Raw genomic sequence first — 230,686 nt, forward strand, 5'->3', positions numbered from 1 at the left:
CTCGTCCATCCGGTCCTGGTCGTCCTCCGCGCACGCCGAGACATAGGTGGCGGCCGCCTCGAACAGATTGTGCTGCTTGCGCCGGTGTTCCTCGTGCGGTGGCGCGGGCAGCCCGCCTTTGCGGCCGGGAGAGACCACCTTCCGGAGACTGCTGAACATGTCGATCATGGAGACCGCCTTCCCGGGGAGTCGTGCACGGGGGCCGTGCACGCAAGCTGTCTTCGTACGTACTTACGGTCTTCCCCCTCGACGTAGAGTTGGACCACCGACCGAGGAACGGGGACCGCGCGGTGAAGCGATACGACCGGCTGAAGGAGATCCAGCGTCTCGATCCGGAACGGGACTTCCTGGAGATCTACCGGCTCACAGCCACCTACGAGTTCCCTTGGGACATCACCCGGGCGCTCGAACTGGCCCTTTATCGTACATATGCCGTCCCCAGCATCGGCCGACTCCTCGCCGAGACGTCAGAGCTGACAGACCGTTCCCAGAAGCGGTACGACGACACCGCGCTCCTCCTCGACGCCGTGGTGGAACACGGTTTCGACAGTGATCCGGGGCGCACGGCGATCCGACGGATCAACCAGATGCACCGCAGCTACGACATCAGCAACGACGACATGCGCTACGTGCTGTGTACGTTCGTCGTCGTCCCGAAGCGCTGGATCGACAGGTACGGCTGGCGCCGGCTCTCCGACCACGAGCTGCAGGCGTTCGCCGTCTACTACCGCACCCTGGGCGCCCACATGGGTATCAAGGGCGTACCTCAGACGTTCGAGGAGTTCGAGCGCACCCTCGACACGTACGAGGACGAACACTTCGGTTGGGACGAGGGCGCGCGCAAGGTCTCCGACGCCACGCTGGCGCTGATGGGCTCGTGGTATCCGGGGCCGCTCGCACCCGTCCTGCGCAAGGCGAGCCTGGCGCTCCTCGACGATGCGCTGCTGCGGGCGTTCCGCTACGAACGTCCCGGCCCCGTCGCCCGTGGTCTCACTCGCGGCGCGCTGCGGCTGCGGGCGCGGGCCGTACGACTGCTGCCGCCCCGCTCCACCGCGCACTACGCGCGCCAGAACCCGGAGATCAAGGGCTACCCGGACGGCTACGAGATCGCCGGGCTCGGGACGTTGCCGACCCCCGGCACCGGTGGCTGCCCGGTCCCGCACAACCGGCGGCCGGGCGCTCCGGTCGAGTAGACCCGGAGGGCCTCGCCCGCTCGGCCCGCTCGCCGGTCAGTCCGCCCGCACGGCGAGTGCGAGGAATCGGGCATCCTCGTCGGTGTACGCGTCCAGTCGCCAGCCCGAACGTGCGAGCACTGGCCGGAGGTTGGGCTCGGCCCGCAGATCGTCGTCCGTGATCCGGCGGCCGTGGCGCGCCGCGAGTGCGGCCCGGCCGATCGGGTGGAACAGTGCCAGCCGGCCGCCGGGCCGGACGACGCGCGCCAGCTCGGCCAGGTCCGGTCCGGGCTGTGACAGGTGCGAGATGAGCCCGGCGCCGAACACCGCGTCGAGCGAGGCGTTCCGTAGCGGCAGCCGGGCCACATCGGTCAGCAGCAGCCGACCGCTCCGGTCGCGACCGGCCCGTACCGCCGCCTGGAGCATTGCCGGGGTGAGGTCCGCACCCAGAACCGTGCCCTGCGGCCCGACAGCGTTGCGCAGTGGGGGCAGAGCCCGTCCCGTACCGCATCCCGCGTCGAGCACGGCGTCGCCGGGGCGCAGCCCGAGTGCTTCGACGGCGGCCGCATAGGCAGGGGCGTCGTCGGGGAAGCGGGTGTCCCAGTCCGCGGCGCGGGCGGTGAAGAAGTCCTGGACATGTGTGTGGTGATCGGCCATACGGACATGATCGCGCAGCGGCCGCCGGAGCGAAATGGAACGAAACCACGGGAATCGGCGTGCATGTTCGAGCACTGTGCGATCGTTCAGGGACATCTCTCTGTCATATTCCGGCAGCTTTCGAAATGCGCCCCAGGCGTGCGCCCCCATCGCGACTAGCGTTCCCGATTCATGGGACACCTGGACCACGCCACCTTCGGCTGGCTGACACCTGCGCTGTCGTACGCGATGGCAGTGATCGGCTCGGCGCTCGGCCTGAGCTGCACCGTGCGCGCACTCGACACGAGCGGCCGTTCGCGCCGCAACTGGCTGATCGCAGCCGCATCCGCCCTCGGCACCGGCATCTGGACAATGCACTTCGTCGCGATGCTCGGCTTCGGCGTGACCGGAACCGATATCCGCTACAACGTGCCGCTGACCCTGCTCAGCCTGCTCTGCGCCATGGTGGTGGTCGGCTGCGGTGTTTTCGCTGTCGGCTACAGCCGTGACCGCACCAGGGCACTGCTCGTCGGAGGATTCGGCACCGGACTCGGCGTCGCCAGCATGCACTACCTGGGCATGGCAGCATTGCGGCTGCACGGCACGATCCACTACGACCCGTTGCGGGTCGCACTCTCCGTCGTCATCGCCGTCGTCGCCGCGACGGCGGCCCTGTGGGCGGCGCTGAACATCAAGTCGCCGCGTGCCGTCGCCCTCGCCTCGCTCGTCATGGGCGCGGCGGTCAGCAGCATGCACTACACGGGCATGATGGCCGTCGGCGTCCGCGTCACCTCCTCCGACGTGGAACTCCCCGGGGCTACGACGATGCAGTTCATCTTCCCCCTGGCCGTCGGACTCGGCTCGTACCTCTTCCTGACGTCGGCGTTCGTCGCCCTCTCGCCGACGGCCCGCGAACGTGCCGCGTACGTCTCCGCCGGGCGCAGTGCGGAACCCGCCGAAGCGGATGCCATGGCCCCGGCACGATCCGCGCAACGCGGACGTGATCCCCACACACGGCGTGACCCACGCGGCCAGGACCCCTCGCCCGCCGCCACGCCCTGACGCCGCGGCCGGTTCGCGCCCCTTTCACTCCTGCCCAGCTCCACACCCGGAACGAGGAGGCCATGCGCCCACCCCGCACGACCCCGGACCCCGGCGCGACGGCCGCCGCACGGCCCAGCGCCCAGCCCTCGCCCGACGCCTCGCCCCCGCCCGCGGCGCGCGGACGACGCGCGCACGCGGGACCGCCGGCCGACGAGACCGCCGAACACGACGTGCGGCTGCTGCTGACGCAGGACACATCCGGGCCACGCGGACGCTGGACACTGCGCCCGAGGACCGTACGCGCGAAGATCATCTCGCTTCTGATGGTGCCCGTCGTCTCGCTGCTCGCCCTGTGGGGTTTCGCCACGGTCAACACCGCCCAGGACGTGGCACAACTACGGCAGTTGCAGCAGGTCGACAAAGAGGTCCGGGCCCCGATATCGACCGCTGTCGCCGCACTCCAGGCCGAACGCAGAGCTGCCCTGCTCCAGACCGCCGCCCCCAGCAGCGCCCGCGCCGCCGCCCTGGAACAGCAGGCCGGACGCACCGACACCGCGCTCGCCGCCCTGCGACTCGACAAACAGCACACCATCGCCGACACGGGCAGCCTTCCGACGGGCGTCGCCGACCGGCTCGACCGGTTCCTCGACCGCACCCACGAACTGCGCACGGCGGGCGACCGGGACCGGGACGGCAAGCAGGAGCGCGACGAGAACGCAGTGTTCGAGCGGTACACCCGGGCCGTCACCGCGGGATTCGCCGTCTCCGGTGCCGTGACCGGAATTCAGGACGACGCGCTCGGATCCGATGCACGGGTCCTGCTCGAACTGGCCCGCGCCGACGAGATGCTGGCCCGCGAGGACGCCCTGCTCGCCACAGCGGGCCTCACCAAGAGCCTCGACGGCCACCAACTGGTGCAGTTCACCGGAGCGATGGAGACCCGCAGGAACCTCATCGAGACCGCGGGCGCCGATCTGCCGACCGCCGAGCGCATCACCTGGCAGAAGTTCACGGACCGGCCCGCATACCGTCGGATCGAGGCGGCCGAGGATCAGGTGCTGGCGGCATCGCCCGGACAGGAAGCCGCGCGGGCGGTGAACACCGCCGACTGGGAAACGGCCGCCGTGAGCGTACGAAGCGAGCTGCGCACCATCGACACCCGCGCCGCGGAACGGGCCGCGGACCGCACCGACCCGCTGGCCCGCGGCCTGTTCAGTCCATCCGGAGCGGCAGTCCTCTTCGGCTGCGTCGCCGTGGCTGCCTCGCTGGTCATCTCCGTACGCATCGGCCGCGCGCTCGTCGTGGAACTCGTCAGTCTCCGTAACAGCGCACTGGAGATCGCCCGCCGCAAACTGCCCCGCGCCATGCAGCGACTCCGGGCCGGCGAGACCCTCGACATCCAGGCTGAAGCCCCACACGGCATGGCCACCCACGACGAGATCGGACAGGTCGGCGAGGCCCTCGGCACCGTGCACCGGGCCGCTCTCAGCGCCGCCGTCGAACGAGCCGAACTGGCCGACGGCATCTCGGGCGTCTTCGTCAACCTCGCCCGCCGCAGCCAGGTGCTGGTCCACCGCCAGCTCACCCTCCTCGACAGCATGGAGCGCCGCGCCGACGACCCCGACGAACTGAGCAACCTGTTCCGCCTCGACCACCTCACCACCCGGATGCGGCGGCATGCGGAGAGCCTGATCATCCTGTCCGGCGCGGCCCCCGGCCGCGCATGGCGGATGCCCGTACCACTGACCAATGTCGTACGCGCGGCCGTATCCGAGATCGAGGACTATGCGCGGGTGGAGGTACGGCAACTGCCCGACGCCGCGGTCAAGGGCACCGCGGTCGCCGACCTCACGCACCTCCTCGCCGAACTCGTGGAGAACGCTGCGCAGTTCTCACCGCCGCACACCAAGGTGCGGATCAGCGGCGAGCCTGTCGGCAACGGCTATGCCCTGGAGATCGAGGACCGCGGGCTCGGCATGGGCAGCGAACTCCTCGGCGAGGCCAACCGGCGCATCGAGCAGGCGGAGGCTCTCGACCTCTTCGACAGCGACCGGCTCGGCCTCTTCGTCGTCAGCAGGCTCTCGGTCCGGCACCACATCAAGGTCAAGCTGCGCACCTCCCCGTACGGCGGAACGACCGCGGTGGTCCTGCTGCCGACCGCACTGCTGCAGGGCGCGCTTCCGGCGGGCGAGGAAGCGGCCGCTCCGGAGAAGACAACGGTCGAGCGTCAACGCGACGGCGACAGCGACAGCGATGGTGACCGTGTGCCGTTCGGACCCGGACCGGGCCCGCGTGCGGTGCGCACCCAGGCCACGGCGTTCCCCGCCCCGGCCCCGGTGCACGCCCTCGAATCCCGGACGAGTCCCCCGGCCGGAGTCACCTCGCTGCGCCCGCGTGCCCGCAGAACGGACGAGGACGGGGCAGCGGGCAGGAGCGAGGTCAGGCCGACACCCCGGAGCGGGAGCAGCAGTGCGGATGACGACGGCACACTGCCTCGCCGCGTCCGGCAGGCCAGCCTCGTTCCGCAACTGCGTGAGGAGCCCCGTCCCGAACCGGCCCGAGGCACCGACGGGAGCGGCGCGGACAGCCCGGTGGAGCGCACCCCGGAGCAGGCCAGGGACCGGATGACCGCCTACCGCAACGGCTGGGTACGCGGCGGCGGCGCCGCCCCCGGCAAGCCCGAACCCCGCCCCCGCCGGAACATCACCGAACCCCGCCCCCGTCCAGGCAGCGAAGGAGACCACGCATGATCGCGAACGAGAGGATCGAGGTGCACCGGCGCTCGGGCGAACTCGACTGGCTGCTGGACGATCTGGTGGCCCGGGTCGGCGAAGTCCGGCACGCCGTGGTGCTCTCCAACGACGGTCTGGCGGTGGGCGCCTCCAACGCGCTCAGCCGCGAGGACGCCGAGCACCTGGCGGCGGTGGCCTCCGGTTTCCACAGCCTTGCGAAGGGCGCCGGACGGCACTTCCAGGCCGGAGACGTCCGTCAGACCATGGTCGAGATGGATGAGGGCTTCCTCTTCGTCGTGGCTGCGGGGGACGGCTCCTGCCTCGCCGTACTGAGCACGGCCTTCGCCGATATCGGCCTGGTCGCCTATGAGATGGCCCGCCTCGTCAAACGGGTCGGCGAGCACCTGCGAACCCCGCCGCGGATCACCGCACCCCCGTCCCCGGCCGGCTGAAAGGGACGAGACAGCAGTGGACATGACCAGCAAGGGTCCGGGAGGCTCCCAGCGCTTCCCGGACCCGCCCGAACTGCCGGGCAGCCAGTGGTACGACGCCGAAGCGGGGCCCCTGGTCCGCCCGTACGCCATGACGGGCGGACGGACCGAACCGGGCCCCAACGGCGCGCACTTCGACCTGATCGCACTCGTAGCCGTCGCCGACAGCGCACCGGACAGCTCCGAGGAGCGCCTACTGGGACCCGAACACCGCGCCCTGCTCACGCTGTGCCGCTCCGAGACCCAGTCCGTCGCGGAACTCTCCGCCGACGCCGACCTTCCCGTCGGTGTCGTCCGCGTACTCCTCGGAGATCTGCTCGAAGCCGGCTATGTGCGGGTCAGCCGACCCGTGCCGCCCGCACAACTGCCCGACGAGCGGATCCTTCGCGAGGTGATCAACGGACTGCGGGCGCTCTGAGCCACCGCTCCGGCAGGCGGCCCGAGGGAGCTGACATCGACGCCGTAGCCGGACGGGACACCGGCAGGGCTTCGCGCGAGACCCTGGCCCACCGCGCGGAACGTCCACTCCGCGCCATGCCGGCACACTTCCCCGAGAGTCCTCGCCCTCACCCGTCGTCCACACGTCCCAGTCCCGACCGACCGTGACGACGATCATCCCGGGCACGGCATCGCGCCGTCCGGCTCACCTTGGTTCGTTCTTGTTGACGGCCTTCGCCTCACGCTTTGCGGGATCCGCATCGACTCGCCCCGCGTGCGGGCCGAGTCCGGCAGTTTCTCCGATCCGGACAGCGCGATGGGTACAGCCGCGACAATCGAGAGGTGCCAGGGTTCAGGGCCGTTGCGCAGCACCGCTGTTCCGCCCTTCCTTCCGATGTTTCGGCGTCGGCGGATCCGGGTGGCTGTGGGCAGGACCATTGATCCACTTGCACGGCAACGCTTGCTAGATTGCGCAACTGTGCAACTTCGGGGCGGGGGCGTACGTCTTCCTCCGTGGCAGGCGGAGCGCCGGACGGGCGAGGTGACCAATGACGGGAAGTCACAAGGTGACGGCGGGCTTACAACGGGGCAGTCAGGCGCGGCGCACCGCAACCATGGGGCTGTCGTTCCTCGTCCTGCTCGTCGCGGGCGTCGGCTGGGGCTATCTCAAGCTGACCGGCCAGATCGACACCTTCCGCGCGGACGGGATCTCCGGCGACCGGCCGCCCTCCTCGTCGAACGGGCAGAATGTCCTCGTCATCGGATCGGATTCACGCTCCGGCGCCAACAGGAAGCTGGGCGGCGGCAAGGACACCGTGGGCCGTTCCGACACCGCCTTCCTGCTCCATGTGTACGGCGATCGCCGGCACGCGGTCGCCGTGTCCATTCCCCGTGACTCCCTCGTCGACATCCCGGCGTGCAAGAAGCCCGACGGCGACTGGACCACACCGCAGCACCACGTCATGTTCAACGGGGCGTTCTCGGTGGGGGACACCGCTGAGGGAAACCCGGCCTGCACCCAGAACACCATTGAGCAGCTCACGGGCCTGCGCGTCGACCACACCATCGTGGTGGACTTCTCCGGCTTCGCCGCTCTGACGTCGGCCGTCGGCGGAGTCCCGGTCTGTCTGCCGCAGGACATCTACGAGCGCGACCTCAGTCCGAACCTGCCCACGCGAGGCGCCCTGGTCTTCGCCAAGGGCCCACAGACCGTCTCCGGGCAGCGCGCGCTCGACTACGTCCGCATCCGGCACGGCATCGGCGACGGCTCCGACATCGGACGAATCAAACGCCAGCAGGCATTCATCGGCTCCCTCATCAAGAAGGTCAAGTCCCGGGGCATGAACCCCACCACCCTGTTGCCGCTCGCCAACGCGGCCACCGACGCGATGACCGTCGACCCCGGCCTCGGATCAGCCGACCGGCTGCTGTCGTTCGCCATGTCGATGAAGAACATCGATCTGCGCAACACCAAGTTCGTGACCGTCCCTTGGCGTTACGAGGGCGCGCGCGTCGCGATCGTCGAGACGGACGCCGACGCGCTGTGGGCGACGCTCAAGGCCGACCGCGCGATCGACGACCAGGATGCCGGCGGCAAGGGCAAGAGAGGCCGTAGCGGCACGGGTTCGGCTGATGCCTCGCCGTCTCCCGCCGCCCCGGCCGTGGTCTCCGGAACAGGTATCAGCCTGGCCGTCTACAACGGCACCATCGTCAATGGACTCGCCGCCCGCGCTGCCGAACTGCTGCGCGCCCACGGCTTCACCGTCACCGTCACGGCGACCGCGAGCACCCAGGACCACACGTCGACCGTCATCGAATACGGGCCGGGCCTCCGGAGCGAGGCGGAGACCACCGCGCGACTCTTCACCGGGGCGCGGACCAGGGCCTCGGACATGCCGGGCATCCGAGCGGTCCTCGGCAGCTCGTACGCACAGAATCCGTTGCCCGCCGCGTCCACGACGCCCGGCACGGCTGCGTCCACCGCCGGCGACGGAGTCCGGTCGGCCGACGAAGACCTGTGCACCGACCTCTCCTACGGCTGACCGGCCGGGTTCCACCGACCGTTGCGGAACTGCGGGCGGTCACGCCCCCGTACGGAGCTGCAGCGCAGGGTGCCGAGGCGCCGCGAAGCCGAACGACTCGTACAGAGCGGCGCCGTCCCCGGTGGCATTGAGATTGACGACCGTGACCGGAGTCTCCTCACGGAACCAGGTGAGCAACGCGTCGAGGCACGCCCGGGCGTACCCGCGGCGTCGACGGCGGGGATCGGTGCTGACATTGGAGATGTGCCCGTGCAGTCCGCTGGGATTGGCCGGGCTGGGCGCGTGCACGTCGCACGCGCCGACCGCACTCGCGACGACGCCGAGCTCGGGATCGGCGACCAGGAACGCGGCGAACGCGTCCGGCAGCCGCAGGCGCTCGGAGAACCACAGCGCCGATGCTGCCCGCCATGGCGCGTCGGCGTCACCGGTCTGCATTCCCATGTCGGACAGCATCAGCGCTCGCATCCGCACCAGCGCGGGCACATCGTCGAGGGTCGCGCGACGCACACACACATCGATGTGTTGCAGGCTCATCTGATTCCTCCGTGGATACTCCGCCCTTCAGGGCGGAGAGGAAACGGACTCACTCCTGCGGAGCAGGGCAAGGGCTGGCTGCGATTCGCCGCCAGGGCGGATCGCAGTGCTCTGACCCGCAGGTTGGATCTTTACATGCGGTCGCATTAGGTTGTGAGTGTGGCCACGAAGCATGTGAAGCGGGCGTTCAAGTACCGCTTCTATCCGACGGGTGCGCAGGCAGCTGAGCTGTCGCGCACGTTCGGATGCGTGCGGAAGGTCTACAACCTGGCGCTTGCGGCCCGCACGGAGGCGTGGACGCGGCAGGAGCGGGTCAACTACAACCAGACCTCGGCCCTGCTGACGGCGTGGAAGAAAACCGAGGAATTGGCCTTCCTCAACGACGTGTCGTCGGTGCCGTTGCAGCAGACGCTGCGGCACTTGCAGATCGCGTTCACCAACTTCTTCAGCAAGCGGGCCAAGTACCCGCGCTTCAAGTCCCGCAAGAAGTCCCGCAAGTCCGCCGAGTACACCACCAGCGGTTTCCGCTTCCGGGACGGCAGGCTGACTCTCGCGAAGATGGCCGAGCCGCTGGACATCGTGTGGTCGCGCCCGCTCCCTGAGGGGGCGAAGCCGTCCACTGTGACGGTCTCCGAGGACAGCGCCGGTCGGTGGTTCGTCTCCATGCTGTGCGACGACCTCACCGTCAGGCCGCTGTCCGCCACGGATGCGGCGGTCGGTGTCGATGTCGGTCTGAACCACCTCCTGACGCTCTCCACCGGTGAGAAGATCGCTAACCCGCGGCATGAGCGCACGGACCGTGCCCGGCTCGCGAGGGCCCAACGCACCCTTGCGCGCAAGGCCAAGGGGGACGGCGCCAACCGCAGGAAGGCCCGGCTGAAGGTCGCGAAGATCCACGCCCGGATCGCCGACCGGCGCCGTGACGGCTTGCACAAGCTGACCACTCGGCTCGTTCGTGAAAACCAAACGATCGTGATCGAGGACCTGACCGTGCGAAACATGGTCAAGAACCGGAGCCTGGCCCGCGCCATCAGCGACGCGGCATGGGCCGAGTTCCGCAGCCTGCTGGAGTACAAAGCCCAGTGGTACGGGCGGGAAGTGATCGCGGTCGACCGCTTCTTCCCCTCCTCCAAGCTGTGCTCCGTCTGCGGCACCTTGCAGGGCAAGATGCCGCTGCACGTCCGCACCTGGACGTGCGCCTGCGGCACGAGACACGACCGGGACGTGAACGCCGCACGCAACCTGCTGGCCGCCGGACGGGCGGTGTCGGCCTGTGGAGCTGGTGTAAGATCTCAACGGAGAACTCCGGGCGGGCAGTCGGCGATGAAACAGGAAGTCTCACGGCGCGAGCCGTAAGAATCTCCCTCCCTCAGGAGGGAGAGCGTCAAGAGCATCTCCTTTTCTGTGGACAGCGGTTACGGGCTGGCTGTGCTCTGTCCATACGCGTACAACGCGCGCACCATGGCAGGCAACACGAATTCGAGCGGCGGCAGCAGGACACCGAACGTTGCGTCCACGAGACCGCGGACGAAGCGCCTGCGCCGGAGAGTCGGAGTCACCGCGGCCGGTGCGGCGGGATCCTGCGGCTGCGCTGCTTTCAGACGCCGAGGTCACGGAGGCGTACGTGCTGCGGGGGCGCGTGTCCGGCCCGTGCGGCGAGCTGGCGGACCATCAGCCGTACGACCGTCACCACATCGGGATCGTCCACCAGGTACACCTGACGGCGGCCCTCGCGCCGCGATCGCACGAGACCGGCCAATTTCAGCTTCGTCAGATGCTGGCTGACCGACGGCAGCGTGCCGCCCACCAGCTCCGCAAGACCGGTCACATCACTCTCACCCTGTGACAGCGCCCAGACGATGTGCAGCCGCGCCGGCGTCGCCAGCAGTCCGAACGCCGCGGCCGCCTCCGCCAGCACCTCCGCGGGCGGATCGTCGAAGCCGCCGCCGGCACGTGTCGACACTCTTGCTCTCCTGTCCGCCCGGACTGTCTTCCCACGCCCCGAAGCGACCAGTGTAGGTGCCGGACGTGAAGGCCCCGTGGCCCGACCGCACAACCGCGCCGGGTTCGGGTCTGGCGGGAACCAGGCTCCAATTCGGCTCAAACAGTGATCTCATACGAACACCGAGTGGTCTCTGTCCGGCCACTCCGGTCAAAATCCGATCACGTTGCTCGGGGTGGGGTCGCTGCTTGCCATGCTGTCACCCGTACCGCAGCCCACAGATACCGAACCGAGCCCGGCAAGACGGCTCTGATCTGGGCTTTTCCATCTTGAGGCTCACGGGTGAGAGAAGTGATCGATGCCTTCCGAGGACGCTGACAGAACGGGCGGGGAGACGGTCGAGGGAGCGGCTGATCAAGCCGCGGAGACCGACGCTCTCGCGCTGAAGATATTGGTCGCCGGAGGCTTCGGAGTCGGCAAGACGACTCTCGTCGGTGCGGTCAGTGAGATCCGGCCGCTGCGTACGGAGGAACTCCTCAGCGAGGCCGGACAGTCGGTCGACGACACCGACGGGGTGGATCAGAAGACCACCACGACCGTGGCCATGGATTTCGGGCGCATCACCATCCGGTCCGGCCTCTCGCTGTATCTCTTCGGCACACCGGGGCAGGACCGGTTCTGGTTCCTTTGGGACGAACTCTCCCAAGGGGCCCTCGGCGCGGTTGTGCTCGCCGACACCCGACGGCTCGAAGACTGTTTCCCGGCCGTCGACTACTTCGAGCATCGCAGGATCCCGTTCGTCGTGGCCGTCAACTGTTTCGCGGGAGCTCGCGCCTACGGCGAGCGCGAAGTGTCCCGCGCCCTCGATCTCGACCTGGGGACACCGGTCGTGCTGTGCGACGCGCGCGACCGCGACTCGGGCAAGGAAGTCCTCATCCGCATGGTCGAGTACGCCGGCCGGATGCACACGGCGAGGCTCCTCGACTCGGTGGGCTGACGCTTCCTGCGCGACGTTGCGGATGCAGTGGGCGCTTGCCCGTACGTGAGCTGTGCGCAAGGCTTACGCGCAACGTGGGAACGGGGACACGTACGGGGAACGCATGAGCGGGGAGGAGCGGGGAAATGGCGCTGGACAGGGGACTTGACTGGCTCCTTGACGATCTCACCGGCCGCGTCGAGCACATTCGGCACGCCTTGGTGCTCTCGAACGACGGCCTGGTGACGGGAGCGAGCACGGGGCTGGCACGGGAGGACGCGGAGCATCTCGCCGCGGTCTCGTCGGGGCTGCACAGTCTCGCCCGTGGCTCGGGACGGCACTTCCGGGCAGGAAAGGCCAGGCAGACGATGGTGGAGTTCGACGAGGCGCTCCTCTTCGTGACTGCCGCCGGGGACGGCAGCTGTCTGTGCGTGCTGACCGCGGCCGAGGCCGACGTCGGTCAGGTCGCGTACGAGATGACGCTGCTCGTGAACAAGGTCGGAGAACATCTCGGCGTCACCGCACGCCAGGGCGGCCATGGAGGAGTCAACCGGATCTGACCCTACGGAGCCCATCCGACCTGTACTTTTCGCCCGGCCGTGAGAGTTGTCCACAGGCCGGGCGAAAGTCGTCCCCTCGAGATACCGTGATCACAGAGAGTTACGGAACTCGCGGATCCTCATGGGGGAGGACAGTCATGGCTGTTACGGAAGCAGTGCGTACAGAAGTGCTGTGCGCCGAGGCGGCCGCTGCCACCGACACCACTGGCGGGACGGTGGCAGCGCGACGAGCGGCGCAGGAACTGGGTCTGAAGCGCGGTGAGTTCGAACTTGCGGTGCACCTGGGCATCGTGCGTACCACGGCGGAGCAGGCCGGCGGCAGGCCCAGGGTGGGGCGTGAGGAAATCCACCGGCTCCGGTCCGAGGACGGCTTCCCGGACGCGGTGCGCGAACGGGTTCGTAGGGTGGGCACGGTGGAAGGGGCGCGGCTGCTCGGTATCAGTCCGGTCCGCTTCACCAGACTGGCCCGGGCGGGATGCATCACGCCGGTGACGTTCTGTTTGAATCGGTATCGAGCGGTTGTGTGGCTCTATCTCGCCCAGGAAGTCCTCGGGTTCGCGACCCGGGCTCCTCAACTGCTGGCCGGGAACAGTCCGGTCTGGATGAGGGCCCGGCTGGATGCAGGCACCGACTGGCGGGCGCGCAACTGGCGCGCACAACGGATCGAGCGGGTGCTGAGCCGGACGGAGGATCCCTGGCGGCGCGTGGCAGTGCTCGCCGGCGCGCTGGATGCGGTTCAGCTCGCGGAGGTGGTCGACGATCCGTACGAGCGCGCCTACCTCGCCAAGGTCCGGCCCGAGCCGGTCTTCGGGCCGCCGGGATCCGTCGTCGCCCGGGAGACCATGGCACAGCTGATGCAGGCGGACGATCCGGACGAGATCCTCTGGCGGAGGATCAATCTGATTATGGAGCTGGACGGCGCACGGGCGTCGCGACATGCTCCGCGTCCGGGAGACGACCATCGACCCGTTTCCGTTCCCGTTACCGACTACGATCCCGTGCCCGTCTCCGATCCCGCACCCGGGCTGCTTGCTCGACTCGGTCTGCGAAGGCGCGATACGGGGCGGAGGACGGGTGGGAACGGGCTGCCGGCGAAGACCGTTGAATGATTCGGACACGACGGACACGGTGGATACGCAAGGAGAGAGGTGAGTCGTGGGGGAGAACAAGAGGCGGATGCTGGCCGGCGACTGGTACATCGCGGACGATCTCGAACTGCGCGCGGATACCGAGCGGCGCATCGAACTCTGCGAGGCCTACAACACCGCGGCGCGGGCAACGCCCGCCGAACGGCGGAAGATCCTGGAGGACCTGCTCGGCCCGGTGGGCGCGGATGTCAACATTCGCGCGCCGTTCTACTGCGACTACGGGGCTCGCATCACCATCGGCCCGCGTACGTTCATCAACTTCGGAGCGGTCTTCCTCGATGCGGCGCCCATCACGATCGGTGCCGATGTACAAATCGGCCCGAACGTTCAGCTTCTCACCCCCAGCCATGAGTTGGACACCGAGCGCCGCCGTGCGGGCTGGGAGAAGGCGGACCCCGTGACGATCGGGGACAACGTATGGCTCGGTGGCGGGGTGATCGTCTGTCCCGGCGTAGCCATCGGGGCGGACACCGTCGTCGGCGCAGGATCCGTCGTGACCAAGGACCTGCCGTCGGGAGTGCTGGCGGTCGGCAGCCCCGCCCGAGTCATTCGTACTCTCGACACGGGAGAAGGGGAGCAAGCACCTGCCCGGCGTGACGAATAACGGTTCGCGAACGGCGCCCCGCACCGGCATTGTGTCCTCATGCTGATCAGGGAAGCCACCACCGAGGACTGGCCCGCCATCTGGCCGTTCTTCCACGAAATCGTTGCTGCCGGGGAGACGTTCACCTACCCGCTCGAGCTGGGCGAGGACGACGCCCGCGACTGGTGGCTGCTGAAGGAGCCGAACCGTACGGTCGTGGCGGTCGACGACGACGGGACCGTCCTCGGTACGGCGAAGATGAACAACAACCACATGGGCAACGGCAGGCATATCGCCAGCGCCAGCTACATGGTCGACCCCGAGCACTCCGGTCAGGGAGTGGGCCGGGCGCTGTGCGTGTACACGGTGGAGTGGGCTCGCGCGGCAGGGTTCCGGGCGATGCAGTTCAACGCCGTCGTGGAGACCAACCACTATGCGGTGCGGCTCTACCGCTCACTCGGGTTCGAGATCCTGGGGACCCTGCCCGAAGGGTTCAACCACCCGAAGCACGGGTTCGTCGGACTGCACATCATGCATCGCGCGCTCTGACTCATTGGGGCCCGCTCGTCGGGCCGCCGGCAGGACTTGCTCCTCGGACTGCTCTCGGGTCGGCGGAACAGGTGGTCCGGCGCCATACGCTCACTTCACGCCACCGCTCGACGGGTCGCGGCGCCAGGGGAGTGTCCGGCATGTACCAACCCGAGCTGATGTGGTGACAGTTGTAACCTCGCGTGGCGCATGGGTCGGTTGCGCGGACGGTTATGGAGGGCAGTACTGTGCGCTCCACCGCCATTCGGGCGATGAAATATGTGGAGGAAGAATCCATGACCATACCCAGGAGATCGTGGCGTGCCGCGGGGACATACGCGGCCGTTGCGGTTGCCGGCCTGACCGGCGCGGTCCTCTGCGCCGGACCGGCCGCAGCTCACACCCCCACCTGGGCCGTGACCTGTACTGATGTGAACCTTGACCTGACCGCCTACAACGGTGGCGTCACCAACCAGGTGACCGTCACCGTCGACGGAAAGGACCTCCTGTCCACCGAGACGTTCGGCAAGGAGTTCCACAAGAAGCTCGAGCTGCCTCAGCACGACAAGGAACTGACGGTCCACCTGGTCGTCAAGGCCGGTGACGGCGACCAGTTCTCGAAGGACGAGACCAAGACGGCGCCGGTGTGTGAGGACAACACCCCGAAGCCCACGCCGACGGAGTCCGAGTCGAAGCCGGCCGAGAAGCCGACCACGGAGGCGCCCACCCCGAGCGCCACCCCGAGCGAGAGCTCCCCGGAGACCGCGCCCGCCGCGGCCTCGCCGAGCCCCAGCTCGCCCGACCTGGCCGAGACCGGTTCGTCGTCGGCCACCCCCGTCATCGGTGGTGCGGCTGTCGCCGTGCTGCTGGCCGGTGGCGGCATCATGTGGTCCGTGCGCAAGCGTCGCACCGCACAGCACTGACGTAGCTCAGTGGTCCGCTGGTCCGTAGCGTGGGACCGCGCCACGGACCATGGGGGCGAGGGGCGTGCCGGATCACGCCGCGCGTGGCGGCGCGCCCCTCAACTCCCCTCAACTCGGGCTTTCAGAAGGATCCGCGGACTCCGCAGGGTCGGGCGGCTTCACTGGCGCCCCAGGTTCCGCAGAGCGGGTCGCCTTCCGGACCCGGGCAGCGGAGGCGGATGGTGCCGATGGTCCGATCTCGCACCAGACGGCCTTTCCTTCGCCGCGCGACTCGACACCCCAGCGGATGGCGATGGCATCGAGGAGCAACAGGCCGCGCCCCGATGTCGCCGTTTCGCCGGGAGTTCGCCGCCTCGGCCAGGCACTGGAACGGTCCTGCACCGACAGCCGCACCCGCCGGACGGGTTTCGGAAGGACCTCCAGCGTGAGCACCGCTCCGCCGTCCGTGTGCAGCAGCACATTCACCAGTAGCTCACCGGTGATGAGTTCGGCGTCGTCCGCGAATCCGGCCAGGTTCCAGCCCTCCAGAGCCTGGCGCACCATCGCCCGGGCTTCGGAGAGCCCCTCGGGATCCGCCTGGTGGATGTACTGGTGCAACCGCGGCGCTCGCGGCGACCCCGGATCCGGACTGCGCCGCAGCACCAGTAGTGCGACGTCGTCCCCCGCGCCCCAGCGCTCCCAGAGCCGGTCCGACAGATGGTCGGCCAGCGCCTGCGCGCGCGTGGGACCGGCGCGCACCTCGTGGACCAGTGCACGGACACCCGCGTCGATATCGGCTCCCGGCTCCTCCACGAGGCCATCGGTGTACAGGACGAGCGTTTCGCCGGGCACCAGGTCGAGACGGGTCTCCGGGAACTCCTCGTCCTCGAAGGCGGTGGAGATCCCCAGCGGCAGCCCGCCCCGTACCTGCGGAAGGCCGATCCGGCCGTCCGTATGCCGGATCAGCGGACCGAAGTGCCCGGCGCGGACCATGCGCACGGTCCCCGAGGCGAGATCGACCTGCGCGTACGTACACGTGGCGAAGCGATCCGTGTCCAGTTCGTCGAGGAACCGCGAGGCCCGGGCCAGTACGGTGGCCGGCGGGTGCCCCTCGGCGGCGTACGCGCGCAGGGCGATCCGCAGCTGGCCCATGATGGCGGCCGCGTGGGTGTCGTGGCCCTCGACATCGCCCACCACGATGCCGAACCGGTTCTTCGGCAGGGGGATCACGTCGTACCAGTCGCCACCGACCTGCCGCCCGCTCCACGCAGCGTGGTAGCGCACAGCGATTTCGCCACCCTTGATCTCCTGGATCTGCCGAGGGAGCATCGCCGACTGCAGCCCCGTGGCGAATTCGCGCTCCTCGTCGAAGAGGGTCGCGCGTTGCAGCGACTGGGACACGATTGCCGCAAGCCCCAGACACAGATTGCGCTCGTCGGCGTTGAAGGCCGTGCGCTCGTGGTAGAAGAGCGCAAGCCCGCCCAACGTGCGCGCCTGTGCGACCAGTGGTAGATACGCTGCGGCGCGGAATTTCAACTGGTCCGCGTACGGCTCCAGCGCCGGGTAGCGCCGGGTGAGTGCGCCGACCGAGGTCGCGAACCGTGGCCGGCCACGGAGGATGGTGTCGGCCAGGGGGAATCGAGGGTCGAGATTCCTGGCCGCGACCTCGGATATCGCCTCCGGAGCTTCGCCGCTCAGTGCGATGACGTTGAGCACGTTGTTCTCGACCAGCGCGAGGGCGAGCCCGTCGGCGCCGAGCCTGGCGAGCCCGCCCGGGCCGGTGAGCGCGGCGGTCACATCGTCCACGGTCACCGCGCGCGCCATGGCACTTGTTGTGCGTTCAACGATGCTGGTCTGACGCTGGCGGCGTTTCTCCAGGTCAAGCACGAAGGCCGAATGGGTGATCTCCGCCGTCGCATCCCGTACGACTCCGATGACCCGGTGCGCCCGTCCGTCGTCGCTGCGCAGGACCCGCGCCTGGATATGGGTCCACTGGTGCGTGCCGTCGTCGAGCGGGACCTGAAAGTGGATGCTGTACGAGCTGCGGCTGCCGTTGATGGCCTCGTCGGCCGCGAGTTCCAGCCGGGTCCGCTCCACCGGTTCGAGCCGCTCGAGCAGGGCCCCCGGGCGGGGGGTGAAGGTGTCCGGGTCCACCCCGAAGACCAGCAGGCCGGCCACGTCGATGTCCAGCGTCCGCGCGTCCAGGTCCCACTCGAAGCTGCCCGTGCGATTCAGCGCAAGCCGCTCCGCCGTCCCGGTCTCGCCGTTGTGGCGCCGGTCGAGCTGCACGCGGGGGGAATCGTCGGCGTCTGGCGTCCGGTCATTGTCGGTCATTCCTGCTCCGGAGATCGTCCGGCGGGACTGGCGGGCAGTGCGGCCTGTGTGCGGTGCTCGTATACGCCTCAATTGTCGAACCGGTTCCAGATGACTGCCACAGCTGACGACACCCCCCGGCGCCTCGGACGCCCCTTACCGCCCCTGCCCCGGCCCTCGGCACCCCCTGCTGCCCCACCCCACCACCCACCACGCACAATGAACAGCGGAAGATCGTCCGTGACCGGCGGACGGTACGGCACAGGGGCTGACCGGAGCGCACTCATGAACAACGAAGACCCCGTCCTGCTGCACACCGAGGGCCGCATCCGGCACATCACGCTCAACCGGCCCCGGGCGATCAACGCGCTGACCCACACCATGGTGCTCCGCCTCGACGAAGCCCTCGCCGCGGCGGAACGCGACGACTCGGTCACCGCGGTGCTGCTCAGTGGGGCAGGGGAGCGCGGTCTGTGCGCCGGGGGCGATATCCGCGCCATCTACGAGGACGCCCGAGCGGGCGGCAGCACATCGGTGGACTTCTGGCGCGACGAGTACCGGCTCAACGCCCGTATCGCCCGCTTCCCCAAGCCGTACGTCGCACTCATGGACGGCATCGTGATGGGCGGCGGCGTCGGGGTATCGGCCCACGGCAGCGTCCGTATCGTCACGGAACGCTCCCGCGTCGCCATGCCGGAGACCGGCATCGGCTTCGTACCCGACGTCGGTGGAACCCACCTCCTCGCCTCCGCACCCGGTGAGCTCGGAACCCACCTGGCGCTCACCGGGGACGCGGTCGGCGCCGGCGATGCGCTGCTGTGCGGCCTCGCCGACCACTTCGTCCCGTCCGAGCACCTGGTGGACCTCACCCGGGATCTCGCCGGGAGCACGAGGCCCGCCGAGGTCTTGGCGACTGTGCGGCGGTACGCCACGGCTCCGCCCGTCGGTGAACTGTCCGTGCATCGCGACTGGATCGACGCCTGCTACGCGGCTGTCTCGGTCGAGGAGATCGTCGAGCGGCTCCAGAACAGCGGCGTACCTGCCGCGAAGGAGACCGCCGAAACGATTCTTACCAAGTCGCCCACCGCACTCAAGGTGACCCTCGCCTCGGTACGCGGCGCACGGCGCCTCGGCGGCCTGGAGGCGGTGCTCGACCAGGAATTCCGCGTCTCCTGCGCCGCCTTCACCAGGCCCGATCTGGTGGAGGGCGTGCGCGCCCAGATCATCGACAAGGACCGCAACCCGCAGTGGAGCCCGGCCCGGCTCGCCCAGGTCAGCTCGGCGGAAGTGGCGGGCTTCTTCGAGCCGCTGGGAGCCCGCGAACTCGGCCTCGCCCCGCATGCGAGCTCTCCGTGAATCAGGCTCCACAGGGTCCCCGGCTGCGCTATACGGTGACTCCGCGTTCGACGACCTGCCGGTGGAGGTGACCACCGCTGCTCACCGCGTGGTGATGGAGGCGCTGACCACGCACGGAAGCACGCCCACGGCTGCACCGAGGCGTGAGTGCGCGCGGTCCGGTCCGGCAACAGCGTCACCGTACAGGTCAGTGACGACGGACGGCCGCGCCACACCTCCGGCGGCGGCTTCGGGCTGAGGGGACTGGCTGAACGGGTGAGCCTGATCGGCGGCCGCATCAAGGCGGGCCCGGTTACGGGCGGCGGCTGGGGCGTCGAAGCCACCTTCCCAGCGGCCCCGGCCCATGCCGCGGTCGGAGGGACCCGATGACCTTCCCGGTGCTGATGGCCGACGACCAGGGTTCCGGCGTGATATGTGGCGTTCGACCTCTTGGAGCATCCCGATGCCGGGGACGTCCGGCCGCGTCCACGGGCGGAGCGCAAGCGGCCATCTGTCCTCGTGATTCGAGATAGGTGACAGTTGATCTCGATGGTTGACACCACTGTGGGAAGCGCCGAACCCGTACCGGATTTCCGCCGTGCCCGTTCCTGCGGCCCGCACGGCGCTAGCGTTGGGTCTCATGATCGTATGGCTCAATGGAACCCACGGCGCAGGCAAGACGACGACCAGTGGACTCGTGCAGCAGCTGATCCCGGATTCACGGGTGTTCGACGCCGAGAAGGTCGGCGAGACACTCATGGACATCACGCCGGGGCTGCCCTGGACGGGCAACTTCCAGCACTGGCCGCCGTGGCGGCCGCTCGTCGTCGAGACCGCCCGCCGCGTACTCGACTACACCGGCGGCACTCTGGTGATGCCCATGACTGTCCTGGTCGAGCAGTACTGGCGCGAGATCAGCACGGGCCTCGCCCAACATGCCATTCCCGTACGGCACTTTGTCCTCCACGCTGACCAAGACACCCTCCGCGGGCGCATCGAGGGGGACACTGTTCTTGGCCCCTCCCCATTCCGTCTCGAATACCTTGAGCACTACGCCGAGGCAGCCCGCACGTGGCTACACGGCGAGGCCGAGGTCGTCGACACCACGCACCTCACGCCCACCCAGGCCGCCCTACGGATCGCAGAGGCCGTCAAGAGCTGAGGTCCACCCGCCACGCGAAAGCAGCCGCAGGTGGCAACAAGGAACGATCTTCTGCCAAGTAGAACGCGCGACTCTTAAGGATCATCGAGCTGCGCAGCCTGCCCGGGCTGCGACCAACCTCCTGGACGGAGCTGCCACGCTGCTCGCCCTGGAACGACCGGCGCTCCGGGAGGCTCTGCGCACCATACTGCCCTCCGCACCAGCGAAGTCCCAAGCAGTCGGGACGCACCTGGCTCCACCTCAAGAAGCACGCCTCCACGCCGCTCCGCGATGACGTCGTGGCAGCAGCGGCCAACTATCTCTGATGGCCAACTGTCTTTGAGCGCAGGCCGTTCACCAGAGGTCTTGCCACCGCCTCCGGCCAACTATCGCTGACGGTCACATCCGCACTGCTGCAGAGGGTTGCCGCGCGCTGTCATCTGCACGGAAAGTCGCAGAGGTCCTGTCAGCGGTCGTGGCCAGTCTCATAGAGTCTCCGTCCGACCTGGTGGTACAACTCGGGATCCATGTCGACCGCGACCTCCTCCCGTTGCGCCTGTTCCCGCTCCATGTCTTCTTCCGCCTCTGCGAGAGCCCAGCAGAAGCGAAGGACGTCCCTGGCGGACGAAGGCCGGGCCACTGGGCGATTCAGGGCGCGCGGGCGTTTTGCGGAGGCCGACTCGCAACGGGCGGTGGGCAGGCGGTGTACTCACCCGTATGGCATCTACCCCAGCCCCTCTCGTTCCGGACTGGCCGTACTGCGGTGACGGCGTCACCAGCGGGGACCGCGCCGGCTGCATCGGACGCTCTGTCGACCCGCACCCGTCCTGCCTCGCACACCTCTCCGGCCTCGACCGCGACACCCACCTCGCGAGCCTGAACGCCGGCGACGACATCGACTACCGGGGCACGAGTTTCACCGACCAACTGCTCGACCAACTACTCAACGCCCTCAGCGACCCCACCACAAGCCACCCACGCCTAGGCGACGCCCGCTTCGAGTCGGCCACCTTCACCGGTGATGCCGATTTCGAGTCGGCTACTTTCACGGGCGACGCCCGGTTCCACTTGGCCATATTCACCGGCAACGCCTGGTTCGAGTCGGCCACCTTCACCCGCGAAGCGCAGTTCGACTCGGTCACCTTCACTGGCACTGCCGGGTTCGAGTCGGTCACCTTCAACGGCGCCGCCCGGTTCTACTCGGCCACGTTCACCGGCGAAGCCTGGTTCCTTTTGGCTACCTTCACCGACGCCGCCGTGTTCATCTCGGCCACGTTCACCGACGCCGGGTTCCGGGCGGCCACCTTCACCGATACCGCCGACTTCGGGTCAGCCGCCTTCATCCGCGACGCCCGGTTCGCGTCGGCCACCTTCACAGGCACCGCTCAGTTTCGGTCGGCCACCTTCGCCGGCACCGCCGATTTCGGGTCGGCATCCTTCAACGGCGCAGCCCGGTTCCACTCGGCTTCCTTCACCGGCGCCGCCGATTTCGAGTCGGCCACTTTCGGCGGCACCGCCGATTTCGGGTCGGCGATCTTCACTGGCATCGCCGATTTTGAGTCGGCCAACTTCACCGAAGACGTCGATTTCGGTGCGGCGGTGTTCGAGCGAGCGGCGGAGTTGGGGCCGCTGGTCTGCGGGAATACGGTCTTCCTATCGGGGGCGAGGTTCAGCGGGCCGGTGACGCTGTCGATCGCGGCCCGGCGCCTGGAGTGTCACCGGACGCGCTGGGAATCAACCGCCGCGCTGCGACTGCGCCATGCCGACGTCGACTTCGCGCACGCCGTCTTCGAATACCCCCTGAGCATTGCCGCCGAGCAAGCCTACTTTCGCCACTCCCGTGGAACTCGTGGCTCCGTCGTCCCGGAGGATCTCCTCGCCGGCACAACCGGCTCCGGGGTGAGTATCGTTTCCCTGCGCGGGGTAGACGCCGCCCACCTGGTACTCGCCGACATCGACCTGACGCAGTGCCAGTTCACCGGGACCGTCTACCTCGACCAGATCCGCCTGGAAGGCAACTGCACCTTCGCCATCGTCCCGGCCCGCACGCAATGGCGGCGGCTCCGCCCTCAGCAGTTCACCCAGCGTCGAACTCTCGCCGAGGAACACTACTGGCGCTCCCGTCAGCCCACCGCTGTTCCAGGCTGGCAGCAGGCTGTCCCCAACACCGGGCATACCGAACATGTGGGGCCCGCGCAGCTCGCCCCGGTCTACCGGGCGCTGCGCAAGGCATTCGAGGACAGCAAGAACGAGCCGGACGCGGCAGACTTCTACTACGGCGAGATGGAGATGCGTCGCCACGATCACGACCGGCCGCGCGCCGAACGGGCTCTCCTTGCCGGGTACTGGGCGCTTTCGGGATACGGACTGCGCGCCACCCGCGCCGTGGTGTGGCTGCTCCTCGCGATGACCGGCACGCTGCTTGTGATGATGCTCTGGGGTCTGCCCGCCGACAGCTGGAAGCCGGAGACCGTCGGCATCCTGTCCGGTCGGCAAGTTCGGCTGCCCACCGGGAAGCCCGACCCGGTCAACCCCACGAACGCCCTCCACGAGCGCCTCTCCACCAAGCGCTTCGAGGGAAGCCTGCGAGTGGTGGTCAACTCGGTGATCTTCCGGTCTTCCGACCAAGACCTCACCACCGCCGGCACCTACACCGAAATGGCCTCCCGCCTGACCGAACCCGTCCTGCTCGGCCTCGCTCTCCTCGCCATCCGCGGATATCAAGCGATAAGGGCACTGACCAGCGGGAATGGCCCAGACCCAAGTCCGCCGTCTCATCAACCGGCCACAGGAGGACAGGGTCGGGCGTGGCGGGTGGCATCCGGGGCGGCCGGGCTCGTTGCCCGCGGCCACCCCGGTCGGGTGAGAACGAAGCGGCCCACCGTGAGACGGGCCGCTTCGCAACCGGGCGGTCGGCGCACCAACAGGGGTTGCCTGGCAGGATCGCTGTCCATGAGCTCTGGTCAGTGGAGTACTCACGGGGTCGAGCTGGGGTCCCGTAGCGTGATCAAGCGGTTTCGGGGCGAGCATCGCGAGCAAGCTGAGCGTGAGTGGCGGGCACTGAAGCTGCTTGCCAGGTATGCGCCCGGTTTGGCTCCCGAGCCCTGGGGGGCGGACCTTGAGGCACCGGAGCCCACGGTGGTGATGTCCCGGCTGTCCGGTGAGCCCTTGCGTGGCCGCTCGCTCGACGCCGGGCAAATCAAGGCGCTGGCCGCGACGTTGTCGAGGCTCTATGTCGCGGTGCCGCCTGATGCGCTGGCCGCAGTTCCTCGCCGGCCAGGGCATCATCAGGCCCTCATCGCTCAAATCTGCTCTTGGACGCCGCAGACTCAGGCCCAGGCCGGCGACGAGGTGAGCCGTGCCATGAACCACGGCCTGGCCTGGTTGGCCGACGCGGGCATGGAGACGGCCGTTCAGTCCGACGTCCCACGAGTCTTCGGGCCCGGGGACGGCAATCTCGCCAACTACCTGTGGGACGGCTCCGAGGTGCGCGTCGTCGACTTCGAGGACTCGGGAGTCAGCGATCGAGCCTTTGAGCTGGCTGAGATCACCGAACACGTGGCCACCTGGGTGGACCAGCCCCTCGACATTGAGGCCTTTCTCGAGCAATTCGAGCTGACGGCAGCTGAATCCGTTCGGTTGAAGGACTGCCGTCGGCTCCTCGCCCTCATCTGGCTGTTCCTGCTTTCCTTCGACAAGGGTGACAAGCCGAGGAACCCGCCGGGCACTGCGGAAAGACAGGCCAGCCGCTTGTTGAACCTGCTGGACTGACGAGCGTGCTTGCGGTAGCCGAGGGCGGTCGGCGGCGAGGCACATGTCCGTGACGTGACGCGGTGCCGTCGGGAGGGCATGCCCGCCCACAAGAACGTGGAGTTGCTGGAGCGGACGCACTTGCAAGACATGAGGTTCAAGCGGCAGCTCAGATTATCGAGAAGATCCACGACCGTGCGATCCCGAATGGCGTGCGGCGCCATGGCCGGAGGGGCAGGCGACGACGCGGGCCGTCGCCCAGCTGGCAGCGGAGCAGGAGTCGGCCGACAACCTCGGCAATCGTGCACCGCAGCTGGACACATCCACGATGCATCCGTGGCTTGGGGGAGCGTCCAGAGCCTGTGGGGGAGCGGGCAATACCGGGCCGCGTTCGCCCGGGGCATCTACGCAGCGATTCGCAACCCGGTCGCACTCCCACGCCAGCCTCTCCGACAACAGGTTGGCCGGCAAACTACTCCGCCCTGCACAGTGAGCTCGCGCTGCTTCCCAACTGCGGCGCAGCCCTCGGCTCGCCCCACCCGTGCTGACCTCGCACGTCCAATACCAATGAGTGGGTTCGACCGGCACTCTCGCAGAAGACCGCGGCCCTCAGCGCGAGGCAGAGGGGTCGTCGAGCCAGATCACGATCCCGGTCAGGTCGTTGAGCACGGACGCGACGCCTGCCCTGATGGCGGCCGCGCAGCGCTCGGTGGAGAACGAGTCGGGGTCGTACGTCGAGGACATGCCGAGCCCTTCGCCACGGAACGACGCACCGGACCAGTCGACCGCCGTGACGTTGTGGGTGGGCTCGGCCAGCTCCGCGCCTACGACGAGGAACTGCTGGGACAGGTGGTTCGGGGTGACCACCGCGAGGGGGTCGACGAGGTCGTTGCCTGCGCTGACGATAAGGTCCGGGCTCATCTCGAGGGCCCTGGCAATGCTGGGAACGAGGTCGGATGTGCCGTCGGCGGTCATCGTTCTGAGGTCGACGTGCTCGTCCCCGGCCCAGTCCTGGACCGCCGTCACGAGAGTCCTGGTCGGGCGCTCGTCACCCGAGGTGAGCAGGACGACACGGTAGTCCTTCGGCGGGTGGACCCCGGCCCAGGAACCGGGCCGCGGTGTGGCGGTCCCCTCCGGGGCGGGTGGGGAAGAGGGGTCGACGAACCCCGGACCGAGCGTGCCCACGGGAGTGGGCCGTGGGTGCGGCTGTGACCAGTCGTCGCCGGAACTGCATCCGGTGACCAGCGCGGCGGCCGCGGCCAGCGCGGCAGCGGCCCGAAGCAGGGAGCGCAAGGCGATTGTCCTCCGAGTGGTGGCGGATGGTGCGTCTACATCCTGCTATCGCGGTTGGTGCCGCCTACCTCCGCAGGTGTCGTTATCGCGATTGTTGTTCCACAGTTCGCCGGCCGCCCGGGTCGTGTTCACCCGTGACGCGCACCGTGCACTGGCAACTGAAGGAGCAACATGTCACAACGAGTCCGCCGGACCGTCGTCGGGATCACCGCGGCCGTGATCGCTTTCCTGAGCGCCGGACAGCCGGCGTCCGCCCACGGGTTCACGTCGACCGCGTATGTCGACGTCGCCGAGGGCAACGAGGGTCATATACGGACGAAACTAGGGCTCGAATACGACCTCTTCGTCGTATCCGCCGCCGACTACGAGGACGACGACCCCCTCTTCGAGACGGGAAACGCCGCGTTCGAAACAGGTGACAGCAAGGAACAGGCCGCGGCCCTCAACGCCCATGCGGAGTCGGCCGTCAGATACGTGACCGAGCGCTTCTCGGTCACCTCGGACGGCAGTACGTGCACGCCGACACGGGTCGGCGACTTCACGATCGGCCGGCATGAGGGCGTGCCGTACGCCGATCTGCTGCTCGACTGGGCGTGCTCCGAGCGGGGCGACGACCTCGAGGTGCGCAGCGGGCTGTTCCCCGACGCCGAGACGTACGTCAAGGGCACCAAGACGATCGTCACCTACGAGCTCGACGGCCGCTCCGGCAGTGCCGCACTCGACGCCGGTCACCCGTCCTTCTCGATCGGTCAGGCCTGGTACGAACGGTTCTGGGAGTTCTTTCGCCTGGGCGCCGAGCACCTGCTGACCGGGGTCGACCACATCCTGTTCCTGCTGGCACTCATCGCCGGGTCACGGCGCCTGCGCGAGATCGTGCTCGTGGCAACGAGTTTCACCCTGGCGCACTCGGTGACCTTCATGCTCGCCGCGCTCGGTCTGGTCGACGCGCCCGCCGGCATCGTGGAGCCCGTCATCGCGCTGTCGATCGCCGTGGTCGCCGGCTGGCACCTGTGGCGGCTCTGGCGGCGCCGCGGCCACGCGTCCGACCTTGAGACAGCAGGGCGCGGCCACTTCAGCCTGGACCGTGCGGGCTGGACCCGCCTCGGGGTCGTGTTCTACTTCGGCCTCGTGCACGGCCTGGGCTTCGCGGGCGCGCTGGGGATCGACGCGGCGTGGTCATGGACCCTGCTGTGGTCCCTGCTGGTGTTCAACGTCGGCATCGAGACCGTGCAGTTGGCCATCATCGCCGCCCTCTTCCCGCTGCTGATCGTGCTGCGCCACCGGGCTCCGACGGCCGGCCTCTGGGCGACCGGCGTGATCTCCGCCGGCGTGTCAGCCATGGGGCTGGTGTGGTTCGTGCAACGGACGTTCGGGATCTGAGGCCGATTCAGGTCCCGCGAGATGTTCAGACAAGTCGGAGACGGCATTGGTCGCGGGTTAACCATGTGAAGGAATCGTAAGGGTCTCCATTCCGTGCACGCATGTGCGTTAAAGGAACAAAAAACCAATGAAATCGAGCACTAAGAGACAGGCTCCCGGGTCTGTACGGCGCCGCGCGGCCACTGGGGCCACAGCGGCATTCCTGGGCTTGGCCGTAGCCCTCGGCGGCGGCACGGCGTCCCCCGCCGCTGCCGCCGAATCCGCCACGCTCACCGGCGTCATACTCGGCGTGGGCGCCAACGAGACCCAGCGCACCGTGACCTGGTACTCCTCGGCCGACACCGCGCAGAGGCTCCAGGTCGCCCCGACCACCGCGCTCGTCAACGGCGAGTTCCCGGCGGACGCTGCAAACTTCGACGCCACCGGCGCGGCAAACATCGCGACCAGCGGCGGCTTCAACCGCCACGCGACGATCACGGGCCTGAAGGAGCACACGGCGTACTCCTACCGCGTCGGCACCGAGGGTAACTGGTCCTCGACCTACTCCTTCAAGACGCAGGACTTCGAGGGCGACTACGACTTCCTGTTCTTCGGCGACCCGCAGATCGGCTCGTCCGGCAACCTGGGGCAGGACCAGGCCGGTTGGCAGGACACCGTGGACGTCTCGCTCGCGGCAAACCCCAACGCCGAACTGCTGCTGTCGGGCGGTGACCAGGTCGAGTCCGCGAACACCGAGTCCCAGTGGAACTCCTTCCTGGCCCCCGACAAGCTCCGCCAGTACCCGTGGGCACCCACCATCGGTAACCACGACGTCGGCGGCAAGGCGTACGAGCAGCACTTCACCACCCCGAACACGGACCGCTCGGGCCCGCTGTACTCCAACGGCAACCCGGCGTCCAACACGTCCGGCGGTGACTACTGGTACATCTACAAGGATGTGCTGTTCATCAACCTCAACAGCAACAGCTACGCCACCTCGCAGGGCGGCGGCGGTGACGCGGCGCACATCAAGTACGTGACCGACGTCATCAACCAGCACGGCGCCGAGGCCAAGTGGAAGGTGCTCACCTACCACCACGCGATCTACTCGCCGGCCTCCCACGCCAAGGACAACGACAACAAGGTCCGCCGCGTCGACTTCTCGGGCGCGTTCTCCAAGCTCGGTGTCGACCTGGTCCTCCAGGGCCACGACCACAGTTACTCGCGCAGCTACGAGATCAAGAACGGCCAGAAGGCGAACCCGGACGAGAAGCCCGGCGCCGCTGATCTGTACCCCGGTCCCGGTGGCGTCATCTACGTGACCGCGAACTCCGCTTCGGGCTCGAAGTACTACGACATCACAAAGCCGGACAGCAGCGGCACCAGCGGTGCCGGCAACGGTGCCGACCCGCAGAACCCGAGCAACTACTGGTACAACTCGGTCCAGAACCAGGAGCACGTCCGCACCTACGTCAAGGTCGAGGTGCGCAGCGACAAGCTCGTCGTCGAGGACATTCGCAGCGGCACCTGCGCGGCCCCGAACTCCGAGGTCGAGCAGGGCATGTCGTGCACCAACACCGACGCCGGCCAGCCTGTCGGCTCGACCGTCGACAAGTTCCAGGTGCACCCGAACCACGGCACCGGCCAGGACCTCCAGGTCAACGTGCCGAACCCGGCCCCGGGCGAGTTCGGTTGGACGATCGACGGCTACAACGGCCTGGTGGACCTCGGCACCGCGCAGGAGCGCAACGGTGACCACTTCGAGGCCTCCGGCAAGATCAACCCGATCACCGTGTCGGACAACCGCCGTTCGCTCGCCCCGTGGTCGATCTCGGCCAACGTGGGCGACTTCAAGGACGGCGACAAGACGTTCTCCGGCTCGTACCTCGGCTGGAGCCCGTACGTCCTCGACCAGGGCGCCGGCGCCACCAGCGGCGAATCGGTGGCCTCCGGCTACGAGGACAACGGCACGGGCCTGTCCGTCTCCCGCGGTCTCGCCCACGCCGACCAGGGCCACGCCCGTGGTGGGGCCAAGCTCGGCGCCGACCTGGGTCTGAAGATCCCGGACAGCGTTACCAAGGGTGGCTACCGCGCCACTCTGACGATCACCGCACTGAGCAGCTGATCGACCCGTCCGAACCTGGCGGGACGGGGCACCTACCGGTGCCCCGTCCCGCCTGAAGTTCCAGGAGAACCCCGACATGCACCCGCCCGTCCCGCGCCGGAAGACCACCGCCAGCGCGCTCGTTCGTACCGCCACCCTGGCCCTGCTCATGGCCCTCGCGATCGTCGGCCTGCGGGTCGATCCCGCCCTGGCAGACAACGGCGACGTCACCTGGACGGTCAGAACGGCCGCGAACGGGTACGGCGACGACCGCTCCAGCTTCAGCTACGGCGTCAACCCCGGCGGCAACGCCGAGGACGCCATGGTCGTCGCCAACCACAGCAAGTCCCCGCTCGAACTCGCTGTCTACGCCGCCGACGGCTTTACCACCGGCACGGGCCAACTCGATCTGCTCACCAAGGACAAGAAGTCCGTCGGCATCGGAGCCTGGGTCCACGCCGACCGCGACAGCGTCGTGATCAAGCCCGGCAAGTCCGCCAAGATTCCCTTCACGGTCGCCGTTCCGGACAACGCCACGCCCGGCGACTACGTGGGTGGCATCCTCACCTCTCTGCGGCAGCCCGACGAAGCCGAGGGCATCAACGTGGACCGGCGCCTCGGCATCCGGGTCAAACTGCGGGTCAGCGGCGAGCTCAAGCCGAAGCTCGCGATCGAGGACCTCCACGTGGGCTACGCCGGGTCGTTCAACCCGTTCGCCAAGGGCGACGCCACCGTCACGTACACGATCCACAACACGGGCAACGCCATCCTGTCGGCCAAGCAGGCGGTATCGGTCTCCGGCCCGTTCGGGTGGCTGCGGTCCGCAGCGGGCGACATCACCCCGCCGCCGGAGCTGCTCCCCGGTGAGAGCTGGAAGGTGAAGGCGCCCGTTCACGGCGTGGCGCCCGGGGTCAGCCTGGCCGCGACCGCAACCCTGACACCTCTGCTCACCGACGCGTCGGGCTCCACCAGTTCGCTCAAGCCGGTCCAGGCCACCGCGCACGGCTGGGCCGTCCCGTGGACGCTGTTGCTGTCGGTCGTCGTGCTGATCGCAGCAGTCGCCGGGGCACTCGTTCTTCGGCGCCGAAACCGCGTACGGCGCAAGGCGCGTGAGGACGCCCGCGTACGGGACGCGGTCGAGCAGGCGCTCCGCGACCAGTAGCCGCAGGCGCGCCGACCGCCCGCCTGCGTCGTCGGTCCGACCGCGACGCACTGACAGCCGAGACGGCCGCTGGCAACTACAGACGGCCAGGACCGGTTCGACGTCGTATCCACTGGGTCCACGAGTTCCTGATCGCTGGCGGCAGCACGCCGGGCAAGGTCGACGACGCCAAACCCACATCGTCGTCGATGCCGCAGATCCGGCTGACGTGACTGCGCTCTCTGCAACAGAGGCGCGTGACCTTCTTGCCCGCCTGCACGCCACGTACAGCGCGGGGTGGACCGTGCTGTGTCTGGGCTCCCACAGGCCCGCATCCGCGATTCGCAGATGCGGGCCTGTCTCATGAGTGGTCGGTAGCGGTCTGGCTTCCGCGATCTCTTGGAACAGCGTTTGTCGATGGGTTCCGGCTCTGGCCCACTTCGTGTGGTCGCGTGACTCTCGGATACGCCAACAGGAGTCGTTTGCGCAGGAGCTCGAATCCTGCGCGGCCGAACATCTGGCGCTAGAGCATCTTGATCCGGTTGACATGACCCTCCACGACGCCGGAGTTCCAGGGCAGTGTGAGGCCCGCGGTGAGGGTGTCGAGGTCGCGTTCGAGGTGTTTGGCGAAGCTCCGGAGGCTGCAGTTCGGTGGTGGAGGTAGCCGCTTCGATCCAGGTCGGCAACTGGTCGCCCTGGAGGTGAGCGACCATGTGCCCGAAGGAGCGCAAGCGTCGACCGCAGCCGCTCGGCCCGTCGCCCGAACCTGCGGGTGAGACCGGGTACTTGCTCGGCGAAGGTCATGCGCTCGCAGGATTCCTCCTCGCGGACGAACCTCCGCACCCGCAACGACACCACGACGAACTTGCTCGCCGTCGGCAGATCACGAGGAAATCGCAGGTAGGAGCCGTGTATTCGCCCCGACCAGCACCCGCACCCCGGACAGGCCGCCCGCCCTGCGGTCGTACGGGCCTCGACCCGGACGACCGTGTCGATCACCTCGACCGATTCCACCAAAACGCCCTCGACCGAGGAAAACAGCAGCTCGTTCAACTGCGGCAGCACTTCGTTCACAGCGAAGGACTGTCGACCACACCACCATCCAGCCAGGCGATTTCCGGGCGAACTTTAGTGGTCGTAGGCGGTCAGTGCGCGCATGACCGGCTGGCCGCGCATGAAGCTAGCTCCACTCATCAGGCCCCCTTGGAATCGATCATCTAGGGACAATACTGGTGACTTTGGGCGTTGTGGGTCGTTGAGTGAGGTGTGCCAAGGCCTGGTCAGGTGAAGTCGTCGGCGGTCGAGCGGTTGTCGGATCGGATCGCGCTGGGTGTGCTGACGCGTGCGTTTCCGCCGGAGTTGGTGGATGAGGTGGTTGCGGAGTGTGGGCGGGTCGAGCAGCGGCGTCGGCTGTTGCCTGCTCGGGTGGTGGTCTACTTCGTGCTCGCGATGTGCCTGTTCTCGGGGCAAGGTTATGAGGAGGTCGCCCGGCTGCTCACCTGTGGGCTCGAAAACCAGCGGTGGGAGGAGACGTGGCGGGTTCCATCGACGGCGGCGATCGGCCGGGCACGGCTGCGGCTGGGCCCCGAACCGCTCAAGGCGTTGTTCGCCCGGGTGTGCCGGCCGGTGGCCACCGAGACGACGACCGGGGCCTGGTACCGCGGGTGGCGGCTCGTCGCGGTGGACGGCACCACCTTCGACCTGCCCGACACTGACGCCAATGACGCCTTCTTCGGCCGTCCGGGATCCTCGCGCGGCCAGCGGCGGGGCGCGTATCCGCAGGCGAGGATGACGGCGGTGGTCGAGTGCGGCACCCATGCCGTCTTCGCCGCCGAGGTCGGCCCGCTGTCCGTGCACGAAACAGTGCTGGCCCGGCGCCTGTTCGGCCGCCTGGCTGCGGGAATGCTCCTTCTGGCCGGCCGGGGCTTCGTCGGGTTCGACCTGTGGCGGGCTGCCGCCGCCAGCGGCGCCGACCTGCTGTGGCGGGTGAAGAACAGCGCGGTCCTGCCCGTGGTCGAGCCCCTGGACGACGGCTCGTACCTGTCGGAGATCGTTGCCGCGCGGGACAAGAACCGCCGGGCCGACCCGATCACGGTCCGCGTCATCGAGTACACCCTCGACGACGGCGCCGCCGGCACGGTTTACCGGCTGATCACCACGATTCTCGACCCGCAGGCCGCTCCGGCGGCCGAACTGGCCACCTTGTACGCCCAGCGGTGGGAGATCGAGACCACACTGGATGAGATCAAGACCCACCAGGGCGGCCCCCGCCTCGTCCTGCGCTCCCAGCATCCGGCCGGCGTCGAGCAGGAGATCTTCGCATTCCTGCTGGTCCACCACGCCCTGCGCGACCTGATGTACCAGGCCGCACAACAGGCAGGACGGGATCCGGACCGGATCTCCTTCACCCGCACCTTGCACGTCGTCCGCCGCCACGTCACCGGGCAGGCGGCGCTTTCCCCCCTGCCGGCTCGGCCGGGCCCTGGCACACGCCCTGCGTGAGATCCGTGAACGACTCCTGCCGCCCAGGCGGCAACGGTCCAACCCCCGCGTGATCAAACGCAAGATGGCCAACTGGAAACTCAAACGAGCCGAACACTGCCACCCACCCCGCCCCGAGAAGCCAACTGTCACGATCACCAAGCCGACCAAAACCAGCCCGACCCGCCGGGAAAAACACTAAATCACTGGTATTGCATCTAGGGAACCGGGAGGCGCTCTACCGGCGGACCGCCGAGATCAGTCCGCCGGGCCGCTCCTCGCGCTGCGGCGGGGTGCTGATTGGGCGGCCGTAGGCGGCAGCGCGCTCGCGCAGGGTGTGGCTGTCGGCCTCCCAGCCGTGCCCGACCAGCCAGCCCACCGGGTCGTCGGGCATCTCCGAGACCCACATGGACGCCGCCGATCCCGGCGCGGCGTCCGCGCCGAAGCGCTCGATCACGCCGCGCGAGCCCAATGTCAGCCCCATCCGACTGCCTGCCGCCGACTGCGTGCTGATCCGGGCCAGCAGTAGCTCCACCGCGTCCTCGGGTAGATAGATCAGTAGTCCTTCGGCGATCCACGCGGTCGGCACGGCCGGGTCGTGCCCTGCGGCGGCCAGCGCGCCTGGCCAGTCCTCACGCAGATCCACCGCGACGGTGATGCGCTCGCAGCGCGCGACGGCCCGTTCCTGGCGCAGCACCGAAGCCTTGAAGTCCAGTGGCGCGGCGGTATCGACCTCGAACAGCCGGGTGCCCTCGGGCCAGTCCATCCGGAAGGCCCGGCTGTCCATGCCGGCGCCGAGCAGCACGACCTGCCGGACCCCGGACGCGGAGGCCTGCTGCAACAGGTCGTCGAGGAACTTCGTCCTGATGACGATGGAGAACGACACGGCCAGCCGGCGGCGTCGCGCGGCCTCGTCATCGGGCAGCGGCGGCGAGGAGGGCCACAGGCCGCCGGCGGTGGCGAAGGCCTGTGCCAGTGGGTCGCGGAACAGCGCGTTCTCCCGCTCGGTCTCCAGCGCCCGCACCCTGGCCACCCCCACCGCCGTGGCCCACACTCCCGACGGCTGCACCCGCTTCTGCTCATCAGTCACCGCGCCAGCCTAGCTAGTGTCCTGCGCCAGGAATTCGATCAAGATATGCGGCGAGTGTCGGGGTACGGGTGAATGTGCCCAGCGGTGTACAGATGAACGCGCTCACGTGCGGGGAGTCTCTCCGGCGCCACGTCCCTGGGACGAGCGGTGATCACCCGAGGACGGCGGTGATACCGGTGCCAGCCGCGGCCTTTCACCGCACATGGCAGGGGCGGCGGCCCGGCGGTGGGATGCGCGGATGAGGACTGCGACCAGGGCTGTGAGGTCTGCGGCGCCGGCCGGGTCGTCCGCGTAGCGAGTGGTCTGCAAGGGAGCCACTTGGTCCAGCCGTACTCCGTCGAGGTCCAGGACATAGGCCAGCGTCAGCAGCGCCAAGCGCGCGCTTCCGTCCGGGAAGGGATGGAAGAAGGCCACGTCGAGATACGCCCTGGCTGCGCGGGCTGCCAGGGGAAGTGCCGGGTCGGTGCTCTGCTGCAGGCAGCGGGCGAAGTCAGGCCACGTGGATGGTGTGAGCCCGTAGCGCTCACGGCCGCCTTTGGCGAAGGCATCGCCGTCCCGGAAGGTGATCTCGGATCTGCCGAGGATAATCCGCTGCCAGTCGGCGAGCAGGGCCGGGGTGAGGGCGCGTCGGTGAGCGGCGTCGATGCGGGCCAGGGCGTTCGCGTCCAGCAGCCGGTCGGCGCGTTGCGGGCACCGGTGCCGGACCTCACCGTCGAACCAGCCTGTGAGCCCGTCGACGGCCGGTGCCACGGGAACCTGGGTCCCGGCACCGGCCAACGCCCAGTCGACCCTATCCCTGACCGTGCACCAGACGGCGAGGGAGTCAAGGGAGTCAGTAGTCACGGAACGGTCGATGCCCGGTCACGCCGAACCCGAGATCCTCACCGACGGCGTCGACCAGGACGGAACTCGGCTCGGCCCAGCTCTTGAAGCGCCCGCCGATAGCGCCCTTCACCACCTCGGCCGCTTCCTCCCCTTCCAGGCCCACCGAGGAGAGATACCACGTCAGCACGCGTTCACAGAGCATGTGCCAGCCGCTCTCGGTACAGGTCCGGTCCACGACCAGGGTCACCAGCCGGGTTGCTGCTCGCTGGACGTGCCAGCTGCGGTCCTCCGCGTCCGCATCGGCTGCCGGAGCGAGCTCGGCGAAGCGCTCGGCCAGTTCTTCCAGCCAGTCGCGCCACTCCAGGAGTGAGGCCACGACGTTGGCGGTCGCGGCCTCGGGGCTGTCCCGCAGCGAACAGGAGGAACAGCACCAGCTCTGGACGACGCCGCCGCCACCGCCCTCGCCGACCGCCCAGTGCCATCCGCAGGCCCACCGGTCGTAGCGGTCGACCAGGAGGTTTGTCACCTGGTTGACGAAGCCGTCCCGGTTCGCCATGGCGCGAATCAGCGCCGTGACCTGTGCCTCCTCATCACTGTTCCAGGTGAAGGCGTGAAGGTCAGGGTCAACGGCGGACCATGGCAGCAGGCGCGGGATCAGGTCCCAGTTGATGGACGTGGTGGTCCTCCGATAATCCGTCCGGCTGGTGCAACCGGCCGATGCTGCCAGGACCACGCGGCTCCTGTCATCTGAATATCCAGCGAGTCCCATACCCGTTGATCACGGTGACGAGTCAGCCCACGTCGGCCGTTCACCAGCAGGGCGAGTCGGCGAAGGAAGCAGAGCACATTCGCATGTACGTAGTTGGGCACCTTTCCCTGTACGCCGACAGCGAGGCGTTCGAGGATCTCGTCGGCACTCTTTGTCCAGGCGAAGGGGCGGGGGTTCTCGTTCCAGGTCGTGATCCAGTTTCGGATGTCCTTCTCCAGCGCGTGGAGGGACTTGTGGGTGCCGCGCCGTATCTGCTTGTCCGTCAGTAGTCCGAACCACCGCTCGACCTGGTCGAGCCAGGAGGAGTAGGTGGGGGTGAAGTGCATGTGGAACCGGGGGTGGACCTCCAGCCACTTCCTGACCGCCGGCGACTTGTGGGTGCTGTAGAAGCCCCTATGTTTCGTCAAGCCACAGAAGGGAGTTGACTCGCGGCCAGGGGTTGGATGTGCCGGTAGAGCTCGCGGGCGACGTACCGCTTCAGACACCGGATGATCTCGCGCTTGGACATGCCCTCGGCGGTGCGTCGCTCCAGATACTTCTGGGTGCGTTCGTCCCAGCGTATGCGGGTCATCACGACGCGGTAGAGGGCGGCGTTGGCTTGGCGGTTGCCGCCACGGTTCAGGCGTCGGCGTTGCGTTTTGCCGGAGGACTGCTCAACCGGGCTGACGCCGCACAGGGCGGCGAACGATGCCTCGTCAGTGATCCGGTCAGGGTTGTCACCTGCGGCGATGAGGAGGACGGCGGCACTGTCGGGCCCGACACCGACCAGGTCCAGCATCTGAGGCCGGCAGGCACGGACGGCCCGGGTGGTGCGCCGGGTGAGCTCTTTGACCTCGTCGGACAGGTGCTGGACTCTGCGGGCGAGCAGGCGCATCGTGAAAACGGCCTCGCCCCGGTCATCGACGTCGAGGGCCGCGCAGGTGGCGACCAGCGCGGGATTGCTCAGGCCCGTGAGTAGTTCGCGCAGATCCGGGTCGATGGACATGAGGACGGCCTTGAGCTGGTTCAGTGCCTGGGTGCGGGCCTTGACGGCCGATTCCTTGGCAAGCCGCAGGACCCGCATGTCCTCCACGGGCCCATCCGCGCTCTTCGGCACGGTGGTGGCCCGTCCGGACAGCACCGCGCGGGCAGCCGCGTCCGCGTCGATGGCGTCTGTCTTACCGCGTTTGCGCCGGGTGGCACGGTCGGGCTGGTTGATCTCCACGACGTCGATGTGCTCCCGGCGCAGGACCCGGGTCAGCGCGGTCCCGAAGGATCCCGTGCACTCGACACCCGCCCGGTACAGGACGCCGAACGACCGCCCCCAGGCCAACAGTTGGCGATAGCCGACGGCGGTGGCCGGGAACTCCTGGTGGGCGAGCGAGGTGCCCAGGGTGGTGATGACAGCGGCAACGTGGATGTCCTTGTGGGTGTCCACCCCGAGGATCACCTCCTCGGCCGGGCCCGGGACTCGCTGCGCGGGCAGCGTCGGCTGGGGCATGCTGGTGACGGTCACGAGGCTCCTTGGACTGGGTCTGGTGGCTGACGCCGGTCCGGTGGGCGGTCAGAACTGTGACGGTGCTTTGTGTGGCAAAGCCCCTATCGGGACACGTTCACCGGGCCGGCGGCAGTACGCACCGCAGGGGGCCGGAGCCGACAGTTCTACTCCAAGGCAGCTGTGGCCAGTTGTCGCACGGGTCAGGCTCCGGCCCCCTGCGGCACACCGTGATCCTCACAGTTGTCGCAGATCAGGTGGGTGTCCAGGCCGGCGGGGACCTCTTTGTCGAGCTTGGTGAGGAACTTCTTGAACTCGATGGTCCGGTGGCGGCGGTGGATGGAGCCGATGATCTCGCCGGTGGCCACGTCCAGGGCGGCGAACAGGGTGGTGACGCCGTGACGGATGTAGTCGTGGGCGCGGCGTTCTGGCATGCCGGGCATCATCGGCAGCACCGGGGCGGACCGGTCCAGTGCCTGGATCTGGGACTTCTCATCCACGCACAGGACCAGAGCGCGCTCCGGCGGGTCGAGGTAGAGGCCGACCACGTCGCGGACCTTGTCGATGAACTGCGGGTCGTTGGACAGCTTGAACGTGTCGACCTGGTGCGGCTTGAGGCCGAATGCCTTCCAGATCCGGCCGACCGTGGACTTCGACAGTCCGCTCTCGGCCGCCATCGAAGCCCTCGACCAGTGGGTGGCGTCCTTCGGGGACCGCTCCAGCGTGGCAACGACTACCTCTTCGACCCGCTCATCGGTGATCTTCCTCGGACCGCCGGGCCGCGGCTCGTCCACCAGCCCCTCCATCCGCAGCTCCAGGAAGCGCCGCCGCCACTTGCCCACGGTCTGCGGCCAGATCCCCAACTCGTCGGCAACCTGCCGGTTCGTCTTCCCGTCCGCGCACCCCAGCACGATCCGACACCGCTGAGCCAGCGCCTGCGAAGACTTGGACTCGTTCGCCGACCATGACGTCCCCAGCACCTTGACGAGGCCGCGGCCGCGGTACCGGGGGAGCGGACCCGGTACTACGGAAGGTTCATGGTCACCCCGGAGGTCTCCGGCGATGCGTACCACCCGGCCCCTGCCACGGTCGCATACCTGAAAACAGCCGGCTCCGCGCAGCGGCGCCCCGCCGACCGCTTTATTCGCAGGCTCACCGACTCTGCTCCCGGTCTGGTCAGCGCCGCCTCCCGGCTGCCCACCGTCAGTCCACGTCCGCAATACCGCACCGTACTCATTCGGGCCGGTCAGCGGCCCTGCCGCGCCGGCTCTCGGTGGCCGGCGCCGTATCATGGCGGGCGGAGCCCGTCCGGGCGCCCTTCGCACATCGACCGGACGGGCCGCACCATCACCGCCCAGCCGACAGCCAGACGCCCTGCACCAAGATTTTCAGTGATCTTCTGCTAGAGGTTGTAGCCGCCCGATACCTCGATGTTCTGAGCGGTGACCCAGCGGCTCTCGTCGGAGACCAGTGTGGCGATCATCGCGCCGATGTCGTCGGGTTCGCCGACCCGGCCGAGCGCGGTCTTCGCAGCGAGGGCCGGGACGACCTCGGGGAACCGGGTGAAGGCGTCGTCGGCGATCCGAGTGCGGGTCGACCCCGGCGAGACGGCGTTGACGCGGATGCCACGCGTGCTGAATTCCTTGGCCATGTACCGGGTCAGCACGTCCAGTCCGCCCTTCATCGAGGCGTAGGCAGAGTAGCCAGGCTCCAGGCCGGTCGCCGCCGTCGCCGAGTTGCTGCTCGTATTGACGATGGCCCCGCCGTCCGCCATCAGGGGCAGCAACTTCTGCGTAAGGAAGTACGGGCCCTTGAGCAGTACCCGCATGAGCCTGTCGAACGTCTCCTCGGTCGTGTCCTCGATCAACGACGTCTGCGCGAAACCTGCGTTGTTGACCAGGTGGTCGAAGGTGTCGCGCTGCCAGGTGTCGCGCAGCACGTCAGCCACCCTGTCGCGGAAGGCCACAAAGGTGCCCGCTTCGCTGACGTCCAGCGGGAGTGCGACGGCCGTGCCGCCCTCCTTCTCGATGGTGGCGGCCGTCTCCAGCCCTCCTTGTGGGTTGGTGCCGTAGGTGAGGATAACTCCGTTTCCGCTTTTCGCGATCTCGATCGCGGCGCTTCGTCCGATGCCGGAGCTGGCGCCCGTGACGATGGCGACCTTCATGGTGTTCCTCCTGGTGTGCGGTGCGTGTGTTGTGTGAGTGCGCCGGTGGCGCTATGCGGCGGAGTCCGGCAGCAGGAGCCGGGCGAGCCAGGTGGTGCGGGTCTGGCGGGCTGCGGCCGAGATGCGTGCCTGCGGGTACAGGGCGTCGAAGCCGTGGAAGCCGCCCGCCCAGACGTGGAGTTCGGCCTGGCCGCCGTCCGCCCAGATGCGGGTGGCGTAGTCGGTGTCCTCGTCGCGGAAGACTTCGGCGGAGCCGGTGTCGATGTAGGTGGTCGGCAGGCCGGAGAGGTCGTCGGCCAGCGCGGGTGAGACGTACTCGGGGACCTCGTGGTCGGCGAGGTCGCCGAGGACGGCACGCCATCCGAACTCGTTCATCTCGCGGGTCCACACGCCGGGCCCGCCGGAGTACTGGCGGCTGGAGGTGCTGGTGTTGCGGTGGTCGAGCATGGGGCAGATCAGCATCTGCGCGGCGATCGCAGGCGTGCCGAGGTCGCGGGCCAGCAGGGTGACACCGGCCGCGAGGCCGCCGCCCGCGCTGGCGCCCGCGACGACGATCCGGGCGGGATCGATGCCCAGTTCGGCGGAGTGTTCGGCGACCCAGAGCAGTCCCTGGTAGCAGTCGTCGACCAGGGTGGTACCGGTGGCCTCGGGTGCGAGCCGGTAGTCGACGGAGACCACGACCGCGCCGAACTCGTCGAGCCACTCCAGGGGGATGTCGATCTGCGAGAAGCGGTCACCCATGACCATCCCGCCGCCGTGCATCCAGTAGACGCAGGGTGCGGCGACGGTGCGATCGGTGTTCGCAGGGCTGAAGACCGACAGGGGGATCGGGGCACCGTCCTTGGCGGGCATGGTGACTTCGCGCCGGTCGACCTGCCGGTGGGCGAGGAGGGGCTCGACGGGCGTCGAGGGGAGCTGGCGCAGTTGCGTGAGTACTTCCGGGCTGAGCTGGGACATGAGGGGCATGTCGGCGAGCAGCTCACGCAGTTCGGGGTCCAAGGTGGGTCGTGCCGTGGTCATGGTCGCGGCCTTTCGTGGGGTGGTGGCGGACGGTCGGGCGAGGAGAGGGCCGACTCGGCAGGCGCCGAGGCGGCAGGGGCCGAGGTATGGGGCGATCGGCGGGTCAGAAGGCGGCCTTGCCGCGGACCGGGACGTAGTCGGTGTACTCGGACTCCTTGACCAGCAGTCCGTCGATCTGCGCGACGATGGCCTGGGCGGCCTCGCCGGCGAAGATCCGGTGGTGGTCCACCTGGCTGGTCCAGCCCTCGGTGACGTGGACGATGTCGGGGTCGGACGCGGAACGGGAGACGAGGTAGACGACGCAGTGTTCGCTGGCGCCGGGGCTGCCCTCGTTCAGGCCGGTCAGTAGCAGGTCGACCAGCTGGTCGCCCATTCCGGGCTTGGCGGTCAGGGTGGCGTTGAAGCCGTAGTTGGCGATCATGGCTACCTTTTTTCTCGGTGATGGAGTGAGGTGATTCCATTCAACCGAGTTGACCTGCGGAAACGTTAGACCGATGCTCGCTCGTACTTGCACAATCCTCGCGTACGCAAGAGTCATAGCGCGGAGTAGTGCTGCAATGGACACATGTACCTCGAAGAGCTCCGCACACTGCTGGCCCGGCATGCCCGGCCCGACTGGACCACCGCCATAGACGGCGTCCTCATCTCGAAGGTCGACCGGCCGGATCCACCGGCGCCCTCCATGTCCGGCACGGTGCTCGCGGTCATCGCCCAGGGGGCCAAGCGCCTCGCGCTGGGCGACCGGGTCTACGAGTACGGCCCCGGGCAGTACCTGGTCGCATCCGTCGACCTGCCTGTCACGGGGCAGTTCGCCCGGGCCGACCCCGAGCAGCCGGCCCTCGGTTTCGGTCTCACACTGGAACCGTCCGCCGTTGCCGAACTGCTGTTGCAGGCCGGTCCCGGAGACATCCCCCGCGCCGGCGGAGGCGCTCCGTCGGGGATCGCCGTCAGCGACGCTCCGGCCGCACTGCTCGACGCGGTGGTGCGGCTGCTGCGCCTGCTCGACGAGCCCCGCGGCCGGGCCGTTTTGGCCCCGCTGGTCAAGCGCGAGATCCTGTGGCGTGTGATCACCGGCGAGCAAGGTGCGACGGTTCGTCAGCTCGGCCTGGCCGACAGCAGCCTCAGCCACGTCTCCCGGGCCGTGCGCTGGATCCGCGAGCACTACGCCGAGCCCTTCCGGGTCGACGAGGTGGCACGCATGTCCGGCATGAGCGTCTCCGCCTTCTACCGCAACTTCCAGGCGGTGACCGCGATGAGCCCCATCCAGTTCCAGAAGCAGATCCGGCTGCAGGAGGCCCGGCTGCTGCTCGCCACGCACCCGGGCGACGTCACCGGGGTCGGACACCGCGTCGGCTATGACAACCCGTCACAGTTCAGCCGGGAGTATCGCCGCCAGTTCGGCGCGCCGCCCAGCCGGGACGCCGCCCGCCTGCGGCAGGCCGTGCGCACCCCGGCAGGTGTCCTTCCTTGAGCAGGCCGCGCCACGCAGGAGGATCGTGCAAGGGCGAGCGAGAATCAGTGCCAGTTTGCGTTGGATCGCCTCGGTGGCCGGCCCGGTGCCCGGACCGAGTTCCACCACCACGGGCTCGCCCCGCTCCGGCACGGCGGCGATGAGCCGCTCGACCAGGCGGGCCTTACGGTTCGCCAGGAGGCCGCCAGGACACACTGCGGCCGGGGGGTCGGTGTCGGCGGCCTGGTGCGCCCTCAGTGCTGCGGGTGGCCGGGTAGCCGGCTCAGGAGTGCGACAGCGCACAGCACGGGGATGAGTGCGGCCAGTGTCCAGGTCAGGCCGGCGAGCTCGGCGGCCCAGCCGATCGCGGCAGGGCCGAAGAGGGTTCCCGCGTAGGTGAAGGTGGTGAACCGGGAGATCGGCGTCGCGGCTTCCGGGCTGCCCGTCTTCGTCTGCCCGACCGCGCTGTAGGCCAACGGCAGCAGGACCGACGCGCCTGCGCCCGTGACGGCGAACCCGCCGATGGCTGCGACCGGGTTCGGCGAAAGCAGCGCCATCGCCAGGCCGCACGCCGCGACGAGACCACCGGCGCGGAACAGAGTCGGGGCGCCGTGGCGCAGGGTCAGGCGGTCGCCGATCACCCGGCCGGCCGCCTGAGCTCCGGTGTACGCGGTCACCGCCGTGGCCGCGAGAGCGAGCGACGCGCCCCGGGAGTCGTGCAGGAAGATCGCGCTCCAGCCGAGGGCGGCACCCTCGCAGACCATCAGCGCCGTGCCGGTGAGGCCGAGTGCCACGAGTTGGCGGCTCCAGCCGCCGCGCAGGCCCAGATGGCGCGGCGCGGGCGAGGACGCGCGGGCGCTCTCTCTCGTGCCGGTCTCGACCAGGAGTGGCCACAACAGCAGGGCGCCGGCCACGAGAACGGCTGCGGCTGCCACGAGGTGCGTGGCGAACGAGATACCCGCACGTGCCAGGACGGCCGTGGCGAGTGAGGCCACGACAGCGCTGACGCTCCAGGCGGCGTGGCACCCGTTGAGGACGGGGCGTCCGAGGCGCCGCTCGATCGCGACGGCATGGGTGTTCATGACTGCGTCGGTGGTGCCGTGCACGGCACCGAGTGCTGTGACGACCACTACGAGTTCGACGGCTCCTTTGACCAGGCCGACCAGCGCCAGCAGCACGGGCATGACAAGGAGTGAGATGCGCAGCACCGGCCGCGTGCCGACCCGGGCCGTCAGCGGTCCCACTCCCTGCATGCAAGCGAGGGCCGCCACGGCGAACGCCATGCCGATGAGCCCGAGTTGGCCGTCGCTCAGATGATGCTTGCCCTTCAACGATCCGAGCCGGACGATGTACGTCGACAGCGTGAGTCCGTTGAGAAAGAAGACGGCTGTCGCCGGCCACCGTCCGGCGCTTCCCGCCCTGCTGGGCCGCGCCGACCCGGTCGAGCCGCCCCCGGCCTGGTCGGCAGCCGTTGTTGTCGTGTGCGCCGCGGTCTGGTCCTCGGCAGTCATCGTGCGCGCTCCGTCGCGTTCCACCCGTGATCCGAGGGTGCCCGGACGACAGACGGAATCGAGTGGACACTAGCAGTGCCGCAGACTGCTGACATCCCCGCCCGTGGGCGGGACAGGCCCTGACGTACGCGTCTGGACCGCGAACAACCCGCCACGAAGTAGCACAGCAGAGCGTCGCCCTGAAGATGTGACCAGCACTGGCATCCTTGCCCTCTTGAGGGCCCGCGCCGAAGGGCGGTAACGGCACCCAGGGCGGGCGGACTGGTCCTCGGCCCAGCCTGTGACTCCGGCCCTTCAAGATCAGGTGATGCGTCGACGGCCTGGACTCCGGACGGGCGAGATGTGTCGTGTCGGCATTGTCCGGTGCTGTCCGTTCCATGGCCCATGGGCGCAAGGCCATGCGCCAAGCAACCATCAGGATCGCGTGAAACGTCCATACCCACGTCGCTCCCAGCGGACGACCAACTCGGGGCGGCCCGCCGCCCTGCCCAAGGTCTCGGCTACCTCGTGGTGCGCATGGCGCCGCTGGCGCTGATTGCCCTAGCCGTGATCTTCGATCAGGTCACCCCGGCGAATTGGCCGTTCAATCGGTTCCTGGAGGGGGCTCCGGCCCTGGCGGCCGCGAGTTGGAGCCCTGTCGGCACCGGCGTGATCGGGGCGTTCGCCTTTGCCGTAAACATCGCGCTGGCTGCCGACAAGGGGAACTTGGGCATGTCGAGGGCATGGCTGACGCTGGGGATGATCGTGTTGGTGACGGTGGCAGCCGTATACGCCAGCCATGTGCGCCAGGAGTGGGAGCACATCATGGCCGACCTGCGCTCGGTCGCCGAGGCCGCGCAGCGCGCACTGGTGCGCCCACTGCCGTCCCGCCTGGGATCCACACGCATGGCAACCATGTAACTGGCTGCGGCCGCGGAGGCCCGCATCGGCGGCGACTTCTACGAGGCCCAGCGCACCCCGTACGGAGTCCGGATCATGATCGGCGACGTACGCGGCAAGGGCCTGCCCGCGGTGGAGGCGGCGGCCGTCATGATGGGCGCCTTTCGCGAAGCGGCCCATGACGCGCCCGGTCTCCCCGCCCTGGCCGCCCGCCTTGAGACGAGTATCCGGCGGTACGCTGCCCAGGCCAGCGATGTCGAGGAGTGCTTCGCCACCGGATTGCTCGCGGAGATGCCCGAGAACGGCACGGTCCTTCGCCTCCTCAGCTGCGGTCATCCGCCACCACTGCTGCTGAGCGGCGGCACAGTCCGGGAACTGGAAGCCACCGCGCCCTCTCCGCCGTTCAACCTCGCCGCGCTGCTCCACGATGAGTATCACGTCGACATGGCCCCGTTCGGTGCGGGGGATAGCCTGGTGCTCTACACCGACGGCGTGAGCGAAGCCCGCAATCGCGACGACGTCTTCTACTCCGTTGCCGAACACATCGGGACCTTCGCAACCGCAGCTCCGGACGAGCCGGTCGACCGCCTCGGCGCCGACCTGCTGGCCTACGCCTGCGATGAGCTCAACGACGACGCCGCTGCCCTGGTGCTCCGCCGCACATCGAGCGAGCGAGACACGCGCGTGAGACCACCTGATGGCCAGACAGAACTTCGGCCTGACCACTAGACGCCTCGACCTGGACCTGCCCGCCCGCGCCGCCACCGTGCCCGCGCCGAGCACCCCCGAGGGTGAATCGGCTGCGGCCCCGGCGTGACGGGTTGGCTCAGCCGGTGCCGGGGACGACGGTGCCGTTCTGCACGATCGTCATCTTGTGGGGGACCGGGCTCCCCGGCGACGGAAACTCGGATGCGCGTGCCGCACGGCCACCCCTAGGCTGCGCTCGCGGGGATGGCCAGTGCGAGGCGCCGTATCGACCGTCAGTGGATCGGAGATGCACGGGGTATGACCAGTCAACTGTTCGCGATCTGCTTCAATGCGACCCGGCCGTCGGGCCTAGCGCGGTTCTGGGCCGGGGTCTTGGGCTGGGAGTCGGCCGACGGTCCGGACGACGACGTCGCGATCCTGCCCCCTGATACCGCCGGGTTCCGCATCCGTTTCCTGCCGAGCCAGGAGCCGAAGATTGGCCAGAACCGGGCGCACTTCGACCTGACGAGCACCTCGCCGGAGGATCAGCAGCAGACGGTGGCCAGGGCGCTGGAATTCGGTGGAAACCACATCGACGTGGGCCAACTCCCGGAAGAGGGGCATGTGGTGCTCGCCGATCCAGACGGCAACGAGTTCTGCGTAATCGAGGCGGGCAACAAGTTCCTCGCCGACACCGGCTTCATCGGAGCGCTGGCCTGCGACGGTACGCAGGAGGTCGGTTACTTCTGGAGCGAGGCGCTACGGTGGCCGCTGGTCTGGGACCAGGACCAGGAGACCGCGATCCAATCGCCGAACGGCGGTACGAAGATCACGTGGGGTGGTCCTCCGGTGGCACCGAAGACGGGCACGAACAGGCTGTACTTCGAGCTGGCGCTCCCCGCCGACGCCGACTGGGAGGCGGAGGTCGACCGCCTGATCTCGCTCGGCGCGACGCACTCCGACATCGGTGAGCGAGACGGCGGCCGAGTGCTAATGCTCGACCCCGACGGTAACGAGTTCTCTGTACAGAGGCCATGACGACGGCGAGGGGCGCCTCGACGGGTGAAGGGCTCCACGGCGATCGCTGTCGTCCTTCTCGTGGTGTTCGTCATTGTGCCTGGCTGGCGGCAACATGGCGGGGCACACGCCGCGAAGGCTTCCGTCTGCCGGCCCCCTTTTGAGGAGCTGCGGCAGGCGGTGCTTTCCTCGCGCCGGCGGCATGCTGATGGGCCCGCACCGCGGTGGAGTCCCCCGACACGTCCCAGTCGATCCGCCCCTCAGAGTCCTCGGCAGCCTGGATACGGGACAGCAGCATCGCCCATGTCTCGTCCGCTGACCAGTGACGATGAGGTTTGTAGACCGTCTCCCACGGCCGAACCGTTCCGGCAGATCCTGCGACTGCACACCCGTCCGCACCCGATACAGCACCCCGTTAATCACCCTCCGGTGATCACTCCACGGACCCCCACGCGCACCGCCACGAGGCAGAAACGACTCCAGTCGATCCCACTCGTCAGATCCCCACGGCCCATAGAGCCAGCCTGACCTCAACACCCCACCTACGTCAGGAGATCCGAGAATCAGCGCCTGGCGGTCAAGTAACCTCTCGCGCCCGCCGCCCGGTTGGGGAGGTTGGTCGACGTGCGCCATGGATCATGGAAGCATGCCGGCATGACCATTAACCGATAGGCTCATGCCGCGTAAGCGGCCGGGCGCGCTGCGCGCGTCCCAGTGGAGAGCGACAGAGAGCGTGTCGTGGCGTATCAGGCACATGTCACCGCGGACGAGTTCGCGCAGCTGACGGGCGATGAGGGCGACGCCCAGCGTCCCGGCGGCGGCGTCGCGCGCGCCGCACCCTGACGACAGGAGGCGCCCGTGGTTGGCAGCCTCCCCTGGTGTCCGAGGTAGAAGTCAGCGCCGAAGCGGGCGCTTCACTGTGCGTATCGGCACTGCGCGGGCATGACCGGCGTGCAGGATGAGTATCAGTGTCACGGCGCGGGGAATCACGAGTGGATGCCAGCCTCGGTCAAGGCCCCGTTCTCGTATAGCTACCGCCAGGTGGCGTCTGTGCCCATCCGCCCCGATCAGGAGGAAGAACGCCCGAGCCGCCGCAGCCCCCGGACTAGCCCCTGGCTCCCAGCCGGCTGCCGGCAGAACCTCTGGAATGCCGCTCAGGCAGCTCTCAGATCAAGGTCCCGGGAGACGTACGATATGAGGGTGGAAGTGCGTCGAGCCGATGGCGGGGTGATCGCGGTCGAGGTGGTGGGGGAGCCGCACGCGCCTGCGGTGCTGTTCTGCCACGGGTTGGCCGACTCGCGGCTGGCCGCGTACGACTTCGCGGGCGCGGCCCACGCGCTCGGACTGCGCCTCATCGCCCCGGATCGCCCCGGCATCGGCGGCACCGAGGCCCGTTGCCTGCCGCGGGTCGTGGACTGGGCTGCGGAAGCCACCGTGGTCCTGGACGCGTTGGGCGTCGGCTCGGTGGCGCTGCTCGGCGTCTCGGGCGGCGGAGCGTTCGCGGCCGCATGCGCGTCGGAGCTGCCTGACCGCGTCCGCAGCCTGCTGCTCATCGCGCCCCTTGGCCCGCCTGCCTGGCCCACCCGCGGGATGGCAGCCGGGCAGCGCGCGTCCTTGCAGGTCGCCCGGCACGCTCCGGCGTTCGGTGGCTGGTTTCTGGGCCGCCTGGCCACGCTGGCGCGCCGGGCACCAGGGCTGTTCATTCGCCTGGCGACCAGCGAGATGCCCGCCATCGACCGGCGTGCCCTCGCCCAGTCGGACGCGCGCGCGGCCTTCCTGACCAACTACCTGCGAGCGTTCCAGCGCGGCAGCTGGGGAGTCGGGCAGGATCTGCGCTGCTGACCCGACCCTGGGGTTTCGACCTCGAGTCGATCACGGTGCCCACGTCGATCCACCAGGGGGACGCCGACACCACCGTCCCGCTCCCGCACGCCCGCCGCTTCGCCGCGGCGATACCGGGCGCACGCGTTCACATCCATCCCGGCCAAGGCAATGCCGGTGAGTTAGCGCGTCGGTGCAGGTCAGGCACTTGATAGTGCGGGGTTTGGTTGGGAATATCCCCTGGTGACGTTGCGTGATCCGTCACTTCTGGTGACGTGTCGGCGGAGGCCGGGACACGGCAACGGAGTTCCCGGTAGGACAGAAGATCGACCAAGATCCGACTGTCCGCGAGGGAACTCCGTTGGGTACTCAGTGTGCCATCGTCCGCATGTCGTCTGCCATCACCGAGGGCAGCCAGGCCCCGTTGAACAGGCTGGTGACCCCCACGGACCGGCGCTTTGGCGAGCACGTCCGTCTCGGCGTGTTGACCGAGGAGATCAGCCCTGAACTGGTTGACGAGGTCGTGGAGTTGACCGGCTGCGGCGAGCGTCGCCGCCGGCTGTTGCCCGCCCGGGCGGTGGTCTACTTCATCCTGGCGTTGTGCCTGTTCAGCAGCTCCGACAGTGCCGGGCCGCCGGGATACCGGTCGGTCCTGCGCACGTTGACGGAGAAGCTGCGGCATCTGCCAGGCCTGTGTGTGCAGCGCTTGCCCACCAGCTCGGCCCTGACACGGGCCCGGCAGCGGCTGGGCGACAAGCCGCTGCAGGCGCTGTTCGAGCGGCGGTGCGGCACGCTGGCCACGACCGTCACTCCGGGCGCGTTCGCCTTCGGGCTGCGGCTGGTCGCCTGGGACGGCACCGCGCTGGATGTCCCCGACACCCCGGCAAACGCTGCTGAGTTCGGTTTCACCGGCAAGGGTGGTGTCAACCAGAGCGGACACCCACAGGTCCGCCTGATGGCCCTGACCGAATGCGGCACCCACGCCCTGGTCGACGCGGCCTTCGACGCCGTGGCCAGGTTCAGCGAGCACAAGCTCGCCCGCCGGCTGCTGGCCTCCCTGCGAGGGGACATGCTGCTGCTGGCCGACCGCAACTTCGCCGGATACCAGCTGTGGGGCCTGGCCCGCGCCACCGGCGCCCACCTGGCCTGGCGGATCAAGAAGAACCTGGTCTTCGTGCCGCTGCGGGTGCTGTCCGACGGGTCCTACCTGTCCATCATGCGCACGCCCGCGGAGAACATCCGCCACGGTCAGGCCCGCGCGGCCGGACGCACCCTGACCGAGCCGCCCCGGGGACACCTGGTACGGATCATCGAGTACACCGTGACCATCCACCCACAGGCCGGCCCACCCCGCACCGAGACGTTCCGGCTGGTCACCAGCCTGCTGGACCACCGCCTCGCCCCGGCCCACCAGCTGGCGAGGGCATATCACCAGCGGTGGGAGATCGAAAACGGATTCGCGGAACTGAAGAACCGCCTGCGCGGCGCCGGATTCATCCTGCGCTCCAAGGCGCCCGAGCTGATCTACCAGGAGATCTACGCCCTTCTCACCGTCTACCAGGCACTATGCGCACTGCAGACGCGCGCGGCAGAACACGGCGGGACCGATCCTGACCGGATCTCCTTCACCGTCACGGTGCAGCTCGCCCGGCTGGCCGTCGCCGCCCAGGCCGCAGCCGACGTCACCACACTGGCCGCCGCCCGCCGCGAAGCCACCACAGAGCTCTTGGCCGCCCTCCTGCCGCCCCGGCGCAACCGGCAGTGCCAGCGCATCAAGAAGCCGTCCAAGAACACCTTCGAGGTCAGAAAACGGGACCAGACCCGCACTCCCAGTAACGTCCGCTACACACTCAAAGTCACCAAGCACCCCACCTGACCTGCACCGACGCGCTAACTCACCGGCATTGCCGGCCAAGGGCACTTCTCGATCCTCACCGCACCCGAGCAGACGCTGGCGACACTCGCCGCATAGCCGGTCGAGGTTGCCGCCGGAGATCACGGCGACGGCGCGTCCGGTACCCGGAGGCCGTAGAAACGGCGCATGCTATGACATCCATAGGGGCATCAAGCGCCCCTTCGTCCTCCACGGGACAGCCCTCAGCCGCGATCCGCCTCTGGCTCAGGAACTGACCGGGGCCCTGCTCAGACGCGGTCGATCGTTGCCTGGATCGCAGCACCGGAGAAGTCGATGACCTCCGCAGCCATTCGAAGATCCTCCGGCAGGTTGTCCAACCGTCCGCCATCAAGGATCAAGGCGACACCCTCCTGAAGCACGACCGTGGCCCCGAGCCGGCGCGTCAACCGGCCATCACGTCGAGCACTGGCCCCGGCTGATGGGTGACCATGACGCTCATCGGCCCCTAGCCGACGGACGGTCAGCCTGCGTACAGGCCGACGCCCTCGCCGGCCGCCGCGCGCACCAGGATGTCGGCCAGCTCCACCGGGGTGGAGAGCATCGGGTAGTGGCCGGTGGCCAGTTCGAAGAAGGTGACTCCGGGCTCGGCGAGCTTGGCGAACCGCGGCAGGCCGGTGCCGTGCAGCGTGCGGGCGAACTCCAGGCTGAGGCCGTTCGCGAGGCAGAACACCCCGGTGGTCGGGAGCTTGAGCCAGGCACCGGTCAGCTGGATCGGCTCGGTGACGGTCCGGACCGGGTGCGGGGTGGCCAGGCGGTGGTAGCGCTCCAGCTCCGCCGGCGGGACGGCGTGCACCGCCGGGATCTCCTCGGGCACCGGGATGACGCCGCCGAGGACGCGGTCCAGCAGGCCGAGCTGCGGCATCTGCGCCACCACCGACTCACCCGGCTCCGGGAAGCCGGTGTCCACGAACACCACCCGGGCGACCTGTCCGGGGCGCCGGTCGGCCGCCGCGAGGGCGGGGAAGATGCCGTAGCTGTGCGCCACCAGCACAATCCCCGGGCCCTCCGTGTCGAGCAGCGCCGCCACGGCGTCGGTGTGCTCGCCCAGCCCGACGCCGGCGAGGTCCGCCCCCGCCCGCTCGGCCATACCGGGCAAGGTGACCGGCAGCGTCCGGTGCCCTTGCGCGGTCAGCTCGGCGGCCACCGCCTCCCAGGCCCAGCCACCCATGAAAAGCCCCGGGACCAGCAGAAACGTCGTCATGACAGACCTCTTTCGAAGCATCGCCTGTGCGGTCGGTCAGGACGGTAGGACCTCCCCCTGGGGGAGATTCCAGCCGTTTCTGGCGCGCGGGCCCGGCAAGATCCGCCGGACAGACCCTGGACCGACAGTGCTGCTCGAACTCAGGTTCTGGCTCAAGTTCTGTGGTCCGTGACTGTCGGTCACCGGTTAGATCTCGAAGAGGGTTTCCTCTTGTGGCGGGATCGGAGGGTTAAGGACATCGCGGAGGCGGGTGATGTCCTGGCGCCATTTCGGGCCGTCTGAGGCTTCGCCCCACAGCTCGGCGAGTTCAGACAGCTCGGCGACCACGTGGTCCAGTGTGTCGACGGCGAGCGTTCGGAGGTCTGCGGGGAACTCCGGTAGCGGCTCGGATGGACCGTAGATCGAACACGTCGGCTCGCCGTAGGGGTGCTGTGCCACGACCAGGGCTGCCGCGGCCACGGCTCGCTCGGCGTCGGGGGCGTCCAAGTAGTCCGCAGGGTCGGCGGCGCGTTTGAGTACGCTGCGGATCATGGACTCGCGTTCTTCCACGGCTGCCTCGTCCAGGTCGCCGGCGAAGTCGGCGGCGGTGTCGTTGTCGAAGGGGCCGATGTCCCAGGTGCCCATATGATCTCCTCGCGTGGCCGTCCGGGAATCCTCGCACTGGCCACCGACGGTGAGGTCACGAGGCAAGCAGTACCCGCTTGCGCAGGAGCTTGAAGCCAGCGCGTCCATACATCTGCCGCTTGATCATTTTGATGCGGTTGACGTGGCCTTCCACGACGCCTGAGCTCCAGGGAAGGGTCAGGCCGGCCGTGACGGCTGCGAGGTCGCGTGCGAGGCCGTTGGTAAAGGTGTGCAGACTGGGCAGGTCGTCGGCTCGGACCGCCTCTATCCACTCGGGGAGCCGTTCTCCCTGGAGCTGGGTGATCATCTGCCCGAAGAAGCGGACGTGCCCGGCGAGGGCGTCCAGTTCGGGGCAGTGGGTCAGAACGGACTTGAGCTTGATTCGCTCGTTCTCCGGAAGCGCGTCGGGATGGGTCAGGATCCACCCGGCAACAGTCCTGGGAGATGGCGGTCGACCCCCAGGCACTGCGTCCCGGAAGGGACGAAGGTATGCACGGACGGCCCCGTATCCATCTGAGTATTCGTGGGTCTGGATCTCCTTCCAGAGGGTCCAGGCGTTCGTGCAGCCCTCGGCCCACCGCTCGTGCAAGTACGGCTTGAAGTTGTCGAGCTTCGTCCTGCGGTTTTGCCACTGCCCTTGGAAGAGATCTGCAGCGGATCCACCGCTCTGCCGGTTTCGACGTCGACCAGCACAATCCCGTAGACACGGCCCTTGCGCATCGCGTACTCGTCGATGCCCACCGCTCGCGGGGCCGACGGTTGAGGGTCAGGCATCGCATGACCAGCCGAAGTACCGTGCTGCGGCTGACGGAGATACCGAAGACCGCAAGGCGGGCGCCGGCGCGGCCAGCCAAAGGCGAGACCCACCTTGGCCAAGGCCGAACGCAGTGGCTCAGTCCGCTGACCGTGACGGCGGGTCAGTCCGGGGATCTGCTCAACGAAGGTCTGCCGTCCGCAGGAGGTGTCCGCGCAGACGAACCGGCGGACCTGCAGGCGCAGCACCACACGCCTTTCCGCGCTTGGAAGGTCGGCAGGAAAACGCAGGTAGTACCCGTGAATCCGGGCATCCTGCCAACGCCCCATCGGTTCCCGCCTTCCCTTTTCTTCGCCGCACCCCACGCGCAGCGGTGTCACTTCTGCTCGACAATCACGAGCCGAGTGATCACCAACTGACGCCGGAACCCATCGACACACCGTTCCCAGAGATCGACGACGCCAGCGGGCGGTACGCAGGGACAGGTGCCGGACTGTCTATAAGCACTTCACGAAAGAACCGCCGCGACAGGCCAGCCGTCCCAGGGCAGGGTGGCCGGTACCGGGGCACCGCGACCGCGACCTGGACTGTGAAGTGGCCGCGCCGGCTCTCGGTGACGGCGGAGAGTTCACCGAGACCCGGCAGGCAGCGTGCAGCGCGCGGGTGGTTGATGTCCAGGTCCTGTGAGAAGCCGGGCCGCCTGAGCCGGATTGGGGACCGCCGCCGGGTCCACCTCCTCGTTGACTGCCGGGGTGTTTCACCTGATCCCGTTGAGAGGGTTCTCCGCGAAGTACCCTTTTTCAACTGCCGTGTTGAGCACTTCGCTGAGTGCAGCCCGCTTCCGCCGTGCCGTTATTGCCGCAGCGGCCTTGCCGTCCAACTTGCGACCCAGCGCATCAAGCCGCTCGTCGCAACACGTCGGCTTCCGCAAGCGCACTCACGGGCAGGGAGTTCCAGTGATCCAGTCCAAATCCTTCTGCCACTCTTCGACTGGTTCTTGGTCCCACGCGTTCTTGTTGAACGCCCACGAATACAGGGCACGTCTCAGTACCCGCGGCTCGAGGTATGACGCGCTGGGTTGGACCAGCGCAGGCGCGATCGCGCCAAAGGCGTCGGCCAGAGTACGGCGCGTGTTTTCCTGACGTTCGTTCCCAACTTGGAACCGGCTCAGCCGACCAGGGCGCTGGCGCGTGTCGCGGAATCGGAGGTTGTAACTCATCGTCAAATTTCAGAAGCGCTCTTGCACGCAGCCCACCAGGCATCCAAATCCGTTCGGCGGCAGCGGAGTTCGCCATTGGGCAGTTTGATCATTCGGGGTGCCTGGCCGCGGGCGCGCAGACGGTAGAAGGCCACGTCAGTGTGCGGTCGGTGCAAAGAAACCGGAAGGCGGCACCGGGCCCTTGCCGACGACCCGGACGTCATTCCCTTACCCGCGCAGCGCGTCCATCGCCACGACGTCCTCAGCGGGCTGATCCCTGAGTACCGCAGCACTGCCTGACGAAGATCACGACGGTCCGGAGCACGCCCCGCTGGACCGGTACGGGGCTCCTCCTCTCCCTTTGCCCCGGTTTGCTACGGATCGGCTGGTGGTCGGCCGTCCGGAAAGTTGCGACACATCTGCGAATGTTTTCGTGACCGTAAGGTCCGACTGACGAGACGTCAAGGGATTGCGCAGCGCGGACGAAAGCGGACGGGCGCGATCGGTGGAGGGCGTCGAAATGTTTCGGTAGTCAACCCTGACGATCATTCATAAGTTTCGGTGAACTTTCGGAAATGATTCATTGACTGCCGCTCTGCACCGAGCGCATACTCTCCACCGATCGGCACCTCCCCGTAATGGACACGACTCCATACGGTCACACCCGTCCACCTGGCACGTCCACACGCGCATGCCCGGAGCCGGAAAGCAGGGTTGCAGTGATCGTCACTACTTCGCGTACGTGCCCGACCCTCACTGTTGCCACGGCCGTCCTGCCACTTCGCACCAATTGTGTCAATTACGATAGATCAGGGACTTCCACGATGACGAGGAAAACACGCAGCGCGACGGCTGTCGCGATCGGCTTGGGCATCGCACTCGTTGCCACCGGCTGCGCCGGCGGCAGCGACGGCAACGGCAGCAGCGGTTCGTCCGATGGCAAGGTCACGTTGACCGTCTGGGAGAACGCGCAGCCCGGGCCCGGTGCGGAGTACTGGAAGACGGCGGCGAAGGCATACCACTCGCTGCACCCGAACGTCACGGTCAAGATCCAGGCGGTCCAGAACGAGGACCTCGACGGCAAGCTGCAGACCGCGCTCAACTCGAACTCCGCCCCGGACATCTTCCTGCAGCGCGGTGGCGGCAAGATGCAGGCCATGGTCAACGCCGGCCAGCTCCAGGCGCTGAACCTCACCGACACCGACAAGGCAAATGCAGGCGCGGCAGGTGTCGCGGGCTATTCGATCGACGGCAAGGTCTACGCGATGCCGCTCGACACCCAGCCCGAGGGCATCTACTACAGCAAGGACCTGTTCCAGCGGGCTGGCATCACCTCGACGCCGACGACGATGGACGAGCTCGAGGCCGATGTCGCGAAGCTGAAGGCGATCAAGGTCGCGCCGATCGCGGTCGGTGCCAAGGACGCCTGGCCGGCTGCGCACTGGTACTACAACTTCGCCCTGCGCGCGTGCAGCCAGGACACCATGAAGAAGACTGCCAAGTCGCTCGAGTTCACCGATCCGTGCTGGACCAAGGCCGGCGACGACCTGGCTTCGTTCCTGAAGGTCGACCCCTTCCAGAAGGGTTTCCTGACGACCTCGTCGCAGCAGGGCGCCGGGTCGTCGGCGGGCATGCTCGCGAACCACAAGGCGGCCATGGAGCTCATGGGCAACTGGAACCCCGGTGTGATCGCCGGCTTGACCAAGAACCAGAAGCCGCTTCCCGACCTGGGCTGGTTCCCCTTCCCTGCCGTGGCCGGTGGCCAGGGCGACCCGACCGCCATCATGGGTGGTCTCGACGGATACTCGCTGTCAAAGAACGCACCGAAGGAGGCCCTTGACTTCCTCGAGTGGCTTGTGACCGAGGACCAGCAGGAGGCCTACTCCAAGGCCTTCTTCACGATCCCGGTGAACAAGGACGCCCAGGAGGTCGTCACCGACCCCTTCAACGTCTCGGCACTGCAAGCCTTCAACAAGGCGGCCTACTCCATGATGTTCCTTGACACCGAGTACGGCCAGAACGTCGGCAACGCCATGAACACCGCCGTCGTGAACCTGCTGGCCGGCAAGGGCACCGCTGCCGACATCGCCAAGGACACCAACGCTGCCGCCGCGAAGGGCTGAGTAAGCAGACGATGAGCAACACCCTGGGTACTGACACGGCCACCGGCCGCCAGTCGCAGGGCACGCCTGGAGTCGGGGGCGCGGCCGAGTCCGCGTCCCCGGCTTCGCTGCGAGCGGCTGCGCGCCGCCGCAGCCGTGCCAAGATGCGACTCGAGATCGCGGTCCTGTCCGGACCCGCGATCATTATGTTCTTGGCCTTCGTGATCTTCCCGGTGGCGCTCGCTGCGTTCTACGGCTTCTACCGGTGGCACGGCTACGGAGCGCCCACCGACTGGGTCGGCCTTAACAACTACAAGCTGATCCTCACCGACCCCGCGTTCCAGCAAGTTCTGTGGCACAACGGCCTGATCCTGGTGCTCTCACTGGTCATCCAGGGCCCGCTGGCGATCATCCTCGCGCTCCTGCTCAACCAGAAGATCCGCGGTCGCTCGATCATCCGCGTCCTGATCTTCGTCCCGTACGTCATCTCCGAGGTCATCGTCGGCACCGGCTGGAGCCTGATGCTCCAGAGCAGCGGCGCCGTCAACGACCTGCTGCAGCACATGGGCCTGGGCTTCCTGCAGGCTGAGTGGCTCTCCAACCCGAAGCTGGCCATCTGGACGCTGATGGGCATCATCTCGTGGAAGTACATCGGCTTCGCGGTGATTCTGATGCTCGCCGGCCTGCAGTCGATCCCCGAGGAGCTCTTCGAGGCCGCTCAGATCGACGGCGCCTCCTACTGGCAGATCCAGCGCCGCATCACGCTGCCCCTGCTGGGGCCGACGATCCGCATCTGGGCGTTCCTGTCGATCATCGGCTCGCTGCAGTTGTTCGACCTCGTCTACATCATCTGGGGTCCATACGTCGCGGGCACCGCGGGCACCTCGACCATGGCGATCTACATGGTCGCCCAGGGCCGCAACGCGGGCAACTACGGCTACGGCAGCGCCATCGCGGTCGTCATGTTCCTGATCTCGCTCGTCGTCGCGCTGATCTACCAGCGCTTCGTCCTGCGCCGCGACCTCCAGGGTGCCGTCACCGAAGGAGCCATCTGATGAGCGCGACAACGGGCAACTCCTGGTTTTCCTCCGCCGCGGCGCCGAATGCGCCCATCGGCCGTCGCGGCAATCGTGACAAGCCGCAGAAGTGGGGGAATCCCTTCACCTACTTCATCGCGCTGCTCTTCATCGGGGTCTGCATCGCGCCGGTGCTCTACATCGTGCTCGGCGGATTCCGCACCAACTCGCAGATCAGCACGAGCCCGGCCGCCCTACCGCACCCCTGGGTCGTCAGCAACTACATCAGCGTCCTGAAGTCGGTGACGTTCTGGGGTGAATTCGCGAACTCCATCATCGTCGCGCTCGTGAGCACCGTCGGCACCGTCGTCCTCGGCCTGATGGTGAGCTTCGTGCTCGCGCGCTACGACTTCAAGCTCAAGGGCGCGATGTATTCCCTGTTCGCCGCCGGCCTGATGTTTCCGATGGTCATCGCGATCACCCCGCTGTACATCGTCATCAAGGAACTCGGCCTCGTCGATAACCTGTTCGGCGTGATCGTCCCGCAGATCGCCTTCGGCCTGCCGACGACCGTCATCATCCTGGTGCCGTTCCTCAGAGCCATTCCGAACGAGATCGAGGAGGCCGCCGCGATCGACGGTGCAAGCCGACTCGGATTCTTCTTCCGCATGGTGATCCCGCTGTCACTGCCCGGTGTGGTGACGGTCGGCATCCTCGGGTTCATCGGCAGCTGGAACAACTACGTCCTGCCCCTGTACGTCCTCAACTCGCAGGCGAACTTCACCCTGCCGCTCGGCGTCCAGGCCTTCTCCTCGCAATACTCCGTGGACACCGCGAGAGTCCTCGCGTTCACCTCACTCGCAATGCTCCCCGCACTGATCTTCTTCGCGATCTTCGAGAAGAAGATCGTCGGCGGTCTCACCGGCGCCGTGAAGGGCTGAAACCGGCACCAGTATCTGCACCGGACCGTCTCAGGCCTGCCCCTGCCGTACGTCCGGCAGGGGCAGGCCGCTGATCGGCGGCATCGCTCAGCCCGCGGCGCGCCCCGCGCCATCCCACAGAAAGGACCATTGAATTGCCTCGCGCCCACATCGAGCTCGACAAGCAGGCCGTCATCGCTCCTGTCCGACGCCGCACCTTCGGCTCGTTCGTCGAGCACCTCGGCCGCTGCGTGTACACCGGGCTCTACGAGCCGGAACACCCGAGCGCGAACGATGAAGGGTTCCGCATGGACGTCGTCGAACTCGTCAGGGAGCTCGGCAGCACGACCATCCGCTACCCGGGCGGCAACTTCGTCTCCGGCTTCCGCTGGGAGGACTCGGTCGGCCCGCGCGCGAAGCGCCCGGTGCGCCGCGACCTCGCCTGGCACTCGCTCGAATCGAACCAGGTCGGCCTCGACGAGTTCGCCAAGTGGCTCAAGCTCACCGAGTCCGAGCTGATGCTGGCGGTCAACGTCGCCACGCGAGGCATCCTGCCTGCCCTGGACCTACTCGAGTACGCCAACCACCCGTCTGGCACGGCGCTGTCGGACTTGCGCATCGCCAACGGCACGCCGGACCCGCACAACGTGCGCATGTGGTGCCTCGGCAACGAGATGGACGGACCGTGGCAGACGGGCTTCATGACGGCGGACGACTACGGCAAGATCGCCGCCCGCACCGCCGCCGCGATGAAGATGGCCGACAAGGACCTCGAACTCGTCGTCTGCGGCTCCTCCGGGTCCGGCATGCCGACATTCGGCGACTGGGAGCGCACGGTGCTCGAGCACAGCTACGACTATGTCGATTACGTCTCGTGCCACGCCTACTACCAGGAGCACGACGGCGACCTCGGCTCCTTCCTCGCCTCGGCGATCGACATGGACTACTTCATCGACACCGTCGTCGCGACCGCCGACCACGTGGGGTACAAGAAACGCTCAAACAAGAAGATCAACGTCTCCTTCGACGAGTGGAACGTCTGGTACCTCAAGGAGCACCAGGAGTCCGAGGAGGTCAACGACAAGTGGCGCTACGCCCCTCGGCAGCTCGAGGACATGTACACGGTGGCGGATGCCGTCGTCGTCGGCAACCTGCTGATGACGCTCCTCAAGCGCAGCGACCGCGTCACCTCGGCATCCCTCGCGCAGCTCGTCAACGTGATCGCCCCGATCATGACCGAGCCCGGCGGCCCGGCCTGGCGGCAGACGACCTTCTACCCGTTCTCGATCACGAGCCGGCTCGCTTCCGGCGAGGTGATCCGGCCCGTGATCGAGACGCCGACGTACAAAACGGCGCGCCACGGCGAGGCATCCGTCATCGACGCCGTCGCGACCGTCGACGAGGACCGGGCCGCAGTCTTCCTCGTCAACCGCGACCTGAGGGAGGCCGCGCAGGTCACGATCGACGTGCGCAGCCTCGGCTCGTCGCGCATCGTCGAGGCGGTCACGCTCGCCGACGCCGACGTATACGCGAAGAACACGCTCGCCGAGCAGCACCGGGTGACCCCGTCCGCAAACACGAGTGTGACACTCGTCGACGGCGTGCTCACCATCGAGCTGCCACCGATTTCGTGGACGGCGATCGCCCTCCACTGAGCGACGACACGAAGTAGATCTGACGCCGTGACGGATTTCTGTCGCGGCGCCAGATCATGTCACCGCATACTCACTCGGAACGTTCGCAACTCAACGAGCCCGCTCGCGACTGTTGGGAGTTCACGGCCCGAACGCCGGGATCCGAGTGGGTTGAGTAGGTAGGAGCCGGGGCCGGATTCGATGATGGTGCCGTGGAAGGTGAGGTGGTCGACGATCGCGGGGCGCACAGGCGCAGGTCGGTGAAGGTCTTCGTCGTCCTGGATCAACCAGGTCGAGCGCTGGCCTGCTGACGGACAAGCTGATCCGGCGAGGCGTCCACACCTCCGTGAAGGCCCTCGAGGACGACATCAAGGCCTGGGTCGACACCTGGAACCAGGAGCCCAGACCGTTTACCTGGACCAAGACCGCCGACGAGATCCTCAAATCCCTCGCCGACTACCTCGCCAAGATCAACCCATGCAGCCAGCCCAGGGGCATTGCGTGATTGGGATTGGTCCGGTTCGCCGGTCTCGTGAGTGACGTGGCGTCATGTCCGTTGTGGGGCAAGGGGCCCGGGAGAGCAGAGCAGGCACGGTGCTGGTGATCATGTGGTTGTCGAGACCCATGAGAACCGAGCGAGACCGTGCCTGCCCGAACATCATCGCCCATCCCTTCCGCACTGGAGAAACTGGGTTCCCCGACTGATCCCCTCACCTCAAGCGATGTCGCTGACCTGCGGCGTTTCCTGATCCTGGTCGCCGATCCCCGCGATGCGCGAGGACTGCGGTATCCGGCCCTCGCGTTGCTGTGCGCAGCCGTCTCGGCGGTGCTGACCGGGGCTCGCTCGCTCATCGCGATCAGCGAGTGGATCACGGATGCCCCGCAGCATGTGCTGGGCGTCCTCGGCTTCGCTGCCGATCCACTTACCGGTCTGCGGCCGGTGCCGCACGCCGCAACCGTGCGCCGCCTGCTGCAGCGTGTGGACGGTGACGCGCTGGACGCGGCGATCAGCGCGTATCTGCAGGCCAGAACGCCGCCCCCGGTCGAGCCGGAGGCGGAGAAAGGGCCGGTGCGACGGGTGATCGCGGTCGACGGCAAGGTGGTCCGCGGATCGCGAACCGCAACGGCCGCGGCGATCCAGCTGCTGGCGGCGATGGACCACCACGGCGTGGTCCTGGCCCAGCGGCAGGTCGCTTCCAAGAGCAACGAGATCCCCTCCTTCGCGCCGTTGCTGGACGGTCTCGAGCTGGAGAACACGGTGGTGACCGCCGACGCACTGCACACCCAGCACGACCACGGGGCCTATCTGACCAGTCGCGGCGCGCACTACGTGGCCGTCGTGAAGAAGAACCATCCGGGCCTGTACGCCCAGGTCAGGAAGCTGCCCTGGCGAGACATCCCGCTCGGGCACCGCACTCGCGACCACGCCCACCACCGCGACGAGATCCGCCGGCTCAAGGTCGCCGCGTTCAGCCACCTCGACTACCCCGGCGCCCGCCAGGCGATCCAAGTCGTACGGTGGCGACGCGACTTGAGCACCGGGAAGCTGACCATCGAGCGCGTCTACCTGATCACCAGCCTGAGCGCCTTCGACGCCACCTGCACCGAGCTCGCCACCTGGATCAGAGGCCACTGGGGAATCGAGAACCTCCTGCACCACGTGCGGGACCGCACGTTCCGCGAGGACGACTCCAAGGTCCGCACCGGCACCCTGCCTCGCGCCATGGCCTCCCTGCGCAACCTCGCCATCAGCGTCTTCCGCCAGGACGGCCAGACCAACATCGCCGCCGCCCTCCGCCACACCGGCCGCGACTACCACCGGCCCCTACGAACCCTCGGTCTCACGTGACGAACCCAGACAGATCTCGATCATGCAATGACCCTGGCAGCCAGCCGTCAAAGGAATAGTTACCCTCGCGATTTCCCGCGCAACACTGGGCTCAATGAGGGAGCCGTCGGGGGCTCGGCCTTGATTGCCATGATGCGTGACCAGCAAAGGAGCACCCCCGTGACAGACGCGACGTCCTTCCTGCTCGAACGCCTGCACGCGGCCGGCCTGACCGACGTCGTCGCGGTCGAGCCAGCCGCTGGAGGCCTCGCCGCGACCGCGGGACTCGCGCGCCGCGGTGACGGCACGTCGATGTTCGTCAAGGCGTTCGGCGAGCCGCCGTCGGACGACGCCTTCGCCGCGGAGGCCGAAGGGCTCACGGTGCTGCGCACGGCGGGCGGCGTCGCCACGCCCGAGATCATCCTCGCGGACCGCGACCTGCTCGTGCTGTCCGTGCTGCAGCCCCGGCCGGGCATCGAGGCCTTCTGGGAGCAGCTCGCGCATGCGCTCGCCCACCTGCACACCACCACGCGGTACCCCCGATTCGGGTGGCACCGGGACAACTGGCTGGGCCGTCGTCGGCAGGTCAACACCTGGGATGACAACGGGTTCGAGTTCTTCGCCCAGCACCGTCTGTTGCGCTGGCTCGGCGAGCGTCGCGTCCAGGACGCGCTCGACGCCGCGGACCGGGCGGCACTGGAGCGGCTGTGCGACCGGCTGCCCGAGCTGCTGCCGGTCAGGCCCGCGTGCCTGACGCACGGCGACCTGTGGGCGCTGAACGTCATGGCCACCCCCGACGGGCAACCCGTGCTGATAGACCCGGCCGTGTCGTACATGTGGGCCGAGGTCGACCTGGCCCACCTGTGGACGACGGCGCCGCCGTCCGAGGCGCATGTGTTCTTCGAGCTGTACGCCGAGCTGACCGGGCTCGACCGCGACTGGCGCGAACGGATGCCGATCCTCCAGCTACGCCAGCACCTGGCTGTGATCGCCCAGTTCGACCCCGACTGGGGCGCCGCCGCCCTCGTGCACGCCACGCTCGCCCCGTTCCGGCGGCGGTCCTGAGCTCAGCTACCCGCGTCGACGGGGGATCCGCTGCACAGTTCCGGACAACGTCGACCAGGCCGCCAACCGCAAGAAACGCGGCTGGCGCGGCGGCCGGCCGCCCGAGTTCAACAATGCCGACCAGAAGGGAAGGCACACCGTTGAGTGCGGCATCAATCGCCTCAGGAGTGCCGTTTTCAGGCAGCGCTTTCCGGCCGGGCCACAGCCACCACGAAGACCGCCAACGGGCCGGTAATGACGATCCGGATCTTCAAATGGCCAAGAGCTCTGCGGGCAAGTCGCGGTCACAGGCGATAAAGCAGCTCAAGGCCGTCCTGGTCTCAGCAGACCGGCTCTGCGCGAGCCGTTGAGCGGCCTCAGCAATCCCAAACTCATCCGCCGGTGTTCCGAGTTGGGTAGGTTCCGGACCGCCCCGGCGGCTGGTACACCGTCCCGGATCTCGCCTTCCCGGAGCCCTGGGCTGCACCTCGACGTTCCAGCCCGTCGAGGTGTATTCCTTTCCCGCCTGAGCCGTCTCGTCGACGTATGACGTCGTCCCCCGGTGAGGTTCCGGTCGCTCAGCCGATGGTCCACCGCTGAGTGCGCGCATTGCGGTCACACATCGTCGTCCGGTAGAGGCCGCCAGTGGTCTGGTAGAGGCAGAGGCGGGTCGCCGTGTTCCGGAGCATGACTGCACTTCCCGCCGCGGGTTGGACGACTTGCCACAGCTGGTTGTTCCCACCGTTGCACCCGTTGGCGTAGACGTCCCCGGCCGAGTTGCTGTCGAGGCAGTGGCCCCATGTGTAGTTCTGGAGTGTCGAGGACGTGTTGGTGGTGCCGGTCCACCGCCAGTACTGACCCGGATAGCCGATCTCGCAGTCCCGGGACCATAAATCGTAAAAGGAGTTCTCCTCGATGCACTCCTTGTACTCGTAGTTGGCGAACCGGTCGAGGCTGGTCGCTGCGGTCTCAGCGGCGGTGGCCGTCCCCGGCATCGCCAGGGGCAGCGGCATGGCGAGCACCACTGCCGACCCGATGACCGACACGGCGCGCCTGATTCTTCTCCCGAAAGCGGGCATGATCGATTCCTCTCAATCGTCGCCTGGCTCCCCTGAGTCGGCACCGGCACATGGTCGCAGGTGATTGCCATGATCGGGACCCGTATTTGACCGAGGCACGGACGGCACGTGATCCATAAGATAATTCACGCAATTGCGGTCAGAGCCCTGAAAGTGTCCGCCCAACACGGAAGGGGCTGTCAGAGGCGCGCGGCACTATCAGCAGATGGCCGCCACACAAGCCCGCCGCCGTACCTGGATCGCCTCCGGCCGGCCCTGGACCTGATCGAAGTGGATTTCCTGAAGGTCCTCGCGGATTCGCAGATCCGGAACGTCGATCCGAACCGCCGGTCCAGCGGCATCGTGTACTTCGGTGAGGTGGGGCTGGGTACCCAGCGGCCTCGAACTCGAGGCGCGAAGGATGGAACTGCTGGGGCGCGTACGGGAATGGGAACCGTTGTTCCGGCTGCTGTTCCCGCACCCTAGACCGGAGGTCACCAAGCGGCTTGATGGGAGCCTGGCCTTGTTGCAGCGCTGGCTTGTACGCCACCGGGGGTTCGCCCAAATGCTCCATCCGTGCAGCGCCTCGGCTGCGAGGTCCAGCCCTTTCTGTTCCATCGGCTTGGTATCGACCGGGCCCGGCCCGGCTCTTACATGCGGGGGTCCAGGAGCTTTTCCGGTGTGATCGGCAGGTCCCGCACGCGCCGATTCGTTGCGTCGAACACCGCGTTGGCCACGGCCGCCGCGATGCCGGTGGCGGACAGCTCGCCGATTCCCTTGGCGCCGAGCGGCCCGGCGTGCAGGTCGAACTCGTCGACGAAGGACATGTCGATGTGTGGCGGGATGTCGGCGTTCACCGGCAGTGTCACCCCGGCGAGGTCCTGGGACAGCCAGCGGCCGAGATTCGGCTCGAAGCGGCTGGCCTCCATGGCGGCCATGCCCCAGCCCCACACGAGTCCGCCGATCATCTGGGAGCGGGCGGTGCGCTCGTTGACGACCGCGCCCACGCTGTAGACGCCGGTCGCGCGGCGCAGCCGCAGCAGCCCGAGGTCCGGGTCGACGCCGACTTCGATGAACATGGCGCCGAAGGTGCGGGAGACGACACCGGGCGCTCCCGCGTCGGCGGACGCGCCGCCGGGCAGCACCATCTCGCCGTTGCCGACCACCTCGTCGGTTTGCGCCGCATGCAGGATGTCGGCGTACGACCGGCGCTGCTCGCGCCAGATGAGGGCGCCGGAGTCGGCGCGCACCTCCTCGGCCGGCCAGGACATCAGGTCGGCGAGCCGGCGCAGCACGTCGTTCGCGGCCAGGTGGACGGCGGTGCCCATGGCGAACGTGGTGCCCGAACCGTAAGTGGGACCGGCGTACGGCAGCTCCGTGTCGCCGGAGATCCCCTGGACGGAGCGGATGTCGATGCCGAGGGTCTCCGCGGCGATCTGCGGGAAGATCGTGGTGGAACCTGCGCCGATGTCGGTGTAGCCGGCTTCGACCTTCGCGGTGCCATCGGCTCGCAGCCGCACCCGAGCCTGCGAGGTGAACCGGAACTGGCCCTGTGTGCAGTCGGCCATGCCGCAGCCGATGAGCCAGTGCCCGTCCCGGGTGCCGCCCTTGGGCCGGTCCCACCAGCCAAAGCGCCGGGCACCCTCCTTGTACGCCTCCCTGAGCTTCTTCGAGGACCAGGGCGTGCCGTCGGCGGGGTAGCTCTCCGCGTAGTTGGTTAGGCGCAGGGTGAGCGGGTCCATGGATAGGGTGTGCGCCAGCTCGTCCATCGCGGAGCCGAGCGCCCAGGTGCCAGGGCCGTCGATGGGCGAGCGCATGAACGACGACAGGTTGACGTGGCCGCGCCGCACCCGCTGGCTGGTGGAGATGTTCGGGGAGGCGTAGAGCGCCTTGGCGGGCACGGAGCCGAACTCGACGTAGTCGTCAGTGATGGCGGTGATGTTGTCGACCTCGTGGACGACCGCTTGGAGTTCGCCGCTGTCGTTGGCACCCAGGAAGACGCGGTGCTCCATCAGCGGCTGGTAGCCGACGATGCTGTACATGTCCTGGCGGGTAAGCACCAGCTTCACCGGCCGGCCGGCCGCCTTGGCGGCCTGGGCGGCGAGGATCTCGTGCGGCCAGATGAACGCCTTGGTGCCGAAGCCGCCGCCGGTGTGCGGATTGATCACGCGCACCTTGTCGGAGGCGATGCCGAAGACCGCGGCCAGGGCGTCCCGCACCGCGTACACGTGCTGGACGGAGTCGTGGACGGTCAGCCGGCCGTTGTGCCACTCGGCGAGGATCGCGCTCGGCTCCATTGGGTTGCCGTGCCGGGACGGCTGCGTGTAGGTGCCGGCCGTGCGCACGGGCGCCTCGGCGAGTACGCCGGCCGCGTTGCCCTTGCGGAACTCCTGCGTGTCGAGCATGCCGTAGCCGCTGTCCGGCGACGGTGGCACGGACACCGCCGTGTCCGGGTTGATGAACGGCTCCCGCTCGTACGACACCTGCACGCGCGGCACAGCGCCCTCGGCCGCCTCCAGGGACTCGGCCAGGACCATCGCCACGGGCTGCCCCCAGTAATTGACAACGTCTCCCTGCATGGGAAGGAAGCGGGTGGCCAGCGGAGGGCTGGGCACCGCGGCGAATGCCTCGTCGACGGCCGGCAGTCCGGTCAGCACATGGACGACGTCCGGCTCCCGCCGTGCCTCCTCGACGTCGAATCCCGTGACTCGGCCAGCAGTGATCGTCGCGCCGACCAGGACCGCGTACAGCTGGCCTTCCGCGTTGTAGTCGGCCGCGTACGTCGCCGCTCCAGTCACCTTGGCGGGGCCGTCCTGCCTGGTCACTCCACGAATGCCGGTCATCATGCCTCCAGGGCCAGGGCCAGGTCGAGGGCACGCAGCGCGGTGTTGCGAGCGAGGGGGATCTTGTACGCGTTCGAGGACAGCGGACGGCTCGCGGAGAAGCCGGAGGTAACCGCCTCCCTCACCGCAGGGCTGCCCGGGCGCAGGCCGACCAGCGCCTGTTCCGCGTCGTACAGCCGCCAAGGACGCATCGCCACCGAGCCGAGGGCCAGGCGGGCTCGGGAGATCAGGCCGTCTCGGATCTCGACGGCGGCGGCCGCCGAGACGAGCGCGAACTCATAGCTCTGGCGCTCACGCACCTTCACGTACGCGGACTTGGGCACGGGCGCGCCGATCTCGATGCCGGTGATCAGCTCGCCGGGGCGCAGCACATTGTGCGCCGATGGGTCCTCACCCGGCAGGGTGTGGAACTCCGGCGCCGGAATCCGGCGTCCGCCGTCCACGTGCTCGGTGGTGATCTCCGCGTCCAGACAAGCGAGGGCAACAGCGGGGTCCGAGGGCTGTACGGCCACGCAGTCCTCGGTCCAGCCGAAGATGGCCAGGCGCTCGTTGGCGCCGTGCAGGGCCGCGCAACCGGATTTAGGGACACGCTTGTTGCAGGCGACCGGTCCGGGAGAGCGGAAGTAGGGGCACCGGGTGCGCTGCACAGGGTTGCCGCCGATGGTGGCCAGGTTGCGCAACTGAGCAGAGGCTGACTTGAGGATGGCCTGGGAGAGCACCGGGTACGACGCCTCGACACGCGGGTCCTGGGCCACGTCGTTGAGCAGGGCGAGCGCGCCGATGCGCAGGCCATCGCTGTAGGACGTGATCTCGTGCAGATCGGGCAACCGCCCGATGTCGACCAGTCGGCGGGGTGATTCGATGCCGATCCGCGCCCAGTTGAGCAGTTCCGTGCCGCCGGCGAGGAACCTGGTGTCCGCCGTGCGCGCGTTGTCCAGGGCGTCGCGCAGGGATTCGGCGCGTACGTAGGTGAACGGCCGCATGTCACAGCTCCTTTCCGGCCGCCGCCTCGACGGCCGCGGCGATCTGGGGGTATGCGGAGCAGCGGCAAATGTTGCCGCTCATCCATTCGCGGATCTCGTTGTTCGAGCCGGTGTGACCCTCCTGGATGCAGCAGACGGCCGACATAATCTGGCCAGGCGTGCAGAATCCGCACTGGAAGGCGTCCGCCTCAATAAAGGCTTGCTGGACGGGGTGGAGTTCGCCGTCCCGGGCGAGTCCTTCGATGGTCGTCACCTCGGAGCCGTCGGCGCTCGCGGCCAGCACCGTGCAGGCGTTGACGCGGCGCCCATCGAGGTGGACCGTGCAAGCACCGCACTCGCCGCGGTCGCATCCCTTTTTCGTTCCGGTCAACCGAAGACGCTCGCGGAGGAGGCCGAGAAGGGTTGTCCGCACGTCACACGGGACTTGTGTGTTTGTCCCGTTTACCCGTAGGGTCACGGTGACTTCGGGGGTGAAGGGCTCGTCGGGCATGCATTGCTCCGGGGGCGGCAGATCTCAGGAAGATGGACATTTTTCGCGAGGATTGAAACATTTCCCATGTGTGACGATACGTAACCTAATTCACTATTGACGGTGTAAAGTACCAATAGTCGTTGCCTGCTGGCGGCCGTCACTCCGTTCTCGGGGCGTCCTCTGCGCCTGGCCGCGTCGCGCAGGCGGCTCGTGCGAGCGCCGGCGCCCCACGAGGAGGGCTGAACACTTCAAGGCCTGCGTGACCCCTGCGACCAGGCATCGGTCACTTGCCTGACAGTGCCGGCTGCGCCCTTGGCCTGCACCGGCCACGCACCCGCCCGGACGTGCACCTCCGCGATCTGAATCGTGCGCCAGGCCGCTCAGCCGGCTCGGCACGTCGATGTGCCGAATGAACTTCCCGGGCCGGTCGCCGTGTCCCCGTCGCGCCGCTGGCGCCTGAGGGCGGGAGCGGAAAATGCGACAAGGCGCCGGGAACCAGCGGATCCACGAAGGTAACGCTGGACTTCGAGAGAAGCCTCGGATCGGGGGGATGCAGGGCTGGCTGCGCCGGGCCGACCTACGGCCCGTCCTCCGCGCCAGATGGTGAACCACATGGTGTGCCCACTTGTGAACTCCCCATCGACAAGTAGGGGTGATCGCCCGCTGACACCAAAGGCCTTAACGAGGCGGCGGCACATCGCAGCGGTAGGTCATCAATGGCATCGTCTACGTGACCCGTACATTGTTCCGGGCGTGAGCAGCCGGAACACTGTGAAAGATGTTGTGCATTTCCGTCGCTACGCAGCGGTCACACTCGCATCCGTCCTGCCCTGGCCCGTCGCTTGAAGACGGTTCCTAGTACGCCGTCGGCCGTTGTCCCTCGGCGTGAAATTCGGCGAGGGACTCTGCTGCCGCCTGGGCGAAGTCGCGGATGAGGGGGGAGTGGCGGGTCGCCGCCCACGCCAGGGCCACCTCGCTGGGGCCGATGTCATCCACGCGCAGAGCAATGACGTCCGGCCGGGTGTAAAAGTTGGCGGTTGACAGCGGGATTACGCAGATGCCGGCTCCGGCGGCCACCAGTTCGAGCTTCTCCTCGACTTGGTGGATCGCCGGAACCTCGGGGCGGTGCTTGTCCCGCAGCTCCAGTGCCACATCACGCCACTCGGGAACGACGTTCGGGTCCTGCAGGAGGTGCTCGGAGGCAAGGTCCGTGATGGCTACCGACTTCCTGTCCGCCAAAGGGTGCCCCACTGGCAGCAAGACGGTCCGTGGTTCCTGGAAGAGCGGCCGCACTTGCAGGCCGTGCTGGTCGATGGGCAGTCGTACGATGCAGACGTCCGCCCGGCTGTCGAGCAGCACCTCCACCTGATCGTCCCAAGTGGTGCGCAGCAGGCGCACATTCACGTTTGGGTGGTGCGCGGTGAAGGCGACCATGGCCGGGGTGACCGTGATGCCGGGCATAAAGCCGATGGTCAGCGTCTGAGTTCCTTGCGCCGCCGATTTCACCCGCCTGATCAGTGCCTGGGCCGAGGCGAGCAGGGGAACGGCGTCCTCCAGCAGCTGCTTGCCGGCTGGAGTGAGCAGAGTGCCCCGACGGTCACGGTTGAACACTTCCGCTCCGAGTTCGTCCTCCAGGCTGCGAATCTGCCGGGAGAGGACGGGCTGGGCGATGTGCAGTCGCTCGGCCGCCCGTCCGAAGTGGAGTTCCTCTGCCACTGCTACGAAGTATCGGAGCTTCCGCAGATCAAGGTCCACCCAGAATCACCGCTCGCTTTCTCACTGAAATGGCCACCTTGTTAATCAGTCGCCATGAAAAGGAATGCCGCGGCCCTCCCGCGGGCACGACCGCGGCAATCGATCACGAATCTACCGCTCGTGCATGGAAAGTCGTCACCGCGCCGCATGCGCAGAGACTGATGAACTCAGCCACCAGCGAGGAGGGTCAGCGGGTCGGTGTGGGCGGGGGTCCAGCCCAGCTCGGCCTCGGCGCGGGCCGGAGTGAACTGCTGGTCCAGGGCGAAGGCGTCCGCGATCGGGCCCATCTGCTTGCGAGCCTGCTCCAGCGTGATCGAGGCGACCTTTCCGTCGAGGCCGACGGAGTGGGCGATGGCCACTGCACAGTCCTTGGCAGTGGGGTTAGCGCCGCCCACGCCGACATACACAGACCCGGGCTTCGCCTTGAGCGCGGCGACGTAGAGCTCCGCGATGTCGTCGATGTGCACCAGCGCCCAGCGGTTCGCACCGTCGCCGATGTAGGGGATGATGCCCGCTTCCTTGCCCGGGGTGGTGTAGAAGATGTTGATCAGGCGGTTCTCGCCGCCGTACAACAAGCCGGGCTGCACTATAACGGGCCGCCCGCCCTGCTGCGCGCGCTCCAGGACGGCGTCCTCCACCGGCTTACGCCAGGCGACCAGGGCTGGCGGGTTCCAGGGGGCGGTCTCGTCGGCGACGCCGTTGGTGTCGCCGTAGACCCAGGAGCCGCCAGTGTGCACGTAAGTGCCAGTGCCGATGCCGTCCTGCATGGCGGTGGCGGCCGCGAGGTCCTCGGCGCCGCTCTCGGCCTGCGCCAGGTGCACGACCGCTTCCGCACGGGCGGTCGAGGCGTTCAGCACACTGAGGTCACCCAGTGCGCCGACCACCGGCGTTGCTCCGAGGGCGCTGACGGTTTGGACCGCACGATCGCTACGGGCCAGCGCTTCTACGGTGTGGCCGTGCCGGACCAGCGCGCTGATCGTTGCCCTGCCGATATATCCGGTTCCACCGGTGAGGAAAACCCTCATGATCTTGGTTCCTATCGCCGTCGGTCGGTAACTTACTCAAAGCCTGCGCTCGAAGACCGGGCTGCGTCCAAGACCTCTTGTGACACCTGTGATACCCGTTGGGCATCAGCGCTTCAGGGCAATTTCCGCACCGGCGACACCTCATATCCATCGGGCATCAGCAGAGTGGAAGGAGGTCCTAGTGTCTCGTGATCCTGTTCATGTCAGTTCGAGTTGTTATTTACGAGTTTCTTCACGTTGGTCGCGACGAGTCGGACCTTCGCGAGGACCTCGCCGGCGGTCGCGGTCCAAGTGAACGGTTTCGCTGTCGTGTTCCAGGAGTTGATGTAGTCGCGGATCTGTTTGATCAGGACGTTGACGCTGGAGAACGTGCCGCGGCGGATGGACTGCCGGGTCAGGATTCCGAACCAGATCTCGATCTGGTTCAGCCACGAGGAGCCGACGGGAGTGAAATGGAAGTGGACGTGCGGGTTCTTGACCAGCCACTCCTTGACCTCCGGGGTGGTGTGCGTCGAGAGGTTGTCCAGGACGACATGGATGTCCTTCCCGGCGTGCGGTTTCACCGCCTTCTTCAAGAAGGCCAGGAAATCCTTGCCGTTCCGGGTCGGCCTGCACTCGCCGAGCACTTCACCAGTAGTGACGTTCAGGGCGGCGAACAGGTTCGTGGTGCCGTGCCGGACGTAGTCGGCGGTGCGCTTCTCGCTCGCCGCGAAGGCGACCGGCAGCACCGGCTGGGTCCGGTCCAGCGCCTGGATCTGCGTCTTCTCGTCGATCGAGAGGACTACCGCGCCGCCCGGCGGGGCCAGATACAGGCCGATCACGTCGGCCACCTTCTCCGCGAACGCGGGATCTTTGGAAATCTTGAAGGTGCCGGACCGGTGCGGCTTCAGGCTTTCCTCGCGCCAGACGCGCGCGATGTAGTGCCAGGACACGGTGATGTTCTCGGTTCGCTCCAGGTACTTCGCCAACTCCCGTGTGGACCAGTGCGAAAGCCCCGTGCCGTCCGGCGGCGTCATGCGCGTCAGCGCGATCACCCGGGACCGCACCCGCGCCGGTACCTGTTCCCGTGCGCCACCGGGACGCTCCCCTTCCAGCCCGGCCAGTCCGTGCTCGGCATAGCGGGTCTTCCAGCGGTCCACGGTCGGCAGTGACACCCCGAGCAGCTCGGCAATGTCCTTGCGCCGACGCCCCTCGCTCGACCACAGCACGATCCGGCCCCGCGTAGCGATGTCCGCAGGAACGTCCCGGCTGTTCAACAACTCCCGCAATTCGGCGGCCTGTTCCAGGGAGATCTCCACACCAAGAGACCCTGCCACACAAGATCAAGTAACGCTGACGGAATCACGAAACACTAGGACCTGGGAATCAGGTCCAAAGACCGATCGCGGACATGATCATTGGCGGACACCTGGCGGCGGATACTCCAGCCGATGGCGATCGCCGCAACGGAGAAGTCGCGAAAAGCGGCAGACGTGGGCCCTCAACACCACTTGAATGGTCCCGCTCTGATCGGTGGGTGGTCCTGCGACCCAGGCCCTATGCGGTTGACTCCCACACGCTCGGCGCGAAAGACGTCGGCAATGGCTCTGCACGCCCCACGGGCCAGGGTTGCCGCTCGTCGCGGACGGGATCGAACACACCGAACATCGCGCCGCAGGGCGGCCTCACGCGCGTCGGGTCAGGGGCGAGGGAGGCTCAACAACGCGGTGCGGCCGATCTGCATGAGGGCCGAGGCGTCCATGTCGGTCTTGGCGAGGAACTCGATTCCCTGTAGGACCGCGAGCAGCAGGTTGCCCATTTCCTGCGGATCGGCACCTTTGGCCAGGTCGCCTTCCCGTTGTGCATCCTTCACACAGGCGGCCAAAAGGTCTTGTACCTCCTGATAGGTCGCCCGGGCGCGAGAGACCACTTCGGACTCCTGGCCGTGCAGTTCGGAGGTGCTGTTGGCCAAGAAGCACCCGCGGCGGCAGGCATCATTCGCGTAACCGCCAGCGGCGCCGTCGAGGAGGCTCCCTAGGCGCTCCAGCCCCGAACCAGGTCCGGTGAGTATCTGCCGGACGCTGTCGAGCTGCTCCCTGCGATAGTCGTCCAGTGTGCGCAGGAAGAGCTGGCGTTTGTCGCCGAACGCCCCGTACAGGCTTCCTTTGCCCAGTCCGGTGGCTGACATGAGGTCTTCCAGCGATGTAGCCGTATAGCCCCGGTTCCAGAACTGCTCGCGCGCGGACTGTAGAACCTGGTTCTCGTCAAAGCTTCGGGGGCGCGCCATGCGCCGACCGTAACAGTTCTTGACTTTTCAGTCCATTTGCATGAGGGGTCGATACCGAGGGTTCCGGTCGGGTGCCCGGCACGAGTTTCCACGGTGGTTCGCCGGCGGCAAGGGTTGGTGCTGGCCAGTGGGACGTTTCCGAGTGCGGCGGGCCCGGGGTGTGCCATGGGTACGGTGCTCGGTGCTTCGTGATTTTGGGCGGGCTACTTGTCTGTCATGCACGCGGCTGTCACACGCCCTGCTTCCACAACGCGGATGACTGTCTGACCGGGTCGCGACGGGAGGCGCTTCGTGCGTCGCGGGTCACCCCTGACTGAGTGTCCCGCTCGACCGGCTGCGGGCTCCCACAGCAGCAGGCGTGTCGGGATCGGTGGGTAACGGGTGCTTTAGATCCTGATCAACAGGGAGAGGAGTCATGCCGGGCACATGGCCGGAAGCTCCGTCGCCGCCCAGGGTTGCCGACCGGATGCGGTCCGTAGCCGTGCGTGGCCGATCGCCATCTCGGAGGTCTGGTGCCGCCAGAGACTCAGCGATCCTGGTGTCGCGGGTGGCCTGTAGCAGCCGTTCTCAGGCGTCCGGTTGGCGCCCAAGGCCGGGTATCGGGCGGCGCCACACTGCTGCCCCGCCTCAGCCTGCGGTCGCGGCCCGCTCTTGCTCACCGGCCGCCGCGCGCCCGCAGGGACGCACACCCTGGACGTGTGCACAGAAACGGGCTCGCCCGCCTGTCCTGCAGCCGCGCGACAGAGGTCTTCGTCCACCCGACTGCTGGCCAACCCGCTCGCCCGGCCGAAGGATGTCGTCGATCTGGAGGGTTCACGCTCCACCGGCTCCGCCACAGTCCGCTCACATGACGCTGAGCGCGGCCGTCGCCCCAATACTGCTGGCCCGCTCCCGCCACTCCTCTGTCCGCGCCCTGGGGCTGTACACGGGGCCCGGTTTGACGCGGTCGCGGCCCACATCGCAGGAGGCGGCCCGGCGGGCGCCTCTCGCTGACCCTCGCGGCGGCCCGCTTCCGTGTGCCACGGCCCTCAGCATTGCCCGGCTGTGGCGGAGCCATCAGCGCGCGGAGGACCGCGGCTGGGCGAGAGGTTCGGTGTTCTCCGGGATCGCCAGCTGGTGACCACAGGAGAAGCGCACGGTCCGGTCCAGCGGCTTGAGCACGGCCTGCTGGGCTGTACCGCAGGACGGGCATAGGGCTGTGTTCCCTTGAAGGTAGGCCGCATGGAAGGCGGTCCACTCAATATGGGTCAGTTCTCGCGGCATCGTCATCCCCTGTCGCTTTCCGGCGTCGATGTCGTACCAGTCCTAGGCGACCAGTCCGGCGTGCGAGGGCTGTATCCCTACCTGGGCGGTGCCTCAGCGGCCATGAACCGCAGGCGGGCGGCGAGAGCCGGTTCGAGGATGTCTGGTGTGATGCAGACCGATTCGGCCTCCAGGTATACGTACTTGCCGGGCTGGACCCAGCTGCGGCGGGCCATGCGCCGACTGTCCTTCAGCGGCTCCATTGCCGCGGAGAAGTCCATGTCCGTGATCGTAGCCTCCCGGTCACCCCGTGTAGCCGTTTCGCGGAGATGCGACCACTTCCCGCACACGACCTCCACCGCAGCATTGCCGCACCTCGTCGACGACGAGCGCGCACATCTCGTCCAGTAGCACTTCGAAGCTCGCCAGTTGCTCCTCCGCACTGTCCGAGAGCTCCAGTGTGGTCCTTACCCGGGGCCCGGTTGGCCTGCCAGTCCAGCGCGCGAGCCCAGGGGTCCGCCCCGTGGCGAACGCATCCCGGCCCTTGAGCACGGTGTGCAACGACTCCAGCACACAGAACGTCCACGCGTGCTTCTCGACGTACCAGGTTCACCACCAGCTGCGGATCGCCCAGCACCAGTCGCAGTCACAGGCAGCGACTTTGTCGCGCTTGGTGCACCCTCCTGAATAGGTCGTGCCCCCACGGCGCTGATTGCCGGCGATCCACGTGATGAAGGATCTGCCTACGACTCGGCGGTTCTGCCCTTATCAGCGGTCTACCGGTGCCTTCGGCGCGCGGTCACCTCCCAGATCGTGATCAAGAGGAGGAAGAGAAGTCATGTAGGGCCCGGCTGCTGGGAGCCCGCTGTGGAGAGGTGGAAAAGATGCCGGGGGGACAACTTGGCGATCAGTGGTTGGCCTGGGCGTTTCCGAGTGCGATGAGTACCTCTCGCGCATGGGCCGTCTCAGCAATGTCGCTTAGCGAGAGAAGTCCCACGAGATGGCCGTCGTCCACGACAGGTAGACGGTGCAGTGCATGGTCGCACATCAATGCGGCGGCCTCGCAGAGAGTGGTATCGGAGGTGACGGTTACCAGGGCTCCGGACGCGGCTTGGTGGGCCGTTGCGCTTCCCGCGATCACACCTTCGGCAGTGACGCGGACCGTGATGTCGCGGTCCGCGATCAAGCCGTGAAGGGTGTCGTCAGTGACGACGAGGACGCAGCCGACGTTGGCGTCACGCATACAGGCGGCAACCGAAGTCAGAGCGGTGTAGGGCGGTACGGTAACGACGTCGCTGGTCATCGCGTCTCGAACCAGGTTCACAGGCTCCTCCGGTCGTAAGCGGTTTCAACCACGATGTGGCACACAGGGATGTCGTGAAGTGTGCGGGTATCCGGCGGCCTTCGACGGAACTTTCCGGCGATGATCCACAGGGGGGCACCGAAGTCTCGGTTATCTGGGCGAGAGAATTCCGAGGCAGAGTTTGCGATGCGACGGTCCGGCCATGGTCGGTGGCTTCGCGATCTGCACGACGTGTAAACCGCGAACATGATCCCCGGATCGCTGTGCAGGGCCGGTCATACTTGCCCCTTTGCGTCGGCTGCACCGACATAAGCATTCTTGAGCGGGCAGGAAGCCCATGACTCTTGCGGTCAACCGAACTTCCCCTGATGTTTGCCATGTTGGCCGAACAATGTACTTGTATTCCGAAGGAAAGCTTTCCCAATTTTCCCACTGTTGCTGAGGTCTCGCCATGTGTGCCCCACTTGGCATCAATAGCGCTGCGTCCACGATCAACAGTCTTTGGAGTTGTTCGGTGGCGGATGCCTGCAGGTCGGAGCGGAGTCGCTGGGGAGTAGATGCTGCAGTCCGTGCGGGGCGGCGCACTTGGCGAGCCACTACCGTTCTTGCTCCCCGCTGGGCGGAGTAGGACGCCCAAACCACCGACCACACACCGGAATCGGCGGTCAGACCCCAGTCAGCGCATCGTCAACCTGCCCGGACAACACACCTAGACGGCCTTAGCTCGGCAGGTGAGCCTCACCGAGGTGACAACCGCTTCAGGTCTTCGTATTGGGCACAAGTGGTCTTGGATGGTGCCCGTGAAGCTTGCGGCGCCCTGATCTCTGCACGGAGCCGCCATCGCCATGGTGCTGTACGTCATGACATCTCAGGTGTGACGGTCAGGGCGGCAGAGGCGCTGTCGGAGGGTGTGCTGCGGGGGGTCATACGCAAGGCGGTCAGTGCGCCGACGAAAGCCACGGCGGCAATGGTCCACCGCGCGAGCGTGAAGGCCGCGTGTGTGGCGGTATAGGTGTGGGGGACACTGACAAGCGCGATCAAGATGCTTACTCCCAGGACTGCTCCCAGTTGGCGGCTCATGTTGACGATTGCGCTGCCGGTCGCAGCACGGTTGTTGGGGAGGTCGGCCGTGGCCGCGGCCAGGATGGTGGGCAGGGCCAGACCCACGCCCATGCCACTCAGCAGCCAGCCCGGCAGCGCCTGCGTGAGGTAGGCAGGCTGAGCGCCCAGGCTCAGTTGCAGCACGATGATGCCGGTGCCGAATAGGGCCGATCCCACCGCGGTGATCCAGCCGGCTGGCACTTTGTGAGCGACAGCTTGGGCGAGGGAGGCGAACAGCGGCACCATCAGGGGCCCCGGGGTGATCGCCATGCCGGTCCTGAGCGCCGAGTAGCCCCATACCTCTTGCAGCCACATGACGGTGGCGAGCAGGCCGGCGGCGAACGCTGCTGTGAAGGCCAAGGCGGTGGCGTTGGACCAGGCGAATGAGGGCACGCGCAGGAGCGCCGGTTCCACCACGGGGGAGGCATGGCGTAGGGAGCGGCGCCAGAAGACAGCCATGCCCGTGAGAGTCAGTCCCAGACATACAGCGCTCCTGGGGCTGCCCCAGCCCCAGGAAGGAGCTTGGACCAGCCCGAGAGCTAGGACGCTGATGCAGGCCAGAAGAACAGCGGCGCCTGGGAGGTCCGGCAGCCGGGCATCCACGCCGTGTCGGCTGGCGGGCAGCGAAGGAAGCGCCAACAGGAAGGCAGCAGCACCGATCGGCACGTTGACCAGGAAGATCCAGCGCCACGAGGCCTCGGCAAGGAGACCTCCAACGACAGGCCCTGCGGCGGCCGCGAGACCGCCTGTGGCCGCCCAGACGCGCACTGCTCGCTCTTTCCGGTCGGCGGGCGTGGCAGTGAGGAGCAAGCCGAGGCTCGTGGGAGTGAGCAGTGCGGCGCCCATTGCCTGTATTCCCCGAAAGGCGACCAGGGGCCACAGGCTGTCACTCAAGGCGCAGGCGGCGCTTGCGGCGGTGAATACAGCCAGGCCACTCAGGAAGCCCGCCTTTTGCCCGAAGCGGTCAGCCAGGCGTCCCAGGGGAACCAGAAGGGCCGCGTACAGGATCGCGTAGGCGTTGAGGATCCAGCTCAGGTCGGCCAGCGAACTGTCTGGGAACTCTTGCCCGATGTCCGAGAAGGCAACATTGACGATGAACAGGTCCAAGCTGGCCATGAACGCGGCAACGCAAAGCACCGGCAGTACCCAGGTGGTCTTGCCCGTCTGGCTTTGATTTTCCATAGCCAGACGCTACCCATCCGGCTAGGACCGACGCAAGCCAGATGCCTCGCGAACTCGTTGTCGGCTCATAGGTCGACGGCTCAAGGCTCGGCTGTCCAGCCCTGGCCCTCTCCCCGCGCGCTGAGTGCCTCGGCGCGCGGGACGCCGGTGGGTGCTGGCGTTCCCGGCCGGTGTGACGGTGGTGGCGTGGTGTTCGCCCTTGCCGGCGTCCAGGTCGAGGAAGACGCCGATGTCGCCGTGTCGATCACGTGCAGGCCACCTCCACTCACGCTTTCGTCCGGCCTGTCACGGCACCGAGCTGTCACATCGCTGTTACGGAGAGCTCTTCGGCCGGGTGAAGCCAGTGCTCAAGCCCCTTATCAGCGGTCTGTCGATGCCCTCGGACCCGGTGACTGACACCCCCGCATCATTGCCAACAAGGAGGAAGTAATGCCGGCCCCGAAGGCCGGGAGGCACCATTGCGGAGCCACGAAAGGTAACTGTGAGAGTAGAGCTGCGGCCCGGGCTGGGCTGCTGTCAGGGTCGGCGTCGACGTTCCGGCATGACTCACAAGGTAACTGACGGCTCGTCAGGGCTTGTCGTGCCCCGAGATGTCTGCCGGACGTCGACGTCGGCCTGGCCCACCCCGTTGGCTTGATCAGCAGCTTGTCCGCCATTTCGACGTGACTCATCACAGTTCTGCCACGCGGTGACTCCTCCCAGGCCGACCCCGACACGGTCGTCCCACTCATAAGGAGAACAACCGCGTGACCATGCTCGCAGAACAGGTCGACGGCGTCATGGGCGTCGACACCCACCGCGACACCCTCGCTGCCGCAGCCGTCAGCCCCATTGGCGCGGTCGTGTCCAGCACTGACGCCCCCGCCAACGCCCGCGGCTACCGGCGCTTGCTGGACTTCGCCCGCCAGCACGTTCCCGGCCGCCGCTGCTGGGCCCTGGAGGGCATCGGCAGCTACGGCGCTGGCCTGGCCGCCTTCCTCAACCAGGCCGGCGAGCGAGTCGTGGAAGTCTGCCGGCCAAAGCGCCCAGCCGTCCGTGGCGGGCGCAAGACCGACATGATCGATGCGATCCGCGCGGCCAAGGAAGCTCTGGTCAGCGAGCATCTGATCCAGCCTCGGCTCCGCGGCGAGCGCGAAGCCCTGCGTGTCCTGCTCGCCACCCGTCACGGAGCTGTACTCGCTTCCACCGCCGCGATCAACCAGCTCAAATCGCTGATCGTGTCCGCACCGGACGATCTCCGCGTGGAGCTGCGGAAACTCAAGCGGCCGGTCCTGATCGCACGCTGTGCTCAGCTACGAGACCGCCCGGCACAGGACATCGAGCACCGCATGACCGTGCGGGCCCTACGATCCACCGCCCAGCGCATCCAGGCCCTGCAGGCCGAAGCGAAAGAGCTCGAGGGCGAGATGCTCCTCCTGGTCCGCGAGGTGGCGCCCGAACTTCTGGACCTGCTCGGCGTCGGGCCGATCACTGCTACTCAGATCCTGGTCAGCTGGCCCCACCCGGGCAGGTTCCGATCAGAGGCCGCCTTCGCCTCCTTCGCTGGCGTCTCGCCGATACCTGCCTCGTCAGGGTTGACCGACCGGCATCGACTCAACCGCAGCGGCGACCGGCAGCTCAACCGGGCTCTGCACACCATCTCGCTGATCCGAATGCGACTCGACCCGACCACGAAGGCGTACGTCGCCCGCAGAGTCGCCGAGGGCAAGACCTCCCGCGATGCGCAACGCTGCCTCCAGCGAACAATCTGCCGTCAACTTTTCAAGATCCTCGAACACTCCGACCGAGAGACCGGCACGAACTCCGAGAACCTCGTCCAAGCGGCTTGACGCGATATAGCAGCCTCGGGGGCCGTACCCGACTCGCGTGTCGGATGTTGCCGCGGCGATCGCCCGGTCTTCTGGAGGCGGTCACGTTTGCCGCCCATCGCGCAGGCTGCTGCCCACGGGGAGCGGGGAGAACCCTTGTAAGGACCCCCGCCTCCCGCTTCCTGCCCGAAACGGCCACCGCGCGGCGGCGCGAGACCAGCAGCGGAACCGGGGTTTGGATCGGCCGGGGAGTCCCGGCCGAACTCGCGTCCGATGTTGCCCAAGGCAACGTTGACGAATGCGGTCGTGTGTAACACCGGCAGATCCCAACTATTTTTGGCTTCTGCTATCCATGGCCAGAGCGCCAATGGCCTGAGTAGGGAAATCTCAAGCCAGCGTTAGTCTTGGCGCATGTCGACAGAAGCTGCACACCTAGACGGACCGGTGGCCGACCGGGACGGCTGGATCACTGACCGTTGCTCCCTTGACCGCGCTGTGCGCGCGGTCGGCAGTCGCTCCGCAATGCTGCTGATACGCGAGGCCTTCTACGGCACTCGGCGCTTTGACGACTTCGCGCATAGGGCGGGCATTTCCGAAGCTGTTGCTGCCTCGCGCCTGCGCGAACTCGTGGCTGTCGGTGTCCTTGAGCGTCGCCCCTACCAGGAGCCTGGCACGCGCACCCGACATGAGTACGCACTCACGAAAAGAGGCCGCGACCTGCTCCCTGTGGCCTTGGCTCTCATTCAGTGGGGCGACCGTTACCTCGCCGACCCGGCCGGACCACCACTCCTTTTCACCCACCACAACTGCAGCGCGCCGCTGAGGGCAGGCGTCACCTGTGAGGCGGGGCATGAGGTTCCACTCGGCGAGGTTGGCGTCGCCTTTGCGCCGAACAAGTTGAACGGATCAGACCTCAGCTCTGCTCCCACGCTCTCGGAGGGCGACCAGACGGCAAACTACTAGGGCTTGTCCCGTGGGGCCGCCGCGGTGGACGACCACCCGGCTTCGACCGCGAGGTCTACCGCCGACGCAATAGCCGAGCGCTGCTGACGCCGCCCCGCACCCGCCTCAGTAGTTCATGAAGGGTGGTTGCCGGGTCCATCAAGGTCTCGATTGCCGCCCGGGGTCTGTTGACCGGCCGACGGGTGGGTTGGGACAAAAACCCGATGCAGGGTGTCGGCCGGTGTCCGGCCCTTGCCTGCCTGAGTCGGCGTCTTTGGGCGGCAGGGCCGACCAGTCGCATTGTGGCGTCCACTGCCTCCCTGGTCAGAAGAGGTTGAAGCCGTGAGCATGTGCCCAGTTGGTGGCCCGGCTGGTGAAGGCGCGGGCGGCGGCGCTTTGGTACGTGCTTTCACGATGCAGGAGTGTGACGGTGCGGGAGGGGAGTGCGGGGGAGAGGGGGATGGGGGCCAAGTGGGGATGGCCGCGGGTGATCGCGTCGGGTAGGACGGTCGCGAGCGGGGTGCGGGTCACGATTTCGGTGAGTGCGTTGATGGAGTTGGCCTCCAACGCGATCCGTGGCTGCACGTGGTGTTCGGCGAGGTGCTGGTCGATGTGCTGGCGGGTGGCGAAGTCACCGCTGAGCAGGGCGAGATGGCGTTCGCGAAGGTCGGTGATGGGCAGGGGGCCGCGCCTTTGGATGTCGGGGTGATAGGGGCCGACGACGAGGCTGAGGGTCTCGGTGAACAGTGCGGTGGCCTCGATGCCCGGGTGATGGGCGCCCATGAAGGCGATGCCGAGATCAATCCGATCGCCGAGCAGGTCGGCTTCGATGCGGGTCTGGGGCATCTCTCGCACGTCCAAGGTGATGCCCGGATAGCGGGCATAGAAGTCGGCGACGAGGGGGCCCGTGAGGTAGGCCGTAAAGGTAGGGGTGACAGCGAGGCGTAGGTGCCCACGGGAGAGGTTCTGCACGTCCAGCACCGCCTGCTCGCCGGCCGCAAGGTCCTGTAGCGCGCGCTGGGCGTAATGGGCGTAGGCGGTCCCGGCGTCGGTGAGGCGTACCGTGCGGCCAGTACGGTCCAACAACTGGACACCGAGGGCTTTTTCCAGCTGCCGGACCTGCTGAGACAGGGTGGGTTGCGAGATGCGCAGGCCCTCGGCGGCGCGGGTGAAGTTCCCGTGCTCGGCCACTGCGAGCAGGTATCGCAGATGGCGCAGTTCAGGCTTCACACCCATCATTATAGATGCGGTCGATGGAACTCAGTGGTAATGAGTCTTGGACGCTATAAGGGCAGCTCGTGCACAGTGAATGAGGTAGACCTCATCGGCAAACCACCGGAAGGAGTACGGCATGCGTCATCTCGCCGAGGGCATCACCCGCTTTCAGCGGGAGGTCTTCCCCGCCAAGGCAGGGCTCCTCGCTCAGCTGGCCACCACCCACCAGCCCAGCACGCTGTTCATCGGCTGCTCTGACGCCCGTGTCATCCCCGAGCTGATCACCCAGGCCGATCCCGGCGAGCTGTTCGTCATCCGCACTGCCGGCAACCTCGTCCCCCTCTACACCTCCGGCGCCGACGGCATCGTCGCCAGCATCGAGTACGCCATTGCCGTCCTGGGAGTGAAGGACATTATTGTCTGCGGACACTCAGCATGCGGTGCAATGACCGCTCTCGCCCAAGGCCATGACCTGACCGACACCCCGGCCATCGCCGACTGGCTGCGCCAAGCGGCTGCCGCCCAGGACCTCAACGCACCCGCCGGAAGCAGGCAGACAGTCGCCGCATTGGTACGGGAAAACGTCGCCGTCCAGCTGGCGAATCTGGCCACACACCCCTCGGTGGCCCATGCGCTGGCCAAGGACAGTGTGCGGTTGCACGGCTGGGTCTTCGACATCCCAACTGGAACCGTCGAGGAACTCGACGCCGGGCCGCACCGCTCCCTCGTGGCCTGACCCCCCGGCCCAGTCTGGCCGATCCACGGGACCATGTCTTCCGCTCTCCGCACTTTCATGGGGGGACCGACTGAAAGGAAGCAACGCCATGATGCACGCCCAACTCGACAACACCGCCCGCCAGCAGCTCGCGGTCACCGCGGTCGAAGCCAAGACCCGCAAGGACCTCACCTGGCAGCAGATCGCAGACGCTGCCGGCCTGTCCGTGGCGTTCGTCACGGCCGCCATCCTCGGCCAGCACGCGCTGCCGGAGAAGTCGGCCGAGGCCGTCGCCGAACTCCTTGGCCTCGACGACGATGCGGTGACACTGCTGCGCAGCATTCCCACTCGCGGCTCCATCGAGGGCGGCATTCCCACCGACCCGACGATCTACCGTTTCTACGAGATGATCCAGGTTTACGGCACCACGCTCAAGGCCCTGATCCACGAGCAGTTCGGTGACGGCATCATCTCCGCGATCAACTTCAAGCTCGACGTAAAGAAGATCGCCGATCCCGAGGGAGGCGAGCGCGCCGTGATCACCCTGGACGGCAAGTACTTGCCCACTAAGCCCTTCTAGTGTCGCCTGCGCCGAAAATCACGGACTTAGTCTCTTGCTGGTTTTCAGTGGCTCGTGGAGTCACCTTGCTGAGGTAGTCGGCGAGGGATTTGAGGATCTCGTCGGCTGCCTTGGTCCAGGTGAAGGGCCTGGGGTTCTCGTTCCAAGAGTCGATCCAGGCTCTGATGTCGTCCTCCAGCGCCTTCACCCAGGTGTGGACGCTGCGGCGGATGAGTTCGTCGGTCAGCAGGCCGAACCAGGGAGCCGGTGCCCAGCCAGAAGCCGCCTGTCCTACAGGACAGCAGCGTGGTGGAGTCGGTCATGCGCAACAGGCCGTTCGGGGGCTGGCGGGGTGGCCGATGTCCACGCGCCGGTGCGTCGTTCCGACCAGGTGTCGGAGAGCGACGGCGCAGGTCTGTATTCCTTTATTTAGGAATGTCGAGCCACACTGTCTTTCCTCGGCCGTGGGGAGAATTTCCCCACGCGGAGGAAAGGATTTCCACAATGCTTAGCCCCCTTCCGTGCTCCGCCGCGGCGTTCGCCTCGTCGGAGTCGGTGATGGATGTCGGCACTGGAGGCTTGGCGTCGGTGTCACGGACCTCGAAATGAATGCGGTCGGGGTATTCGCGGAGCCATACCTCGACATCGCTGTCGGCGTGAATGAGGGCATTAGTGACGATTTCGGAAGCCATCACTTCCATGTCGTCGGCAAGTCTCTGCAGGTCCCGTCTGAGCAGGTAACTCCTCACGAACCTTCGCACGGACCTCACGCCCTGGATGTCGTGCCTCCGTATAGCCATCCGGTCGACCCTGCGGACCGAGCCGAGAGGATTTCCCTCGTATAGAGCGAACAGGAGTGCCATGTCGTCCCGCTGGCGCTCGGGGCGCTTCGACGCGCCCATGAGGAGCAAGTCCGCAATCTTGTGCAGGGAACGGGCTTCGACTCTGTCGGCTGAAGCGAGAAGGCTGCGTGCGTCGACCACCGGGTCGCCGGTGGGGGAGTTGACGATTCCGTCCGTGTAAAGCATCAGTAGTGTCTCCGGGCGGATGGTGAATTCCGTGCTGCTATACACATAGCCAGGCTCAACGCCGAGCGGGAGGTTCGGCGGAGCGTCCGGCGCTATGATCCCGGCCTCGGGGCAGCGAAGGAGCGGAACCGGGTGACCGGCCAGAGCGATCTCGACGACCCCGCCTTCCGGATCGAGTCGGACGAAACAGCAAGTGGCAAAGAGATCGGTGTCGAGTTCGGCGAGCAGTTCGCTGGATCGGGCGAGCACATCGGCGGGCTCGTGTCCTTCCGCAGCATACGCGCGCAGTCCGCTTCGGAGCTGTCCCATGATCACCGCGCTGTCGATGTTGTGGCCCTCCACGTCGCCGACCACGAGACCGGTTTGCCGACCCGGCAGGGGAATGACGTCGTACCAGTCACCGCCCATCCCCGAGGGGGCGGACGCGGACAGGTACCGAGCAGTGATCACCACCTCGGGGAGTTCGGGCAGTGAGCGGGGGAGTAGCTTCTTCTGCAGCGCCTCCGTGAGAGCGTGCTCGCTCTCGGTGAGTTGGGCACGCTCCATGGCCACGGCGAGCTGGGCGGCCATCATCAGCAGGACGGCCTGTTCTTCGGCGCCGATCCATCGCGCGGTCTCAAAGCCGAGCAGGCAGCTGCCCCGGAAGTTTCCGCTGCCCACCAGAGGTAGCACCGCACATGCCTGGATGTCAGCACTCTCCAGAGTGGGGTAGGTCGCTAGCAGTGCCGCGCGATCGGGGAGAAAGAGGGGTTGTCCGGTGCAGAGCACATCTGCACTGGGGGTGCTTCTGTCCAGGGGCGCCCCGTGGACCATCCGCACCAGCTCCGCAGACCCGCTGTGCCCGGCCACCCGAAGTCTGCCCTCTTGAGCCACCGCAGCCACGAATGCGCTGGCGCCGAAAGGCAGCATGATCCGTTCACGCGCAGCTCGCATGACGTCGACCAGCCCCGGCGCCTCGTTGAGCGCGGCGGAGAGTTTGTGTACTTGGTACATCTGCGAGAGAGCGGCTGATCCGGGAAGGTCGGGCAATCCCCAACGTTGCTTCACCTCCGCGATGGGGATCCCTTCATCGTCCGGGCTTCGGAACATGGGGATGATCAGGGGAGATGCGGTCGGCTTCATGGTGTGATCAACCTGAGACTGGTCGACCAAACCGGACGTCAGCAGTTCCCCCAGCGTAGCCATCCGTTCCTGCAGTCCCTCGCAGGTCTGGCTTGGCGGTACCCAAATCCCGGTCAGCACTCCAAGCTTCTCGTCCCCGGCGATGAGGGGTACGGCCACGACCGAGTATGGGTAGGGCATCATCCGCAGTGCGCGCTCTTCACGGGAGATCGCATGGGCAGCGTCGGAGGCCACGGTGCGGCCGGTGCGGTAGGCGGCAGCCGTTACGAGGGGACCGTCGCACGCAATGACCTCGGGGATGGTGAAGACCGCTGGCGGGGCCCCGCCGACTGCGGCTGACAGCAGGTGCGTGCCATTGGCATCATGCGCAGCCAGGTAGACGACGCCGACATAGGCGCCGAACTCGAATCTCATCTGACGGAAGACCTCGGCAAGCAGCTTGCTCCGGTCAGTGGGGGCTGGAGGGGGGTTGCCGGTGGCGTCAGTTCCGTCGTTGGCTGTCCGGGAATCTTTCACGCTTTCCCCACACGGTGCGGCGCGCTATGCGGCTATAGGGCGCGGATTGCGTCATCCGGCGACTACGTCCCCGGTCCTATGTGATGGCACTCATTCAAGTCATCTCACCCCGGTGACTCTGGTGCAACCGCGGCGCGGCGATGCTCTCGCGGCTTGTCTTCAGCATTGGGAAGTGTGTCCGCCTCTCGTAAACCTGCGGGGCCGGTCACGCCGGTGAGACCAACGGTTTCGCGATGAAGGGCGGCGCACCGCGCACCGCCCAGTAGGTGGGCGGAGGGTGCTCGTTGTGGTCCGCTTGTGGACGGCAAGGTCCTGCCGTGCGGGGGTCCCGTTGATGGTGAGCACGTGGTCGAGGGCCTCGCGTCGGATACTGCCGGTGATCCTTCTGCCTAGGGGAGGTGGGCGCGTGATGTTCCTCGGCCGGCTCGCGGCGTGTCGTGCCGGTGGACGGGCGTCCACGCCCGGCCCGCAGTGGGGCATGGTCCGGGCGTGGACGCCCCCTTGTGACGCGGTGGTTAGCCCGACGTCGCCGGGGCGGCCTTCAGGAGAGGTTCGCACGGACTGCCTTGTCCGCATGCACCTTGGTCTTCTTGCCCTGCGGTGGCGTGGCCGGGGCGCTCGCACGCAGGGTGTGCTTGCCCGGGTTCGCAACGAACAGGGTGAAGAGACCGTTGCCGGCCCGAGGGTCGTCCGGCGTCGCGACGGTGACCGCCGTGCTGACCGGATGCTGCAAGTCGGTGATAGTGGCGCCGACCAGGCCCGCCCTGGAGCTGCTGTCACGGACGGTGTCGACGGTCAAGCCGCCAGAGACCGGCACGAGGGTGCGCGTCCCGACGTACACGTCCCCTGGCGTCGCCGCTCGAGGAGGAGTGACCCAGGTCGTCTCCCAGGTCGTGCCGCCGTCGGTGGCGACGTCCACGCTCATCTGCAGTTTGTGCGGTTTGTTCAGGTATGCCGTCTAGAAGTCGAGCTCCGCCGACTGTCCGCCGGAGAAGTCGTAGACCGGGCTGATCAGTTGGCTGACCGGGTGCGGGCCGATTGGTCAGTTGTCGCTCTCGATGACGGCGAACGAGCCGCTGCCGCCGGTCGCGTCGCCGCGCTGGATCGGGTTGTCGAATTCCCATCCATTGTCGGTGCGCCGGGAGCGTTGATCACGGTCCAGCCCTGCGGAGTCGAGCTGGTGGAGTCGACGTTCCCGTCGCGCCGTCGCGTCTGAGTATGTAGCCGACAGCCGTGGCGGTGTCGAGGTCCGTGGTCAGTTCCTGGACGACCGCATGGCTGTAGCGGGGCGGCTCCTCAGTCTGGCAGTCCCTGGTAGCCACGCAGCTTGCGATACAGCGTTGCCCGGCCGATGCCCAGCGATGCCGCCGCGCGCGCCTTGTTACCCCCGTGGCGGTGCAGCGCGCCGAGGATCGCCTCGCGCTCGGCAAGCGCAATTGGGCTCAGCTTTCGAGCGGCGTGTGTCTCCCGTACAGCGTCGGGAAGTTCGCCACGGCGCACCGGCCCGGAACTGCGCCGCTGCTTCGCCACCGCCCTTACAAGGTGAGCGAGTTCGGTGATATTGCCGGGCCAGGAGTGCTGTTCGAGCGCTCGCAGCGTGTCGAGTGTCCAGGTCAGCGGCGGCTGCCCGGGCTCCGGCCGGGGTGCGAGGAGGGGGAGCAATTCCCTTATGTCATCGGCTCGTTCACGCAAGGGCGGCAGTACGACGGAACGTGCCGCCAGTGTGTCCAGCAGCCGCTGCAGACATGGGCCGGGCGCGGTCCCTGGTGTGTACGTCGCCACGAGCGGCAGCTCCGGTTGCTCGCCGAGCAGGGCGATCAGTGCGGCCACATCACGCTGTGCCAGCTGCTCGGTGTGGCGCAGCAGCATGGGATTGGTCAGGGCGCCCTTACCACTCAGCGACTCGCATTGAGCGGCTAGTTCGCCGTCTGGTGCCTGGGCGGCATCGACGATCAGCGGCCCGATGTCGTTGCGCCGGGCGAGTAGGGCCAGAGCCAGCGCGGTCTTCCCGGTGCCGCGCTCGCCGGTCAGTAGCAACGGCTGCCCGGACTGCGCCAGGTCGAGCGCGAGGCCCGCTGCATGCCGCCACGGCACGGAACTCCCGGCCAGCCTGACCAGCTTGTCCCGCCCAAGCCGTGGTTCACTGAAATGTTCCTTACGAAGGCGGTCTGGCTCACCACGTCGACTTGTCTTTTCGGACAAGTGTGAGGGCGGGGAGAGCACGGCGCTCAGCTCGCTCGGTTCCTCGACAACGGCGAGCACACCACCCGTCCGCAGCGGGGTGACCCGAGCGACACGCCCCTCACCGTCCGGCAGTTCGATGTTGTATGCCTCCGCAGGCTCTTCCCATACCCCTGCCGCCTCCCGTTCGAGCACCGCCAGTGCCTGCGGGGACAGCAGCCGCGCCGCGCCGCCACTCACCAGCTGGTTCCGGCCGTCGAGCGCGAGCACCGCCCGCCCCTCGGCGCTCTCCCGCAGATAGGCGTCGAGCAGCAGACGCTCCGGCGGCCGTGCCGCGGCGGCCAGCTCCGCCTCGACAGCCGCTGCCGTCGCCTCGGCGAGTACGGCGCCCGTGTGCGGAACGCAGTCCGCGCGTAGTCCGCCCACGACCGTTACTGTGCCGGCCGCGCGCCCAGAACCAGGTCCACGGAGCGGAACACTGACACAGGAGAGTTCCTGCCACAGGTCGAGAAAGTGCTCGGGTCCGTGCACCTCGGCGCGAACTCCCGTGCGCAGGGCGAGCGCCACGCTGTTGTTGCCGACGACCCTCTCCGACAGATCACGGCGCAGGGTGTTCGAGGACCAGCGGCCACACCACCACAGGACCTTGCAGCGTTCGTCCGTGAGGAGCAGCGCGCAGTCCCCGCCGTCCAGCGCGGCTGCGAGCCGGTCGAGCACTGGGCGGGCCGCGGCGAGCAGCGCCGAGTCCTCGGTGTCATCGGTACCGGGCGCCGTCGCCAGATCGCGCCGTACTCCGTAGAAACGCGCACGCCGCCAGGCCGCTACAACGTTGTTCGGCACGTCGTCGGGCAAGGGCCGACCCTGCAGGAAGCGCTCGCGCGCCTGGCGTATCCGCTCGAGGGAGAACGCTGTGCCGGAGTCGGCTGTGGGGGAGTGCTCGGTACTGGTCACGACGGCTCTACGGTATCCGGCTGCCGGTGTCTCGAATTGAGACACCCATTCTCACGCGGACAGGTTCAAGATCACTAATGAACAAGTTGTGAGTCCATCTCAGGAGCTACGCAGTGCACACCGTCGAGACCGATGTATTGATCGTGGGCAGCGGCCCCGCGGGATCTTCGGCAGCCCTGGCACTGAGCACCTACGGCGTGCCCAATATCGTCGTGACCCGCTATGCCTCCCTGGCGGACACCCCGCGCGCCCACATCACCAACCAGCGAACCATGGAGGTGCTGCGTGACCTCGGTGTCGAGGACGAGGTCGTGGCCAAGGCCACCCCACAGCAGCTGATGGGCAACACCGTCTTTTGTACCAGCCTCGCGGGCGAGGAGCTGGGGCGGCTGCGCTCCTGGGGCAATGAACCGCTGGTGCAGGCTGAACATGAACTCGCCAGCCCGAGCCGCATGTGCGACATGCCGCAGCACCTCATGGAGCCAATTCTCGCCGACGCGGCGGTTGCGCGCGGTACTTCGCTGCGCTTCGAGACGGAGTACCTGTCGCACGTACAGGACGCGGACGGGGTGACAACCACCGTCAAGGACCGGCTGCGCGGGGACATTTACGAGATACGCGCGAAGTACCTGATCGGCGCGGACGGCGCCCGCAGCCGGGTCGCGGAGAACGCGCGGCTGCCGACCGTCGGCCAGATGGGTGTCGCGGGCAGCATCAACATCCTCTTCGAGGCGGACCTCAGTAAGTACACCGCGTACCGGCCGTCCACCCTCTACTGGGTGCTCGCCCCGGGCGCCACAGTTGGCGGCATCGGCGCGGGCCTCGTTCGCTGCGTACGCCCGTGGAACGAGTGGATGATCGTGTGGGGTTACGACCTCGCGGCCGGCGCCCCCGACCTCACCGAGGAGTACGCGGTGTCGGTCGTACGCCGTCTCATCGGTGACGACGACATCCCGGTGACCATCACCTCGTCCTCCGCCTGGACGGTCAACCATCTGTACGCCGAGAACTATCAGGACGGCCGTGTGCTGTGTGCTGGCGACGCTGTACACCGCCATCCGCCGTCGAACGGCCTCGGTTCCAACACTTCCATTCAGGACGCGTACAACCTGGCGTGGAAGCTGAAGCTCGTCCTGGACGGCACCGCCGGCCCGTCCCTCCTCAACACCTACACCGCCGAACGCGCTCCCATCGGCAAGCAGGTCGTCGAGCGCGCCAACAAGAGCATCGGCGAAACCGCACCCGTCTTCGAGGCGCTCGACGGGCTCTCCCCACAGACGCCCGAGCAACTGTGGGCCAATATCGCCGGGCGTAAGGACACCACCGAGGCCGCCGAGAAGCAGCGGGAACAGCTGCGTGAGGCGATCGCCTCCAAAGCGTACGAATTCAACGCCCACGGCGTCGAGATGAACCAGCGCTACGCGTCGGACGCGATCGTCTCTGACGGCACCGAAGACCCTGGCTTCGACCGCGATCCCGAGCTCCATCACCAGCCCTCCACCAGGCCGGGCGCCAAGCTCCCACACGCCTGGATCACCCGCGGCCGCGAGCAGCTGTCCACCTTGGACGCGGCGGGTCGGGGACGGTTCGCCCTGTTCACCGGCATCGGCGGAGACGACTGGACGTGCGCGGCCACGACCGCCACCGAAACGCTCGGTGTCGAGCTCGCCACGGTCGTCATCGGCCCCGGGCAGGAGTACGAGGACCCGTACGGCGACTGGGCGCGGCTGCGTGATATCGCCGACTCGGGGGTTCTGCTCGTACGACCCGACCATCACATTGCTTTCCGGCACGCTCACGCCACGGCGTCCGGTGACGCGGAGGTGCTGCTCACCGCGGCGCTGCGTCAGATCCTCGGACACGGCTGAACCCCTCTCAATGCTTACCCTGCATTTCCACGAAAGGTGAACACCATGGCCTTCGCACTGCTCAGGCGCAGGCGAACCCAGGGCTTCGGCGGCGGCACGGGCCTCGCTCTGCCCCTTCCGCCCGGCGCAGGCGGCCTCGTCCGCGAGGTGCTGGACCCGTTGGGTCACCCCCTCGGCGGCGTTGACGTCACGGTCACCGCGACTGATACCCAGCGGGTCGCGGCACGAGGCACCACCGATCCGTACGGGCTGTTCTGCGCCGCATTGCCCGCGGGCCGTTACAGTCTGCTGATCACCGCGGAGAGCCTGCAGCCGCACCGCGAGGCGGTGGACATCGTCGCGGGGGAGCGCGTGCCGCAGGCCAGGACACAGCTGGACATGGCGCGCCAGCCGGAGCTTCCGTCCCCCGGCGTCTGGCTCTTCGACCCGCCGCACACTGCGATCCGCTTCATCGCTAAGCATGTCGGCATGGCAAATGTGCACGGCCGATTCGAGCGCTTCGAGGGCGGCATCCGGGTCCACGAGAACATGGAGGAGTCGCAGGTCGAGGTCAGGATCCACGCCGACAGCATCACCACGGGCAACAACACCCGGGACAACCACCTGCGCTCGGCGGACTTTCTCGACGTCGAGAACTACCCGTACATCGACTTCGCCAGCAGTCGGTTCGTTCACCGCGGTGGCTCCAAGTGGTCGCTGCAGGGCACGCTGACCATGCACGGCGTCAGTCGCTCGATGGCCCTGGATACCAACTACCTGGGCACGGTCAACGGCGGCTACGGCGAGGAACTGCGCTGCGCCGCCCTGGCCAAGGCTGAACTCCACCGTGAGGACTACACCCTCAACTGGCGCAACATGCTGGCGCGCGGTATCGCCGTGGTCGGCCCGACGGTCAAGCTGGAGCTGGACATACAGGCGATGTACCGGAGTCACGACACCCCGACACCGCCCCGGTAGTTCCCGCGCCGTTGAGCCTGCGCGAAGTCACCTTTATGACACCGAGGATAAAGGTGACATGCCTCAAGGCAGGCAACACAACCTCCCGCGCCCCGTCGTCTCGTTGCCTGACCGATCCGCGGGAAGACTTGCCTCGGTCCACGGGGCTCGGACCTGTAAGTTCGCCCCTTTTTTTAGCGCGTACGTGGGCGGAGTCGAGGACGACGCGGGAGACGTCAGTCAGACCTGCGTTTCGAGTTGATGAAGGACCGCTTCATGGAGGCGGCCCCAGAGACCTGCTCTGGACCAGATCATGAGACGGCGATGGGCCGTCGACTTCGATGTCCCGAAGCACGGCGGCAGAGCCCGCCAGGAACCCCCGTTCCAGCCAGGCAGTCTGAGCGTGGTTGCGCCCGCTGCTGCGGCGGATGTCCGTGGAGGGCTGCACGAGGCGCCTGTCGAAAGTGGCTTGCCTGCGATCCTCAGCTGCGGGGCAGTCCGGAAGGTGAGGAGCTGCGGGCATAAGCGTAACAATTCAGGTTACGGTACACGATCGGTCTGACCGGGGTCGGACGCGACCAGCATCGGACGGAGCCGATCGCGCGACACCGCTGCTTGGCCAGCCTGGCGGCCATTCCCTGAGATGTAGGGAACCCGCTCAACTGCATCACGCAGCCGGGATGCCTGAGGGTGCAGACAGGGACGAGGGGAGTTTGCATCCCACCGTCCCAGAAGGGCCTGGATCTCATCCAACTGCCCCCGGTGTTAGCAACGTTGCCGGCCATCACACGCCGACACAGGTGCGGCGTCACCCAGCGGTCGAGACCAGCCCGGCGGGACGCCAGGAAGTCGCTTCCGACCGGCCCGAGTGCCGCGTGATGCTCCGGAACCCCTCGTCAATCCGTTCCGCTCGCCGCTCGGGGTGCCGATCACGCCTGAGCGATCGGCGCGATCGGTGAGGTGCGTTAGTCGTGCTGATCGAAGGTCTGAACTCGACGGGCATCGCCCACTTCCTCGGCGGCCTCGACCAGGAGTTGTTCTCGGTCTGCCGCCGCACAACGTGAAGGTGCGCACCCTAGTGTCTCGTGATCCTGTTCATGTCAGTTCGAGTTGTTATTTACGAGTTTCTTCACGTTGGTCGCGACGAGTCGGACCTTCGCGAGGACCTCGCCGGCGGTCGCGGTCCAAGTGAACGGTTTCGCTGTCGTGTTCCAGGAGTTGATGTAGTCGCGGATCTGTTTGATCAGGACGTTGACGCTGGAGAACGTGCCGCGGCGGATGGACTGCCGGGTCAGGATTCCGAACCAGATCTCGATCTGGTTCAGCCACGAGGAGCCGACGGGAGTGAAATGGAAGTGGACGTGCGGGTTCTTGACCAGCCACTCCTTGACCTCCGGGGTGGTGTGCGTCGAGAGGTTGTCCAGGACGACATGGATGTCCTTCCCGGCGTGCGGTTTCACCGCCTTCTTCAAGAAGGCCAGGAAATCCTTGCCGTTCCGGGTCGGCCTGCACTCGCCGAGCACTTCACCAGTGGTGACGTTCAGGGCGGCGAACAGGTTCGTGGTGCCGTGCCGGACGTAGTCGGCGGTGCGCTTCTCGCTCGCCGCGAAGGCGACCGGCAGCACCGGCTGGGTCCGGTCCAGCGCCTGGATCTGCGTCTTCTCGTCGATCGAGAGGACTACCGCGCCGCCCGGCGGGGCCAGATACAGGCCGATCACGTCGGCCACCTTCTCCGCGAACGCGGGATCTTTGGAAATCTTGAAGGTGCCGGACCGGTGCGGCTTCAGGCTTTCCTCGCGCCAGACGCGCGCGATGTAGTGCCAGGACACGGTGATGTTCTCGGTTCGCTCCAGGTACTTCGCCAACTCCCGTGTGGACCAGTGCGAAAGCCCCGTGCCGTCCGGCGGCGTCATGCGCGTCAGCGCGATCACCCGGGACCGCACCCGCGCCGGTACCTGTTCCCGTGCGCCACCGGGACGCTCCCCTTCCAGCCCGGCCAGTCCGTGCTCGGCATAGCGGGTCTTCCAGCGGTCCACGGTCGGCAGTGACACCCCGAGCAGCTCGGCAATGTCCTTGCGCCGACGCCCCTCGCTCGACCACAGCACGATCCGGCCCCGCGTAGCGATGTCCGCAGGAACGTCCCGGCTGTTCAACAACTCCAGCAACTCGGCGGCCCGTTCCACGGAGATCTCCACACCAAGAGACCCTGCCACACAAGATCAAGTAACGCTGGCGGAATCACGAAACACTAGATGTCACGGCCGAGCCCAAATCCCAAAGCGGCAGCTTTTAGAGCAGCGGAATTGGACCGACGTCTCGACTCCCTTTCGTTACTTTCCGCTCATCAAGAGATCAGTCTATGGCCGTGATTCGCCTTGCCCTTTCAATCGTGGACAGACGCTTGATAGTCGTTTGTCATCTCACGTCTGCCCAGCTCAGACCGCTTCTGCATAGCATCGTTGCAGTTTGAACTATCAATGCGAGAAGGGCCCCTTCATGTGCATTCACGGTGACACTCCGTCACAAGAGCCGACCGGGCGGAATCGGCGAGGCTTTCTGCGCAACGCGGCGCTGGCCGGTGCGGGAGCGGCAGCCGTAGGAGTCGGCGCCCCCGCGCTCGGCGGAACGTCCGCGTTCGCCGCGGACGCCACCAGGAGTGGCAAGACCGGTCCGTGGAGACCGGATCCGACCGCCCTCCAGTTCACCCTCGCGGTCATGCCGGACACCCAGTTCCTGTACTGGGGCAGCCAGGACAGCGTCAACCGGACACCGCAGGAGGAGTCGTTCCGCTACATCATCAACAACAGCGGGGACGCCACCAACAACATCGTGTTCATGGCACACCTCGGTGACCTGACGCAGGATGCCGACGCGTCGTCGTTCCACCAGGTCGACAAGGCGTTCGCCCTGCTGGACTCGCATGGTGCCGCGTACAGCGTGGTGGCCGGCAACCACGACGTGTCCGGCGACGACAGCCGCGGCGATACGCCGTACCTGAAGACCCTGGGCCCGCAGCGGTTCAAGCGCTCCAAGACGTTCGCCGGGTCGGACCCGACCGGCTACAACACCGCGCACATCTTCCAGGCCGCCGGCCGCTCGTGGCTGGTGCTGGCCCTGGACTGGCGGACCACCGACCAGGGCTTCGCATGGGCCAACGATGTCATCAAGGCCCACCCGGAGATGCCGGTGATCCTCACGGCGCACGACATCGTCTACTCGGACTACGATGACAACGTTTTCCCCTACGAGTCCGGTGACCCGGAGGACAACGCGGCGCTCTCCGATTACGGCCAGTCAATCTGGGACAAACTGGTCAAGGATAATGACCAGATCTTCCTGACCCTCAACGGGCACTACTGGCCGTCCGGGCGTATGACCAAGAAGAACGCCGTCGGCAACGACGTGCACATGCACATCACGAATTACCAGAACCGCTACTTCGGCGGTGGCGGCATGATCCGCCTCTACCACTTCGACCTGGCCCGCAACACGATCGACGTCGAGACGATCAACCCGTGGATCCTGGCTCAGGAGCCGGAGTCCCGCACCGAACTGGCAGCCGAGCACGCCCGGATCACCGGCCCGGTCGACAACTTCTCGATCCCGGTCGACTTCGAGCGGCGGTTCTCGAGCTTCATCCCGGTTCCGGTCCGGCCCGCCCGGCCCGCCGGCAGAGAGCTGGTGAAGGGCACGCTGGCGTATTGGCGCTTCGACGGGCAGGGCGCGCCCGGCACCTCGCTCTCCGTGGGCCAGACGATCCACGACCTGTCCGGCAAGGGCAACGACCTGACGGTGGTGACCGTGCCAGGCACAGCCGCCGACGCGCTGACCTGGTCCGCCGACCACCACCCCGACCAGCCCGGGCACGCCAGCCTGAAGTTCGTCGGCGGCAGGAACCCGGTCCACGGCTCATACCTGACCACCGGGGGCAAGGCTCCGCTGAACTCCGAGACGTTCAAGACCGGGTACACGATCGAGACGTTCGTGAGGATGCCGCTGGACTGGGACGCCGGCAAGAATGGCAACGCGTCGATACTCAGCCGCCGGGGTTCGGCCGGGTCCGCCGGAAAGCACGGCAAGAACACCGACCCGAACGAGCCCGTGGCTCAGTTCGCTATCACGAACAACGGCCGCGAGCCGCAGTTCAACCACTACCCGCTGAACAACACCTACCCGACGACCAACTGGGGTCACGGTTTGGTGGAGCTCAAGTGGTGGCACCTGGCGGTGGTGAACGACGGCCGTCTCACGAAGTTGTACGTCGAGGGCGCTCCGGTCGTCGACAACCCGAACCGCCTGTCGGTCGGCCTCGCCTCGCTCGGGTTGCCCTGGCTGGTGGGCGGCCACGAGTACGCGGGCGCCGTCGACGTCGTCTTCCACGGCAACGTCGGTGACATCCGCATAGTGAACCGCCCCCTGTCCGCGGAAGAGTTTCTGACCGCCAAGTAGGGCTGTCCCTCCCGTCTCCGGCCCACCCGCCGGAGGTGGGAGGCACTCATTCCAGGAGGCGGCGTAGGTCGGCGGCCTCGCATTAGGCACTGTTTCTCGGATCATGCCCGGAGCCAGATCACGAGGGCTGCGAGGGTGATGGTGCCGAGGTAGATGTAGGCGCGTTTCTCGTAGCGGGTGGCGACGGCGCGGAAGCCTTTGAGTCGGTTGATGGCGCGCTCGACGGTGTTGCGCTTCTTGTAGCGCTCGCTGTCGAACCCGGTGGGCCGGCCGCCTCGAGAACCTCCGTTCTGCCGGTGCCTATGCTGGTCGAGACGTTCGGGGATGGTATGCCGGATTCCGCGTCGCCGCAGGTAACGGCGATTCTTCCGGGACGTTAGGCCTTGTCCGCCAAGACATGGTCGGGTCGCGTGCGGGGCCGTCCGACTCCGGTGCGGCACACGGAGACCTGCTCCAACACGCGGTCGAGCTGCGGGCCGTCACCGTAGTGTCCGGGTGCCAGGACGAAAGCGAGGGGGCGGCATCGTCCCTCGGCGACGAGGTGGATCTTGGTGGTGAAGCCGCCACGGGAACGTCCCAGACACTCGCCGATCGGACCACCTCCTCCAGCCGGACGGCCAGTTTCCGCAGCACCGGATCGACCTGGTTCGTCCCCCGGTCGGCCCCCTTTTCAGGGACCGCGGCCGCTGGCGCTTTCCTCGCGCCGGCGGCGTGCTGGTGGGCCCGCACCGCCGTCGAATCCACCGACACGTCCCAGTCGATCCCGCCCGCGGCGTCCTCGGCAGCCTGGATGCGAGACAGCAGCATCTTCCAGGTTCCATCAGCTGACCAGCGGCGATGCCGTTTATAGACCGTTTCCCATGGCCCGAACCGCTCCGGCAGATCCCGCCACTGCACACCCGTCCGCACCCTGTAGAGAACCCCGTTGATCACCCGCCGATGATCGCTCCACCGACCCCCACGCGCACCACCAGGAGGTAAGAACGACTCCAGCCGATCCCACTCCGCATTCGTCAGATCCCCACGACCCATGCAGCCAGCCTGACCCCAACACCCCACTCACGTCCGGAGATCCGAGAAACAGTGCCTAGCAGGTCGCCAACCTGGAGGTCGGTGCAGGGCGCCGGCCACGTCGGCTTCGCCGACCATGTCGACCAAGCGGTGGCCGTCGATGGCTGGCAGGCGGCGGACCTTGTGGCGCGGCATCACGAGCGGCCCGATGGCGACTTCCACCATCGCGCCGGCGCGCGAGTCTTCCAGAGGGTGGGTGGCTCACGGAAGTTCTGGCTCTCTTTTCATGGCGCAGCCGCCTCGGGCGATCGTCGCCGGCACAAACTGTTGGGGAGCCAGATCGAAACCCCCTGCTTCTACTCTCTCGTCGCCTGGAGGCAGGGAGGGCAGCCACCGCGCCCCGGCCTCGGCTGACGGGGCCGCCGGATGAGCGGGCTCACGCTCACCCGGCCCCCATCCTGACGCTGCCCCACAGGCCGCTAGCTAGTACCTCGCTTACACCCTCGGCACAGAGCCCGGTCCTCGGCAGAATCCGGCAGTCGCGATCACCACGTCTTCCACACCCATGCAGTCCCGAGAACAGCGGCGAAACCCGCGCCGCCGACTGGGGCTCCTCGCAGACGACACGGAGGTTTGCGTGCAAGACGTCGACCGCCCGCAGCCCACGTCAGCGTTCGGCCCAGCGGCCCTGAAAGAGCGGGCACGCGGGCGGCATCGCCGACGCTTGGTAGTCGAGTATTCGACGCTTTGCACCGTGGCTTCATTGGGGCGAGGTGAAGGAACAGCACGTAGGCGGATACGGGAGCTTCCGTGCCATCCAAAGCGGTCGACACCGCAACTCGGCAAACCCGCGTGTCGATTTGTGGAGTGGCTTGCAGACACAGCGTGCTATCGGACCGTCGAGTGGGCAGCCTTCTCGATCAGGCTCGCGACAGCGGCCGGGTGGGAAACGGGGACGGCGTGGGACGCCTGGATCTCAATCGTGTGCGAGTGCGCCCGCTTGGCCATGAACTTCTGTGCCGCCGCCGGGATGTTCTTGTCCTGAAGGGTGACCAGGTCCCAGGAGGGAATGGTCTTCCATGCCGCCGCGGTCGCCTTGTCGGTGAGCGCACTGGCGGCCACCGGGCGCTGGGTGGCGGCCATCAAGTCGGTGGTCGACTTGGGGACGTCGGCTGCGAACTGGTCGTGGAACTTGTCGGCCTTTATGTACAGGTCGCTGCCAGTGCCGCCGTCGGGAAGCGGGAAGGACACGGAGTTGAGAGTCGGGCCGAGTGTGCTCCCGGGGAACTTGCCGGAGAGGTCTGCCGCGTTCTCACCCTTGTCGGGAGAGAAGCCGGCGATGTAGACGAGCGCCTTGACGTTGGGGGCTTCGGCGGCTGCCTGGCTGATGACCGAGCCGCCGTAGGAGTGACCGACGAGCACGACGGGCCCGTGCACGCTCTTGAGGAAACTGCTGAGATAGCCGGCGTCCTGAGTTAGCCCCCTCAGCGGGTTGGCGGGAGCGGCGACCGGGTAGCCCGCGCGCTGCAGGCTGGCGATGACCCCGTTCCAGCTGGAGGAGTCCGCGAAGGCACCGTGAACCAGTACAACGGTGGGCTTTGTAGCCGGGGAACGACCCGCAGCGGAGGCCATCCCGGGCGCGGTGGTCGTCAACGCAATCGCTGCCGCACTGGCGCCCAGCACGGTGGCGTAGGTCCAAGGCGAGCGGTGCAGATGCTTGCGGGTCATGGTGGTTCTCCTTTGGGTTGCTGCCTCAGGCCGAAGGCTCCGGGCGGCCCGTCTGCCGGGCCAAACATAACCATAGCCAACAATTCAGTTGTGCGCAAAGTAATCATGCACGAGACCATTGTCTGCCCTGGAATGTGTGAGAGTGGTTGCGCCAGCTGACAGCAGAGGAGAAAAGCTCGTGAGCAGCACCGACGCCCTCACACCTGCTGAGTCCCCGGAGCCCTCGCTGCCCTGCACCTCGAGTACGGGACCCTGACGCCACTGATCAAGCGCTTGGAGAGCAACGGCCTGCTCAAGCGGCAACGGCGGGCCCATGACGAGCGAGTGGTCGAAGTGACGCTTACCGCCCAGGGCGTTGCACTACGTGACTGTGTCCTCGCCATTCCCCAGCCCTGGGTGACGCCATGGGGCTGAAACCAGACGAGATCACTGTCGTGCAGAACCTTCTGTGTCGGATGACGACTAACCTCGCCCTGGTCGGCACCGACTACAGTTTGCAGCATGGTCTCGGCTGATACCGATTGTCGTCCGTGACATGGGGCAGCTGCCAGCGGGCTCAGAGCGGTGCGGGGCGCTGCCGACGGATATCACGGCAACCCACAGGTGACGTCCACGGACCGGAGGGAAGCCGGTATGACCGAGCGGCGCGGCTAGACTCGACGTGGCCACGGTCGAGTTCGAAGGCCGCCCTTTCCAGCACGTAGTGATGTGTGAGGGCTACTTCGGGCGCGCCAAACCGGCGCGGTGCGCCGCGCGTGCGGCACCCCAAATTGGCGTGATGCGACCGAGGCGGCATGAAGGCGCTAAGAACTCCTAACGAAATGATCTTTGAGGTGGTTGGATCGCTCCGGGACTGTCGATCCGGGGGTGTGGGGTGGCTCCGCCGAAGCCGTGGGATGTTGATGACGAACTGTGGGCGGTGATCAAGCCGTTGCTGCCGAAGGTGGAGCGTCGGGCGCGGCATCCCGGGCGGAAGCGGCATCCGGACCGACTGGTGTTCCAGGGCATCCTGTTCGTGCTGCATACCGGCATAGCTTGGGAACACCTGCCGCAGGAGCTCGGCTTCGGCTCTGGCATGACGTGCTGGCGCCGTCTGGCGGAGTGGACCGAGGCCGGTGTGTGGCTCAGGCTCCACGAGGCTCTCCTCGCTAGGCTTCGCAGCGCGAACATCTTGGACTTCTCCCGGGCAGCCGTCGACGGCTCTCACATCCGAGCGTTAAAGGGGGCTCCAAGACGGGACGAAGCCCTGTTGACCGGGGCAGGACGGGCAGCAAGCACCACTTGATCGTCGATGCCACCGGCATCCCTCTCGCGATCACGCTGACCGGCGGCAATCGCAACGACGTCACCCAGCTCATTCCATTGCTTGAGGCGGTGCCACCGGTGCGGGGTAAGCGCGGCCGGCCCCGGCGCCGCCCGGACGTCGTGCTCGGTGACCGCGGCTACGACCACGACATGTACCGCCGCCTCGTGCGGGACCTCGGAGTGAAGCCGCTGATCGCCCGACGCGGCACCGAACACGGCTCCCGCCTCGGTACTCAACGATGGGTCGTGGAGCGCGCGTTCGCCCACCTGCACTGGTTCCGCCGTCTGCGGATCCGCTGGGAGGTACGCGATGACATCCACGAAGCCTTCCTCACCCTGGGATGCGCGCTCATCTGCTGGCGACGGCTGAACGTGACCCGTCGTGTTCCAGCAGAGGGCGCTGTTGCAGGATCTTGAGTTCGCGATCCGGTTCCGGGAGGCATTCCATCACCATCATCACGCACGAGGACCCCATCGGCCGGGGCCCCGCCAACTACATGATCCGCGCTGACCTCTCGGACCGGCAGGACGGCTGGCGCGAGCAGTTGTGGACCCGCCAGCTCACCGAGGACAGGTTCGAGGTGACCTGCTTGCCCTTCTTCACCTACGGAATCTGCTACCTCGACGTGGTGACAATCGACAGCAACCATCTGGTGACCTCGGTGGTGCAGAAGTCCGGCCACCGGACCTTGCGTGTAGCCCTCGTAGGGGAACACCAGGACCGGGATCAGCTGCACGAACTCCTGCACGGCAAGGTCGTCGAAGCCGCTCTGCCACACGAGTGGCTTCAGGGCACCTACCTCTCAGTGGACCTGCCACCCGGCACTGACCCGGCAGCCCTCGCGGAGACCCTGAGAGCACCCAGCCAAGCCGGCGCCCTTCACTGGGAGATCGACGCCTGACCGGCTCGAACATTCATTCCGTTAGGAGTTCTAAGACGATGTCCTCGTCCGGCAGCTGTCCACCTGGGCCTATTCAAGGGCGAGTTGGCAGATCAACCTCGGGTGCAACTACGCCTGCAAGCATTGCTATCTCGGGCTCAAGGCGAACTCAGGGATGCCGCTGGACGACAAGCTGCGGTGCCTGGAGACCATGGGCCGAGGCCGGGGTGTTGTGGCTCCAGATCACCGGCGGCGAGCCCCTCGTCGACAAGGATTTCATGCGGGATGATGCTCACGATCTCCGCCAACGGTTCGCTGCTGTGGCGCGAGAACCTGCTCAACCTCTTCCGCGAGTGCCCGCCCTACCGCCTGGTCCGACACCAAGGCCGAACACGTCCTGACCGACGCTCTCGAGCACGACCAGCGCCACACCCTGATTCATGCCCTCGCCGAGCGCGGCGCAGGCACAGTCAGGGTTCACGTGTACGGGGCCGCGTCCGACAGCCATTCCGCCGACGCCGACCTGGCCCGGAAGCTGGTTCCTGCTCACGGAGGGCAAAGGCCCGCGCCGTCTGGCTCCTCGGCAGCGCCGGCTCCGGACTGGGTACCCAATGGTGGGTCGTAGAGCCTGCGTTCACCACCTGCACTGGTTTGCCGCCTGCGGATCCGCTGGGAGACACGCCACGACATCCCCGAAGCCTTCCTGTCCCTCGGACGCACACTCTTCTACAGCGCCTCGTTTGGCATTCCTCCCGAGCTCGCAGCCGAGCAGCTGGCGGACCTCGGAGGCGAGCGATAAGTCTTGAGAGGGGCGCCAGTTGAGGTCCACTGGGTCTTCCCTTTGAATCATATGGACTACACAATCAATCCACTGATCATGTGGCGGCACGCGTCTGGTGGTGCCCGTGGCTGACGTTCCGAAAAAGGATTCTTTGTGTCACTTCCCCACTTCCGCAGACCCAGGCTGATAGCCCTGGGTGCTGCCCTCGCGGTACTGGCGGCCATTCCGACGTCGGCGGACGCTGCTCCGGCGGCCGCGCCTGCGATCCCGCGCGGACTCGCGGGCGCACACTCGGGCACCCCCCGCACTGTCACCCTCATCACCGGTGACAAGGTCACGGTGACCAGACCAGGTGACGGCCACGTCCTCGCGACCGTGCGGGGCCCCAACGGCGGTCCGGTGGGCGCTCACACCATGAGCGTCGGGAAGGACACCTATGTCTATCCCGACGCCGCGATGCCGTACATCGCCTCCGGCCAGCTGGACGAGCACCTCTTCAATGTCACCGAACTGCTGGCCGACGGGTACGACGACGCACACAGCGAGCATCTGCCGCTGATCGTCTCCTATACCAACGCGGCAACCCGTTCGCGCAAGCAAGCCGTGCCCACCGGGGCGACTCGTACTCGCACCCTGGACAGCATTCAGGGCGCCGCGCTCTCCGCCGACCACCGCCGTGCGCCGGACTTCTGGTCCACCCTGACCGGCACGGCACCCGGGTCCGTGCACGCCCAAGGCAAGAGCGCCGCACCGGCGTTGACAGGCGGGATCGCGAAGATCTGGCTGGACGGCAAGGTCAAGGCCACGCTCGCCGACACCACCGCGCAGATCGGGGCGCCCCAGGTCTGGCAGGGTGGCGACACGGGCCAGGGCGTGGATGTCGCGGTCCTGGACACGGGCATCGACGCAGCGCACCCGGATTTCGGAGGCAGGATCGCCGCATCCGCCAGCTTTGTCCCTGGCCTGGATGTGACGGACCGTCATGGTCACGGCACACACGTAGCGTCGACCATCGCTGGCACCGGTGCTGCCTCCGATGGCAAGGAGAAGGGCGTCGCTCCCGGCGCCAAACTCCACATCGGCAAGGTCCTCGACAACGATGGCAGTGGTCAGGACTCCTGGATTTTGGCGGGAATGGAGTGGGCTGCTCAGGATCAGCACGCCAAGGTCATCAGCATGAGCCTGGGATCGGGCCCCAGCGACGGCACCGACCCGATGAGCCAGGCCGTCAACCAACTCAGCGCCCAGACCGGTGCACTGTTCGTCATCGCCGCCGGCAACGCTGGGCCGGATTTTTCCACCGTGGCGTCGCCCGGCGCCGCGGACGCCGCCCTCACGGTGGGGGCGGTGGACGCCTCCGACCGGCTGGCCGTCTTCTCCAGCCGCGGCCCGCGCAAAGGTGACCATGCGCTCAAGCCTGAGCTCACCGGCCCCGGCGTCGATGTACTTGCGGCCCGCTCCCAATATGCCTCCGAGGGCGAGGGAAGCTACCAGACCATGAGCGGCACCTCTATGGCGACGCCCCATGTCGCCGGTGCTGCTGCCCTGTTGGCGCAGGCCCATCCCGACTGGACGGGGCAGCAGCTCAAGGATGCCCTGGTCAGCACAACCAAGTCGACTCCGCAGTTCAGCCCGTACATGGGCGGCAGCGGCCGGGTGGACATCGCGGCCGCCGTCAAGGACTCGGTGGTCGCGTCAGCTTCCGCCTTCGCATCGGCTAAGTGGCCCTACACGCAGGGCCAGGTGGCTTCCAAGGACGTCACCTACACCAACACCGCTGCCGACCCTGTCACCCTGGACCTGGCGCTCAGCACTCCAGGTTCACCGACGGGCCTCTTCTCTCTCTCGGCCTCCCAGGTGACCGTTCCCGCACACGGCACCGCCACGGTAACCGTGACGACCCATCTGGACCTCGCGTCCGACGACGTCGGCTACAGCGGGATACTCAATGCTTCCGGCCCTGACGGTGTGCTGCGTACTCACACTCTGATCGGTAGCAACAAGCAGAGCCGACGGGTCAACGTCGCGGTGAAGGGGACGGGTTGGCACGGCACTGCACTGCCGGGGACGCTGATTGTCAAAGACATCGCCCGGGACACGGTGCCCCAGGTCTTCGAAGTTGACGACAGCGGGAGCCTGAACCTCAACCTCGCACCCAGCACGTACTCGGTCTGGATGTACGCGGATGTACCTGGCGTCAACGGCCCGCACTCACTGGGCCGCGCTGTCCTCAGCGCACCGCAGGTCGTCGTCGACAACGACCGGACACTCACGTTCAATGCCTCCGCTCTCCGCAGAGTCAGGGCCGTCACCCCGAAGCTCACCGCGACCAGTTCGGTGCGAGTGGATCAGTACCGGTCGTACAGCACCCTGCACCCGTTCACCGACAGCTACGAGATCGAGGCCGTCTACGACAGCCTGTGGGCAACTCCCACGTCGAAGGTCACCCAGGGTTCGTACACCTTCGCCACGCGCTGGCGTCAGGTGCAACCGCCGCTGACCGTGGCCTCCTCGTCGCAGTCGTTCGAGGACCTGCAGGTCCAGAGCATGTCCCCCAGCATGGCCAAGGGCACGGGCAACTACGCGACGGTCTACGCCGGAAAGGGCGCGGCATCTGACTTCGCGAAGGTACAGGTACGGGGAAAGATCGCGATCGTTCGCAGGAACGACACGGTGACCGCTCCTGACCAGGCCATCGCCGCAGCTAAGGCCGGGGCCAAGCTGCTGCTCATCGTGCATGACGGTTACGGTCGGCTCGACGCCTGGTGGGACCTGCCGGAAGCCGCCGCGCTGCCCGTCGCATCCCTCTCCGCGGACGAGGGCGACGAGCTCATCCAGCGGATCCGGCTCGGTGGGACGCGCCTGTCGGTCTCGTCCCATCCCTACGCCGACTACCTGTACGACTTGGTACAGCACCACAAGGGAGCCATTCCCACCGATCTCACTTACCGGCCAGGCGCTGGCAGCCTCGCCCGGATCAACACGTCGTACCGTGACTACAAGCAGGGTCAAGCGGTGGATGTCCGCTACGACCTATCGCCGGGGTTTGACTTCGCGGTCGGCGGCGCCGCGACGCTGCAGCAGGCCCAGGGGACTCACACGGTCTGGGTCACCGCTTCGCCCGGCGTCAAGTGGACCCAGCTGGCGGCCACACCGGACCTCACTGAAATCAGTGCCGCACGGTCCTACGCGCCGCGCAGCACCACCAAGGAGACCTGGTTCGCGCCTGTGCAGCACCCGCGCATGCTGAACGACAACAAGGTGAACCACGCGCCGTCACGGTTCGGCGACATCATTGCCACCTTCGGAATGCCCGCCTGGGGCGATTCCGGTGGTCACCTGGGAATCGTGTGGGAGGGCGACGTCTCTTGGGCGACAAAGCTCTACCAGGGGAAGACACTGATCGGCGAGGGCGTGGACTACGTCCAGGCGGAGGTTGCGCCGGACAGGCTCCCGTACCGGCTCGTCCTGGACAGCACACGCGGAGCTGACATGAGTCCGTACGCGACCAGCTCGCACACGGAGTGGAAGTTCACCTCCTCCACTGCGGCGGTCGAGGGCGCGTACCTGCCGCTCGTTCAACTGAACTACGGAGTCAGTACGGATCTGTCGGGCAAGGCCAGACGGCACAGCGACCTGAAGGTCACGCCGTCGCATCTGACGGGCGGTCCCAGCTCGCATACGATCCGCAGCGTCGCGCTCCAGATCTCGTACGACGACGGCGCCACCTGGCACAAGCTGGCGCTGCGCCGCCTTGGTGGCGACTGGAAGGCGCACTTGGCGGCGCCGTCCAAGGCCCGCTTCGCGACGCTGCGTGTGACCGCCGGGGACACCCAGGGCAACAGCGTCAGTCAGACCGTGGTCCGGGCCTTTGGTCTGAAGTAGTCGCCGGTTTCCCCGGGTGAGGTAGCCCACGCACCTTACGACAACACATCCCCATGGAGACGGGGGCGCGACTTCTGCGGCCCCGTCTCCGTAGGTGCCCTTGCCCTTACCGCTCAGCACCGGTGTAGGGCAGACCCGCGGCCCAGATGCGAGAGGCTTCTTGACGGCACAGGAGCATGCCCGGACAGGGCCGAGGGCGAGGCACGGAGCTATACCGAGGAAAGGGGCCTTCGCTACTGGAGCTGGCCCGCGAGTGCGGTTCCCGAGCGGGATGTCCCGCCAGGGAAGCGCCCTGACCTGGGCGTACAGGCCCGGATGGTTCATCTTCACGACGGCCACGTAGTGCGCGCCGGGTGTACAGGGCGTCGGCGGTCACCACCGTGTACCTCCTGCCGGGACGGGCAGCCTCAGCCGGCATGGTGATGTCTTGGCCCCGCTGATGCCCTCGCAAGTTCTTGACCGTATGGTCCATAAAGCGTACTTTTGGATGGGCAGTCTGGTCAGCGTTCGCGAAGTGCAAGGGATCGCGAGGGCTGACACTTGGCCCGGCGAGACGACCGGCCGCGTTCCGCATCACCCGCGCACTCCGTGTGTCGACAGCACGAGGGGGCTCCCTGCCCCTCACATGCGCTCCTTAAAGAGCCTCTAGCGCCCTCTAGCGCTAGGAACTGATGGGCTGGCGCGCCGCGGGAACACCCGCGGTGGGGGCTTCGACTCTTTTGTCCAGCATCGAGTTCCGTCTTCCGAGCTGCTAAGGACCGGCGCATATTCCTTCGAATTCTCGCGTTGCACCTTCGCGGGTGGTGGACACGTAGGGATGGAAGCAGCGAGAGGAAGCCATGACCATCGACACCGAGGACGAGTTCACCGATGTCTACCGCGCTCACTATGAGGACGTATTGCGCTTCGTCCGTCGGCGTGCTCACCCGATGAACGTGGATGACATCGTCGGTGAAACGTTCCTCGCCGCGTGGCGCCGTCGGAGCGAGTTGCCCGAAGACCCACGTCCGTGGCTCTTCGGCACCGCACGTAAAGCGATGCTTAACGCCCACCGCGGGCAGCGTCGCCAGACGGCTGTCGCGGTGCGTGTCATGGAGAACGGTGGCGACGACAGCTACGACGGGATGATCGAGGCCGAGGACCGGATAGACCTCGTAGCCGCCTGGCGGCGGATGTCGGCTGCCGACCAGGAAGTACTGGCGCTCCATGTGTGGGAGGGCCTCACGGACCGGGCCGCGGCCACTGTGCTCGGCTGCTCACGCGCGGCCTACACGATGCGGCTCTCCCGCTCCAAACGTCGCCTGGCCAAGCTGTTCGGGCCGACCAGCCAGACCACATCCGCCGCTCCGGCTTTGACGCGCTGAAGGAAGAGACGTGAACGATCGCGAGAAGAATCTCCCTCGGTTGCTGGCCACCCTGGACGCTGCTCCCGTCTGTGAACTGACCGAAACCGAAAACAACCGTAAGGAACATCTGTTGCGTACCGTGATGCATGGCGCCGCTTCCACGACGCAGTCGGCTTCCCCGGCTCGTCGTCGCCCGTTGATCTGGGTGGCGGCTGGCGCTGTCGCTGCCACCGCGGCCGTAGTCGTAGTGAGTCAGGCATCGCAGAGCGTGCCAGGCTCGAGTGGCCCGCTGTCCTCAGCGGAACTCGCGAGCTGGACCGGCACGCCGAGCCAGCTGGCGGCTACCTCGCCCGAGGCCACCGTCGCGGAGAAGTGGTGCGTCAAGGCCCTGGGGAGCGACTACTCCGGCAAGCCGGTCTCGTACAGCAACCTGGACGTGCGCGGCTCGATCACCTCTGTGGTCGTTACCGGCGGGACGACCATCTCCTACTGCCTCACCGACAAGACTGGACAGGGTATGACCGCGGTGATCGATCCGGTCAAGAAGGTCCCCAGTAATGCGATCGAGGTGGACTCGGCCGGTGGCCACGGCGAAGGGAGCACCGGCTTCAACTACCTCGTGGGCTCGGTAGGATCCGATGTCAAGGCCGTGACCCTGCACGACGGCGGCCGCACTATTGAGGCCAACATCCAGAACGACCGGTTCACCGCCTGGTGGCCGTCCGCTGAGCCGACGGGCAGCGCCAGCGGCAAGGTCGTCCTCACCCTCAAGAGCGGCTCCACCCGGACCGTCTCCGGTGACTCCATCTTCCCGAAGGGGTAAGGAGCCAGTGTGGTAGGCGGCCGCTCCAACCTCATGGAGCGGCCGACCGGCTCTTCAGGAGGCAGGCTGCCGTTCCGTGATTCTCCCCCTCCTGAAGAGCCATAGCCGTCCTAAAGAGTTGAGGGAAAACAGCAGCGTCCGCAGCGTCCGCCGGGCATCGCTGCCCCCTCTGACCTGCACCGTTCCTGCGGACGCCAAACCAGGTGCCGGCGATTCGCCCCACACCTGGCCACCGTGACGGTCACCGATCACCTAACCTCGCGCTTTCATGAAGCGGGCTGTCCGACGGGTGGTCAGGTAAGCGAAAAGTGCCTCTGACCAGCAATGCCGGTGAGTTAGCGCGTCGGTGCAGGTCAGGTGGGGTGCTTGGTGACTTTGAGTGTGTAGCGGACGTTACTGGGAGTGCGGGTCTGGTCCCGTTTTCTGACCTCGAAGGTGTTCTTGGACGGCTTCTTGATGCGCTGGCACTGCCGGTTGCGCCGGGGCGGCAGGAGGGCGGCCAAGAGCTCTGTGGTGGCTTCGCGGCGGGCGGCGGCCAGTGTGGTGACGTCGGCTGCGGCCTGGGCGGCGACGGCCAGCCGGGCGAGCTGCACCGTGACGGTGAAGGAGATCCGGTCAGGATCGGTCCCGCCGTGTTCTGCCGCGCGCGTCTGCAGTGCGCATAGTGCCTGGTAGACGGTGAGAAGGGCGTAGATCTCCTGGTAGATCAGCTCGGGCGCCTTGGAGCGCAGGATGAATCCGGCGCCGCGCAGGCGGTTCTTGAGTTCCGCGAATCCGTTTTCGATCTCCCACCGCTGGTGATATGCCCTCGCCAGCTGGTGGGCCGGGGCGAGGCGGTGGTCCAGCAGGCTGGTGACCAGCCGGAACGTCTCGGTGCGGGGTGGGCCGGCCTGTGGGTGGATGGTCACGGTGTACTCGATGATCCGTACCAGGTGTCCCCGGGGCGGCTCGGTCAGGGTGCGTCCGGCCGCGCGGGCCTGACCGTGGCGGATGTTCTCCGCGGGCGTGCGCATGATGGACAGGTAGGACCCGTCGGACAGCACCCGCAGCGGCACGAAGACCAGGTTCTTCTTGATCCGCCAGGCCAGGTGGGCGCCGGTGGCGCGGGCCAGGCCCCACAGCTGGTATCCGGCGAAGTTGCGGTCGGCCAGCAGCAGCATGTCCCCTCGCAGGGAGGCCAGCAGCCGGCGGGCGAGCTTGTGCTCGCTGAACCTGGCCACGGCGTCGAAGGCCGCGTCGACCAGGGCGTGGGTGCCGCATTCGGTCAGGGCCATCAGGCGGACCTGTGGGTGTCCGCTCTGGTTGACACCACCCTTGCCGGTGAAACCGAACTCAGCAGCGTTTGCCGGGGTGTCGGGGACATCCAGCGCGGTGCCGTCCCAGGCGACCAGCCGCAGCCCGAAGGCGAACGCGCCCGGAGTGACGGTCGTGGCCAGCGTGCCGCACCGCCGCTCGAACAGCGCCTGCAGCGGCTTGTCGCCCAGCCGCTGCCGGGCCCGTGTCAGGGCCGAGCTGGTGGGCAAGCGCTGCACACACAGGCCTGGCAGATGCCGCAGCTTCTCCGTCAACGTGCGCAGGACCGACCGGTATCCCGGCGGCCCGGCACTGTCGGAGCTGCTGAACAGGCACAACGCCAGGATGAAGTAGACCACCGCCCGGGCGGGCAACAGCCGGCGGCGACGCTCGCCGCAGCCGGTCAACTCCACGACCTCGTCAACCAGTTCAGGGCTGATCTCCTCGGTCAACACGCCGAGACGGACGTGCTCGCCAAAGCGCCGGTCCGTGGGGGTCACCAGCCTGTTCAACGGGGCCTGGCTGCCCTCGGTGATGGCAGACGACATGCGGACGATGGCACACTGAGTACCCAACGGAGTTCCCTCGCGGACAGTCGGATCTTGGTCGATCTTCTGTCCTACCGGGAACTCCGTTGCCGTGTCCCGGCCTCCGCCGACACGTCACCAGAAGTGACGGATCACGCAACGTCACCAGGGGATATTCCCAACCAAACCCCGCACTATCAAGTGCCTGACCTGCACCGACGCGCTAACTCACCGGCATTGCTCTGACCAGCAAGAATGAGGATTGTCGAGGTCCTTGTTCCTGCCACCGTCGGAGGCACTTCCCAGGTGAAGAAGCGTATCGGGTCCTATCCCCGCGTCCGTGTCGAGGGTGGTGGCCAGGCGGTGGTGTCTCAGGCGAGGGCCGTGCTGCTGGTCGAGACGGTCCGCAAGGTCGGGCTGGACCGGGCGATATCGACGGTGCTGACACCGTGGCGACGTCCGCGGGCGGTGCACGATCCGGGCAAGATCCTGCTGGATGTGGCCCTGGCTGTCGCGCTGGGCGGGGACTGTTTGGCTGACGTCGGGATGCTTCGGGCCGAGCCGGCCGTGTTCGGGCCGGTGGCCTCCGACCCGACGGTCTCCCGCCTCATCGACACCCTCGCCACGGCCGGACCGAAGGCCCTCCACGCAATACGGGCAGCGCGGGCCGAAGCCCGCGAGCGTGTCTGGAACATGGCCAAGAACGCGGCCCCGGACGTCGCGGGACAGGTGATCGTGGACCTGGACGGAGTACTCGTGCTGGCCCACTCCGAGAAGCAGGACGCCACCGCGACCTGGAAGAAGACCTTCGGACACCATCCTCTGATGGCCTTCGTCGACCACGGAAGCGGCGGGAGCGGGGAGCCGGTGGCCGGCCTGCTCAGACCGGGCAACGCGGGCAGCAACACTGCCGCCGACCACATCACCACGGCCCAACTCTCCCTGGCCCAACTGCCGAAGAAGTACCGGCGCGGACGCCAGACCCTGATTCGCACCGACTCCGCAGGCGGAACCCACGAGTTCGTCGCCTGGCTCTCGAAGCGGGGCCGGTGGCTGTCGTACTCGGTCGGCATGACCATCACCGACGCCATCCACCAGGCCGTCCTCAAGGTCCCGCCCGCCTCGTGGACGGTGGCCGTCGAGCCGGATGGTGAGATCCGCGGCGGCGCCTGGGTCGCCGAACTTGCCGGCGATGTCCTCCAGGGCCGGCCGGAAGGGATGCGGCTGATCGTCCGCAAGGAACGGCCGCACCCCGGTGCGCAGTTGCGGTTCACCGACGCCGACGGCCTGCGGCTCACCGCATTCGCCACCAACACGACCGGCATCCCGATCGCCGCACTCGAACTGCGGCACCGCCAGCGGGCACGTGCCGAGGACCGCATCAGGGCCGCCCGCGCGACTGGTCTGCGCAACCTGCCCCTGCACAAGACGGCACAGAACCAGATCTGGCTTGAGATCGTCCAGATCGCCCTCGACCTGTTGGCCTGGATGCCCATGCTCGCTCTGACCGGCGAAACCCGCAGGTGGGAGCCCCGTCGCCTCCGGCTCCGCCTCTTCTCCGCCGCCGCCCAGATCGTCACGACCTCCCGCCGCCGGCACCTGAGATTCGCAGGCCACTGGCCCTGGACCGACGTGATCACCGACGCCCTGGCACGGCTCGAAGCTCTCCCCAACCCAGGCTGACCAGCACGTTTCCGTCCCTGCGAGCAGCACCCTCCCCCGACCGGAGCCGTGGAACCCGGCGCCCACCCGACGCGACTGTGAGGATGAGCGGGTGCTGCCTCGGGCGGTGGTCTGACCCGCGACGCGACTGGCCGCAGTGCCTTGCGTCTGATCTGTCGACCACCGTCCGAGGCGGTGCTTGCTGCCGCCGGACCGGTGAGCGTGTCCCGATAGGGGCCTTCGCGACAGGCACCGTCACAGTCCTGACCGCCCTCCGGCCCGGCGACGGCCGCCCACGTTCCCGAGCTCCAGGAGACAGGCAACCGTGCCCAGCATCACCCAACCGCTTCACCCGCGCCACGTCACCACCGACGGCTCCGAGGACGTGCTCCTCGGGGTGGACACTCACAAGGACTTCCACGCGGCTGCCGTGATCACCACGGTTGGGGCCACTCTGGACGGCCGGTCCTTCCCCGCTACCGCGGACGGCTACCGTCAACTGCTGGCCTGGGCTCGTTCCTTCGGAACACTGCGGCGGGCAGGAGTCGAATGCACCGGTTCCTACGGGGCCGCGCTGACCCGCTATCTGCGAGGCGCCGGTATAGAGGTGACTGAGGTCAACCAGCCGGACAAGGCCGCCCGGCGCCGACACGGCAAAACCGACGCGGTCGACGCCGAGGCCGCCGCCCGAGCAGTCCTGTCCGGACGCGCCACCGCGACAGCCAAGGCGGCAGACGGACCGGTGGAGGCACTACGGCTGTTCAGGATGGCCAAAGGGTCGGCCACCAAGTCCCGCACTCAAGCGATCAACCAACTCAAGTCCGTCCTGATCTCGACGGCCCCAGCACTCCGGGAATCGCTGGCCGGCCTGAGCAATGTGAAGCTGATCCGCAGCTGCGCGGAGCTGGACGTCGCAGCAGGCAACGACTCAGCAGCGGCAGCCCGCCACACCCTGCGCCTACTGGCCCGCCGCATCCAGAGCCTGACGGAGGAGATCAACGACCTCAACCAGCGGATGACCGACGCGGTCTTGATCGCTGCCCCAGGTCTCCTGGACCACCGTGGTGTCGGTCCGGACACCGCCGCAGCCCTGCTCATAGCCGCCGGCGACAACCCGGACCGGCTGGGCAGCGAGGCATCCTTCGCCGCACTGTGCGGCACCAGTCCCGTTGAGGCTTCCTCGGGCAAGACCCAGCGCCGCAGGCTGAACCGCGGAGGCGACCGCCAGGCCAACTCCGCGCTCTACACGATCGTTCTCAGCCGATTGCGCTGGGATCCGCGCACACGCGACTACATGAACCGCCGCATCGCCCAGGGCAAGAGTCGCCGCGAAGCCATCCGATGCCTCAAACGCTACGTCGCCCGTGACCTCTACAAGCACATCATCGGCTCCATGCCACAACCGACCAGCGACGTTCTTCCCACAGCCGCTTGACATCCATAGGGGCATCAGCCGGGCCCTCGGCCTGTCGGCCATCAGGCACAGGACGCGAAACGGTCCACCGACTTTGTCGGCGGACCGTCACGAAAGATCGAGGTTAGGACCAGGCCGAAGGCGTACGCTTTCTCATATGGGGCGTTGACACAATCGAGCTTGACACCCGAACGAGCCGTAAGTGTTGCCCCCAAATGGCGCCCCGCGGAAGGAAATCTTCTGTGCACCACAGCGTCCGCCGCGTTGAACGCCCGCATACGCCTAGCACGGGACGCTCCTCCGCCTTGCGGCGCACCGTATCCGGCGCCGCGCGCTGATCGCCAGGGATTACGGGACAGACCTTAGGAGCCATGCACGCAATGGCCAACGTATTCCCACCACAGACGGGCCTCACAGGAGCCCACGCGTCCCGATTCTCCGCAATCCATATAGGAAGGCGCGACTATGGCAGCAAGTGTGGATCCTGATCGCTCCGAGTGGGACGTCATCGTGTTGGGCGGCGCCGCGGCGGGCGAGAACGCGGCTCAATACGCCACGCAGTTCTCAGGTCTGGACGCGGTGCTGGTGGAAGCGGAACTGCTGGGTGGCGAGTGCTCGTACTGGGCCTGTATGCCCAGCAAGGTTCTGCTGCGCCCCGCTGACGTACTGGGAAACGCAGAGCATGTGCCCGGTGTGTCCTCGCTGTTGACCGGACACCAGTTGGACGTGCCGGCGGTACTGGCTCGCCGGGACACTGTCGTAAACGGCCTCGACGACTCCTCGCAGATCGGCTGGGCACTCGGCGTCGGCATCGACGTTGTACGCGGGTACGGGCGGCTCGATGGGGAGCGCTCGGTGGCGGTGGACATGACAGCGGGCGGTACCCGTGTGCTCACCGCCAGGCACGCGGTGGTGATCGACACAGGCTCTTGCACCGCTGTGCCCTCGATCCCAGGCATGAGGGAGGCCCGCCCGTGGACCTCCCGCGATGTCACCAACCTGCATGAGGTGCCGCGCCGTGTCGTCGTCTTGGGCGGTGGAGTGGTCGCGTGCGAGGCGGCGACCTGGTTGCGGGCGCTGGGCGTGGCCGAATTGAGCGTCGTGTACCGGCGGTCTGAGCTACTCCCGCGAGAGGAACCGTTTGCCGGACGTATGGTCGGTGACCGGCTTAGGGATGCAGGGGTGCGGCTGCTTCCCGGAAGGTCGATCACCAAGGTGGGACGCGACGACCCGCGCGACACGGGAGTCGGGCTGCCACATGGCGGAGAGGTAACCGCCTGGCTGGACGACGGCAGCACGCTCGTTGGTGACGAGTTGGTGCTTGCCACCGGCCGTACGCCGAACACTCAGGACATCGGCCTGTCGTCGGTCGGATGCTCCGACGACGGCTTCCTGGAGGTGGACGACGAGCAGGCTGTGCAGGCGGTGAGCGGGCATTGGTTGTACGCGGTGGGTGATGTCTGCGGACGTGCGCTGTTGACTCACATGGGCAAGTACCAAGCGCGGGTCGCTGGTGAGGTGATTGCCGCCCGTGCCACGGGGCGGCCGACGGCCGGTGCACAGAGCGGTGCGCGGGGCGCTGCCGACGGACATCGCGGCAACCCGCAGGTGACGTTCACCGACCCGGAAGTCGGATCAGCAGGTATGACCGAGCGGCAGGCCCGCACGGCAGGACTCGACGTGGCAACGGTCGAGTACGACATGGCTGCCCTCGCCGGTACCTACGTGATGCGTGAGGACTACCTCGGGCGCGCCAAACTCGTCATCGATCGGGTGAGCGACACGGTGGTGGGCGCGACGTTCGTCGGATCGGGCGTCGCGGATCTCGTCCACTCCGCCACGACGGCCATTGTTGCCCGGGTGCCGCTTTCCGTGCTGTGGCACGTCGTGCCCAGCTACCCCACCGCCAGCGAAGTTTGGCTCCGCCTGTTGGAGACGTACCGAACTCAGCGCTATGCCTGATCGCGAAGGGGCAACGCCGGAGAGGCGATTTCACCGGCACGGGTGCTGTGCGTCGCCCCGCACAGCACAGAAACTCGGGAGAAGGAGCAGCATAAACGCGCTAAGAGCCGTCCGAAGCAGCCGGGGCCACCGGGGGGTTGAACCGTGAGTACTGCGGTGCCGACCAGCTCAAGGCGTCTTCAGAGTGGTCGATCTGGATGACCTTGGTCACCCTGAATTCCACCGTTCTTTCCGCGCCGGGAAATTTGGCAGCGGCGTGCGCACTCCAGTTGACTGTCGCCGTACCGGTCAGCTGCACGGTCGCACCGCGCTGCCAATCGATGAACACCAGACCTGCTGCCGGATTGACGGTGAGGTTTCCCAAGGTCATCAGCATCGTGTTCCCCTCGTAGTCCGGCCACTGGATCCGGTCCGCGGAAAGACTGCGGACGAAGCCGGGGTTACCGCCCCGATGGGAAGCGTCGGCGTCTCCTGCTGTGGAGGTTGAGGCGACGAAGAAGGTGTCTGCGGTATCGATCACCCGGCGTTGTTCCGCAGTCAATTCGCTGCCTTCCGACACCATTCGCGTCGAACGAGCCGGACCAGTTTTCTGAGGTGATCTGCGCTGGATGTACTTAGGGCAATTCCCGTACGCCTGGTCCACGGACAGTCGGAGCCCGTCTTGTGAGGGCGTCACCCTGCCGTTGATCCGGAGCCGTCGACGGTTCGGAAGGTCGATGGCAAGAGTGCCCACAAGCGTGGGCTGCTGCAGGACCGCCGCCAGTGGGTCCACCTTTGTAGGCCGGGCACCGATGTACACATCACGGGAACCGAGCACGTGCAGAAAACCCGGTTCTCCGTAAAGAACGGATGCCCATACCTGCCCATCCGGAGAGGCAGCACCGACTACGAGAAATCTGAGCTCGGCCAAGAAACCTGCCGCGCCCTGCGGAAGGGACTCGCCGATGATCGGGCGCAAGCGGTCGGCACTCTCACGAAAACCTGCAAGATCCTGGGCGGCCAACTCGCCTTCGTGATAAGAGGCCAGGTGAGATCGGCTCCCTCTCATATTCATCTTCCCCTGCCGTCGTTTCAACGGTTTGTTAGCGATGACGGGTTTGCTAGAGATGACGCACCGACGACTGGAAATATTCCCATGTGCCCTGTCTTCCCTCGCTCGCGTCAACCGCCCTGTTCGAGTGCGGCCGAAACCCTGCACACCACCTTAGACCCGCAAGCTTTTCGATGAGGCGACCCGGACGCCCGGATGTGCCAACGACGCCGGATCGCAGATGAAGAAACATTAGAGAATACATCTGTGCAGTTCGGTGATCACACTCTGCTATCCGGTCGTTGCGGCGTTGCTCGTACTGGGAGTCGGGTCTAGCGTTGAGTTGGTGGCGTCGTGCAGCGGCCTGCCGAAAAATGGCAGGCCGGTGAGGGGAAAGAGTCCCCGGTCTCCGGTGACGGCCGCCCCATCCACCCGTATCGAATGGGCCACCTGCGGACGGATTTTTTGACGCAGATTCCGCGCTTTGGCGCTCCCGGAGGTCGACGTGCTCCCTACGCACCACAACACAGCGACTATTGACGGCCAAGAGGTCTTCTACCGCGAGGCCGGCCCCAACGACGCACCAGTCATCCTGCTCCTGCACGGATTTCCCACCAGTTCACACATGTTCCGCCACCTCATCCCTGCACTGGCCGACCGCTACCACGTGATCGCCACTGATCACATTGGCTACGGCCAGTCATCCATGCCCAGGGCCGACGAATTCGACTACACCTTCGACAATCTCGCCCGTATCACCGCCGCACTCCTCGACCACCTGGACATCAAGCGCTTCGCGGTCTACGTCCACGACTACGGTGCGCCCATCGGGTGGCGGCTGGCTCTCAATCCCTCCTACGAGGTCACCGCGATCGTCTCGCAGAGCGGCAACGCCTACATGGAGGGCTTCGCCAAGCCCTTCTGGGACGACCTTTTCGCTTATGCCTCCGCTCCCGGGCCCGACACCGAGCCGGGCGCACGGGCCAAGTTCTCCGCAGAAACCACCCGTTGGCAGTACCAGAACGGCACCACCGACAGGAGCCTGGTCAGTCCGGACAACTGGCTTCACGACCAGGCCTTGCTGGATCGACCCGGCAACGACGAGGTGCAGTTGGCGCTGTTCCGTAACTACCCGACCAACATCGACGGCTATCCGCAGCTGCAGGATTACTTCCGCACCAGCCAGGTGCCGACGCTCGCGGTTTGGGGCGAGAGGGACGAGATTTTCGGGCCAGACGGCGCGCGGGCGTTCGTGCGCGACCTGCCGGACGCGGAAGTCCATCTGCTGCCGGCCGGGCATTTTGCCCTGGAGACACACCTGGATGCCATTAGCGGGTACATCCACGGATTTCTCGGCCGTGTCCTCGCTTGAGGTGCGGACGGCACCTGCGGATGCCGGAAGGGGGTCTTCCGGCTAGTCGGTGAAGGTGACGCCGACCGTGTCGCCCCCTGACTTCTGGGACCGTGTCGCGGACGTGTGCGACCTGTACCGCGACCCGCCTGAAGGGGCGGTGGTGCTGTCCATCGACGAGAAGACCGCGATCGCCGCCCGCGCCAGGCGCCACCCCGGTCGTCCCGCCGGGCCGGGCGAGCCCGCTCGCGAGGAGTTCGAGTACCGCCGCCACGGCACCGCCTCGCTGGTCGCCGCCCTGGATGTGCGCACCGGCGAGGTCCTCACCGAGATCATTGCCCGCAACGACGCAGCGACGTTCACTGCCTTCCTCGACCAGCTCGACACGGCCATCGTCCCAGGCCAGGACATCCATGTCGTGCTGGACAACGGCTCCTCCCACACCGCCAAACACACCAAGGCGTGGCTCGCCGACCACCCGCGCTGGCACGTGCACTGGACCCCGCCGCACGCCTCCTGGCTCAACCAGATCGAGCTGTTCTTCTCCGTCCTGACCCGCCGCGTGCTGCGACACGGTGACTTCTCCAGCCGCGATGACCTCATCGACAAGCTGGAGAGTTACGTCATCGGCCGCAACGAGACCGCGAAGCCGTACAGGTGGACCTATGACGGCAGCCCACTCAAGACCGCCTGATCAGACCCAACACCCCTCCACGAACTTGCGCGGAGCAGCACTAGACCACTGGGCCGGGGGCGGCGAGATGCTGTAGGCGGGCGGCCGTGCCGTCGCGACGGGCACGCCATAGCCCGTACTTGGCTAGCAGGCCATTCGAGACCGTCAGGAGAGTCTTGTACGGTGGCGCGGCCAGGCCCTTGGAGGTATGGGGGGAGTAGAGGGCGCCTTCATCGGTGACGGTCAGCCAGCCGGTGAGCGTTCGCATGCCCAGCCCGACACACTGAGGCTGGAAGGCATGGGCGAGGAACCCGGCCCGCCGCCCGCCCGGCGGCAACAGTCCGGAGGGCACATCAAGGTGCAGCCCCGCATCGTCGTGCCCGGTGACCCTCACGGGGAGAATCACAGGGAAGCCGTCCGCGCCTCGGTAGGCGAGCACCCGGTGCGGCAGTCCGCTGATCTGGCGCGCGACCGCGGGGACCTCGACACGCGGGCCCGTGCCGTTCTTCGGCGGCTTCTGCTCGATTGGCGCCTCTGGCCAGGTGGCGCCAGTGACGGTCATCGCATCCCGGGCCGCCAGATCGGGCCAGACGGTGACACGCTCGATTTCGACGTCGACGAAAACACGCTCCTGGTGATACTCGCGCAGCAGCCAATCCCATACCGGCCCGCGCTTGGTCTCCCCGAGGAACGGCTCGGAAGCCCGCATCAACTCCGCCAGGCGCTCAGGTGACGGGCGCAGGTCGACCGATGCTGCGCCCTGTGCGAGTACGTAGGCGTTACTTGAGGCAAAGCCGTGCTCGCGCGTGTGGTAGGCGAGCGACACGTGCGGATCCCGCAGGATGCGCTCGAGTTTCTTCGGGAAACCGAGCGAGGTGGTGAAGCCGACACGGCCCACCCTCCGATCTCCGAGGCCTACTGGCGAAACACTGGTGACCACGGCACCGCCGGCCGGGGTGACATAGGCGACCGCAACGGTGAGGTCACCCCTGATCACCGCGTCTGCCGCATCCGGCCACCTGACCGTGGCAGAGGTCATGAGCCAGTCCCGCGGAGGATCTTCAGATCGTCTGTTGCCTGGGTACGCATGGCGGGGAGCAACGGGCGCACCGGCTCCGGCAGGCCCGCGAGCACCAGTTCAACCTCCGCGGGCGTGCCGACCTCATCGAGGAATCCGACCATCAGGTGTCCGGCCACGGGCGGCGTGGTCGAGATCACCCGCTGCGCGAAGTCCTTCCATTCCGCAGGGCTGACGTGGTCGCGGAGTGCGGGGAAGAGGATCGGCTCTTCATGGGTCAGGTGGTCATGCACCGTGTCACGTACTGCGACGGCCGCGTCGTGCAGCGCGGCCCGGATTCCCTCACTCGTGGCGCCCTCACCATGGCCGAGGTCCGTGGCGGCCAGCCGGTCGAGAGCGGCGTCCAGTCGTTCGTGCTCCTCGGTCAGTGCGTCGAGCTCGTGTGCCGTGGCCGGCGCTGCCGCGACGATCCGCGGCCACAGGTCGTCGTCCTCGGTCTCGTGGTGATGGCGCAGGTTCACGACGAGGAAGTTGCGCAACTGTGCCAGTGCGCTGAGCGGTACCGAGGGGCGAACGGCCGCCTCGGCCAGCAGGGTGGTAGCCACGCGGTGGACCCCGTGGGCAAGCCGGGTCTCGATGACCGCCGTGGACTCGTTGAGGGAATCTATCGTCATGTAGGAGACAATATTCATTAGATAGATGCACTGTCAATATGGTCACCTACTGTAGAGGAGGTAGAATGCGACGGTGACCACCACCCGGAAGTACAACTCACCCCGCCGCGCCAACTCGGCAGCCGCCACGCGTGAAGCCATCCTGAGCAGCGCACACGCACTCTTTCTGGCCCGCGGGTACGCCGGGGTCACCATCGGGGAGATCGCGGAGGCAGGAAAGGTCGCCGTGCCAACCGTGTACAGCAGCGTGGGCAACAAGCCGGGCATCCTGACGGCCCTGCTAGAACCGGCTCTCACGGACCCGGCTATTGCCAGCACCCTTGCCGCAGTTGAGGCCAGCGACAACCCACGTGCTGTGATCGAGTTGACCGCCGAGGGCACCCGGCTTACGCACGAACGCCACTGGGAGCTCGTGCATGGGCTCTTCTATCGAAACCCGCCCGGGGAACCGGCCGTTAAGGCGGTTCTTGACAGGGGGGCGGACGACTACGTCCAAGCCCTGACGCGCGTGGCCGATCGGCTCGTTGGGCTCGACGCACTCCGTGCCGAGGTCAGTCGCGCGAAGGCCATCGACCTACTCTTGTTCTACCTCGGTCCGCATGCGTGGATCACGCTCGTTGGCGAACGTGCCTGGCCGTTTGATCGCGCCCAGACCTGGATTGCTCATTCGGCCTGCCAGGCACTCCTGAAGGACTTCTGAGCCCGAAGGTGTGACCGTCATGGAGTGCGAGGATAAGTTTGGTTCTGCACGTCGTGGCAGCGTTGGACCCGGTGTAGACCTTGTGTACTGCGGTGATCAGGTCCTGCGGATCGTTGAAGGCCTAGTCTGCGGTGAGCGCAAGCGTCAGATCGGCGCCCGCAGCCTGCCCCGAGATGACCGAGATAGCCCGCTTCGTTCGGGAGTTCGCTGTTCTCCTCACACCTATGCCTCTGGTCTTTCCCACCTGCTTCGCGAACGGTCTCGAACTCGACCGCGCCACAACGGCGGTTCCCCACCACCAGATGCACCGAGGGAGTCCATACGCGGACCAAGAGGATCACGAGAGAGGTGCACGGCAGAGGCCCTGCTCCGCCCCTGCGTCCTCCGCCAACGTAACCACCGAGTACGGGACAGAGCCGTTGGCTGGACACAGCCGGACAGCGTCTCCGCTGAGGGCAACGGCCGCCCACGCAAAACGCTCGGCTGGAAACCCGAGCCGAGCGCCTGCATAAGCTGATTGCGGCCTGGCACGACCACGTGGTGCGCCGATCCGAGAATTAGCCGAACCGACGGGCGTCACGGAAGTTGGGAGTTTGGCCGGAGTAGGGCTTCTATCTCTGCTGAGCGAGGACATCCCGCAGCATGTCAGCGATCGTGGCGCGAGCCAGCTCTTGCTGCATCTGCTCCTCCAGTCCGCTGTACACCTGCTGCAGAGCCGGCCGGATTCCGAAACCGATCGGGCAGTCGGGGTTTGGCGGAGTGTGGTGCATCCCATTTGCCACCAACACGCAGGTCGAGCGCGAGCGGCGATCCCCAGCCAGATCCGGTCATGTTGCGCTGGGGTGTCCAGCTCGTACCCGAGGTTGCAATGCGCCGCCCAGTTGCCCGGTTGGATGTGCCATGTCCGCGCGGCGCTCTTTTTCGCGAGGGCGCGCGTCCGTGCGTTGTGCACGTGTTGTGCTGGTGCGGCGGTCGGCTCGGTGACCCGTCATGGTTCCTCGATCCGGGCGGCGGCGAGGGTTCATTCGTCGTGTGCGCCGAGGAACTGGGGCCGTACGCGCGGCGGATGGCGCGCCGGGCGTCCTGGTGGTTGTCGAAGTCAGTGTGTACGGCGACCAGTCGAGTTCTGGGCACCGCGCATGTAACAACCCCGCATGCCCCCCTTGGAGACCTTGCTGTCCGGCCTGAGTGCCCTTCACCGGGCGGGGGAGCGGCGCGTCGCTGCACTCGCGCGGATGCTGCGGTGCGACGGCGAGCGCGTCCCGGCGGAATTCGGGTTAAACGCTTGGGCCCCGCCCGGATCCAGGCTCGACACCCGGGCGGGCCGCGGTGTGCAGTCCCGCCCGGGTGACGGGCTTGAGAGTGGCTACTTCAGCCCGAAGGCCCGGGTGATGCTCTGGGTCACACTGTTGCCCTGGCGGTCGTGTGCGGAGGTGCGCAGGGTGGCGTACGCGGTTTTGGCAGGGGCGTGGAGTGTGGTCTCCCATCCGTCACCGCGGTGGGTGAGGGATGCCTTCTGCCAGGTGGCGCCGTCGTCGTAGGAGATGTCGAGTGTGAGGGCGCAGATGGCCTTGGAGCTCGGCCCTCCAGGGAGATGGGAGGGAGTGACCACGAGTTCGACGTTCCGGCGTGCCTTGCCCGAGGTGTCGGTGTCGACCTTGTAGTCGAGCTGGATCAACGGCAGGACCGCGGTCGTGCCGGGCTCACCGGCCGCCGAAGTGAAACCCCACTCGGTTCGCGTGCTGGTGGAGTACGGGTTCGCCCAAAAGCCCCGGGAGTTCTCCGAGACGAGCCGGTAGGGAAGACGCTTCGGGTCGAGTCCCGCGACCGCGATCCAGTCGGAGTAGTACTGGCCCAGGGTTGTGTCTCCCTGGTACAGCGTCACCAGATTGTTGACTCCCGGGTTGCCCAAGGTGGTGCCCACGTGACCGCCGCCGGAGTCGCCCCAGCCCGGGACATTGGCGTAGATCTCGTCGTCGGTTCGCCGCTGTACCCCTGTCTGGTTGTCGAGGCGCGGGCGCTGGATCGGGCCGAACCAGTGGAGGCTGCTGGTGCTGCCGGCCTTGTAGCGGAGCGTCGCGGAGGACTCCTGGACCTCACCGGGGATCTGGGCCCGCTCCAGCCACTGGATGTCCGAGTCGGCGGAGACCCAGTCGGTGCGATCACCCTGGGCGGGAGCCTCGTGAAGGAAGGATGCGCTTTGTGCGATTCCCTGCCAGATGTCCGAGCGGTAGTCGGACGCCCGGTCTGGCCGGTGATTGCGGAAGGAGACGTCAACGCGGGCCAGGTCGTCCTTCTCCGGCCGGTAGGTCGGGTCGGCGGGTACCGCGCCTTCGTAGTGACGGACAAGGTCGTAGAGGTAGTCCGTGATGCGGCTGGAGTCCAGGGTCAGCGGGGTCCTACCGTGCCGGATCCGGGCGATCAGCTCCTCGCCCTCGTCCTGGGTGAGGGTGGCCACCGTGACAGGCGGCGGAGAGGCGAAGGACTGCACCGCGCTGGGCCAGGGTTGCAGTCGGCCCACTCCGTCGTTGACGACCAGCAGCAGCCGGGCACCTGCCTGGGCGGCCGCGGCCGCCTGTTCCCCCAACGTGACCGTGTCGTTGCGGCGAACCACGACGATCTTGCCCTGAGCCTGGAGCCCGGCGTAGTCAGCCGCGGCGCCCTGCCCGGCGAGGATCGTGCCGAGGGTCATCCGTCTATCGGGAAGCGGTGCCGCGCCCCGCTGGACCCTGAGGTCGTCGAAGCTCCGGTTGTCGGAGGCCACCGTCAGTGCGGGCTCCTCCTTGCGCCAGCGTACGCCGAAGGCGAAGTCCCCCTTGGTGACCTTCTTGCCGGTGGGCAGCACCCACATGCTGTCGTACCCGGGCGTGGAGGGGTCCAGAGTGCCCGATGTGAAGTGGTCGGAATCGAAGGCTCGGTAGATGTCCATGCGAACCTCGGAGTCGGTTGTCTCCTTCGGGACGATGGCCTTGACCTGACGGGCCGCCGAGGCGTCCAGCATCACCTGGCGATCCCGGTCCAAGATGATCTCAGGAGCGCTCAGCATGGCTTTGCCCAGGGAGTGTGGACCGTGCGTGCCCTGCACGTCGGCCTTGAGCCACACGGCGTACGTGCCGACTGGCATCCGCACGGCAACCGTGCCTGACTCATCGAGCTCGTACTGGTGGAAGATATTGCTTCCCGCCACGGTGAGTTGCCCGGAGAGCGGCTTGCCGGCGCGGTCCTTGGCGGTGACCGAGAGGTTGTAGCGCTCGGCCTCCTTGCCGACCCCGATGAGGGTGTGGGCGACGACCTTTCCGTCGGCGCCGAAGGCATTGATCACGCCGCTGAAGTGGCTGTCCAGGGGGGCGTGGTCCAGGTCGGCCGTGAGCGTGACCTCGCTGGTGCCGTGCGCGGGCACGGTGACCTGCGTGGCGGACAGGGTGAATAGATTCTGGGGTGTATCAGGGGCGTTGATGACCAGATTGAGTGTGACCGGGGCGTCGGCGATGTTGGTGTAGGTCACCGTCTTGTCGCCCTTCTCGCCGGGTTGGTGCGGCCAGAGGTGGTAGCCGGAGTAGGCGCTGCCGGTCGCGAACACCGTGTCCCGCACAGCGGCCGCGACGTCCAGGCGGCCGGCGCCGGCCTCATAAGGGGTGTACTGCGGGGTGGCCTTGGCGGAGCTGATCAGGGCGTCCTTGAGTTGCTGGCCGGTCCAGTCCGGGTGCGCTGCGGCGAGCAGTGCGGCGGCTCCCGCGACGTGCGGGGCGGCCATCGAGGTGCCGCTCATTGTCCGGTAGTGGCCATCACCCTCGGAGAGGTGCGAACGTGCCGCGAGGACGTCGACTCCCGGCGCGGTGAGTTCCGGCTTGAGCCCGTAGTCGCCTGCGCGCGGACCCTGGCTGGAGAAGTCGGCGAGCTGGTCCGAGGTGTCCACGGCGCCGACGGTGAGCGCGGCGTCCGCGGCGCCGGGCGAGCCGACGGTGTATGGGGCACCGCTGTTGCCTGCCGCGATCACGAAGAGCGCGCCGGTCTCCGCGCTGAGCCTGTTGACGGCTTGGCTCATCGGGTCGTCGCCGCTGGAGGGGGCGCCACCGAGACTCATATTGATGATCTTGGCGTGCTGGTCGCGGGCGGCCCACTCCATGCCCGCCAGGATCCACGACTCCCTGCCGTGGGCGCCGCAGCCGAGAACATCGCACGTTGTGCCGAGCACCTTGCCGATGTGGAGCGTGGCGCCGGGGGCGACGCCCTTCTCCTTGCCGTCGGAGGCGGCGCCGGTGCCGGCGATGGTGGAGGCGACGTGCGTGCCATGGCCTGAGTAGTCGTCGAAAACGCCCTCGTCGGGCACGAAACTGGCCGCGTCGGCGATGCGGTCCGCCAGGTCCGGGTGACCGGAGTCCACGCCGGTGTCCAGCACCGCGACGTCGATGCCCTTACCCGTGTTGCCTGCTTCCCATATCTCCGGGGCGCCGATCTGCGCGGTGGTGTCGGCCAGCGCGGCCTCGACCTTCCCGTCCAGCCAGACCTTGGCGATGCCATGGGTGAAGGAAGGCCGGGGGCCGCCGATGGCGCGTTCGGTGCCTCGCGCACCGGTCCTGCCGGTGAGCCCGGACCAGAAGTTGCCCGCTTGGTCGCGCTTTTCGGTCAGCGCGGCGCCCCGGATGCTGCTGAGGGTGCGGACTTTTTTGACTCCGGCGGGGAGTGCCTGGGCGCGGGCGGCGCTGCTGTTGCTGTCGGTATAGCTGACGAGCAGAGGGAGATGGTTGGTGTGCGCGTCGTCGTAGCCGTCGGCGAGAAGCCGCGTGACATTGAACAGACTCTTGTCGAGGAGCCCGGCGGAGACGTACGGCAGGGTGGAGTCGGGATAGACGTAGGTGTCTTCTCCGACCTTGTTGATCTCGAAGTCGATGCCTTCACCTTCTGGTCCCTTGACCTGTCTGGTCTCGGTGCCGTCGGCGGTGACGGTGACGGTGTCCCCGGTGATCAGAGTGACGGTGCGTAGCGATCGGGACGGGCTCCAGCGGCATCCGACATGTGCGTCGTCGTCCCGGGATCGGTGGCCGACGCGGTGGCCCCCGACGGCGGGACGACCGTCAGGATCGCCAGGGCAGACCCGAGAGCCATCAGCTTCGATCTTCGGGGGATTGGGGTTGGCAAAGGGAACTCCTTTTAATAAGTGGGGAACAGAACACCCAAGATCGTCAATTCGCGCTAAACAAGGCGCTGTTGTGTGTTGTCGACCGAGGTGGCACGATCGGCTGCCCCCATGATCACCGTGTTGTCGACGGTGCTACCGCTCACGGTGGTACGGATAGTGCAAAGTTAAAATGTCCGAGAGTTGGCCGGCACGCGACCTTCCGGACAAACGGGTCGCAGAGCCTGACCTGGAAGAAGACCTACGCGCAACACTCGTTGATGGGAGCCGTCAATTACGGCCCGAGTGGGACCGGGGAGCCGGTCGCAGCTCAGCGTGGGGAACGCCGGCCCGAACACCGCGCCGACCAATCGAGGCTGCCCATCTCGCCCTGGCTCAGAGATCCCTCCGCGCTATCGGTGGGGGCGGCAGACGCTGATCCGAGCGGGCTCCCGGGCGGCACCCGTGACTTCGTCGCCTGGCTGGCCCGGCGAGGACGGTGGCTGTCCTACTCCGCCAGCATGACCGTCACTGACACGATCCATCAGAACGTCCTGAAGATCACCGCATCGGCCTGGACGCTGGTCGTCGAGACTGGTGGTGAGGTCTGTGACGGTGCCCCTGGGGCGCCGAACTGGTTGGTAACGTCCCTGTCGGCTGGCCACAGGTGGCTGCCATCCATCAGGCAGCCTCATCCCGGGCCCAGTTGAGGATCACGGACGCGGACGGCATGCGGGTCACCTGCTCCGCCGTCAACGCCCCGCCCGGCCGATCGCTGCTTACCAGTCCACTTGCCCAGTTCACGACACCTGGCCAGGTCGCAGGCTAATTGCGCCACGACCTCGCCGCCTATTGGGTCGAAGTCACCAATGCTGGAGGAGCGGCGGTTTCCCCTTTACCCCCGTCGACGAGAGCTGGGTATGTTGCGGTGGCAGCTGGGGTAGGCGCCGGCCCAGATCGCGAGGAGTGTCTGGAGTTCGCGGAGGACCTGGCAGAGGCGAAGAAGGAACCCTCCTCAGGGCGCAAGGAGCCGGAGTCCGTGAGATAGGGCGCTGGCTGGGCAGTGCTCCGTCGACGATTTCCCGCGAGCTTCGTCGTAACGCGGCGACCCGCGGGGGCAAACTGGACTACCGTGCCTCGGCCGGCAGTACGAATGGAACCCCGGTGCAGGGGCCGGAGACGGGGTGGCGTACACCGCTCTTTCTGATCACGCTGCGTATGTGCGGCGGAGCTCAAGACGGTGGTTCTCGGCGATCAGGCAAATTGCTGATGCCGGCCAAGGTTAGCCTTGACCCATGTCGATAGAAGCCGCTCACTTGGAGGGACCCGCAGCTGACCGGGACAGCTGGGTCGCCGACCGTTGCTCACTCGAACGTGCCGTCAGCGCGATCGGTAGTCGTTCCACGATGCTGCTGGTGCGGGAGGCGTTGTACGGGACTCGGCGTTTCGACGACTTTGCACAGCGGACAGGTCTTTCGGAGGCCGTTGCTGCCTCGAGGCTGCGTGAACTTGTGACTCTCGGCGTCCTGGAGCGTCACCCCTATCAGGAGCCTGGTAGACGTACCAGGAACGAGTACGTGCTCACAGGAATGGGCCGTGACCTGCTTCCCGTTGCTTTGGCCTTCCTTCAGTGGGGCGACCGCTACCTCCTCGATCCGGCCGGGCCGCCACTTCTCTTCACCCATCAAAGCTGCAGTGCAGCGTTGAGTGCAAACGTTGTGTGCGACGCTGGCCACGAGGTGCCGCTCGAGGAGGTCGAGATCGCATTTGCTCCAAACGCGTTGGAGTACAGCGCAGCGGAGGTGGAGCGGGGTAGGGCAAAGGCGTGAGCGGTGCTGACCACTGCTTCCGGACCGGCGCCCTATGACTTGCGCAACTGAAGAGGCACTCGCAGGGCACTCTGGCAGCTTAGGGGGTGTGTGCCGCATGCACGTGATCATCTCTGTCTCATGTTGCACATTTCGTACCTCCGGCAGGTGATTCGACCTTGCATGTTGGCCACACGGAGTGAGGGCGTGATGGCTGCTCTGCAGGGGCATACCCCAGGGGCCATATGTGGCGCTGGACTGGTGCTGGAGCCCCTGGGGCGCCAGCACAGTCGGCGGTCCTGTTGCTCAGTCCGGGCTACACAGCGGGTGCGGCCCGACCATGCAGCCGGGAACTGTGAAAGCCGACTTGGATCTGGCTCTGGAGGGATACCGACCGCAAGGTCGGTGGGTGAGCGGAGGGAAGCGGATGCTCTTGGTTACCGGCCCGCAGTGATAGCCCGGGTGTGCAGAGACTTCAGGGCGTAGTGCTGCCGCGACTTCACTGTGCCCGGCGGGTGTCGGCGACGGGTGAATCGTGACCCTCTGACGGCGGATCAAAACTGACCCATCTCGTGGTCTTCCGACCAACCTGATCTTGATCGAAGGTCAGGAGAAGAGGGTGATTTCCGTGGAGGACTGGGCAGAGATCCGCAGGCTGCACCGGGCCGAGCAGATGCCGATCAGGGCGATCGCCCGGCATCTGGGTATCTCGAAGAACACTGTGAAGCGGGCGCTGGCCACCGACCGGCCGCCGGTGTACTCGCGGCCGGTCAGGGGCTCAGCGGTCGACGCGGTCGAGCCGCAGATCCGGGAATTGCTGAAGCAGACTCCGACCATGCCCACGACCGTGATCGCCGAGCGGATCGGCTGGGAGAAGGGCATGACGGTTCTCAAGGATCGGGTCCGCGAGTTGCGTCCGGCCTATCTGCCCGTCGATCCGGTCTCCCGCACGACGTATCAGCCCGGCGAGCTGGCCCAGTGTGATCTGTGGTTCCCGCCGGTCGACATCCCGCTGGGCTATGGGCAGAGCGGACGCCCGCCGGTCCTCGTGATGGTCTCGGGCTACTCGCGGATCATTGCAGCACGGATGCTGCCCACCCGAACCACCGGCGACCTGATCGACGGACACTGGAAACTGCTGACCTGCTGGAACGCGGTCCCACGGATGCTGGTCTGGGACAACGAGGCCGGCATCGGCCGCGGCAAGGTGACCACCGACTTCGCCGCGTTCGCGGGCCTGATCGCCACCAGAATCTATCTCTGCCGGCCTCGTGATCCAGAGGCGAAAGGGCTGGTGGAGAGGGCCAACGGCTACCTGGAAACGTCATTCCTGCCCGGCCGGACCTTCACCGGACCGGACGACTTCAACACCCAGCTGACCGCCTGGCTGAACATCGCCAACCGGCGTCAGCACCGCACCCTGGGCGCCCGCCCGATCGACCGGTGGGAGGCCGACCGGGCCCAGATGCTCGCCCTGCCGCCCGTCGATCCGCCTCGCTGGTGGCGCTTCGCCACCCGCATCAGCCGCGACCACTACATCCGCGTCGACACCTGCGACTACTCCGTGCACCCCCTGGCCATCGGTAAGAAAGTCCAGGTCTGCACGGACACCGACGAGGTCATCGTCACCCTCACCCCCGGCGGAGCGGAAGTCGCCCGCCACCCGCGCTGCTGGGCCAAACAGCAGACGATCACCGACCCCGTCCATGCCCGCGCTGCGGCCCTCCTGCGCGGCGACTACCGCCATCACCAAGCCTCCCGAGCCCTGGCCGCCCGACAGACAGGCGCCGCCACCGCCGCTGACCTCGTCGAGGTCGAACAACGTCAACTCGACTCCTATGACCGCATGTTCACTCTCATCGAGGGCGGCGGCGGACACGACGAGCCGGAGGTCTCCTGATGTCACCCACCACCACCAAGGCCAGCCCCGGCAAACCCCAAACCGGCCGTCAGACCGCCGCCGACCTGTCCTTCCTGACCCGGGCGATGAAGGCCCCGGCGCTACTGGACGCCGCCGAGCGACTGGCCGAGCGCGCCTTGAAGGAGACCTGGACGCATACCGAGTTTCTGGTCGCCTGCCTTCAGCGAGAGGTTTCCGCACGCGAGTCCCACGGCGGCGAGGCCCGCATCCGGGCCGCCCGCTTTCCCGCGATGAAAACGATCGAGGAACTCGACGTCACCCATCTGCGCGGCATAACTCGCCAACAGCTCGCGCATCTGGGCACGTTGGACTTCATCGCCGCGAAGGAGAACACCGTTTTCCTCGGACCGCCGGGAACCGGGAAGACACACGTGGCGATTGGGCTGGCGGTCCGTGCCTGCCAGGCCGGCCACCGCGTCGCGTTCGCCACCGCCGCCGAATGGGTCGACCGCCTGGCCGCCGCCCATCACGCCGGACACCTCCAGGCCGAGCTCACCAAGCTCAGCCGCTATCCGCTGATCGTGATCGACGAGGTCGGCTACATCCCCTTCGAAGCCGAGGCTGCGAACCTGTTCTTCCAGTTGATATCGAACAGATACGAGCGAGCGAGCGTGATCGTCACGAGCAACAAACCCTTCGGACGCTGGGGAGAGGTCTTCGGTGACGAAACCGTGGCCGCAGCCATGATCGACCGCCTCGTCCACCACGCCGAGGTCCACTCCCTCAAAGGCGATTCCTATCGCATGCGCGGCCGCCAGCTCGGACGCGTCCCCACCGCCACACACGACACTGACTGAACACCAGAAACCAGACCCGGTGGGTCACGATTCGACCGCCCAAACTGGGTCAGGATTCAGCCGCCGCCGACAGCGGGACTCCGAGGATCTCTGCCGTCTCCTGTACGGTCCTACCCCATAGGTACGTGTGCACCAGTACTTCTCGGTGTTCTTGGGACAACTGACGCAGCAGACCCCTCACTTGGATGGAAGTCAGTACGGCGTCGGAGTGGTCGACCTGTGCCGCGTCATGGTGTTCAGCACCGACCGTCTCGTGGCGAAGGCGGGCGCCTCGGACCTCATCGATGACCAGGTTGCGAGTAACAGTGAGCAGCCAACCGCGAACTGACCCCTGGTTGCCGTACAGCCTGTCGGTATGTTCCCAAGCCCGGATCAAGGTCTCCTGAACGATGTCCTCCGCCGTGTAACGGTCACGCAGTAGGCGCTCGGCATACGCGAGCAAGGTCTGAGCGTGATCGGCGACCAACCGGTGGAGCAGGAACCCGGAGCGCGCTTCCGGCAGGGATCCAACGGCGGTGATGACAGTCACGGCTTTCTTTGCCTTCGGTGACCGTGACGTGCCATGCATCTGCAGCCTCCAAGAACGTGAACCCCGAGCAGGTCATTTCAGGCAGCGGTTCAGCTCGGCCACGAACGCCCCCTGCTCGGCGGCTTTCGACAGGCCCTCCCCATGACCTGAAGCGTGACTAGATGCTTGGGTGAGCGCCCTGATAATGGGCCGGATCCGGCTGGCCCGATGATCAATAGCTGGGCATGGCGTCGTCTGCGCTGCCACCACGCAGAATTGTGAGATCTCCTGCCTGGGGTGCAGCCCGTAAACGGCATCACCTGAAGGCGAAGCCGCGGCTGGCTCGCAGAACGGGCAATGCCGCCGCCCACCTGACTGTGACAAGCCGCAGTCAGCAGAATACTGGCCTGACTCTGACAGAGGCAAGTCAGGGTGGATATGGGCGGCGTCAGGTAGCCATAGTCCTCACATGGCTACCTACTGTGGTTGAACTCGTGATGTCATCTGCGGTGATTAGGGGTTGATCGTCAGTCCCGGTTCGGTGAGGCAGCCGTCTATGTGGTGGCTGCGGTACTGGATGCGCCGCAGGCCCGCTTCGGATTCGTTGCATGAGGTGTTCCAGCGTGGTGAAGGCAACGTTGGAGAGCCAGCCGCGCCGCAGTAGGGACCGGATGTCTTCGACGGGTTTGAGATCAGGTGCGTAGGGCGGCAGGTAGTAGATGGTCAGTCAGGCCCGGATAGCGACGAACTCCTCGAGATCTACGGCCTTGTGGACATTGAGGTTGCTCCAGACGAGGACGATCGGCCCGCCGAGCTGGGCGTGGGCGGCGATGAGAGGCAGTCCCAAGATCTCGTCATTGCCAATGAAAGAGCGCACGAGAGGTCGAGCCGGCGCCCTGATGGTCGGGAGCGCGAGCGTCACGGCCGACTATTCAGACTGCGACCTTCTCATCTGTGGCCTTCTCGCCTGTCGGCCCTACGGCGAACCATGTTCCGCCGATGCCCTGGCCGTTGAGATCGCCGGGCCTGGTGTCACCGGCATAGTGATAGACAGGCCAACCGCCGACCGTAACCTGTATCCGGCCGTCCTGGCGTCGGATAGCCCCGATCTGCTTGGGGTTCACTCCGGCCAGATAGACGTTGCCGCCCTCTGCGACCGTCACGGGGGCCACTGTCCGGCGCAATCGTCATTGCAGGCGCTCTGCGATGGGCTCGCGGTGTCGTTGTCGAAGCGATACAGCGCCGCCTGGTTGATGTTGATCAGGTGAGGTGAGTTCAGCGGAGGCGAGGTCACCGCGGACAGCTGGACCCACTTGGGCGGAACCTCCTGCGGAACGGCACCGACCACCGTGCCCCCCAGTGCCGGTCCTACCGTCCTTGGCAGCCGTTGTGTCGACCACCTGCAGTGCGGTGTTACCCGCGGCTGGACGGGACGGCGCCTCCGATGCGGGCGCCGATGCAACCGGGCTTGAGTTGTCACTGATCGCGATGCTCTTGCCGCAGGAAGCCAACCCTGACGCGGCGCAGATAACAAGCACGGAAGCGACAGCGGCACGGCGTAGCGGTCCGCGAGCCCTGGTGGGGGAGATGAGGCGGGGGAGATTCACACACCGCACATGAAATTGAGGGGCGGTAGGTTCACCACCTCGCGCGAGATGTTGCACTCTTCAGCCGGGCCGGTTGAACGAAGCGTGGGCATGCAGCGTGTGTAGAACGCGATCAACACCAGAGCAGGAGATCCAGATGACTCAGGCCCTCAATATTTCCGAAAGTGAACAGAAGGCTGTGGACAAGATGGCTTTGCACACGAAGTCACTGGCAGAGGGCGCGACGCCCGCGCAGGGTTCGCACCCGCCCCGTGTCGCGGCCAGGCCCGGCATCGAGGCAATACGTGAGAGGACGGCTGGGTACCAAGTGAAGAGACAAGCACAAGGCGCCAGGACGGCGCCGAGCGGCGGTGTACTGGCGGCCCTCGACAAGATTGCTCAGAACACTGACGAGCACCGGGACGACCGGCAAGGTGGCCGATGAGCACAGCACAGTGCTTCCTGTTCGATATTCCTGAGACCTGGGACGAAGCCGACCTCAGTGGCGAAGAGCTGGCCAAGGCAGGCCAAGGCGCTGGCCACCACCGACGCTCCCCGGGAGAACGCCCTCATCACCGACATGTTCCGTCAGGGCCGCGAGCTCAACAGGGCGGCACGCTGATGGTCTGCGGGGGAGTGTCAGTTGGGCATCGTCATCTGAGTGTCAGTGGTACAGGTTCAGTGACCTGGTGGTTGGTGCTGACGGGTGGTGCTCACCTGTTGCTGACATGAGTGACGCAGGGCCATGTCATTCTCACGCAGACCGCTATAGCGGATGCAGAGTTTGCGCTGGTCAGAGCGTGAGTTCCATGCTGTGGAGGTGGGCCCCGTCCGGTCGGTGGCGCGGAACGTATCCAGCACGGTTAGCCCTGGCAGCCAGCGACTGGTACGTGGACGGCGGCAGCGACAGTGCATGATGGCTCTTGCGCGTCCAGGCTGGCTGGTGCCGGGGCTGCAGCGGCCGGGTTGTTGGGGCGGCCCGGCGAGGTCAGTTCGGGGGAGGGCGGTGGCGTGAGCCGAGACCGCATGTCGGTGAGACCCCGTAGGGGGACAGTCCACGTGATTGATGTGTCCGTGAAGCCCTCCAGGGCATTCGCCCAGTGGTATTCCTCTTCGACCGCGAGCAGGCACGGAAGGACACGAGGTACTCAGCCGGCCGCGACCGCAGGTGCCGATCCAGCACCTCACGGAACTCCGCGATCGTGCCAGCGCAGTCCGCCAGCAGATCATCGCAGCCGTGCCGCCCGGCCGCGCGTTCCATGATCTTCCCGGCCAGGGCACGCGCCTTTGCGGTTGCCTGGCGCGAGGCGCGGCATGGCGGCGAAACTGGCCGGGGAAACAAGGTCATGCTCCAGGACGAGCTGGCAACCCAGCTCCTTCCACGCTTCAGTGTCGTCCTGGCGCTCCACCCGCTCCAAGAGCTCGGGAACGCGATCAACCTCGAATCAGCAGTCGTGCATCTATGCCCAGTTCATTACCTGGGCATTGAACCTTCCCAAGGCGGCCAGGAGCGACCCGGCCTCCCACCTCTGTTGCGGCGGCACCTTCGCGACCCGTCGGACACGCCCTGACTAGTGCTCGATGTGGAAGCGGCTTTGTGCGATGACGGATTGGCGGACCCGGTTGGTGAATTCAGGGCTGCGGGCGATTCGGTCGACGCCGCCGGCCTTGTTGCTGCGCAGGGCGGACTTGAAGTTCTGGTCGAGGAGCCCGGTCATGCGTTCCATGAGGTCGGTGTCGAGATGGTCGAGGTCGATGTTGAGGAGGTCGCGTGTGGTGGGCTGCCGTAGCCGGGTGAGGGCGTAGGCCGACACGCCGGCGAGTGCGTAGAGCCAGTTCTCGACGGTTTCTCCCAGCAAAGGCCGGTCCTCGGCGTACTGGATCAGGAAGCGGCGCAGGCGGGTATGCACGTCCAGCGTGAGGCGGTAGAGGTCGAGGTCGTGCTTGGGGGAGAAGATCTGGATGTAGTGCTTGTCGTCCAGCAGCAGGGCTTTGGAGTGCCGCAATGCCGTGTGCAGTTCGCGAAGCGTGAAGGCGGTGAACTCGCGTGCCAATCGGGCCATGCTGACGACCTGGTCGAGAGGAAAGCCGAGGTTGCGGTAGTAGCCGGCCCGGCGTTCATAGTGGTAGCCGCCACCATGGGCAAGGCTCTCCTCGATATCCTTCTGGATGGACTCCGTAGCCCGCAGCGCCCCTGCGGGTAGCTGTGTCTGACTGTTCGTGGCGCGGATGATCCTGTCCCGTGTGGTGCCTGCCTCCGGCGCGACGACGATCTTGACCAGCAGAGACCTGTCGAGGCAATCATTCAGTAGGTAATCGGAGCGTGACGGTGGCTGCCGTGATGTGACGGTCCGTGAGTGCATGGTGCGTGAGGCGCCGGTCGTCCGGTGTGGTTGGATCTTGCTGTGTCCGAGCTGGAGTCGATGACTCGTGACGAGCTGGTCGTGCTCGCACGTGGTCAGGCAGCCCGGTTCGATGAGCAGGCAGTGGTGATCGCCCGTCGGGATGCGCAGATCGCCGTCATGGCCACGCAACTCGCGGACCTGATGGACAAGTTCGAGCAGCAGGCCCAGGAACTGGCGAGGCTCCAGCATCTGCACTCGCGCAACAGCTCCAACTCCTCGATGCTGCCCTCGAAGGACGACGGCCCCGGGAATACCCCGCCACGCAAGGAGCGCCGGGCCAAGCCGGGTGGCCGCAGCAGGGGCAAGCAGAAGGGCGCGCCCGGCACCGCGCTGCGCTGGCACGAGGACGACGCGGTCGACGATCGGCTCGACCGCTTCCCCCAGGGGGCATGCGCCTGCGGGGCGGACCTGTCCGATGCGGTCGACCTGGGCGTGGTCGACCGCTACCAGCAGCACGAGATCCCGCTGGTGACGGTGACTGTCACCCAGTACGACCAGCACGCGGTGGCCTGCTCCTGCGGCCGCACCCACACCGCCGAGCGCCCCGGGGGCGCCGGATCCGGCCGCTGCGGGTACGGGCCCAGCCTGCGCGCGTTCGCGGTCTACCTGCTGGTCGTGCACTTCGTGCCGGTGCACCGGGTTCGCGAGATCCTCACCGCGCTGACCGGCGCCGAACCCTCCATAGGCTTCATCCACGCCCTGCTGGCGCGGGCCGCGTCCCTGCTGGCGACCTGCGACTTCGTCGTCCGGACCCTGATCACCCTCGCCTTCCCGCTGTGCTGCGACGAGACCCCGCTGAAGGTCGGCCCGGCCACCCCGGCCGAGGGCAAGGTCGAAGCCAAGGGCTACCTGCACGTCGCCTGCACCGAGCTCTACACCCACTTCCAGCTCGGCGACCGCTTTATGAAGACCTTCCGGCAGTTCGTCTACCGCGACCTGGAACCCGACGCGGTCATCGTCCATGACCGCTACCAGAACTACGACAGCACTCAACTCGGCGCTCTCAACAACCAGTTGTGCCTGGCCCACGTGCTCCGGGACCTGGCTGGCGCCGTCGAGCTCTACCCCGAACACGCCTGGCCCACCCAGATCGCCGACGAGCTGCGCGAGCTGATCCACCGGGCTAACCAGGCCCGGGGACGCGGTGAGCAGGCTCTGCCCGCGCGGATCAAGCAGGTCGCACTGAGGGGCCTGCGGCACGCCGTGCGCATCGGCCAGGCCCACACCGCCACGCTGGAGGACATCCGGCCCGGCGCCCGCAAGGCCCGCCTGCTGCTTCAGGCCCTCCGCGAGCGCGAGGACGACTTCCTGCGCTTCACCACCGACCTGCGCATCCCGCCGACCTCGAACCAGGCCGAACGCGACCTGCGCCCGTCCAAGATCCAGGAGAAGGTCTCCGGACGGCTGCCTCACCTCGACCGCGCCAAGGACCGCTACCTGATCCGCGGCGTGCTCTCCACCGCGATCAAGCACGCCGTCAACCCAGTGACCGTACTCCGCGACGCCTTCACCGGCATGTTCTGGCTACCCCCGGCAGCCACCGCCCCCGCGTGACCACCCCGCCCCCGCGCTCATTTACCTACATCTTGAGGATCCTCTCTGCGTTCGTGGCACACGGTGTAGCTCTCCTTGAGGGAGTGATGTCGGGTCGGTGGAGGTTGGGGGACGGAACCTGCCAGAGCATGGACGACTTGGTCATCGACACGCACCCTATAAATATCTACCTGGCGCACAGGAAAGTCGTCTGGTCGCGTAGGGGCTGACCTACGGGCCTCCCCAGAGGCCGGTTTCCCACTGGATCTGTCGCCGGATTGGTTGCCCGAGTACCGTCGGTGTCCTGTGGTCGGAGTGACGAGGGCGGAATGGCTGGGATCAGCTGGCTGCGGCCAGGTCGGAACAGGACAGCAGGCGCGCGGATACTGGAGCACAGCCGCACGGTGGTCGCTGCGGCGAACGCCCTGGAGGCCACGGTACGGGCATACACCGACCAGGGCTTGCGCGCATTTGCCGACGAGCTGCGCCAACGCCACTGCGACGGGGCCACGTTGGACGCGCTGCTGCCCGAAGCGGCTGCGGTGGTCCGTGAGACCGCGCACTGCGTTCTCGGCCTCCGCCTGGAGGACGTGCAGCTCATGGGCGGCAGCGCGCTGCACCTCGGCTCCATGGTGGAGATGAGAACCGGCGAGGGCAAGACGCTGACGATCACGATTCCGACGTTTCTGCACGCCCTGTCAGGGCGGGGCGTCCACGTCATGACCGCGAACGACTACCTGGCCGAGCGGGACGCGGCCCTGACCGAGCCGGTCTACCAGGCGCTCGGGCTGACCTGCGGACTCGCCGTCCGACCGGCCCATGGCAATCCCGTACCGGCGGAGCGTCGCGCCGCCTACGCCGCCGACGTCACCTACGGGACGCCGTACGAACTGGCCTACGACTACCTGCGTGACACCCGCGTCTGGTCCAGTGACGAGACCGTGCAGCGCGGCCGGCACCTGGCCGTCGTCGACGAGGCCGACCTTCTCCTCTTCGACGAGGCAGGCGCCTCGCCGGTGCTCTCGCGCAACGTGGCTGGCACCGATCCGGCCTACGCCAAGATGACGCCCGTCGTCCAACGGCTCCGTCCCGGCCTGCACTACACCGTCGACCCGGCCCGGAAGTTGGTCACCCTGACCGAAGCGGGAACCGAGCGGATCGAGGACCTGCTCGGTGTGGCTGACCTCCACCGGACAGCGGGCGCCCGTCTCCTGCGCACACTCGACAACGTGCTCCGGGCCAAGGAGGTCTTCCAGCGCGACCGGGACTACCTGGTCGAGAACGGTGCCGTCGAAACCCTCAATACGCGCACCGGCCGGATCACGGCCAACGGTGCCTTCGGCGGCGGGTTGATGCAGGCGATCGCCGCCAAGGAGGGACTCCCGATCCCACAGGAGGAGGAGAAGCTCGCCACCGTCACCCTGCATGGGTTCCTGCGCGGCTACGAGCAACTCACCGCGATCACCGGTGTCGCCACTGAGGCCGAGGCCTACCGGCGCGTCTACGGGCTGGAGACCGTCCGGATACCGACCCACAGGCCGGTCAGGCGCGTCGACCAGCCGGCCCGGTACTACCCGGACGACCGGGCTCGGCTCGATGCCGCGATCGGGCTGACGGCTGCGCGCCGCGCCGCCGGACAGCCGGTACTACTCGGCACCGCGTCGATCAACCAGTCCGAGCAGGTGTCCGCCGCGCTCACCACCGCAGGCATCCCGCACACGGCTGTGAGCGCGAAGAACCACATCGAGGAAGCGGAGCTCATCGCGCGGGCGGGGCGCGTCGGAGCGGTCACCGTGGTGACCCGGATGGTCGGGCGTGGTGTGGACATCCGGCTCGGCGGCGACGACCCCGCCGAGCACGACGCGATCGTCCGAAGCGGCGGCCTGTTCGTCCTGGCCCTGGACCTCTACGAGACCCGGCGGCTCGAACTGCATATGCGCGGCCGGGCCGGCCGCCGGGGCGACCCCGGCGAGTCGGCGGTGTATCTCGCAGTGACCGATGAGTCACTGGTGAAACTGGTCGGCCCCAAGCACATAGGGATGCTGGCGAGCATCGCTCGCGACCCGAACAACCACTCGCGGCTGACCAACTATGCGTTGGAAAGGGCACTCGACAACCGGACCGCGATGCAGGTGGAGCAGTTGAGTGCCTCAGTGCGCTACGACGACGTCGCCCAAGGACAGTTCGACCGGATCTGTCGGCAGCGGCGCAACCTCCTGGAGGGCGGCAACGTACGCGAGTGGGTACGAACTGCCATCGACGACGTAGTGGGACGGCTCACCGCAGCGTCGCAACCGGGGGCGGAGGGTGCCGAGCAACTGCGCCGGGCCCTCGCCGACCTCTACCCCATCAGCATCAGCACGGTGACCCTGGCCGCGCTGCGGGGCGACGATCTCACCGCGAGGGTGCGCGCCGACGTGCGGAGCGCCTACGAACGGCGGGAGGGCGAGCTCACCGCTCCAGTGCTGGAGGAGCTGGAACGCCGCGTCCAGGCGTCAGTCACCGACAGGTGCTGGCCGGAACACCTCCAGGCGCTCGCCGACATGAGTGCCGACACCGCCCTGTACTCCCTGACCGGCAGCGACCCCCTGGCCCGCTACCAGCTTGAGGCTGCACGGCAGTTCACCGAGCTGACCCGGCAGATCGAGCAGGAGACCGTCGGCTACCTGTTCAACCTGGAGGTGACAGCTGAACCCGCAGAATAGACTCAGCAGGCGCATGCCCCCTGGGGGAAGCGGTCGAGCCGATCGTCGACCGCGTCGTCCTCGTGCCAGCGCAGCGCGGTGCCGGGCGCGCCCTTCTGCTTGCCCCTGCTGCGGCCACCCGGCTTGGCCCGGCGCTCCTTGCGTGGCGGGGTATTCCCGGGGCCGTCGTCCTTCGAGGGCAGCATCGAGGAGTTGGAGCTGTTGCGCGAGTGCAGATGCTGGAGCCTCGCCAGTTCCTGGGCCTGCTGCTCGAACTTGTCCATCAGGTCCGCGAGTTGCGTGGCCATGACGGCGATCTGCGCATCCCGACGGGCGATCACCACTGCCTGCTCATCGAGCCGGGCTGCCTGACCACGTGCGAGCACGACCAGCTCGTCACGAGTCATCGACTCCAGCTCGGACACAGCAAGATCCAACCACACCGGACGACCGGCTGTGGGGCTCGCAAAGTCATCGCTGCTGGTGGGAGCCCCCGTGCAAGGCCCTCGGTGGTGGCTGGGATGCTGCACCCCGTGATCATCTCGATCCTGTACCGGGCCACCCGGGCGTTGCTGTCCGTGCCTGCGGTGCTGCTGCGCCGGGACACGGTCAAGGACGCCGAACTGCTGGTGCTGCGGCACGAGAACGCGGTGCTGCGACGACAGCTCAGCGGTCCGGTCCGCTACGAGCCCGCAGACCGGTTCTGGCTGGCCGCGTTGTCGTCGCTGATACCGCGCCGCCGCTGGAGCGGTGTCTTCCCGGTCACGCCGGGGACGCTGCTGGCCTGGCACCGCGGGCTGATCGTCGGCAAGTGGGACTACTCCGACAGACGCCGACGCACCGGGCGCCCTCCCACGGCCGCCGCGCTCAAGAAGCTGGTTCTGCGTCTGGCGCAGGAGAACCCGCGATGGGGCCACCGGCGGATCCAGGGTGAACTGGCCTGGCTGGGGCATCCAATCGCGCCGTCCACGGTGTGGGAGATCCTGCACGCGGCCGGCATCGGCCCGGCCCCGCGCCGTACCGGCCCGAGCTGGCGCGAGTTCCTCTCCACCCAAGCCGAGGGGATCATCGCGGCGGACTTCTTCCACGTGGACACCGTGACCGGCAGGCGGCTGTACGCGCTGGCGTTCCTTGAGCACGGCACCCGCAGGCTCCACCTCACCGGCGTCACCGCCCACCCCACCGGGCAGTGGGCGACCCAGCAGGCCCGCAATCTCGCCGCCGACCTCGGCACCCGCGTCGAGTCGCTGCGCTTCGTTCTTCGCGACCGCGACAGCAAGTACACCGACGCCTTCGACGCCGTCTTCGAAGCCGAGGGCACCGAGGTGCTGCTCAGCGCACCTCGGGCGCCGCGCATGAATGCCCACTGCGAGCGAGTAATCGGCACGATCCGGCGCGAGGCCCTCGACCATATCCTGATCATGAACGAGGCCCACGCTCGACAGGTCCTCGCCGAGTATCAGGAGCACTACAACTGCCACCGGCCACACCGATCACGAGACCAACGACCACCCGAAGCCCCGGAACAGCCAGCGGTGTTGCACGATCGCGTGCCCCGCAGGCTCCTGCGCACCCGTCCTCGGCGGGGTCATCAACGAGTACCGATACGCGGCTTGAGCTGCAGCGATCACTTTTCGAGCCCCACAGGGGCAGGCTTGCGCGGCAGAACGGGCTGAGGGCCGACATTTGGCGGCCGCCGGGGCCTACGTCCGGGGCTATTCGATGCGCCGCACGTGGCGCTGATGGTCTGACGGTATCCGATGCGGGGTTTGTGGATCTGGGGTGGCGGATGCCGCAGGAGACCCGCACGGATGAAGACGTGGAAGATCCTCCGCGACTGTCGCCTGACAGGCGAGCGCTTCCACCACGCCATGCTCGGCATCGCCCGTATGCACAACCTCGCCCTCGCCGATAGGCGAGCGAGCGGCAACACGAAGACCGAGCATGCTCGAGGCGACTCGGAGATCATTTACGGGACAGCCCTCAGGCTGCAGGGATGGATGCCGCATCGCAGCATCCACGGAGGCATCATCGGAGGAAGCCTTCGTAGCTCTGCTGCTCGATCTGGCTGTTGATCTGCTTGACCGTCTCCATCCCGACGCTCACGATGATCAGGATGCTCGTACCGGTGAGCTGGTTGGCGCCGCCGAAGCTCGCGAACGCCACTGTCGGCACCAGCGCGATCAACCCCAAATACAGCGATCCCGGCCAGGTAAGTCTGTTGAGGACGTAGCCCAGGTACTCGGCCGTGGGCCGGCCGGCCCGAATCCCCGGGATGAACCCGCCGGCCTGCTTGATGTTCCCCGCCACTTCCTCCGGATTGAACGTGATCGAAACATAGAAGAACGCGAAGAACACGATCAGCAGGAAGTACGTGGCCACGTAGAAGGGGTGGTCGCCTCGGACAAAGTTGCGTGTGATCCACGTTGCCCATCCCGCGTTCGAGTGGGAGAACTGTGCGATCAGCGCAGGAAGGTAGAGGAGCGATGAAGCAAAGATGACTGGGACCACACCGGCCTGGTTGACCTTCAGCGGGATGTAGGTCGCCGTTCCGCCGTACGACTTACGGCCGATCATCCGCTTCGCGTACTGCACCGGGATACGGCGCTGTGCCTGTTCCACGAAGACGACCAGGGCCACCATGGCGAACCCGACGAGAATGACACAGCCGAAGCTGAACCACCCATCGGCGATCTTGCCCTCCTGCTTCACGGCCCACAAGGCTCCCGGGAATGTGGAGGCAATGGAGATGAAGATAAGCATTGACATTCCGTTGCCGATGCCGCGTTCGGTGATCAGCTCGCCGAGCCACATCACGCAGGCTGTCCCCGCGGTGATCGTGAGCACCATCACCACCGTCGTGAAGATGGAATCATCCGGCACGATGCCCGCGGCGGCTTGGCAGTTGGGGAACAACGCGCCACTGCGGGCGGTCGCCACCAGGCCTGTGCCCTGCAGGACAGCAAGGGCCACCGTCAGATAGCGGGTGTACTGGGTGATCTTCCCCTGTCCGGCCGCGCCCTCCTTCTTCAGCGCCTCCAGCCTCGGGATGACCACCGTCAGCAGCTGAAGAATGATGCTCGCCGTGATGTACGGCAGGATGCCCAGCGCGAACACCGTGATCTGCAGCAGAGCCCCACCACTGAAAAGATTCACCAGACCCAGCAGGCCGCCACTGTCAGATGCCGCATCCAAACATGTCTGGACATTCTCATAGCTCACCCCCGGGATCGGAACATGCGACCCCAGGCGGTAGAGCACGATGATGCCGAGCGTAAAGAACAACTTCTTACGCAGGTCAGGGGTTCTGAACACCTGGACGAACGCGCTGAGCAAGGAATCCTCCTTCGCCCCTGCGCCAGTGCGCCAGAGCTGTCATTCAGGGCTCAAGAATGCAGAGCAGAAGTTCTTCGCAGCATTGGAAGACCTCTGCCACCGAAAGACCTGTGTCCCGCCCAAGGGCACCGGAAAGCTCCCCATGGCTACGGCGTGACATCGATAGCCGCACACGTACGCCACAAAGAAGAGGTGCTCACAGGACGGCCCGCGACAGGCACCATCATCGAGTGGACCACCGAGATCGGCAACCCGACAAACCAGATGCCTGGATGCCTCGTTCCGAGCCAGTAGGCGGCGGAGCGTCAGCTGACCTTTTGCTATCTGAGGGTACGCCGGCTATCACAGCGCAAATATGCCAAAATTCCATACGCAGACAACGGTCGCAACCGGGACTCTGTAACCGCAGCAGCCTCTTCATTCTCCTCACGTCCGCGTTCACATCCAATCGGACGGAATGCCGGTCAGTGTCGATCGCACCGTAGGCCCGACTCGTGGAACCGTCATCAGGCGGTCCCAGGGACGGGCGGTGGCGGTGTCGTAGAGGCGTGTGTCGGTGACGGTTTCGGTGTCCGGGGTGCCCCAGGTGTAGGGCTGCAGGTCCCGCAGCCTGGGCGGTGACGGTGGCGGCTTCATCCCCCGACGTCAGACGCAGTGCGTCCAGCGGTGCGGGCCACGAGCTGCGGCCGGGCCCGAGCGCGCAGACGATCGAGTACGGCCAGCCGGGGACAGGGACGTGCTCATGCTTCCCTCGCCCGTAGGTGTGGCACAGGATCCGCTGGAGTGAGGTGTGGGCGTGTGCCCGCAGCCAGCCGGTGACGTCGATGGCCCGGACCAGCCGGCCATCAGCGGCCCGCGGCAGCGGCACTTCGGCCAGCGTTCGACGCAGCCGGATCGTATCCACATGTGCAGACCGGTGTTGTGCGTGAGGTCTCCTCAGGTCGGTGCGACCACCGCATTGGCCACAAGCCTGGGCGGCACCTCGCGCTTCAGCAGCGGCCGCCGGGCGCAGAACTCGCCGAGCTTCTCTTCCGCGCCTGTACATCCCGGGCGAAGAGATCCCAGCCGTCCAGTTGCTCGGTCGGTGGATTGTCCGGGTGCCACCCGGGGGACACTGCCTCGTCGAGCAGGGCTCTGACGGTGCCCGGCTCGTGCAGGTTCAACCAGTTGCCTGCTGAGGTGCCGACAGCCCCGGACGGCAGAAAGCCGTCGGGGACCAGCTGGCCGGGGCCCGCCCGGAAGACGACCAGGAGCCGCCCGCGCGCACCCGAGCGGCGGATGGTGAGTACTTCGCGGCAGTCCTGGTACCGACTCCGGTCGGTGTGGCGGTGATGACCGACCGACCAGAGAAACGTCTCGTCACCCACGACGAGACCCCGTGGCTTCCTGCTGCTGCGGACCATCGTCAGAACTCCGTCCAGCGCGCATACGGTGCGGGCGTTGACATCGAATGACGAACCGTTTTCCGCGGCACTGTCCCCGCCTGCCTGCCTGCCAGCCTGGCCGCCGGTCGTGGTGGTCAGTGCCCGCTGCCGGACATGCTCGGCTGAAGGGACCGTACGAGATCGAAGAATCTCGCCTCGTTGCCGCGGAGCCCCGCACGCCGCAACGCACTGTCGGCCTCGGCCATCGGGGAGGCAAGCAGCGACAGATACAGCGGCGCCTGGTCCTGGTCCGCGAGAGCCGCCCGAGTCGCTTCCAGTAACCGGACGTACGCCTGGGCCGCAGCGAGCTCGTCGTCGTGCATTTCAGCATCTCCTGGTCAGAGGTGTCGGACCATCAAGCATCCCTCATGGGTCTGACAACGTGGTTCAGGACTGCGCTGCGGGGACGTCCAGGGCCGTTCCGTAAAGACGGGAGACCCGAAGGCGGATCACCACGCGCCGGTCTGCCACGACCTGTTCCAGGAATGCGGCCTCTTCCGCCACGTCCTCGAACCCCGGTGTCATGGCGAGCAGTTCACGGCCGGTCGCGTCACCCGGAGCGGTGGTCACCTCCGAGATCTCGGCATCGCCCTCGGCGACGGCGAACGAGAAGACGTCCGGCCCGTGTACATGCAGGGCGGCCCGCGGTGCATTTCGCAGTCGGCGCACCTTCAGACGGTCGGCCGTGGCAGAGATGCGTATCACGCGCTCCTCGGGATGCCAGTCGTACAGCACCGTGGACAGATGCGGGTGGCCGCTGCGCCTGACGAAGGAGAGCACTCCGAACTGCTGATCGCGCAGAAGCCGTGACAGCTCGTCATCGGTGAGTACGCGGGGTGCGGGTCCGGCGCCCGGCTGCTGCTCGTCGTTCGCCGGCTCCTCCGTGTTCGCGTTCATGAGGCGACCTCTCGTCGGCAGTGGTCGTGAAGGAAAGGAATTGGAGGGGGAGGGGGAGTGGGAGGTCAGACAGTCGCGGCGCTTCCCTCCGGGGCGGCGACGGGCTTCGGCCGCTGCGGGCGCAGTACCGCGAACGCGACGACGAAAGCGGCGACGAGGAAGCCGGCGCCGATCACGAACGCCAGGTGGTAGCCGCCCGTCAGCGCCGCAGCCCGGCTCTGTCCGTCCGCGAGCAGCTCGTCGGTCCGGGAGGCTGCCAGCGTGGACAGCAGTGCGATGCCCACGGCCATGCCGATCTGCTGGGTGGTGTTGAACAGCCCGGACGCGAGCCCGGCGTCATCGTCCTTCGCGTCCGACATGCCGAGCGAGGTCAGCGCTGGGAGCGCGAGACCGAAGCCGGCCGCGAGCAGCATCACCGGAAGCAGATCGGTCAGGTAGTGGGCATGGACGGGTACGCGCGCCAGCAGCCCCAGCACCCCGACCAGCAGCACGAGTCCGGCCAGCAGTACACGCCGCTCGCCGAAGCGCGCATTGAGACGGGCCGAGACGCCCAGGGACACCACGCCGATGATGGCCGCTGCCGGAAGCATGGCGAGTCCGGTCCGCGCGGAGCCGTAACCGAGGACCTTCTGCAGATAGAGGGCGACCAGAATCTGGAACGAGAACAGTGCGGCGACCATGAGGAGTTGGACCAGGTTGGCACCAGCGACTGTGCGCGACCGCAGGATCCGCAGCGGGAGCAGCGGGGTTCCGGCGCCGGCCTGGCGGGCGATGAACGCGCCGAGCAGGACGGCGGCCGCCACCCCCAGACCGAGCGTGTGAGCCGAGGTCCAGCCGTACTCCTCGACCTTCACGACGGTGTAGATCGCCAGCATCAGCCCGGCGGTGACGAGGAGCGCCCCGATGACGTCGGCCCCGGCGCGGAGGCCGAGACCGCGGTCGGCGGGAAGCACGGGCACGGCGACGATGAGGGCCGCGAGCCCGATCGGCAGGTTGATGAAGAAGATCCAGTGCCAGCTGAGGGCGTCGGTGAGGACCCCGCCGAGGACTTGACCGATCGACGCACCGGCCGCACCGGTGAAGCTGAACACGGCTATCGCGCGGGCGCGTTCCCTGGGCTCGGTGAAGAGGGTCACGAGGATGCCCAGGCCGACGGCGGACGCCATCGCGCCGCCGATGCCCTGCAGGAATCGGGCGGCGATGAGCAGCGCGGGCGTGGTGGCGAGGCCCGCCAGCAGTGATGCAAGGGTGAACACCGCGGTGCCGGCCAGGAACATGCGCTTGCGGCCGAGCAGGTCGCCGAGCCGTCCTGCGAGCAGCAGCAGGCTGCCGAACGCGATCAGATAGGCGTTGACGACCCAGCTCAGTCCGGCCGGGGTGAACCCCAGGTCGTTCTGGATGGCCGGCATGGCCACGGTGACGATGGAGCCATCGAGGATGATCATGAGCATCCCCGTGGCGATCACCCCGAGGGCCAACCGGCGGGAGCGGGTTGTGGTGGCAGGTGTCGTGGACGAGGCGGCGGGTGCGGGGCGAGCAGAAGGCGCGGACATGCGGTCTCTCCTGTCGAATGAGGTGACAAGAGAGAAGTTAGCAGATGGTTTTGTTGCAGACTATTTGTTTCGGGCCGATCTGCCGGCCGCTACCCGCGCTGGCGAGCGCGACGCACCGTCTGCGGACTCTCGGCGGGAGTGGCCAGATGGCCGTCCACCAGGCGCTTCATCGCTTGCAGCAGCACCTCACGCTCGTCCTGGGGGAGGGAGCCGAGCGCCCGCTCGTGCACCCCGTCGACAATCTTCTGGCTCTCTTCGGCGACCTGCGCACCCTTCTCGGTCACCGCGATGATCCGTGCGCGGCGGTCCTTGCTGGACGGGCGGCGCTCGGCGAGGCCGGCTTTCTCCAGGGCGTCGACCGTCACGACCATCGTGGTCTTGTCCATGTCGCCGATCTCGGCGAGCTGGATCTGGGTCCGCTCCTCCTCCAGGGCGTGCACCAGGACGCAGTGCATGCGCGCCGTGAGCCCGATCTCGGCGAGCGCTGCCGCCATCTGGGTCCGCAGAACGTGACTGGTGTGATCCAGCAGGAAGGAGAGGTCCGGTTCGGTCCGGGCGGGTGCCATGGCAGTCATGCCGCCCAGGGTAATCGCGATTCGGTCCGTGATGGATTATCCGGCACCTGGCCTATCCGATGGCCGGCCCGGCCGATCGCATGGGCACGCTAGGGCAGGCTGCGACGCACCAGCGCTCGGGCGAACGGTTCCCCGGTGGTGCGCGCGTACGCCATCCGCTCGCGCACCTCGCTCATGGTGCGCGGACGGTAGCCGGGACCGCCGCAGCAGCTCTTGTGGAAGCGGATGCCCGCATGCAACAGGACCGAGAGCGTGCGCCAGGCATCCGTGTCCCGGCGCCGCGGTGTGGCGAAGGCCGAGCCGACGTGGATCAACGGCTGCGTGCAGCGCGGGCAGATTCGGTCGTGGTCTCCCGTGCAGCGCTGCTTGTACGAGGCCCGGCAGGGCAGACAGACGTACGAGGTCTTCGCGTGTGACATGCGGGGAGCGTAGGCCCTGACGGGCCTGGCAGCGACGGGAATTCGGCGGGGCGGCCAGGGCGGCCACCAGTTGCGGCCACGTTGCGGGGGGTCGCGGAACCGCCCGCCGGCCCGGTGGTTCACACCGGCGCCCGGCGGACGGTCCGCGTCGCCTTGGAAGCGCAGCGGGCGACCAGCCGGCAGCCCCCTGCGCTTCCCGTCACGTCATCCCGTGTACTGGGCGAACACCCGCGTGTAGTCCCACGCCTGCTGGCTCACGCCGGAACAGGTGTCGGCTCCGCCGCCTGTGCAGGGCCGGTCACGGTTCACCGACCAGAAGGTGAGCCGCGCCAGGTGGTGCTGCTGGGCGTAGGCGAGGATGGTGCGGAAGTCGTCGACCGTCACCGTCTCGTTGTCATCGGTGATGCCGTTCATCGACGAGATGCCGATCGACCGGTAGGTCTGGTCGTCGCTGTATCCGTACGCGCTCTTGACCGCGTTCTTCAGGCCCTCGGCGGCACGTGTGGTGAGCGTGCCCATGTTCTGTCCGGCGCCGCCGAAGTCGAACGGCATGATCGTCCAGCTGTCGACGGTCAGCCCCGCGGAGGCGGCCCTGTTGATCAGACTGGTGTCGGGGCCGCTCTGGCCGGTGCCGAAGGTGACGTACACCTTGATGCCCGGGTTGTTGGCCTTGATGGTCTTCAGTGCGTCGACCGTGCGTTGCTGGACCGTGGCGTTGCTGTAGGCGTCCGCCTCGATGTCGATGTCGATCGCCTTGAGACCGTACGCGTTGATGACCTTCTGATACGCGGCGGCGAGCTCACCCGCGCTGGAGCAGGAGCTCTCCAGCTTGTTCCCGCTCCAGCCGCCGAAGGACGGGATGACGTCCCCGCCGGCGCCGCGCACGGTGTTGATGGTCTGCTGGTCGACGCCGCCCGTCAGGGGTCGCCCGCCGTCCCACTGCGGGTTGCAGTAGCCGTTGCTGAGCACGAACGCCAGGGTGAACCACTTCACGCCGGTTGCGTTCATGACGGTCGTCGGGCTGGGCGGGCTGCCCCAGCCGTTGTACAGATAGGGCGCCACGGCCATCGTTCCACCGGGCGTGGGGGTGCCGCCGTCGGAGGGTGCGGTCCACTTCTGGTTGGCGGTTCCGGCGCAGGTCCAGATCTGGAGCCGGGTGCCGTTGGCGGAGGAGTTGCCGGTGGCGTCCATGCACTTGTCGGCCTGGGTGTTCACGATGTCGTGGGCCGCGGAGACGGACCATTTCTGGTTGGCTCCGCCGCTGCAGTCCCACAGTTGCAGCTGTGTGCCGTTGGCGGTGCCGTTGTCCTTGGCGTCGAGGCACTTGCCGAGCGCGCGGATCGTACCGTCGGTGCCGACGGTCCACTGCTGGGCTGTGGTTCCGTTGCAGTCGTAGAGCTGGACTGCTGTTCCGTTGGCGGCGGAGGCGCCTGCCACGTCGACGCACTTGCCGCCCAGCCCTGTGATCGCGCCGGTGGCGGTGGCCGCGGCACTGGCCGTGGCGGGCAGGGTGACGAGCGAGGCCCCGGCGGCCAGGAGGAGTGCTGCCGGGAGGGCGAGCGGGCCGAGGCGGCGGCGCGAGCCGGGGGAGGGGCTCATGCGGCGTTCACCGTCCACTTCTGGTTGGCGGTTCCGGCGCAGGTCCAGATCTGGAGCCGGGTGCCGTTGGCGGAGGAGTTCCCGGTGGCATCCATGCACTTGTTGGCCTGGACATTGACGATGTCCCGGGCGCCGGACACCCCCCACCGCTGATTGGCTCCGCCGGTGCAGTCCCAGAGCTGGAGCTGGGCGCCGTCGGCCGTGCTGTTGTCCTTGACGTCGAGGCACTTGCCGAGCGCGCGGATCGTACCGTCGGTGCCGACGGTCCACTTCTGGGCGGCGGTTCCGTTGCAGTCGTAGAGCTGGACTGCTGTTCCGTTGGTGGCGGAGGCGCCTGCCACGTCGACGCACTTGCCGCCCAGCCCCGTGATGGTGCCGCCCGTGCCGCCGGAGCCGCTGTCACTGGTGGTGACGTGCACGTAGTCGACGACGAGCTGTTGCGGGAAGGCGGTGCTGCCGTCGGGGTCGCCGGGCCAGTAGCCGCCGACCGCGAGGTTCATGATGATGAAGAACGGCTTGTTGAACACCCAGCTCTTGCCGCCGAGGTCGGCGGGCGTACGTCGCTGGTAGACATTGCCGTCCACGGACCAGGTGATGGAGTCGGGGGCCCAGTCCACCGCGAAGGTGTGGAACGCGTCGGCGAACGCCTGGCTGCCGGGAAGGGAGTAGCCGGCCCCGATGCCGCCGGAGCCGGAGTACCCGGGACCGTGGATGGTGCCGTGGACCGTGCCTGGCTCGAAGCCGACGTTCTCCATGATGTCGATCTCGCCGCTGTTGGGCCAGCCGACGCTGCCGAGGTCGTCGCCGAGCATCCAGAACGCCGGCCACATGCCCTGACCGCGCGGGATCTTCATCCTGGTCTCGACGTGCCCGTACGTCGAGGTGAACTTGCCGGCCGTGTTCAGCCGGGCCGAGGTGTACTCGCACCGGCCGTACCAGCACTGGTAGTTGCCGGGGTTGTCCTTGCGGGCGGTGATGACGAGATTGCCCTGGCCGTCGAGGGCGGCGTTGCTGTTGCCCGCGGTGTAGTACTGCCGCTCGTGGTTGTTGACGTTGTCGCCGGTCTCGATCTGCCACTTGCTGCCGTCGACCGCCGATCCGGCCGGACCGTTGAAGTCGTCGGAGAACGTTGTCGCGGCGGCAGCGGCGGCGACACGCGGTTCGGGCACCGGGGCGGCGCCCGCGGGAGCGGCGGTCACCGCGCCGGAACAGCACAGCAGGGCAACGAGGTACAGCGCCGTCCGACGCCGTCTGGGGGTTCGCACAGTCATCACATCACTTCATGGTGGGGGCATGCTCATGACAGATCGCACGCTGAACCGGCGCCCGGGTGACGTTCGGCCCCGACGCTTAATTCATTTCTTGATTTAAGTGTTGGCACGAGAGGGCGTCAAGGAGCTGGTACGGACCTTCTGTTGACGGACCGCACCACCGACGCGTTCAGGACTTGAACGCCACCTCATCGCTCGACCTCCAGGAACCTGCGGCGCCGCGGCCCCCGGTACAGCAGCGCCGTCCAGCCCAGCCGTCCCAGCGCGGCCGCACACCGGGTCAGCTCGGCCTCTTCCTCGTGCGCGGCGCCGCTGCCCGGCGGACCGAGCCACTCCACCCGTACGCTGCCGGGCGCCTCGCCCTCCTGCACGCGATACCCGGAGGCGACCCGCTGCCCGGACGCGTCGACGGCCGACGGAAGGCGGCCGTCCGCCTCCAGCGCCAGGGACACCGCCCGTACCGCTTGACGGAGCTCCCACTCCGCCGGCACGCCCTCCGGGTCCTGTCGGCCGGTGTTGGTCAGCCGCCGGATCTGCAGCAGCCCCTCGAACGCCGTCCGTACCGACGCGGCACGCTTCTCCGCAGGACCCGGGGGCAACGGGCCGTCCCCGGTGGCCGGTTCGAACCCGGTGTCATGGCCGTTCCCGCCGCTCATCCGCGTCCCCTTCACCCGTACGTACTCCTGCCAGTTTGCGTCGCCCCACTGACAGCGGACCGCGCCCAACCGGCCCACCGGCCGCTACACCGCTGAGGCGGGCCCCGAGCCGAGCACCTTTCCGGGATTCAGGATTCCGTGCGGGTCCAGGGCCGCCTTCACCGCGTGATGCATCCCGAGCACCGCGGGCCCCAGCTCCTTGTCCATACCGCGCATCTTCAGCAGTCCCACCCCGTGCTCGCCCGTGACCGTTCCACCGAGGGCGATCGCATCGTCGAGGATGTCCTCGAAGGCCAACTGGGCGCGCGCACGCGCAGCCTCGTCACCGGGCGGCGTGATGATCAGCGGGTGCAGATTGCCGTCACCGGCATGCGCGATATTGGCCACCAGAATGTCGTGCCGGGCCGAGGTCCTCTCGATCCGGGCCAACATTTCCGGCACCGCGGTCCGTGGCACGCAGACATCCTCGGTGAGCACCGGACCGAGCCGCTCCAGCGCCGGATAGGCCAGCCGTCGCGCCTGGAACAGCGCGTCCGCTTCTTGCTGATCCGTGGAGACCACAGCCCATGTGGCGCCCGCCCGCTCGAAGCAGTCCCGGACCAGGTCGGCCTCGGCGTCGCCCTCGGCGCCTGGGGTGTCGACCCGGCCGAGCAGCACCACATCCGCGTCGGCGGACAGCCCCATCTTCATCCAGGCGTCGACGGCGGCGAGGCAGTGACGGTCGACCAGTTCGAGCGCCGACGGGATCACGCCCGACGCGGTCACAGCGGTCACCGCCTCACCCGCGGCGACCACCGAAGCGAAGTATCCGGCCACGGTCCGCTCTTGCGGCCGCGCCGGACGCAGCCGCACCGTGATCTCCGTGATCACACCGAGCGTGCCCTCGGAGCCGACCATCAGCCCCGCGAGGTCGTACCCGGCGACGCCCTTCGCGGTACGGCGGCCCAGCGACACCACCTCGCCGAGTCCGTTGACCACTTCGAGGCCGAGCACATAGTCACGCGTCACGCCGTACTTGACGCAGCACATCCCCCCGGCGTTCGTCGCGACATTCCCGCCGATCGTCGACCAGGGCGAGCTTGCGGGATCCGGCGGATACCAGAGCCCGAGCTCCGCGCAGGCCGCCCGCAGGTCGTCATTGACCACACCGGGCTGGACGACGGCCAGCCGCTCCGCGGCGTCGATGTGCACGATCCGGTTCATGTCCTCGAAGGACAGCACGATCGCCCCAGCGACAGCGTTCGCGCCGCCGGACAGACCGGTGCCCGCACCGCGCGGCACCACCGGGATGCGATGCGTCAGACAGTGCCGTACCACATCCCGTACCTCTTCGGTGCTCTGCGGACGCACGACCGCGATGGGTGTTCCGTACGGGGCCCACTCGGCCTCGTCGTGCTGATACCGGGCGAGTCCGGCCGGATCGGTGAGCACCCGCCGGGCCGGGATGCTGTCGACTGGTGTGTTCGCCACGTCGGTGGCCACCTCCTACAACGATGCAAGCCTCCATCATCGCGCGCACCGCTGCCGGCCTGCGCCGGGAGGGGGCCCGGGCACCCGTGAAGTGAGGCTGTCCATCCGCGTGCGCCTCGGTCTGGGGACCTCGGTAGGCTCGACCGTCCAGGCACTCCGTACACCAGAGGATCCAACGCACCGTGTCCGACAACGCCCGAGGCTCCGGCGCCGACCGCACCACCGACCGCACCGAGCTGCGCGGCGACGACCGTGCCGCCCTGCGGGCCGACTGCGCGAACTGCTTCGGGCTGTGCTGCGTCGCGCTGACCCTGACCCGGTCGGCGGACTTCGCGGTCAACAAGGACGCCGGGCAGCCCTGCCACAATCTGCAGGACGACTTCCGCTGCGGTATTCACACCGAACTGCGGAGCCAGGGCTTCCCCGGCTGCACGGTGTACGACTGCTTCGGCGCCGGCCAGAAGGTCTCCCAGGAGACGTTCGACGGACAGGACTGGCGGCGGGCCCCGCAGACCGCCCAGCAGATGTTCCAGGTGTTCCCGGTCATGCGACAGCTCCACGAACTGCTCTGGTACCTCACCGAAGCCCTGACACTGCACGCGGCCCGCCCCCTCCACGGCGAGATACGACGCGCCCTCGACACGACCGAACGTCTCACGCACGTCGCCCCCGATGCGTTCGCCGACCTCGATGTCGCCGGACACAGGGACGACGTCGCCGCGCTGCTGCTGCGGACCAGCGAACTCGTACGGGCCGGCGCCCCCCGCAAGAAGAAGCGGAACCACCGCGGCGCCGACCTCATGGGCGCCCAGCTCAAGGGCGCCGACCTGCAGGGGGCCGACCTGCGCGGCGCTTATCTCATCGCCGCCGACCTCACCGGCGCCGACCTGCGTCTGGCCGACCTCATCGGCGCAGATTTCCGGGATGCCGAACTGTCGGGAGCCGACCTGACCGGGAGTCTGTTTCTCACACAGGCACAGATAAACGCGGCGCGGGGCGACGCTGCCACGAAGCTCCCGCCGTCGCTCAGTCACCCCACGCACTGGGACAAGTGACCGACGGCACCTGCCCCCCCCGGACGGCGTCGCGAACGGTTGACGTCCGTGGCTCGTTGCACAGTGTGGCGTACCGCAAGAACCTTCGACGCCCGGACCGAGGAGCCCCGCACATGCCCAGCCGCACCGACACCGGCCGCAGCGACCCCGGCGACCCCAGCCGCACCGACGCGAGCCGTACCCGCCTGATCGAGCAGCTCATGGAATGGTTCCCGCACGTGCCGCGGGAAGCCGTCGTCAAGGAGGACCTGCTGCGCGGCGGCGTGGCGTTCGACGAGTCCGCGCTCAGTGACAACGAGGACGGTGACGTCAAGCCGAAGTCATACTTCATCTTCTCCTTCGACCACGGCACCCTGCCCGAGTTGGGCGCGGCCGCCCTGCGTCGTCCACCGGAGGAGATCGTGCTCACCGGAGGCCCGTACGAGCTGCGCCGCACGGTCGTGTCGGTACGAGTGAACCCGGCGTCGCCGTACCGTGTCGCGGCCGACAAGGACGGCGCCCTGGGGCTGTACCTGGACGGAAGCCGGATCTCGGACGTTGGCCTGCCGCCGATGCCGGACTACTACCGGCACACGCTCGCCAACGGCAAGTCGGTGATGGAGGTCGCGCCCACCATCCAGTGGGGCTACCTCGTCTATCTGACGGTCTTCCGAGTCTGCCAGTACTTCGGCGCGAAGGAGGAGTGCCAGTACTGCGACATCAACCACAACTGGCGCCAGCACAAGGCGGCGGGACGCCCGTACACCGGTGTGAAGCCCGTCGAGGAAGTGCTGGAAGCGCTCGCCATCATCGACCGGTACGACACTGCGAAGACGTCCACCGCCTACACCCTCACCGGTGGCGCCATCACATCCCACATCGGCGGCCGCGACGAAGCCGACTTCTACGGGCAGTACGCCAAGGCCATCGAGGACGCCTTCCCCGGCCGCTGGATCGGCAAGGTTGTCGCGCAGGCCCTGCCGAAGGAGGACGTCCAGCGCTTCCACGACTACGGCGTCCAGATCTACCACCCCAACTACGAGGTGTGGGACCGCCGACTGTTCGAACTGTACTGCCCCGGCAAGGAACGCTACGTCGGCCGTGACGAATGGCACCGCCGCATTCTGGACTCCGCCGAGGTCTTCGGTGCCCGGAACGTCATTCCCAACTTCGTGGCGGGCGTGGAGATGGCCGAGCCGTTCGGCTTCACGACGGTCGACGAGGCCATCGCCTCGACCACCGAGGGTCTGCGGTTCTTCATGTCGCACGGCATCACCCCGCGGTTCACCACCTGGTGCCCGGAACCCACCACGCCGCTCGGGAAGACCAACCCGGACGGGGCACCACTGGAGTACCACATCAGATTGTTGGACGCCTACCGCTCGACGATGGAGGAGTACGGGCTCACCTCGCCGCCCGGGTACGGTCCGCCCGGACCCGGGCGCGCCGTGTTCTCCGTCAGTTCGTTCATGGACAGCCTGCCGGCCGCCCCGGACGACGGGCGGTAGACGCGAGGGGGCCAGGGACCGGGCAATGCCCGGACGGTGGGCGCCGGGTCGGTCAGCCGTCGGACAACGCCCCTGCGCCGGGGGCACGTTCGCGTGCGACTTCGGCGAAGTCATCGCACCGAAAGCGTTGCACGTGCTGTCGGCCCGCGCCGGATTCGGGCGGCGCGCTACGAGCGGAATCGGAGGCAGAGGCGGTGGGCGCCGGCGAATACGGCCTTGGTGCCCGCCCCGCCCTGCCGACCGGGGGCACGCGTGTGGACGGGGGCTCGCCCCGTCAGGCGCGCCACTCGGCCGTACGTTCTGGGGAGGCCTCGGCGAGCGCCTTCGCGATGGTCTCGGCAGTGCCCCGGTTGCCGTAGACGGGAGTGCCCGGCTGCTGGCGCCAGGACTCGTCCAGACTGCCCGCATCCACTGTGTCGAAGCCCAGCTCGTCTATGAGGTCGCGCACGGTCTGCTTGGCGGCCGCGTCGTCACCGGCGACCGGCAGGGCCTGACGGGCGGGGCTGTCCTTCGGGAGAGCCTTGGAGAGGATGTCATCCGCGTAGGTCCCGTTGAACGCCTTGATCACCGGGTGCCCGATCTGTTCCTCGGTCCACCTGCTCTCCGGCAGCCCGTCCTCGATGGCGGCGACACGGCCGTCGCGCTGCTGCGGGTAGTAGTTGCCGGTGTCGATGACCACGACGTCTTCCGCGGCCCCGTTCAGGAATCCGGCGGGCAGGTTCGGGACTGCCTTCACCGGAATGGTGATGACCACGACACGGGCGTCCTGTGCCGCCTCCGCCGCGGTGACCGGCGTGGCTCCGGTCTCCTCGGCAAGTGCGGTGAGCGTGTGCGGGCCGCGGGAGTTGGCGATGGACACCTCGTGGCCCAGCGCGGTGAAGCGCCTGGTGAGGTTGCCGCCGATGTTGCCCGCTCCGATGACTCCGATCTTCATGGATCCGACCTTCCGATGGTGCGTGCGGTGTGCAATGCGGTCTTGCCGCTTCACCAACTCCATGGCGCCGGTACCTATTCCGGGTGGCCGGAAGACATTTCGCCCGGTGGGCCGGACGGGTGAGAACCGGCGGCTGCGGGCACGTACAGAACGAGAAACGGAACCAAAGAGCTCACTTGAAGGCGGAACCCATGCTGCATGGCGTCGATGTCAGCTCGTATCAGTCGTCCTTCGACACGGATGGACTGGACTTCGTTTTCATCAAGGCCACCGAGGGCCGTTCGTACGTCAATCCGCATCTGGCCTCGCAGGTCAAGCGGGCGAGGGACGCCTCATGCGTGGTCGGCTTCTATCACTTCCTGTGGCCGGGCAATCTCACGGCGCAGGCGGAGTACTTCGTGATCAAGGCCCCGGAGAAGGTTGGCGACCTGCTGGCCGTCGACTGGGAGGTGACCGGCGACGGAACGCACGCGACCAACGCCGAGAAGGACCGCTTCATCCGCGAGGTCAAGCGCCTCCGGCCGGACCACAGGGTTCTGCTGTACTGCAACCGGCACTTCTGGCTGAATTACGACACCACGTCGTACGCCGGTGACGGCCTGTGGATCGCCGACTATGTGACCGCGGGCAAACCACGCATCAAGGCGACCTGGCGCATCCACCAGTACACCGACAACCCGCTCGACAAGGACGTGGCCGCGTTCGCTTCGCGCACCGCGATGCGCAACTGGGCCCGGCCCTAAGGGCGCCCGGCCGATCGGCCCGGCGATCGGGAGCCGCGCCGCCGCAGGCGCGTCCGCGTCCGCCGGACAAGTGAATACCGGCCATCGTGGCCGTCGGATCACGCCCACGGGCGGCCCGGTACATCGGCTCCCGCTCCGGCCGGTCGCACGCACCCGCGAGCGACGTGGCGCCAAGTCGCTGACCCGATCCGCAGGCCCGGTGCGGCAGACTTCTTCGGTGACCACAACAGCGGCTCAACCACCACGAGACCGCGCGCTCGGGCGCGGCATCACGACCCTCATTCCGCAGGCCGAGACCGTCACTCCGGCGGAGCAGGCGGCCGCCGTGCTGGCCGGGATGCAGAGCGTTCCGGTACGCATCGGCGTGCTCCAGGCAGCCGTGGTGCTCCTGGAGGAACGGGTGCGTACGACAGAGGACGACACGGAGCGCAGAGCGGCGGCGACAACCGTGGCCATGCTCCGTGGCGCGATCTGCCAGGCCGGCTGAACCGCCGCCATGTCAAGGCCCGGTGCGGATCGGCTTCTGCGGCTCGGTCCGCTTGCGAGGCCTGCTCGGCTTACTCGGATCACTCCGGCCAGGGAGAATCGAGGATCGTACGGACGAAGTCCCCGCGCTCGAAGCCCGGCACGTAATGCTCCAGCACGTCGGCCTTCATATTGCCGAAGGTCGTCTCCGGCTTCGGCCGGCAACCGCTCGTCGCGTGGCAGTTCCCGCCTAGAGGACGCCTAGAGTTTGTCCCGTATGGGGTGGTACTTATCCCCTGGGAGGCATGTTGTGGAGCAGTTGGCTACCTGAGGCCAGAGCTCAGGACCAGGGCCCCCAGTTCTGGCTCTTACAACCTTGGGAGCGATTGAGTTCGGGGCGTGCTGGCCTGGCGGGTTGGCTGGTGGGTGATCAGCAGGCGGCCTGCCGGCTGAGCACCAGTTCGGTGCTCGCCTTGCGGCGGGTCGCCCGCCGGGCGGAGCGGTCAGAGACCAGGGTGGCGATCGCGAGGTGGGTCTCGGCGTAGGTCTCGCGGCGGCCGGTGAACCGCTGCAGGGGCCGCCACTGCTTGTACTCGGCATTGGTGTGCTCCACGCAGATCCGCGCGGAGGACTGGCGGCGTCTCTGCTCGCGCCAGGCGTGGTGCTCGCCCAGCGGCGCGTCGTCCTTCGGTTTCTTCGGCGGGGCGCTGACCTGGCCGGGGAACTCGTTGGCCAGGCCCCGGTAGCCCTCGTCGACCTCGGCCTTGACCTTGGGGTGCCGGTGGAACTGCTCGGCGATGCCCTCGGTGCGCACGGCAGTCTGGTCGTGCATGCGGCCCGGCCGGACCACACCGCTGAACAGGGTGCGACCCTGCGGGTCACTGAAGGTGGTGGTCTTGATGGTGTTCTGCTTCTTCTTGCCGGAGACGAACGCCTTGCGGCCGGGGCGGTGGGCGCGGGGGCGTCGGACCTGCACTTCGGTGCCGTCGATGCGCAGGTCAACGCCCTCCGCGCCGGCGTAGGCGAACAGGTCCTCCAGCGTGCGCAGCCGGACCCCCGGCCGGTCCGGGACGGCGAAGCCGCGGGCCGCCAGCAGCGGGCGGACCTCGCGGATCGCTCCGGAGACGGTGGAGCGGTCCACTGCGTACAACTCGGCCAGAGCGGCGTGCGGGATCCCAAGCCGCAGGTGGACCAGCGTGACCAGGAGCCGGTCGACGAAGACCAGGCGCTGCTTGGGCCCGGCGCCAGCCGCCCGCCTCCGGTCTCCGCCACGCCGCTCGTGTAGCGCCGACTCCCGCGCGGCCTGCCACCGGGGCGCGAGTTCTTTGAGTAACTCGCCGAAGTGTGCGCGCGGGACCCCGGACAGGGCAGGATGGGAACAGGCCGCACGGGCCCAGGTAAACCTCACAACTCACTCAACCCATACGGCCGTTCTCATGTCACGGGCCAGTGCCACAGCACTCTTGATCGTTTACTAAGTGGAGCCTAAGCTCCTGTGCCCATGGAGATGGGGGAACCGGACCGCGGGCGGCGGGCATGGCGCGACGGGCTGGTCAGGCGTCGTACAGCCGTGGCTCTGCTGGCCGGGGCGGCGGGGCTGGTCGTTCTAGGCACAGTGTTCGTCCTACTGCCGGGTGTGGTGGTCGACCACGATCTCGCCGGGGCGAGCGTCGCCGCACAGGATCGACTGAAGGCGGTGAACGATGTCCGTACGACGCTTCTGCAGGTGGTCGGCGGCCTGGTCGTGCTCTTCGGCGCGTATGCCACCTGGCGGCAACTGCGGGTGAGTCAGGACGGTTTGCGCGCCACCCAGGAGGGCTACGTCACCGACCGATTCAGCCGGGCCGTCGACCAGCTCGGCAGCGACAAGCTGGATGTGCGCATCGGCGGGTTGCACGCGCTGTGGCGGATCGCGGAGCAGTCCGCCCGCGACCGGGAGGCCATCATCTCCATCCAGGCCGCGTATCTGCGTACGCACCTGCCCTGGCCACCCGCCGGGCCGGAATCACCGGCGGCAGACGTGCCCATCAACGACATCGCACCCCTGGAGGCTCGCGCCGCCGACGCCCAGGTGGCGCTGACCGCGCTCGGCGTGCTGTGCCAGCACCGGGAGCAGTCCTGGGTCAATCTCAGCATCACCGACTTGCGCCGGGCCGACTGCGACGGACTCTGGTTCCCCGAGGTCAACTTCGACCGCGCTTGCCTGGAGGCCGCCGGCCTGTACCACGCCAATCTGACCCAGGCGTCCCTGGTCTCGGTCAACCTGCGGCACGCCGACCTCACGACTGCGATTCTCCGCCGGGCTCGCTGCATTCTGGCCGACCTACGGGGCGCGAAGCTGGTCGAAACCGACTTGCGTGACGCCGACTTCACTGAGACCGACCTGCGCGAGGCGAACCTGCGCAAGGCCGTCGCCCACGGCGCGGTCTTCCAACGCGCCGATCTCCGCATGGCCGACTTGCGCGGCACCGACTTGAGCACCGCCAACCTTGTCGAAGCACGCCTGACCGGCGCCGTGGCCAGCGAGCACACCCGCTGGCCCGCCGACTTCGACCACACGGCCGCCGGAGTCGTCGACACCGATGACCCCGGCCCCGAGCCCTCGCCCCTACTCCAGCCCCCGGGGATGACGTGGCAGGCGCCGCCGCTGCGGTCCACTCCCTGACCAAGACGCGCCGGTCAAGACAGCGGCGACCGCGATCCGCCTGACGGCACCACTCCTCCTCAGCGGCGTCCTGATCGCGCAGGGGCCCAGACCGCCAGGCAGATCCGGAGCTGGTATCGCTCCCAAGGTCGTTAGCGTTCTGCGTGCCCAGTCTCTGTGCGAGACCCTGCTCCGCTGCCCCACGCTCCAGTGCCCCGCGTTCCCCCGAGCCGCCTCCGCGCCTCAGTGCGACCAAGCACACCCCGACCGCGGGGGCCTGTCCGGCGGATCGGTTCCCTTCATCGACCCGATCGGGCTGCGCCGACACAGTCGCTCTCACCCGCTGGTCAGCACACGCCGGCGCAGTGACCTACCCGATCAACTCCGCCAACCACTCATGAAACGCCGCGAGTTCATCCGCCCTCATACTGGCGGCGGACCACCAGAGCCCACCGCCCGTCCAGACACCTGACAAAGCCCTGCCGGAGCAGCTTCAGGCAGCCATGCGGGGGGATGAACTGCTGGGGTGTCTGAGGGCAAGGAGGTCCCGTGCGGTCATTGTGTCCGCGATCCTCATGTGCGGAGCGGCCTCGGAGCAGCGGTGCTGGCGTTCCAGGACGCGGGCGAGAGCGAGGTGGGCCGAGGCGTGGGTGGGTTCGGCGCGCAGGACTTTGCGCAGCTCCGCCTCGGCCAGGGAGAGCTGTGCCGTGTAGTAGTAGGAGCGGGCGAGGAGCATGCGGAGGTCCAGGTTGCGGGGTGCCGCGGCAACCAGGTCGGTGAGGACCCGGGTGGCCGCGCGGTAACGCTGGGATTCGAAGAGGCGGCTCGCGTATTGCCGCCGCTCGTTCCAGTTCACTCCCTGTGCACCGGCCATCACACTCTCCGCTCCTTCTACGAGCATCCGCTCAGTCGTCAGGCGCCCGAGGTCTTCCGGGGCAAGGAGCCGATGAACCCCTTGCCCCCTGTTCAGGCTTCGTTCGAATTCGAGTCATGCAATCCGGATTGGTCTAGGTTTGTTGCGTTCTGGCTGAATGAGTGGAGTGCGTCGCCCCGGTTTGCCATGATACAAACCTATTACACACTTACCTCTTGTGCAAGTAAAGCTTGGGGTTTGAGAGTGTGACAAAGGAATCATTCGGTCAGTGGTGCAGCGACGGCATTTTCGGTCTGATCGATGCCCCACGATGCTGACGAACGCAGTCCGCTACGCAGACCCCGCTCAGCACCGGATCGCGGACGTCCTGGACGCGGCCCGGCTGCTGCGCCCGATCAACCGCCGCCGACTGGACTGCGGCGAGCGGTGGCTGAACGGCCGGGTGTCTGGCCTGGCGAGAAGCGGGGAAGAAAGGTGAGGGCCGTGGCTTTCGGCTCCTCTGACCTGGACCATGGCCGCTCAAGGGAGGCGTCGTGAACTTCAGGGCTCTGTTTCTCTACGGGTTGCTGCCCGCCTTCGGATTACTGCTTGTCTGGCACGTAGCCCGCTCCGATCGTTGCCGAGCCGCGGCAGGCGACGAAGCAGCCCACCTCGCGCCGCCATTCTGGCGGGAGTACCTGAGGGCGTGGGGTATCGTGCTGATGGCAGTGCTACTGCTCATCCTCCACATTGCCTTCAGCGGCGACATTCCCTGAACAACCCGACCCCACGTGACGTTCTCCCCTCGGGCCGGGAGGGACAGCCGCACTCGTCCACTCGTCCGACACAGCGAGACGACAAGACGTTGAGGTGTTCCCGACTTCCGCGTGGACTCACTGCGCATAGCGCCCCGCGGACTCGGCCGTCTCGGTCATGGTGGGCTCTCCTTGGAGCAGCGCGAAGCGAGGAAGCCGGGCGCGGAGCGGCCGGTGACCGGCTGCCCCAACCCGCAGCTCGTGAGAGCGCGGGATGCCCGCACCGCCGCGCGGCAGACGGCGCAGCGCCCTGAAGCAAAAGCACGAACGCGGCGCCCCGCAGTGCCGCACCCTCCCCGCCACGCCGCGTTCCGGTTACCGCCCAGGGGGTTGGGCGAGCTGCCGCGGTGCCCACCCCTTGAATGATCAACAGCAAGCCCTTTCATGCTCCGGCGTACAACCCTCCACACCACCCAGCGCACTACCCCCGCAACGGGCACGATCTTGGTAACGGACACCCTGCACGTTTCTTCGCACATCCAGGCCCACATCGCACAACAGCTCGGGCAACAAGGGCTCCTGTCGCGACGGGGGAATGCACGACAGGAGCCCTCACCGGACCGACTGCCCCGAACCCCGCCGTCCCCTGGCGAAACGTTCCCGCACACAGTCCATTGACCTGGGGATTCACGGAACTCCGCCCCGCCGGTGACCTGTGGTCTCCGGCGGGGCGGACAGTCAGTACGGCGCGGGAATCCGCCCGTTCGGGCGTGATCAGATGCGCACCGCGGCCTGGAAGCTGCCGATGGTGTTCATCGACTCGTAGCGGACGTAGGCGCCCGGGTATGGGGCGTGCAGCACGGTGTTGTTGCCCGCGTAGAGGCCCACGTGCGTGGTGTTGTTGAAGAAGACCAGGTCGCCCGGCTTCAGCTGGCTGCGCGCGATCCGGGTGCCCTCGTTGATCTGGGTGTACGTGGTGCGGGTGATCTGGGCACCGGCCTGGGCGTAGGCCCACTGGGTCAGGCCCGAGCAGTCGAAGGAGCCGGGACCCGTGGCGGAGCGGACATACGGCTTACCCACCCGGGTGTCGGCGGCCTGGAGGGCGGCGGCGCCGAGGGCGGAGGCGGGGACCTCGTTGCCGAGGTCGACCCGGTCACCGGCGGCCCGGCTGGCACGCAGGTCGTCCTGGCGTATCTTGTTGCGCTCGGCAACGGTGAGAGTATTGAGCACCTCGCGGGCCTCGGCGAGCTTCGCCCGCTGCTGCTGCTTCTTCTCGCCAAGCGTCTTGCGGACGTCCGCGAGGTCGCTCAGCTTGTCCTGGGCCTCCTTGCGCTCCTGCGCGAGGGACCGCTGCTTCTCCTGGATCTTCTCCAGCGACTCGGCCTGCTTGGCCGTCAACTGGTCGAGCGCGGAGGCCTGTTCAAGGAAACTGTCCGGGTCTGAGGCGAGGAAGAGCTGCACGGACGGGTCGATGCCACCGGAGCGGTACTGCGCGGCGGCGAGGGAACCGAGGCCGCTGCGGAGGTTGTTGAGTTCCTGCTGACCGCGGGCCACCTTGTCCTGGAGCGCGCCGATCTGCTTCTGGAGCTTCTCCTGCTTCTCCTTGGCCAGGCTGTGCTGCTCGGTGGCCTCCTCCGCCTCGTGGTAGAGCTTGTCGACCTTCGCCTTGACCTCGCTCTTGGTCGGCTTGGGGTCGGCATGGGCGGCCTGGGAGGTCAGGGCAACGGCCGCAGCGGCGGTCGCGGTGAGCACGGTCACGCGGGTACGGCTCGGCTGTTTGGGACGACGGTGGGACGCCACGAAGGCGGGCTCCTTCTTCCTTGAGCCGCCTACCGGGCTATGAGGGGATGCGAATCCCCGGCTCCGTGCACGTCACGGATCGGCGGTTCCTTCACTGCCACCCCGAATGGGTGATCAATCGCGCGAAGGTTCGAGGCCCGACCCTAGTGACCATCTTGTGATCATTCAAATCTTCACGGGAAGAATCTCGTCACAGGATGTACTTCTTTTACTCACATCACACAGGGTGTAGCGGTGACTTGACGGCCCGTTCCGTGATTCCGGCAAGTCGCAACAAACGGACGGTCAGCTCCTCTTCTTCCCGCGCCGCACAGCCTGCAGTTTCATCCCGACCATCAACACGCGGAGGCTGTCCGGCTCGTCCGACTTCACCGACGTGGGCTGGTACCTCCACGCACTGGTGCCGTCCCTACTGACCATTGGGCTGGAGGGCTACGAAGCACGGGACATCGGCTTCTGAGGCTAGGTCAGCCGGCGGCGGGTGAGGGAAACGCCGTGCCTTCATCAAAGTCGCATCGGTGCAGCAGGCAGTGGTGGAGCTGTCCGAGCATACGGTTGAACAGATGGCGCAGGGCCTGTGCGTGCCAGTCCCCGGTCTTGCGTCGGCGCCGATAGTGGGCGTTGGCGCCTGGCGAGTGGGTGAGGGTGGCGAAGGCCCACAGGTATCCGGCGTGATTGAGCCGGTTCCTGGTGGGCGCGGGCGAGACGGCGATGGCCCGGGCCATGTCGCTGTCGGCAGGCAGCGGCCGGTGCATGGGCATGTCCGTGCGGATGATTTTCGCCAGGTCCAGGGCGTCGCCGGGGTCGGACTTCTTGCGGGAGAGACGCCGCGCCGGTCGCGGTAGCGGGACTCGGTTATACACATTCCTGCCGCAAGTGTGGGGATGCGGGTACGCCGCCGAGGCGTGCGCGGCGGCACTCGACTGGTTCGCCGACGTACTCCCCGGCGAGCCGGTGGTGCTCTGCACCCAGACCGCCAACGACCGCTCGATGCGCCTCGCAGCCAAGCTGGGGTTGGGGCAGCGGACCTGACCTGCTGCTTGAAGTGGAGGCCTCCGCGCTGCTTGGCCATCATGGTGACGGCCGCAGTCATGTCTCCGCCCACCGGTCGCCGGCGACTGCTAGCCGGCTGAGGTCGCCCACTTGGCGACGGTGTGGGCCTGCTCGACCGGGACCTCATCGGCGTTGGCGGAGAGGTTCAGGGTGTCGACGATGGGTAAAGGGTGCTCGCATTCTCCTGGGGTTTCGGCCGGTTCCTGCCGCACGGGCCCTCCGCGAACGCGCGGATCAGGTTCTCCGTGGTGCGGGTGACGAACAGTCCGGTGCGTGCGTCCATGCCATGGTTGCGGCCGTTGTCCTGAGTGCCGGCCATGAGGGCCTCGACCCATCGCATCGTCCCGGATGCGAAGACGCCCGCTCCGCTCGGGACGGTGTAGTACGCGGAGTCGGCATGGCTTGGCGCGCCCTTGCAGAAGACAGGGGAGTGCGCAACGACCTCAAGCGGCGCGGGGGTGGGCGTCCCCGGGGTGACCCGGTCGTACTCCACCCCGACCAGATGGTCGAAGGAGTCTCCGCGTCTGACCCCGGTCCCTTCGTAGAGCCAGTGATTGTCGGCGTGGACCACATACGGAGCGTCGACCGGATAGCCCTCGTAGAGGACGCCGGTCAGGGAGGATTCGGGGTCGGCTCCGGGCTGCCGTCGGAAGTCATTGGTCGGCATGGTCGGATGGTCGGTCAGGTACGGGTCCGCCCGGTAGTCGGTTTTGTAACAGACCACTGTGCGTGCGTCGCCGGTAGGTCCCCGCTCCAGCCTGATCCGGCGGAAGCAGGCATTGGCACCGAGGAAGGCCACATTGGTACCGGAGTCACGAGCCCGGGTCACGTGGTCCCGTTGCTGTTGACTCCAGTACTCGTCGTGCCCGAGGGAGAGCACCGCGTGCGCGCCGTGAAGCACGCCGGGTTCGCGGTGGACGTCCACCCCCGTGGTGTAGGCGAGCGGAATTCCCAGCCGTTCCGCGAGAACCACTACCGCCCTCTCGTAGACCATGAACTTCTCGGCGCCGCTGCGATCGTATGGCCGGTCGAAGCTGACCGCGAGCGACCGTGTCCCGTACCCACCGTCCTCGCCGTGATAGAGGCTGTACCCGCCCCACGCGTTGTATGCCTGCCAGGTCGACACCGCGTGCATCAGGACGGTCCTGCCCGCGCCGGACGCCGAACGGACGATCAACGGCACGTAGCGCTGGTGCCCGTTCTCCGCTTCCAGTCGAAGCAGGTACGCCCCCTCCGGCCAGCCGTCGGTGCGTACGCCGAGCGTGCGGTTCCAGTCGGCCCGTACGGTACGAGTGACCTCCAGCAGGCGGCGCCGGGCCTGAACCGATCCGGCGATACGGGGCGAACGCCACACCAGGCGCGCCTGCTGACCCCCGTACCAGCCGACCCGGAAGGCCGAGACCCGGAAGCTGGAAGCGGTCGTGGACACGTACAAACCGAACTCCTCGCCCGGCAGCACGCTGGATCTGTCGGTGTACCCCTGGACAGCCTCGGGCGCGCCTTCCCAACGGATACGCCAGTCGGGGTTTCCCACGCGCGTTCGCTCACCGTCCCCGGTGAACCGGGTAGAACCGGGCGAGGCGGTCTCGGTGCGGGACCCCTTGGCGCCGGAGGAGCGACAGCCGGCCGCCATCGCACCAGTTACAGCAACGGCGAGAAAGTGCCTGCGCTCCATACGACCGAGCGCCTCGGCATCCTGCCTTCCGGCCCGCTCCATGCCATCCACCACGTGTTCCCGCCGCGACACCGTCACAGCCCATCGTCACCCGCCGCGCACCCGCGGACGAGCCGAATCGGGCACACGGGTGCGACTTTGAGGCTTTCGTCCCGCCGCATCATAGGAGGCGTTGCGACTCGCCTGTACGAGTCGTCCAGGTCGGTCCAGGTCTGGAATGACAGTCTGGTCGGCGACGCACAGGGCGGCCGCGGAGGTGGCCTGTCCTGATGTCGGCGGACGTGCGGTGCGCACGAGTTCCCGCGCCTGACCCTGTGGGGCTCGAAAAGTCGTCGTTTCAGGTCACGCAACGTATCGATACTCGTTGATGATGCCGCCGACAGCCCTGGTGCGGAGCGGGCTTCGGTCGTCGAGGTCGTGCACGATTGCGGGCTGCTCGGGGCGGTAGCTGTTGCCGGGTTCGGTGCGACCGGGTGTCCGTTGTAGTGGTCCTGGTAGCCAGGTGTGTCCTGAACATGAATGGGAGTTGATAGTAGGGCAGCTTCTGGAAATGGTGCTGTGCGAGAGATGAAGGATTTCGGCCCTTCGGAGTCGCCCTGTGGGGGGAGGCTTCAAACCACCTCATGCCGCATTAGCTGAAGACTGTTGTGGTGAGCGATGAGGAAAAGGCATCCAAGAGATGTCAGGTAGGGACTGGGAAGACGAGCGCAAGCGAATCGCTGCTGACGTGTCGAAAACAGAACAGACGACATCGAAACCGAGGCGCTCTGGCTTGTCTCGGGATAAGCCTGACGGGAGCCCACCTACTGGTCAGGCGGTGTCCGGCATGAAGGCGACGTGAGCCCAGTCTGCCGCTCTCGCGTGGAACAGGAGAAGGCGCGCTCCGACACTGCCCACCCAGCACGGGTGGCGAGAGGGAGTGCCCCAAGCGGCCGAAACCGCAAGGGGTTGAGTACCGATGCGGGGTGCGCCGGCGGACCGGCTCGTAGTAGTGCTGAAGCCTCTGTAATGGGGGTGGAGCGAAGGGGCCGGGTCGTCCGTGACCGAGTGTGTCGTATCAACCAGAGGTATCTGGGAGGAATTCGATGGGCCGGTTGATGTCACAGACCAAGCCGTTCGATATCTCGAAGTGGGAAGTGAAGGAGGCGTGGGAGGAAGTCAGGGCGAACAAGGGCGCCCCGGGCGTGGATGGCGAGTCCATCGATGAGTTCGAGAAGGACCTGAGGAACAACCTCTACAAGGTCTGGAACCGAATGTCGTCGGGCTCGTACTTTCCGTCTCCGGTGCGCGCGGTGGAGATTCCCAAGCCCCACGGCGGTGGCATGCGGATGCTCGGTATTCCGTGCGTCGCTGACCGGGTGGCGCAGACCGTGGTGGCACGGCATCTGATGCGACGAGTGGATCCCATTTTCCACCCGGACAGCTACGGATACCGGCCCGGACGGTCCGCGCTGGACGCGGTCGGGGCCTGCCGGGAACGCTGCTGGAAGCGCGACTGGGTCGTCGAGTTCGACATCCGGAAGTTCTTCGACAGCGTCCGGTGGGACCTGCTGGTCAAGGCGGTGGAAGCGCACACCGACGCCGTCTGGGTGAACTTGTATGTACGGCGATGGCTCGCCGCGCCTCTGCAACTGCCCGACGGCAACCTGCTGGAACGGGAACGCGGAACGCCTCAGGGCGCCCCGGTGTCTCCCGTGCTGGCGAACCTGTTCCTGCACTACGCGTTCGACATGTGGATGAGCCGGGAGTTCCCGTCTGTCACCTTCGAACGCTATGCGGACGACGCGGTGCTGCACTGCGTCACCGAGCGCCAGGCCCGCCAGGTGCTGGCCGCGCTCCGGAGCAGGATGGAAGAGGTCGGGCTGGAACTGCACCCGGCCAAGACCCGGATCGTGTACTGCCGGGACGCGAAGCGCCAGAGCTCCCACGAGCATATGGAGTTCACGTTCCTCGGCTACACATTCCGCGCCAGAGCAAGCCGGACCCGGAGTGGGCAGACGTTCCTGTCATTCTCCCCGGCAATCAGCAAGGAAGCCCTGAAGAAGATCAGTGCGGAGGTCCGCTCCTGGCGGCTGCAACACCGCACCGGTTCGACTTTCACGGACCTCGCACGGCGGATCAATCCCGTCGTTGCGGGCTGGCTCAACTACTACGGCCGGTACGGCCGTTGGGTGTTGATCCCGTTCCTTCAGCGAATCAACGCCTACTTGGTTCGCTGGATCCGCAGAAAGTACCGTCGGCTGGCGCCGTTGCGGAAGGCCATTGCGAAGCTCCAGGAGATCGCCCAGCGGTACCCGCGGATGTTCGCGCACTGGCCGGACACGACACTCGCCGCATTGGCCTGGTGATCAGGATGACAAGAGCGGAGTGACGAGAGATTGTCACGCTCCGTTCTGTGGGAGCCCGGGGGTGAGATTCCCCCGGGCGACCCGACTCAGGACCTTCCTGGCGTGGTTCTCGCCCAGGATCAGGACGTGACCGAGGGCCTCGCGGCGGATGGTGCCGATCACGCGTTCGCAATGCGCGTTCATGCGCGGTGCCCGGGGCGCAATGAGCAGCACCTCCGTGTCCTCGGTGGTGAAGACGGCATCGAAGGCGTCGGTGTACCTGCTGTTGCGGTCGCGTAGCAGGAATCGCGGGCCCGGCGTCTTGCGCGCCGAGGTCGGCGGCGATGTTGCGGGCCTGTTGTACCGCCCACTGCGCGGTGGGGTGCGCGGTCACCGCGGTGGTGTCCGGGGTGATCGTGCCCGTCTTGGCGGCCTCGACGGCGAGGTCACGATCGTCTGCGCGTAGTCGGTCGCACCCTTGGTCATGGCCCGATGGCCTGGGATCGCGGTGGGGTGGCGGCGCCTCCGTTGCAGGCGAGTTCGCGTCGGAGGTCGAGGTCCTCGCCGTGGGCCTGTTCGGCGCTACGCGCGCTCCGCTCGCAGCCGCTCGAACGTCCATCACGCCAGGGTGTCCACTTTTCAACCGGCCTTGACAGCTGTTCCCCCCGGCTTCGGCCTGTCGCTCGATGCGAGTTCCGAAATCCACCGATGAGTTCCGCAGGCTGTGCCGGTCTACCCCGTCGTACACCATCGAACCTCGGACTGGAGACCCACCATGACCACTCCCACGCACGCCGGTCGCATGCTGTTCGTGAACATCCCCGTGGCGGACATCGAGCGCAGCAAGGCCTTCTTCGCGCGGCTCGGGTTCAGCTACAACCCGATGTTCACCGACGAGACCGCCGCTTGTATGCTGGTCGGCGAGCAAGCCTCCGTCATGCTGCTCAGCCACGAGACGTTCGCGCAGTTCGCGAAGCTGCCGATGGCCAATCCCACCACGCACACGCTGGCGCTCTACTGCTTCAGCGTGTCAGCCCGCGATGAGGTTGACACGGTCGCTGAGGCTGCGCTCGCCGCGGGCGGCTCAGAGGCGGATGGCCCCGAGGACCACGGCTTCATGTACTCACGCAGCTTCTTCGACCTCGACGGCCACGGCTGGCAGGTCATGTGGATGGATCCGTCGAGCACCTCGGACAGCTCGACTTCCTGCACACCCGCGAGAACGTGATCCTGCTCGGACCGGTGGGCACCGGCAATAGCCACCTCACCGAGGGCCTGGCCCAGGCCGCGATCGAAAACGATCTGCGAGTGGCCTGGTTCACCCTGGAGACCCTCAGCGCTGCGATTGGCAAGTCCAAGGTCGACGGGTCCACCGCCCGCACCGTCCCCCGGGTCTGCCGCGCGAACCTGATCGTCATCGACGACGTCGGCCTGCTGCCCGTCGGCGCGGATGCCGCCTAAGCGTTCTACCGCATCATCGACGCCGCCTACGAACGCCGCTCCATCGCGGTGACCAGCAACATCCACCTCTCAGGCTTCGACACGATCACGGCGAAGACCCTCGCCGGCGCCAGCCTGGCAGACCCACAGCCGCACTGCCGTCTCGGTCAGATCGAAGTCCCGACCGAGCGGTCACCGCGTCGGCACAGATCGACGATCCCGGCCTTGAACTCCGGCGTGAACGAATGGCGAGGGCGAGGCTTCTTCTTCCTCATGCTCTCCATGATGGACATCCTCCCGGTGCTGAACCCTTGATCTTGGATGTCCGTCAGAGCGGATCAAGCCCACTACCGTCCTGACTCGGGCGGTGTGCCCGCAGGGCCTGAACGGCCTGTCCCCGATGGTGAGCATGCCGGACAACTACGGGGACACCCAGCAGTTCCCAATGTGCATCATTCCCTAGCGTCGAGCAAGGCCCAGCCCCCACCGCGGTCTTCCCATAGGCCCTTACATCAGGCCCGGATGGGACTCGGAGCGTCGGAACTTCTTGTCGAGAGCGCGCCGTGTGGCGGCCACCACCTCGGCTCCTTCGTGGACCGGGCGACCTGGCGCTTACATGCGTCGACTGAAACTTCGCCAGCCGGCTACTCGGGCCAGGAACTGTTCAGGATGACCTCGACGAAGTCGATGCGCTGGAAGCCGGGCACGAAGTGGGCTAGCACATCGGCGTTCACGGTGCCGAAGGTTGTGTCGGGCCGGTCCTTGAAGCCGTCAGTGAAGGCCTCCAGAATCCGCCGCTTGAAGTCGGGTCGCGCGTGCACATCGGTGACGACTTCGAGTGACGCGGGATCCAGGTCGTCACGGCCGATCCCGAGCACATCAGTCTCCACACCCGCGGTGACCAACGCGATCTCGGGCTCCATGAACTCCGGAACACCAGGCGTTGTGTGTAGGGCGATCGCCGTCCAAACCCGGCGGACATCGTCAGCGCCGACCCCATGCTCGGTAAGGAACCGACGCGCCTCGTTCGCACCGTCGATCTCGAAGCGCTGATGAGTGGTCCGGTATGTCTGAGTCAGACCCAGGTCGTGGAACATCGCTCCGACGTAGAGCAGTTCCGGGTCGGGCTTCAGGCCGCGCTGTAGCCCTTGCAGCATCCCGAACAGGTAGACCCTGCGAGAGTGGTCGAATAGCAGCGGCGGCTCAGCTTCGCGGACCAGCGCCGTGGCCTCGGCCGCCAGCCGCGTATCGGGGATTTCGATGCCTGCGATCTTCTCGCCCATAACTGATTCCCTCCTCCGCTCGGCCCCAGGGACGCGCATGCACGCCCTGCCTACGGAGCCAAACTCGAAGGTGCCAATTCCGGTGGGGCGGCAAGCCTAGCGGTCACCCCGTCTCCCAAGTTAAGTATTTCACCCTTGTGGGCAAATGTCCTTGGCAGACCCCGCAGCGGCCTCGTCCCACGCGGAGCACTGTGAGCCCTGACCAGGACAGCCAGTCTCGTCCTGGTAGGCGATCGGGAGTGGTCTTCCACCCCACATCGCTCAGGTCCTCGCGGGACATTCCGATATCAACACCACAATGACACGGCAGCTGTAGTTCGTGATCTGTAGCGGGTCGTCGCTGGTCAGCAGGCAGGGGGTGGCTGCCAGGGCTTCGGCAATGTCGCGGGATATCTGGTTTGGGATCATGTGAGCCCGAGGAAGGCGAGCGGTCATTGGGGGGCGCGAGCGTTGCGTCGCAGGGCGGCGATGCCGTGGACGCCTGCGAGGCGGAGTACGCCGATGCTGAGGTTGCGCCAAGTCCCTCCAGCCCGGCGACCTCGTCTTGACCGAGGGCTCCGCGTCCCGGCCGGAACACGTGGCGACGGCGATCGGGGAAAGACTTCTCGTACACGCGCCCAGGCGTGGCCGCGTCGTCGAGGTCGCGAAGGTCGCCACGCACGTCACCATCCTCGTCGTACGGCGGATCGCCTAGCGACTTGTCGGCGCTGCTGTCGTCGCCTGCTCCGGGTGCGCTGTCGGTGGATGCTCATAGGCTGTGCTCCACAGCTGACCTTCGGGGGAGAGGCGTGAGTACTGCGGCCCAAAGCTCATAGATGCACCCGCTGTTGCGGATGCACCACCAGTGCGTCGAGAAGCGTGTGACTGAGGGAGAAGCCGCGGCGGCCGAGCTGGGGCTCGAGCTGGAGGCCGACACCATCCGCGCCGCGCTGGCGTATGAGCGGGGCGAGTTTCATCGGATGGCGCTCAAGGTCGCGTCATCATTAACGTCGTCCTGCTCATAGCGATTGCCGTTAACCACGGGGCGTGTACGCCTGGCGGAACGTTTGAACCCGACTCCCACCACGGACTGCGGGTGGGCGCAGACGGGCTGGCTCGACCCGCTGTGGCAGATCAACATCCTGATGTTGCTTCTCCTCAGCACCTTGTGGGTCCAAGGAGCGGCACAGGGCGAGACCATGCCGCGCTGCTCCAAACCGATATACCCCCTGCTCAACGTCCTGACGTTCACGCAACCGTCGCACGTCCCGGTACCCGGTACACGGAGGCCATCAAGCTCAGCCAGCAGGTCTCCCACCTCGGACTGCCGTTACGGACGTTCGCCGCCCTGTGGGACGCCCCGACAAGGCCACCCGCGCTGCCATCTGCCAGCGTCGCGCGGATGCGATCGACAGAAGCTCTCTGGTCAGACCTACTACGAGGGCGACCTGTCGCTGTACCGCGTCAACAGCGACAGCTCCGCGTCGGCTCGGATCCACAAGGGCGGCAAGACGTCCAGCTCCTCCCGGCCTGTCCAGGACTACTGGCGGCGCTGGGCGCAGAGTGGAGACAAAGTCTGCACGGGTGGCATGATGACCGGCGAGACATGCGGCTGGCAGGTGACCGACACCCAGGCGACCATCCACTACTCCGGCGTTACGACGGCCAAGAGCGTCGTCGTCGCCAGGAAGACGTCCGGATCCTGCACCGACATCGGGCTGGCCGGCGGTGCCGTCCCCGGCACGATAGCGAGGTATTGGCATGCGCCGCGTCCTTCTCACACTGTTGCTGGCGGCGGCCCTGACCGGATGCTCGCTCCTCGGCCAGGACAGGCCGTGCACCGCGGCTGACGCGGACTCGCAGGTCTCCGCCGTGTGGCGGCCTGCCGACTTCGGCGGCGGGGACGCGGCGAGGATCCGGCTGTGCGTGGACGGCACCTGTGAGGAGCGGACATCGGGCAGTCCCGACGACCCGTTCGCCTTGCTGTCGGTCCAACTCCCCGACGACATCGGTGCGTCCACCGTGTCGGTGCGGCTCACCGTGACGTCCGCGAAGAGCGGTGACACGGTCGTCGAGGACAGCACCCGGGCCAGGCTGACGGAGCAGCACCCCAACGGTACGTCCTGCCTGCCCACCACTTGGACGGCGACGTTCCGTGCTCACCCCGACAAGGGCCTCACCTCACCCGAGGGCATGAAGCTCCAGGGGTGAGCCCCCTGGACAAGCGCCCGTACCCCCGGCATCACCGGAGGTACGGGCGCTACGCGCCGTTCCCCAGCCGAATCGTGGCTGGTCCGCCTGCACCTCCAAGGAGACCCAACCCGTCCTGAATGCAATGGAGATGGCCCTGTGGCAGCGCGGGCGTAGCGCAGGACGGCGACGGTGATCTCGGGCAGTGCTCGGCGGCTGCATCGAGGCGCTGTGAAACCTCGTGTGGCGAGCAGCTCTTGGACGGCGAGGGTTGTCTGGTCGTCACAGGCCGCGACCTCCACCTCGCCCAGACCCGGTTCCGTCACGTGCACTACATGGGGTCGGGGTGAGTGCAGCTCGAACCGTGGGCGCTTGGCCAGCCAGGCTCTGATCGCTGGAGTCTTGTAGGTGCCGTAATTGTCCACGATCAGGTGAACTTGCAGGTGAGCGGGCACCTCCTTGTCGATCCGGATCAGCAACTTCTCGAACTCCACGGCCCGGTGCCGGCGGTGCAGGGCAGTAGCGTTGGCGTGACGGGCCGGACGATCATCAGGCGGTCGCGCAGAGTGATCCGTCAGGCGGGGCGACTCTGCGATCCTGGCCAGGTCGAGACGTACAAAAGCCTCGATTGCCGAGATAAGCCTTCCTGTTGCGGCCACCAGAAAGTACTCTGCGAAATAATGACCGTTCGACCTCTGGGGGTGAGGCAGGGTCATTGCATGATCGAGATCTGTCTGGGTTCGTCACGTGAGACCGAGGGTTCGTAGGGGCCGGTGGTAGTCGCGGCCGGTGTGGCGGAGGGCGGCGGCGATGTTGGTCTGGCCGTCCTGGCGGAAGACGCTGATGGCGAGGTTGCGCAGGGAGGCCATGGCGCGAGGCAGGGTGCCGGTGCGGACCTTGGAGTCGTCCTCGCGGAACGTGCGGTCCCGCACGTGGTGCAGGAGGTTCTCGATTCCCCAGTGGCCTCTGATCCAGGTGGCGAGCTCGGTGCAGGTGGCGTCGAAGACGCTCAGGCTGGTGATCAGGTAGACGCGCTCGATGGTCAGCTTCCCGGTGCTCAAGTCGCGTCGCCACCGTACGACTTGGATCGCCTGGCGGGCGCCGGGGTAGTCGAGGTGGCTGAACGCGGCGACCTTGAGCCGGCGGATCTCGTCGCGGTGGTGGGCGTGGTCGCGAGTGCGGTGCCCGAGCGGGATGTCTCGCCAGGGCAGCTTCCTGACCTGGGCGTACAGGCCCGGATGGTTCTTCTTCACGACGGCCACGTAGTGCGCGCCGCGACTGGTCAGATAGGCCCCGTGGTCGTGCTGGGTGTGCAGTGCGTCGGCGGTCACCACCGTGTTCTCCAGCTCGAGACCGTCCAGCAACGGCGCGAAGGAGGGGATCTCGTTGCTCTTGGAAGCGACCTGCCGCTGGGCCAGGACCACGCCGTGGTGGTCCATCGCCGCCAGCAGCTGGATCGCCGCGGCCGTTGCGGTTCGCGATCCGCGGACCACCTTGCCGTCGACCGCGATCACCCGTCGCACCGGCCCTTTCTCCGCCTCCGGCTCGACCGGGGGCGGCGTTCTGGCCTGCAGATACGCGCTGATCGCCGCGTCCAGCGCGTCACCGTCCACACGCTGCAGCAGGCGGCGCACGGTTGCGGCGTGCGGCACCGGCCGCAGACCGGTAAGTGGATCGGCAGCGAAGCCGAGGACGCCCAGCACATGCTGCGGGGCATCCGTGATCCACTCGCTGATCGCGATGAGCGAGCGAGCCCCGGTCAGCACCGCCGAGACGGCTGCGCACAGCAACGCGAGGGCCGGATACCGCAGTCCTCGCGCATCGCGGGGATCGGCGACCAGGATCAGGAAACGCCGCAGGTCAGCGACATCGCTTGAGGTGAGGGGATCAGTCGGGGAACCCAGTTTCTCCAGTGCGGAAGGGATGGGCGATGATGTTCGGGCAGGCACGGTCTCGCTCGGTTCTCATGGGTCTCGACAACCACATGATCACCAGCACCGTGCCTGCTCTGCTCTCCCGGGCCCCTTGCCCCACAACGGACATGACGCCACGTCACTCACGAGACCGGCGAACCGGACCAATCCCAATCACGCAATGCCCCTGGGGGGTGAGGAGAGTGCCCGCACCGTGCACTGGATGGATACACGAACTCCGAGGACAAACGCTCATGTTCACTGGCAAGACCCTGGTGGACGGGGAGTGGGTTTTTCGTAGGGACTGCAAGTCTCGTTCCAAGACATTAGGCGCTGTCTGCCAGGATAGTTTTTCCAGAAAGGTAACCCTCGTCGTTCATGGAGAGTTGGCAGGCAACGTCAAGGATGTGGACCGCGGGCTGAGTAGAAAGCTCCTGGCAGTGATGCAGTCGCGCAGAGCGGGGCGGCATATTCACGTGGTCGACGCTGCCGGCTACTCGGATCTGCTGTTCGGGGCTCCGGCTCGTTGCCGGGATCTCAAGATGCAGGGTGATCAAGTGTCGGTAATGCCTGAGGTCGGAGACGGATTCCTCGGCGGGCCGTTTGACAGACTTCGTCTACGGAGTCGCGGGATCAGTCGGCTTGAGGCTCATGTGCTGGGACGTGGGACGCCTCGACACGAGAAGCTGCTGTCGATCCTGATTGATCAGGTCGCTGTACGGGCATCACTCGAAGTTCGAGCCCCGGCACGCCGCGGTCCACAATTCGACCTCGGTTGGATCGACGGGCAGATCGCATATGGGACGTGGGTAGCAAGCCCGCAGCCACCAGGAACTGGAGGACTGAGTCGGCTGGAGGAAGCCGTCTTGCATGTCGGCAGGTTGGTCCACGGTGTTTCCTCACAAGCTCAGCTTCAGCCAGTAGTGGTGCTGGAGGATTCTGAAGACCTGGCTTCTGGGCTGAAGGAGACAGCAAAAGCGGTCGGCGTTCACGTCAGCAAGATCGCGGGCTTTCCTGGCCGAAAGTGAATAACCGCTCGTACGCCGCCCTCGGGACGGCGGCCGCGGACCTCGGCCTGGTACGGCTGCTGTCCGACGATCTCAAGGGGCACGGCCGAGGCGTCGCGTCGGTCCCCACCCACTGACGCGGGTTCCCGGGCGCACCGCAGCCGACATGCACTTGGACAGGGACGTTGGACTGCAGCCGCAGCACCTTCCGGCACCCCCTCGAGCTCGTACGAGCTGTCCTTGACCGCGTCATCTGCAAGCCGGGCCTGTTCCAACCGGCGGCGACGAACAACCGAGGCTTGTTGAGCCCGGGGCGGATCAGTCGCCGAGTGTGAATTCGAGCCCGCCAGCGCGCAGTTCGGCCTCGGTTTGCGTGAGGACGACGCGATGGGACGCCTCGACGGTGTAGAGCTTTGAGCCCGGGGTGATGTCGTCGACCGTGAACGCGAACGTGCAGCCCGCCTCGGTCTTTTCGTCGAAGTCGAGGGAGCCGGTGGCGACCAGGGTCCCGGCCGCGTCGGTGAGGTTGACCTGGGTGCCGAAGTCGGTGTCGGAGTAGCCACCCGAACCGGAACACGGTCTCTCGGTCTCAAGTCCCGTGCCGACCTCGATGAGGGTGAGCGTGCCGTCCGTCCCGAACGGTTCCGGCGCCCGCGTCTCTTCAGCCGTGGCGGAGCTGTAAGGGCCGGCGTTCGCCTTGACCTCGTCACTGCCGAGGAGGGACAAGGACAACCAGCAGGCTCCCACGCTGCGGCTCCCATGCCGACGCCAAGCACCATGACCGTGCTCCGCGACAGCCGCGCCCAGCGGGGACCGCTCGGGCAGGGCCACGGTCGGGTCGCCCGGCGGCGCGAACGTAGGCATGGCCGGGGAACCTGGGCCGTGATCGGGAACGGGGCAGGTACGGCGGCTTCGGGATCCGGCGCCGAGGCGGGGAGATGAGTGGGCTGCTCGGGCTCGGACCTCGCGGTGATTCCTCTCAGGAGGACTGGAGTGGACCTGAGTTGCGGACGCTGGCCATGCGCAACGGATCAGCGCCGCGCGTGGACAGGCCGACGCGCGGCCGTACGGGAGATGAGCGCCCCAAGACGCAGATCCGAGGGAAGGCGGGCCGCTGTGAGTGCTGCAGCCCGCCCTGCCGGGTACGGGGAAGCCAGAACCGTCGGGCCGTCACCCGACCTTCTCCCACTTCAGGCAGCCCTTCGTCTCGAAGTACACACCCTTGCGGGCCGTCACGCGCGCCTGGCCGGTGATGTTGTCGTTCGCGATGATCGCCCCGAGCTCGCCGGAGGCGTTCTTGAGCCGGGCCCACAACCAGCTCGGGCGTGAAGGTCCGCGTCAGCAGCCCCATCCGGATCCGCTCCGGGTAGCTCTCACCAGCTATGTGATCACGTGGCACAAGGCCGAGACTCCACTCGATCACGGGCTACTCAACCGACGTTGGTCCCCAGCCCCCGGTCAGAGCGACATAACGGCAGCTCAATCCGTGGTGAGCGCGGCCCGCTGTTGGCAAACCCTGCACATTGTGCACACGCAAGGCGGGCAGCAAGCTGACGGGATCCGGCTTCACCGGCGTCCGACAACCTTACGTGCGGGTATGTCTGATTGGCGTCAATCGGAGGGCCCACTCATGTCCATTCTCCGTTAAAACGCTTGTGAAGATGTCGTCACCGTCCGGTGGGTAATTGCGCGCAATTGCGTTTGCGATAGCGGAGCGTTGAGCGAATCGCCGACAAGTCGGCTGGACGGGCGGCCTGCTGAGGTGGTTGCATCGTGCGCCAGACGGAAGTTATCCCGATTATTCGGGCATCAGGCGACCGTTGAGCCGGCCGACTCGATTTACAGCTGAAGCTGGCCGGCACCATTCAGATATCAGAAGCCATGAAGGGAAGCGCAATTCATGCGTAGTTTCACGCCTCAGGTCGAGACCAGCGAGATTTCCGACGCCGACCTGGATAACGTTTCCGGCGGTCTCACCATTTCCGGCGGTGCCGCCTCCCCCCTCGGCGGCGTTTCCGGCGGTGTCTCTGTCGACGGCCCCGGTGAGATTCTTGGGGCCCTCCCGCTCGGTCTGTCCTTTCCGCAGGTCGCCGGTGGCGCCACCCTCTGACGGCGGCATTTGCTGCGAGGCGTCACAGCCAGGAGCATCACTCAACCTACGGGAGTACCAGAAATCCCGATGCGGTTGGCCGGGGATCCCGGAACTCTTCGTTCCGGGATCCCCGGATGCTCTTGGTCGCGGACTTTCATCTGGGCAGTTGACCACTTGTTTGCGCTGTACCGCACTGGGATTGACGAACTCCTCGCTCCGCACGTCGAAGCGAAGGTCGATGAGCCGGCCGTCGGCCTTGATTCGGGCCAGTACGCCCGGGCTGCTGAGGTCTACTCGGCAACGTGGTAGTTGCGGTGCGTGACGGTGTGCGGGTGCCCGCTCGCGGTTTAGCTCTGCGGTGCCAGGGTGCGTAGGACGCAGAACTCGTTGCCCTCGGGGTCTGCCATGACTACCCAGTTTCGGTCTGAGCCCTGGCCCACATCCGTCTCGGTGGCGCCGAGGCCGAGCAATCGGGTCACCTCGTCCTCGGTGCTGCCGTCGATCGGGCTGACGTCGAGGTGAAGCCGGTTCTTCACGGTCTTGCCCTCGGGTACCTGGATGAACAGCAGGGTGGGCGGCATCTGGCGGGCCCGAACATCCTCGACGGTCGGCACCCAGGAGCCGATCTCGACCTTGGCCTCGCTCCGGTCGATCACCTTGAAGTCCAGGACCTCGCACCAGAAGGCCGCGAGCCTCTCCGGATCGTGGCAGTCAACGGCCAACTCGGTGAACCTACTTGTCATGACTCTCCCAGATAGTACGGATGGGGCTCAGAGTATGCCGCCCGTCCGGCCGATCCGAGATCTTCCTGACTAGGGACATCAGACGGGCTTGACCCGGTATCAGATACGCGAGAAGCCCCTGGTGGGAACAGGTCTGCGAAGAACAGGTTCCGGGTACCGAGAGGCTTCACGCGTTGACCAGAATCACCTACATCGGCGTGCTCGATGTCAGCCGGGCCACTGCTGAGGCCTTTACGAAGCTGCTGCTCGAACACCGCGAGCGTCTCGCGACCCGCAAGGGCACCCGCGCCCTGGGGCCGTTCAAATAGGGCGTGTTGATCCTGCGCTGGTTCCTGGACGGTACCCGGCTGGCTCAACTTGCCTGCGACAACCGGATCTCCGTCCTGACGGCCTACCGCTACCTCCACGAAGGGCTGACCGTGCTCGCCGACCAGCCCCGGACCTGTCCACCGCACTGGAGCGCGGCCGAAGCCGGCTTTACACACCTCAACCTCGACGGCACCGTCATCCGTACCGATCGCGTCGCCGCCCCCGTCCCGAACAAGGCCGACCTGTGGTGGTCGGGCAAGCACAAGCACCACGGCGGAACGTCCAGGTCACTTCCGCACCCGACGGCTGGCCGCTCTGGGTCTCGCCGGTCCCGGCCCGGCCGCGAGCACGACACCACCCGCGCCCGTACCCACGGCCTGATCGCCGCCCTGAACCGGCTCGCCGGCACCCTCGACATCCCCCTGACCGACCTCGGCTACCAGAACGCCGGGGCCGGCCTCCGCCACCCGGTCAAAAAACCCAAGGGCGGCGAACTCACCGACGATGCCAAGGCGTTCAACTCCGTCATCCGAGGCGTCCACGGCGTGGCCGAACGCGCCAACGTCCTCCTCAAGGTGACCCTCAAGGCTCTGCGCAGGGTCAGCCTCGACCCCAAGGCAATCACCCGGATCACCCGCGCCGCCCTCGTCCTGCTCCAGATGGAACGCGGTCGCACCAGCTGATCGGAGAGCACGAACCGTCACGAGACGTTACCGAGTAGGGCTCACTGAACTTGATTGGGTGATGTCGGCTTCGGTTGACGTGCCACCTCCCGCCCGTCCCGATCTTTCAGCAACGGGTCGGTTGCAGGCGCTCGATGCGGTCGAGGTCGCCGGTGAGCAGGTCGCGGTGACTGATGGTGAAGTCTCCGTTGGGCCGAGTCTGCCCGCGGCCGTAGTGTCGGCCGACGACGGCGGTGGGGAGGAAGGCGCTCAGGCGGTGGCGCATGTCCCCGGGGTACACGACGGGTGCGCCCCAGTCGGAGGGGGCTTCGTCGGTGGAGAACAGGACCCAGTGGTCCACGGGCACGGTGGCGTCGAGGTCCGGCGCCTTACCGGTGTGGCTGTCCAGGGCCGGCACGGTCAGCCGGTCGGGGTCGAGGGGCGGATACCACAGCAGCAAGGGCTTGGCGCGTTGCGCGTCGGCGTTGTCGAAGCAGCACACGGCGATGGTGTGGTCGGGGAAGTGGTCGGCGTAGAAGTGCAGGAGATCCGGGTCGAGATCGGGGCGCCGGTGCGGCGGCACCTGCCACAGCGCGGCGGGGACCGCGGTGGGGTCGTCTGCCAAGAGCACCGTGTAGACGTCGTGGTCGAAGACCTGGACGGGCTTCGGTTCCGCGCTCATCCACGCGATGCCGTCGGCTGTGGCGGCGACGTCTTCCACGGCGGCGACCATGCGGTGGAGGATGTCGCCGGCGCGCCGGGCGGAGAGGAAGTGCCGGGGTGTGAGCTGCCTGGCGGGCAGGTGCAGCAGCATGGCGTTCGGGCCGTCCGCCAGGTTGACGGCCGTGTTTTGGTAGCCCAGGACGTGGATGAGGCCGTGCACGCGGTGGTGCTGGCGCCCGCAGTACACGATCGTGCCGGAGAACGCGGCCTCACCTGTCGAGATACACATGGCGGCAAGGTACCGCCCCTGTCCGGCGGGCGCCGAGGGGGCCTGGCCTGCTGAGGACCGCTACCGCCGATGGACGGCCCCAACGCGGAGTCTGAAGGCTGTCAGCACGGTGCCGGTCAGCTCGAGGGTGTCCAGCAGGGGCTGGAGGGAGGGGATCTCGTTGCTCTCAGAGGCGATCTGCTGCTGGGCCAGGACCACGCAGTGGTGCTCCATGGCGGCCAGCAGCTGGGTCGCCGCAGCCGTACCGGTACGCGAGGCGCGTACCACGTTTCCCTCGACCGCAACCCCGCGTCGCGCCGTCCGCTTCTCCTTCGACAGGGCCGGGGGTGCTGGGCAGGCACCTGGCATCAGCGCAGGGACTCCACCAAGGTCCCTGCTGCACCACTCGGCGGGACAGCACCGGAGGAAGAAAAGAACTGGCGGCATGACAACCGTTTTCGTGGTCCCTTGCGAGTAGCAGGCACGGCAGCGGATTCGTGAACGTAGGGTGATGAATCTGAATCGATGTCTCGGAACCAATGTGAATTTCCCGGATCCAATACGCGATCCAGAAGGGTCAACGGCCTGGTGACGGGCGAATCCACTGCAATGGAGGCCGAATTCTCGTGGCTTGTATTTACGTCGCATGTCAGGTACGTAGGTGGCGTGAACAATCATCCCCATGAACCCATAGGCACACAGCCAGCACGTGATCCCTACGGAAGCAACCTCAGCCACAGAAATTACCCTGGCTATCAAGGTAGCCATCCGGGCGGACAGGGGGACTACGATTACTCGAACCCGACCCCGCGCCGTCAGCGCCGGGAAGGCGAAAGCCGGGACCGCACGGCGCTCGTCATCCAGACGATCGGCGACATCGCCGTCGGCTTCCTCGTCCTGTGGATCTTGCTCTACCTGCTGGACGCCAACCAGTCCAACGGCTTCGTAGAGTTTGTCCGCGGCATGGCCGAATGGCTGGCTGGCTGGTCGCAGGACATCTTCACCATGAACACCGAGGGTCTTCGCGTCCTCCTCAACTACGGCCTACCCGCGTTGGTTTACCTGGGCGTGGGACATGGCATCGCGGCTTGGGTGCGCCGCCTCTGAGCCGGGGTGCGGCTGCACGAACCGCGCGCAAAGCCGCCCGCGCAGACCGGATCTTCGGCATGCCGATGGTGCGGGTGGCGAAGGTGTGCCGGTGGACGTACTCGACCTTCAGGATGCTGGTGAACGCCTCACTGACCGCGTTGGCATTCACCGTCGAATGCGCTCGTTCCCCGCGTTGGCGATGGATGCGTGCGGTTGATCCATCCGTTTCATCCTCGGTGCGGTGAGGCTTTCGAGTTCCTCGAGCGGCTCAACTCGTGGCGCGGAGATGTGGTGTTGGTCCTCGATGGTCAGGGCCGCAGGTGCTCGTTCCCGCTGGAGTGGACCGATATGGCGCTGGTGGATGCGTTCCTCGCGGCGGCCCGCGGTGGTTGTCCGTATCGGACCGGGGATCTGGTCGAGTTGGCGGATCTGGTGGCCGGGCTGCTGTCTGACGGCCGGAACGGTGTCGGGGAGATGACGCCGTGATCGTCGTGGGATTGAGGCCGCTGTTGGGGGCGCTCGCGGGTGCCGCTGGGGGCGTGCGGAGGCTCGGGATGGTCCGTGACCTGCTTCTTCCGCTTCTCTGCTCGGCCTTCGCGCTCTTGGCCCCGGTGGTGGGCGGTCTGATTCTGGGGACATCGGGATCGACTGGGAGGCGCGATGAGCCAGCCGGCAGGCAAGAAGGCTGCACTGAAGGAGTTCCGGGCGCTCAATCCGCGGCCCGAAGCCGTGACCGACGAGGACTTCGCCGCTTGTCCGTTCCTGGACCCGGACGATGTGGTGCAGGTCAAGTACGAGATGGTGCGCCGGGTGAGGGTGGACAGGATCCCCGTGGCCCAAGCCGCTGCGGCCTTCGGGTTCTGCCGGCAGACCTTCTATGTGATCGCCGCCGCGCTGGACGCAGGCGGGCCGGCCGCGCTGGTGCCGGGCAAACCCGGCCCGAAGGGACCGCGCAAGCTCACCGAGGAGGTCATGGAGTTCATCGGACAACTCCGGGCGGGCGATGCCTCGGTGCGGTCGGCCCAACTGGCGGAAGCGGTCTTGGAACGGTTCGGGATCACCGTTCATCCGCGGTCGGTGGAGAAAGCCTTGGCCAGGCGGCGCGAGCCACGCACTGCGGAGGAAGCCCATTGCTGACGAGGCGGCAGTCGAGGTGGGTGGGGCCGAGGTGGCTGGAAGGTATGAGGACCTGCGGGCCGCGGTCCTCGGCGGTGTCGACCGGGGATCCCGGCACGGCTGGGCGGTGCTGGCCCGTTCCGGCATGGCCGCCTGGATCAAGGCAGTCGTTCGAATTCCCGTTGCATCACGGGTCGTTCAGCACGAGCCGTCGGCGCCGGTCGCGGCGCCGGTCGCGGTGGCGGGCGAGTTGGTGGAGGTGCTGGCGCGCATGGCATGGACGGCGGCCGGGGGCTGCCGCAGCGGATAACCAGAGCGACGCGGCGAGGAGGGTGTGGTGAGTATCGAGCAGAGTGGGAAAGTCACGGCGGAGCATCTGCGGCGGGACGCGTATCTGTATGTGCGCCAGTCCTCGCTCAAGCAGGTCGTCAACAACAGCGAGTCCACCCAGCGGCAGTACGCTCTTCGCGGCCGGGCCGTCGCGCTGGGCTGGGAGGACTCCCAGGTCATCGTGATCGACTCCGATCAGGGCCGCTCCGGGGCCTCGACGGCGGGCCGCGACGGCTTCCAGCACCTGGTCGCCGAGGTCTCCATGGGACATGCCGGGATCGTCCTGGGACTCGAGGTGTCCCGCCTGGCCAGGAACAACACCGACTGGCACCGGCTTTTGGAGATCTGTGCGCTGTCCGGGACGCTGATCCTGGACGAGGACGGACTATACGATCCGCGCACTTTCAACGACCGGCTCGTGCTGGGCATGAAAGGCACCATGTCGGAGGCCGAACTCCACCTGTTGGCAGCCCGGTTGCGGGGCGGGCAGCTGGCCAAGGCCCGCCGCGGCGAGCTCAAGCAGGGCCTGCCGGTCGGCTATGTCCACGACTATGCCGACCGGATCGTCAAGGACCCAGACGCCTCGGTGCGGGCCGTCGTCGAGCACGTTGTGGACCTCTTCGCGGCCACCGGCTCGGCCCGCCAGGTCGTCAAGGCCTTCGCCGCCGGCCGTCTCACTTTCCCCTCCCGTATCCGCACCGGCCCGCGCAAGGGCGAGCTGGTCTGGGGCCCGCTCAAGCACTGGCAGGTCCTCAACGTCCTGCACAACCCGCTCTATGCAGGGGCGTTCTGTTACGGACGACGCAAAGTCGAGCGCAGTCCGGACGGCAGGACCCACATCCGGCTGCTGCCGCGCGAGCAGTGGGACACCCTCATCCAAGATCACCACGAGGGCTATATGGCCTTCGCCCGGTGGGAGTCGAACCAGACCGCACTCGCCGCGCAGGCCGCCTCCCGCGGCTTGGAGCGGACCGCGACCGCACCGCGTGAGGGTCCCGCGCTGCTGCAGGGCCTGGTGATCTGCGGCCGCTGCGGCCGGCGCATGACCATCGCCTATCACCTGCGGCAAGGCCGCGAAGTCTCCGACTACCGGTGCATGACCCACGCCATCCAAAACGGAGGCAAGGTCTGCCAGCGCATCCCCGGCCCCGGCATCGAACAGGCCGTCGCCACCCTGCTGTTGGACGAGCTGACCCCGTTCGCGGTCGAAGCCGCCCTGAAGGTCACCGACCGCCTCGCCGCCCAGGCAGCCGAGGCCGACCGGCTCCGATCCGCCCATCTCCAACGCGCCCAGCACCGCGCCGACCTGGCCAAACGCCGCTATCTTGCGGTCGACCCGGACAACCGTCTCGTCGCCGACAGTCTGGAAGCGGACTGGAACGCGGCCCTGCGCGAGGTCGCCGCCGCCCGCAAGGACATCGAACGCGCCCGCATCGAAGCCGAACCCGTCAACGAGGCGCTGCGGGAGAAACTGGCCCACCTCGCCGGCGACGTGCACCGACTCTGGCACGATCAGGGCACTCCGATGCGGGAACGCAAACGCATCGCCCGCCTGCTGATCACGGACGTCACCCTCACCAAGGCCGAACAGATCACCGCCCAGGTCCGGCTGTCCGGCGGCCGCCACCACACCCTGGACCTGCCCCTCCCCCTCGGCGGCGGGAAACTGTGGCAGACCCCGACACCCGTCGTCGCAGCCATCGACACCCTCCTCGAGGACCACACCGACGCGGAGATCGCCGACATCCTCAACCAGCGCGGCCTGACCAGCGGCAAGGGCCTGCCCTTCCACCGCCTCCTGGTCCGGGACATCCGCGAGGACTACCAGCTCACCAGCCGCTTCGACCGGCTGCGGGACCGCGGTCTGCTGACCGCCTACGAACTCGCCGACCTCCTCGGCGTCAGCGTTCCGACCGTCTGGAAGTGGCACCGGGCCGGACTGCTCGAGGGCGAGAAGTACAACGACAAGAACGCCCGCCTCTACCCCCACCCGGGGCCCAACTCGCCCCGCGTCCAGCAAGGCGTACGCCTCGACCACCGCCGACCAGCAACAACGACCTCAAAGTAAACCCGATAGGAGAAGAGGAGCAGTGTGATGACAAGTGCTTGTCGAAGCACGACCCAACCCGGCCCATCAACTGTGTGACGCCGAGCCTGCGGCGGGCCCGCCTGAACCGGCGTGAGCCGTATTCGCTACGCGGTCGGGGTACGTCTCCCCCGCGCGCTGCAAGTGGTGTGTAGCCGCGATGACCGAGTTGCGATGCCATCAAGAGCCCCACTCCGCAGGGGCGTTGATCTGGCGTCGACTCCCGGTCTCAGGTGACACTTCCGCCCCTCGGCGCGCTGTAGGAAGTGGGCCCGATCATGAGGGTCTAGGGGCCCGCCCTCTAGGGGGAGGCACGCGGGCCCCAGCGTGCAGGGGCAGACTGGTCACCCCCGTGCTGCCTGCTCCTGCACGTGCATGAAGCGGTCCGGGCGCCCCACCGAGGCTTGGCGCCCGAGCCTTCATGGTGGGTGGGGTGGCAGGGACCCACGCCAGGGCTGCGGGCACCGACGGCGGTGAGGATCCGCACCCGAGCAGGTGGCGCACAGCACAGCCGGCGCGGGCTCTCCCACACGGTGTAACAGGCGGACTGTCCGCCACGCAGTACCCCGTGGGCGCGCGGTCCCCCCGTGCTGTGCATCCGCGGCAGACGTGAGCAGAGGCGCCTCAGCCTCTGCCCGCGTCATCTTGAGTACAGCGACGGAGAGCTGAGACGGAGGACCGCGTTGAGCGCGGGCACGCTCATAGCGGACCAATACCAGCTGGAGGTGCGGCTCGGCCGCAGTGGCATGGATGAGGTCTGGCGCACCATCGACCAGCTGCGGCAGACGAGGCCTCCGCCTCGCTCACGACCACGGGCCAAGTGTGCGGGATGACAAGCTACTTCGCGTCCACGTAGCGCACCTGGGCGCCCGGAGTAGGACCAGCGGCATGAGGAAGCTCAGCAGGAGCCTTGCTTGGTTAGTCGTGTCGGTGGACACCCTTGGCTACAGCCCGCAGGAGCCGCGGTCGAGGTGGAAGTAACGGGCGTTGGCCCAGCGGCACAGCCGGATACCGACGACGACGCCGGCGATCGTGACCAGGGCGGGCAGGTAACCGCTAGCGACCTGGATGATCGGGATTGCCGGGCACCCACCTGAGATCGCCCAGCCCGTACCGAACAACACCGCGCCGGGGATCACGCCGGCGTGGATGCGCCCCGGGGTGCGGCGGACCCGCAGCAGAGCGAACACGCACACGATGATTGCGACGGCGCCGGCGAAGGAGAGGAACATGCGCAGGTCCTGGAAGGTGAACATGCGGTTCAGCTCAGCGTAATCGCCGAAGCCGATGTTGGTGACGGTATAACCGAGGGCCAGTCCGGTGATGGTGTTGGCCAGCAGAATCGCGCCCCGGGTGCGCATCAGATCACCTTCCACAAGAGGAACGACACCCCGACGGCGGTGCCGAAGAACACGGCGGTCGCGACGATGCTGACCGGGCGTAGACGGCCGCAGCCGTTAAGTCCGTGACCGGAGCTGCACCCGCCGGCCAGCCGGGTGCCAAAGCCGACCAGCACGCCTCCCACGAACAACAGAGCGATCATGGCGGTCGGATTGGCGGTGACTAGGTTCCGAAAACCCGGTCCCATGTCGAAGCGGAGCTGGAACCGCCCGGAGGTGACCGCGGCGATGCATCCGCCGAGGAAAGTCGACACCAGCAAGGCAGCCTGGGTGACGACCGGGACCTGACGCAGGCTCGTCACCGGGGGGCTCTCACCCCCCGTCGCCTCGACGTCCGGGCGCGGCTGTGTCTCCCCATAGGGAACCTGCTGCGGGGTGGGCGCGCCCGGGCCGGTTCCGAAGTGCTCAGCCGTGGCTGCGGCGAGCGCGTCGACGAGAGCCTGCTCGTCGGTGAACTCCTCCTCCAGCCGCTCGAGGTGGCGTTCGCTGCGCCAGTGCAACACGCGATCCCACGCCGACGACACCCCGAAAGATCGATCGGTGGCGAGGGTGTAGGCGATGGTGATGAGAGCGAGCCCGATAGCGCCCGCCCACCAGGGCCAGTAGGTACTCATGCGGGGCCTCTCATCCAATCGACGAGCCGCGCCCACCAGCCGCGCTTCGAGCTGGGCGCCTGCCGTCTGTATCGAACGGGGTGATCTGCTGGCTGGGCAAACTGTCCATGTGGTGACGTCTGGTGACGCCGGGTCGGTGGCGGCGGGGGTGCTGTTTCAAACGGTGCCGTTTCCCAGTGGGCTGTGCTCTCCGGCGCTGCGGTTCCAGGTCCATACGGCTCTGGCGGTCGAGTCGGGGCCGGTTGGGACCCAGAAGCGGTCTCCGGTGACCAGGAATCGGGTTGCGACGGCGGGGCCTGCCGGGGTGTCTGCCTTGAGTTGGCCGCGCCGGACCGGCTCGCGTCGGCCTCGGCTCTGAGGTGGAGCGCGTGGTGTCCGTTGGGCAGCAGAGTGATGGGCACGCGCTCGCCGGTGAGTGACAGCTGGTAACGCGCACAGTCGCGCCACTGATCCTCGCTGTCGCAGTAGTAGTCGCGCCAGCCCTGTAAGCTCGCCCTGAGTAGGGGGAAAAGGGGACATCCTGCGGCGTGCGAGCAAGCCATGTTGCTCCCTCCTGACCGGCGCACACCGCCCGTTTGGGGAGCGCGGTTGCCGTTCTCGGTTCTTGTCCTTGCCGCGCCCGGTCGACGATCTCAAAGCGTCGAGGAATGCAGGCACAGCACCGCACTGTGACTGCCCGTCACCGCGTTCAGGGGTGATGCAACCATTGTTTCGGTGTCCCGAGCAACCTAAGCGAGTTTTCAACCAGATCACTTGACATCAGTTAGTGAGATATGTGCCACGTGCTCGCCAATCTCTCATGTCCGGATATTCGCGGCCGACAGCGAGATCGCTACGATCGTAATTCGAGCTCATGGTCGTGGCCTCAGCCGGCACGAGGCAGTCGTTTGTGGAGAGGATGCGAATATTGGAGTTGGTCGTGGCGAGGGCGTGAATATTGCAGATCTAAATGAAGACGCTAATGGAGGGGAATCATGTGCCAACGCGCTGTCTGTCCGACGTGCCTGAAGGCGACCTATGAGGGGTGCGGGAGGCATGTCGAGCAAGTACTCACCGGTGTGCCAACGCCTCAGCGGTGCACGTGTGAGTCGGCGAAGAGCAGGCGCGCGCGCAGTTGGCCACCAGAGGCCACGGCTCGATCGGAACCGGTGTCGGTCGGGTCGGGCGAGCCCTCACGAGCCACGCGCATTCCCCGGCGCCCAGGGAGTTCGTCAGACCGACCGAGGGATGGTTGGTGGACCCGGCTGGCCGATTGGATGAATGGCCCGGCATGAGGTAGTGGTCCGAGGAGCTGGGCCGCGCTCTTCCTGCGCACGCTGATCGCGGACCCAGCATTCCGTTACCGCGGAAGTGGCTGTCCCGTCCCAATCACCGGCAACAGTCAGCGGCTTTCCGGAAGCGCGTGGTCGCGGCGACGCCGCGCTCGGCTGCGGGACGTGGGGCCGAGGGCGTTCAGGGGCGCGGCCGGGTACGTCCTTCGGGACGATCGATGTCGCTGTTGAAGCGCTCCAGGAAGGTGGCGAACGCGGCCACCCCCCTCCGCGGCGGCCTGACTCTGGCGCTCGGCCCGGCCTCCTGGCTGCTGATTGCGACGGTCTCGTACGACGCGAGGTCCTGCTCACCACCTGACGCCCTGTCCGACCGTGCCGGGATCCGGCATCGAGGCGATGCGAACCGCATCGGACTCGTCGGTGTCAAGTCCGTTATCAAGCCGCGTTGTTCGCCCCGGTCGAACCCCGACCACACACGGCACGGTCGTCGACCAATCCGTCGGAAAAAAGATCACCGGCATCGGGTCCAGTCAGAAAACTTTTTGACATGAACACTTCCCACGGCTCCGATCGCTTGCTACCAAGTGGTAGCAAGCTTTCCTGTCAGGGAGGTTCCGTGAGACCGACCAAGTCGTTATCAGCCCTCGCCACGCTGATCCTTGCGATGGTGTTCAGCCTGTTGCTGACCGGTCCGGCGCATGCTGCCGGCCCGGCGTACGTAGCGCTGGGGGACTCCTACTCGTCCGGCAACGGCGCGGGTAACTACGACAGCGCGAGCGGCGGCTGTCACCGCAGCTTCAGCGCGTACCCGTACCTGTGGAAGAACGCCCACGCCCCGTCCTCGTTCGCCGACACCTCCTGCTCGGGTGCGGTGACCACGGACGTGACCAACAACCAGCTCGGCCCTCTGAACTCGACCACCGGGCTGGTCTCCCTCACCATCGGCGGCAATGACGCGGGATTCTCCGACGTCATGACCACCTGTGTGGCCGGCTCGGACTCCGACTGCGTCAACCGGGTCAACCAGGCCGAGGCCTACGCCCAGAACACGCTCCCCGCCCGCCTGGACGCCGTCTACAACGCGATCCGCGCCAAGGCGCCCAACGCCAAGGTCGTCGTGCTCGGTTACCCGCGCATGTACACGCTCAACGTCTTCTGCGTCGGCCTGTCCGACACCAAGCACCGCAAGGTCGACGAGGCCGCGGACGTCATCGACAACGTCATATCCAGCCGGGCCGCCGCCCACGGCTTCGTCTTCGGTGACGTGCGCAGCACCTTCAACGGACACGAACTGTGCTCCGGCGACGACTGGCTGCACGCCCTGGTGGCCTCGCCGAGCTGGGAGTCGTACCACCCCACGGCCACCGGCCACTCGAGCGGCTACTACCCTGTCCTCAACGCCAAGAGCTGACCACTCCCACGAACCGGCGCACCGCAGAGCCCCTGTCCGCCGCACTCCGCGAACAGGGGCTCCTTCGGTGACCCCCGCGCCCAGGCCGCCCGCGCGCCCACCCAAATCCGGGAACGCCAGGGCCCACCGGTTGAACTGAATATCCGTCAACAAGTGTCGGCCGACGTGCGCATCGCCATCGTCTGCGACAACTGTGAGCACGGGCTGCTCCTGCCGACAGGGTTCTCGTAAGTCCTCCGGCCACACCTTGGTCGCAGCAGGGCCGCTGTCAGTGGGCCGGCCTACGCTCTGCGGTCATGGCGACAGTGTCCTTCGTCGACGAGACGACATCGGGCACCCGACAGGACGCGTGGGAGCTGGCGATGGCCGATTCACGCCTTTGGCGGGGCGCAGCTACCGAACCGCCCCGCCCCCGAAACAGCGCCCGGGAGCCGGGCGAACGCCCGTCAGCCCTCGATCGACGGCTCCGGATGCAGGACCGCCCTCTTCGCGGCCATCTCCAATGCGTACCTGCCCTGTTCGGTCGCCTCGGCCTCGGCGATCACGGCAGCCTGGAACGCTTCCGCCGCCCTACGCCACGGTGCCCAGCGCTCTTCGGTGTACGGCTCACTCAGAGCCTTCTCCTGCGCAGCCAGCGAAGCACGCGCCAGCTCGATCAGTTCGTCACTGGGTTTCGCCACGGCCGGATCGTAAACGGCGGCACTGGCAATCGACCGGAACCACGCAGCTCACGCCGCCTCGACGACGTCCGCCCGGACCGAGGCTCCGACGACAGCACGGCACCCGACCGCTCCCAGAGTGCACGAATGCCCTCGTTCACCGCGGCAGGAGAGCGCACAGGCCTGGCAGGAGAAGTGGTTGGGGGCATGCGAAAAGAGTGCGACGGGCAACTGACAATGCACCCCGCCCGACCGTCACTTGAAGCGGTCGTTGCTCGGGTCGTTGGGCATGTACGTAGGTCGGCCGAGCTGTTGATGCTGGTCCGTACAGCGCGGAGGATCGCACGATGGCGAGGCGGTTTAACGTCCCTGCTCCCGACGGACCTCCGTCTCACACCTCGGCGTTAACGGTCGTGCCCAGCAGCTTTGCCAACTCGTCCGGACGCACTCTTGTGACGCGCGTAGAACTCGGGCACTATCTCCCTGCTCCACCATGCGGCAACTCCACGCCAAAGTTGTCATGAGCAGGAGGAAACCCCCTATGTTGCACCGCCCGAAACTGCGCTCGGCCCTGACCGCGCTCGCCCTCGTCCTCGGCGCCGCGTTCGCCCCCGGTATCGGCGTTCTCGGCAGCGGCGCCACCGAGGCCCACGCCGTCACCAAGCTCACGCACGCACAGGCGACGTCCATGTTCCGCTCGTCCGGCATCACCTGGTCGTCCTCCGGCGGCTGCTCCGACCGGAACAACCCCACCTGCACATCCTTCGAGCAGCTCAACCTCGCCACCGCCCAGGGGGCCCAGACCCTCAAGAGCGCCACCGGCTGCGCGCTCAACATCACCGGCGGCACCGAGACCGGCCACGCCAGCGGTACGTACTCGCACTGGAACGGCTACAAGCTCGACTACGGCAAGTCCACCTGTCTCACCAACTACATCCACAACGCCTTCAGCTACGTAGGGCTCCGTGGAGACGGAGCTCCCCAGTACAAGTCCGGCTCCGGCAACATCTACGCGGACGAGGGCAACCACTGGGACGTCCTCTACTACAACTGCGGCGGCTGCTGAGCCGGCAGACAGAAGTGCCCCCGTCCGGCGGACGGGGGCACGCCGGGGCTCAGAACCCCACGCCTGCGGGTCCGCCGGTTCACCTGCGCGGACACCTCCTGCGGGCGGCAAACCTTCTTCCTTCCGTCGAGGAGTTGATGGCCGTTCAGCGCCTCAGAACGGACCCTCGCCGTAGGGGCGATCGTCACCGCCACGGTCGCCCTGGAGCACTCCCCAGTCAAGGTCCACATCCCGCCGCAACAGTGGTGCTCGTCTGACGGTCCGCCAGCTTCTACGTCACCTTTGCCAGCGCACCCACCCGCCCGTCTACCTCCGCAGTCACAACGCATACGGCGCCGCCGGATTCCACACGGTCAACCCCGTTCTCCGAGGGCTCGGCCGCGAACGCCGGGCGGCAGCCGCACCCTCCGTCTCGGTCAGCCGCGCCCAGGGAGCCCGCTGTAACCACCTGCGGCTGCGGCTTCCCGCCGCACCATCCCTCCGCAACGAAGGAGTTGCAGTGATGACCACAATCGGCACGACCCTCCGACCCCGCGCACGCGCCGCCATCACGCTCGCCGCGGCGGCCGCGCTCGTCGGCCTCCTCCCCACCTCCTCCCAGGCGAACGTCAACAGGTACACCGTCCAGCCGAACTCCCCAAAGCCGGCGGCGTGCAACAACTCCGGCACCATCCCGGCCGGCACCTGGATGCAGAACAAGGTCTGCGGCTACTGGGTCGGCACCGCCATGGCCGGCTCGTCCTTCGACGTCCACCAGACCGCCGTCAGCAACTACCACTACGGGCGTAGCTGGGGCGGCAACAACATCTGTGGCTGGATCCCGCCCGGCGCCCTCGGTTCCAGCCCGACCGCGTCCGTCGCGGAGTCGTGCAGCGACGCGACCAAGGACAACATCTCGCACCGCCGGACGATCGGATACAACTTCAACGCAGCCGCGCACGCGGCCACGGACGGCACCGCAATCACGGTCAACCCGGCCTGCACGGCGTACTACAACTACTACACGACCAGCGCATACAGCGACGGTTCACTGCGCGACGTGGCGGGCAATCCGGGTTCCACCGTGATGTATCGCTTCACGACGAACGGGTCCAACCCCGCGATCGTCGTCCGCGACAGCGCGATCGGCTGGATCTTCCTGAGCCGCTCGTGCGTCACAGACTGGCGCGGCATCACCTTCTACAACGACAACGACTGATACTCCACACTCAACTGCTCTCACAGCTGTTCGCCCTGGTCGAAGATCACTTCGCGATGTCGAGGCGCCGCAGTTCGGTAATGGGTTGGAGTTCGTATGGCTGCGCACGGCACAGTGGCGTGGTGAGCGAACTGTGGGCACGCACCCTGACCTGGGCAGAAGTAGATCCATTGCAGCATCCGTTCGAGTTGGACGAGGATGCGGCGAAGGCCTTGGCCGGTCTTGTCACCCCCTTGCTGCCCAGCCCTGAGGCCATCGAAGAGTACTGGTGGCGCTCGTTGGACCCCCTCACTGAGTTCCTGGTGGACCGGTTCGGCCGGTGGGCCTGCGGCTGGAACTGGTCGGTTGGCGAAGGTGACATTGATGGCGGGGTCGTCGATGCATGGTGCTGTGCCGCCGATACCGTGACGACTGCGGACGCGACCGCCCCGTTGGCCGTCGCGGCCCTGCTGGAGTGGCGTGACTGGATCGAGGATCTGGCGGATCGCTTCTCCTCCTTGGCACCGCCGCAGCCGGCCGGGCCCTCATCCTCTGTGGATCCTTGGCATTGGGAACGGGCGTGCACGCGTCTGGTGACCGTGGTGGCGGACCGGACGCGGGCCGAGAGCGGCTGGTACGCGCACTGCAAGCAGGTCCTCGGGTGGTTCTTGGCTTACAACGGAATCGACGAAGAACGAGCCCGGGAGATCGTGGAGAGCGCGGTCGGTGGCCGGTTCGGCAGCTGGATCGCACCGGAAACGGTCGTTGTCGACACCGTGAGTTCACGGTTCGCCCGGACCGTGGACGGAGCCCGATGACGTCCGGGCCCAGCTACCGGCAGGACTCCCTCACCGACTGGCTGCGTATCCGCACACAGATCTCCTGGCCGTACCGGAACAGCACGTACCCCTATGCGCAATCACCGGCGTACGACGGTTTCCGGGACTTCTTCGCCATACGCGGCAGCCGCGACGCCGAGGAGACCGAGCGCATCCTGACCGCTCTCGACCCGACACTCGCCGACGCGAAACAGGGCAAGTGGCTGACCTTCGCCCTCATGGCGAGCTGGCAGCGGACAGTCCTGAACCGAGCTTCCGCTGACTTCCGCACGGCGCCGGACTTCGCGAAGGGTGGACGGGAGCGCTACGTCCTGGCACCCGATACCCGGGTGCGGTTCGAGCGCTGCCTGTCCGAGAGCGTTCAGCCCGACCTGTCTCTCCCTTCTCGCGCCGCCCGGACCTACCTCGACGTTCTGTTCTTCCATCCGTTCGAGGACGGCAACGCCCGTGCAGCCATGCTGGTGTTGGCCTTCGTCCTTGCCCGCGAAGCCACCCCACTGGATCAGGTTCACCCGCTGCAAGTCCCCCGATGGGCCGACGACGCCGAGGGCGCTGCCGATCTGGCGGTGCTGCTTGGGATCCTGATCACTGCGGCGGAGCGCCGCCTGCCCGACAGGAGGCAGCCATGACGGAGCGGGACGTCACTCTCAACAAACTCGCCCAGGGGTTGCGGCCGATGTCACGGGGCATCGAGTGGTTCGACGCACTCGATCCGAAAGAGCAAAGCGAAGTGCTCATGTTCCTGCGCCATCACTGCGTCCAGGCCCGCGCCGTCGCCGAAGGCGGACCGGTAAGCATCCGCCGAGCCGGGCTGCGCCCGACGCATCGCCCGCCGTTCTGATCACCCGCGGCCCGATCGACCAGCAACTGGGGAAGATTGCCGCCCTCAACCCTGTCGACGAACGCCGTCAGGCGTTCCGGCTGCTGATCGCGGTACTCGCGGTTGCGGACGAACGGCGCCGCGAGCGCTTCTGCTCGGCGGATGCGGTCACTGGTGGCACAGACTGCTCGTCGCTGACGGGTGATACGAGTCCGAGGTCCGCTGGTGGTTCGCCGCAATCTGACCCGGTATTCACTAATCTCTGCTCTTGATCGTGGGCATGCCGAGACCGACGATTGTTCGTTGATGAAGGTGCTGGTCGAGCTGGGCGAGCCTATTCTGCGCGCCCGCGAGGCTGACTTGAAGTCCTTCGATCTTGCCGAGCCAGCCTTCATTCTCTGCTTCGGTGATGCGGTCGACGAGGTTGTCCCGGATTTCCATGAGGCGGTCGCGCAGGGCGGGGTCGGGGCGAAGGAGGGAACAGCGGACGCAGGCGTGTTCGTGAATGCAGGCGGTGCCGTAGGAACGGGCGCAGGTGGCGTTCGAAGTGGCCGAGGAAGTCTTCCCGTTCGGCTCGGTCTGCTGCCCGAAGTGCGCACTGCCTCCATGAAGATCTCGCCGAGCGGCCACCGGCTGCCCGTGATCCGGAGGGCGCCCGTGCACCTTGTATCAACTGCTTGACACAAGGGGCGGCGGGCGCCATCTTGTACTAGCCACTTGATACAAGCAGCGGCAAGGCACGTTGTATGCACGCCAATTCCGGGGGAGTTCGTCATGCTCGCATTCGACGCAGAGTCGACCGCATCGGCAGCCGACCGATACCTGCGCTGGGCCGGTCTGCTCATCGGGGCCGTCGCCGCCCGGGCGGTCGGGCACGGCTTGGACGCCGGCGAGGACGTCGGAATCCTCTACGCCATCCCGGTCTTCGGGCTGTGCGCGGTTGCCGGAGTGCTGGCGGGGGACGCGCTCACAGCCCGCCCTCGAGGTGATGTCCGCACGGCGGGACTGACCCCGCGCCGGGTGCGCGACTACGTGCCTCCGCGCATGACGTTGCTGCTTCTCGGCCAGGCCGGCGTGCTCGTCGTCCTCTTGGCCGTGGCAGCCGTGTTGGCCTCGCCTGACGACATGGGCCGCGCGGGCCGTATTCTGACCGTCACCTGCCCGGACGGAAGGACCGCCAGCACCGGCCCCTGGCCCGGCCTCTTCTACGGTCTGCCCGTCCTCGCCTCCTTCGCCGTCTCCACGGTCGGCTGTCTGTGGTCCCTGACCAAGATCGCCCGCCGCCCCGGCGACGAGAAAACCCGTCGCGACCGCGCGCTGGCCGTCGTTGCCGCGTGGGGCCTGCTGGTCTCGGCACCTCTTCTTGGTGCCGCCTCCACGGCCTCCGGCGCCCTGATGGATATGACCTGTGACGGCGCGGTCGGCCGGCTCGTCACCTGGGTGCTGTGGCCCACGGCCCTGGCTGCCCTCGTTACCGTGGCGTGGTGCCTGTTCACTGTGATCTCGCCCAAGGCCCGGGTACGCCGGTGAACAGCCCCGCCATCCGCGTCGACACCTCCAGCCCCGTCCCGCCGTACGAACAGATTCGGGCCCAACTCGCCGCCCTGATCACCACGGGTCGCCTCCTGGAGCGCGAACGTCTGCCGACGGTGCGCCAACTGGCGGCCGACCTGGGCCTGGCGGCCGGAACGGTTGCACGGGCCTACCGCGAACTGGAGGCGGCGTCCCTCATCCATACACGCCGGGGCGCGGGGACCCGTGTGGCTCCGCTTCCTTCGCGCGCCCCGGATCCCGACCCCACGAGGCTGACGGAACTCGCTCGACGGTTCGTCACACATGCACGAACGCTAGGCGCGGAGGGGGACGCCGTGATGACCGCGGTACGGGAAGCGCTGGAGGAACTGCCATAGCCCCTCCATCAGCGCCCTGTGTGGGGACCTGCCAGTGGTGGTGGGCCTCTCGGGTGGCGTTGGGGTGCTGGTGGGCGACGCTGTGCTGTGTTGGGTGAGGCAAGCAGATGGGGTGCCGCAGGCGCTCACTTCGCGGTCCGCCCGCCCCAGCGGGGTGTCCGGCGTTTCACGCCCTTGCCGACCTGGCCTCACTGCTGTTCGTGCCTGTTGGTGTCAGCCGCCGCACGTGGTCTTGACAAAGGCTGTCCCGCGCCCGTTGCCGCGCCCGTTGGCCGCGAGGATTGCCGTCAGCGCCTGGTGGACGACAGGGAACGGCTCGATGGCGACGACGCGGCCGGCGGGCCCGACGAGCCGGGAGGCCAGTACCGTGAAGTAGACGGTGTGAGCGCCCGTGTCCACCACCAGGTCGCCGGGGCGAGGCGGGAGCCCATCCGCGCGGTCAGGTGGGGCTCCTGGGGATACTCCGCTCGGACGTCGAGCGCTGGGAGAAGGCAGAGCGGTCCTTGTACGCGGCGCCCAGCGTGAAAACCTGGCGCTCGACCCTGCATCTGATCCTCGAGCACGCCATCGACGGGGGTCTGAACGCGTCCAACCCGACAGCCCGCCGCAGACGGCGCGGAATACGAGCCGGTCGATCCCGTGACCGGGGACCGGGGACCGGGGACCCGAGAAGGTCATCACCGATCCTCTTGGCGCGCCCTTCTGATCGTCGAGCCGTGCCGCACTCCTGGCCGGGCGCGACGAGGAGTTCGGCGCCGTGGTGCTCGTGCCATGGGAAGACCTACGTGTTCCGGGGCCAAGGAGCCGCAACGCACCGGTCACGGCGCGCGAAGCTCGCCGACGTCGCTCGTCGCGCCGACGTAGCCACCGGCACGGTGTCCAGCGTCCTCAACCACCCCAAGCGTCTCCGCGCTGTATGCCCATGTGACCCCGGGTGTGCAGACGCCTTCTGGTTGGCCTCACGGACCGCTGGGAGGCAGCCCTCGTTGCCTGCCGGCGCATGGGCGGCACTCGTCTGTGCGGCGGGACGGTCTGCTGTGAGGCGGGGGCCAGGGCCTGTCCGGCGGGTCCCGCCGAACAGGCCCTGGCCCCGACCGGGCTCAGCGCTTGAGCAGGAAGGTGAAGTCGCCGGAGCGTTTGCCGCTCAGCCGTACGGCCGAGACGAGTGCGCCCTCCGTGATCAGCCTCACGACCTCGGTCCGTGACAGACCAAACCCTTCGGCGATCAGCCGCACCGGCCGGACAGGAATCCGCGCCGCGAAGCGGACCGAGACATCGATCACCTCGTGGTCCAATTGATCCGGTCTGCCCGTGTCGAGACGCCAGGCTCCGTCCCAGTCGAGGGCGATGCGGTTACGGCGCCGCACGACCGGATCCTGCAGCAACTCTGCTGCCAGACCCGGGTCGTTGTCGTGCATCCGCTCCAGCAGATCAGGCCGTACGGAGCGGACGTTCATGCGCTCCAGGACCGTGATCTTCGTGGTGTCCCCACAGTCGGAACAGAGCGCGAGGAGCCAGGCGTCGATGAGCTTGTGGTTGGCGTTGACACGGAACTTGCCGCTTGTCCGGAAGCGTCCGGAAGCGCACGTGTGGCAACGGCGGAGAACGATGGGCAGGCAGGTGGGTGTGACCACCCAGTTGGTGAGCAAAGAAGTACACCGGCTTCAGTGAGAAAGTCCGCAGCAAGAAGGAGCACGGCGCGCAGTGCGCGACGCGCGACGAATCAGCGCTTGGGAGGTCTCACAGGGTGTACAAGGGCTCTTCCTTGCCTCGACGACTTGGTCCGACAGCACGGTAATGACGCGCAACGGGGCCGTGCCACCGGTTTTCGGGCGTCTCGCCCAACGACTGCTGCTGCCGCCACCGCGTCAACTCGGGCCGTCCATATATTCGTTTGCCGTAGGCGAGCCAAGTCGGATAGGAAGCCCGCATGCTAAAGGGCAGCAAGATCGGGCTGAGGGCCCGGCACGAGGACGACATACCCAATCTGCGGTCCGAGCTCTACGACGACGTGGTCAACTCCGCGCGGGCCGAGGCCGGGCCGTGGCGGCCGATCTCACCCGGTTCGAAGGACCCCCGGCTCGTGGTGGACGACACGGCGCAAGGCAGCGTCGCGTTCTCCGTGGTGGAGCTGGAAGGAGGCGCCCTGGCTGGCACCGCGACGCTGTGGGGCATCGACGACCACAACCGGTCCGCCCACATCGGACTCGGGCTGCTGCCGGCGGCACGCGGCAAGGGCTACGGCACGGACGTGGTCGCGACGCTCTGCTACTACGGTTTCGTGGTCCGCGGCCTGCAGCGGCTGCAGATCGAGACACTGGCGGACAACCACGCCATGCTGCGCTCCGCCGAACGCAACGGCTTCATCCGCGAGGGCGTACTGCGCTCCTCGGCGTGGGTGCTGGGCGAGTTCCTGGACGAGGTACTCCTCGGGCTCCTCGTCCAGGACTGGAAACCGAACTCGCAGGGCTGAAGCCCAAGATCGTCATGAGTCTTCCAGCCGGTGTCGGCGGCCCCGCCGTGTCAGGTGGCGATGAGTCCGTCCTGCACGGAGTCGACGGTCTTCCGCGGCGGGTAGAACAGGCCAAGCAGCATGAACGTTCTTCTCCTGTCGGGGTGGCGGTATTCGAACCCATGACCGCTTCGCCCCGAATGAGGTTCGGCGGCTGATCCGGCCAGCGCGGAGAGCGTTTTCCCTGGTCAGTGCGCTGACTCACGGCGCTCTCAAGCGGTCCCGAAGGGGCTATGGGAGCGGGTTCCCTCCCAGATGGCTCCCAGTCCAGATGCGTGATGCTCAGTCGGAGACGGCGAGTTTGTCCCGCTCGTCCCGCACCTGCCGTCAGAGCGTGGTTACACGCTGGCTCGCAGCCTCCCACTCCCGGTGTTCGGCGCGGACGCGGTGCCACAGCCAGGCCCGCGCGGAGGCGTCGACATCGGCCAGGTTCAGATGGAACACATCGGCCAGTGCGTCGTACCACTCGGCGGCCGTGTCGATGATCCGCTCGTGCGTGCCCTCGGCGTCGATCCTGCGCAGCACGCAGCCGCGCAGCATGTCCACGTCCTTGGCGTCGCGGAGCTGGACCTGGAGAACCCTGACGAATCCGGACTCGGGGGAAGAAGACAGCCGGTGGTGCTCCGCGGCGAAGGAGGACTGCTCCACGGGCTCGGGCGCGAAGACCATCGCCGTGAAGGCGCCCCGGGGATCGTGGGTGAACCGCCAGCCGCCGGGAACCACCGCCGACGGGGCCATGGCATAGGTGAACGGCCCCTGGGCGTAAGTGCCTTCGCGCAGCGGCAGCGGCTCGTGCATGCCGCCGGCGAGGCCAGTGTCGACCAGCCACCGCTCGCCGTCGAGCCCCACGGTGAGTGCGAGATGGTCACCGCCTGGGCCCGCGGGGTCCTCGACCTCGTCCTGCACCCCGGCCCGGTGCAGGGGCACGTCGTAGCCGAGGGCCGTCAGCAGCGCGGCGAAGGCCCCGTTGAGGTGGAAGCAGTAGCCGCCGCGCCCGCGCAGGAGATCCGGGCCACGGATTCCTCGGCGCTGATGCCCGTCGGGCGTTCGAGCTGGTTGTCGAGGGTCTCGTACGCGACCCGTTCCACCTGCGCACGGTGCAGCGCCCACAACGCCTCGGCGGTCGGAGCTGTCGGTCGGGCCACCCCCAGCACGGCCAGATACCCGTCGACGTCGATCATGCTCCCCCTCACCCTTCGAACGAATGATCACTATAGGCGGCCAGGGACTCGCACAAACGGTCCTTTGTCCGAGCAAGATCATTCAAAGGCGGGGAGAATCCTCCGGAACCCGGATCAGTTCTCAGAACCCGTTCTCACGTAAAAGCGCAACGGACCCCCTTCTGAGACTTGCATTGTGCGAAAATCCGGGCCCATGACAGGCCCTCAACGCCCTTCCCCAGTCGACCGGTCGGATGCCGACGACGTCGAACAGCACGCGTGTGCGAAGTATGACGCGCAGCCCGGCTCGCCGTGCCGCTCGCGGGGCGGGGCGGTCGCCTCCGTTTACCACACCCGCCGCTTCACGATGGTGCCCCGGCTGAAGAGGGCGCTGCGGGTGCCGACCCCGGCCGACCACGGCCCGGGCCGGCCGTGGCGACGATCAGAATCCAGGTCCAGCGGTCCGCGGCCTCAGGGGTGCGGAGTTTCGGGGTGGTCCAGCCGAGGGTCTGTTTTGCGAACCTGAATGTGTGCTCAAGGTCGAATCTGCGCAGGTAGACCTGCCAGCATCGGTCGACGTCGTCCGGGGTGGCGCCGGTTTTTGAGGACCACAGCCACACCGGTGGCGCGTCCCGGTCCTTCGACAGATGCTCGACCTTCAGCCGGACCAGCGTTCCCTCGACCAAGGGCAGTTCGCCTTCGTGGTCGAGCCAGGCCGCGCGGTGGGTGAGCCGGGGGTGGACCCGGTCCCATGCCCGGGTCTCGGCCTTGCCGTAATTGCTGGTGTCGGTGGCGGTGGTGATCGCGGGTTCGGGCCAGGTCTCCGGCTTGGTGAAGTGGAACTCCGGGCCGTGCTTGGGAAGCCGGCCGTTGACGCCGTGCGTCCGCGGTGGTTTCGGCAGGCGCATCACGCGGTCGGAGCGGACGCGGCCGACCAGATCGACCGGCAGGTCACGCAGGACCCAGGCCAGGCGGGTGACGTCGTAGCCGGCATCGTTGACGATCACGATGGCCGGATCGCCGGGTTTCCACTGGCCCGCGGTGATGAGCCGTTCAACGACTCCCCGGAGCTGGGCGGCAGTGGTCGCGGTCGCGTCGTCGACCGGGCCGAGCCGGACCGCGTCCAGGATCGCTGTCCATGACGTGGCGCCCGGCTCCAGCACGGCGACGAAGGAGTAGGGTCAGCCCGGAATGAACTGCGAGGCGCTCTTCGCGCGGCCGTAGACGTGGCAGAACAGTCGCTCCGCCGAGCACGGCGCGTCCGACCGAAGCCACGGCGACACATCGACGGCAAGGACCAGGCGTCCGCCGTCGAAACGCGGCAGTGGCAGCCCGGCCAGCGCGGTCCGCAACCGTTCGGTGTCGATCCGGCCGTGGTTCAGGCCGCCGTACATCGCTCCGTGCCCACGACGATGCTCGGGCAGCAGCGTCAGGTCCACCGGTGACTTCACCGCACCGTCCGCACACAGCACCGCGTCCACCAGCTCGAGCAACTCATCGCGCCGGGCGGTCAGACACTCGTGGAACTCGCCCCGGAAGCGTGACGCCTCCGCGAACGCTTCCCTCCGCACAGCATCAGGCAGCAGACTCACCCTCACGGCCTTCGTCTTGATCACGTGCACCTTGGTCGGAGCACATGATCAGACGAAGGCCGCCCTCACGTCCGGAGAATCCCCAGGTGAGCGACCCCGTTCGAGACGCCATTCGAGGCCAGATGTCCCACGCCACTCATTCTTGACTGTTTGTCTGCGAAGGTCGTTCGGCTCAGCGGGCCGTGGATCACGAGTAGTACATGGCGTACGCGGCAGACTGCTCAGCCGGCGAGAAGCCGTCGAAGTCCCCCGCTTCGTCGCAGTACAGCAGACGTGCCAATGCCGCTTGGCCCTCCTGCGTCGATTGCGCCGCAAGGTACGCCTTGGTCCATTCCAGCCCGCCACCGCACAGGAGCTGGATGTCGATTGAACGGTCGGCGTCCCAGCTGGCCGTTTTGGCGTTCCAGACCAGGAGGACGTCGTTGGGAACAGCGGCGTGGAACAACTGGACGCAGCAGAGCTTCATCAGAAGTGTGTCGCCGTGCCCCTGACCTTCGCGTTCGAGCCGGGTCTGCTCACCCAGAAGCACCCGTACCTCGTCAAGGCTGCAGCCATCCGGATGCAGGCCATGACGCAGCAGCCACTGGTCTTCGTCCACCGCTCTGTCCCCTGCACCTGTATCGCTCAATCTTCGATGGAACGAACCTACGGGTGATCAAACTTCGATGGCAATCGCTGAAGGTTCGTTGGCACGGGACACCGGTAGATAAAGAACAAGCTAAGAACCTGTTCGCCGTCGGCCAGGACATATCGGTTGACGCGGTGCGGGCGAACCTCGAACCGATTCCGGCTGACAAGTACCGGCTCCTGAAGATCGACAAGGAGGTCGAGATTCGCCCCTTCGTCAACTCGCATCCGGGCGTGACGTACGAACGTGGTTCGTGTTACTACCAGCTGGGCGCCCGGGCTCAGGTTCAGCAGAACAAGGAAGTCATCGTGGTCGAGAAGGACACCGACCGCGCCTATACGGGCGACGCGGCTCGCAGCCTATTGTTCGGTACGGATGTCCAGGGGACCGTCTCCGTGAAGGCGGGGAACAACCCCAAGTTGGAGGTGTACGTGCAGAGTCGTTCGGTGAATAGGAAGCTCAAGCCGGAGACGCGTCTGCTCATCATGCTGTCAACTTGACCCGGTCCTAAGGACCGGGCTTGGAGGTAGAGCCCGACTGGCTGCTGGGTTGTCTCCTCCGTCCAGACCGCCTACGGGGTGGCTGGGACGCGTGACTCACGCCCCGCAGTCCACACGGTCTCGCCCTTGCGGTCGATGTTGTGGGACGCGTCGGGCCGTTCGCCGACGTGTCGGACCGCCGAGGAGTGACCCCGGAGGTAGTGGCCGCTGGTTGATCACCGAGCACCCATCCGTAAAGGTGTGCCACACCATTCGAGCGTGAGCACCTTTCGGGCTGTCGTGCCCATCGACCTGCAGCAACTGCCCGGCCTGAACGACATCCAGCCCGTCCATCAGCCCGCTATCCACCGTGGGCAGTCCATCGAGGCGCGGTTCGAGGCGTTCCACGCTCTCAACTCGTGGGCGCTGCGGCACCTGCAGGCACTGACCACGGACTGCGCCGCCAAGGGCTTCACCCGCGTCGGCATCGGGACGCTGTTCGAGCTCCTGCGCTGGCGCTACGGACACGCCGCCCAAGGCGACGCCTTCCGGCTCAACAACAACTTCCGCAGCCGGTACGCGCGGCTCCTGATCGAACGGCACCCCGACGGGCGCCGCTGTTTGAGCCCTGGGCCCTGCGCGCCGCATGAGACCAATCACCTCTTGGAGCAGTCCCGATGGCCATCAAGCTCAAAATCCGCAATCCCACCGGCGTCGTCCCGTGGCCCCTGATCCTCCTCGAAGGAGAGGAAGGCGCCGGAAAGACGTACTCCGCCGTTTCGGAGCAGGGCTCAGACCCGGGTGAGACTGTCGGCCCCTTGACCGCCGGCTCCTTGACGGCCGGTGCTTCAGCTGTCGGCTCTTCGGTCGGGTGACTCGAGACGGAGTCGCCGACGCGCAGTGGATCGGACCGCCGTCATCGCAACTCGTCGAGGGCCTGGCGGCAGGCGTCCGGGTTCCCCCGCCAGTAGCGCCAGGTGCCCCCGTCCGTCAGAACAGCGGCGAGTGCATCCTCCGGGGAGATGCGCTCACGTCCCACGATCTCGCGAACGATCACGGTCGCAGCCGTCAGTCCGTCCCTGCCGCCCTCGCAGAGATGCCCGAGGGCGGACTCAGGGTGGTCGGCGGCCGTTGCGCGGGTGGACTCCACCAGTGGCTGCAGCCACCGGGCCCACCGGCCGTAGCCGTCCTCTCCCGGTCGCTCCGCCGTCTCCAGGAGCGGTCCGAGGGCGCGCGCGAGGCGCCCCCGACAGCTTGCCGCATCCTCGGTGACCCAGGGGTGTTCGGCTGTGAAGTGACGCCAACCGGTCTCCACGTCCAGTTCGTCGAGCCACCAGGCACCGGCCGGCCGCACCCCCTCCGCGCCGCTGAGCACGAAGGCGTCCCGTACCAGTTCGAAGGACGGCGGAGTGTGTTCCGCCAGCAGGACCGCGTCGTACAGGTCCTTGCCCTGCGGATAGGCGTCGGTGACCAACCACAGCAGCTTCCAGGCCAGCGACAGAGCGGGGGAGACGGCCGGCACCCGGCAGCCGGGACCGTCACCCAGCGGCCGGAGCCCGGTGAGTTCGGCCGGGGCCGGCAGGATCTCGTTGAACACCACATCCAGCTGTACGGTGCCACCGGGAATCCCCGACGCAGTCCACGGCAGCAGCATGCGGCGGCCCGGAACCCGGTCGTACGTCCAGATGTTCTCGGTCACCATTGCGGCCGCGTCGATCCGGACGGCGCCGCGCGCGGCTGCCGCGGCATCCCGGGCGATCGTGTCGAACAGACCCGAGGTCCGGGGTCCGTCCATGGCCCAGTCCCGAGGTACGACGAGGAAGTCCAGGTCGCCCGGATCGCGGGCCGCGTCCCCGAACCAGGTCGCCATCAACACGCTGCCGCGCAGCACCAGATGGCGGGCCCAGGGACCCTCCGCGACGGCCGCTAGCACCGTATCGAGCACGGTCCGCCGCGCTCGGTGCCAGGCCCGGCCCGTCGCGGCATCCTCGAAGTCCGGCTCCCCGGCCCGGTAAGCGTTGGCGAACTGTTTCAAGGCAGGTTCGAAGATCGCCGGGTGATGCATGCCGACGGGGGCGGGCAGCAGCGTTGCGGGGAGATCCGCGTGCCGCCGTGTCTCGTCGTCGAGGGGCGCGTGCGGGATGTGCGGGGAGCCGGCCCACAGCCTCGTCCAGGAGGAGGCGTCGTCGGCGGAGGGCGTCATGGTGATGGCTCCCGAGCAGAGGTGCGGCATGGTCCGCCGCCTTGTCAGAGGCGGCAGTTGAAGTTCCGGGCGGCCGTGATCGCCTGACGACAGCATAGGCTCTCAGGCAGTACGAGGAGTTCCCCCGGCCCGGCGCCGGCACTCGTGCCGGAGCGATGTGAGCCGGCCTCGGAACGGCCGAAACCCGCTCCGGTGACCTGCTTGTCCCAGTCGCGCGTGCGCGAACCATTGACACTCTCCCCGACCCCTCACTACGGTCACGCCAGAATTTCGAACGGGTGACGAAATATCGAACACCCTAGGAGCTATAGGAGTTACGCGAGCCCCAGGAGCAACCACCTTGCCGCTCAGGGGAATCGGCTGATCGTCCGGCAGTCACGAATGGGCACGCTCAGCGATTCGAACCTTGTCCGATATATCGAACGCTCGATGGGGTCACCTCCTTGTCGGGCCAACTTCCGCCGTTTCCCTCGTACTCCGGAGGACCGATCATGCGCACGACCCGTACGCGTACTGCAGCAGCCGCCCTGACAGCCGTTGCGCTGTCCCTCTCACTTGCCGCCTGCGGGCAGAGCGGCGCCGGCGGCAGCAAGGAGGAGAAGGCGGGTGGTAAGGGCTCCACCATCGGTATCGCCATGCCGACCAAGTCGTCTGAGCGCTGGATAGCCGACGGCCGCAACATGGTCGCCGAGTTCAAGAAGCTCGGCTACAAGACCGATCTGCAGTACGGCGAGGACGACGTCGACCAGCAGGTCTCCCAGATCGAGAACATGATCACCAAGGGTGTGGACGTCCTGGTGATTGCGGCGATCGACGGCCGGGCGCTGAGCGATGTCCTTCGGCAGGCGGGGGAGCAGAACATCAAGGTCATCTCCTACGACCGGCTCATCCTCGGCAGCCCGGACGTCGACTACTACGCCTCCTTCGACAACGAAAAGGTCGGCGAACTCCAGGCCGGTTACCTCGTCGACAAGCTCGGCCTGAAGTCCGGATCCGAGAAGGGGCCCTTCAACATCGAGCTGTTCGCGGGGTCGCCGGACGACAACAACACGCGCTACTTCTTCCAGGGCGCCTGGAAGACCCTCAAGCCGTACATCGACAAGAAGCAGCTCGTGGTCCGCAGCAAGCAGACGAAGCTGGACCAGATCACCACCCTGCGCTGGGACGGCGGCACGGCACAGAAGCGCATGGACGACCTGCTGACCAGCGCCTACTCGTCGGCCGAAGTGGACGCCGTGCTCTCCCCGTACGACGGCATCTCCATCGGCATCATCTCGGCGCTCAAGTCGGACGGCTACGGCACCAAGTCGAAGCCCTACCCGGTCGTCACCGGCCAGGACGCCGAGGTCGCGTCCGTGAAGTCGATCATTGCGGGACAGCAGACCCAGACCGTGTACAAGGACACCCGGGCCCTGGCCAAGCAGGCGGTCCAGATGGCCGACGCCGTACTCCACGACAAGAAGCCCGAGGTCAACGACACCACGACGTACAACAACGAGAAGCGCGTCGTGCCGTCCTTCCTCCTGGACCCGGTCAGCGTCGACAAGACCAACTACCAGGCCGAGCTGGTCGATTCGGGTTACATCAAGGAGAGCGACCTCCGATGACCGTGCCGGTCCTCGAAATGCGGTCCATCGTCAAGACCTTCCCCGGCGTCAAGGCGCTCTCGGACGTCTCCCTGACCGTCGCGGAGGGCGAAGTACACGCCCTCTGCGGGGAGAACGGCGCCGGTAAGTCGACCCTGATGAAGGTTCTCAGCGGAGTGCATCCGCACGGGAGCTACGAGGGCGAGATCCGATTCCGCGGCGAGCGCTGTGCGTTCAAGGACATCCGCGCCAGTGAGGCACGCGGGATCGTGATCATCCACCAGGAACTCGCCCTGGTGCCGTACCTCTCCATCGCGGAGAACATCTTCCTCGGCAATGAACACGCCAACCACGGCTTCATCAGCTGGAACGAGACACTGCGGCACGCCGCCGCCCTCCTGGAACGAGTCGGGCTGCGTGAGCACCCGCAGACCAGGGTCGCGGACATCGGAGTCGGCAAACAGCAGCTCGTCGAGATCGCCAAGGCCCTCGCCAAGAAGGTCGAACTGCTGATCCTCGACGAACCGACCGCCGCACTCAACGACGAGGACAGCGCCCAGCTCATCAGCCTCATCAAGGAGCTGAAAGGGCAAGGGATCTCCTCGATCATCATCTCGCACAAGCTGGGCGAGATCGCGGCGGTCGCCGACTCGGTCACCGTCATCCGCGACGGCCGCACCGTCGAGACCCTCGACGTGCACGCCGAGGCGACCACCGAGGACCGCATCATCCGCCTCATGGTCGGACGCGACCTCGACCACCGCTTCCCCGAACGGACCAGGTACGAGGGCGATCCGGGCACCCACCCTGCCCTGGAGATCCGCGACTGGACCGTGCACCACCCCATCGACCAGCACCGCAAGGTCGTCGACCAGGCCCACGTCGAGGCCCGGCGGGGCGAGATCGTGGGCATCGCCGGTCTGATGGGCGCGGGACGCACCGAACTGGCGATGAGCGTCTTCGGACGCAGCTACGGCCACAACATCAGCGGCAAGGTCTTCAAGGACGGCAAGGAGATCCGTACCCGCACCGTCCCGGAGGCTGTCCGGCACGGCATCGCCTACGTCACCGAGGACCGCAAGCAGTACGGCCTCAACACCATCGACACCATCGGCCGCAACATCACCCTCAGCGCCCTGGACAAGGTGGCGCGGCGCGGCGTCGTCGACGAGCACGAGGAGACCCGGGTCGCGGAGTCGTACCGGAAATCCATGAACATCAAGGCCCCGACCGTCTTCGAGCAGGTCGGCCGGCTCTCCGGCGGCAACCAGCAGAAGGTCGTCCTCAGCAAGTGGATCTTCGCCGGACCCGATGTGCTGATCCTCGACGAACCCACCCGCGGCATCGATGTAGGCGCCAAGTACGAGATCTACACCGTCATCGACCGGCTCGCCGCCGACGGCAGAGCAGTCGTGCTGATCTCCTCCGAACTGCCCGAACTCCTCGGCATGTGCGACCGCATCTACACCATGTCGGCCGGCCGGATCACCGGCGAAGTCCCGCGCGCCGAGGCCACCCAGGAGGTCCTGATGCGCCATATGACCAGCGACAAGAGGTAGCAGGAAATGTCCCAGGCCCCCACCGAGACCCCGCAGCGCCCGATGCCGGCCACAGCGGCAGTGCCCGCGACCACCGGCACCCTCCTCCTGGACGCGGCCCGCCGCAACATGCGCCAGTACGGGATGCTCATCGCCCTCGGACTGATCGTCGTGCTCTTCGAGATATGGACCGACGGCGTCCTGCTCAAGCCGAACAACGTCACCAATCTGGTGCTCCAGAACAGTTACATCCTCGTCCTCGCCATCGGCATGATGATCGTCATCATCGCCGGCCACATCGATCTGTCGGTCGGCTCACTGGCCGCCTTCGTCTCCGCCGCCTGCGCCGTGATGATGGTCGAGCAGGATGTGCCATGGGTCCTCGCCCTGGTCCTCGCCCTCGTCGTCGGAGCGGTCGCCGGAGCGTGGCAGGGCTTCTGGATCGCGTACGTCGGCATCCCGTCATTCATCGTCACGCTGGCCGGGATGCTGCTCTTCCGCGGCGGCACCCAGATCCTCCTCGGCAGCCGCTCGCTCGGCCCGTTCCCCGAAGGCTTCCAGAAGATATCCACCGGCTACCTCCCGGAGGTCGGTCCGCAGACCAACTATCACAATCTCACCCTCCTCATGGGCCTCGGGCTCCTGGCCTTCGCCCTGATCCAGGAAGTCCGCGACCGGCGGCGGCAACAGCGGTACGGACTCGACGTCCTGCCCAGGAACCTCTTCCTCGCCAAGTGCGTGGCCATGGGCGCGGCAGTCCTCGCCTTCACGATGACCCTGGCCAGCTACCGCGGCGTCCCGGTCGTCCTGCTCCTGCTCGCCGTACTGCTCTTGGGCTTCGGATACGTCATGCGCAACGCGATCGTCGGACGCCATGTGTACGCGCTCGGCGGCAACCGGGCAGCAGCGAAGCTGTCGGGGGTGAAGGACCAGCGCGTCACCTTCCTGGTCTTCGTGAACATGGGGGTGCTTGCCGCCCTCGCCGGCATCGTCTACGCAGCCCGCCTCAATGCAGGCGTCCCTCAGGCCGGGACCAACTTCGAACTGGAGGCCATCGCCGCCGCGTTCATCGGCGGCGCCTCGATGAGCGGAGGCGTCGGCACCGTGTTCGGCGCGATCATCGGCGGCCTGGTGCTCGGTGTACTCAACAACGGGATGTCGCTGGTGGGCATCGGAACCGACTACCAGCAGGTCATCAAGGGATTTGTCCTGCTTGCCGCGGTCGGGTTCGACGTCTACAACAAGCGCAAGGCTGGCTCCTGACCGTCCCTGCCGCTCGGCAGAAGTCACGCCCACGCAGGACCAGCAACCAGCAGGCTCTCGTCGCCGGCGCAACTGCCCGGCGGCGAGAGCCTGAACAACCGGGCGCACACCTTCGCAGTAATTCCCAATTGACGTGCCCTGAACTCAAGGACCTGGTCATGAACACGGCGAATCCCTGCCCGAAAGGTGACCTGCGCGTGTCCCGTCTGCGCAGGCGTCCCGCCGCAAGCCACTTCGTGCGCGGGCTCTGTTGCGGTGCCGGTTCTCCGGCTGCCAGCGCCGCGCGATCTGGCTCCAGAAGCGCTTCTGACGTCGATTCGACCGAGCCGGGGTCGGCGTCGTAGAGTTCACCGTACCGACGCGGGGTGGAGCAGCTCGGTAGCTCGCTGGGCTCATAACCCAGAGGTCGCAGGTTCAAATCCTGTCCCCGCTACTCAAACGTGAAGGCCCGGTGGGTACCGGGCCTTCACTGCATCTGGCCCCGCTCGACCTGGTCCTGAGGCAACAGGACTCCGGGACGAAGAAGGCGTCAACAACATTGCGTCTTCGAGGCCAAGCTCGCCACGACCCCGTCCGCCAACGGTCCCTGGAGATTGGCCCCTCCCCTCACCGTCGGCAAGCCGGTCTCCTCCTGCTCACCAGGCGCCGCCTCCGAGGTCACCCTCCTCCTCCCGGACGGCCGCCTGCGCCGAGAGCAAGCAGTCGAGCCGGGCGGTGACGCACACGGAGGGCGGCTAACGCTGGCGTGGCACGCAACAGGGCTCTCTTGCGCACCCGCACGCACTCTTGCCGCGAGTGGTTGCATACACAACCATTGTTGTGGTCCGGCATCCATGGTTCGCGTCCATCCCAGGAGGACAGATGTGCCCCAGCAGGAGAACGGTCCTGACCGCAACGGCAGCGGGTGCGGGGGTCGCGGCGGTGGGACGCCCGGCCGAGGCGTCGGAGGCGTCGGGGTGCGGAGCGCGCCCGCCCGCGACGGCCCAGTCGCCCTCCCGCGAACTGCGTTCCCTGATCAAGGAGATCGACCACGACCGGATCGAGGCCACCGTCCGCAAGCTGGTCTCGTTCGGTACGCGGCACACGCTCTCGGCGCAGGACGACCCGGTGCGAGGAATCGGCGCGGCGCGCGACTGGATCGCGGCCGAACTCCGCACGTACGCTGTTGAGTCGGGCGGCCGGATGTCGGTGGAGCTCCAGTCGTACGTCCAGGAACCGGCGACCCGCATCCCGACCACGACCCGCATCACCAACGTCATCGCAACGCTGCGGGGCTCGGTCACGCCGGAGCGCGTGTACGTCGTCTCGGGCCACTACGACTCGCGGGTCACGGACGTCATGGACGCCACCTCGGACGCGCCGGGCGCGGACGACGACGCGTCGGGGGTCGCCGTGGCGATGGAGCTCGCGCGGGTGATGGCACGCCGGCGCCCGGCGTCGACGATCGTGTTCGCGGCGGTGGCAGGGGAGGAGCAGGGGCTGTACGGAGCCACGCACATGGCGGAGCAGTTCAAGTCGGCCGGCGCGGACATCCAGGGGATGTTCACGAACGACATCGTGGGCAGCAGCACGGCCGACGACGGCAGCCGGGACCCGTACACCATCCGTCTGTTCGCGGAGGGCGTGCCCAGTTCGGAGACCCCCGAACAGGCGGCGACGCGCCGCTCGGTGGGCGGCGAGAACGACTCCCCGTCCCGCCAGCTGGCCCGTTTCGTCCGCGACGTCGCCGAGCACGACGCGACCGGCATGCACGTCCGCGTCGTCTACCGCCGCGATCGCTACCGCCGGGGCGGCGACCATGTCCCGTTCCTCGAACGCGCCTACCCGGCCGCGCGTTTCACCGAACCGGCCGAGGACTTCGCCCACCAGCACCAGGATGTGCGCGTCGACGCGGACGGCAAGCAGTTCGGCGACCTGCCGGAGTTCTGCGACTTCCCCTTCGTGGCACGGGTCGCGAAGGTCAACGCGGCGGCCCTGTGGACGCTGGCCCAGGCACCGGGGACGCCACGCGACGCGAAGGTCGTCACGTCCACGCTGACCAATTCCACACAGCTCCTGTGGACCCGCGGTGCCGAGCCGGACCTCGCGGGCTACGAGATCGTGTGGCGTGAGACGACCGCTCCCGAGTGGACGCATGTCATCCCCGTGGCTGACGTGACGACGTACGAGATCGATCTCTCCAAGGACAACGTCTTCTTCGGCGTACGAGCGGTGAACAGGGCGGGGGAGCGGAGCCCGGTGGCGTTCCCCGCACCGCAGAATTAGGGGGTCCTGTGGCGTTCCGGGCACCGCGGGGTGAGGTGCCGGGGCGCCGCCCTACCAAGGCTCCGGTGACCTCTACCTGGGGTCGGGCGAGCCCACTGAGCACATAGCTCGCCGGTACGGCCCGGCCGGCCTCCGGTGTCGACCCCGCGGAGTACGCACGCTGAAAGCTGTAGGGCGCCGAGCGGCCGTGAGGATGCTCGCCGCCGAGGTCCGCCACGAGTGTGCGACATCCCGTGAGTTCCCCTGAGCCCTGCTGAGTCCCTGTGCCCGTGGCCAGCGGGTTCTTCCTCCATCGCGTGGCCTGTCGCCAGGTGACGTAACTTCGGGACTCCTGAAGCGCTCTCATCCCGTCCGACCGATCCGAAGTCGGGATGAAGGCGAGGAGGCTCGGGTCTACGGCGCCGGCAGTCGTACGGGGCCTAGCTGTACTGACCCGTGAGGTTGGGGACGCGGCTGGCGGGTGGTTGGCCCTTGAGCGCGGTGTGTCCGCGGTGGTGATTGTAGGTGTGCAGCCAGGCGGGGTAGGCCTCGCGTCGTTCGCTCTCGGTGCGGTAGAGCTTTGCGTAGGCCCATTCGTCGAGGAGAGTGCGGTTGAACCGCTCCACCTTCCCGTTGGTCTGGGGCCTGTAGGGCCGAGTGCGCTTGTGTGAAATGCCTTGTTCGGCAAGGGAGTTGCGCCAAAGGTGTGACCGGTAGCAGGACCCGTTGTCAGTGAGAACCCGCTGGACGGTGATGCCGGCAGCGGTGAAGAAGGTCTGGGCTCGCTGCCAGAATCCGACGGCGGTTTCCTTCTTCTCGTCGGTGAGGATCTCGCTGTAGGCGAGTCGGGAGTGGTCGTCGACGGCGTTGTGCAGGAAGCTCATGCCGGCGTTCGCCCGGTTCTTTCGGCCCTCGGCCCGGCCGAGGACCTTGTGGCCGCCGCCGTCGGGGATGTTGCCGAGTTTCTTGATGTCGACGTGCACGAGGTCGCCGGGAGCGACGTGTTCGTAGCGGCGGATCACCCGGCCGGTGGCGCGGTCCAGGTGGGCCAGGCGGGCGAGGCCGTACCGGGTGAGAACACGGTGCACGGTCGCGGGATTCAGCCGTAGCAGGTAGGCGATACGGGCCGGTCCCCAGCGGCGCAGAAGCCGGACTTTGATGATCCGCCGCTCGGTGCGGGTCGGGGTCCGACGCGGGCTGTGGTGCGGCCGTGAGGAGAGGTCGGCCATACCGGCCTCGCCGAGCTCGCGGTAACGGGCGGCCCACCGCTGGGCCGTCGTGGGCGAGACCTGGAAGCGTTCGGCGGCCCGCCGCAGCGGCCAGCCGTCCTCGACGACGCAGCGGGCCAGACGCAGACGTCCGGTCTCGGTCAAGGGTGCATTACGGTGGGGCATGAGGGCCTTCTGATCGTTCGGTGGAGATGTCGCAATCCACACCGAACCCGGAAGGCCCTCACTCGTTCAAGATCCCCAAGCCGTGGGATCCGTCACCAACCTCCGTGGTCAGAACACCTAGCGCGAGCACTGGGCGTCCGTATCGGCGGAAGAGCTGGAGCAGTTCGAGACCGATGCGTGGTCCGGGTTCGTCCTCGCCCGCACTTCCGCAGGTCTGGCGGACAGCACGATCCGCGGAGACGTCGGACACCTGGACCAGATCAGGACCTGGTTCAGCCGGCCGCTGTGGGACATGGAGCCGGCCGACGCCGACGCGTACCTCGGGAAGGTGCTACGTGATGCGCCGAGCGGCGGCCGGTTGGCCTTCCCAGGCGCTGACCAGCAAGGCCTAGCCGATGCCGCTCAGACCCGTCAGGCTCCAGAGACACTACGTCGCGTGGGGTCGATGAAGGGGACGTTCGGGGCTGTTCTCATCACCGCAGCGGCCAACTGCTTGAGCTCCGTGGGAGGCCCGTCCCCACTTGACGACGGTCCCGGCAACAGACATGCCAACCAGCTTGTCCATCCGGTCGAGAAAGCGAAGCGTACGAGAGACCCCGCTCCGGGCCGCCCCCCAGTGGCGGGCGTACTGCGACGCCTGCATTGCGGCCGGCTTCCCGTCGGACGCCCTCGGGGCCTCGACGCCGCTGGCGGAACCGCCTGAGCGGCCTGAGCCTCTGACACCGCGCCTACCCGTCGGCGGCCAACGCCCGCACCGCGCGCTCCACTGCGGCTTGGCGCCCCTCGGGAGTTCGGGCTTGGAGCAAGGGCAGAAGTACCAAGTACTTCGCGGTCTTGTCGAGTGCCCCGAAAGCTTTTGTCGCCCGGGTATCCGCCGCCAGCGCCGCCGCCAGTTCGTCGGGCACTGCGGCCGTCGACTGCGGCGCGTATGCGGCGGCCCAACGTCCGTCCGCCTGCGCCTTGCGTACTTCCGCCAAGCCCGGCTCGCGCATCCGGCCCGCGGCCGCCAGCGCGGCGACCTTGTCGACGTTGACTTGCGACCACAGGCTGTTGGGGCGCCGCGGCACATACTTCTGCAGGTAGTACGAAGCGTCGAGCGACCGGCGCTGACCCGAGATCCAGCCCCAGCACAGCCCTGCGTCGACCAGTTCGTCGGCTGTCACGGACGCGATCCCGGAGCCCTTCTTGGCGACCTTGACCCACACGCCGTCGTGCCGTGCGTGGTGAGCCGCCAACCAGCCGTCGAACGCCTCGCCGTCCGCGAAGGCCACGACCTCGACACCGCCGATCTCGTCCATGGCCCCATGCTATGCGGCCACCGACCCGGCACCGGGCCACGCGTTCCAGTCCGCGGACTCCGCACGGGCCCTGCTGGAGCAGGCCACCGAGACATCCCCGTGAGTCGACCGCGAACCCACGGGGTCACCCACCAGAATCAGGGCAATCCACCCTCGGGTTCAGGCTGAAGAACCTTCAGTTTCCGCGAACTCGCGGGCCTCTCGGGGGTTGATACTGGTGGGCTCGCGTATTCAACTGTCGCCAGTTGATCAATCTGGCTCCGGAATCACTACTGACCGTGACGCTCCTGGCAGGGATCTGGGGGTGGAGCCCCCAACGTCGACGGGACGTAGCACCGCGTCGTAATGGCGATGACCGGGCCGTGTTGGCCTCCTTATCCTCAGTGGGTGAGTCTGATCGAGGTGGTTCCTGGGCGGGTCGAGCTCGTCGTTCGGGGGGCGGGGTCGCAAGCGCCCTCTATCCGGTTGTTCGACTGGTCGCGGACAGATGAGTTCGAGGTCGTATTCGCCGTGGAGGCTGTCGATGACGGCCTGCGCGCACGGATCGGGGCCGTGACCGTGACTGCCTGGGACGGTGCGGGATACCTGACCGAGTTTCTCGACGGTCTTGCGTGCGACTTCCGCGGTTGGGAGGGCGAGCGGTCTTGGGTCAACAACGAGCTGGTCGTGGCAGCGACGTTCGGTTCGGGCGGTCACGTGTGTCTGAGCTGGACCCTGCGAGCCGACGTCTTCTCCAGTGGCTGGGAGTGCACTGTGACGACCGTGATTGACGCTGGCGAAGAGCTGACGACTGTCGCTGCCGACGTGCAGGAATTCTTCCGCCAGGGGTAGCCGTCCCAGTGGCCCCGAAGCAAGCACTCATGCGCTCTCAGGCTCTCGGAACTGGGGGGCGAGCAATCTCAACACCTGTGGATCGGCCTCGGGATGGGCGCCGTCCCACTGTCTTGCTGTCCCGCCGTCCGCTCAGTCGTCAAAGTGGAGGTCAGGTCGCGTCCAGAGGGTGAGGTCGCTGCTGGTGGCGACCGCCAGGGTCAGGCCGGAGGGAGAGAAACCGGCTGCGCGGAGTTCTGAGTACGCGGAGTGGAAGATGTGCCACCACGTCCCTCCCGCCGGGCCTTTGTGGGACCCGCCGTCGGCGGAGAGGATGACGCGGTCGTGGGGCCACTCGGGGCTGACAACGTCCAGGCCAACGCCGGACACAACCTGGTCGCCCTCGCGGCCCGCACCACAGGTACCGGAGTGGCCGGAGACCTGGACAACGCCGTCGAGGCGGAGTCGAAGCCCCGTGGAGCCGACCGGAAGACCCGCGTCACCCGCCCGCGCCGCAAGGCCGGGACGGGGCGGGCAGGTGGCGCGATCCCCAGCCCCCGGGCCGGGAAGGAAACGGGAGACCGTCAACAGGACACCGGCGCGCAACTCGCGCTCTGATGACCCGTTACGGACCATTCCGGTGGAAACCTCGGGATTGCTGAGATCGCTTGATGATCAAAGCAACGGTCAAGACCACAAACGATCTCAAGGTGACAAGAACGATGCACCTTCGGTGACAGCAATCCTGCTCAGAACATCGGCACGACGTCGACGCTACGGCCTCGCCGAGAGAACGCCAATGGCTCGATCCAGGGAACACGGCTACGACATGAAGATCATCGCGGCAGCGCCGAGCAGGTCGACGACGAAGCACCACTCCGCCCATGCCCGGGGCACAACGTTCTTGGTCCGGTGGTGGGCGAAGCCCCAGGCAGCGTGACCGAGCCAGCCTGCGGCCAGGACGTACCAGCCGAGGCTGTGATCCACCGCCAGCGCCACCAAGGCCAGGACACCGAAGCCGAGCAGCCCCGACGTCTGAAGCATGAGCACGCCTGGCTCGTGGAGCTCCCCGCGCAACACCCCGAAGATCAGGTAACACACCGGCATGACGACGAAGAGCCACGCCAGGAACTCCAGGGCCGGGAGGCCGTCCGCGAATGTGGCGACCACCAACGCGAGAGCGAGGTACGTGGGCCAGCGGTGCTTGAGCACCACCACGACGCCGGAGGTTACAGTCTCCGAACCGTCCCGGCCGGCCGTGGCCGGTGCCTTGTCGTCCTGAGCGGAGCCGAACATCAGGTGGCCTCCCAAAGCGATGGTGTCGGTCATGGCTCCACTGTCGATCCGGCCGGTTCCACGAGAAGGCGGCGCCCTACGAGACGTCTGGAACCTTGGGGTGTGGGTCTCTTCGGCATAGGGTCGCCGCGTGGACGAACGCCTGATCGTGATCGTCGGCTACGACACGGCCGAGTTGCTGGACATCGCCTGCGTGACCACGAGCCTGGCCACGGCGAATCAGATCGGTAACCTCGCCCACCCCTACCGCGTGAGTGTGGCCAGTCCGGGTGGCAACCCAATATCTTGTGGTTCGGGCCTGACATTGCAGAGTCAGCAATCCCTTGAGCGACTCACCGGTCCGCTCGACACGTTGATCGTCTCGGGCGGCCTGGGACACGAGTGGGCGGCCGCAGACCCGCGCCTCGTTGGCCACGTCCGCCGCCTGGCCAAGGAAAGCCGACGCGTGGCCTCGGTGTGTACCGGGGCCGGCATCCTGGCCGCCACCGGACTACTGGACGGGCGCCGCGCCACCACGCACTGGCGGTACGCATCCCAACTCGCCGCACAACACCCCAAGATCACCGTGGATTCCAGCCCCATCTACATCCGCGACGGGGACGTCTATACGGCGGCCGGCATCACCAGCGCCCTGGATCTCACCCTCGCCTTCATCGAGGATGATCACGGCGCCGAGCTGGCCCGCCAAGTGGCGCGGGACCTGGTCACCTACCTGCAGCGACCGGGAAACCAGGCACAGATGAGCCTGTTCACCACCGCCCCGGCACCCAAGAACGACATGGTCCGACAACTCATCGAGTACATTACGAGCCATCTGGACCACGACTTGAACGCGGCCGCATTGGCGGCCCGCGCGGGCGTGACCCCACGCCACCTCACCCGGCTGTTCCTGGAACACCTCGGGCAGCCTCCGGCCCGGTTCATACGCCAGGCCCGCACCGAAGCGGCCGCTCACCTACTGGCGTCAACCGCGCTTCCGCTGGCAGGCGTGGCCAAGCGGTGCGGGTTCAGTTCGGCCGAGACGCTGCGCCAGGCTTTCACTAGGAGCGTGGGTCAGTAAACAACTCCTGGAATGCCGCGCCTCGTGGTGAAGTGCGGCTGCCGAGCGCTGCTCTTGAAAAGGCGTGGTTGCCGGGCAGTCGTGATGTGACAATCAGTCCACAACTTGATCCACATCCGCGTCCCGGAGGTCCGCATGGACATCGCCTCGCTGCTGCCGTTGACCACGTCCCGGTTGTCGCTGCGTCTGTTCACTCCCGGCGACGCCGACGACCTGTACGCCTACCAGAGTCTGCCGAGCGTGGCGCGCTACTTATACCGGCCGGCGCACACGCGTGAGCGCAGCGAGCAGGTTGCCGCCGAGCGCGCGGCGCAGACGGCCTGGCGCGCCGACGGGGACAAGCTGGTGCTCGCTGTCTGCCGACGCGATGAGCCCGGCGTCCTTGGCGAGGTGAGCCTCGGCCTGGCCGATGCCCGCGCCGCCCAGGCCGAGATCGGCTGGACTCTCGACCCAGGTCACGAGGGGCACGGCTACGCGACCGAGGCGGCCGCGGCGCTGGCCGGGTTTGCCTTCGACACGCTGGGCGTGCACCGGCTCTACGCACGGCTGGATGTGGAGAACACCGGGTCTGTGCGGGTCTGTGAGCGCCTTGGGATGCGCCGGGAGGCGCACTTGGTCGAGAACGACCTCGACGGGGATCGCTGGGGCAGCGAGTACATCTACGCGGCGCTGTCCGCGGATCTTGGCAGTCGATCAGGCGATTGAGCCCGACGCCGCCTCCTGTTCGTGATCTTCCATATGGGGGAATCCTGGTATGTCTGGTGGGGATGGCCTGTTCGAGGTGGATCCGGCGTCAGTGGTGAAGCCGGAGATCGCGCCGACGGTGGCGGTGAAGAAGACCTTCCGGGCGTTCGTCCCCGATCAGATGCTGCCGCCGTCGCTGGATGAGTGGCTGCCCGAGGGGCATCTGGCCCGATTCGTGGCCGAACTGGTCGACGAGGTGCTCGACCTGGGCCCGACCCTGGCGTCCTACACCGAGAAGCGCGGGTTCCCGCCGTATGACCCGCGGTTGATGGTCCGGCTGCTGATCTACGGGTACACCACCGGGGTGCGCTCGTCGCGGGCGATCGAGCGCAAGTGCACCGATGATGTGGCCTTCCGCTATCTGGCCGCGGGGGCGGGGCCGGACTACCGGTCGATATCCCGGTTCAGGGCCCGGCACCTGGACGCCCTGGCCGGGATCTTCACCCAGCCGCTGCGCCTGGCGCAGCGACTGGGCATGGTCAAGATGGGCCGGGTCGCACTCGACGGCACGAAACTGCAGGCCAACGCCTCCAAGCACAAGGCGATGAGCTACAACCGGCTGGTGGAGAAGGAAGAAGGCCTCGAAGCCGAGATCGCCGGCCTCGAGGCGGCGGCCGCCGGCCTGCTGGCCGATGCCGAGGCTCTCGATGCCGCCGAGGACGAGCGGTTCGGGCCCGACGGCAAGGACACAGACCTGCCCGCCGAACTCGACCGCAGGGAAAAGCGCCTGGCCAGGTTGCAGACCGCCCGCGCGCAGATCGAGGCCGAGGCCGCCGAGAAGGCCCGCAAGCACGCCGAGGACAAGGAGCGGCGACGCCAAAAGCGTGCCGGGACCGACGAACCCGAGGCGGTGGCCGAAGCCGGCGACCTGGCGGCCGAAACCGCGCGGCCGAAGGACAAGGCGCAGGCCAACTTCACCGACCCCGAACCGCGCATCATGAAGAACGGGGCCGGCGCGTTCATCCAGGCCTACAACGCCCAGGCCGTGGTGGACGACGCGCACCAGATCATCACCGCCGCCGACGTCATGACCAACCCCGCCGACGCACTCAACTACACCGGCATGCTCGACCAATCCGCCGCGAACACCGGAATCCACGCACGTCAGGCGCTCCTCGACGCGGGCTACTGCTCCGAGGCTAACCTTCAGGCCGCAGCCGAACGCAAGGAAGAACACGGCACCGACACCTTCATGGCCACCGGCCGCCTGTCCCACGACGAACGCGTCAGCCCCGCCCCGCGCGGACGCATCCCGGCCGACGCCACGGCGCGCGAGCGCATGGCCCGCAAACTGCACACCAAACCCGGACGCGCCGCCTACGCCCAACGCAAAGCCATCGTCGAACCCGTCTTCGGGCAGATCATGACCTGCCAAGACGGCCGCAGACTCCTGCTACGCGGCGAAGCAGGCGCCCGCGCCGAATGGCGGCTACTCGCCGCACGCCACAACCTGCGAAAGATCTTCGGGCAGGTCGGAACCCCCGGACTGACCGCCGCCCGAGCCTGAGCGCCCAGGCGGCAGCATCACCCTCCACAGCATCCACACCCCGCACCCGCCCCGACACCGCCGACAAACCAAAGACCGCCAGAGATCCGACCACCAACCCTCGACGGCTTGCTCGTTACCGACCCACGCTCCTAGCCGATACGGGATCTCACCGTCGCGATACCGGGCGACACAGACCGCGCACTCCGCCACGTAGGGCCGCTGCGGCCGTCTCCGGAGGCGGCCCAGTGGGTGAGGCGGCAGTGACAACGGCGGGCACGGCGTCCAGACCAATTACCTCGCAGAGAGGCGGGTGCCGATCGACGACCAGTCGTCCCGAAGCTATTCAAGCCGCATTACGGAGATCATTTCGCTGAGAAAACTTCAGTAGCGGGACACAGGTGTCAGGACGGCGTTCACGAAGCCACTGGTCCCGTAGTGCCGCATTCTGCGCGTAGCTTGATAGCGGGCCACCAGGACAGCGCCCGCGGCGCCGATGGCGGCACCGACAAGCGCGGACCCGGCCGTGATGAGACCGACGAGTACCTCGCTGTCCACTTGCGTCCCCCTGCCCGGTCGTCGACCGCTTGGGCTCTACTTGCAGTTCTGGACGGCGCCTTCGCCCGGATCGAGTCGATGTGGAAGGGCTATGCAAAAGCGGCCCGTGAGCTGGGTGCCCGCAGGCTCCCGAGTGGCCTCTATCAGTTCCAGCTTACGAGGCCTCGCCCGCATAGCCGCCGACGCCGATGCCGTGTCAGGCGCGCCAGGACCTCAGCCGATCGGCGATGTCGTACGAGTCCACGTGCAGGGCGCGGATGTCGTTGATCAGGTCGCGCCACGGCTCGTACGTCGTATCGACGGATTCGCCAGAAGCCTGCAGGTACGCGATGGCGACGCCGTACCCGTAAGCCTCATTGCGGGCGGGGAGGGGGCGCAGTAGTACGCACTCCTCCAGGAACACGGCGGCCCGCCAGAAGGCATCCGGATCCGTCTGATCCAGGCGCGGGGTGTTCACCCGGTGCCGGGCCGCCATGCCGACGAGTACGGACAGGTCGTTGACGGTGAGGTCGGTGCGGAGGATGTCTTCCTGGCGGGCCAGAAGCCATCGGTAGTCGACGAGCAATTTCACAGGTTCAGGCCGCCCGCTGAATCTCGTGCGTGGCCGCCGGCGGGAGCCCGCCGAAGTCGGCGTCGAACCGGTCCAGGATGCCGGGCTCGCCGATGACGCGGCGGAACGCGGCCGTCGCGGAGTCGAGGAGCTTCTCGTGCTCCTTCTCCGCGGCCACCTTGGCGAGGTAGTCCTTCATGGACATGCCCGCCCCGTCGGCCAGGGCCTTGAGCCTGTCCCTGGTGATGTCGTCGATCTTGACGCTGGTGTCTGCCATGGTTCCGAGTATGCCGCTGGGCATACCGTTCTGGCTACCCGCTTTGAAAAATGGCTTTGACCTGCAATGCCGGTGAGTTAGCGCGTCGGTGCAGGTCAGGTGGGGTGCTTGGTGACTTTGAGTGTGTAGCGGACGTTACTGGGAGTGCGGGTCTGGTCCCGTTTTCTGACCTCGAAGGTGTTCTTGGACGGCTTCTTGATGCGCTGGCACTGCCGGTTGCGCCGGGGCGGCAGGAGGGCGGCCAAGAGCTCTGTGGTGGCTTCGCGGCGGGCGGCGGCCAGTGTGGTGACGTCGGCTGCGGCCTGGGCGGCGACGGCCAGCCGGGCGAGCTGCACCGTGACGGTGAAGGAGATCCGGTCAGGATCGGTCCCGCCGTGTTCTGCCGCGCGCGTCTGCAGTGCGCATAGTGCCTGGTAGACGGTGAGAAGGGCGTAGATCTCCTGGTAGATCAGCTCGGGCGCCTTGGAGCGCAGGATGAATCCGGCGCCGCGCAGGCGGTTCTTCAGTTCCGCGAATCCGTTTTCGATCTCCCACCGCTGGTGATATGCCCTCGCCAGCTGGTGGGCCGGGGCGAGGCGGTGGTCCAGCAGGCTGGTGACCAGCCGGAACGTCTCGGTGCGGGGTGGGCCGGCCTGTGGGTGGATGGTCACGGTGTACTCGATGATCCGTACCAGGTGTCCCCGGGGCGGCTCGGTCAGGGTGCGTCCGGCCGCGCGGGCCTGACCGTGGCGGATGTTCTCCGCGGGCGTGCGCATGATGGACAGGTAGGACCCGTCGGACAGCACCCGCAGCGGCACGAAGACCAGGTTCTTCTTGATCCGCCAGGCCAGGTGGGCGCCGGTGGCGCGGGCCAGGCCCCACAGCTGGTATCCGGCGAAGTTGCGGTCGGCCAGCAGCAGCATGTCCCCTCGCAGGGAGGCCAGCAGCCGGCGGGCGAGCTTGTGCTCGCTGAACCTGGCCACGGCGTCGAAGGCCGCGTCGACCAGGGCGTGGGTGCCGCATTCGGTCAGGGCCATCAGGCGGACCTGTGGGTGTCCGCTCTGGTTGACACCACCCTTGCCGGTGAAACCGAACTCAGCAGCGTTTGCCGGGGTGTCGGGGACATCCAGCGCGGTGCCGTCCCAGGCGACCAGCCGCAGCCCGAAGGCGAACGCGCCCGGAGTGACGGTCGTGGCCAGCGTGCCGCACCGCCGCTCGAACAGCGCCTGCAGCGGCTTGTCGCCCAGCCGCTGCCGGGCCCGTGTCAGGGCCGAGCTGGTGGGCAAGCGCTGCACACACAGGCCTGGCAGATGCCGCAGCTTCTCCGTCAACGTGCGCAGGACCGACCGGTATCCCGGCGGCCCGGCACTGTCGGAGCTGCTGAACAGGCACAACGCCAGGATGAAGTAGACCACCGCCCGGGCGGGCAACAGCCGGCGGCGACGCTCGCCGCAGCCGGTCAACTCCACGACCTCGTCAACCAGTTCAGGGCTGATCTCCTCGGTCAACACGCCGAGACGGACGTGCTCGCCAAAGCGCCGGTCCGTGGGGGTCACCAGCCTGTTCAACGGGGCCTGGCTGCCCTCGGTGATGGCAGACGGCATGCGGACGATGGCACACTGAGTACCCAACGGAGTTCCCTCGCGGACAGTCGGATCTTGGTCGATCTTCTGTCCTACCGGGAACTCCGTTGCCGTGTCCCGGCCTCCGCCGACACGTCACCAGAAGTGACGGATCACGCAACGTCACCAGGGGATATTCCCAACCAAACCCCGCACTATCAAGTGCCTGACCTGCACCGACGCGCTAACTCACCGGCATTGCTTTGACCTGCGTCTTTATACGAGGTGGCAGCCGACCTCTTGGCCAGAACTGTCGGGCAGAGCGCCCCGAACAACGGACCCCGCTGACAGGGGCTCGGGATCCCGACGGCGGGTGAGGAAGGCGCCGACCCAGAGTGCAAGGAGCATCTGCAGTTCGGAGATCACTTGGTAGAGGCTCAGGCCTGCGCCGCGTGAATCAAATGGGAAGGGGAGTCAGCCCTGTGTGAGCCGCGGGAAATCCCGCCGAGAACGGTGACTGATAGTGCACGGCGACAACTTTGTGTGATCGCCCGAGGTCATCGTCTGGATCCCTTTTGATCATCATTGAAGCGGGCGGGGGAGCGCTCTCCACGTCCCGCTGGGGGATAGGGTCAAGGCTTTCCACGAGCGCCTCGGAGGTGCCTGCCCGGTGGCTGACAGCTTTGTTCACCTGCACAATCACACCGAATACTCGATGCTCGACGGTGCTCAGCGGCTCAAGCCGATGTTCGCCGAGGTAGAGCGTCAGGGCATGCCGGCCATCGCCATGAGCGACCACGGCAACATGTTCGGAGCGTACGAGTTCCAGCAAGTGGCCAAAGGCTTCGACGGCGTCAAGCCGATCATCGGGATCGAGGCGTACGTCGCCCCGTCCTCGCGTCGAAACCGCAAGCAGGAGTTCTGGGGCCCCGGCGGAGTCAGGGCCATGTCGGACGACGGCGAGGGCTCAAAGGATGTCAGTGGCGGTGGCCGCTTCACCCACATGACGATGTGGGCGCGGAACATCAAGGGGCTGCAGAACCTGTTCTACCTGTCGACGGAGGCGTCGTACACAGGACAGTTCCCGGCCGGCAAGCCGCGCATGGACATGGAACTGATCTCCGAACACTCCGAGGGGATCATCGGGACAACCGGTTGCCCCTCGGGCGCGATCCAGACCCGGCTGCGTCTGAACCAGTACGACGAGGCCCGGGAGATCGCTTCCCAGTACCAGGACATCCTCGGGAAGGAGAACTACTTCCTGGAGCTGATGGACCACGGCCTGGATCTGGAGCGCAACGTCCGTGGAGATCTGCTGCGCCTGGCGAAGGATCTCGGCATCCCGCTGCTGGCCACCAATGACGCGCACTACGTACTCGAAGAGCACGCCGACGCGCACGACAACCTGCTGTGCATCGGCGTAGGAAAGAACAAGGACGACCCGGGCCGGTTCAAGTTCAACGGCACCGGCTACTACCTCAAGACCGCAGCCCAGATGCGGGAGCTGTTCTCCGAGATTCCCGAGGCCTGCGACAACACTCTCCTGATCGCAGAGCGCATCGAGTCGTACGCATCGGTGTTCGAGAACGTCGACGAGATGCCGAACTTCCCCGGCGTTCCCGAGGGCGAGACGCAGGAGTCCTGGCTTCGCAAGGAGTGCCTCAAGGGCCTCGCCATGCGCTACGGCGACCCGATCCCGGCCGAGGTCCTCGAACGGTTCGAGACCGAGATGAAAGTCATCGGCCCGATGAACTTCTCCAGCTACTTCCTCGTCGTCGCTGACATCTGCCAGTACGCCCGCGACCAGAAGATCCCCGTCGGCCCGGGCCGCGGATCGGCAACCGGCTCAATCGTCGCGTACGCCACCCGCATCACCGAGCTCTGCCCCCTGGAACACGGCTTGCTCTTCGAGCGCTTCCTGAACCCGGAGCGCATCAACCCACCGGATGTCGACCTCGACTTCGACGACCGCCACCGCGATCGCATGGTGCGCTACGTCGTCGACAAGTACGGCGACGAATACACCGCCATGGTCAACACCTTCGGCAAGCTCAAGGCCAAGAACGCGATCAAGGACACATCGCGGCTCCTGGGCTACCCGTTCAGCCACGGCGAGCGAATCACGAAGGCCCTGCCACCGGACGTGATGGGCAAGTCCATCCCGATCAACGGGATCTTCGACGAGAGCCACCCCCGCTACGGGGAGGCCGGCGAGATCCGGGCCCTGTACGAGAACGAACCGGACGTCAAAAAGGTCGTCGACGGCGCCAAGGGCGTCGAGGGCCTCATCCGTAACACCGGCGTCCACGCGGCTGCGGTCATCCTGTCGAAGACCCGGCTCACCGACCGCATTCCGCTCCACATGCGTGCCAAGGACGGCGTCAAGATCACCGGCTTTGACTACCCCAGTTGTGAGGACATGGGGCTGGTCAAGATGGACTTCCTGGGCCTTCGGAACCTGGGCGTGATCGACCACGCACTCCAGAACGTCCGCGAGAACCGTGGCATCAACATCACCACCGACACCATGCCGACGGACGGCGCGCAGCAGATCCCGCTCGATGACGCCACGACCTTCCAGCTCCTGGCGCGCGGCGACACCTTCGGCGTGTTCCAGCTCGACGGCGGCGGCATGCGGACACTGCTGAAGTTGATGGAACCCTCCCGGTTCGAAGACATCGCGGCAGCCCTGGCCCTCTACCGGCCCGGCCCCATGGCGGCGAACGCGCACACGAACTACGCGCACCGCAAGACCGGCCGCCAAGAGATCGAGCCGATCCACCCGGAACTGAAGGAGGCCCTGGAGCCGATCCTGGGCAACACCTTCCACCTGCTCATCTACCAGGAGCAGATCATGGCCATCGCCCGGCAGCTCGCCGGGTACACCCTGGGCGGCGCCGACCTGCTGCGCCGAGCGATGGGCAAGAAGAAGCCCGAGGTGCTGGCCGCCGAGTGGGAGAAGTTCCACGGCGGGATGAAGGACAACGGCTACTCCGAGGAATCCATCAAGGATCTGTGGGACGTCATGCTCCCGTTCTCGGGCTACGCGTTCAACAAGTCCCACACCGCCGGATACGGGCTCGTCTCCTACTGGACCGCCTACCTGAAGGCGAACTACCCGGCCGAGTACATGGCCGCGCTCCTCACCTCCGTGGGGGACGACAAGGACAAGGCGGCGATCTACCTGGCCGACGCCCGGAAACTGGGCGTTTCGGTGCTCCAGCCGGACATCAACGAGTCCGTCGCCAACTTCACCGCCATCGGCAACGACGTACGGTTCGGGCTCCGCTCGGTGCGTAACGTCGGTGAAGGCGTCATCGACTCTCTGGTGGGCTCCCGCAAGTCCAAGGGCAAGTACACGTCCTTCCCCGACTTCCTCGACAAGGCCGACATCGGTGCCCTCAACAAGCGGGCCGTCGAATCACTGATCAAAGCCGGCGCCTTCGACTCGCTGCAGCACAGCCGCAAAGGGCTGTCAGCCATGCACGAAGACGCCATCGACGCCATCATCCCGGTGAAGAAGCAGGCCGCGATCGGACAGGACGACCTGTTCGGCGACCTCGGTGGCGACAGCGACGAGCCCGCCTTCGGCCTCGACATCCCCATCGACGACAGCGAGTGGCCCCGCAAGCAATTGCTGGCCGCAGAGCGCGAGATGCTCGGCCTGTACGTCTCCGCGCACCCGCTGGACGGCACCGAGCACATCCTGTCCCGCAACCGGGACACCACGATCAGCGAACTCCTCGGCTCAGGCCGCACGGAAGGCACCGTCCAGCTGTCCGGCCTCATCACCAGCGTGGACCGACGGATGACCAAGCAAGGCAACCCCTGGGCGATCATCAACCTCGCAGACCGAGACGGCGAGATGGAGATCCTCTTCTTCCCGGCCACCTACACCCTCGTCCAGCACGCTCTGATCGCCGACACCGTCGTCTCCGTACAGGGCCGCCTCAACGACCGCGACGGGGCGGTCAGTATCTTCGGGCAGGAGATCCAGGTGCTTGACGTGTCCTCGGCTGAGAGTGGCGGCCGGCCACCGGTCACCCTGTCGTTCTCCGCCTACAAGATCAACGAGCGTACGGTCTCCGAACTGAAGCGCATCCTTACTGCGCACAAGGGCGAGAGTCCGGTACGGATGCGAGTCCAGACGCCCGCGAAGACCGTCCTGTACGAGCTGGGATTCCTGGTAGACCCGACCTCGGTCGCCTCCGACATCAAGGGCACCTTCGGCCCCGACGCCTGGCAAGGCGCCGCGTGAGCGAAGAGGACGACGAAATCGTCCTGCAACTCGCCGATCCACCAAACTGCCCACGGTGCGGGGGACCTGGGCCTGTTTCAGCCCGGTTCCCGCACTCCTGGAAAAATGCCAGCGGCGAAGAGGTCCCAGGCATGCGGGAGGCCACGCTGTGCCCGGTCTGCGATCGTGACGAGCCGGCCGCGGACGGACTCCTGGCATTCTTCGCAGTGCACAAGACGCTGGAGCCCTCCGAACTGGAGACCTTCCACAATCTCTCTGCCGCCTGGGTAGCGGTAGCGCGTGCCCGCCACGTCGACCAGCAGCAACTCGCCGACGAATACGAGCGCTCGCGCAACGGAGAACTGTAGACAGCAGTGCGCCGACGGGGAGGTTCCCGTCGGCGCACCGTCAAGCAGGGCTGTGGAAATTCGCATTATTCGGCTCTGACGAAGATCTTATGATCTGGTTGTGATCGTCGGTCTTGGCATGCCTACGACCAGGAGCGGGGATCGGTGAGCACCAGCGCAGATCAGCAAGGACCAGAGCAAGATCTCAGCACATGGGCGATTGAACCTCTTCAGTCGTTCGCCATGGACGCTCGCGGTCGGCAGCTTGAGGCCGTGCGTATCGTCGCGCAGGGACATGCCTACCACTCCGACCAGCCCCAGGAAGTCCGCCGGCAGTGGGCCAAGCTGTTGCTGCTGGCGAACCGGCGCATGCACAGTGACAGCACGGGAGATCAATCGCGCGCGGTCCAGCAGGACTTCATGCTCCGGATGTGGGTTATCGACCAACTCGGTTCCGACGACAAGGATCCCGACTGGAGCCCCGAGACATTGGCGTCCGAGACCGTCGCCGCACTGGATCTCACGCCCCCACAAGCCAGTGCTCTCGCCGGCCGCTGGCGTGACCTGGCCATCGAGCAGATCCGCGACCTGCGGCGGCACAAGAACCTGACGGCCCACCTGGACCGGCTCGTCAACCACATCGAGCCCAGCCCAACACGGGATCAACTTCTCATCTGGACGGAGCTTCGCCGCTTCCTGCCCTGAGCCAGAACCCGTTCTCGTGAACATCGACTTCGGCAGCGGCGGGTCGCCTCCCGAAGTGCCGTACATCTGCTGTCGGGATTCGTGAATAGACCAAGCCGTCGATCTTGACGTTCCGCGACGGAGCCTGCGACCTGGAGACGGGCTGACTCCGGCCCCAGGTCAGGCATTGTGGCATGGACCTGACGATGACACTGCATTACAGTCTGTCGCGGCACACTCTGAGAGCGCTCTCAGGTGAGAGGTCTCGGACGCCTGCTGTTCCTCCCCCACCGATGTCGGAACAACAGAAGGGTCCATTCCCTTGAGACGAACAACAGTGTTACGCACCGGTCTGTCCGCCATACTTCTGCTCGGAGCCTGGGCAACGGCCGGCATCGCCCCCGCCTCCGCCGCAGACGCCCCTTCCACCGTGTCCGCATCCACGACCTCCACCTCCAGTTTCACCCCCGCATCCACCGCCAAGGCGTCGGCCTCGGCCGGCCTGCTCTCCGCGATGCAGAAGGACCTGGGTCTGACAGCGAGCCAGGCCCGGGCGCGTCTGACCGCGGAGAAGACGGCAACGGCCGTACAGGGAAAGGCTCGACGGGCGGCAGGGCCGTCGTATGCCGGATCTTGGTTCGATCCGGCAACCGGCAAGCTCACGGTCGCCCTCACCAGTGACAAGAAGGCTGATGCCGTTCGCGCGACCGGTGCGGCAGTCCGGCTGGTGGCCCACAGCGCGCGTCAGCTCGATGCGGCCAAAGCACAGCTCGACGCGCTTTCCGCGCCCGACGGTGTCGCCAGCTGGCACGTCGACCCGAAGGCCAACCGGGTCGTGGTGAACGTCGTTGCATCGTCGGAGGATGACAACGATGTCCGCGCGTTCGTCGAGCAGGCCCGCAGGGCCGGACCGGTGCTCGTGCAGCGGATGTCCGAGGCACCGAAGACGTTCTCCGCCGGGACGGTCGGCGGCGACCCGTACTACACAGGCAACGTGCGGTGTTCCATCGGCTTCTCCGTGTACGGCGGTTTCGTCACGGCCGGTCACTGCGGTCAGCCGGGCGCCGGGGTCAGCGGATGGGACGGCTCGTACATCGGCAACTTCCAAGGGTCCTCTTTCCCGGGCGACGACTATGCCTGGGTCAGTGTGGGCAACGGCTGGTGGACCGTGCCGGTGGTCCTCGGCTGGGGCACCGTCTCCGACCAGTTGGTCCGCGGCTCCGCGGTGGCTCCCATCGGCGCCTCCATCTGCCGCTCCGGCTCCACATCCCACTGGCACTGCGGAAATGTGCTGGCGACGAACGAGACCGTCAACTACAGCCAGGGCGCCGTCTATCAGATGACCAAGACGAGTGTGTGCGCCGAGCCGGGCGATTCGGGAGGCTCGTTCATCAGCGGTGACCAGGCACAGGGCGTCACTTCGGGCGGCTGGGGCAACTGCAGCAGTGGTGGTGAGACCTGGCACCAGCCGATCAACGAGATCCTCAACCGGTACGGGCTGACGCTGCACACGGCCTGACGGCTGCGGCGGTACGGCAGCGACACGTCGGCGGAGTCGTACGCCATGGTCCCCGTCGACTCCGTCGACTCCGTGCCCCGTCTCCGAGGCCTGCCGCGACAGACTCTCCACCGAGTCCTGTCGCGGCAGGCCTTTCGTGCGAGGAGCCGGTCGGATCCCAGCACCAACCTCACAAAGGCCCCCTGCACAGTCACGGGCTGAACAGCCCTGCCGATCAGCTGGATCCGATGTCGCCGTCGTGTCGGCCGCAGGGAACATTTTTATGAGGCTATAAACAGTGTTGTTCTGTACTAGGGTTGGTTTCATCGGCTGATCGACCGACTGAGTCAGCCGGATGCGCGGGCGAGTGGGGAGGGGCTTGATGCTGGCTGTGGATGTGAGGTCCTCGCTCCGTGCCGGCCGGACCGTTGAGGACGGTGCCGCCCGTTGGTGGCGCTTCTCGGCCCAGACCGTCGCCCGGCACGGAGATTTCCTCCTGGCCTTCGTCGACGGCGGGGTCTGTGTCGGTGCGTACCGGATCCTCGATTCTGCGCCCGATGCCGGCGAGGGCGGCAAGTACACCTTCGACCTGACTCCGGCCGCCCGCTTCCAGTGGGCTCTGGGGCAGCGGCTCCCGTTGCCCCCCGGACGCAATCCCGCCCGTATTCTCACAGGCCAGCACCTGCGCGAGTTCCTGGACGCGGCCCCCTACCGCCCTTCCGGCAGCGACCGGGACTGACACCGAAGGAGCAAGCGCCGTATGGCCAGCAAGCCCGACCCCGTCGACGCCCTGCTCAAGTCCGGGCCGCGCCGCACTCAACTGCCCGAGCCCGCCGAGCGGGCGCGCCTTCGTACCGGCTACGGGCTCACTCAAGCGGAGATCGCCGAAGCGCTCGACGTCACCCGGACGACGGTCGCCGGGTGGGAAGCCGGCCGCAGTGAGCCCCAGGGCGCAACCCGGGCCGCGTACGTGAAGCTGCTGGACGGCATCGCGGCCCAACTCGCCGCCGTTGCCGAAGCACCGGCCGCCCCTCAACTGCCGACCAGCTCGCCGAACGCGGCGACGGACAGTGCCGTGACGGGCACGCCCACGGAGGAGCAGGCTTCCGGGAGCAGGAACACCACGGACAGGGCCGTGGGGGCCACGACGGGCAACGCCGTGCCGTATCGGCCCGCCCCGGAGAGGGCCACCGACACCGAGAGGGCCACCGCCTCCAACAGGACAACGGCCCCCAGGAAAGCCGCATCCCCCGGGAGACAACCGGGCCCTGCCTCATCCGCCCTGTCGGCCTCTCCCGATCCCCGGTTCGTGAACGGACCGCTGGCTGTCCTGGACGGCGACGGAGCGGCCTACGCTCTTGGCGGTCTCGTCCTGGACTGCCCCGCCAGGGACATCTCCACCCTCGTCGACTGGACGCTCGCCGAGGCGAAACTCGGCGCTGCTCGTCTGCATCGGAACGGCAGGGACGCCGACCCCTTGATCGTGCTCACCGCCTCCGCAGCAGCCCGGTTCGGCCTGCCTGCCGAGCTGGCGGACCGCCGCACGCTGCGTCTGCCCGAGGACCACAAGGTGGTCAAGCAGATCGCAAAAGCGGGGTGGCGGTTGACGCGGCGTGGGTTCGGACCGTGGGTGCGGATCTACCGTCCGGTTCAGGGTGGTCGACGTCAGTGTGTGCAGCTGGCGATCGTGCCGTGGGGGGCGCTGGATTCCAGAGCCTGGGGCAGTGCCGATCAGCTTCAGCCGGCCGCGCTGGCCCAGGTGCTGGGCACGTACGCGGCCCGCGTGATCACCCCGTGCGGCTCGGCGGCGGTGGCGGGGCTGGAGCTGATGACCGCGCTGCGCCCGCCGACTCGTGCGGTCCCGGACGAGGCGTCGGGCGGGTGGACGTCGGGACCCGTGCCCGGTTCGCTCACCCACCCGGTCGATCCGGCGCCGCCCGAGGCACCGGATGAGCATCCCGTGGTTGCCGCGTTGTACCCCCGTGGCCATGTGCGTACCAACGAAGAGGTCCTGGACGAGGAGGCGTTCGACTGGTTCCGTGATCCGCAACTGCTCACGGACGGGGAGTGCGTCAAGAGTTTCGCGGTCGGCATCGACGTGAACACCGCCTTCCTCGCCGCCGCGAACCGCCTGATCGTCGGTCTCGGGGAACCGGTCCACGTCACCACACCGGACTTCGACAAGAAGGTGCCGGGCTGCTGGCTGGTCGATCTCTCCGAGATCGCCCTGGACCCGCGCCTGCCGTCACCGTTCACCCCGCACGGCGCCCCACCCACGGGCCCCGCCTGGTACGCGACACCCACCGTCGCGTACGCCGCCGAACTCATCAGTACGCAAGGCCTCGACGCACGGATCCAGCCGACCGAGGCATACATCCGCCCGGAGGCCGGCCCGTATCTGGATCCCTGGTACAAGGTCCTGGCCGAGGCGTACAAGGAGACCATGGCCGACCTCGGTGTCGGTTCCGGGATGACGGAGGACGACTTCCTGACCGCGATGGAGCACCACAAGCAGTCCGACCCGGGACTGGTGGCGGTGCTGTCGGCGATCAAGGCGACGGTCAAGGGAGGGATCGGGAAGCTGAGGGAGCGCCCGCAGGGGGCGAAGTACCGCTCGGGCGAGCCGTGGTCCGCCCTGGCACGCCCGACCTGGCGGCCCGACATCCGCGCCGCGGTCATCTCGACGGCCCGGGTGAACATGCACCGCAAGATGGTCAAGCTGGCCACGACGGCCGATCTGTTCCCGATCGCGGTCCTGTCGGACTGCGCTGTGTATCTGTCCGACGGACCCTCCCCGCTGGACTTCCTGCCGCACACCCCCGACGGCAGGCCGCTGCCCGGTG

At 67.2% G+C, this 230,686-nt stretch carries 193 protein-coding genes, 1 tRNA gene and 28 pseudogenes (2 of these 222 running past the window's edge); 118 read left to right on the top strand and 104 right to left on the bottom strand.

The annotated features are described in order from the left end of the window. Window positions 1-168 carry the 5' portion of a hypothetical protein gene (locus OHA03_RS41460; protein ID WP_267009114.1) on the bottom strand. It extends 141 nt beyond the left edge of the window, so only the first 168 of its 309 coding nucleotides appear in the window; it begins with the start codon at window positions 166-168; its stop codon lies beyond the left edge, outside the window. Window positions 169-290: 122 nt separating this feature from the next. Between OHA03_RS41460 and OHA03_RS41465 the strand changes: the two genes are divergently transcribed. Continuing rightward, complete coding sequence (locus OHA03_RS41465) at window positions 291-1,193, top strand: oxygenase MpaB family protein (RefSeq protein ID WP_267009115.1); 903 nt, start codon at window positions 291-293, stop codon at window positions 1,191-1,193. Between the two features lie 36 nt (window positions 1,194-1,229). Here OHA03_RS41465 and OHA03_RS41470 read toward each other — a convergent pair whose 3' ends face one another. Beyond that, the gene (locus OHA03_RS41470; RefSeq protein ID WP_267009116.1) at window positions 1,230-1,829 is read right to left on the bottom strand and encodes a class I SAM-dependent methyltransferase; all 600 of its coding nucleotides are present in this window, start codon (window positions 1,827-1,829) and stop codon (window positions 1,230-1,232) included. Window positions 1,830-2,000: 171 nt separating this feature from the next. Here OHA03_RS41470 and OHA03_RS41475 point away from each other — a divergent pair, with 171 nt between their 5' ends. From OHA03_RS41475 to OHA03_RS41490, 4 genes are all read left to right on the top strand, one after another. After that, on the top strand, window positions 2,001-2,870 hold the full coding sequence (locus tag OHA03_RS41475; protein WP_267009117.1) for an MHYT domain-containing protein: 870 nt from the start codon (window positions 2,001-2,003) through the stop codon (window positions 2,868-2,870). 62 nt (window positions 2,871-2,932) lie between these two features. Continuing rightward, window positions 2,933-5,602 (top strand): nitrate- and nitrite sensing domain-containing protein, encoded by a 2,670-nt coding sequence (locus OHA03_RS41480; protein ID WP_267009118.1) that lies wholly within the window; start codon window positions 2,933-2,935, stop codon window positions 5,600-5,602. Then, window positions 5,599-6,036, top strand: coding sequence for a roadblock/LC7 domain-containing protein (locus tag OHA03_RS41485; protein WP_267009119.1), 438 nt, complete (start codon window positions 5,599-5,601; stop codon window positions 6,034-6,036). Before OHA03_RS41480 ends, OHA03_RS41485 begins: the two co-directional genes overlap by 4 nt. A gap of 22 nt (window positions 6,037-6,058) precedes the next feature. Then, window positions 6,059-6,493 (top strand): DUF742 domain-containing protein, encoded by a 435-nt coding sequence (locus OHA03_RS41490; protein ID WP_267009120.1) that lies wholly within the window; start codon window positions 6,059-6,061, stop codon window positions 6,491-6,493. Window positions 6,494-6,525: 32 nt separating this feature from the next. Here the strand turns inward: OHA03_RS41490 and OHA03_RS47925 are convergent. Both OHA03_RS47925 and OHA03_RS41495 read right to left on the bottom strand, forming a co-directional pair. Then, a pseudogene (locus tag OHA03_RS47925) lies at window positions 6,526-6,627 on the bottom strand (chemical-damaging agent resistance protein C); the annotation flags it as partial. A gap of 129 nt (window positions 6,628-6,756) precedes the next feature. Continuing rightward, a pseudogene (locus OHA03_RS41495) lies at window positions 6,757-6,885 on the bottom strand (twin-arginine translocase TatA/TatE family subunit); the annotation flags it as partial. A 242-nt stretch (window positions 6,886-7,127) separates the two neighbouring features. Here OHA03_RS41495 and OHA03_RS41500 point away from each other — a divergent pair. Then, complete coding sequence (locus OHA03_RS41500) at window positions 7,128-8,555, top strand: LCP family protein (RefSeq protein WP_267009653.1); 1,428 nt, start codon at window positions 7,128-7,130, stop codon at window positions 8,553-8,555. A gap of 39 nt (window positions 8,556-8,594) precedes the next feature. Here the strand turns inward: OHA03_RS41500 and OHA03_RS41505 are convergent, their stop codons facing one another. Beyond that, window positions 8,595-9,089 (bottom strand): GNAT family N-acetyltransferase, encoded by a 495-nt coding sequence (locus OHA03_RS41505; RefSeq protein WP_267009121.1) that lies wholly within the window; start codon window positions 9,087-9,089, stop codon window positions 8,595-8,597. Between the two features lie 159 nt (window positions 9,090-9,248). On the opposite strand from OHA03_RS41505, the gene OHA03_RS41510 reads away from it, so the two are divergent. Further along, a complete protein-coding gene (locus tag OHA03_RS41510; RefSeq protein ID WP_267009122.1) occupies window positions 9,249-10,445 on the top strand; it encodes an RNA-guided endonuclease TnpB family protein in 1,197 nt (398 codons plus the stop codon). 241 nt (window positions 10,446-10,686) lie between these two features. Here OHA03_RS41510 and OHA03_RS41515 read toward each other — a convergent pair whose 3' ends face one another. After that, window positions 10,687-11,052 carry a metalloregulator ArsR/SmtB family transcription factor gene (locus OHA03_RS41515; protein ID WP_267009123.1) on the bottom strand — a complete coding sequence of 122 codons (366 nt, stop codon included), beginning with the start codon at window positions 11,050-11,052 and terminating at the stop codon, window positions 10,687-10,689. Window positions 11,053-11,389: 337 nt separating this feature from the next. Here OHA03_RS41515 and OHA03_RS41520 point away from each other — a divergent pair, with 337 nt between their 5' ends. From OHA03_RS41520 to OHA03_RS41545, 6 genes are all read left to right on the top strand, one after another. Then, complete coding sequence (locus OHA03_RS41520) at window positions 11,390-12,028, top strand: ATP/GTP-binding protein (protein WP_267009124.1); 639 nt, start codon at window positions 11,390-11,392, stop codon at window positions 12,026-12,028. Between the two features lie 125 nt (window positions 12,029-12,153). Then, on the top strand, window positions 12,154-12,567 hold the full coding sequence (locus OHA03_RS41525) for a roadblock/LC7 domain-containing protein (protein WP_030932976.1): 414 nt from the start codon (window positions 12,154-12,156) through the stop codon (window positions 12,565-12,567). Window positions 12,568-12,704: 137 nt separating this feature from the next. Further along, window positions 12,705-13,676: a DUF6397 family protein gene (locus OHA03_RS41530; RefSeq protein WP_267009125.1), complete on the top strand. Its 972-nt coding sequence runs from the start codon at window positions 12,705-12,707 to the stop codon at window positions 13,674-13,676. Window positions 13,677-13,722: 46 nt separating this feature from the next. Continuing rightward, window positions 13,723-14,319: a sugar O-acetyltransferase gene (locus OHA03_RS41535; protein ID WP_267009126.1), complete on the top strand. Its 597-nt coding sequence runs from the start codon at window positions 13,723-13,725 to the stop codon at window positions 14,317-14,319. Between the two features lie 39 nt (window positions 14,320-14,358). Then, window positions 14,359-14,847, top strand: a complete 489-nt coding sequence (locus OHA03_RS41540; RefSeq protein ID WP_267009127.1) for a GNAT family N-acetyltransferase — start codon at window positions 14,359-14,361, stop codon at window positions 14,845-14,847. 275 nt (window positions 14,848-15,122) lie between these two features. Next, a complete protein-coding gene (locus OHA03_RS41545) occupies window positions 15,123-15,749 on the top strand; it encodes an LAETG motif-containing sortase-dependent surface protein (protein ID WP_267009128.1) in 627 nt (208 codons plus the stop codon). Between the two features lie 108 nt (window positions 15,750-15,857). On the opposite strand, the gene OHA03_RS41550 is transcribed toward OHA03_RS41545, so the two are convergent. Then, on the bottom strand, window positions 15,858-18,062 hold the full coding sequence (locus OHA03_RS41550; protein ID WP_267009129.1) for a SpoIIE family protein phosphatase: 2,205 nt from the start codon (window positions 18,060-18,062) through the stop codon (window positions 15,858-15,860). Window positions 18,063-18,326: 264 nt separating this feature from the next. On the opposite strand from OHA03_RS41550, the gene OHA03_RS41555 reads away from it, so the two are divergent. The 4 genes from OHA03_RS41555 to OHA03_RS41570 all read left to right on the top strand — a co-directional run bounded on the left by OHA03_RS41555 (window position 18,327) and on the right by OHA03_RS41570 (window position 24,288). Next, window positions 18,327-19,397, top strand: a complete 1,071-nt coding sequence (locus OHA03_RS41555; protein ID WP_267009130.1) for an enoyl-CoA hydratase/isomerase family protein — start codon at window positions 18,327-18,329, stop codon at window positions 19,395-19,397. 147 nt (window positions 19,398-19,544) lie between these two features. Further along, the gene (locus tag OHA03_RS41560; protein ID WP_267009131.1) at window positions 19,545-19,766 is read left to right on the top strand and encodes a hypothetical protein; all 222 of its coding nucleotides are present in this window, start codon (window positions 19,545-19,547) and stop codon (window positions 19,764-19,766) included. A gap of 250 nt (window positions 19,767-20,016) precedes the next feature. Continuing rightward, window positions 20,017-20,538, top strand: coding sequence for an ATP-binding protein (locus OHA03_RS41565; protein ID WP_267009132.1), 522 nt, complete (start codon window positions 20,017-20,019; stop codon window positions 20,536-20,538). Between the two features lie 696 nt (window positions 20,539-21,234). Then, a complete protein-coding gene (locus OHA03_RS41570; protein WP_267009133.1) occupies window positions 21,235-24,288 on the top strand; it encodes a pentapeptide repeat-containing protein in 3,054 nt (1,017 codons plus the stop codon). 588 nt (window positions 24,289-24,876) lie between these two features. On the opposite strand, the gene OHA03_RS41575 is transcribed toward OHA03_RS41570, so the two are convergent. Beyond that, window positions 24,877-25,560 carry a hypothetical protein gene (locus tag OHA03_RS41575; RefSeq protein ID WP_267009134.1) on the bottom strand — a complete coding sequence of 228 codons (684 nt, stop codon included), beginning with the start codon at window positions 25,558-25,560 and terminating at the stop codon, window positions 24,877-24,879. 171 nt (window positions 25,561-25,731) lie between these two features. Here OHA03_RS41575 and OHA03_RS41580 point away from each other — a divergent pair, with 171 nt between their 5' ends. The 3 genes from OHA03_RS41580 (at window position 25,732) to OHA03_RS41590 (ending at window position 30,185) form a co-directional block, all read left to right on the top strand. Next, entirely contained in the window at window positions 25,732-26,940 is a 1,209-nt protein-coding gene (locus OHA03_RS41580) for a HupE/UreJ family protein (RefSeq protein WP_267009135.1), read from the top strand. 127 nt (window positions 26,941-27,067) lie between these two features. Then, window positions 27,068-29,044 (top strand): metallophosphoesterase family protein, encoded by a 1,977-nt coding sequence (locus tag OHA03_RS41585; RefSeq protein ID WP_267009136.1) that lies wholly within the window; start codon window positions 27,068-27,070, stop codon window positions 29,042-29,044. A 76-nt stretch (window positions 29,045-29,120) separates the two neighbouring features. Next, a complete protein-coding gene (locus OHA03_RS41590; RefSeq protein ID WP_267009137.1) occupies window positions 29,121-30,185 on the top strand; it encodes a DUF916 domain-containing protein in 1,065 nt (354 codons plus the stop codon). A gap of 822 nt (window positions 30,186-31,007) precedes the next feature. Here OHA03_RS41590 and OHA03_RS41595 read toward each other — a convergent pair. After that, a pseudogene (locus OHA03_RS41595) lies at window positions 31,008-31,238 on the bottom strand (ISL3 family transposase); the annotation flags it as partial. Between the two features lie 192 nt (window positions 31,239-31,430). Between OHA03_RS41595 and OHA03_RS41600 the strand changes: the two are divergent. Beyond that, on the top strand, window positions 31,431-32,666 hold the full coding sequence (locus OHA03_RS41600) for an IS4 family transposase (protein WP_267009138.1): 1,236 nt from the start codon (window positions 31,431-31,433) through the stop codon (window positions 32,664-32,666). Window positions 32,667-32,883: 217 nt separating this feature from the next. Here OHA03_RS41600 and OHA03_RS41605 read toward each other — a convergent pair whose 3' ends face one another. The 9 genes and pseudogenes from OHA03_RS41605 to OHA03_RS41645 all read right to left on the bottom strand — a co-directional run bounded on the left by OHA03_RS41605 (window position 32,884) and on the right by OHA03_RS41645 (window position 40,408). After that, on the bottom strand, window positions 32,884-33,699 hold the full coding sequence (locus tag OHA03_RS41605) for a class I SAM-dependent methyltransferase (protein ID WP_267009654.1): 816 nt from the start codon (window positions 33,697-33,699) through the stop codon (window positions 32,884-32,886). Between the two features lie 138 nt (window positions 33,700-33,837). After that, window positions 33,838-34,578: a Fic family protein gene (locus OHA03_RS41610; RefSeq protein ID WP_267009139.1), complete on the bottom strand. Its 741-nt coding sequence runs from the start codon at window positions 34,576-34,578 to the stop codon at window positions 33,838-33,840. Beyond that, window positions 34,568-35,116 (bottom strand): hypothetical protein, encoded by a 549-nt coding sequence (locus tag OHA03_RS41615; RefSeq protein WP_267009140.1) that lies wholly within the window; start codon window positions 35,114-35,116, stop codon window positions 34,568-34,570. Before OHA03_RS41615 ends, OHA03_RS41610 begins: the two co-directional genes overlap by 11 nt. A 332-nt stretch (window positions 35,117-35,448) precedes the next feature. Further along, window positions 35,449-35,712 (bottom strand): annotated as a pseudogene (locus OHA03_RS41620) (transposase); the annotation flags it as partial. Between the two features lie 20 nt (window positions 35,713-35,732). After that, window positions 35,733-36,824, bottom strand: a complete 1,092-nt coding sequence (locus OHA03_RS41625) for an IS110 family transposase (protein ID WP_267007672.1) — start codon at window positions 36,822-36,824, stop codon at window positions 35,733-35,735. 221 nt (window positions 36,825-37,045) lie between these two features. Then, window positions 37,046-37,783, bottom strand: a pseudogene (locus OHA03_RS41630) (IS630 family transposase); the annotation flags it as partial. A gap of 422 nt (window positions 37,784-38,205) precedes the next feature. Beyond that, window positions 38,206-38,967 carry an SDR family NAD(P)-dependent oxidoreductase gene (locus OHA03_RS41635; RefSeq protein WP_267009141.1) on the bottom strand — a complete coding sequence of 254 codons (762 nt, stop codon included), beginning with the start codon at window positions 38,965-38,967 and terminating at the stop codon, window positions 38,206-38,208. A gap of 51 nt (window positions 38,968-39,018) precedes the next feature. Then, complete coding sequence (locus OHA03_RS41640; RefSeq protein ID WP_267009142.1) at window positions 39,019-39,987, bottom strand: alpha/beta hydrolase; 969 nt, start codon at window positions 39,985-39,987, stop codon at window positions 39,019-39,021. A 103-nt stretch (window positions 39,988-40,090) separates the two neighbouring features. After that, complete coding sequence (locus OHA03_RS41645) at window positions 40,091-40,408, bottom strand: putative quinol monooxygenase (protein ID WP_267009143.1); 318 nt, start codon at window positions 40,406-40,408, stop codon at window positions 40,091-40,093. A 144-nt stretch (window positions 40,409-40,552) separates the two neighbouring features. On the opposite strand from OHA03_RS41645, the gene OHA03_RS41650 reads away from it, so the two are divergent. Then, entirely contained in the window at window positions 40,553-41,458 is a 906-nt protein-coding gene (locus tag OHA03_RS41650) for an AraC family transcriptional regulator (protein ID WP_267009144.1), read from the top strand. 233 nt (window positions 41,459-41,691) lie between these two features. Here OHA03_RS41650 and OHA03_RS41655 read toward each other — a convergent pair whose 3' ends face one another. Next, on the bottom strand, window positions 41,692-42,948 hold the full coding sequence (locus tag OHA03_RS41655; protein ID WP_267009145.1) for an MFS transporter: 1,257 nt from the start codon (window positions 42,946-42,948) through the stop codon (window positions 41,692-41,694). Between the two features lie 507 nt (window positions 42,949-43,455). Between OHA03_RS41655 and OHA03_RS41660 the strand changes: the two genes are divergently transcribed. From OHA03_RS41660 to OHA03_RS41670, 3 genes are all read left to right on the top strand, one after another. Beyond that, complete coding sequence (locus tag OHA03_RS41660; protein ID WP_267009146.1) at window positions 43,456-43,848, top strand: hypothetical protein; 393 nt, start codon at window positions 43,456-43,458, stop codon at window positions 43,846-43,848. A gap of 75 nt (window positions 43,849-43,923) precedes the next feature. Further along, complete coding sequence (locus tag OHA03_RS41665) at window positions 43,924-44,556, top strand: PP2C family protein-serine/threonine phosphatase (protein WP_267009147.1); 633 nt, start codon at window positions 43,924-43,926, stop codon at window positions 44,554-44,556. A gap of 276 nt (window positions 44,557-44,832) precedes the next feature. Further along, complete coding sequence (locus OHA03_RS41670) at window positions 44,833-45,552, top strand: VOC family protein (protein WP_267009148.1); 720 nt, start codon at window positions 44,833-44,835, stop codon at window positions 45,550-45,552. Window positions 45,553-45,715: 163 nt separating this feature from the next. On the opposite strand, the pseudogene OHA03_RS41675 reads toward OHA03_RS41670, so the two are convergent. Continuing rightward, a pseudogene (locus tag OHA03_RS41675) lies at window positions 45,716-46,046 on the bottom strand (transposase); the annotation flags it as partial. A gap of 685 nt (window positions 46,047-46,731) precedes the next feature. On the opposite strand from OHA03_RS41675, the gene OHA03_RS41680 reads away from it, so the two are divergent. Together OHA03_RS41680 and OHA03_RS41685 are read left to right on the top strand one after the other, a co-directional pair. Further along, window positions 46,732-47,373 (top strand): alpha/beta fold hydrolase, encoded by a 642-nt coding sequence (locus OHA03_RS41680; RefSeq protein ID WP_267009149.1) that lies wholly within the window; start codon window positions 46,732-46,734, stop codon window positions 47,371-47,373. A 367-nt stretch (window positions 47,374-47,740) separates the two neighbouring features. Beyond that, window positions 47,741-49,228, top strand: coding sequence for an IS4 family transposase (locus tag OHA03_RS41685; protein ID WP_267000869.1), 1,488 nt, complete (start codon window positions 47,741-47,743; stop codon window positions 49,226-49,228). Between the two features lie 266 nt (window positions 49,229-49,494). On the opposite strand, the gene OHA03_RS41690 is transcribed toward OHA03_RS41685, so the two are convergent. The 5 genes and pseudogenes from OHA03_RS41690 to OHA03_RS41710 all read right to left on the bottom strand — a co-directional run. Then, window positions 49,495-49,653 carry a hypothetical protein gene (locus OHA03_RS41690; protein ID WP_267009150.1) on the bottom strand — a complete coding sequence of 53 codons (159 nt, stop codon included), beginning with the start codon at window positions 49,651-49,653 and terminating at the stop codon, window positions 49,495-49,497. A gap of 74 nt (window positions 49,654-49,727) precedes the next feature. Then, window positions 49,728-50,468: an alpha/beta fold hydrolase gene (locus tag OHA03_RS41695; protein WP_267009151.1), complete on the bottom strand. Its 741-nt coding sequence runs from the start codon at window positions 50,466-50,468 to the stop codon at window positions 49,728-49,730. A gap of 186 nt (window positions 50,469-50,654) precedes the next feature. Then, window positions 50,655-51,092: a DUF4259 domain-containing protein gene (locus tag OHA03_RS41700; protein ID WP_267009152.1), complete on the bottom strand. Its 438-nt coding sequence runs from the start codon at window positions 51,090-51,092 to the stop codon at window positions 50,655-50,657. A 55-nt stretch (window positions 51,093-51,147) separates the two neighbouring features. Then, window positions 51,148-51,558 (bottom strand): transposase, encoded by a 411-nt coding sequence (locus OHA03_RS41705; protein WP_267009153.1) that lies wholly within the window; start codon window positions 51,556-51,558, stop codon window positions 51,148-51,150. A gap of 1,509 nt (window positions 51,559-53,067) precedes the next feature. Further along, window positions 53,068-53,196 (bottom strand): annotated as a pseudogene (locus OHA03_RS41710) (helix-turn-helix transcriptional regulator); the annotation flags it as partial. Window positions 53,197-53,868: 672 nt separating this feature from the next. Here OHA03_RS41710 and OHA03_RS41715 point away from each other — a divergent pair. The 8 genes and pseudogenes from OHA03_RS41715 to OHA03_RS41750 form a co-directional block, all read left to right on the top strand. Then, window positions 53,869-55,167 carry an extracellular solute-binding protein gene (locus OHA03_RS41715; protein ID WP_267009154.1) on the top strand — a complete coding sequence of 433 codons (1,299 nt, stop codon included), beginning with the start codon at window positions 53,869-53,871 and terminating at the stop codon, window positions 55,165-55,167. 11 nt (window positions 55,168-55,178) lie between these two features. Beyond that, entirely contained in the window at window positions 55,179-56,201 is a 1,023-nt protein-coding gene (locus tag OHA03_RS41720; protein ID WP_267009155.1) for a carbohydrate ABC transporter permease, read from the top strand. Continuing rightward, window positions 56,201-57,103 (top strand): carbohydrate ABC transporter permease, encoded by a 903-nt coding sequence (locus OHA03_RS41725; protein WP_267009156.1) that lies wholly within the window; start codon window positions 56,201-56,203, stop codon window positions 57,101-57,103. Before OHA03_RS41720 ends, OHA03_RS41725 begins: the two co-directional genes overlap by 1 nt. A gap of 134 nt (window positions 57,104-57,237) precedes the next feature. Further along, entirely contained in the window at window positions 57,238-58,737 is a 1,500-nt protein-coding gene (locus OHA03_RS41730) for an alpha-N-arabinofuranosidase (RefSeq protein WP_267009157.1), read from the top strand. 246 nt (window positions 58,738-58,983) lie between these two features. Further along, window positions 58,984-59,221 (top strand): annotated as a pseudogene (locus tag OHA03_RS41735) (IS630 family transposase); the annotation flags it as partial. Between the two features lie 138 nt (window positions 59,222-59,359). Beyond that, window positions 59,360-60,565, top strand: coding sequence for an ISAs1 family transposase (locus tag OHA03_RS41740; RefSeq protein WP_267007269.1), 1,206 nt, complete (start codon window positions 59,360-59,362; stop codon window positions 60,563-60,565). Window positions 60,566-60,724: 159 nt separating this feature from the next. After that, complete coding sequence (locus OHA03_RS41745; protein ID WP_267009158.1) at window positions 60,725-61,609, top strand: fructosamine kinase family protein; 885 nt, start codon at window positions 60,725-60,727, stop codon at window positions 61,607-61,609. A 67-nt stretch (window positions 61,610-61,676) separates the two neighbouring features. Next, window positions 61,677-61,775 (top strand): annotated as a pseudogene (locus OHA03_RS41750) (IS5/IS1182 family transposase); the annotation flags it as partial. 391 nt (window positions 61,776-62,166) lie between these two features. On the opposite strand, the gene OHA03_RS41755 reads toward OHA03_RS41750, so the two are convergent. The 12 genes from OHA03_RS41755 to OHA03_RS41810 all read right to left on the bottom strand — a co-directional run bounded on the left by OHA03_RS41755 (window position 62,167) and on the right by OHA03_RS41810 (window position 76,818). Continuing rightward, a complete protein-coding gene (locus tag OHA03_RS41755; protein ID WP_267009159.1) occupies window positions 62,167-62,667 on the bottom strand; it encodes an RICIN domain-containing protein in 501 nt (166 codons plus the stop codon). A 629-nt stretch (window positions 62,668-63,296) separates the two neighbouring features. Then, entirely contained in the window at window positions 63,297-65,471 is a 2,175-nt protein-coding gene (locus tag OHA03_RS41760) for a xanthine dehydrogenase family protein molybdopterin-binding subunit (RefSeq protein ID WP_267009160.1), read from the bottom strand. Between the two features lie 17 nt (window positions 65,472-65,488). Next, a complete protein-coding gene (locus OHA03_RS41765) occupies window positions 65,489-66,472 on the bottom strand; it encodes a xanthine dehydrogenase family protein subunit M (protein ID WP_267009161.1) in 984 nt (327 codons plus the stop codon). A 1-nt stretch (window position 66,473) separates the two neighbouring features. Continuing rightward, a complete protein-coding gene (locus OHA03_RS41770; protein WP_267009162.1) occupies window positions 66,474-66,962 on the bottom strand; it encodes a (2Fe-2S)-binding protein in 489 nt (162 codons plus the stop codon). An 837-nt stretch (window positions 66,963-67,799) separates the two neighbouring features. Then, a complete protein-coding gene (locus OHA03_RS41775; protein ID WP_267009163.1) occupies window positions 67,800-68,699 on the bottom strand; it encodes a LysR family transcriptional regulator in 900 nt (299 codons plus the stop codon). Window positions 68,700-68,866: 167 nt separating this feature from the next. Then, complete coding sequence (locus tag OHA03_RS41780) at window positions 68,867-69,724, bottom strand: NAD-dependent epimerase/dehydratase family protein (RefSeq protein ID WP_267009164.1); 858 nt, start codon at window positions 69,722-69,724, stop codon at window positions 68,867-68,869. Window positions 69,725-69,927: 203 nt separating this feature from the next. Next, a complete protein-coding gene (locus OHA03_RS41785) occupies window positions 69,928-71,040 on the bottom strand; it encodes an IS630 family transposase (RefSeq protein ID WP_267009165.1) in 1,113 nt (370 codons plus the stop codon). 362 nt (window positions 71,041-71,402) lie between these two features. After that, window positions 71,403-71,990 carry a TetR/AcrR family transcriptional regulator gene (locus OHA03_RS41790; protein WP_267009166.1) on the bottom strand — a complete coding sequence of 196 codons (588 nt, stop codon included), beginning with the start codon at window positions 71,988-71,990 and terminating at the stop codon, window positions 71,403-71,405. A gap of 1,056 nt (window positions 71,991-73,046) precedes the next feature. Then, window positions 73,047-73,253 (bottom strand): hypothetical protein, encoded by a 207-nt coding sequence (locus OHA03_RS41795; protein WP_267009167.1) that lies wholly within the window; start codon window positions 73,251-73,253, stop codon window positions 73,047-73,049. A gap of 77 nt (window positions 73,254-73,330) precedes the next feature. Then, window positions 73,331-73,513 (bottom strand): hypothetical protein, encoded by a 183-nt coding sequence (locus OHA03_RS41800; protein ID WP_267009168.1) that lies wholly within the window; start codon window positions 73,511-73,513, stop codon window positions 73,331-73,333. A gap of 626 nt (window positions 73,514-74,139) precedes the next feature. Further along, on the bottom strand, window positions 74,140-74,556 hold the full coding sequence (locus OHA03_RS41805; RefSeq protein WP_267009169.1) for a CBS domain-containing protein: 417 nt from the start codon (window positions 74,554-74,556) through the stop codon (window positions 74,140-74,142). 837 nt (window positions 74,557-75,393) lie between these two features. Next, window positions 75,394-76,818, bottom strand: coding sequence for an MFS transporter (locus tag OHA03_RS41810; RefSeq protein WP_267009170.1), 1,425 nt, complete (start codon window positions 76,816-76,818; stop codon window positions 75,394-75,396). Window positions 76,819-77,570: 752 nt separating this feature from the next. On the opposite strand from OHA03_RS41810, the gene OHA03_RS41815 reads away from it, so the two are divergent. Together OHA03_RS41815 and OHA03_RS41820 are read left to right on the top strand one after the other, a co-directional pair. Beyond that, window positions 77,571-78,647: an IS110 family transposase gene (locus OHA03_RS41815; protein ID WP_267009655.1), complete on the top strand. Its 1,077-nt coding sequence runs from the start codon at window positions 77,571-77,573 to the stop codon at window positions 78,645-78,647. 390 nt (window positions 78,648-79,037) lie between these two features. Further along, window positions 79,038-79,589 (top strand): helix-turn-helix domain-containing protein, encoded by a 552-nt coding sequence (locus tag OHA03_RS41820; protein WP_267009171.1) that lies wholly within the window; start codon window positions 79,038-79,040, stop codon window positions 79,587-79,589. Window positions 79,590-79,892: 303 nt separating this feature from the next. On the opposite strand, the gene cynR is transcribed toward OHA03_RS41820, so the two are convergent. Beyond that, window positions 79,893-80,798: a transcriptional regulator CynR gene (gene cynR, locus OHA03_RS41825; RefSeq protein WP_267009172.1), complete on the bottom strand. Its 906-nt coding sequence runs from the start codon at window positions 80,796-80,798 to the stop codon at window positions 79,893-79,895. A 121-nt stretch (window positions 80,799-80,919) separates the two neighbouring features. Here cynR and OHA03_RS41830 point away from each other — a divergent pair, with 121 nt between their 5' ends. Continuing rightward, window positions 80,920-81,519, top strand: coding sequence for a carbonic anhydrase (locus OHA03_RS41830; protein ID WP_267009173.1), 600 nt, complete (start codon window positions 80,920-80,922; stop codon window positions 81,517-81,519). 88 nt (window positions 81,520-81,607) lie between these two features. Beyond that, complete coding sequence (cynS, locus tag OHA03_RS41835) at window positions 81,608-82,078, top strand: cyanase (RefSeq protein WP_267009174.1); 471 nt, start codon at window positions 81,608-81,610, stop codon at window positions 82,076-82,078. 404 nt (window positions 82,079-82,482) lie between these two features. Here cynS and OHA03_RS41840 read toward each other — a convergent pair whose 3' ends face one another. The 3 genes from OHA03_RS41840 to OHA03_RS41850 form a co-directional block, all read right to left on the bottom strand. Then, complete coding sequence (locus tag OHA03_RS41840; protein ID WP_267009175.1) at window positions 82,483-84,621, bottom strand: SpoIIE family protein phosphatase; 2,139 nt, start codon at window positions 84,619-84,621, stop codon at window positions 82,483-82,485. A 643-nt stretch (window positions 84,622-85,264) separates the two neighbouring features. Beyond that, a complete protein-coding gene (locus tag OHA03_RS41845) occupies window positions 85,265-85,648 on the bottom strand; it encodes a hypothetical protein (RefSeq protein WP_267009176.1) in 384 nt (127 codons plus the stop codon). Between the two features lie 371 nt (window positions 85,649-86,019). Further along, window positions 86,020-87,855 carry a helix-turn-helix domain-containing protein gene (locus OHA03_RS41850; RefSeq protein WP_267009177.1) on the bottom strand — a complete coding sequence of 612 codons (1,836 nt, stop codon included), beginning with the start codon at window positions 87,853-87,855 and terminating at the stop codon, window positions 86,020-86,022. Between the two features lie 113 nt (window positions 87,856-87,968). On the opposite strand from OHA03_RS41850, the gene OHA03_RS41855 reads away from it, so the two are divergent. Together OHA03_RS41855 and OHA03_RS41860 are read left to right on the top strand one after the other, a co-directional pair. Beyond that, window positions 87,969-89,723, top strand: a complete 1,755-nt coding sequence (locus OHA03_RS41855) for an FAD-dependent monooxygenase (RefSeq protein WP_267009178.1) — start codon at window positions 87,969-87,971, stop codon at window positions 89,721-89,723. Between the two features lie 45 nt (window positions 89,724-89,768). Further along, complete coding sequence (locus OHA03_RS41860) at window positions 89,769-90,680, top strand: YceI family protein (RefSeq protein WP_267009179.1); 912 nt, start codon at window positions 89,769-89,771, stop codon at window positions 90,678-90,680. Between the two features lie 127 nt (window positions 90,681-90,807). Here OHA03_RS41860 and OHA03_RS41865 read toward each other — a convergent pair. Together OHA03_RS41865 and OHA03_RS41870 are read right to left on the bottom strand one after the other, a co-directional pair. Continuing rightward, window positions 90,808-91,043: pseudogene (locus OHA03_RS41865) on the bottom strand (IS5/IS1182 family transposase); the annotation flags it as partial. A 716-nt stretch (window positions 91,044-91,759) separates the two neighbouring features. Continuing rightward, entirely contained in the window at window positions 91,760-92,872 is a 1,113-nt protein-coding gene (locus OHA03_RS41870) for an IS630 family transposase (protein WP_267009180.1), read from the bottom strand. Window positions 92,873-93,155: 283 nt separating this feature from the next. Between OHA03_RS41870 and OHA03_RS41875 the strand changes: the two genes are divergently transcribed. Next, a complete protein-coding gene (locus OHA03_RS41875) occupies window positions 93,156-95,108 on the top strand; it encodes a LamG-like jellyroll fold domain-containing protein (RefSeq protein ID WP_267009181.1) in 1,953 nt (650 codons plus the stop codon). Between the two features lie 101 nt (window positions 95,109-95,209). On the opposite strand, the pseudogene OHA03_RS41880 reads toward OHA03_RS41875, so the two are convergent. The 3 genes and pseudogenes from OHA03_RS41880 to OHA03_RS41890 form a co-directional block, all read right to left on the bottom strand. Continuing rightward, window positions 95,210-96,140, bottom strand: a pseudogene (locus OHA03_RS41880) (IS5 family transposase). Beyond that, a pseudogene (locus OHA03_RS41885) lies at window positions 96,122-96,305 on the bottom strand (hypothetical protein); the annotation flags it as partial. The pseudogenes OHA03_RS41880 and OHA03_RS41885, both read right to left, overlap by 19 nt. A 702-nt stretch (window positions 96,306-97,007) precedes the next feature. Beyond that, window positions 97,008-97,847, bottom strand: a complete 840-nt coding sequence (locus OHA03_RS41890; protein ID WP_267009182.1) for an alpha/beta fold hydrolase — start codon at window positions 97,845-97,847, stop codon at window positions 97,008-97,010. A 273-nt stretch (window positions 97,848-98,120) separates the two neighbouring features. On the opposite strand from OHA03_RS41890, the gene OHA03_RS41895 reads away from it, so the two are divergent. From OHA03_RS41895 to OHA03_RS41920, 6 genes are all read left to right on the top strand, one after another. Continuing rightward, the gene (locus tag OHA03_RS41895; RefSeq protein ID WP_267009183.1) at window positions 98,121-98,261 is read left to right on the top strand and encodes a MarR family winged helix-turn-helix transcriptional regulator; all 141 of its coding nucleotides are present in this window, start codon (window positions 98,121-98,123) and stop codon (window positions 98,259-98,261) included. 460 nt (window positions 98,262-98,721) lie between these two features. Further along, window positions 98,722-99,569 (top strand): IS5 family transposase gene (locus tag OHA03_RS41900; RefSeq protein ID WP_267009184.1). Its coding sequence is split into 2 segments (ribosomal slippage): window positions 98,722-99,048 and window positions 99,051-99,569, totalling 846 coding nucleotides; the frame shifts between segments, so codons are not numbered across the junction. Further along, window positions 99,566-100,054, top strand: a complete 489-nt coding sequence (locus tag OHA03_RS41905) for a DUF4265 domain-containing protein (RefSeq protein ID WP_267009185.1) — start codon at window positions 99,566-99,568, stop codon at window positions 100,052-100,054. Before OHA03_RS41900 ends, OHA03_RS41905 begins: the two co-directional genes overlap by 4 nt. Before the next feature lie 913 nt (window positions 100,055-100,967). Next, window positions 100,968-104,699 (top strand): S8 family serine peptidase, encoded by a 3,732-nt coding sequence (locus OHA03_RS41910; protein WP_267009186.1) that lies wholly within the window; start codon window positions 100,968-100,970, stop codon window positions 104,697-104,699. An 839-nt stretch (window positions 104,700-105,538) separates the two neighbouring features. Beyond that, a complete protein-coding gene (locus tag OHA03_RS41915) occupies window positions 105,539-106,063 on the top strand; it encodes an RNA polymerase sigma factor (RefSeq protein ID WP_267009187.1) in 525 nt (174 codons plus the stop codon). Between the two features lie 250 nt (window positions 106,064-106,313). Continuing rightward, window positions 106,314-106,868 (top strand): hypothetical protein, encoded by a 555-nt coding sequence (locus OHA03_RS41920; protein WP_267009188.1) that lies wholly within the window; start codon window positions 106,314-106,316, stop codon window positions 106,866-106,868. Window positions 106,869-107,221: 353 nt separating this feature from the next. On the opposite strand, the gene OHA03_RS41925 is transcribed toward OHA03_RS41920, so the two are convergent. Next, window positions 107,222-108,709, bottom strand: coding sequence for an IS4 family transposase (locus tag OHA03_RS41925; protein WP_267000869.1), 1,488 nt, complete (start codon window positions 108,707-108,709; stop codon window positions 107,222-107,224). 285 nt (window positions 108,710-108,994) lie between these two features. Between OHA03_RS41925 and OHA03_RS41930 the strand changes: the two genes are divergently transcribed. The 3 genes from OHA03_RS41930 (at window position 108,995) to OHA03_RS41940 (ending at window position 113,726) form a co-directional block, all read left to right on the top strand. After that, window positions 108,995-110,371, top strand: a complete 1,377-nt coding sequence (locus OHA03_RS41930; RefSeq protein WP_267009189.1) for an IS1380 family transposase — start codon at window positions 108,995-108,997, stop codon at window positions 110,369-110,371. A 364-nt stretch (window positions 110,372-110,735) separates the two neighbouring features. Next, complete coding sequence (locus tag OHA03_RS41935) at window positions 110,736-111,785, top strand: IS110 family transposase (protein ID WP_267009608.1); 1,050 nt, start codon at window positions 110,736-110,738, stop codon at window positions 111,783-111,785. 489 nt (window positions 111,786-112,274) lie between these two features. Beyond that, a complete protein-coding gene (locus OHA03_RS41940) occupies window positions 112,275-113,726 on the top strand; it encodes an NAD(P)/FAD-dependent oxidoreductase (protein WP_323181407.1) in 1,452 nt (483 codons plus the stop codon). A gap of 100 nt (window positions 113,727-113,826) precedes the next feature. Here OHA03_RS41940 and OHA03_RS41945 read toward each other — a convergent pair whose 3' ends face one another. Then, window positions 113,827-114,729, bottom strand: coding sequence for a pyridoxamine 5'-phosphate oxidase family protein (locus tag OHA03_RS41945; protein WP_267009191.1), 903 nt, complete (start codon window positions 114,727-114,729; stop codon window positions 113,827-113,829). Between the two features lie 532 nt (window positions 114,730-115,261). On the opposite strand from OHA03_RS41945, the gene OHA03_RS41950 reads away from it, so the two are divergent. Together OHA03_RS41950 and OHA03_RS41955 are read left to right on the top strand one after the other, a co-directional pair. Further along, a complete protein-coding gene (locus OHA03_RS41950) occupies window positions 115,262-116,128 on the top strand; it encodes an alpha/beta fold hydrolase (protein WP_267009656.1) in 867 nt (288 codons plus the stop codon). Between the two features lie 67 nt (window positions 116,129-116,195). Further along, window positions 116,196-116,801 carry an IS630 family transposase gene (locus OHA03_RS41955; RefSeq protein ID WP_267009192.1) on the top strand — a complete coding sequence of 202 codons (606 nt, stop codon included), beginning with the start codon at window positions 116,196-116,198 and terminating at the stop codon, window positions 116,799-116,801. A 40-nt stretch (window positions 116,802-116,841) separates the two neighbouring features. Here the strand turns inward: OHA03_RS41955 and OHA03_RS41960 are convergent, their stop codons facing one another. Then, window positions 116,842-117,819 carry a hypothetical protein gene (locus OHA03_RS41960; RefSeq protein WP_267009193.1) on the bottom strand — a complete coding sequence of 326 codons (978 nt, stop codon included), beginning with the start codon at window positions 117,817-117,819 and terminating at the stop codon, window positions 116,842-116,844. Then, complete coding sequence (locus OHA03_RS41965) at window positions 117,816-118,472, bottom strand: hemerythrin domain-containing protein (protein WP_267009194.1); 657 nt, start codon at window positions 118,470-118,472, stop codon at window positions 117,816-117,818. Before OHA03_RS41965 ends, OHA03_RS41960 begins: the two co-directional genes overlap by 4 nt. A gap of 73 nt (window positions 118,473-118,545) precedes the next feature. Between OHA03_RS41965 and OHA03_RS41970 the strand changes: the two genes are divergently transcribed. Beyond that, window positions 118,546-119,172, top strand: a complete 627-nt coding sequence (locus OHA03_RS41970) for a TetR/AcrR family transcriptional regulator (protein WP_267009195.1) — start codon at window positions 118,546-118,548, stop codon at window positions 119,170-119,172. A 161-nt stretch (window positions 119,173-119,333) separates the two neighbouring features. Further along, window positions 119,334-119,568: pseudogene (locus tag OHA03_RS41975) on the top strand (ISL3 family transposase); the annotation flags it as partial. 970 nt (window positions 119,569-120,538) lie between these two features. On the opposite strand, the gene OHA03_RS41980 reads toward OHA03_RS41975, so the two are convergent. Continuing rightward, window positions 120,539-123,571: a S8 family serine peptidase gene (locus OHA03_RS41980; protein WP_267009196.1), complete on the bottom strand. Its 3,033-nt coding sequence runs from the start codon at window positions 123,569-123,571 to the stop codon at window positions 120,539-120,541. 210 nt (window positions 123,572-123,781) lie between these two features. Between OHA03_RS41980 and OHA03_RS41985 the strand changes: the two genes are divergently transcribed. The 5 genes and pseudogenes from OHA03_RS41985 to istB all read left to right on the top strand — a co-directional run bounded on the left by OHA03_RS41985 (window position 123,782) and on the right by istB (window position 128,814). Further along, window positions 123,782-124,156, top strand: a complete 375-nt coding sequence (locus tag OHA03_RS41985) for a hypothetical protein (RefSeq protein ID WP_267009197.1) — start codon at window positions 123,782-123,784, stop codon at window positions 124,154-124,156. A 1,098-nt stretch (window positions 124,157-125,254) separates the two neighbouring features. Then, window positions 125,255-125,428, top strand: a pseudogene (locus OHA03_RS41990) (helix-turn-helix domain-containing protein); the annotation flags it as partial. A 155-nt stretch (window positions 125,429-125,583) separates the two neighbouring features. Next, window positions 125,584-126,117: a helix-turn-helix domain-containing protein gene (locus OHA03_RS41995; RefSeq protein WP_267009198.1), complete on the top strand. Its 534-nt coding sequence runs from the start codon at window positions 125,584-125,586 to the stop codon at window positions 126,115-126,117. 598 nt (window positions 126,118-126,715) lie between these two features. Then, window positions 126,716-127,996, top strand: a complete 1,281-nt coding sequence (gene istA / locus OHA03_RS42000; RefSeq protein ID WP_267009199.1) for an IS21 family transposase — start codon at window positions 126,716-126,718, stop codon at window positions 127,994-127,996. Then, window positions 127,996-128,814, top strand: a complete 819-nt coding sequence (istB, locus tag OHA03_RS42005) for an IS21-like element helper ATPase IstB (RefSeq protein ID WP_267009200.1) — start codon at window positions 127,996-127,998, stop codon at window positions 128,812-128,814. Before istA ends, istB begins: the two co-directional genes overlap by 1 nt. A gap of 49 nt (window positions 128,815-128,863) precedes the next feature. Here the strand turns inward: istB and OHA03_RS42010 are convergent, their stop codons facing one another. The 4 genes and pseudogenes from OHA03_RS42010 to OHA03_RS47930 form a co-directional block, all read right to left on the bottom strand. After that, the gene (locus tag OHA03_RS42010; protein WP_267009201.1) at window positions 128,864-129,343 is read right to left on the bottom strand and encodes a sigma-70 family RNA polymerase sigma factor; all 480 of its coding nucleotides are present in this window, start codon (window positions 129,341-129,343) and stop codon (window positions 128,864-128,866) included. 492 nt (window positions 129,344-129,835) lie between these two features. Then, window positions 129,836-130,157, bottom strand: a pseudogene (locus OHA03_RS42015) (transposase); the annotation flags it as partial. Between the two features lie 97 nt (window positions 130,158-130,254). Further along, on the bottom strand, window positions 130,255-130,485 hold the full coding sequence (locus OHA03_RS42020; RefSeq protein WP_267009202.1) for a hypothetical protein: 231 nt from the start codon (window positions 130,483-130,485) through the stop codon (window positions 130,255-130,257). Further along, on the bottom strand, window positions 130,482-130,877 hold the full coding sequence (locus OHA03_RS47930; protein WP_323181380.1) for a hypothetical protein: 396 nt from the start codon (window positions 130,875-130,877) through the stop codon (window positions 130,482-130,484). The genes OHA03_RS42020 and OHA03_RS47930 overlap by 4 nt, the downstream gene beginning before the upstream one ends. Window positions 130,878-131,065: 188 nt before the next feature. Here OHA03_RS47930 and OHA03_RS42030 point away from each other — a divergent pair, with 188 nt between their 5' ends. Next, window positions 131,066-131,353, top strand: a complete 288-nt coding sequence (locus OHA03_RS42030) for a hypothetical protein (protein ID WP_267009203.1) — start codon at window positions 131,066-131,068, stop codon at window positions 131,351-131,353. A gap of 1,126 nt (window positions 131,354-132,479) precedes the next feature. Here the strand turns inward: OHA03_RS42030 and OHA03_RS42035 are convergent. Next, entirely contained in the window at window positions 132,480-133,271 is a 792-nt protein-coding gene (locus OHA03_RS42035; protein ID WP_267009204.1) for an AIPR family protein, read from the bottom strand. Between the two features lie 42 nt (window positions 133,272-133,313). On the opposite strand from OHA03_RS42035, the gene OHA03_RS42040 reads away from it, so the two are divergent. Both OHA03_RS42040 and OHA03_RS42045 read left to right on the top strand, forming a co-directional pair. Continuing rightward, complete coding sequence (locus OHA03_RS42040; protein ID WP_267009205.1) at window positions 133,314-134,867, top strand: IS66 family transposase; 1,554 nt, start codon at window positions 133,314-133,316, stop codon at window positions 134,865-134,867. Between the two features lie 308 nt (window positions 134,868-135,175). Then, window positions 135,176-137,551 (top strand): preprotein translocase subunit SecA, encoded by a 2,376-nt coding sequence (locus OHA03_RS42045; protein ID WP_267009206.1) that lies wholly within the window; start codon window positions 135,176-135,178, stop codon window positions 137,549-137,551. Between the two features lie 2 nt (window positions 137,552-137,553). Here OHA03_RS42045 and OHA03_RS42050 read toward each other — a convergent pair whose 3' ends face one another. Continuing rightward, window positions 137,554-137,955, bottom strand: coding sequence for a DUF6444 domain-containing protein (locus tag OHA03_RS42050; RefSeq protein WP_267009207.1), 402 nt, complete (start codon window positions 137,953-137,955; stop codon window positions 137,554-137,556). Between the two features lie 108 nt (window positions 137,956-138,063). Between OHA03_RS42050 and OHA03_RS42055 the strand changes: the two are divergent. Then, window positions 138,064-139,147 (top strand): annotated as a pseudogene (locus OHA03_RS42055) (integrase core domain-containing protein). A gap of 188 nt (window positions 139,148-139,335) precedes the next feature. Then, window positions 139,336-139,440, top strand: a pseudogene (locus OHA03_RS42060) (IS5/IS1182 family transposase); the annotation flags it as partial. A 118-nt stretch (window positions 139,441-139,558) separates the two neighbouring features. Here the strand turns inward: OHA03_RS42060 and secY are convergent. From secY to OHA03_RS42120, 12 genes and pseudogenes are all read right to left on the bottom strand, one after another. Next, window positions 139,559-140,866 carry a preprotein translocase subunit SecY gene (gene secY / locus OHA03_RS42065; RefSeq protein ID WP_267009208.1) on the bottom strand — a complete coding sequence of 436 codons (1,308 nt, stop codon included), beginning with the start codon at window positions 140,864-140,866 and terminating at the stop codon, window positions 139,559-139,561. Between the two features lie 450 nt (window positions 140,867-141,316). Then, window positions 141,317-141,770 (bottom strand): annotated as a pseudogene (locus tag OHA03_RS42070) (transposase); the annotation flags it as partial. A gap of 85 nt (window positions 141,771-141,855) precedes the next feature. Continuing rightward, window positions 141,856-142,269, bottom strand: a complete 414-nt coding sequence (locus OHA03_RS42075; protein WP_267009210.1) for a hypothetical protein — start codon at window positions 142,267-142,269, stop codon at window positions 141,856-141,858. 116 nt (window positions 142,270-142,385) lie between these two features. Then, window positions 142,386-142,613 (bottom strand): hypothetical protein, encoded by a 228-nt coding sequence (locus OHA03_RS42080; protein ID WP_267009211.1) that lies wholly within the window; start codon window positions 142,611-142,613, stop codon window positions 142,386-142,388. A gap of 64 nt (window positions 142,614-142,677) precedes the next feature. After that, window positions 142,678-143,187, bottom strand: coding sequence for a TIGR03618 family F420-dependent PPOX class oxidoreductase (locus tag OHA03_RS42085; protein ID WP_267009212.1), 510 nt, complete (start codon window positions 143,185-143,187; stop codon window positions 142,678-142,680). Between the two features lie 65 nt (window positions 143,188-143,252). Continuing rightward, window positions 143,253-144,740: an MFS transporter gene (locus tag OHA03_RS42090; protein WP_267009213.1), complete on the bottom strand. Its 1,488-nt coding sequence runs from the start codon at window positions 144,738-144,740 to the stop codon at window positions 143,253-143,255. An 89-nt stretch (window positions 144,741-144,829) separates the two neighbouring features. Further along, complete coding sequence (locus OHA03_RS42095; RefSeq protein WP_267009214.1) at window positions 144,830-145,315, bottom strand: MarR family winged helix-turn-helix transcriptional regulator; 486 nt, start codon at window positions 145,313-145,315, stop codon at window positions 144,830-144,832. Window positions 145,316-145,404: 89 nt separating this feature from the next. Then, window positions 145,405-145,734 (bottom strand): deoxyxylulose-5-phosphate synthase, encoded by a 330-nt coding sequence (locus tag OHA03_RS42100; protein ID WP_267009215.1) that lies wholly within the window; start codon window positions 145,732-145,734, stop codon window positions 145,405-145,407. Between the two features lie 204 nt (window positions 145,735-145,938). Then, a complete protein-coding gene (locus tag OHA03_RS42105) occupies window positions 145,939-147,333 on the bottom strand; it encodes an RICIN domain-containing protein (RefSeq protein WP_267009216.1) in 1,395 nt (464 codons plus the stop codon). Then, entirely contained in the window at window positions 147,330-148,598 is a 1,269-nt protein-coding gene (locus OHA03_RS42110) for a family 16 glycosylhydrolase (RefSeq protein WP_267009658.1), read from the bottom strand. Before OHA03_RS42110 ends, OHA03_RS42105 begins: the two co-directional genes overlap by 4 nt. Before the next feature lie 194 nt (window positions 148,599-148,792). Further along, window positions 148,793-149,260, bottom strand: coding sequence for a hypothetical protein (locus OHA03_RS42115; RefSeq protein WP_267009217.1), 468 nt, complete (start codon window positions 149,258-149,260; stop codon window positions 148,793-148,795). 84 nt (window positions 149,261-149,344) lie between these two features. After that, window positions 149,345-150,730 (bottom strand): FAD-binding oxidoreductase, encoded by a 1,386-nt coding sequence (locus OHA03_RS42120; protein WP_267009218.1) that lies wholly within the window; start codon window positions 150,728-150,730, stop codon window positions 149,345-149,347. A 236-nt stretch (window positions 150,731-150,966) separates the two neighbouring features. Here OHA03_RS42120 and OHA03_RS42125 point away from each other — a divergent pair, with 236 nt between their 5' ends. Next, window positions 150,967-151,785, top strand: coding sequence for a pentapeptide repeat-containing protein (locus tag OHA03_RS42125; protein WP_267009659.1), 819 nt, complete (start codon window positions 150,967-150,969; stop codon window positions 151,783-151,785). Between the two features lie 113 nt (window positions 151,786-151,898). Then, a complete protein-coding gene (locus OHA03_RS42130) occupies window positions 151,899-153,272 on the top strand; it encodes a radical SAM protein (RefSeq protein WP_267009219.1) in 1,374 nt (457 codons plus the stop codon). Between the two features lie 274 nt (window positions 153,273-153,546). Here the strand turns inward: OHA03_RS42130 and OHA03_RS42135 are convergent, their stop codons facing one another. Beyond that, window positions 153,547-154,269, bottom strand: a complete 723-nt coding sequence (locus tag OHA03_RS42135) for an NADPH-dependent F420 reductase (protein WP_267009220.1) — start codon at window positions 154,267-154,269, stop codon at window positions 153,547-153,549. Window positions 154,270-154,397: 128 nt separating this feature from the next. Between OHA03_RS42135 and OHA03_RS42140 the strand changes: the two genes are divergently transcribed. Then, entirely contained in the window at window positions 154,398-154,949 is a 552-nt protein-coding gene (locus OHA03_RS42140) for a glycoside hydrolase family 25 protein (RefSeq protein WP_267009221.1), read from the top strand. A 217-nt stretch (window positions 154,950-155,166) separates the two neighbouring features. Continuing rightward, a complete protein-coding gene (locus OHA03_RS42145) occupies window positions 155,167-155,436 on the top strand; it encodes a hypothetical protein (RefSeq protein ID WP_267009222.1) in 270 nt (89 codons plus the stop codon). Between the two features lie 79 nt (window positions 155,437-155,515). Here the strand turns inward: OHA03_RS42145 and OHA03_RS42150 are convergent. Next, a pseudogene (locus OHA03_RS42150) lies at window positions 155,516-155,644 on the bottom strand (diguanylate cyclase); the annotation flags it as partial. A 200-nt stretch (window positions 155,645-155,844) separates the two neighbouring features. Further along, window positions 155,845-156,822, bottom strand: a complete 978-nt coding sequence (locus OHA03_RS42155; protein WP_267009223.1) for a transposase — start codon at window positions 156,820-156,822, stop codon at window positions 155,845-155,847. Between the two features lie 93 nt (window positions 156,823-156,915). Between OHA03_RS42155 and OHA03_RS42160 the strand changes: the two genes are divergently transcribed. After that, a complete protein-coding gene (locus OHA03_RS42160; protein ID WP_267009224.1) occupies window positions 156,916-158,079 on the top strand; it encodes a pentapeptide repeat-containing protein in 1,164 nt (387 codons plus the stop codon). Between the two features lie 472 nt (window positions 158,080-158,551). Here the strand turns inward: OHA03_RS42160 and OHA03_RS42165 are convergent, their stop codons facing one another. Beyond that, window positions 158,552-158,932 carry a tetratricopeptide repeat protein gene (locus tag OHA03_RS42165; protein WP_267009225.1) on the bottom strand — a complete coding sequence of 127 codons (381 nt, stop codon included), beginning with the start codon at window positions 158,930-158,932 and terminating at the stop codon, window positions 158,552-158,554. Between the two features lie 310 nt (window positions 158,933-159,242). On the opposite strand from OHA03_RS42165, the gene OHA03_RS42170 reads away from it, so the two are divergent. Both OHA03_RS42170 and OHA03_RS42175 read left to right on the top strand, forming a co-directional pair. Continuing rightward, window positions 159,243-159,410 (top strand): hypothetical protein, encoded by a 168-nt coding sequence (locus OHA03_RS42170; protein ID WP_267009226.1) that lies wholly within the window; start codon window positions 159,243-159,245, stop codon window positions 159,408-159,410. 55 nt (window positions 159,411-159,465) lie between these two features. Continuing rightward, on the top strand, window positions 159,466-159,687 hold the full coding sequence (locus OHA03_RS42175) for a hypothetical protein (RefSeq protein ID WP_267009227.1): 222 nt from the start codon (window positions 159,466-159,468) through the stop codon (window positions 159,685-159,687). A gap of 753 nt (window positions 159,688-160,440) precedes the next feature. Here OHA03_RS42175 and OHA03_RS42180 read toward each other — a convergent pair. Both OHA03_RS42180 and OHA03_RS42185 read right to left on the bottom strand, forming a co-directional pair. Continuing rightward, window positions 160,441-161,466: an NlpC/P60 family protein gene (locus tag OHA03_RS42180; protein WP_267009228.1), complete on the bottom strand. Its 1,026-nt coding sequence runs from the start codon at window positions 161,464-161,466 to the stop codon at window positions 160,441-160,443. Between the two features lie 467 nt (window positions 161,467-161,933). Next, window positions 161,934-162,152, bottom strand: a pseudogene (locus tag OHA03_RS42185) (IS110 family transposase); the annotation flags it as partial. A gap of 178 nt (window positions 162,153-162,330) precedes the next feature. Between OHA03_RS42185 and OHA03_RS42190 the strand changes: the two are divergent. After that, a pseudogene (locus OHA03_RS42190) lies at window positions 162,331-162,480 on the top strand (GNAT family N-acetyltransferase); the annotation flags it as partial. A 184-nt stretch (window positions 162,481-162,664) separates the two neighbouring features. Here the strand turns inward: OHA03_RS42190 and OHA03_RS42195 are convergent. After that, the gene (locus OHA03_RS42195) at window positions 162,665-164,236 is read right to left on the bottom strand and encodes a N,N-dimethylformamidase beta subunit family domain-containing protein (RefSeq protein WP_267009229.1); all 1,572 of its coding nucleotides are present in this window, start codon (window positions 164,234-164,236) and stop codon (window positions 162,665-162,667) included. Window positions 164,237-165,291: 1,055 nt separating this feature from the next. Here OHA03_RS42195 and ltrA point away from each other — a divergent pair. Further along, window positions 165,292-166,542 carry a group II intron reverse transcriptase/maturase gene (gene ltrA / locus OHA03_RS42200; protein WP_267005170.1) on the top strand — a complete coding sequence of 417 codons (1,251 nt, stop codon included), beginning with the start codon at window positions 165,292-165,294 and terminating at the stop codon, window positions 166,540-166,542. An 87-nt stretch (window positions 166,543-166,629) separates the two neighbouring features. Here ltrA and OHA03_RS42205 read toward each other — a convergent pair. Continuing rightward, a pseudogene (locus tag OHA03_RS42205) lies at window positions 166,630-166,915 on the bottom strand (integrase); the annotation flags it as partial. A 408-nt stretch (window positions 166,916-167,323) separates the two neighbouring features. Here OHA03_RS42205 and OHA03_RS42210 point away from each other — a divergent pair. Genes OHA03_RS42210 through OHA03_RS42220 form a run of 3 tightly spaced genes read left to right on the top strand, consistent with a single transcriptional unit; the run spans window position 167,324 to window position 168,276 of the window. Beyond that, window positions 167,324-167,749, top strand: a complete 426-nt coding sequence (locus tag OHA03_RS42210; RefSeq protein WP_267009230.1) for a VOC family protein — start codon at window positions 167,324-167,326, stop codon at window positions 167,747-167,749. Continuing rightward, a complete protein-coding gene (locus OHA03_RS42215) occupies window positions 167,746-167,982 on the top strand; it encodes an ATP-binding protein (protein WP_267009231.1) in 237 nt (78 codons plus the stop codon). The genes OHA03_RS42210 and OHA03_RS42215 overlap by 4 nt, the downstream gene beginning before the upstream one ends. Before the next feature lie 48 nt (window positions 167,983-168,030). Next, window positions 168,031-168,276, top strand: a complete 246-nt coding sequence (locus tag OHA03_RS42220) for a hypothetical protein (RefSeq protein WP_267009232.1) — start codon at window positions 168,031-168,033, stop codon at window positions 168,274-168,276. Between the two features lie 329 nt (window positions 168,277-168,605). Here the strand turns inward: OHA03_RS42220 and OHA03_RS42225 are convergent, their stop codons facing one another. Beyond that, window positions 168,606-169,244, bottom strand: coding sequence for an HD domain-containing protein (locus OHA03_RS42225; protein ID WP_267009233.1), 639 nt, complete (start codon window positions 169,242-169,244; stop codon window positions 168,606-168,608). A 544-nt stretch (window positions 169,245-169,788) separates the two neighbouring features. On the opposite strand from OHA03_RS42225, the gene OHA03_RS42230 reads away from it, so the two are divergent. The 3 genes from OHA03_RS42230 (at window position 169,789) to OHA03_RS42240 (ending at window position 171,434) form a co-directional block, all read left to right on the top strand. Continuing rightward, the gene (locus OHA03_RS42230) at window positions 169,789-169,938 is read left to right on the top strand and encodes a hypothetical protein (protein ID WP_267009234.1); all 150 of its coding nucleotides are present in this window, start codon (window positions 169,789-169,791) and stop codon (window positions 169,936-169,938) included. 121 nt (window positions 169,939-170,059) lie between these two features. Then, entirely contained in the window at window positions 170,060-170,248 is a 189-nt protein-coding gene (locus OHA03_RS42235) for a hypothetical protein (RefSeq protein ID WP_267009235.1), read from the top strand. Window positions 170,249-170,984: 736 nt separating this feature from the next. After that, window positions 170,985-171,434, top strand: coding sequence for a lipoprotein (locus OHA03_RS42240; protein WP_267009236.1), 450 nt, complete (start codon window positions 170,985-170,987; stop codon window positions 171,432-171,434). Here the strand turns inward: OHA03_RS42240 and OHA03_RS42245 are convergent. From OHA03_RS42245 to OHA03_RS42255, 3 genes and pseudogenes are all read right to left on the bottom strand, one after another. After that, window positions 171,383-171,745, bottom strand: a complete 363-nt coding sequence (locus tag OHA03_RS42245; RefSeq protein ID WP_267009660.1) for a DUF6207 family protein — start codon at window positions 171,743-171,745, stop codon at window positions 171,383-171,385. The two genes, OHA03_RS42240 and OHA03_RS42245, sit on opposite strands and share 52 nt — an antisense overlap. Window positions 171,746-171,766: 21 nt before the next feature. Further along, window positions 171,767-171,880, bottom strand: a pseudogene (locus tag OHA03_RS42250) (IS630 family transposase); the annotation flags it as partial. A gap of 276 nt (window positions 171,881-172,156) precedes the next feature. Beyond that, on the bottom strand, window positions 172,157-173,362 hold the full coding sequence (locus OHA03_RS42255; RefSeq protein ID WP_267004661.1) for an ISAs1 family transposase: 1,206 nt from the start codon (window positions 173,360-173,362) through the stop codon (window positions 172,157-172,159). Between the two features lie 218 nt (window positions 173,363-173,580). On the opposite strand from OHA03_RS42255, the gene OHA03_RS42260 reads away from it, so the two are divergent. Continuing rightward, window positions 173,581-174,354, top strand: coding sequence for a hypothetical protein (locus OHA03_RS42260; protein ID WP_267009237.1), 774 nt, complete (start codon window positions 173,581-173,583; stop codon window positions 174,352-174,354). Window positions 174,355-174,651: 297 nt separating this feature from the next. Here the strand turns inward: OHA03_RS42260 and OHA03_RS42265 are convergent, their stop codons facing one another. Continuing rightward, complete coding sequence (locus tag OHA03_RS42265; RefSeq protein ID WP_267009238.1) at window positions 174,652-175,197, bottom strand: hypothetical protein; 546 nt, start codon at window positions 175,195-175,197, stop codon at window positions 174,652-174,654. Window positions 175,198-175,503: 306 nt separating this feature from the next. Continuing rightward, window positions 175,504-175,647 (bottom strand): hypothetical protein, encoded by a 144-nt coding sequence (locus tag OHA03_RS42270; protein WP_267009239.1) that lies wholly within the window; start codon window positions 175,645-175,647, stop codon window positions 175,504-175,506. Window positions 175,648-176,233: 586 nt separating this feature from the next. On the opposite strand from OHA03_RS42270, the gene OHA03_RS42275 reads away from it, so the two are divergent. Next, window positions 176,234-176,443 carry a hypothetical protein gene (locus tag OHA03_RS42275; protein ID WP_267009240.1) on the top strand — a complete coding sequence of 70 codons (210 nt, stop codon included), beginning with the start codon at window positions 176,234-176,236 and terminating at the stop codon, window positions 176,441-176,443. 329 nt (window positions 176,444-176,772) lie between these two features. Here the strand turns inward: OHA03_RS42275 and OHA03_RS42280 are convergent, their stop codons facing one another. Then, entirely contained in the window at window positions 176,773-177,168 is a 396-nt protein-coding gene (locus tag OHA03_RS42280; RefSeq protein ID WP_267009241.1) for a VOC family protein, read from the bottom strand. A gap of 173 nt (window positions 177,169-177,341) precedes the next feature. On the opposite strand from OHA03_RS42280, the gene OHA03_RS42285 reads away from it, so the two are divergent. After that, on the top strand, window positions 177,342-177,476 hold the full coding sequence (locus tag OHA03_RS42285; protein ID WP_267009242.1) for a hypothetical protein: 135 nt from the start codon (window positions 177,342-177,344) through the stop codon (window positions 177,474-177,476). A 3-nt stretch (window positions 177,477-177,479) separates the two neighbouring features. Continuing rightward, window positions 177,480-178,160, top strand: coding sequence for a transposase family protein (locus OHA03_RS42290; protein ID WP_267009243.1), 681 nt, complete (start codon window positions 177,480-177,482; stop codon window positions 178,158-178,160). Window positions 178,161-178,266: 106 nt separating this feature from the next. Here the strand turns inward: OHA03_RS42290 and OHA03_RS42295 are convergent, their stop codons facing one another. Together OHA03_RS42295 and OHA03_RS42300 are read right to left on the bottom strand one after the other, a co-directional pair. Then, window positions 178,267-179,091, bottom strand: coding sequence for a hypothetical protein (locus OHA03_RS42295; protein ID WP_267009244.1), 825 nt, complete (start codon window positions 179,089-179,091; stop codon window positions 178,267-178,269). Window positions 179,092-179,151: 60 nt separating this feature from the next. Further along, window positions 179,152-179,439 carry a hypothetical protein gene (locus OHA03_RS42300; protein WP_267009245.1) on the bottom strand — a complete coding sequence of 96 codons (288 nt, stop codon included), beginning with the start codon at window positions 179,437-179,439 and terminating at the stop codon, window positions 179,152-179,154. 321 nt (window positions 179,440-179,760) lie between these two features. On the opposite strand from OHA03_RS42300, the gene OHA03_RS42305 reads away from it, so the two are divergent. The 5 genes from OHA03_RS42305 to OHA03_RS42325 all read left to right on the top strand — a co-directional run bounded on the left by OHA03_RS42305 (window position 179,761) and on the right by OHA03_RS42325 (window position 183,673). Next, window positions 179,761-180,177 carry a hypothetical protein gene (locus tag OHA03_RS42305; RefSeq protein WP_267009661.1) on the top strand — a complete coding sequence of 139 codons (417 nt, stop codon included), beginning with the start codon at window positions 179,761-179,763 and terminating at the stop codon, window positions 180,175-180,177. A 189-nt stretch (window positions 180,178-180,366) separates the two neighbouring features. Continuing rightward, the gene (locus OHA03_RS42310) at window positions 180,367-180,645 is read left to right on the top strand and encodes a DUF5372 family protein (protein ID WP_267009246.1); all 279 of its coding nucleotides are present in this window, start codon (window positions 180,367-180,369) and stop codon (window positions 180,643-180,645) included. A gap of 174 nt (window positions 180,646-180,819) precedes the next feature. Continuing rightward, on the top strand, window positions 180,820-181,296 hold the full coding sequence (locus OHA03_RS42315; protein WP_267009247.1) for a helix-turn-helix domain containing protein: 477 nt from the start codon (window positions 180,820-180,822) through the stop codon (window positions 181,294-181,296). A 31-nt stretch (window positions 181,297-181,327) separates the two neighbouring features. Next, window positions 181,328-181,585, top strand: a complete 258-nt coding sequence (locus OHA03_RS42320; RefSeq protein WP_267009248.1) for a hypothetical protein — start codon at window positions 181,328-181,330, stop codon at window positions 181,583-181,585. 27 nt (window positions 181,586-181,612) lie between these two features. After that, window positions 181,613-183,673, top strand: a complete 2,061-nt coding sequence (locus tag OHA03_RS42325; RefSeq protein ID WP_267009249.1) for a recombinase family protein — start codon at window positions 181,613-181,615, stop codon at window positions 183,671-183,673. A gap of 962 nt (window positions 183,674-184,635) precedes the next feature. Here OHA03_RS42325 and OHA03_RS42330 read toward each other — a convergent pair. Together OHA03_RS42330 and OHA03_RS42335 are read right to left on the bottom strand one after the other, a co-directional pair. Continuing rightward, window positions 184,636-185,052, bottom strand: coding sequence for a YeeE/YedE thiosulfate transporter family protein (locus tag OHA03_RS42330; protein ID WP_267009250.1), 417 nt, complete (start codon window positions 185,050-185,052; stop codon window positions 184,636-184,638). Then, window positions 185,052-185,705: a YeeE/YedE family protein gene (locus tag OHA03_RS42335; RefSeq protein ID WP_267009251.1), complete on the bottom strand. Its 654-nt coding sequence runs from the start codon at window positions 185,703-185,705 to the stop codon at window positions 185,052-185,054. The genes OHA03_RS42330 and OHA03_RS42335 overlap by 1 nt, the downstream gene beginning before the upstream one ends. Before the next feature lie 1,935 nt (window positions 185,706-187,640). Between OHA03_RS42335 and OHA03_RS42340 the strand changes: the two genes are divergently transcribed. Continuing rightward, window positions 187,641-188,387, top strand: a complete 747-nt coding sequence (locus OHA03_RS42340; protein ID WP_267009252.1) for an SGNH/GDSL hydrolase family protein — start codon at window positions 187,641-187,643, stop codon at window positions 188,385-188,387. A 446-nt stretch (window positions 188,388-188,833) separates the two neighbouring features. Here OHA03_RS42340 and OHA03_RS42345 read toward each other — a convergent pair whose 3' ends face one another. After that, the gene (locus OHA03_RS42345) at window positions 188,834-189,067 is read right to left on the bottom strand and encodes a hypothetical protein (protein WP_267009253.1); all 234 of its coding nucleotides are present in this window, start codon (window positions 189,065-189,067) and stop codon (window positions 188,834-188,836) included. A 520-nt stretch (window positions 189,068-189,587) separates the two neighbouring features. Between OHA03_RS42345 and OHA03_RS42350 the strand changes: the two genes are divergently transcribed. The 8 genes and pseudogenes from OHA03_RS42350 to OHA03_RS42385 all read left to right on the top strand — a co-directional run bounded on the left by OHA03_RS42350 (window position 189,588) and on the right by OHA03_RS42385 (window position 194,858). Next, window positions 189,588-190,112 (top strand): hypothetical protein, encoded by a 525-nt coding sequence (locus tag OHA03_RS42350; RefSeq protein WP_267009254.1) that lies wholly within the window; start codon window positions 189,588-189,590, stop codon window positions 190,110-190,112. A gap of 502 nt (window positions 190,113-190,614) precedes the next feature. Beyond that, on the top strand, window positions 190,615-191,310 hold the full coding sequence (locus OHA03_RS42355; RefSeq protein ID WP_267009255.1) for a hypothetical protein: 696 nt from the start codon (window positions 190,615-190,617) through the stop codon (window positions 191,308-191,310). Beyond that, window positions 191,262-192,107, top strand: coding sequence for a hypothetical protein (locus tag OHA03_RS42360; protein ID WP_267009256.1), 846 nt, complete (start codon window positions 191,262-191,264; stop codon window positions 192,105-192,107). The genes OHA03_RS42355 and OHA03_RS42360 overlap by 49 nt, the downstream gene beginning before the upstream one ends. Beyond that, window positions 192,104-192,757: a Fic family protein gene (locus OHA03_RS42365; protein WP_267009257.1), complete on the top strand. Its 654-nt coding sequence runs from the start codon at window positions 192,104-192,106 to the stop codon at window positions 192,755-192,757. The genes OHA03_RS42360 and OHA03_RS42365 overlap by 4 nt, the downstream gene beginning before the upstream one ends. 47 nt (window positions 192,758-192,804) lie before the next feature. After that, window positions 192,805-193,220: pseudogene (locus OHA03_RS42370) on the top strand (DUF5958 family protein). A 31-nt stretch (window positions 193,221-193,251) separates the two neighbouring features. Further along, window positions 193,252-193,629 carry a hypothetical protein gene (locus OHA03_RS42375; protein ID WP_267009258.1) on the top strand — a complete coding sequence of 126 codons (378 nt, stop codon included), beginning with the start codon at window positions 193,252-193,254 and terminating at the stop codon, window positions 193,627-193,629. Window positions 193,630-193,722: 93 nt separating this feature from the next. After that, complete coding sequence (locus OHA03_RS42380; RefSeq protein WP_267009259.1) at window positions 193,723-194,478, top strand: hypothetical protein; 756 nt, start codon at window positions 193,723-193,725, stop codon at window positions 194,476-194,478. Next, window positions 194,475-194,858, top strand: coding sequence for a GntR family transcriptional regulator (locus OHA03_RS42385; RefSeq protein WP_267009260.1), 384 nt, complete (start codon window positions 194,475-194,477; stop codon window positions 194,856-194,858). Before OHA03_RS42380 ends, OHA03_RS42385 begins: the two co-directional genes overlap by 4 nt. 213 nt (window positions 194,859-195,071) lie before the next feature. On the opposite strand, the gene OHA03_RS42390 is transcribed toward OHA03_RS42385, so the two are convergent. Then, window positions 195,072-195,260 (bottom strand): hypothetical protein, encoded by a 189-nt coding sequence (locus OHA03_RS42390; RefSeq protein WP_267009261.1) that lies wholly within the window; start codon window positions 195,258-195,260, stop codon window positions 195,072-195,074. Between the two features lie 41 nt (window positions 195,261-195,301). Between OHA03_RS42390 and OHA03_RS42395 the strand changes: the two are divergent. Then, window positions 195,302-195,766: pseudogene (locus OHA03_RS42395) on the top strand (hypothetical protein); the annotation flags it as partial. Between the two features lie 192 nt (window positions 195,767-195,958). On the opposite strand, the gene OHA03_RS42400 reads toward OHA03_RS42395, so the two are convergent. After that, window positions 195,959-196,507: a DUF1062 domain-containing protein gene (locus tag OHA03_RS42400; protein WP_267009262.1), complete on the bottom strand. Its 549-nt coding sequence runs from the start codon at window positions 196,505-196,507 to the stop codon at window positions 195,959-195,961. 281 nt (window positions 196,508-196,788) lie between these two features. On the opposite strand from OHA03_RS42400, the gene OHA03_RS42405 reads away from it, so the two are divergent. Further along, window positions 196,789-197,331 (top strand): GNAT family N-acetyltransferase, encoded by a 543-nt coding sequence (locus OHA03_RS42405; protein WP_267009263.1) that lies wholly within the window; start codon window positions 196,789-196,791, stop codon window positions 197,329-197,331. Between the two features lie 366 nt (window positions 197,332-197,697). Here OHA03_RS42405 and OHA03_RS42410 read toward each other — a convergent pair whose 3' ends face one another. From OHA03_RS42410 to OHA03_RS42425, 4 genes and pseudogenes are all read right to left on the bottom strand, one after another. After that, the gene (locus OHA03_RS42410; RefSeq protein ID WP_267009662.1) at window positions 197,698-198,390 is read right to left on the bottom strand and encodes an arylamine N-acetyltransferase; all 693 of its coding nucleotides are present in this window, start codon (window positions 198,388-198,390) and stop codon (window positions 197,698-197,700) included. After that, window positions 198,315-198,551: a hypothetical protein gene (locus OHA03_RS42415; RefSeq protein ID WP_267009700.1), complete on the bottom strand. Its 237-nt coding sequence runs from the start codon at window positions 198,549-198,551 to the stop codon at window positions 198,315-198,317. Before OHA03_RS42415 ends, OHA03_RS42410 begins: the two co-directional genes overlap by 76 nt. A 413-nt stretch (window positions 198,552-198,964) precedes the next feature. Further along, a pseudogene (locus OHA03_RS42420) lies at window positions 198,965-200,122 on the bottom strand (NF041680 family putative transposase); the annotation flags it as partial. Window positions 200,123-200,309: 187 nt separating this feature from the next. After that, a complete protein-coding gene (locus OHA03_RS42425) occupies window positions 200,310-200,720 on the bottom strand; it encodes a hypothetical protein (protein ID WP_267009264.1) in 411 nt (136 codons plus the stop codon). A gap of 122 nt (window positions 200,721-200,842) precedes the next feature. On the opposite strand from OHA03_RS42425, the pseudogene OHA03_RS42430 reads away from it, so the two are divergent. Both OHA03_RS42430 and OHA03_RS42435 read left to right on the top strand, forming a co-directional pair. After that, window positions 200,843-201,250, top strand: a pseudogene (locus OHA03_RS42430) (VWA domain-containing protein); the annotation flags it as partial. A gap of 258 nt (window positions 201,251-201,508) precedes the next feature. Beyond that, window positions 201,509-201,961: a hypothetical protein gene (locus OHA03_RS42435; protein WP_267009266.1), complete on the top strand. Its 453-nt coding sequence runs from the start codon at window positions 201,509-201,511 to the stop codon at window positions 201,959-201,961. A gap of 184 nt (window positions 201,962-202,145) precedes the next feature. Here the strand turns inward: OHA03_RS42435 and OHA03_RS42440 are convergent, their stop codons facing one another. Then, window positions 202,146-203,432, bottom strand: coding sequence for a nucleotidyl transferase AbiEii/AbiGii toxin family protein (locus tag OHA03_RS42440; protein ID WP_267009267.1), 1,287 nt, complete (start codon window positions 203,430-203,432; stop codon window positions 202,146-202,148). 491 nt (window positions 203,433-203,923) lie between these two features. Between OHA03_RS42440 and chvE the strand changes: the two genes are divergently transcribed. From chvE to OHA03_RS42465, 5 genes are all read left to right on the top strand, one after another. Next, the gene (chvE, locus tag OHA03_RS42445) at window positions 203,924-205,039 is read left to right on the top strand and encodes a multiple monosaccharide ABC transporter substrate-binding protein (protein ID WP_267009268.1); all 1,116 of its coding nucleotides are present in this window, start codon (window positions 203,924-203,926) and stop codon (window positions 205,037-205,039) included. Next, complete coding sequence (mmsA, locus tag OHA03_RS42450) at window positions 205,036-206,577, top strand: multiple monosaccharide ABC transporter ATP-binding protein (protein ID WP_267009269.1); 1,542 nt, start codon at window positions 205,036-205,038, stop codon at window positions 206,575-206,577. Before chvE ends, mmsA begins: the two co-directional genes overlap by 4 nt. A gap of 42 nt (window positions 206,578-206,619) precedes the next feature. Beyond that, on the top strand, window positions 206,620-207,819 hold the full coding sequence (mmsB, locus tag OHA03_RS42455) for a multiple monosaccharide ABC transporter permease (protein ID WP_267009663.1): 1,200 nt from the start codon (window positions 206,620-206,622) through the stop codon (window positions 207,817-207,819). A gap of 359 nt (window positions 207,820-208,178) precedes the next feature. Beyond that, window positions 208,179-208,252 (top strand) — tRNA-Met (locus OHA03_RS42460). A gap of 428 nt (window positions 208,253-208,680) precedes the next feature. Further along, window positions 208,681-210,084 (top strand): M20/M25/M40 family metallo-hydrolase, encoded by a 1,404-nt coding sequence (locus OHA03_RS42465; protein WP_267009270.1) that lies wholly within the window; start codon window positions 208,681-208,683, stop codon window positions 210,082-210,084. A 419-nt stretch (window positions 210,085-210,503) separates the two neighbouring features. On the opposite strand, the gene OHA03_RS42470 is transcribed toward OHA03_RS42465, so the two are convergent. Both OHA03_RS42470 and OHA03_RS42475 read right to left on the bottom strand, forming a co-directional pair. Beyond that, complete coding sequence (locus tag OHA03_RS42470) at window positions 210,504-211,457, bottom strand: IS481 family transposase (RefSeq protein WP_267009271.1); 954 nt, start codon at window positions 211,455-211,457, stop codon at window positions 210,504-210,506. A gap of 728 nt (window positions 211,458-212,185) precedes the next feature. Next, window positions 212,186-212,755 carry a YdeI family protein gene (locus OHA03_RS42475; protein WP_267009272.1) on the bottom strand — a complete coding sequence of 190 codons (570 nt, stop codon included), beginning with the start codon at window positions 212,753-212,755 and terminating at the stop codon, window positions 212,186-212,188. A 387-nt stretch (window positions 212,756-213,142) separates the two neighbouring features. On the opposite strand from OHA03_RS42475, the gene OHA03_RS42480 reads away from it, so the two are divergent. After that, complete coding sequence (locus OHA03_RS42480) at window positions 213,143-213,586, top strand: DUF6228 family protein (protein WP_267009273.1); 444 nt, start codon at window positions 213,143-213,145, stop codon at window positions 213,584-213,586. A 132-nt stretch (window positions 213,587-213,718) separates the two neighbouring features. Here OHA03_RS42480 and OHA03_RS42485 read toward each other — a convergent pair. After that, window positions 213,719-213,940: pseudogene (locus tag OHA03_RS42485) on the bottom strand (hypothetical protein); the annotation flags it as partial. Between OHA03_RS42485 and OHA03_RS42490 the strand changes: the two are divergent. Further along, window positions 213,911-214,183, top strand: coding sequence for a hypothetical protein (locus tag OHA03_RS42490; RefSeq protein WP_267009701.1), 273 nt, complete (start codon window positions 213,911-213,913; stop codon window positions 214,181-214,183). The pseudogene OHA03_RS42485 and the gene OHA03_RS42490 overlap by 30 nt on opposite strands. A gap of 204 nt (window positions 214,184-214,387) precedes the next feature. On the opposite strand, the gene OHA03_RS42495 is transcribed toward OHA03_RS42490, so the two are convergent. Continuing rightward, window positions 214,388-214,894, bottom strand: coding sequence for a hypothetical protein (locus OHA03_RS42495; protein ID WP_267009274.1), 507 nt, complete (start codon window positions 214,892-214,894; stop codon window positions 214,388-214,390). Window positions 214,895-214,991: 97 nt separating this feature from the next. On the opposite strand from OHA03_RS42495, the gene OHA03_RS42500 reads away from it, so the two are divergent. The 3 genes from OHA03_RS42500 (at window position 214,992) to OHA03_RS42510 (ending at window position 218,172) form a co-directional block, all read left to right on the top strand. Continuing rightward, window positions 214,992-215,921, top strand: a complete 930-nt coding sequence (locus tag OHA03_RS42500; RefSeq protein WP_267009275.1) for a GlxA family transcriptional regulator — start codon at window positions 214,992-214,994, stop codon at window positions 215,919-215,921. Window positions 215,922-216,056: 135 nt separating this feature from the next. After that, window positions 216,057-216,626, top strand: a complete 570-nt coding sequence (locus tag OHA03_RS42505; RefSeq protein ID WP_267009276.1) for a GNAT family N-acetyltransferase — start codon at window positions 216,057-216,059, stop codon at window positions 216,624-216,626. A 49-nt stretch (window positions 216,627-216,675) separates the two neighbouring features. Beyond that, window positions 216,676-218,172 (top strand): IS1182 family transposase, encoded by a 1,497-nt coding sequence (locus tag OHA03_RS42510; RefSeq protein ID WP_267009277.1) that lies wholly within the window; start codon window positions 216,676-216,678, stop codon window positions 218,170-218,172. Between the two features lie 363 nt (window positions 218,173-218,535). On the opposite strand, the gene OHA03_RS42515 is transcribed toward OHA03_RS42510, so the two are convergent. The 4 genes from OHA03_RS42515 to OHA03_RS42530 form a co-directional block, all read right to left on the bottom strand. Continuing rightward, the gene (locus OHA03_RS42515) at window positions 218,536-218,709 is read right to left on the bottom strand and encodes a hypothetical protein (RefSeq protein WP_267009278.1); all 174 of its coding nucleotides are present in this window, start codon (window positions 218,707-218,709) and stop codon (window positions 218,536-218,538) included. Window positions 218,710-218,905: 196 nt separating this feature from the next. Continuing rightward, window positions 218,906-219,280 carry a toxin Doc gene (locus OHA03_RS42520; RefSeq protein ID WP_267009279.1) on the bottom strand — a complete coding sequence of 125 codons (375 nt, stop codon included), beginning with the start codon at window positions 219,278-219,280 and terminating at the stop codon, window positions 218,906-218,908. A 4-nt stretch (window positions 219,281-219,284) separates the two neighbouring features. Continuing rightward, complete coding sequence (locus OHA03_RS42525) at window positions 219,285-219,536, bottom strand: antitoxin MazE7 (RefSeq protein WP_267009280.1); 252 nt, start codon at window positions 219,534-219,536, stop codon at window positions 219,285-219,287. A gap of 95 nt (window positions 219,537-219,631) precedes the next feature. Continuing rightward, window positions 219,632-221,119, bottom strand: coding sequence for an IS4 family transposase (locus tag OHA03_RS42530; RefSeq protein ID WP_267009281.1), 1,488 nt, complete (start codon window positions 221,117-221,119; stop codon window positions 219,632-219,634). Window positions 221,120-221,747: 628 nt separating this feature from the next. On the opposite strand from OHA03_RS42530, the gene dnaE reads away from it, so the two are divergent. The 6 genes from dnaE to OHA03_RS42560 form a co-directional block, all read left to right on the top strand. Next, window positions 221,748-225,335 (top strand): DNA polymerase III subunit alpha, encoded by a 3,588-nt coding sequence (dnaE, locus tag OHA03_RS42535; protein ID WP_267009282.1) that lies wholly within the window; start codon window positions 221,748-221,750, stop codon window positions 225,333-225,335. Continuing rightward, window positions 225,332-225,682 (top strand): DUF6300 family protein, encoded by a 351-nt coding sequence (locus tag OHA03_RS42540; protein ID WP_267009283.1) that lies wholly within the window; start codon window positions 225,332-225,334, stop codon window positions 225,680-225,682. The genes dnaE and OHA03_RS42540 overlap by 4 nt, the downstream gene beginning before the upstream one ends. A gap of 144 nt (window positions 225,683-225,826) precedes the next feature. Then, window positions 225,827-226,366: a hypothetical protein gene (locus tag OHA03_RS42545; RefSeq protein ID WP_267009284.1), complete on the top strand. Its 540-nt coding sequence runs from the start codon at window positions 225,827-225,829 to the stop codon at window positions 226,364-226,366. Window positions 226,367-226,682: 316 nt separating this feature from the next. After that, entirely contained in the window at window positions 226,683-227,864 is a 1,182-nt protein-coding gene (locus tag OHA03_RS42550; RefSeq protein ID WP_267009664.1) for a S1 family peptidase, read from the top strand. A 361-nt stretch (window positions 227,865-228,225) separates the two neighbouring features. Next, entirely contained in the window at window positions 228,226-228,582 is a 357-nt protein-coding gene (locus OHA03_RS42555) for a hypothetical protein (protein WP_267009285.1), read from the top strand. A gap of 21 nt (window positions 228,583-228,603) precedes the next feature. Further along, window positions 228,604-230,686, top strand: partial view of a helix-turn-helix domain-containing protein gene (locus OHA03_RS42560; RefSeq protein WP_267009286.1) — the 5' portion only. It continues 140 nt past the right edge of the window; only the first 2,083 of its 2,223 coding nucleotides appear in the window; the start codon lies at window positions 228,604-228,606; its stop codon lies beyond the right edge, outside the window.

Source organism: Streptomyces sp. NBC_00154 (genome assembly GCF_026342835.1).
In the GTDB taxonomy this organism is placed as follows: Bacteria; Actinomycetota; Actinomycetes; order Streptomycetales; family Streptomycetaceae; genus Streptomyces.

Bases quoted from the DNA above. Each gene is read 5' to 3' on its own strand.
- OHA03_RS41470 (WP_267009116.1), bottom strand. From the start codon at position 1,829: ATGGCCGATCACCACACACATGTCCAGGACTTCTTCACCGCCCGCGCC.
- OHA03_RS41475 (WP_267009117.1), top strand. From the start codon at position 2,001: ATGGGACACCTGGACCACGCCACCTTCGGCTGGCTGACACCTGCGCTG.
- OHA03_RS41480 (WP_267009118.1), top strand. From the start codon at position 2,933: ATGCGCCCACCCCGCACGACCCCGGACCCCGGCGCGACGGCCGCCGCA.
- OHA03_RS41485 (WP_267009119.1), top strand. From the start codon at position 5,599: ATGATCGCGAACGAGAGGATCGAGGTGCACCGGCGCTCGGGCGAACTC.
- OHA03_RS41490 (WP_267009120.1), top strand. From the start codon at position 6,059: ATGACCAGCAAGGGTCCGGGAGGCTCCCAGCGCTTCCCGGACCCGCCC.
- OHA03_RS41500 (WP_267009653.1), top strand. From the start codon at position 7,128: ATGGGGCTGTCGTTCCTCGTCCTGCTCGTCGCGGGCGTCGGCTGGGGC.
- OHA03_RS41505 (WP_267009121.1), bottom strand. From the start codon at position 9,089: ATGAGCCTGCAACACATCGATGTGTGTGTGCGTCGCGCGACCCTCGAC.
- OHA03_RS41520 (WP_267009124.1), top strand. From the start codon at position 11,390: ATGCCTTCCGAGGACGCTGACAGAACGGGCGGGGAGACGGTCGAGGGA.
- OHA03_RS41525 (WP_030932976.1), top strand. From the start codon at position 12,154: ATGGCGCTGGACAGGGGACTTGACTGGCTCCTTGACGATCTCACCGGC.
- OHA03_RS41530 (WP_267009125.1), top strand. From the start codon at position 12,705: ATGGCTGTTACGGAAGCAGTGCGTACAGAAGTGCTGTGCGCCGAGGCG.
- OHA03_RS41540 (WP_267009127.1), top strand. From the start codon at position 14,359: ATGCTGATCAGGGAAGCCACCACCGAGGACTGGCCCGCCATCTGGCCG.
- OHA03_RS41545 (WP_267009128.1), top strand. From the start codon at position 15,123: ATGACCATACCCAGGAGATCGTGGCGTGCCGCGGGGACATACGCGGCC.
- OHA03_RS41550 (WP_267009129.1), bottom strand. From the start codon at position 18,062: ATGACCGACAATGACCGGACGCCAGACGCCGACGATTCCCCCCGCGTG.
- OHA03_RS41555 (WP_267009130.1), top strand. From the start codon at position 18,327: ATGAACAACGAAGACCCCGTCCTGCTGCACACCGAGGGCCGCATCCGG.
- OHA03_RS41565 (WP_267009132.1), top strand. From the start codon at position 20,017: ATGATCGTATGGCTCAATGGAACCCACGGCGCAGGCAAGACGACGACC.
- OHA03_RS41570 (WP_267009133.1), top strand. From the start codon at position 21,235: ATGGCATCTACCCCAGCCCCTCTCGTTCCGGACTGGCCGTACTGCGGT.
- OHA03_RS41580 (WP_267009135.1), top strand. From the start codon at position 25,732: ATGTCACAACGAGTCCGCCGGACCGTCGTCGGGATCACCGCGGCCGTG.
- OHA03_RS41585 (WP_267009136.1), top strand. From the start codon at position 27,068: ATGAAATCGAGCACTAAGAGACAGGCTCCCGGGTCTGTACGGCGCCGC.
- OHA03_RS41590 (WP_267009137.1), top strand. From the start codon at position 29,121: ATGCACCCGCCCGTCCCGCGCCGGAAGACCACCGCCAGCGCGCTCGTT.
- OHA03_RS41615 (WP_267009140.1), bottom strand. From the start codon at position 35,116: ATGGCGAACCGGGACGGCTTCGTCAACCAGGTGACAAACCTCCTGGTC.
- OHA03_RS41635 (WP_267009141.1), bottom strand. From the start codon at position 38,967: ATGAAGGTCGCCATCGTCACGGGCGCCAGCTCCGGCATCGGACGAAGC.
- OHA03_RS41640 (WP_267009142.1), bottom strand. From the start codon at position 39,987: ATGACCACGGCACGACCCACCTTGGACCCCGAACTGCGTGAGCTGCTC.
- OHA03_RS41645 (WP_267009143.1), bottom strand. From the start codon at position 40,408: ATGATCGCCAACTACGGCTTCAACGCCACCCTGACCGCCAAGCCCGGA.
- OHA03_RS41650 (WP_267009144.1), top strand. From the start codon at position 40,553: ATGTACCTCGAAGAGCTCCGCACACTGCTGGCCCGGCATGCCCGGCCC.
- OHA03_RS41655 (WP_267009145.1), bottom strand. From the start codon at position 42,948: ATGACTGCCGAGGACCAGACCGCGGCGCACACGACAACAACGGCTGCC.
- OHA03_RS41665 (WP_267009147.1), top strand. From the start codon at position 43,924: ATGATCGGCGACGTACGCGGCAAGGGCCTGCCCGCGGTGGAGGCGGCG.
- OHA03_RS41670 (WP_267009148.1), top strand. From the start codon at position 44,833: ATGACCAGTCAACTGTTCGCGATCTGCTTCAATGCGACCCGGCCGTCG.
- OHA03_RS41685 (WP_267000869.1), top strand. From the start codon at position 47,741: ATGTCGTCTGCCATCACCGAGGGCAGCCAGGCCCCGTTGAACAGGCTG.
- OHA03_RS41695 (WP_267009151.1), bottom strand. From the start codon at position 50,468: ATGACGACGTTTCTGCTGGTCCCGGGGCTTTTCATGGGTGGCTGGGCC.
- OHA03_RS41700 (WP_267009152.1), bottom strand. From the start codon at position 51,092: ATGGGCACCTGGGACATCGGCCCCTTCGACAACGACACCGCCGCCGAC.
- OHA03_RS41715 (WP_267009154.1), top strand. From the start codon at position 53,869: ATGACGAGGAAAACACGCAGCGCGACGGCTGTCGCGATCGGCTTGGGC.
- OHA03_RS41720 (WP_267009155.1), top strand. From the start codon at position 55,179: ATGAGCAACACCCTGGGTACTGACACGGCCACCGGCCGCCAGTCGCAG.
- OHA03_RS41725 (WP_267009156.1), top strand. From the start codon at position 56,201: ATGAGCGCGACAACGGGCAACTCCTGGTTTTCCTCCGCCGCGGCGCCG.
- OHA03_RS41755 (WP_267009159.1), bottom strand. From the start codon at position 62,667: ATGCCCGCTTTCGGGAGAAGAATCAGGCGCGCCGTGTCGGTCATCGGG.
- OHA03_RS41765 (WP_267009161.1), bottom strand. From the start codon at position 66,472: ATGCGGCCGTTCACCTACGTACGCGCCGAATCCCTGCGCGACGCCCTG.
- OHA03_RS41770 (WP_267009162.1), bottom strand. From the start codon at position 66,962: ATGCCCGACGAGCCCTTCACCCCCGAAGTCACCGTGACCCTACGGGTA.
- OHA03_RS41780 (WP_267009164.1), bottom strand. From the start codon at position 69,724: ATGAGGGTTTTCCTCACCGGTGGAACCGGATATATCGGCAGGGCAACG.
- OHA03_RS41790 (WP_267009166.1), bottom strand. From the start codon at position 71,990: ATGGCGCGCCCCCGAAGCTTTGACGAGAACCAGGTTCTACAGTCCGCG.
- OHA03_RS41795 (WP_267009167.1), bottom strand. From the start codon at position 73,253: ATGCCGCGAGAACTGACCCATATTGAGTGGACCGCCTTCCATGCGGCC.
- OHA03_RS41800 (WP_267009168.1), bottom strand. From the start codon at position 73,513: ATGGACTTCTCCGCGGCAATGGAGCCGCTGAAGGACAGTCGGCGCATG.
- OHA03_RS41810 (WP_267009170.1), bottom strand. From the start codon at position 76,818: ATGGAAAATCAAAGCCAGACGGGCAAGACCACCTGGGTACTGCCGGTG.
- OHA03_RS41815 (WP_267009655.1), top strand. From the start codon at position 77,571: ATGCTCGCAGAACAGGTCGACGGCGTCATGGGCGTCGACACCCACCGC.
- OHA03_RS41820 (WP_267009171.1), top strand. From the start codon at position 79,038: ATGTCGACAGAAGCTGCACACCTAGACGGACCGGTGGCCGACCGGGAC.
- OHA03_RS41830 (WP_267009173.1), top strand. From the start codon at position 80,920: ATGCGTCATCTCGCCGAGGGCATCACCCGCTTTCAGCGGGAGGTCTTC.
- cynS (WP_267009174.1), top strand. From the start codon at position 81,608: ATGATGCACGCCCAACTCGACAACACCGCCCGCCAGCAGCTCGCGGTC.
- OHA03_RS41840 (WP_267009175.1), bottom strand. From the start codon at position 84,621: ATGAGATTCGAGTTCGGCGCCTATGTCGGCGTCGTCTACCTGGCTGCG.
- OHA03_RS41845 (WP_267009176.1), bottom strand. From the start codon at position 85,648: ATGAGCGTGGACGTCGCCACCGACGGCGGCACGACCTGGGAGACGACC.
- OHA03_RS41860 (WP_267009179.1), top strand. From the start codon at position 89,769: ATGGCCTTCGCACTGCTCAGGCGCAGGCGAACCCAGGGCTTCGGCGGC.
- OHA03_RS41875 (WP_267009181.1), top strand. From the start codon at position 93,156: ATGTGCATTCACGGTGACACTCCGTCACAAGAGCCGACCGGGCGGAAT.
- OHA03_RS41890 (WP_267009182.1), bottom strand. From the start codon at position 97,847: ATGACCCGCAAGCATCTGCACCGCTCGCCTTGGACCTACGCCACCGTG.
- OHA03_RS41915 (WP_267009187.1), top strand. From the start codon at position 105,539: ATGACCATCGACACCGAGGACGAGTTCACCGATGTCTACCGCGCTCAC.
- OHA03_RS41925 (WP_267000869.1), bottom strand. From the start codon at position 108,709: ATGTCGTCTGCCATCACCGAGGGCAGCCAGGCCCCGTTGAACAGGCTG.
- OHA03_RS41960 (WP_267009193.1), bottom strand. From the start codon at position 117,819: ATGACCTCTGCCACGGTCAGGTGGCCGGATGCGGCAGACGCGGTGATC.
- OHA03_RS41965 (WP_267009194.1), bottom strand. From the start codon at position 118,472: ATGACGATAGATTCCCTCAACGAGTCCACGGCGGTCATCGAGACCCGG.
- OHA03_RS41995 (WP_267009198.1), top strand. From the start codon at position 125,584: ATGTCGATAGAAGCCGCTCACTTGGAGGGACCCGCAGCTGACCGGGAC.
- istB (WP_267009200.1), top strand. From the start codon at position 127,996: ATGTCACCCACCACCACCAAGGCCAGCCCCGGCAAACCCCAAACCGGC.
- OHA03_RS42030 (WP_267009203.1), top strand. From the start codon at position 131,066: ATGACTCAGGCCCTCAATATTTCCGAAAGTGAACAGAAGGCTGTGGAC.
- OHA03_RS42035 (WP_267009204.1), bottom strand. From the start codon at position 133,271: ATGCACTCACGGACCGTCACATCACGGCAGCCACCGTCACGCTCCGAT.
- OHA03_RS42045 (WP_267009206.1), top strand. From the start codon at position 135,176: ATGGCTGGGATCAGCTGGCTGCGGCCAGGTCGGAACAGGACAGCAGGC.
- OHA03_RS42075 (WP_267009210.1), bottom strand. From the start codon at position 142,269: ATGGTCCGCAGCAGCAGGAAGCCACGGGGTCTCGTCGTGGGTGACGAG.
- OHA03_RS42080 (WP_267009211.1), bottom strand. From the start codon at position 142,613: ATGCACGACGACGAGCTCGCTGCGGCCCAGGCGTACGTCCGGTTACTG.
- OHA03_RS42085 (WP_267009212.1), bottom strand. From the start codon at position 143,187: ATGAACGCGAACACGGAGGAGCCGGCGAACGACGAGCAGCAGCCGGGC.
- OHA03_RS42090 (WP_267009213.1), bottom strand. From the start codon at position 144,740: ATGTCCGCGCCTTCTGCTCGCCCCGCACCCGCCGCCTCGTCCACGACA.
- OHA03_RS42095 (WP_267009214.1), bottom strand. From the start codon at position 145,315: ATGACTGCCATGGCACCCGCCCGGACCGAACCGGACCTCTCCTTCCTG.
- OHA03_RS42100 (WP_267009215.1), bottom strand. From the start codon at position 145,734: ATGTCACACGCGAAGACCTCGTACGTCTGTCTGCCCTGCCGGGCCTCG.
- OHA03_RS42105 (WP_267009216.1), bottom strand. From the start codon at position 147,333: ATGAGCCCCTCCCCCGGCTCGCGCCGCCGCCTCGGCCCGCTCGCCCTC.
- OHA03_RS42115 (WP_267009217.1), bottom strand. From the start codon at position 149,260: ATGAGCGGCGGGAACGGCCATGACACCGGGTTCGAACCGGCCACCGGG.
- OHA03_RS42130 (WP_267009219.1), top strand. From the start codon at position 151,899: ATGCCCAGCCGCACCGACACCGGCCGCAGCGACCCCGGCGACCCCAGC.
- OHA03_RS42135 (WP_267009220.1), bottom strand. From the start codon at position 154,269: ATGGAGTTGGTGAAGCGGCAAGACCGCATTGCACACCGCACGCACCAT.
- OHA03_RS42140 (WP_267009221.1), top strand. From the start codon at position 154,398: ATGCTGCATGGCGTCGATGTCAGCTCGTATCAGTCGTCCTTCGACACG.
- OHA03_RS42160 (WP_267009224.1), top strand. From the start codon at position 156,916: ATGGAGATGGGGGAACCGGACCGCGGGCGGCGGGCATGGCGCGACGGG.
- OHA03_RS42165 (WP_267009225.1), bottom strand. From the start codon at position 158,932: ATGGCCGGTGCACAGGGAGTGAACTGGAACGAGCGGCGGCAATACGCG.
- OHA03_RS42170 (WP_267009226.1), top strand. From the start codon at position 159,243: ATGCTGACGAACGCAGTCCGCTACGCAGACCCCGCTCAGCACCGGATC.
- OHA03_RS42195 (WP_267009229.1), bottom strand. From the start codon at position 164,236: ATGGAGCGGGCCGGAAGGCAGGATGCCGAGGCGCTCGGTCGTATGGAG.
- ltrA (WP_267005170.1), top strand. From the start codon at position 165,292: ATGTCACAGACCAAGCCGTTCGATATCTCGAAGTGGGAAGTGAAGGAG.
- OHA03_RS42210 (WP_267009230.1), top strand. From the start codon at position 167,324: ATGCTGTTCGTGAACATCCCCGTGGCGGACATCGAGCGCAGCAAGGCC.
- OHA03_RS42225 (WP_267009233.1), bottom strand. From the start codon at position 169,244: ATGGGCGAGAAGATCGCAGGCATCGAAATCCCCGATACGCGGCTGGCG.
- OHA03_RS42235 (WP_267009235.1), top strand. From the start codon at position 170,060: ATGCACCCGCTGTTGCGGATGCACCACCAGTGCGTCGAGAAGCGTGTG.
- OHA03_RS42240 (WP_267009236.1), top strand. From the start codon at position 170,985: ATGCGCCGCGTCCTTCTCACACTGTTGCTGGCGGCGGCCCTGACCGGA.
- OHA03_RS42260 (WP_267009237.1), top strand. From the start codon at position 173,581: ATGTTCACTGGCAAGACCCTGGTGGACGGGGAGTGGGTTTTTCGTAGG.
- OHA03_RS42265 (WP_267009238.1), bottom strand. From the start codon at position 175,197: ATGCCTACGTTCGCGCCGCCGGGCGACCCGACCGTGGCCCTGCCCGAG.
- OHA03_RS42275 (WP_267009240.1), top strand. From the start codon at position 176,234: ATGCGTAGTTTCACGCCTCAGGTCGAGACCAGCGAGATTTCCGACGCC.
- OHA03_RS42280 (WP_267009241.1), bottom strand. From the start codon at position 177,168: ATGACAAGTAGGTTCACCGAGTTGGCCGTTGACTGCCACGATCCGGAG.
- OHA03_RS42295 (WP_267009244.1), bottom strand. From the start codon at position 179,091: ATGTGTATCTCGACAGGTGAGGCCGCGTTCTCCGGCACGATCGTGTAC.
- OHA03_RS42300 (WP_267009245.1), bottom strand. From the start codon at position 179,439: ATGCCAGGTGCCTGCCCAGCACCCCCGGCCCTGTCGAAGGAGAAGCGG.
- OHA03_RS42315 (WP_267009247.1), top strand. From the start codon at position 180,820: ATGAGCCAGCCGGCAGGCAAGAAGGCTGCACTGAAGGAGTTCCGGGCG.
- OHA03_RS42330 (WP_267009250.1), bottom strand. From the start codon at position 185,052: ATGCGCACCCGGGGCGCGATTCTGCTGGCCAACACCATCACCGGACTG.
- OHA03_RS42335 (WP_267009251.1), bottom strand. From the start codon at position 185,705: ATGAGTACCTACTGGCCCTGGTGGGCGGGCGCTATCGGGCTCGCTCTC.
- OHA03_RS42340 (WP_267009252.1), top strand. From the start codon at position 187,641: ATGGTGTTCAGCCTGTTGCTGACCGGTCCGGCGCATGCTGCCGGCCCG.
- OHA03_RS42350 (WP_267009254.1), top strand. From the start codon at position 189,588: ATGTTGCACCGCCCGAAACTGCGCTCGGCCCTGACCGCGCTCGCCCTC.
- OHA03_RS42355 (WP_267009255.1), top strand. From the start codon at position 190,615: ATGACCACAATCGGCACGACCCTCCGACCCCGCGCACGCGCCGCCATC.
- OHA03_RS42365 (WP_267009257.1), top strand. From the start codon at position 192,104: ATGACGTCCGGGCCCAGCTACCGGCAGGACTCCCTCACCGACTGGCTG.
- OHA03_RS42380 (WP_267009259.1), top strand. From the start codon at position 193,723: ATGCTCGCATTCGACGCAGAGTCGACCGCATCGGCAGCCGACCGATAC.
- OHA03_RS42405 (WP_267009263.1), top strand. From the start codon at position 196,789: ATGCTAAAGGGCAGCAAGATCGGGCTGAGGGCCCGGCACGAGGACGAC.
- OHA03_RS42415 (WP_267009700.1), bottom strand. From the start codon at position 198,551: ATGATCGACGTCGACGGGTATCTGGCCGTGCTGGGGGTGGCCCGACCG.
- OHA03_RS42440 (WP_267009267.1), bottom strand. From the start codon at position 203,432: ATGACGCCCTCCGCCGACGACGCCTCCTCCTGGACGAGGCTGTGGGCC.
- chvE (WP_267009268.1), top strand. From the start codon at position 203,924: ATGCGCACGACCCGTACGCGTACTGCAGCAGCCGCCCTGACAGCCGTT.
- mmsA (WP_267009269.1), top strand. From the start codon at position 205,036: ATGACCGTGCCGGTCCTCGAAATGCGGTCCATCGTCAAGACCTTCCCC.
- mmsB (WP_267009663.1), top strand. From the start codon at position 206,620: ATGCCGGCCACAGCGGCAGTGCCCGCGACCACCGGCACCCTCCTCCTG.
- OHA03_RS42465 (WP_267009270.1), top strand. From the start codon at position 208,681: ATGTGCCCCAGCAGGAGAACGGTCCTGACCGCAACGGCAGCGGGTGCG.
- OHA03_RS42470 (WP_267009271.1), bottom strand. From the start codon at position 211,457: ATGCCCCACCGTAATGCACCCTTGACCGAGACCGGACGTCTGCGTCTG.
- OHA03_RS42475 (WP_267009272.1), bottom strand. From the start codon at position 212,755: ATGGACGAGATCGGCGGTGTCGAGGTCGTGGCCTTCGCGGACGGCGAG.
- OHA03_RS42495 (WP_267009274.1), bottom strand. From the start codon at position 214,894: ATGACCGACACCATCGCTTTGGGAGGCCACCTGATGTTCGGCTCCGCT.
- OHA03_RS42505 (WP_267009276.1), top strand. From the start codon at position 216,057: ATGGACATCGCCTCGCTGCTGCCGTTGACCACGTCCCGGTTGTCGCTG.
- OHA03_RS42510 (WP_267009277.1), top strand. From the start codon at position 216,676: ATGTCTGGTGGGGATGGCCTGTTCGAGGTGGATCCGGCGTCAGTGGTG.
- OHA03_RS42525 (WP_267009280.1), bottom strand. From the start codon at position 219,536: ATGGCAGACACCAGCGTCAAGATCGACGACATCACCAGGGACAGGCTC.
- OHA03_RS42530 (WP_267009281.1), bottom strand. From the start codon at position 221,119: ATGCCGTCTGCCATCACCGAGGGCAGCCAGGCCCCGTTGAACAGGCTG.
- OHA03_RS42555 (WP_267009285.1), top strand. From the start codon at position 228,226: ATGCTGGCTGTGGATGTGAGGTCCTCGCTCCGTGCCGGCCGGACCGTT.